This is a genomic window from Pedobacter sp. KBS0701 (genome assembly GCF_005938645.2).
In the GTDB taxonomy this organism is placed as follows: domain Bacteria; phylum Bacteroidota; class Bacteroidia; order Sphingobacteriales; family Sphingobacteriaceae; genus Pedobacter.
This window is the reverse complement of record NZ_CP042171.1, coordinates 1,903,154-2,133,839: the sequence shown is the minus strand read 5'-3', so window position 1 is coordinate 2,133,839 and position 230,686 is coordinate 1,903,154. Positions and strand designations below refer to the sequence as shown.

At 38.9% G+C, this 230,686-nt stretch carries 179 protein-coding genes, 2 tRNA genes and 1 riboswitch (1 of these 182 only partly in view); of the genes, 53 read left to right on the top strand and 128 right to left on the bottom strand.

Features of this window, described 5'->3' with window-relative positions; all coding sequences use genetic code 11:
- Nucleotides 1–143: 143 nt before the first annotated feature.
- The 9 genes from FFJ24_RS08395 to FFJ24_RS08360 form a co-directional block, all read right to left on the bottom strand.
- Nucleotides 144–695 (bottom strand): TerD family protein, encoded by a 552-nt coding sequence (locus tag FFJ24_RS08395; RefSeq protein WP_138821066.1) that lies wholly within the window; start codon nt 693–695, stop codon nt 144–146.
- Nucleotides 696–1,266: 571 nt separating this feature from the next.
- Nucleotides 1,267–1,515 (bottom strand): GNAT family N-acetyltransferase, encoded by a 249-nt coding sequence (locus FFJ24_RS26760; RefSeq protein WP_210419486.1) that lies wholly within the window; start codon nt 1,513–1,515, stop codon nt 1,267–1,269.
- A complete protein-coding gene (locus FFJ24_RS26310) occupies nt 1,440–1,703 on the bottom strand; it encodes a hypothetical protein (protein ID WP_210419544.1) in 264 nt (87 codons plus the stop codon). The genes FFJ24_RS26760 and FFJ24_RS26310 overlap by 76 nt, the downstream gene beginning before the upstream one ends.
- 34 nt (nt 1,704–1,737) lie before the next feature.
- Nucleotides 1,738–2,622: a retropepsin-like aspartic protease gene (locus tag FFJ24_RS08385; RefSeq protein WP_138821064.1), complete on the bottom strand. Its 885-nt coding sequence runs from the start codon at nt 2,620–2,622 to the stop codon at nt 1,738–1,740.
- Nucleotides 2,623–2,850: 228 nt separating this feature from the next.
- Nucleotides 2,851–4,842 carry an FAD-dependent oxidoreductase gene (locus FFJ24_RS08380; RefSeq protein ID WP_138821062.1) on the bottom strand — a complete coding sequence of 664 codons (1,992 nt, stop codon included), beginning with the start codon at nt 4,840–4,842 and terminating at the stop codon, nt 2,851–2,853.
- Nucleotides 4,843–4,844: 2 nt separating this feature from the next.
- Complete coding sequence (locus FFJ24_RS08375) at nt 4,845–6,524, bottom strand: RagB/SusD family nutrient uptake outer membrane protein (protein ID WP_138821061.1); 1,680 nt, start codon at nt 6,522–6,524, stop codon at nt 4,845–4,847.
- A 10-nt stretch (nt 6,525–6,534) separates the two neighbouring features.
- Nucleotides 6,535–9,843, bottom strand: coding sequence for a TonB-dependent receptor (locus FFJ24_RS08370; RefSeq protein WP_138821060.1), 3,309 nt, complete (start codon nt 9,841–9,843; stop codon nt 6,535–6,537).
- Nucleotides 9,844–9,919: 76 nt separating this feature from the next.
- A complete protein-coding gene (locus FFJ24_RS08365; protein ID WP_138821059.1) occupies nt 9,920–11,050 on the bottom strand; it encodes a FecR family protein in 1,131 nt (376 codons plus the stop codon).
- A 42-nt stretch (nt 11,051–11,092) separates the two neighbouring features.
- Nucleotides 11,093–11,629 carry an RNA polymerase sigma factor gene (locus FFJ24_RS08360; protein WP_138821058.1) on the bottom strand — a complete coding sequence of 179 codons (537 nt, stop codon included), beginning with the start codon at nt 11,627–11,629 and terminating at the stop codon, nt 11,093–11,095.
- A gap of 205 nt (nt 11,630–11,834) precedes the next feature.
- Between FFJ24_RS08360 and FFJ24_RS08355 the strand changes: the two genes are divergently transcribed.
- A complete protein-coding gene (locus tag FFJ24_RS08355; protein ID WP_138821057.1) occupies nt 11,835–12,380 on the top strand; it encodes a hypothetical protein in 546 nt (181 codons plus the stop codon).
- A 46-nt stretch (nt 12,381–12,426) separates the two neighbouring features.
- Here the strand turns inward: FFJ24_RS08355 and FFJ24_RS08350 are convergent, their stop codons facing one another.
- From FFJ24_RS08350 to FFJ24_RS08340, 3 genes are all read right to left on the bottom strand, one after another.
- A complete protein-coding gene (locus tag FFJ24_RS08350) occupies nt 12,427–13,554 on the bottom strand; it encodes a hypothetical protein (RefSeq protein ID WP_138821056.1) in 1,128 nt (375 codons plus the stop codon).
- Between the two features lie 43 nt (nt 13,555–13,597).
- Complete coding sequence (locus tag FFJ24_RS08345; protein WP_138821055.1) at nt 13,598–14,347, bottom strand: hypothetical protein; 750 nt, start codon at nt 14,345–14,347, stop codon at nt 13,598–13,600.
- A 102-nt stretch (nt 14,348–14,449) separates the two neighbouring features.
- A complete protein-coding gene (locus FFJ24_RS08340; RefSeq protein ID WP_138821053.1) occupies nt 14,450–15,115 on the bottom strand; it encodes a hypothetical protein in 666 nt (221 codons plus the stop codon).
- Between the two features lie 531 nt (nt 15,116–15,646).
- Here FFJ24_RS08340 and FFJ24_RS08330 point away from each other — a divergent pair.
- From FFJ24_RS08330 to araA, 3 genes are all read left to right on the top strand, one after another.
- Nucleotides 15,647–17,347 carry a ribulokinase gene (locus FFJ24_RS08330; RefSeq protein ID WP_138821051.1) on the top strand — a complete coding sequence of 567 codons (1,701 nt, stop codon included), beginning with the start codon at nt 15,647–15,649 and terminating at the stop codon, nt 17,345–17,347.
- Nucleotides 17,344–18,045 carry an L-ribulose-5-phosphate 4-epimerase gene (locus FFJ24_RS08325; protein WP_138821049.1) on the top strand — a complete coding sequence of 234 codons (702 nt, stop codon included), beginning with the start codon at nt 17,344–17,346 and terminating at the stop codon, nt 18,043–18,045. Before FFJ24_RS08330 ends, FFJ24_RS08325 begins: the two co-directional genes overlap by 4 nt.
- A 374-nt stretch (nt 18,046–18,419) precedes the next feature.
- Nucleotides 18,420–19,910: an L-arabinose isomerase gene (araA, locus tag FFJ24_RS08320; RefSeq protein WP_138821047.1), complete on the top strand. Its 1,491-nt coding sequence runs from the start codon at nt 18,420–18,422 to the stop codon at nt 19,908–19,910.
- A 735-nt stretch (nt 19,911–20,645) separates the two neighbouring features.
- On the opposite strand, the gene FFJ24_RS08315 is transcribed toward araA, so the two are convergent.
- From FFJ24_RS08315 to FFJ24_RS08240, 16 genes are all read right to left on the bottom strand, one after another.
- Complete coding sequence (locus tag FFJ24_RS08315) at nt 20,646–21,659, bottom strand: zinc-binding alcohol dehydrogenase family protein (RefSeq protein WP_138821046.1); 1,014 nt, start codon at nt 21,657–21,659, stop codon at nt 20,646–20,648.
- 105 nt (nt 21,660–21,764) lie between these two features.
- Nucleotides 21,765–22,553 carry an SDR family oxidoreductase gene (locus FFJ24_RS08310; RefSeq protein WP_138821044.1) on the bottom strand — a complete coding sequence of 263 codons (789 nt, stop codon included), beginning with the start codon at nt 22,551–22,553 and terminating at the stop codon, nt 21,765–21,767.
- Between the two features lie 100 nt (nt 22,554–22,653).
- Nucleotides 22,654–24,846, bottom strand: a complete 2,193-nt coding sequence (locus tag FFJ24_RS08305; RefSeq protein ID WP_246862772.1) for a DUF5703 domain-containing protein — start codon at nt 24,844–24,846, stop codon at nt 22,654–22,656.
- A 313-nt stretch (nt 24,847–25,159) separates the two neighbouring features.
- A complete protein-coding gene (locus tag FFJ24_RS08300; RefSeq protein ID WP_138821042.1) occupies nt 25,160–26,587 on the bottom strand; it encodes a sialate O-acetylesterase in 1,428 nt (475 codons plus the stop codon).
- A 207-nt stretch (nt 26,588–26,794) separates the two neighbouring features.
- A complete protein-coding gene (locus tag FFJ24_RS08295) occupies nt 26,795–28,819 on the bottom strand; it encodes a glycoside hydrolase family 127 protein (RefSeq protein ID WP_138821040.1) in 2,025 nt (674 codons plus the stop codon).
- Between the two features lie 3 nt (nt 28,820–28,822).
- Nucleotides 28,823–32,248 carry a glycosyl hydrolase gene (locus FFJ24_RS08290; RefSeq protein WP_138821038.1) on the bottom strand — a complete coding sequence of 1,142 codons (3,426 nt, stop codon included), beginning with the start codon at nt 32,246–32,248 and terminating at the stop codon, nt 28,823–28,825.
- On the bottom strand, nt 32,248–33,528 hold the full coding sequence (gene fucP / locus FFJ24_RS08285; protein ID WP_138821036.1) for an L-fucose:H+ symporter permease: 1,281 nt from the start codon (nt 33,526–33,528) through the stop codon (nt 32,248–32,250). The genes FFJ24_RS08290 and fucP overlap by 1 nt, the downstream gene beginning before the upstream one ends.
- 52 nt (nt 33,529–33,580) lie before the next feature.
- The gene (locus tag FFJ24_RS08280; protein ID WP_010603407.1) at nt 33,581–34,021 is read right to left on the bottom strand and encodes a MaoC/PaaZ C-terminal domain-containing protein; all 441 of its coding nucleotides are present in this window, start codon (nt 34,019–34,021) and stop codon (nt 33,581–33,583) included.
- A 58-nt stretch (nt 34,022–34,079) separates the two neighbouring features.
- The gene (locus tag FFJ24_RS08275) at nt 34,080–35,156 is read right to left on the bottom strand and encodes a Gfo/Idh/MocA family protein (RefSeq protein WP_138821034.1); all 1,077 of its coding nucleotides are present in this window, start codon (nt 35,154–35,156) and stop codon (nt 34,080–34,082) included.
- Between the two features lie 2 nt (nt 35,157–35,158).
- Complete coding sequence (locus tag FFJ24_RS08270; protein WP_138821032.1) at nt 35,159–36,397, bottom strand: extracellular solute-binding protein; 1,239 nt, start codon at nt 36,395–36,397, stop codon at nt 35,159–35,161.
- Nucleotides 36,390–37,553, bottom strand: a complete 1,164-nt coding sequence (locus FFJ24_RS08265) for a CaiB/BaiF CoA-transferase family protein (RefSeq protein ID WP_138821030.1) — start codon at nt 37,551–37,553, stop codon at nt 36,390–36,392. The genes FFJ24_RS08270 and FFJ24_RS08265 overlap by 8 nt, the downstream gene beginning before the upstream one ends.
- A 154-nt stretch (nt 37,554–37,707) precedes the next feature.
- Nucleotides 37,708–38,859 (bottom strand): CaiB/BaiF CoA-transferase family protein, encoded by a 1,152-nt coding sequence (locus FFJ24_RS08260; protein WP_138821028.1) that lies wholly within the window; start codon nt 38,857–38,859, stop codon nt 37,708–37,710.
- On the bottom strand, nt 38,856–40,016 hold the full coding sequence (locus FFJ24_RS08255; protein ID WP_138821026.1) for an ABC transporter substrate-binding protein: 1,161 nt from the start codon (nt 40,014–40,016) through the stop codon (nt 38,856–38,858). Before FFJ24_RS08255 ends, FFJ24_RS08260 begins: the two co-directional genes overlap by 4 nt.
- Nucleotides 40,017–40,336: 320 nt before the next feature.
- Entirely contained in the window at nt 40,337–42,922 is a 2,586-nt protein-coding gene (locus FFJ24_RS08250) for a glycoside hydrolase family 2 TIM barrel-domain containing protein (RefSeq protein ID WP_246862771.1), read from the bottom strand.
- A gap of 1 nt (nt 42,923) precedes the next feature.
- Nucleotides 42,924–44,036, bottom strand: coding sequence for a glycosylase (locus FFJ24_RS08245; protein ID WP_138821024.1), 1,113 nt, complete (start codon nt 44,034–44,036; stop codon nt 42,924–42,926).
- Nucleotides 44,033–46,792: a family 78 glycoside hydrolase catalytic domain gene (locus FFJ24_RS08240; protein WP_138821022.1), complete on the bottom strand. Its 2,760-nt coding sequence runs from the start codon at nt 46,790–46,792 to the stop codon at nt 44,033–44,035. Before FFJ24_RS08240 ends, FFJ24_RS08245 begins: the two co-directional genes overlap by 4 nt.
- Before the next feature lie 270 nt (nt 46,793–47,062).
- Between FFJ24_RS08240 and FFJ24_RS08235 the strand changes: the two genes are divergently transcribed.
- Nucleotides 47,063–47,836 carry an IclR family transcriptional regulator gene (locus FFJ24_RS08235; protein WP_138821020.1) on the top strand — a complete coding sequence of 258 codons (774 nt, stop codon included), beginning with the start codon at nt 47,063–47,065 and terminating at the stop codon, nt 47,834–47,836.
- A 150-nt stretch (nt 47,837–47,986) separates the two neighbouring features.
- On the opposite strand, the gene FFJ24_RS08230 is transcribed toward FFJ24_RS08235, so the two are convergent.
- From FFJ24_RS08230 to FFJ24_RS08120, 23 genes are all read right to left on the bottom strand, one after another.
- Nucleotides 47,987–50,152, bottom strand: a complete 2,166-nt coding sequence (locus tag FFJ24_RS08230) for an amylo-alpha-1,6-glucosidase (protein WP_138821018.1) — start codon at nt 50,150–50,152, stop codon at nt 47,987–47,989.
- 166 nt (nt 50,153–50,318) lie between these two features.
- Nucleotides 50,319–51,908: an SLC5 family protein gene (locus FFJ24_RS08225; protein WP_138821015.1), complete on the bottom strand. Its 1,590-nt coding sequence runs from the start codon at nt 51,906–51,908 to the stop codon at nt 50,319–50,321.
- A gap of 207 nt (nt 51,909–52,115) precedes the next feature.
- The gene (locus tag FFJ24_RS08220; RefSeq protein WP_138821014.1) at nt 52,116–53,201 is read right to left on the bottom strand and encodes a Gfo/Idh/MocA family protein; all 1,086 of its coding nucleotides are present in this window, start codon (nt 53,199–53,201) and stop codon (nt 52,116–52,118) included.
- 180 nt (nt 53,202–53,381) lie between these two features.
- Nucleotides 53,382–55,886, bottom strand: coding sequence for an L-rhamnose mutarotase (locus tag FFJ24_RS08215; RefSeq protein ID WP_138821012.1), 2,505 nt, complete (start codon nt 55,884–55,886; stop codon nt 53,382–53,384).
- Nucleotides 55,887–55,889: 3 nt separating this feature from the next.
- The gene (locus FFJ24_RS08210) at nt 55,890–56,786 is read right to left on the bottom strand and encodes a sugar phosphate isomerase/epimerase (protein WP_138821010.1); all 897 of its coding nucleotides are present in this window, start codon (nt 56,784–56,786) and stop codon (nt 55,890–55,892) included.
- A 3-nt stretch (nt 56,787–56,789) separates the two neighbouring features.
- Nucleotides 56,790–58,418 carry an acetylxylan esterase gene (locus tag FFJ24_RS08205; protein ID WP_246862770.1) on the bottom strand — a complete coding sequence of 543 codons (1,629 nt, stop codon included), beginning with the start codon at nt 58,416–58,418 and terminating at the stop codon, nt 56,790–56,792.
- The gene (locus FFJ24_RS08200; RefSeq protein WP_138821008.1) at nt 58,415–59,551 is read right to left on the bottom strand and encodes an exo-alpha-sialidase; all 1,137 of its coding nucleotides are present in this window, start codon (nt 59,549–59,551) and stop codon (nt 58,415–58,417) included. The genes FFJ24_RS08205 and FFJ24_RS08200 overlap by 4 nt, the downstream gene beginning before the upstream one ends.
- Before the next feature lie 154 nt (nt 59,552–59,705).
- The gene (locus FFJ24_RS08195) at nt 59,706–60,365 is read right to left on the bottom strand and encodes a DUF3826 domain-containing protein (RefSeq protein ID WP_246862769.1); all 660 of its coding nucleotides are present in this window, start codon (nt 60,363–60,365) and stop codon (nt 59,706–59,708) included.
- A gap of 100 nt (nt 60,366–60,465) precedes the next feature.
- Entirely contained in the window at nt 60,466–63,204 is a 2,739-nt protein-coding gene (locus tag FFJ24_RS08190; RefSeq protein WP_168202413.1) for an alpha-L-rhamnosidase, read from the bottom strand.
- 164 nt (nt 63,205–63,368) lie between these two features.
- Nucleotides 63,369–66,143, bottom strand: coding sequence for a glycoside hydrolase family 2 TIM barrel-domain containing protein (locus tag FFJ24_RS08185; protein WP_138821007.1), 2,775 nt, complete (start codon nt 66,141–66,143; stop codon nt 63,369–63,371).
- Nucleotides 66,143–67,501: a sialate O-acetylesterase gene (locus tag FFJ24_RS08180; protein ID WP_246862768.1), complete on the bottom strand. Its 1,359-nt coding sequence runs from the start codon at nt 67,499–67,501 to the stop codon at nt 66,143–66,145. The genes FFJ24_RS08185 and FFJ24_RS08180 overlap by 1 nt, the downstream gene beginning before the upstream one ends.
- 156 nt (nt 67,502–67,657) lie before the next feature.
- Nucleotides 67,658–69,487: a six-hairpin glycosidase gene (locus tag FFJ24_RS08175; protein WP_138821005.1), complete on the bottom strand. Its 1,830-nt coding sequence runs from the start codon at nt 69,485–69,487 to the stop codon at nt 67,658–67,660.
- 197 nt (nt 69,488–69,684) lie between these two features.
- Nucleotides 69,685–70,611: a glycoside hydrolase family 43 protein gene (locus FFJ24_RS08170; protein WP_246862767.1), complete on the bottom strand. Its 927-nt coding sequence runs from the start codon at nt 70,609–70,611 to the stop codon at nt 69,685–69,687.
- Nucleotides 70,612–70,827: 216 nt separating this feature from the next.
- Nucleotides 70,828–72,228 carry a glycoside hydrolase family 140 protein gene (locus FFJ24_RS08165; protein WP_138821003.1) on the bottom strand — a complete coding sequence of 467 codons (1,401 nt, stop codon included), beginning with the start codon at nt 72,226–72,228 and terminating at the stop codon, nt 70,828–70,830.
- 1 nt (nt 72,229) lies between these two features.
- Nucleotides 72,230–75,391 carry a DUF6298 domain-containing protein gene (locus tag FFJ24_RS08160; protein ID WP_138821001.1) on the bottom strand — a complete coding sequence of 1,054 codons (3,162 nt, stop codon included), beginning with the start codon at nt 75,389–75,391 and terminating at the stop codon, nt 72,230–72,232.
- Between the two features lie 184 nt (nt 75,392–75,575).
- Entirely contained in the window at nt 75,576–77,216 is a 1,641-nt protein-coding gene (locus FFJ24_RS08155) for a polysaccharide lyase (protein WP_138820999.1), read from the bottom strand.
- Nucleotide 77,217: 1 nt separating this feature from the next.
- Nucleotides 77,218–78,873 (bottom strand): polysaccharide lyase family 1 protein, encoded by a 1,656-nt coding sequence (locus FFJ24_RS08150; protein WP_138820997.1) that lies wholly within the window; start codon nt 78,871–78,873, stop codon nt 77,218–77,220.
- Nucleotides 78,874–79,267: 394 nt separating this feature from the next.
- Nucleotides 79,268–81,283, bottom strand: a complete 2,016-nt coding sequence (locus FFJ24_RS08145; RefSeq protein WP_138820995.1) for a RagB/SusD family nutrient uptake outer membrane protein — start codon at nt 81,281–81,283, stop codon at nt 79,268–79,270.
- A gap of 36 nt (nt 81,284–81,319) precedes the next feature.
- Nucleotides 81,320–84,556, bottom strand: a complete 3,237-nt coding sequence (locus FFJ24_RS08140) for a TonB-dependent receptor (protein ID WP_138820994.1) — start codon at nt 84,554–84,556, stop codon at nt 81,320–81,322.
- A gap of 480 nt (nt 84,557–85,036) precedes the next feature.
- Entirely contained in the window at nt 85,037–85,972 is a 936-nt protein-coding gene (locus FFJ24_RS08135) for a hypothetical protein (protein WP_138820992.1), read from the bottom strand.
- Between the two features lie 30 nt (nt 85,973–86,002).
- Nucleotides 86,003–87,838 carry a RagB/SusD family nutrient uptake outer membrane protein gene (locus FFJ24_RS08130; RefSeq protein ID WP_168202412.1) on the bottom strand — a complete coding sequence of 612 codons (1,836 nt, stop codon included), beginning with the start codon at nt 87,836–87,838 and terminating at the stop codon, nt 86,003–86,005.
- 26 nt (nt 87,839–87,864) lie between these two features.
- Nucleotides 87,865–91,002, bottom strand: a complete 3,138-nt coding sequence (locus FFJ24_RS08125) for a TonB-dependent receptor (protein ID WP_138820988.1) — start codon at nt 91,000–91,002, stop codon at nt 87,865–87,867.
- Nucleotides 91,003–91,039: 37 nt separating this feature from the next.
- A complete protein-coding gene (locus FFJ24_RS08120; RefSeq protein ID WP_138820986.1) occupies nt 91,040–91,708 on the bottom strand; it encodes a DUF3826 domain-containing protein in 669 nt (222 codons plus the stop codon).
- 388 nt (nt 91,709–92,096) lie between these two features.
- Between FFJ24_RS08120 and FFJ24_RS08115 the strand changes: the two genes are divergently transcribed.
- Nucleotides 92,097–92,966, top strand: a complete 870-nt coding sequence (locus FFJ24_RS08115; protein WP_025143623.1) for an AraC family transcriptional regulator — start codon at nt 92,097–92,099, stop codon at nt 92,964–92,966.
- A gap of 180 nt (nt 92,967–93,146) precedes the next feature.
- Here the strand turns inward: FFJ24_RS08115 and FFJ24_RS08110 are convergent, their stop codons facing one another.
- From FFJ24_RS08110 to FFJ24_RS08080, 7 genes are all read right to left on the bottom strand, one after another.
- Nucleotides 93,147–94,079: a dihydrodipicolinate synthase family protein gene (locus FFJ24_RS08110; RefSeq protein ID WP_138820984.1), complete on the bottom strand. Its 933-nt coding sequence runs from the start codon at nt 94,077–94,079 to the stop codon at nt 93,147–93,149.
- 58 nt (nt 94,080–94,137) lie between these two features.
- A complete protein-coding gene (locus FFJ24_RS08105) occupies nt 94,138–95,706 on the bottom strand; it encodes a sodium:solute symporter (RefSeq protein WP_138820983.1) in 1,569 nt (522 codons plus the stop codon).
- A 98-nt stretch (nt 95,707–95,804) separates the two neighbouring features.
- Complete coding sequence (locus tag FFJ24_RS08100) at nt 95,805–99,260, bottom strand: malectin domain-containing carbohydrate-binding protein (RefSeq protein ID WP_138820981.1); 3,456 nt, start codon at nt 99,258–99,260, stop codon at nt 95,805–95,807.
- 290 nt (nt 99,261–99,550) lie between these two features.
- Nucleotides 99,551–102,364, bottom strand: a complete 2,814-nt coding sequence (locus FFJ24_RS08095; RefSeq protein WP_138820980.1) for a glycoside hydrolase N-terminal domain-containing protein — start codon at nt 102,362–102,364, stop codon at nt 99,551–99,553.
- Between the two features lies 1 nt (nt 102,365).
- Complete coding sequence (locus FFJ24_RS08090) at nt 102,366–104,003, bottom strand: glycoside hydrolase family 28 protein (protein ID WP_246862766.1); 1,638 nt, start codon at nt 104,001–104,003, stop codon at nt 102,366–102,368.
- Between the two features lie 204 nt (nt 104,004–104,207).
- A complete protein-coding gene (locus FFJ24_RS08085) occupies nt 104,208–105,761 on the bottom strand; it encodes a glycosyl hydrolase family 65 protein (protein WP_138820978.1) in 1,554 nt (517 codons plus the stop codon).
- Nucleotides 105,761–108,496 carry a hypothetical protein gene (locus tag FFJ24_RS08080; RefSeq protein WP_138820977.1) on the bottom strand — a complete coding sequence of 912 codons (2,736 nt, stop codon included), beginning with the start codon at nt 108,494–108,496 and terminating at the stop codon, nt 105,761–105,763. The genes FFJ24_RS08085 and FFJ24_RS08080 overlap by 1 nt, the downstream gene beginning before the upstream one ends.
- Nucleotides 108,497–108,763: 267 nt before the next feature.
- On the opposite strand from FFJ24_RS08080, the gene FFJ24_RS08075 reads away from it, so the two are divergent.
- The 5 genes from FFJ24_RS08075 (at nt 108,764) to FFJ24_RS08055 (ending at nt 113,063) form a co-directional block, all read left to right on the top strand.
- Nucleotides 108,764–109,528: an SDR family NAD(P)-dependent oxidoreductase gene (locus FFJ24_RS08075; RefSeq protein WP_138820976.1), complete on the top strand. Its 765-nt coding sequence runs from the start codon at nt 108,764–108,766 to the stop codon at nt 109,526–109,528.
- Nucleotides 109,529–109,551: 23 nt separating this feature from the next.
- Nucleotides 109,552–110,406 carry a fumarylacetoacetate hydrolase family protein gene (locus FFJ24_RS08070; protein WP_138820975.1) on the top strand — a complete coding sequence of 285 codons (855 nt, stop codon included), beginning with the start codon at nt 109,552–109,554 and terminating at the stop codon, nt 110,404–110,406.
- 1 nt (nt 110,407) lies between these two features.
- A complete protein-coding gene (locus FFJ24_RS08065) occupies nt 110,408–110,737 on the top strand; it encodes an L-rhamnose mutarotase (RefSeq protein ID WP_138820974.1) in 330 nt (109 codons plus the stop codon).
- Nucleotides 110,738–110,747: 10 nt separating this feature from the next.
- On the top strand, nt 110,748–111,569 hold the full coding sequence (locus FFJ24_RS08060) for an amidohydrolase (protein ID WP_138820973.1): 822 nt from the start codon (nt 110,748–110,750) through the stop codon (nt 111,567–111,569).
- Nucleotides 111,570–111,893: 324 nt separating this feature from the next.
- Nucleotides 111,894–113,063: an alpha-hydroxy acid oxidase gene (locus FFJ24_RS08055; RefSeq protein ID WP_138820972.1), complete on the top strand. Its 1,170-nt coding sequence runs from the start codon at nt 111,894–111,896 to the stop codon at nt 113,061–113,063.
- A 498-nt stretch (nt 113,064–113,561) separates the two neighbouring features.
- Here FFJ24_RS08055 and FFJ24_RS08050 read toward each other — a convergent pair whose 3' ends face one another.
- Nucleotides 113,562–114,713: an aldose epimerase family protein gene (locus FFJ24_RS08050; protein ID WP_138820971.1), complete on the bottom strand. Its 1,152-nt coding sequence runs from the start codon at nt 114,711–114,713 to the stop codon at nt 113,562–113,564.
- Between the two features lie 200 nt (nt 114,714–114,913).
- Here FFJ24_RS08050 and FFJ24_RS08045 point away from each other — a divergent pair, with 200 nt between their 5' ends.
- From FFJ24_RS08045 to FFJ24_RS08025, 5 genes are all read left to right on the top strand, one after another.
- A complete protein-coding gene (locus FFJ24_RS08045; RefSeq protein ID WP_138820970.1) occupies nt 114,914–115,585 on the top strand; it encodes an HAD family phosphatase in 672 nt (223 codons plus the stop codon).
- Nucleotides 115,586–115,588: 3 nt separating this feature from the next.
- Nucleotides 115,589–116,287 carry an NUDIX domain-containing protein gene (locus tag FFJ24_RS08040; RefSeq protein ID WP_138820969.1) on the top strand — a complete coding sequence of 233 codons (699 nt, stop codon included), beginning with the start codon at nt 115,589–115,591 and terminating at the stop codon, nt 116,285–116,287.
- A 208-nt stretch (nt 116,288–116,495) separates the two neighbouring features.
- Nucleotides 116,496–116,568, top strand: a tRNA-Lys gene (locus tag FFJ24_RS08035).
- Nucleotides 116,569–116,816: 248 nt separating this feature from the next.
- The gene (locus FFJ24_RS08030) at nt 116,817–118,037 is read left to right on the top strand and encodes a site-specific integrase (protein WP_138820968.1); all 1,221 of its coding nucleotides are present in this window, start codon (nt 116,817–116,819) and stop codon (nt 118,035–118,037) included.
- Between the two features lie 54 nt (nt 118,038–118,091).
- The gene (locus FFJ24_RS08025) at nt 118,092–118,628 is read left to right on the top strand and encodes an ORF6N domain-containing protein (RefSeq protein WP_138820967.1); all 537 of its coding nucleotides are present in this window, start codon (nt 118,092–118,094) and stop codon (nt 118,626–118,628) included.
- Between the two features lie 150 nt (nt 118,629–118,778).
- On the opposite strand, the gene FFJ24_RS08020 is transcribed toward FFJ24_RS08025, so the two are convergent.
- From FFJ24_RS08020 to FFJ24_RS08010, 3 genes are all read right to left on the bottom strand, one after another.
- Nucleotides 118,779–119,054, bottom strand: coding sequence for a hypothetical protein (locus FFJ24_RS08020; protein ID WP_138820966.1), 276 nt, complete (start codon nt 119,052–119,054; stop codon nt 118,779–118,781).
- Nucleotides 119,055–119,060: 6 nt separating this feature from the next.
- Complete coding sequence (locus FFJ24_RS08015) at nt 119,061–120,164, bottom strand: hypothetical protein (RefSeq protein ID WP_138820965.1); 1,104 nt, start codon at nt 120,162–120,164, stop codon at nt 119,061–119,063.
- Nucleotides 120,165–120,336: 172 nt separating this feature from the next.
- Complete coding sequence (locus FFJ24_RS08010; RefSeq protein ID WP_138820964.1) at nt 120,337–121,236, bottom strand: HEPN domain-containing protein; 900 nt, start codon at nt 121,234–121,236, stop codon at nt 120,337–120,339.
- 128 nt (nt 121,237–121,364) lie between these two features.
- Here FFJ24_RS08010 and FFJ24_RS08005 point away from each other — a divergent pair, with 128 nt between their 5' ends.
- Nucleotides 121,365–121,766 (top strand): helix-turn-helix domain-containing protein, encoded by a 402-nt coding sequence (locus FFJ24_RS08005; protein ID WP_138820963.1) that lies wholly within the window; start codon nt 121,365–121,367, stop codon nt 121,764–121,766.
- 15 nt (nt 121,767–121,781) lie between these two features.
- A complete protein-coding gene (locus FFJ24_RS08000) occupies nt 121,782–122,600 on the top strand; it encodes an abortive infection family protein (protein ID WP_138820962.1) in 819 nt (272 codons plus the stop codon).
- A 77-nt stretch (nt 122,601–122,677) separates the two neighbouring features.
- On the opposite strand, the gene FFJ24_RS07995 is transcribed toward FFJ24_RS08000, so the two are convergent.
- From FFJ24_RS07995 to FFJ24_RS07970, 6 genes are all read right to left on the bottom strand, one after another.
- Nucleotides 122,678–123,661 carry a DUF5712 family protein gene (locus FFJ24_RS07995; protein ID WP_138820961.1) on the bottom strand — a complete coding sequence of 328 codons (984 nt, stop codon included), beginning with the start codon at nt 123,659–123,661 and terminating at the stop codon, nt 122,678–122,680.
- 3 nt (nt 123,662–123,664) lie between these two features.
- Entirely contained in the window at nt 123,665–124,213 is a 549-nt protein-coding gene (locus FFJ24_RS07990) for a BfmA/BtgA family mobilization protein (RefSeq protein WP_138820960.1), read from the bottom strand.
- Nucleotides 124,214–124,224: 11 nt separating this feature from the next.
- Entirely contained in the window at nt 124,225–124,536 is a 312-nt protein-coding gene (locus FFJ24_RS07985; RefSeq protein ID WP_138820959.1) for a hypothetical protein, read from the bottom strand.
- Between the two features lies 1 nt (nt 124,537).
- Entirely contained in the window at nt 124,538–124,795 is a 258-nt protein-coding gene (locus FFJ24_RS07980) for a helix-turn-helix domain-containing protein (RefSeq protein WP_371716997.1), read from the bottom strand.
- Nucleotides 124,796–125,208: 413 nt separating this feature from the next.
- Nucleotides 125,209–125,538: a helix-turn-helix domain-containing protein gene (locus FFJ24_RS07975; protein WP_138820957.1), complete on the bottom strand. Its 330-nt coding sequence runs from the start codon at nt 125,536–125,538 to the stop codon at nt 125,209–125,211.
- 89 nt (nt 125,539–125,627) lie between these two features.
- Nucleotides 125,628–126,638, bottom strand: coding sequence for a hypothetical protein (locus FFJ24_RS07970; protein ID WP_138820956.1), 1,011 nt, complete (start codon nt 126,636–126,638; stop codon nt 125,628–125,630).
- 682 nt (nt 126,639–127,320) lie between these two features.
- Between FFJ24_RS07970 and FFJ24_RS07965 the strand changes: the two genes are divergently transcribed.
- The gene (locus FFJ24_RS07965) at nt 127,321–127,701 is read left to right on the top strand and encodes a hypothetical protein (protein ID WP_138820955.1); all 381 of its coding nucleotides are present in this window, start codon (nt 127,321–127,323) and stop codon (nt 127,699–127,701) included.
- Nucleotides 127,702–127,788: 87 nt separating this feature from the next.
- Entirely contained in the window at nt 127,789–128,148 is a 360-nt protein-coding gene (locus FFJ24_RS07960) for a hypothetical protein (RefSeq protein WP_138820954.1), read from the top strand.
- 403 nt (nt 128,149–128,551) lie between these two features.
- Here the strand turns inward: FFJ24_RS07960 and FFJ24_RS07955 are convergent, their stop codons facing one another.
- The 4 genes from FFJ24_RS07955 to FFJ24_RS07940 are packed head-to-tail and all read right to left on the bottom strand — an operon-like array spanning nt 128,552 to nt 136,074.
- A complete protein-coding gene (locus FFJ24_RS07955) occupies nt 128,552–130,345 on the bottom strand; it encodes an ATP-dependent endonuclease (protein ID WP_138820953.1) in 1,794 nt (597 codons plus the stop codon).
- Between the two features lie 3 nt (nt 130,346–130,348).
- Complete coding sequence (locus tag FFJ24_RS07950) at nt 130,349–131,980, bottom strand: response regulator receiver domain (RefSeq protein WP_138820952.1); 1,632 nt, start codon at nt 131,978–131,980, stop codon at nt 130,349–130,351.
- The gene (locus FFJ24_RS07945) at nt 131,981–134,965 is read right to left on the bottom strand and encodes an ATP-binding protein (protein WP_138820951.1); all 2,985 of its coding nucleotides are present in this window, start codon (nt 134,963–134,965) and stop codon (nt 131,981–131,983) included.
- Nucleotides 134,932–136,074, bottom strand: a complete 1,143-nt coding sequence (locus FFJ24_RS07940) for a DNA cytosine methyltransferase (protein WP_138820950.1) — start codon at nt 136,072–136,074, stop codon at nt 134,932–134,934. Before FFJ24_RS07940 ends, FFJ24_RS07945 begins: the two co-directional genes overlap by 34 nt.
- 882 nt (nt 136,075–136,956) lie before the next feature.
- Here FFJ24_RS07940 and FFJ24_RS07935 point away from each other — a divergent pair.
- Entirely contained in the window at nt 136,957–137,457 is a 501-nt protein-coding gene (locus FFJ24_RS07935) for a hypothetical protein (protein ID WP_168202411.1), read from the top strand.
- 59 nt (nt 137,458–137,516) lie between these two features.
- Here the strand turns inward: FFJ24_RS07935 and FFJ24_RS07930 are convergent, their stop codons facing one another.
- From FFJ24_RS07930 to FFJ24_RS26755, 5 genes are all read right to left on the bottom strand, one after another.
- Nucleotides 137,517–137,774, bottom strand: coding sequence for a hypothetical protein (locus FFJ24_RS07930; RefSeq protein ID WP_138820948.1), 258 nt, complete (start codon nt 137,772–137,774; stop codon nt 137,517–137,519).
- A gap of 237 nt (nt 137,775–138,011) precedes the next feature.
- The gene (locus tag FFJ24_RS07925; RefSeq protein WP_138820947.1) at nt 138,012–138,719 is read right to left on the bottom strand and encodes a hypothetical protein; all 708 of its coding nucleotides are present in this window, start codon (nt 138,717–138,719) and stop codon (nt 138,012–138,014) included.
- A gap of 168 nt (nt 138,720–138,887) precedes the next feature.
- Nucleotides 138,888–139,235, bottom strand: a complete 348-nt coding sequence (locus FFJ24_RS07920; protein WP_138820946.1) for a hypothetical protein — start codon at nt 139,233–139,235, stop codon at nt 138,888–138,890.
- Between the two features lie 106 nt (nt 139,236–139,341).
- Nucleotides 139,342–139,911, bottom strand: a complete 570-nt coding sequence (locus FFJ24_RS07915) for a hypothetical protein (protein WP_138820945.1) — start codon at nt 139,909–139,911, stop codon at nt 139,342–139,344.
- A gap of 215 nt (nt 139,912–140,126) precedes the next feature.
- Nucleotides 140,127–140,366, bottom strand: a complete 240-nt coding sequence (locus tag FFJ24_RS26755) for a helix-turn-helix transcriptional regulator (RefSeq protein ID WP_168202410.1) — start codon at nt 140,364–140,366, stop codon at nt 140,127–140,129.
- Nucleotides 140,367–140,742: 376 nt separating this feature from the next.
- Between FFJ24_RS26755 and FFJ24_RS07905 the strand changes: the two genes are divergently transcribed.
- On the top strand, nt 140,743–141,606 hold the full coding sequence (locus tag FFJ24_RS07905) for a HEPN domain-containing protein (protein ID WP_138820943.1): 864 nt from the start codon (nt 140,743–140,745) through the stop codon (nt 141,604–141,606).
- Nucleotides 141,607–141,618: 12 nt separating this feature from the next.
- Complete coding sequence (locus tag FFJ24_RS07900; protein ID WP_138820942.1) at nt 141,619–142,248, top strand: hypothetical protein; 630 nt, start codon at nt 141,619–141,621, stop codon at nt 142,246–142,248.
- On the opposite strand, the gene mobC is transcribed toward FFJ24_RS07900, so the two are convergent.
- A complete protein-coding gene (gene mobC, locus FFJ24_RS07895) occupies nt 142,153–142,569 on the bottom strand; it encodes a plasmid mobilization relaxosome protein MobC (RefSeq protein ID WP_138820941.1) in 417 nt (138 codons plus the stop codon). The genes FFJ24_RS07900 and mobC overlap by 96 nt on opposite strands.
- A gap of 206 nt (nt 142,570–142,775) precedes the next feature.
- Nucleotides 142,776–143,060 (bottom strand): helix-turn-helix domain-containing protein, encoded by a 285-nt coding sequence (locus FFJ24_RS07890; RefSeq protein WP_138820940.1) that lies wholly within the window; start codon nt 143,058–143,060, stop codon nt 142,776–142,778.
- A 1,020-nt stretch (nt 143,061–144,080) separates the two neighbouring features.
- Here FFJ24_RS07890 and FFJ24_RS07885 point away from each other — a divergent pair.
- The gene (locus FFJ24_RS07885; RefSeq protein WP_138820939.1) at nt 144,081–144,275 is read left to right on the top strand and encodes a hypothetical protein; all 195 of its coding nucleotides are present in this window, start codon (nt 144,081–144,083) and stop codon (nt 144,273–144,275) included.
- A 366-nt stretch (nt 144,276–144,641) separates the two neighbouring features.
- Here FFJ24_RS07885 and FFJ24_RS26000 read toward each other — a convergent pair whose 3' ends face one another.
- The 9 genes from FFJ24_RS26000 to FFJ24_RS07840 all read right to left on the bottom strand — a co-directional run bounded on the left by FFJ24_RS26000 (nt 144,642) and on the right by FFJ24_RS07840 (nt 154,543).
- A complete protein-coding gene (locus FFJ24_RS26000) occupies nt 144,642–146,045 on the bottom strand; it encodes a hypothetical protein (RefSeq protein WP_168202409.1) in 1,404 nt (467 codons plus the stop codon).
- Between the two features lie 76 nt (nt 146,046–146,121).
- The gene (gwsS, locus tag FFJ24_RS07875; RefSeq protein ID WP_138820937.1) at nt 146,122–147,150 is read right to left on the bottom strand and encodes a grasp-with-spasm system SPASM domain peptide maturase; all 1,029 of its coding nucleotides are present in this window, start codon (nt 147,148–147,150) and stop codon (nt 146,122–146,124) included.
- A 204-nt stretch (nt 147,151–147,354) separates the two neighbouring features.
- Nucleotides 147,355–148,392, bottom strand: coding sequence for a grasp-with-spasm system ATP-grasp peptide maturase (gwsG, locus tag FFJ24_RS07870; protein WP_138820936.1), 1,038 nt, complete (start codon nt 148,390–148,392; stop codon nt 147,355–147,357).
- Nucleotides 148,389–148,835 carry a hypothetical protein gene (locus tag FFJ24_RS07865; protein ID WP_138820935.1) on the bottom strand — a complete coding sequence of 149 codons (447 nt, stop codon included), beginning with the start codon at nt 148,833–148,835 and terminating at the stop codon, nt 148,389–148,391. Before FFJ24_RS07865 ends, gwsG begins: the two co-directional genes overlap by 4 nt.
- Complete coding sequence (locus tag FFJ24_RS07860) at nt 148,835–151,177, bottom strand: peptidase domain-containing ABC transporter (protein WP_138820934.1); 2,343 nt, start codon at nt 151,175–151,177, stop codon at nt 148,835–148,837. Before FFJ24_RS07860 ends, FFJ24_RS07865 begins: the two co-directional genes overlap by 1 nt.
- Nucleotides 151,178–151,213: 36 nt before the next feature.
- On the bottom strand, nt 151,214–153,592 hold the full coding sequence (locus FFJ24_RS07855) for an outer membrane beta-barrel family protein (protein ID WP_138820933.1): 2,379 nt from the start codon (nt 153,590–153,592) through the stop codon (nt 151,214–151,216).
- A 126-nt stretch (nt 153,593–153,718) separates the two neighbouring features.
- Nucleotides 153,719–153,931, bottom strand: coding sequence for a hypothetical protein (locus FFJ24_RS07850; RefSeq protein ID WP_138820932.1), 213 nt, complete (start codon nt 153,929–153,931; stop codon nt 153,719–153,721).
- A 14-nt stretch (nt 153,932–153,945) separates the two neighbouring features.
- On the bottom strand, nt 153,946–154,167 hold the full coding sequence (locus FFJ24_RS07845) for a hypothetical protein (RefSeq protein ID WP_138820931.1): 222 nt from the start codon (nt 154,165–154,167) through the stop codon (nt 153,946–153,948).
- Between the two features lie 160 nt (nt 154,168–154,327).
- Nucleotides 154,328–154,543, bottom strand: a complete 216-nt coding sequence (locus FFJ24_RS07840; RefSeq protein ID WP_138820930.1) for a hypothetical protein — start codon at nt 154,541–154,543, stop codon at nt 154,328–154,330.
- A gap of 409 nt (nt 154,544–154,952) precedes the next feature.
- Between FFJ24_RS07840 and FFJ24_RS07835 the strand changes: the two genes are divergently transcribed.
- Both FFJ24_RS07835 and FFJ24_RS07830 read left to right on the top strand, forming a co-directional pair.
- Nucleotides 154,953–155,567, top strand: a complete 615-nt coding sequence (locus FFJ24_RS07835; RefSeq protein WP_138820929.1) for a DUF2975 domain-containing protein — start codon at nt 154,953–154,955, stop codon at nt 155,565–155,567.
- A complete protein-coding gene (locus tag FFJ24_RS07830; protein WP_138820928.1) occupies nt 155,567–155,788 on the top strand; it encodes a helix-turn-helix transcriptional regulator in 222 nt (73 codons plus the stop codon). Before FFJ24_RS07835 ends, FFJ24_RS07830 begins: the two co-directional genes overlap by 1 nt.
- 1,857 nt (nt 155,789–157,645) lie before the next feature.
- Here FFJ24_RS07830 and FFJ24_RS07825 read toward each other — a convergent pair.
- Nucleotides 157,646–159,517 (bottom strand): hypothetical protein, encoded by a 1,872-nt coding sequence (locus tag FFJ24_RS07825; RefSeq protein ID WP_138820927.1) that lies wholly within the window; start codon nt 159,515–159,517, stop codon nt 157,646–157,648.
- A gap of 562 nt (nt 159,518–160,079) precedes the next feature.
- Here FFJ24_RS07825 and FFJ24_RS07820 point away from each other — a divergent pair.
- Nucleotides 160,080–160,823 (top strand): YoaK family protein, encoded by a 744-nt coding sequence (locus FFJ24_RS07820; RefSeq protein ID WP_138820926.1) that lies wholly within the window; start codon nt 160,080–160,082, stop codon nt 160,821–160,823.
- A 638-nt stretch (nt 160,824–161,461) separates the two neighbouring features.
- Here the strand turns inward: FFJ24_RS07820 and FFJ24_RS07815 are convergent.
- A complete protein-coding gene (locus tag FFJ24_RS07815) occupies nt 161,462–163,609 on the bottom strand; it encodes a GH92 family glycosyl hydrolase (protein WP_138820925.1) in 2,148 nt (715 codons plus the stop codon).
- A gap of 740 nt (nt 163,610–164,349) precedes the next feature.
- Here FFJ24_RS07815 and FFJ24_RS07810 point away from each other — a divergent pair.
- Both FFJ24_RS07810 and FFJ24_RS07805 read left to right on the top strand, forming a co-directional pair.
- Complete coding sequence (locus FFJ24_RS07810; protein ID WP_168202408.1) at nt 164,350–166,614, top strand: glycoside hydrolase N-terminal domain-containing protein; 2,265 nt, start codon at nt 164,350–164,352, stop codon at nt 166,612–166,614.
- Nucleotides 166,615–167,244: 630 nt separating this feature from the next.
- Nucleotides 167,245–167,598 carry a nuclear transport factor 2 family protein gene (locus tag FFJ24_RS07805; protein WP_138820923.1) on the top strand — a complete coding sequence of 118 codons (354 nt, stop codon included), beginning with the start codon at nt 167,245–167,247 and terminating at the stop codon, nt 167,596–167,598.
- 241 nt (nt 167,599–167,839) lie between these two features.
- Here FFJ24_RS07805 and FFJ24_RS07800 read toward each other — a convergent pair whose 3' ends face one another.
- The 3 genes from FFJ24_RS07800 to FFJ24_RS07790 form a co-directional block, all read right to left on the bottom strand.
- Nucleotides 167,840–168,034 (bottom strand): hypothetical protein, encoded by a 195-nt coding sequence (locus tag FFJ24_RS07800; protein WP_138820922.1) that lies wholly within the window; start codon nt 168,032–168,034, stop codon nt 167,840–167,842.
- Complete coding sequence (locus FFJ24_RS07795; RefSeq protein WP_138820921.1) at nt 168,031–169,218, bottom strand: GAF domain-containing sensor histidine kinase; 1,188 nt, start codon at nt 169,216–169,218, stop codon at nt 168,031–168,033. The genes FFJ24_RS07800 and FFJ24_RS07795 overlap by 4 nt, the downstream gene beginning before the upstream one ends.
- Nucleotides 169,219–169,447: 229 nt before the next feature.
- Complete coding sequence (locus FFJ24_RS07790; protein ID WP_138820920.1) at nt 169,448–170,872, bottom strand: glycoside hydrolase family 125 protein; 1,425 nt, start codon at nt 170,870–170,872, stop codon at nt 169,448–169,450.
- 286 nt (nt 170,873–171,158) lie between these two features.
- Here FFJ24_RS07790 and FFJ24_RS07785 point away from each other — a divergent pair, with 286 nt between their 5' ends.
- A complete protein-coding gene (locus FFJ24_RS07785; RefSeq protein WP_138820919.1) occupies nt 171,159–172,346 on the top strand; it encodes a DUF1624 domain-containing protein in 1,188 nt (395 codons plus the stop codon).
- On the opposite strand, the gene FFJ24_RS07780 is transcribed toward FFJ24_RS07785, so the two are convergent.
- The 4 genes from FFJ24_RS07780 to mutS all read right to left on the bottom strand — a co-directional run bounded on the left by FFJ24_RS07780 (nt 172,343) and on the right by mutS (nt 177,371).
- Nucleotides 172,343–172,948, bottom strand: a complete 606-nt coding sequence (locus FFJ24_RS07780; protein ID WP_138820918.1) for a thioredoxin family protein — start codon at nt 172,946–172,948, stop codon at nt 172,343–172,345. The two genes, FFJ24_RS07785 and FFJ24_RS07780, sit on opposite strands and share 4 nt — an antisense overlap.
- A 6-nt stretch (nt 172,949–172,954) precedes the next feature.
- Nucleotides 172,955–173,470, bottom strand: coding sequence for a TlpA disulfide reductase family protein (locus FFJ24_RS07775; protein WP_246862765.1), 516 nt, complete (start codon nt 173,468–173,470; stop codon nt 172,955–172,957).
- 686 nt (nt 173,471–174,156) lie between these two features.
- A complete protein-coding gene (locus FFJ24_RS07770; protein WP_138820916.1) occupies nt 174,157–174,684 on the bottom strand; it encodes a C40 family peptidase in 528 nt (175 codons plus the stop codon).
- Nucleotides 174,685–174,758: 74 nt separating this feature from the next.
- On the bottom strand, nt 174,759–177,371 hold the full coding sequence (gene mutS, locus FFJ24_RS07765; RefSeq protein WP_138820915.1) for a DNA mismatch repair protein MutS: 2,613 nt from the start codon (nt 177,369–177,371) through the stop codon (nt 174,759–174,761).
- 600 nt (nt 177,372–177,971) lie between these two features.
- Between mutS and FFJ24_RS07760 the strand changes: the two genes are divergently transcribed.
- Nucleotides 177,972–178,286, top strand: a complete 315-nt coding sequence (locus FFJ24_RS07760; RefSeq protein ID WP_138820914.1) for an HPF/RaiA family ribosome-associated protein — start codon at nt 177,972–177,974, stop codon at nt 178,284–178,286.
- Nucleotides 178,287–178,397: 111 nt separating this feature from the next.
- Here FFJ24_RS07760 and FFJ24_RS07755 read toward each other — a convergent pair whose 3' ends face one another.
- From FFJ24_RS07755 to FFJ24_RS07740, 4 genes are all read right to left on the bottom strand, one after another.
- Nucleotides 178,398–179,123, bottom strand: coding sequence for a menaquinone biosynthetic enzyme MqnA/MqnD family protein (locus FFJ24_RS07755; protein WP_138820913.1), 726 nt, complete (start codon nt 179,121–179,123; stop codon nt 178,398–178,400).
- Nucleotides 179,124–179,456: 333 nt separating this feature from the next.
- Complete coding sequence (locus tag FFJ24_RS07750) at nt 179,457–180,080, bottom strand: histidine phosphatase family protein (protein ID WP_138820912.1); 624 nt, start codon at nt 180,078–180,080, stop codon at nt 179,457–179,459.
- A gap of 98 nt (nt 180,081–180,178) precedes the next feature.
- Nucleotides 180,179–181,372, bottom strand: a complete 1,194-nt coding sequence (gene mqnE / locus FFJ24_RS07745) for an aminofutalosine synthase MqnE (protein WP_138820911.1) — start codon at nt 181,370–181,372, stop codon at nt 180,179–180,181.
- A gap of 400 nt (nt 181,373–181,772) precedes the next feature.
- The gene (locus tag FFJ24_RS07740; RefSeq protein WP_055907819.1) at nt 181,773–182,267 is read right to left on the bottom strand and encodes a hypothetical protein; all 495 of its coding nucleotides are present in this window, start codon (nt 182,265–182,267) and stop codon (nt 181,773–181,775) included.
- A gap of 123 nt (nt 182,268–182,390) precedes the next feature.
- Between FFJ24_RS07740 and FFJ24_RS07735 the strand changes: the two genes are divergently transcribed.
- Nucleotides 182,391–183,506, top strand: a complete 1,116-nt coding sequence (locus tag FFJ24_RS07735; RefSeq protein WP_138820910.1) for a PLP-dependent aspartate aminotransferase family protein — start codon at nt 182,391–182,393, stop codon at nt 183,504–183,506.
- A 286-nt stretch (nt 183,507–183,792) separates the two neighbouring features.
- On the opposite strand, the gene FFJ24_RS07730 is transcribed toward FFJ24_RS07735, so the two are convergent.
- On the bottom strand, nt 183,793–184,806 hold the full coding sequence (locus FFJ24_RS07730; RefSeq protein WP_138820909.1) for a hypothetical protein: 1,014 nt from the start codon (nt 184,804–184,806) through the stop codon (nt 183,793–183,795).
- Between the two features lie 213 nt (nt 184,807–185,019).
- Nucleotides 185,020–185,130, top strand: a riboswitch (SAM riboswitch).
- 263 nt (nt 185,131–185,393) lie between these two features.
- Here FFJ24_RS07730 and FFJ24_RS07725 point away from each other — a divergent pair.
- The 3 genes from FFJ24_RS07725 (at nt 185,394) to FFJ24_RS07715 (ending at nt 189,190) form a co-directional block, all read left to right on the top strand.
- Nucleotides 185,394–186,725 (top strand): O-acetylhomoserine aminocarboxypropyltransferase/cysteine synthase family protein, encoded by a 1,332-nt coding sequence (locus FFJ24_RS07725; RefSeq protein ID WP_138820908.1) that lies wholly within the window; start codon nt 185,394–185,396, stop codon nt 186,723–186,725.
- Between the two features lie 29 nt (nt 186,726–186,754).
- Nucleotides 186,755–187,813, top strand: a complete 1,059-nt coding sequence (gene metX, locus FFJ24_RS07720; RefSeq protein WP_138820907.1) for a homoserine O-acetyltransferase — start codon at nt 186,755–186,757, stop codon at nt 187,811–187,813.
- A gap of 132 nt (nt 187,814–187,945) precedes the next feature.
- Nucleotides 187,946–189,190, top strand: coding sequence for a homoserine dehydrogenase (locus FFJ24_RS07715; protein WP_138820906.1), 1,245 nt, complete (start codon nt 187,946–187,948; stop codon nt 189,188–189,190).
- A gap of 79 nt (nt 189,191–189,269) precedes the next feature.
- Here FFJ24_RS07715 and FFJ24_RS07710 read toward each other — a convergent pair whose 3' ends face one another.
- Both FFJ24_RS07710 and FFJ24_RS07705 read right to left on the bottom strand, forming a co-directional pair.
- Nucleotides 189,270–189,716, bottom strand: coding sequence for a hypothetical protein (locus FFJ24_RS07710; protein ID WP_138820905.1), 447 nt, complete (start codon nt 189,714–189,716; stop codon nt 189,270–189,272).
- A gap of 23 nt (nt 189,717–189,739) precedes the next feature.
- Nucleotides 189,740–190,510, bottom strand: coding sequence for a queuosine precursor transporter (locus FFJ24_RS07705; protein WP_138820904.1), 771 nt, complete (start codon nt 190,508–190,510; stop codon nt 189,740–189,742).
- 197 nt (nt 190,511–190,707) lie between these two features.
- Between FFJ24_RS07705 and FFJ24_RS07700 the strand changes: the two genes are divergently transcribed.
- Nucleotides 190,708–191,934: a multidrug effflux MFS transporter gene (locus FFJ24_RS07700; protein ID WP_138820903.1), complete on the top strand. Its 1,227-nt coding sequence runs from the start codon at nt 190,708–190,710 to the stop codon at nt 191,932–191,934.
- A 219-nt stretch (nt 191,935–192,153) separates the two neighbouring features.
- Here FFJ24_RS07700 and FFJ24_RS07695 read toward each other — a convergent pair whose 3' ends face one another.
- Both FFJ24_RS07695 and FFJ24_RS07690 read right to left on the bottom strand, forming a co-directional pair.
- Nucleotides 192,154–192,843: a PepSY-associated TM helix domain-containing protein gene (locus tag FFJ24_RS07695; protein WP_210419484.1), complete on the bottom strand. Its 690-nt coding sequence runs from the start codon at nt 192,841–192,843 to the stop codon at nt 192,154–192,156.
- The gene (locus tag FFJ24_RS07690) at nt 192,809–194,341 is read right to left on the bottom strand and encodes a DUF2271 domain-containing protein (protein ID WP_138820902.1); all 1,533 of its coding nucleotides are present in this window, start codon (nt 194,339–194,341) and stop codon (nt 192,809–192,811) included. Before FFJ24_RS07690 ends, FFJ24_RS07695 begins: the two co-directional genes overlap by 35 nt.
- Nucleotides 194,342–194,610: 269 nt before the next feature.
- Here FFJ24_RS07690 and FFJ24_RS07685 point away from each other — a divergent pair, with 269 nt between their 5' ends.
- The 5 genes from FFJ24_RS07685 to FFJ24_RS07665 all read left to right on the top strand — a co-directional run bounded on the left by FFJ24_RS07685 (nt 194,611) and on the right by FFJ24_RS07665 (nt 199,613).
- Nucleotides 194,611–195,756, top strand: coding sequence for a methionine aminotransferase (locus FFJ24_RS07685; RefSeq protein WP_138820901.1), 1,146 nt, complete (start codon nt 194,611–194,613; stop codon nt 195,754–195,756).
- Between the two features lie 20 nt (nt 195,757–195,776).
- Nucleotides 195,777–196,580, top strand: a complete 804-nt coding sequence (locus FFJ24_RS07680; protein WP_210419483.1) for an amidohydrolase — start codon at nt 195,777–195,779, stop codon at nt 196,578–196,580.
- Between the two features lie 226 nt (nt 196,581–196,806).
- Complete coding sequence (locus FFJ24_RS07675) at nt 196,807–197,841, top strand: N(4)-(beta-N-acetylglucosaminyl)-L-asparaginase (RefSeq protein ID WP_138820900.1); 1,035 nt, start codon at nt 196,807–196,809, stop codon at nt 197,839–197,841.
- A gap of 153 nt (nt 197,842–197,994) precedes the next feature.
- Nucleotides 197,995–198,756 (top strand): copper homeostasis protein CutC, encoded by a 762-nt coding sequence (locus FFJ24_RS07670; protein WP_138820899.1) that lies wholly within the window; start codon nt 197,995–197,997, stop codon nt 198,754–198,756.
- A gap of 404 nt (nt 198,757–199,160) precedes the next feature.
- Nucleotides 199,161–199,613: a hypothetical protein gene (locus FFJ24_RS07665; RefSeq protein ID WP_138820898.1), complete on the top strand. Its 453-nt coding sequence runs from the start codon at nt 199,161–199,163 to the stop codon at nt 199,611–199,613.
- A 159-nt stretch (nt 199,614–199,772) separates the two neighbouring features.
- On the opposite strand, the gene FFJ24_RS07660 is transcribed toward FFJ24_RS07665, so the two are convergent.
- The 3 genes from FFJ24_RS07660 to FFJ24_RS07650 form a co-directional block, all read right to left on the bottom strand.
- On the bottom strand, nt 199,773–200,165 hold the full coding sequence (locus tag FFJ24_RS07660; RefSeq protein WP_138820897.1) for a DUF983 domain-containing protein: 393 nt from the start codon (nt 200,163–200,165) through the stop codon (nt 199,773–199,775).
- A 100-nt stretch (nt 200,166–200,265) separates the two neighbouring features.
- Complete coding sequence (locus FFJ24_RS07655; protein WP_138820896.1) at nt 200,266–200,847, bottom strand: Crp/Fnr family transcriptional regulator; 582 nt, start codon at nt 200,845–200,847, stop codon at nt 200,266–200,268.
- A 273-nt stretch (nt 200,848–201,120) separates the two neighbouring features.
- Nucleotides 201,121–202,107 (bottom strand): D-alanine--D-alanine ligase, encoded by a 987-nt coding sequence (locus FFJ24_RS07650; RefSeq protein ID WP_138820895.1) that lies wholly within the window; start codon nt 202,105–202,107, stop codon nt 201,121–201,123.
- A 200-nt stretch (nt 202,108–202,307) separates the two neighbouring features.
- Here FFJ24_RS07650 and FFJ24_RS07645 point away from each other — a divergent pair, with 200 nt between their 5' ends.
- The 7 genes from FFJ24_RS07645 to FFJ24_RS07615 all read left to right on the top strand — a co-directional run bounded on the left by FFJ24_RS07645 (nt 202,308) and on the right by FFJ24_RS07615 (nt 206,999).
- Complete coding sequence (locus FFJ24_RS07645; RefSeq protein WP_138820894.1) at nt 202,308–203,078, top strand: PASTA domain-containing protein; 771 nt, start codon at nt 202,308–202,310, stop codon at nt 203,076–203,078.
- A gap of 18 nt (nt 203,079–203,096) precedes the next feature.
- Nucleotides 203,097–204,152 carry an endolytic transglycosylase MltG gene (mltG, locus tag FFJ24_RS07640; protein ID WP_138820893.1) on the top strand — a complete coding sequence of 352 codons (1,056 nt, stop codon included), beginning with the start codon at nt 203,097–203,099 and terminating at the stop codon, nt 204,150–204,152.
- The gene (locus FFJ24_RS07635; RefSeq protein WP_138820892.1) at nt 204,152–204,559 is read left to right on the top strand and encodes a thioesterase family protein; all 408 of its coding nucleotides are present in this window, start codon (nt 204,152–204,154) and stop codon (nt 204,557–204,559) included. Before mltG ends, FFJ24_RS07635 begins: the two co-directional genes overlap by 1 nt.
- Before the next feature lie 8 nt (nt 204,560–204,567).
- Nucleotides 204,568–205,557: a YihY/virulence factor BrkB family protein gene (locus FFJ24_RS07630; RefSeq protein WP_138820891.1), complete on the top strand. Its 990-nt coding sequence runs from the start codon at nt 204,568–204,570 to the stop codon at nt 205,555–205,557.
- Between the two features lie 94 nt (nt 205,558–205,651).
- Nucleotides 205,652–205,736 (top strand) — tRNA-Ser (locus tag FFJ24_RS07625).
- Between the two features lie 71 nt (nt 205,737–205,807).
- Nucleotides 205,808–206,254, top strand: coding sequence for an AAA family ATPase (locus FFJ24_RS07620; RefSeq protein WP_138820890.1), 447 nt, complete (start codon nt 205,808–205,810; stop codon nt 206,252–206,254).
- Nucleotides 206,244–206,999 (top strand): tRNA(His) guanylyltransferase Thg1 family protein, encoded by a 756-nt coding sequence (locus FFJ24_RS07615; protein ID WP_138820889.1) that lies wholly within the window; start codon nt 206,244–206,246, stop codon nt 206,997–206,999. Before FFJ24_RS07620 ends, FFJ24_RS07615 begins: the two co-directional genes overlap by 11 nt.
- A 198-nt stretch (nt 207,000–207,197) precedes the next feature.
- Here the strand turns inward: FFJ24_RS07615 and FFJ24_RS07610 are convergent, their stop codons facing one another.
- The 8 genes from FFJ24_RS07610 to FFJ24_RS07575 form a co-directional block, all read right to left on the bottom strand.
- On the bottom strand, nt 207,198–207,947 hold the full coding sequence (locus FFJ24_RS07610; RefSeq protein WP_138820888.1) for a hypothetical protein: 750 nt from the start codon (nt 207,945–207,947) through the stop codon (nt 207,198–207,200).
- A gap of 24 nt (nt 207,948–207,971) precedes the next feature.
- Nucleotides 207,972–208,352, bottom strand: a complete 381-nt coding sequence (locus FFJ24_RS07605; RefSeq protein ID WP_138820887.1) for a hypothetical protein — start codon at nt 208,350–208,352, stop codon at nt 207,972–207,974.
- 37 nt (nt 208,353–208,389) lie between these two features.
- The gene (bla, locus tag FFJ24_RS07600) at nt 208,390–209,256 is read right to left on the bottom strand and encodes a subclass B3 metallo-beta-lactamase (protein WP_138820886.1); all 867 of its coding nucleotides are present in this window, start codon (nt 209,254–209,256) and stop codon (nt 208,390–208,392) included.
- A 175-nt stretch (nt 209,257–209,431) separates the two neighbouring features.
- Nucleotides 209,432–210,433: an alpha/beta hydrolase gene (locus FFJ24_RS07595; protein ID WP_138820885.1), complete on the bottom strand. Its 1,002-nt coding sequence runs from the start codon at nt 210,431–210,433 to the stop codon at nt 209,432–209,434.
- A 189-nt stretch (nt 210,434–210,622) separates the two neighbouring features.
- Complete coding sequence (locus FFJ24_RS07590) at nt 210,623–211,126, bottom strand: RidA family protein (protein WP_138820884.1); 504 nt, start codon at nt 211,124–211,126, stop codon at nt 210,623–210,625.
- A 51-nt stretch (nt 211,127–211,177) separates the two neighbouring features.
- Nucleotides 211,178–212,356, bottom strand: coding sequence for a serine hydrolase (locus FFJ24_RS07585; protein WP_210419482.1), 1,179 nt, complete (start codon nt 212,354–212,356; stop codon nt 211,178–211,180).
- Nucleotides 212,357–212,736: 380 nt separating this feature from the next.
- Entirely contained in the window at nt 212,737–213,528 is a 792-nt protein-coding gene (locus FFJ24_RS07580) for a hypothetical protein (protein ID WP_138820883.1), read from the bottom strand.
- 25 nt (nt 213,529–213,553) lie between these two features.
- Nucleotides 213,554–214,183 carry a carboxypeptidase-like regulatory domain-containing protein gene (locus FFJ24_RS07575; protein ID WP_138820882.1) on the bottom strand — a complete coding sequence of 210 codons (630 nt, stop codon included), beginning with the start codon at nt 214,181–214,183 and terminating at the stop codon, nt 213,554–213,556.
- A 301-nt stretch (nt 214,184–214,484) separates the two neighbouring features.
- On the opposite strand from FFJ24_RS07575, the gene FFJ24_RS07570 reads away from it, so the two are divergent.
- From FFJ24_RS07570 to FFJ24_RS07560, 3 genes are read left to right on the top strand one after another with little or no spacing between them, the layout of a single operon-like run.
- A complete protein-coding gene (locus FFJ24_RS07570; RefSeq protein ID WP_138820881.1) occupies nt 214,485–216,488 on the top strand; it encodes a sensor histidine kinase in 2,004 nt (667 codons plus the stop codon).
- The gene (locus tag FFJ24_RS07565; protein WP_138820880.1) at nt 216,481–217,110 is read left to right on the top strand and encodes a response regulator transcription factor; all 630 of its coding nucleotides are present in this window, start codon (nt 216,481–216,483) and stop codon (nt 217,108–217,110) included. Before FFJ24_RS07570 ends, FFJ24_RS07565 begins: the two co-directional genes overlap by 8 nt.
- A gap of 31 nt (nt 217,111–217,141) precedes the next feature.
- Nucleotides 217,142–217,678, top strand: coding sequence for a hypothetical protein (locus FFJ24_RS07560; protein WP_138820879.1), 537 nt, complete (start codon nt 217,142–217,144; stop codon nt 217,676–217,678).
- A 60-nt stretch (nt 217,679–217,738) separates the two neighbouring features.
- Here the strand turns inward: FFJ24_RS07560 and FFJ24_RS07555 are convergent, their stop codons facing one another.
- Nucleotides 217,739–218,716, bottom strand: coding sequence for an NmrA/HSCARG family protein (locus FFJ24_RS07555; protein WP_138820878.1), 978 nt, complete (start codon nt 218,714–218,716; stop codon nt 217,739–217,741).
- Between the two features lie 102 nt (nt 218,717–218,818).
- Between FFJ24_RS07555 and FFJ24_RS07550 the strand changes: the two genes are divergently transcribed.
- The gene (locus tag FFJ24_RS07550; protein ID WP_138820877.1) at nt 218,819–219,190 is read left to right on the top strand and encodes a helix-turn-helix domain-containing protein; all 372 of its coding nucleotides are present in this window, start codon (nt 218,819–218,821) and stop codon (nt 219,188–219,190) included.
- Between the two features lie 42 nt (nt 219,191–219,232).
- Here FFJ24_RS07550 and FFJ24_RS07545 read toward each other — a convergent pair whose 3' ends face one another.
- Together FFJ24_RS07545 and FFJ24_RS07540 are read right to left on the bottom strand one after the other, a co-directional pair.
- Nucleotides 219,233–219,925, bottom strand: a complete 693-nt coding sequence (locus tag FFJ24_RS07545; protein WP_138820876.1) for a response regulator transcription factor — start codon at nt 219,923–219,925, stop codon at nt 219,233–219,235.
- On the bottom strand, nt 219,912–221,366 hold the full coding sequence (locus FFJ24_RS07540) for a sensor histidine kinase KdpD (RefSeq protein ID WP_138820875.1): 1,455 nt from the start codon (nt 221,364–221,366) through the stop codon (nt 219,912–219,914). Before FFJ24_RS07540 ends, FFJ24_RS07545 begins: the two co-directional genes overlap by 14 nt.
- A gap of 109 nt (nt 221,367–221,475) precedes the next feature.
- On the opposite strand from FFJ24_RS07540, the gene FFJ24_RS07535 reads away from it, so the two are divergent.
- The gene (locus tag FFJ24_RS07535; protein WP_138820874.1) at nt 221,476–223,860 is read left to right on the top strand and encodes an outer membrane beta-barrel protein; all 2,385 of its coding nucleotides are present in this window, start codon (nt 221,476–221,478) and stop codon (nt 223,858–223,860) included.
- Between the two features lie 264 nt (nt 223,861–224,124).
- On the opposite strand, the gene FFJ24_RS07530 is transcribed toward FFJ24_RS07535, so the two are convergent.
- The 8 genes from FFJ24_RS07530 to FFJ24_RS07495 all read right to left on the bottom strand — a co-directional run.
- Nucleotides 224,125–224,826 (bottom strand): sulfite exporter TauE/SafE family protein, encoded by a 702-nt coding sequence (locus FFJ24_RS07530; RefSeq protein WP_138820873.1) that lies wholly within the window; start codon nt 224,824–224,826, stop codon nt 224,125–224,127.
- Nucleotides 224,823–225,251 (bottom strand): FixH family protein, encoded by a 429-nt coding sequence (locus FFJ24_RS07525; RefSeq protein ID WP_138820872.1) that lies wholly within the window; start codon nt 225,249–225,251, stop codon nt 224,823–224,825. Before FFJ24_RS07525 ends, FFJ24_RS07530 begins: the two co-directional genes overlap by 4 nt.
- A gap of 179 nt (nt 225,252–225,430) precedes the next feature.
- Nucleotides 225,431–226,807, bottom strand: coding sequence for a cytochrome c oxidase accessory protein CcoG (gene ccoG / locus FFJ24_RS07520; protein WP_138820871.1), 1,377 nt, complete (start codon nt 226,805–226,807; stop codon nt 225,431–225,433).
- Nucleotides 226,791–227,759 carry a cbb3-type cytochrome c oxidase N-terminal domain-containing protein gene (locus FFJ24_RS07515; RefSeq protein WP_246862764.1) on the bottom strand — a complete coding sequence of 323 codons (969 nt, stop codon included), beginning with the start codon at nt 227,757–227,759 and terminating at the stop codon, nt 226,791–226,793. Before FFJ24_RS07515 ends, ccoG begins: the two co-directional genes overlap by 17 nt.
- The gene (locus FFJ24_RS07510; RefSeq protein ID WP_121283362.1) at nt 227,746–227,928 is read right to left on the bottom strand and encodes a hypothetical protein; all 183 of its coding nucleotides are present in this window, start codon (nt 227,926–227,928) and stop codon (nt 227,746–227,748) included. The genes FFJ24_RS07515 and FFJ24_RS07510 overlap by 14 nt, the downstream gene beginning before the upstream one ends.
- Nucleotides 227,929–227,931: 3 nt before the next feature.
- Nucleotides 227,932–230,073 carry a cytochrome-c oxidase, cbb3-type subunit I gene (gene ccoN / locus FFJ24_RS07505; protein WP_138820870.1) on the bottom strand — a complete coding sequence of 714 codons (2,142 nt, stop codon included), beginning with the start codon at nt 230,071–230,073 and terminating at the stop codon, nt 227,932–227,934.
- Between the two features lie 72 nt (nt 230,074–230,145).
- Nucleotides 230,146–230,325 (bottom strand): cbb3-type cytochrome oxidase assembly protein CcoS, encoded by a 180-nt coding sequence (ccoS, locus tag FFJ24_RS07500; protein ID WP_138820869.1) that lies wholly within the window; start codon nt 230,323–230,325, stop codon nt 230,146–230,148.
- Nucleotides 230,322–230,686: the final stretch of a heavy metal translocating P-type ATPase metal-binding domain-containing protein gene (locus tag FFJ24_RS07495; protein ID WP_138820868.1), read on the bottom strand. It continues 2,020 nt past the right edge of the window; only the last 365 of its 2,385 coding nucleotides appear in the window; the start codon falls outside the window, past its right edge; it ends in the stop codon at nt 230,322–230,324. Before FFJ24_RS07495 ends, ccoS begins: the two co-directional genes overlap by 4 nt.

Below are 230,686 nucleotides of genomic sequence, written 5' to 3'. Positions count from 1 at the left end.
ATACGCACAGCAACTGCGCTCCGAATGATCAACTCATTTTTAGTAATTGAAAACAGATGCATGGGATTAACATGGAGTTAAAACCAGATGTTGCCATTATCGAAACCCTTAAAATTATTTTTCTGCTAACTTTAAAAAAACAATTACTGGTATTTATTTACATAATCCTGAAGTCCGCCTTTCATCCCTACACCTACGGCTTCAAAACGCCATTCTCCATTACGGCGGTAAATACGGCCAAATTCGACGGCGGTTTCGATAGAGAAATCTTCTTCAAGTTCATATTTCATAATTTCTACACCATTGGTATCTACAATGCGTACGAAAGAGTTTTTAACCTGGCCGAAGTTTTGCCTGCGGGCCAAAGCCTCATGGATGGTTACCACAATGCACAATTCGCTGATTGCAGGATTTACAACCGTAAGGTCAACATGGATTGCTTCATCGTCACCATCTCCCTCTCCTGTCAAATTATCGCCGGTATGGGTAAGGGCGCCATCCGGAGAGGTTAAATTGTTATAAAACACAAAATATTCATCGGCAATCAATTTCCTGTTTTCACCCAGCATAAATACCGAGGCATCTAAATCGAAATCGTAACCACTGGCGGCATTGTTAGTGTCCCAGCCCAGCCCGATGGTAAATTTTGGAGCTTTTAAATTTTCGCGTTGTCCTTTTTGAAGATTAATGGCCATGTAATAATAGGTTGATTTTTAATGCCTGCAAGCTAAAGTTAAATCAGGATTATTGCAACGGCCGGGAAAAAATATCTATAGGGTATTTGTAAAAAGGGTGTATTATTTTTTTGAAAACGAACGTTAGTGTTTCTTTGCGGGCGGCAGTCCTGCTATTGCTGTTAGTCCTCCCCCGATGAAACCTGAGAAACAAGCAAGCACTCAATAAAAGGCAACATAAAACAGTGCTTAAACCGGGCTCCGGGCTAACCTGCGCTATCAGGTTTATGTAACAGCGCCTGGTTTTTCATGGCAGAAACCCTTGTTCTTAGCCCCGATTGAATGGATGCCACAGATTTTTCATCGGGGCAGGAAGGAAAGCGGGACTACCGGTACCGACCAGCGCAGTAACTGCGCTCCAAATAATCAACTCATCTTAATGATTAGCCACGTACACGCATATGAACACGGTTTTTTTAACTAATGGTTAAAAGTATTTTTGGCGCTTTTTTCATTTCCTGTTTTTTTATAAATCTGGAAAATGGGTTTACATGATCGGCATTAAATGAAATTGTAAAGGCTTTTTAACTGTTTAGTAATCGAATCTTTTCGCAAAATATATGCGCTTATGACCTTTAGGAAAATCAGCTATTTCTCCTATCACTTTATATCCGTTTTTTACATAGAATCCTTCCGCCTGAAAGTCGAAAGTATCCAGCATGGAAATTGTTGCCCCACTTTCTAAGGCAATCTTTTCTATATATTTTAGCAGCTGTGAACCAAGTCCTTTTCGCTTATATTCCTCTTTAACCCAAAGAAGATGATCTCTAAGCCATTCCAACAGCCAATTCCTCCTAGTATCCCGCCAATATCAATACCTGCTTTATCTTTGGCCACAAACTCAAGTGGCGTCCAGACCTCAGCAAGTGCAGGTACACTCTTAAAATTGTATTCGTTTATACCGTCGATAATATTCTTTACGTTTTCCTTTTGACAAACCTCAATGGTATAATTTAATTTCTCGGCCATAGCTGTGAATTAATGTACTTCTGTCAATAAGGTGTTAACGCTCTACCAGTAAGGCTTTATCCTCAAGATCAAAAGTTATTCTTTTTCCCAGCCAATTGATCCAGATAATGCCATCATAAATCAGGCCATCTACAAACTGTACAGGGTTATCCTTCACAAACACAGTCGGCTGATCTTTGGCCGTTATACTTTTTAATTTTGTGCGGTAAATAGTAGAAACAAACGTTTCATTGATTTCGCTCTTCTTTTGGATTTTTTTAACCTGGGTAGTATCCGATACATCTATATCTAAAGCCTTAAGGTATTTAGTATTAAGCCTGTAAACGTCTTTTCCGGCACCAGCATCAAGTGAGAGTTGTAAAGTGAGCTTATTGTTTATTTTAAAATAAGAAAAAATAGTAAGCGATTTTTCCCGCGATTGTTCCAATTGAATGCTTAACTTTTTAGCTGTCTTTTTTATTACGGCCAGCGACGCAGGTGATTCGAGTCTTAATACCTTTTTCTCAAAATCAATCGTAAAAGGTCTGTTTTCTAACAGTTTTAGGGATATAATGCCATCAATGCCGCCGAAATCTGCATCTATAAAAGTTATTTCTTCTTCAGCTTTTTTAAAAGGGCCCATTTCAAAATTGGGAACATGATAAAGATCTATATCCAACCGCTCACCAGTTGCCCTGAAAGCGGTATAGCCTCCATCCTCTTTTTTAGCATGTTTAAGTTGATCAAAAAATTTCCTGGTAAATGCCGTTACACCAGCGCCAGTATCAAAAATAAAACTACCCTGTACATCATCTATTTTAGCTTTTACCAGGAGATGCCCTGAGGGTAACAGTTGGAATGGGATTTCGTCTTTACTGACAGACTGGGAAAAACCAAAAAGTGGAAATAAAATTAAAAAACAAATTGTAGCGGCTTTCATGTTGCGAATTTAGATGAATATTTTTCAGGATGTTAGATGGACGCTAAATTATAACTTTCCATTAAAATGAATGATAATTTTTGATATAATTATGCTTTAACCAGTTTTGATTTCTGGCCGTATATCCGGAGGTCATGCACGGGATTGTAAACAACAGGAACTGTCTGAAAGTGACTCCTGCTATTTTAAATCAGCTTCCTGCTTTTAGGCATAACAGGTTATTACCTTTTATTTACGGGAAGAAACCAGCAGCACTGCATCTGCCGCTACTTTTTTCCCCTTTCCGCTTATTTCAACGTATGGTTTTCCGTTTCCTGAAAAAGTAAAGTCGCCCAGTTTCACCCATTCTCCGGAGGTCTGCCCAACTACTTTGACTTCCTCATCGTTTATAGCAACTTCCCGGAGCCCTTTCCCATCAAATATTTTTACAGCAGTCACGGCATTTCTTTCCGGAAGTTTGGCATAGTAGGTATAGATTTCATAACGGCCTTTAATGTGCTGGTCAATGTAATAGCGGATGAAACTGCTGGTATCCATATTTCCGTCAGACAGGAAATAATCTGGTCCATAACCACCCCTTTTTTGTACTGACCACTGTCCAGCCATCTTCACCCTGGATGAATCACTGTTATCAATCAATATATCTGCCGCACTGCCATCTGCCAGTGGATCTTGTTTGAGCTGGCGCTGAAGACTGGCCACATCAATCTGCTGAACCGCTGATTTTCCGTCTATTGCCTTTACCGCAGCAAGTGCAGCTGACTGCCCTAACACCATAAATACCGGCTCCATACGAATGGAACCATAGGCAATATGTGTAGCTGAAAGACATACGGGAACTAAAAGGTTGGCTGCCTCTTTTTCTTGAGGCGTAATGGCCCGGTAGGCAATCGGGTAAGGGCCAAAACCACCTTCTTCTACATTACCTTCATTTTTAACCATCCCATTCACCACCAGCCGCTCACAGTTATGAGAATCCATAGTATAAGCCGCCATGCCTATTCCATCAGGAACAAGTTCCCGGCCTTCACAATGGTGCTGGGTCATTACCAGCGCACCTTTCATTCTTCTGGCTTCGCGCACATAAAGCTGGTGTGTCCAGTTTTCATTATCCCTGTACTCATCTTTCGGGTATCCCCACTCGTTCATTTCTGCCCGGATATATTCCGGAATGCGTGGGTCATGGCCCACAAAGTAAAGTAAACCCTTGGTATAATCCGTGTGGGCCGACCATATTTCCTGTCGCTTCCGGTAATCTGCATCCGGATAATCCCAGTTCATCCCGATCATATCCGTTGAAAATCCGTTGCGGTTATTGATATCCGTTTTCTGGTTGGGCATCCTGCTCCAGATGAAAACATCCTGCAAAGATTTCCAGGTTCTTTTTTCCATCTGGCGGATCAGCAGTTCGTAATGCTCTGGCTGGTAATGGGCAGGTTTGGTAATCGGAATCCGGTTTTTAGGGTCGTTACTGAGACAAATCCTGAAATTGTAGGCTTGTACCTTGTTGTCGCCACTCCCCTTTGCGGCCAATTGACCATTGGTGATACCCCAGAGCAAACCGCTTTTCGCATCGCCTTTAACTTTGTAAGGATCAATCCCATCCGGAAGCTGGTGACCATTGGTGAGCTGAACCCCGTTAAAAGTTTCACCGTATGTGGTATTGGCTTCCCTTCCTACCATGTAAGAAACGCCGGCCCTGGCCATTAAATCGCCTTCATAGGAGCAATCAATAAACACTTTGGCTTTTACGCTGCCAACCGAATGCTGATCAGCTGATTCCAGCAGGATTTCGGTAATCACGTTGCCCTGTTTTTTCACTGCCGTAACCCGGTTCTGGTACAACACCGGCACCTTTGCCTTTTTAAGGTAAGTATTAAAGATATTTTCAGCCACATGGGGTTCAAAGATCCATTGCTCGAATTTACCATAATGCTGACCGATCTGCCTGTAAAAATCAAGCGCCAGGCCACTAATGGCATATTTATTCCCGATATCGGTTAAACCCAGTCCGCCGGAACTCATTCCACCCACATGTTTTCCAGGCTCAATCAGCAAGACTGATTTACCATACTGCGCAGCGGTATAGGCGGCCATTACCCCTGCGGAGGTAGCGCCGTAAACACAAACGTCATAACTTTTATATAATTTCTGCTGCGCCTTTAGGCTGTTCAAAGTGATCAGAAGACCTAAAATGGTCAATTTGATTTTATTACTCATCTTTAATATTTAGGGTTTTGAGTCAGTTTCGGATTGGTCACGGTTTCAATGTTTGGAATCGGCCAAAGGTAATCTCTGCCTGTATCAAAAACTCTTGTTTCTATAATTCTCAGATCTGCCCGGTTGGCCACATTGTTATAGTTGGCGAGGCCGTTTTCATCGATCTGTGGCGGACCGGCCAGCAGGCCTCTTTGTACTCTGCCATAAAAATTGCCTGTCATGGCTTTATCTGCGATGCGCCATCTTCTTAAATCAGACAACCTGAGCCCTTCCATAGCAAGTTCATACAAACGTTCCTTACGCACCAGGCTTCTGAATGATGCGGTGCTTTGTCCGGCCGGTATAAGGGGCATGTTGACGCTGGGTCTGGCTCTTACCTGGTTAATGGCATCATATACCGACTGATCGAGTTGGCCAAGTTCATTTTTCGCTTCGGCATAAATTAACAGTATTTCGGCATACCGGATCTGAATCACATTGATCTCAGAATTACTGCGGTCGGCCTTATCATCCAGATCGACATATTTTTTCCAGCAATAGCCGGTAAAAGTGGCAAAGGCATTCAGTGCATCCTGGTTATCAACGCGTGTGGCCGGAGTGGTATTGTAATTCCAGCATTTTACACTGTCGCGATGGGTTTCAAACTGGTAATTATAAAAAATAGAGCCTGGCACTGCGATGGTAAAGGTAAGCCTTGGGTCTCTGTTTTTATACGGAGATTTCGGATCAAAAAGTGGTGACTGGTCAATGTTAAGTCCATCGGTGCAGGGAAAAGCATCCACCAGCGACTGAGACGGTACTTTGTTGGTAAAGCCCAGTCCGTTTCTGGAAAGCAGGGCATTTGGTGTTGAATGTGTTTTGATCCTGGATGCCTTGAGGTACTGGAAAGCCCAGATAATTTCAGGAGAGCTTTGACCGGCATAGGAAAACAGTGTGCCGTAGTTATTGTGCAGGCTATATATTTTCAAATCCATTACAGCCTTTGCAGCTTCTGCAGCCTCTGCCCATTTCGCATTATTTAATGCCGTTCTGGCTTTAAAAGCCAGGGCAGTACCCCTTGTAGCCCGCCCTACATCAACACCTGAATAGTTTAGTGGCAAATCTACAGCGGCTTCTGTAAGCTCTTTTAATATAAATTCAACAATAGCTGCCTTTTCTGTTTTGGCTACCTGGGCAGTTTCGAGCGTAAGCACGTTGGTGACCAGCGGGACACCGCCGAAATAATCGGTCAGGTATTGGTAGGTATAAGCCCTTACAAAACGCGCCTCAGCCCTGGAGCGGTTATAGATGGCCGCCGTAGATTTATCTTTAACCTTACCGATATTATCCAGGATAAAATTACATTTTGCAATTACCCGATAGGCTTCTGTCCATACGCTGATCGCGAGGCCATTATTGCTGTCCTGGTTTCCTTTGCCCAGGCTTTGTAATGGGCCGTTATTACGGTCCCAGCCTATATCCGTTCCATTATCCAGGAGCAGGTTCAAGGGCATGTTATCCAGCGGAGCGTAATTGGCATAACGGTATAAACCATTCACCGCCAGTACCAGCTCATCCTGGTTGCTGAAATAGGTTTCATCAGAAGGACCGCTTAAAGGCACTTTATCCAGATAATCTTTCTGGCAGGAGGATAATCCCACTAATAAAAAAACAATTATCGAACAGTATATTTTATTTTTCATTTGTATTAAATTAAAAAGATGCTTCCAAACCAAAACTGTAAACCTTTACCTGTGGATAGATATTTCCGGCTCCCACGGGCGCTTCTACGTCATATCCCTGCCAAAAGCGATCGAATGAGCCCAGGTTTGAACCATTTGCAAAAATCCTGAGCCTTTTCAAAGCAACCTTCTGTGCGATGTTTACCGGAAATGTATAACCTACCTGAACATTTTTTATCCTCACATAGGATGCGTCTTTCAGGAAATAGGTAGACACCTGCTCATTATTGGTTTCGCCAAAGGCCAGCCTGGGGTAAGCGGCATTTGGATTGCCAGGTGTCCAGCGATCCTTATTGTCTTCGCGGATGGTGCCACCGATAGCTCCACCCACATTAAAAGGTAAAATACCAGGACCAGCCAGGTAACCATTGGCCTTGCCAACACCCTGAACCAGCACTGAAAAATCAAAGCCTTTGTATGAACCGCTTAGATTGGTGGCAAAGGTATAGCGTGGAATGGTGCTGCCCATCACAATCTTATCTGATTCGTTAATGATATTGTCTCCGTTTTGATCAACATATCGGATATCACCTGCCTTAACTGATCCAAACTGCTTGGCATGGGTAGCCACCTCGGCATCTGAAGCGAACAATCCATCTGCCTGGTAGCCAAAAAGCGATGCAATGGGATAACCTTCACGGTTGACGGTTAAACCTGTCTGATTAATTCCACGCATATCAATTACCGTATTTTTCACGTCGGAAATATTGAAACTTACATTGTAATTAAATTCATTCAGCTTTCCCCGGTAAGTAAGCCCCAGCTCCCAGCCGATATTATCCACTACACCGGCATTTTGATAAGGTTTTTCAAAACCTACAATTAAGGGGATATCAAGCGGTAACAAAATGTCGCTCGTTCTTCTCCTGTAATAATCTGCCGTGATGTTCAGGTTCTTAAAGAGAGTAAGATCTAAACCAATATTTTTTTCCTCGGTACTTTCCCACGAAATCAGCTTGTTGGCCAGGGTATTCAAAGCAGCCGTATTCACAATCTGCTTTCCAAGCGTATAAGACTCCAGCAAAATGGTGGTGATAGACGGATAGGTACCGATGTTCTGATTACCCAGTTTACCCCATGATACACGAAGTTTAGCCTCACTGATTACATTTTTTAAACCGGCCATAAAATTTTCTTCCGATATGCGCCAGCCTGCAGAAGCTGAAGGAAAAAACCCGTATTTATTACCAGCCGAAAAACGGGAAGAACCATCGTAACGGGCATTGAGCTCCAGAAGGTACTTATTTTTATACACGTAGTTAAACCTGCTGAAAAGCGATTGCAGGGCCCATTCTTCTTCACTGCCGGTAGCCTGCTGGTTTTGGGCAGAGCCCGCATTTAATACAGGATAATCTGGTAAAATATAGGTATCGCGGTAGGCATTGGTCCATTGATTAAAATAGTCTTCCCTTGATGCACCGGCCAGTAATTTAAGATTATGGTCTCCAAAAGTTTTGGATGCGGTTACCGTTGCACGCATATTGTTAAAAAAAGACTGACTGTTGTATTGCGTTAATGAACTGAGTGCAGGCGTTAAATAGCTGGTGGCCCCATTGGGCAGGTAAGACTGAATGGCTTTCCGGAAATTTTTAGATGAAGATAAGGCATACTTTGGCGAATAAACGGCTTCCATTTCTAACCATTCAACAGGCTTATAATTCAGTGCTGCGTTAATGCTGCCAAAAGGTGCATTGGTACGGTTAGCTCCCCCTTCTTTACCTGCTGAAATGGGATTGAATCCATTCCATCCCACCCCCCACTGGCCACTTTGGTTCACCCCGATCTGATTGGCCGGAATACTGTTCATCCATTGAAAAATGGCATCAGAAGTTGCTGAAGGATCAGTGGTGATGGCATTGACGTACTGAAGATCTATCCTGGCCTTCAACTTATCTGAAAAAGCAATATCCGCATTACTTCTGATGGTATATCTTTTGAAACCCGAATTTTCGATGATCCCTTTCTGGTCAAGTAACCCGAATGAACCCAGCAGCTTTACCTTTTGGGTGCCGCCCTGTATAGTTAAAAAATGACTTTGCTGCAAGCCCGAGCCGGTTAAGGTTTCTTTCTGCCAGTCGGTATTCGGGTAAAGATCAGAACTGGCGCCATTCTGCTCCCGGTATTTCTGAATAAGTGCGTCAGAATATAGAGCGGTACGGCCAGTATTGACATAAGCCTCATTGGTTAAAAGCATGTGGTCAAGCGCATCTACCAGATCGGGCATGTTGGTTGGCTCCTGCCAGCCAATATAATTGTTGTAGGAAATGCTGACCTGATCAGCAGCGGCTCTTTTTGTGGTAACGAGGATCACACCGTTTGCTGCTCTTGAACCATAAATAGAAGCCGACGCAGCATCTTTTAAGATGGAGATAGATTCAATCAGGTTCGGATCAATATTATTCATACTGCCCTCAATCCCGTCAATCATCACCAACGGGTTAGGATCGCTGATCGTTCCAATTCCCCTAATCCTGATGGTACCGGCATCGCCACCCGGCCGGCCCGAACTTTGCCTTACCGTAACCCCTGGTGCCATACCTTGCAGTGCTGCTGAAGTTTGTCCGGCAGGTCGTGCGGCAAGATCTTTACCCGAAATCTGTGAAACAGCTCCCGTTAAATTCACCTTCTTCTGAACACCATAACCTACCACCACCACCTCATTTAAATTCTGATTCAGGGGAAGTAATTTCACATTAATCTGGTTATCGCTTCCTACCGATATTTCCTGTGGTGTATAACCCACATAGGAAAAAATAAGGATATCACCGGCATTTGCATTAATTTTATAGCGTCCATTCTGATCGCTGACCGTTCCTCCGCTGCTGTTGCCTTTTATTTTTATACCTGCACCGGGGATAGGCGAACCATTTTCATCAGTAATGAGCCCGGTTTTATCTTCTGCTTTTGGACTGGCCAATACCGTAGGTTTATGCTCTTCGGCCGCCGGCTTTGCGATGGCCTTTTGCAAAATGATATAATTTTCTTTAACCGTCCAGCTGAGTCCCTTACCTTTCAGGCTGACATTCAGCACTTCATCCAGTTCGGCCTGCTTAAAGCTGACGGTAATTTTCTCCGAATCATTCAGAATTTTATTGCTATAGAAAACAGTAAGGCCAGTTTGCGCATTAATATTCTTAAATACCGACGCAAAGCTGATGTTTTTGCCTTCCATGTTGATTTTACCTATAGCCTGGGATTGAGCGCCCATCACCACTGTAAAAAGCAGTATAAAAACAATTGGCAAGCAAAGCCGACTCTTTCGGGTAAGATTTTTTTTCATAACAGTTAAAAGTTTATAAGTGGTTTTCCTTAAGATGCAACTTTAACTGAAATGGGTGAATGGCTGAAGAAAAAAATTATTTAAAAATTAATATACCATTTTTGAGCTGTGCCCGAATGCCCGAACTGAGCTCCAGATTGGAAAGTACCACCTTAAGTGGCATGGTTTTATTGACCTCGCCTGTGAAGGTTTGCTCCGCTAAATCGGGTGTACTGAAAACTACTTTCACATCAAACCAGCGCCTAAGCACCCGGGCAATATCGCCTAACGAGCGATTGTGGAAATAATAAAGTCCCTTGCGCCAGGACAACAGTTCCTGTGCATCAAAAGGTTGCTTAGTGAGGCGATCCCGGATGGCGTTCACCTGTTCGCCTGGTTTTAAATCAATGAGCTGCCGGTCTTTTACAGCCGAAACCGATCCTTCTACAAGTGCAGTAGAAAAACTTACCTGATCATAAGCATTTACGTTAAAGGAAGTACCATGAACCTGAACATCGGCAAATGCTGTATGCACTATAAATTTTCGTTTCTTTTCATGTGCCACTTCAAAATAAGCCTCACCGGTTAAATAAACTTCCCTGATCTGCTGATTAAAGTTATAGGGAAATTTCAAAGTAGAAGCCGAATTCATCCACACTTGTGTACCATCCGGCAGTCTTATCTTATAGTCTTTAGTGGCCGGAACATATAGCGTAGCCTGATCTGCGTCAGTGGCCTGGTCTGCATGATAAGTCAGTTCATTTGCTCTGGCTTGTCCGTTTAAACCATTCTGGTTAATGTTACGGTCAGTGTTGAGTTCAATCGTCCTGCCGTCACTGGTTTTCAGGTATACCTGATTAGTTTGGATAGCTGATGGCGAAGGACCATGACTACTGCCTTTATCTGCATAAAAATGCCATACCAGCGGCATACCGATCAAGAGCGTGGCTGCAACAGCAATGTATTTTAAATTCCGGTAAAAAAGTGGTTTTGTTTTTTGATCTGCCAGTTTTGGACTTAGTTTTTGCCACGCTGCTTTTTCATCCAGTGATGATAAAAATGTTGCGGCACCAGGCTCATCCATTTTCGTTTTCAGCTTCAGCCAGTATGCTTTAATTTCAGGAATATCAGCGATTGCTTTTTCTGCAATTGTATCATCGCCATCACTGATCGTTCCCGCCATTTTTTCAAACAGAAGCCCTTTAATATATTCCTCTTTATATTCCATCGCTAATTGATAGATGCATTAATGTTTAAATTAGGTGAATGTTTATCTGAATGAAATCAATTTTTCCTGCAACATTTTAACGGCGAGTTTCAGGTGTGTCTTAACAGAGTTGACAGATAAACCCATTTCTGTTGCGGCTTCTTTATATTTTTTATCTTCTAAATATACCAGTTGAAAAGCTTTCTGACGTTGCGTGGGTAGTTCTTCCAGCGCATACTGAATCATTTTTTCATGCGCCGCATCTGATAAAAATTCTTCGTCTGTAATCAAATCAAGTGTATTGGTATATTCATCCAGCCGCTGCTGATCGGTTTTTCTTTTTCTGAGGCACATGAGGCATTGGTTATGTACCGCCTTGAAAAGATAGGCCTTCAACGCAGTATTAACAGAAAGAAATTGTGATTTCTCCCACATGGAGATGAAAAGGTTCTGAACCAGGTCTTCCGCCTCCATTTCGTTCTCCAGCATCAGATACGCTTTTAAAGCCAGCGCCTTATAATATTTTTTAAACACCAGCTCATAAGCAGATTGATTACCATTCTGGAGGTCTTTTAATAAAATTTGGTCAGAAATCTCCATTAAAACAGATTAAAGAAGGGCTAAATATATACTTTGATTCTGAAAATCGCAACAGCCCGTTCAATTTTACCAAGTGGCTGTATTTGAAACCTATAGAATAGCTCATGCCGGCAGTATCACGGTTACAGCAATAACGTTAATCATTTAATGCCGCTTATTTTTATATTTTAGCATCTATTAAATCAATAAACATAAAACGATAACAATGAATGCATCGCCACAACTTAAAAGCTGTTTAATGGTCGTCTTTATGATGATGATGACAAGCTGCCAGGATCAATCACACCAGAAAATTCAACATCAGCCTGTGGCAGAAAAAACCATTTCGGGTAGCATTAAATCTCTTGAAAAGAAAAATCAGCTCGCAAAAACAACAGCCGGAAGAGATACGATCAGAAACATTGGAGCCACGCAGATGAGCGAAGAAGCCTATCAAAAAGCAACAATAAATCTAAATGATAGCACTCTAACCATCTATGGAAACATCAGGGCCGATTACAGGATTTTCGGTTATGAAAAGCCGGATACGAACTCGCGGAAACTCATACTCTTTTCGGTATTTACAACAGATGTTAAAGGAAATCCATACCGTTGTCCTTATGGTGCCTATTATGCTACCTCAGAAATGCAAAATACATCCATTACATACATCGGTAGCACAGGTAGCTTCATAAAAGCCAGTGTTGTACAGGCGCAACAGGTACAAATTCCAGTTTACATCCTGAAAGACTGGGTGGAATTTGAAAAGTAAGGGTCCGGAAATTAGTTTACCTTAAATCAGGGATTATCTATGAGATCTAATTTTTCTTCTTAATTTTTGGCGTTTCAATTTTAACTGGTTCTGCTTTTGTCGGATACTGTGTGTCTAATGTTTTTAATGGTTCCGTAATCAAAGGCAAGGTTGACTTTTTCTCTTTCTGAGAACCATTACCATTTTGATTTAAACCAGCTTTCTTGAACAATGCTTTTGGGCCTATCTTTACTTTACCAAAATCAGTAAGCGTTTGCTCAACAACTTTAATATCATCATACTTTAAAAGGTAACTTTCATCATGATAATCTGCTGCAACCGCATTGGTATAATCAGTACCTTTTTTATAGATATCTTTTCGGATAAATTTATTAGACGATTCATCTAAAATGTAGTTGTTAATATCAAAAACTGAAAACGCTTCAGATAAATAATTAAAGCCATTGGCAGTTTTCAATTCATTGTTAAAGTAAAATTCTTTCGCTTCCTTACCTTTTTGCTGTTGCTTTTTATAATTACTGATAAAGGTATCAAACTCCGCATCAGCACCTGTTTCATTCTTCTTAAAATCACCCCAACGGGATTGTAAAATGGTTTTGCCATTTTCAGTTTTAAAAGTTGCCGAAAAAGGCTTCTGCTCGCCAACAGTTTTATGATGAAAGAGCAGAAAATCATTGAAATGATGATCTAAATTGAAAATATTGGTATTGTTTTGATATAGATGATTGATGGTATTCTGAGCTAAGGTTAAAGTTTTCGGGCTTCGAGCCAATTCAATCACATAGTATGGCTCCCCGCCATCATAATCTTCCTCAAAAGTATTCATCAGGCTATCATCATCGAACTTGATATAAGTTGGTCCGTCATTTAAAAATCCACTGGCAAAAGTTAGTTTCACGCCACTTTTTACAGCCGTATTCTTTCTTCCCAGAACGGTAAAAACCTGCTTTGGAATATCAGGTATAAAATTGATCTGGTTATTGCTTAAAGTATATTTTCCCAACACAAGTGTTGCGTAGCCGAATAGCGCAAAACTGCCATCATCGTAAATATAGATTCCGTTCTGACTCCCCTGTACATATCTGCCTGATGTATTTTTAGTCATCCTGTTTTCTTGTTGTGCAAATACTTTGTTTATCAATAGTAATGTTAAAATCAATAAGTATTTTTTCATTTAGATACATTTTGTTTAGTTACAAGAACTACAGCTTGATTTATTATTGACCCACTTTATTATAGGCATTTATCATGATATTTTTCGGGTCGCTATTAGCGAATAAAACCTTCGGTAATTTATACTTTTTGGTAGTGGTTTCTGCTGGCATATCTTCTTTCATGGTATTAATGTTGGTTTGCTCAAAAATACCCTTAATCAAATCTAACTTTAGTTCAGTTTGCCCACCGGCACCCATGGCAAAACTGCTGATATGCGTTAAAACCAGCTCGTTGTTAATATATTTAAAAGTACTTTCTATACTTCCGTTGGGTCCGGTTGATTGCTGTGTAAAAATAAGTTGTCCATTTTTATCTATGTTAAGATCTTCAAAATCATAATTCTGGTATCCGTCTTCCCTGAATTTTGAACCAAGAATTGAAAAGGATTTAGCATCAACGCGATAGGTATTATCCATTTTCAATAATATCAGGGCGAGCCGATGAGCAGTGGTGTCTTTGGTCTTCATTAACACGATTACCTTATCTTCTATGCCATCATGATTTAAATCTCCGTTGGCTTCCATATCGATATCATAACCAGGTGGAATTAAAGCTGCAACTTTATTGCCCATTTTTGAGAAATCAGGTTCCGGAAACTCAAGCCTGTTTTTAGCTTCGGCCTTTCTGCCTGCAGTATCAATATTTTCCTTAACCACTGAAATAGTATTGCTTGTGGTTTGCTTTTTCTCATTTTTGCAGGCCGAAAGATTAATTATTACACTTAAACAAATCGTATAGACTATTATTTTCATAGCGCTATTTTTTTAAATTAATGAACGGTTTAATACTGTCTTTTCGAATAATTGGCATGAACACCTTTTTTGCTCTGTTACCTGCTTTTTTCACGGTATTTACTAACCGGCCATGGTAAGCCCTTTAAAAAGGATGGTTTTACCATCCACGATATTGAACATATATATATTATTATATTCACCTTCACTTACTTTTTTGCCATTTTCATCAACACCATTATTTCCAAAACTCATATTTAAGTAAAGGACAGTATCTCCTTGCTGAACATCAGCTAACATCTGGTAAGTGTAATCTGTTACTGTAAACACAGGAGATTCAGAATGGTGGTCATTAAAAAGTTTATTTGTCTTGATTTTCATCAGGGTTTTACTAAAATCGGCATTGAAAATTTTTTCAAAATGAAGATCAAAATCTTCTTCATAAAATAGTTCCGCCTGGGCATATTTTGCCTTCCGCTTTTTCCACTCAGTTTCACTTAGTTGCACAATAAACCATAAACTGGAATTTTCATCGGCAACAATCGGAAAATTAAAATACGTTTTCAGTTTAGCTTTGTCTTTAAGGTAAACCGCTCGTCTGAAATTTTTAAAATCATCGATCCAGGTTTCAACCGAAATATACCCGGTTGTTGGTCTAACAGGGGCTTTTGCAATATTATCAATCTTTTTTAATGATGTATCAGATTTACCCACAACCACTTTTGGCTTTTCATCTCTACAAGCAGCCAGGCAGAGCATTAATCCAAGAAGCAAATTAATATTTTTCATAATGTACGAAATTCAAGCCTATAGTTTATTTCAAATTTATATGATCTTTGTATACTGATATTCCTTATCACCGTCAAGCTATCCTCAATAAAAATAGCATTTTCAGCAATCATATTTCCCGTCATACGTTCACTCCGAAGCGTGTTCCACTTCTTCTTTTAATTTCGGTGTGAATGCTTCTTGCTTAACATAACAATAAATAATCAGTAAAGATTGGAGGAGATACGAAATTGTGGATAAAAACGGTGACGTTATGGCTTAAAGGTAAAGAAGTTTTATCCATTTGCCGTTCCGTCCTTTCTCAGAATAAATCATTTTTTGCGATGGTGCTCAAGGACATTTCGAACCTGAATATATCGCCTTTGATTTGACTCCAAAAAGAATTTAAAGTTAAGCCTTTCAGAAATGCAGCGCTTTTTTATTGAAATTTATTTCAAGCCGATAAATGTTTCAGCATATTTTTTTTAACAAATTTTCATAAAATTTTATAATCCGGATAAATAAACGTTAATTAGACATTTATTTATTGTTATGAGCAACGCAAACTATGTAATTGGAGTAGATTACGGGTCAGATTCTGTCCGGTCTGTTCTAGTCGATACCGCAAACGGGAAAGAAATAGCATCATCTGTTTTTCTTTATCCAAGATGGCAGAAAGGTTTATATTGTAAACCCGCTGTTAATCAGTTCCGCCAGCATCCCTTAGATTATATTGAAGGTTTAACCCACACCATAAAAGATTGCCTGGCCAAAGCCGGTGGTGCAGAAATTGCGCATTTGGTTAAAGGTATTTCAGTTGATACAACCGGCTCCAGCCCGGTTGCTGTTGATGCAACAGGTACTCCCCTTGCTTTAACCAAAGATTTTGAAGAGAATCCAAATGCCATGTTTGTGCTTTGGAAAGACCATACATCAGTTAAAGAAGCCGCGGAGATTAATGAGCATGCTACAAAATTCAGCACCAATTACCTTAAATATGTTGGTGGCATTTATTCTTCTGAATGGTTCTGGTCTAAATTGCTATATATTTTAAGGGTCGATTCAAGTATTAAAAAAGCTGCAGCATCCTGGGTAGAACACTGTGATTGGATTCCATTTTTACTTTGTGGTGGAAATGATATTAAAGAAATGAAGCGCAGCCGTTGTGCTGCTGGCCATAAAGCACTTTGGGCAGAAGAATTTAACGGTTTACCTCCGGAAGATTTCTTTAGTAGTCTTGATCCGCTTTTAGCCGGCTTTAGAGATAAACTATTCACCGATACCTATACCTCTGATGTTGCTGCGGGAACATTGAGCGAAGAATGGGCTACAAAACTGGGTTTAAACACGGATGTAGTTGTGGGCGTTGGCGCATTTGATGCGCACATGGGCGCGGTGGGCGGACAAATTGAGCCTTATTACCTGAGTAAAGTAATGGGTACCAGTACCTGCGATATTTTGGTTGCACCTAACCAGGATCTGGATGGCAAATTGATTAACGGTATCTGCGGACAGGTTAATGGTTCTGTAATTCCGGGGATGGCTGGTTTAGAGGCGGGGCAATCTGCTTTTGGCGATGTTTATGCCTGGTTTAAAAATTTAATCAGCTGGCCACTGAATCATTTATTGACCGAATCGGCACTAATAGATGAAGCTACGGCAATTGCTTTAAAAGAAGAGCTGGAGGCCAAAATTATAGCCAGTTTAAGTAAACAAGCTGAAGCTTTAGAAGACTATGATTACGCAGAACTGGCAGTTGACTGGTTAAACGGTCGTAGAACACCGGATGCAAACCAGGAACTTAAAGGTGCCATAACCGGTTTAGGTTTAGGAACTGACGCACCACGTTTTTTCCGTGCTTTAGCTGCAGCCACCTGTTTCGGTGCCAAGGCTATTGTAGACCGCTTTAACGAACAAGGTGTACCTGTAAAAGGAATTATCGGTATTGGTGGTGTAGCCAAAAAATCAGCTTATATTATGCAAATGATGGCAGATGTATTGGAAATGCCAATCAGAATACACCGCTTCGAGCATACCTGTGCTTTAGGTGCAGCTATGTTCGCTGCAGTAGCAGCAGGTGTTTATCCGAATATTGAAGCCGCGATGGCAGCCATGGGAACTGGTTTTGAGAAAGAATACAAACCTGATGTGAAAAAGCAAAAGCTTTATCGTCAGCATTACCAGCAATATTTAGGCCTTGGCCGTTACCTGGAAAAATACAATAAAAAAGATGTAAAACCTTATTTATCATGAGCAACTATCAGGATATAAAACAACAGGCTTATCTGGCCAATATGCAGTTGCCTAAACTGGGTCTGGTACTTTTTACCTTTGGTAATGTAAGTGCTGCCGACCGTTCAAAGGGAGTATTTGCGATTAAGCCAAGCGGTGTGCCTTACGAGGATTTATCGCCGGAAAAAATGGTCATTGTAGACTTTGACGGGAACACAGTTGAAGGGGATTTACGCCCTTCTTCAGACACTAAAACCCATGCGGTTTTATACAAACACTGGGAAGAAATTGGGGGGATTGTGCATACACATTCTACCTATGGTACGGCCTGGGCACAAGCACAAAGGGCAATTCCAATTTTTGGAACCACACATGCCGACCATTTAACCGTCGATATTCCATGTGCACCACCAATGGCGGATGAAATGATCAAAGGGAATTACGAGTATGAGACGGGCTTCCAGATTATGAACCATTTTGAAAGTTTAGGCCTGAGTTATCAAGAAGTCGAAATGATTTTAGTAGGTAACCACGCTCCTTTTACCTGGGGGAAAACGGCCGAAAAAGCAGTTTATAACAGCGCGGTTTTAGAAACTGTAGCACAGATGGCTTTATTAACCGAGCAGATTAATTCGCAGGCCCCAAGGTTAAAAGATTCGTTGATTGAGAAGCACTATGAGCGTAAGCATGGTTCCGGGGCTTATTATGGACAGAAATGATTTTGGAGTTGTTAGTTTGGAATTTTGAGGCTTAATGATATAAAAATTTTAAAGAATTTGGAAAGCATTGGCAGTAGTACTTAGGAAACGAAAGTCCCGCCATTCGCTATAGTCCCGATGAAGAATCGGGAGCTGCCGCTGCTGTCGGGTTTAACATTATAAGGTTTGCCTAAGTAAGTTAAACCTGATTGGAGTGAGCATGAGCCCAAACCGCAGGTAGGTGAATAAAACGGAAAGCAGGACTGCGGTAACCGATGAAATACGGAATTTTGCTTTTCAAAAAAGGAATAAAATTGGATTTAATAAACCTCGCAGGTTTTAAAAACCTGCGAGGTTTGAAAACAGATTATAAATTAAAAATAACATAGATAGTAATGATTGATTTAAAAAAATTACAGGTTTGGTTTATTACCGGTACACAGCATTTGTACGGCGAAGAAACCTTAAAACAAGTGGCAGAACATGCGCAACAAGTGGCAGATTCCTTAAACCAAAATGGAAATATCTCTGTTTCGGTGGTTTACAAACCGATTGTAAAAACGACAGAAGAGATTTTTGAAACTTTACAGCAAGCTAATATTGATGAAAGTTGTATTGGGGTAATTACCTGGATGCATACTTTTTCTCCGGCAAAAATGTGGATCAGAGGTTTGAATGTTTTGCAAAAACCTTTATTGCATTTACATACGCAATTTAACCGCGATATTCCTTGGAATACGATCGATATGGATTTTATGAACCTGAACCAAAGTGCTCACGGCGATCGCGAGTTTGGTTTTATGGTGACCCGTATGCGTAAAGACCGTAAGGTAGTGGTTGGCCATTGGCAGGATGAGGAAGTAGCCAAACAGATTGATACCTGGTGCAGGGCTGCTGCCGGATGGCACGATTGGCAAGGAGCTAAATTTGTCCGTTTTGGTGATAATATGCGTTATGTTGCGGTAACTGATGGTGATAAAGTGGAAGCTGAAATGAAATTTGGTTTCGCGGTAAATACCTATGGTATAGGTGATTTAGTGGCGGTAATTAATGGAATAAGTGAGGAATCTGTTCAAACGTTATTAAAGGAATACGAAGCTACCTATGACATGGCCGATGACTTAAAGGCAGGTGGTGCGAGACATCAATCGGTTTACGATGCGGCTAAAATTGAACTGGGTTTACGTAAGTTTTTGGTTGATGGCGGTTTTAAAGGTTTCTCTGATACGTTTGAAGATCTGCATGGTATGATCCAGTTACCGGGAATTGCAGCACAACGTTTAATGGCCGATGGTTATGGTTTTGCTGGTGAAGGTGACTGGAAAACCGCTGCTTTGGTACGTGCCTGTAAAGTAATGGGTGCTGGTTTAGCGGGTGGAAATGCTTTTATGGAAGATTATACCTATCATTTTGATCCGGCAAATTCAATGGTATTAGGCTCGCACATGCTTGAAGTTGATGCTTCTTTAGCAAGTGGAAAAGCAAGTTTAGAAGTTCATCCTTTGGGTATTGGTGGCAAAGCAGATCCTGCACGTTTGGTTTTTAACGTAGCTGGTGGAGATGCTTTAAATGCATCTTTAATTGATATGGGTAACCGTTTCCGTCTGTTAGTGAATGAAGTAAAAGCCGTAGAAGCGGAACATGATTTACCAAATTTACCTGTGGCACGCGTACTTTGGAAACCACTGCCTGATATGAAAACAGGTTGTGCAGCCTGGATTTATGCTGGTGGCGCACACCACACCGCTTACAGCCAGAACTTAACTACCGAACATTTATTGGATTTTGCCAATATTGCCGGTTTAGAATATGTAAATATCGGTGCAGATACTAAAATCAATCAATTCAGAAATGAATTGCATTGGAATGAGGTTTTCTATAAATAGTTTTTAGTTAATTAACGCTCAATGTTCAGGCCGATAATTTCAGGATTATCGGCTTTTTTTGTTCTTAATAATGGAATTTGTTTATTGGTCGGTAAGAGACCAGCCAATAGGATAAATCTAGAGTGGTCGTCATCTCGACTGAAGCGCAGCGAAATGGAGAGATCTATTATAGATTTCTCAACTGCTTTTCGTTCATTTACCATTTACAGATTTTAGTAGAAGTTCGTCATTCCCGCGCAGGCCTATCGTGTGGACACATCTTTTTTAAGTATTTTTAGGCATTTTGCTAGCCAACTCTAATAAAGCACGGATTTTAACCAAGGACGCTGTCAATCCCAGGAGCCGGGGAAATCAAAAAAACAGTTGCACAACAGTAAAAATGACACTAACAAACCTGAAACGCAGTGGTTTTGTGTTCATAACCGATGATTTAATTTTAAAAAATATTGAACACAAAACGAAGTGCCGCTGTTTTTTTGATGCGCGTGAGATTGCGCAAAAGGCTCATTGCTGGATTGACAAAGCGCTTTGGGTACTTTGGCGCTCCAAAGTGCCATGCCCAACGGCATAGAGCGATAGAAGAATGTTATAATTAATTGTGTCCACACGATAGGCGCAGGCGGGAATCTTAATGCTTATTGCATTAAGATTCCCAATCAAGTTGGGAATGACGATTCTAGCCAGACTAGCAATTCACTAAAATTCCTATTTTAATTTTAATTATAAACATGAGGATTATATACTAACCATCGCTTTAATCACCCCATTTTTCGGATCAAGCCAGCTTTCAAACTCACCTTTTACTTCCTCAAATTTAACTTGATGGGTAATGTAATTGGTTGGGTTAACCAAACCGGCTTTCATTGATTTAATGACGTGTTCAAAATCTTCTATAGTGGCATTTCTGCTGCTCATTAAAGTAGATTCTCTTTTATGAAACTCCGGATGGTTGAAGATTAAATCGCCTTTTTGTAATCCGATTAAAACGAACCTTGCACCATGAGCCATATAATTGATGGCATTATTAATTGCTTTTTGATTACCGGTAGCGTCAATTACAACAGTTGGCATATCCCCATTTGTAATATCACTCAGTTGCTGAACCACATCAGCTGAAAGCGCGTTAACCATATAGGGCACTTTCAATTTATCTTTGCAGAATGCCAGGCGGTCTTCATTAATGTCCAGCGCAATTACATTTGCACCTGCAATCCGGGCAAACTCCATAGTACCTAAACCAATTGGTCCGGCGCCAATAACGAGTACAAACTCTCCGGGCTGAATAGCTGCCCTTCTAACCCCATGCGCCCCAATGGCTAAAGGTTCAACCAAGGCGAGCTCATCGTAACTCAACCCTTCGCCATGTAAAAGCGTTCTCGATGGAACCTGTAAATATTCGCGCATCCCTCCATCAACATGTACCCCACAAACCTGCATTTTAACACAACAGTTTGATTTGTTCATCCGGCAGGCAATGCATTCGCCACATTTGAAATATGGAATCAAAGTTACGGCTTCTCCTGTTTTAAAACCTTCAGCTCCATCAATCTCAACCAGTTCACCAGAAAGCTCGTGCCCTAACACACGGGGATAATTAAAAAAGGGTTGGGTGCCTTCAAAAGCATGTAAATCGGTTCCACAGATGCCGATCCGTTTAATTTTTATAATGGCGTGATCTTTTTTTAATGTAGGTTTTTCTGTTTCCGAATATTCAAAAGTTCCGGGTGTGGTACAGGTAAGGGTTTTCATTCTTATTTTAATGATTGAATTTTGAATGAATGAATTATTGAATGTTGGTAGCGATTTTAAAATCATTCTATCATTCACTCAATTTATCATTCAATAATTAATTTTCTAAGCGTTCGCTAAAGCTCTATCTAAATGTACATAACCACCATCAACATGGATAATCTGTCCGGTGGTATGACTTGATTTATTAGACATTAAAAAAGCGGTCATGTTTGCGATTTCTTCTGCAGTTGTCATTCTGTTTTCCAATGGAATTTTTGAAGTAATTTCTTTTAGTTTTTCTTCTGCATTGTCTAAAGTCTCTATCCAGGTTTCGTAAGCAGGTGTCCAGCATTCGGCAACCACTACTGCGTTTACACGGATGCCATATTTCAATAATTCAACAGCCCACTCGCGGGTTAATGCATTTCTACCGCCATTTGCGGCAGCATAGGCAGAGGTATTTCCTTGTCCGGTTTCAGCCGTTTTAGACGTGATGTTTACAATGGCGCCTTTGCTTTTAATCAATTCTGGCAAGGCATGATGTGCCATTAAATAATAATGCACCACGTTTTTATGTAACGAAGCCATGAAATCATCGTAATTTCCATTTTCTAAACCTACCCCATCATTCACGCCTGCATTATTTACTAAACCATCAATCCTTCCAAATTTAGCAACGATTTCTTTAACCACTTTTCCGCAATCATCCGGATTGGAAAGTTCTGCAACAAACTGTTCTGCTTTTTTGCCCTGAGCAATAATTTCATCAACTACTTTCTGGTTATCTTCTGCTTTTCTGCCAACAATAACAGCAATGGCGTCTTCTTTAGCAAACACTTCTGCAATGCTCCTGCCGATGCCTTTTGCAGCACCAGTGATGATAATAACTTTTTCTTTTAACTGTAAATCCATAGTTTTTTAATTATTTTAAAGCGTTCGTCATGCTGAATTTAGTTCAGCATCTTTCTCTTGTTGTTCAGATCCTGAAACGAGTTCAGGAAGACGGTACCTCTTAGTGAATCATTATTTTTATATCTGCTTTCCTTGATGCTGGTAATACTCGTAAATCTATTAATTTTCCGTCCCTTAATTGTCCTTCAACAGTGGTCTGGTAAGGCGCATAAAGTTTAAAATGCACATCCCAATCTTTAGGCCATGCAGGAAAAAGGTAGATGTTTTTGCCGTCTACCTGCATTAGCATTTCCTGTAAACCGATCATGCCTGAGCCGCCCCAATTATGGTCTGGCACCCAATCAAAACCTGGTCCCCAGAAGGCTGGGAATCTCCTTCCAGAGTCTTTTAACTTTGCTGTGGTTAATTTTGAAGCGTCTTCAGTTAAACCTAATCTTGCTGCAAAAATATTGTCCTGTTTCCACCCTACGTAACTCCGGAATTTTAGCACATCGGTATCGTATTTATAGGTGTTGACAGCCGTATCTAAACCGGGTTTTCCGATGCCGTAAATCCCCCAGGGATAAACCGGATACAATTGCGGACTTTCGGTATTGTTAACGCGTTCCCAAAGTTTCGCCGGAGCAATTGTTGTGTGGCCATCGAATACCCTAAAACTAATTGGTGGAATGGTTTTTAGCATGGCTTTCCATTCTGATTTTTGCTTTTCAGATAAATTGGGTTGCTCCACAAGTCTTTCCAAAACGGTTTTTAAAGCCGAAATGGTTGAGGTGGAGTTGTAGGCCATTTTATAGGTTTCGGCACCAGAGCCCGGATACAAAACCAAATGTCCATCAGCATCTAAAGTTTTTGCCCCGCGTTGCTTGGCTAAATAGGTGTAATGCTCCTTGAAAAATGTTAAAGAACTTTCAATTAATGGCAGATATTTTTCGATGTGGTTGCCATTATATCTTTCCGTTTCCAAAATCATCATACAGAACTCTAAAACGGTATCCCACTCATACTCTAACCAGGCATTGTATTCCATACCTTTGTTAAAATCTGCAGGTCGTTTCCAGCCATATTCTGCTGGATTTGGTAAGCCAAAATTTTCTAACTGTTCTGTAAAACTGGCACCGTTATGTCCCCAGGCAGCTTGCGTTCTGATTTCAGCATTTTTTAACAAATTCAGGTAGAAATCGAACTGGGGTTTCATTATTTCAAAATCACCGCTTTTTAACATCGGCCAATAAACCAAACGCTGGTTTTGGGCAGTATGTGTTCCACCCCAGTTTCTGAAATCGGGTGTGTATTTTAAAGCGGTATCTGTAAGTTGTGGATCGAAAGTGAATAGACCGCCGTTAAATTTTGTAGGATATTTGCCGAATGCATTGCAACCCAACATATACCTGAACAACTGATAATTTTTAGCCGATTGATTAGCAGATTCATCTTTGGAATTAATATAAATGAAACTTCTTTTCCAGTAATCGTTCCACCATTTTATACTTGCTTTCTGGCTATTTTTGTTGTTTATAACATTTAAGCTTTGCTCCCATTGCTTTGCAGAGGTTGCTGTAACAGTATTTAATGTAATGGTAATATTGGTAGCGTTTGAAGGCTTTTTACTCTTCAAAACCCAGGCTTTAAAAGGTGTACTTAAATAAACACCTTCATAATTCCCCGCCGGAAACAGGTTATCTCCCTGCATTGAGCCTCCAAAAATCAGGTTTTTTAAAGGATTGAATAATTCAGCTTTTCTATCTTCTAAGCCTTGTTGCTTTACAGCAACATCGAATACCGTTTCGGGCTTATTTTGATGGTAGAATTGAAGGGTATTGTTTTTAAAAGCAATTTCATCTTTAAAGGTTTTTACAATGCCCTGAGGCGCCCATTTATACGAATTTTGGTTGTTCTCTTTGCCTTTGGTTATGCGGTCTTCAAATCGCCAGTTTTCGTAACTTGCTTCTGTTGTGATTTTTTTACTTGATTTAATGTCTAAATGAATGACAGGACTGAAAACATCTACCCAAACATTGATTTTGGCGCTTAATTTACTATTTGCGCCTGAAATCTGGGCGTAACCATCTTTTAAGATCAGTTCTTGTTTGAATGTTTTTCCTAGGAATGGGTTTGGGGATAATTTGAGTTTTATTCGACCAAGTTTGAGTAAGGTATTGTTCTCATCGAAGGTACCACTTTTGGATAGATAAAGGTAAACATTGCCATTTTCTACCCAGAGGTTGAGGCCGATATCGCCACCACCTACAGGCATCGATTCTGATGAATTAAGGCTTTGGGTATTCCAAACCACGTTAGATGGAGATTTTTCCTGGGAAAAAGCATTTGATTGTATGGACCACGAAGACACGAAGAGCACAAAGAAAAGGTTAAGGTTTTTTGACCATTTAAGATATATAAGAGCATTTAAGTTCCTACATAAAATACCTTGTTCTCTTTGTGTCTTTGTGGTTAACATTTTTTGGCATATAGTATTTGACCACCTAAGACACCTGAGCACACCTGAGGCATGGTTCAAAAATTTTGACCATATAAGATATATAAGAACATTTAAGTTCTTAAATGAAGTACTTCGTGTGCTTAGTGGCTTCGTGGTTAAAATCATCTTAGTTATCCCAATCATCAGTACGGAATGAGGAAACGGGTAACCCATCGTTACCAAATAAATCGCCGGTTACAAAATCTTTAAAGGCATAGCGAACAGCCACCGGTAACTTAACCTGCTCCGCTGAAACGGTGATGCTGCTTCCTGTTATAGTTGCCTTTGCGGGGTAAAATTTATGGTCTGCACCTGCTACTTCAAATAAGGCCAAATCTTTTCCAAACGAAGTTAGACCATTTGCTGCATTTTGAAACTTGATGACCGCTTTAGTTTTATCAACTGTGAAAGAGTCATAGTTTGGACTTAATGCACCAAAACCTTTTATGCCATAAGTTTGGGATAGGGCCAGGTAAGCCAAACGTGTTCCACCCTGTTTTTTGTTTGCGGGATGGATTGATTTTTCCTCGCCAATATCCATTAAAACTGCCATTCCCGAATTTGGGATTTTAGTTAAGGATTTACGTTGTGCATCTCTTAAAAATGCTGAATTGAATTTTGCACCAACATGATAAGGTGGCAATTGGGCATAATTATAAGGTGCAATTTGAGCATAATAGAAAGGAAACTCTCCATTATCCCAGTTTTTTCTCCAGGAAGAAATCATTGCAGGGAATAAATCTTCATAGCGGTCTGGACGTTCGTAATTCGATTCGCCCTGGTACCAGATGGCACCTTTTATGCCATAACCGATTACCGGATAAAGCATACCATTATATAGAGTTGTTGGCGTTCTGCTTACTTCTTTTATAGTGTCGGTTTTTGAAGGGATTTTAATCTCAGGGAATGCTTTTAAATCCTCGGGCGACATCCAGGCCTCAATTGTAGAACCCCCATAACTATCGTTGATGATCCCGATCGGAACATTTAATATTTCGTTTAATAAGGAGCCAAAGTAACAAGCAGTAGCGCTGAAATTGGAAACGGTTTCAGGTGCAGCTAATTTCCATAGTGAAGGTTTGCTGTTATCTTGTCGTTCGGTGATGGAAGAACGCGGAACAGTATAAAGCCTGATGTTTTTATTGGTCGATTTTAAAATTGCTTCGTTGGAGCCAATTATCGGCTGATTTTTAAAGCCTTTCATAGGCATTTCCATGTTCGATTGGCCACCACAAAACCAAACTTCACCAATTAAAATGTCGGTTAGGACAAGTTTTTCGCCATCGTTTAATTCAATATTGTATGGACCACCGGCTGACGGAGTAGCAACTTTTATTTTCCATTTACCATTCTGATCAGAAGTAATGGTGTAGTTCTGTTTGTTCCAGGAGGTGTTGATTTTTACCTTGGTAGAAGGCTTGGCCCAGCCCCATATTGCTACATTGCTTTGTTGCTGTAACACCATGTGATCGGTAAAAATCGATGCAGGTTTAACTGTGGCTGATGCAATGAGGCAACAGGTAATGTTTAAGAAAATTAAAAGCTTTAGTTTCATTTGTTATTGTTTTTCATCACTTAAGATTCCTTAGTTTTGGTTACCTTATAAGACATTTAAGAGGCATGTAAGCTCAATAGTATATTTTTGGCGCCTCATCTATCGACCACCTGAGCCACCTGAGCGCATCTTAGTTTATTACTTAATAACTATTAACTGCCATAATCTTATATTTTCTTACATGTCTTATATGGTAAAACCTAAATATCACCTACTCACTGGCAACCATACCGACATTTCTGAATGGCCGCGGTTTCCCCAGGCAAAGTATGGTACCAGTTTAATTGATGTTGTTGTATTTTTATCTTCAATGGGCCTGTACAACACATTTTTCCAGTTGTTTGGCGCTACTATTTTTGCATTTCCTACTAAACTCATCATAACAGCGCCATCTATATTAATTGGTTTCGCCTCAAATTTAGTCGAAGCTGGAATAAAAGCATTAAAAATACTTTTACCAGGTAAATCTGTCGATTCTAAACAGTAAACAATCGGTCCGCGTTTTATCGCTACCTGATTTCTGTTTTCTTCCACCAAAGGATTGGCTTCAATCAAAGTAGCTTCCATCGGGAGATTTAGTTCTATCACATCGCCCTTTTTCCAAATGCGGTTGATTTCTGCATAAGTTCCGGAAATGGCTTTAACATTTTCGGCTTTTCCATTGATGGTGATCTGTGCATCATGCGTCCACGACGGGATTCTAAAAAATAATGAATAAGCTTTGTTTCCTGTTTCCTTAATGTTGATTTTGATCTTCCCATCCCAGGGATAATTGGTTTCCTGGGATAATGAAATTTTTTGACCATTCATTAATGTAGTACTTAAGTTATTACCACCATATAAATTAAACCACAGTCCTTTATCTGAAGTACTGTACGCATAATCACTCACTTCTGCGATCGTTCTAACTACGTTAGGCGGGCAACAATTGGATAATGCAATATAAGGCGCCCTATCTTTCGACCAGCGTTGTTTAAAAGGTAAATCATCTGATTGTGCCAGTGGATTGGTGTACAAAAAGTTCTTTCCATCCAGGCTGATTCCAGACAGAATGCTGTTGTGCAAAGCCAGTTCAATTACATCGGCATATTTAGCATCGCCCGTAATCTGCAACATGCGCCAGTTCCAAAGTACATTGCCTATGTTGGCACAGGTTTCGTTATGTGCGGTAAAATTTGGCAATTGAAAATCACGACCAAATGCCTGATGGATTTTCTGTACATCGGCCGGATTGTAAGACGTTCCATCTGGCGAAGTGCCATCATAAAGTGAACCACAACCACCCGTGATGTACATTTTGTGCTGATTGACATCATCCCACATTAAATTTAAAGTATTTAAAAGTGAATCTTTACCCGTTTCGGCATATAAATCAGCAACGCCGGCATAAAGATAGTTTGCACGTACGGCATGGCCCATGGCTTTGGTTTGCTGTAAAAAAGGAATCCGATCCTGGTTGTCATCTGTACCATCCTCAATTTTTCCTTTAATCGCAATTAAATGCTGCGCCAGTTCTAAATAACGCAGATCTTTAGTGGTACGGTACATTTCTACCACACCCATATAGTGAGATGGACATATTGCATTTCTTGCCAAAGTTGGAGATGCTGATTTATAGAAATTGTAGAGATAATCAGATGCTTTTTTAGCAATGTTAAGCAGTGTCGTTTTTCCAGTTGCCCGGTAATGGATGCAGCCTGCCGTCATTAAATGGCCAATATTATACGATTCAAAGCTCAAACGATCCTGAAACTGGTTTTTAGAGCCTGTTTTGCGCTGCTCGATCATCGCTTTGGTATAAATGTAGCCATCTTCGCGTTGCGATTTACCGATTACGGCAATAGCATTATCCATCATTTCGTTCAGTTTTGGATTTTTCGTAGAAGCATATAAAACGGCTACAGCCTCCAAAGTTTTGTAATAATCGCCATCATGAAAAGAAGGTCCTGAGTGTGAACCTGTATCTAAACCTGCGGCAATTTTGAAATTTTCAAAAGCATGACTGATTTTCGGATCGTTATAAATGGCCCACATATTCGGTACCATGGTTTCGGTGGCTACCTTAAAACGACCGGCCCAAAACCCTCTTGTCCAGGTTACATCTGTCATATTGATGCTGTGCAGTTTTGCGTAAGGAGAATTTGATGTATTGACCAAAGCCTTATCTTGTGCCTGCACGCAGAGCGAGATCAAACACAATGTTATAAATACACTATTTTTTAATGATTTCATATCTTATTTTTCTTCCATTTGAATCAGCACCGGACCTAATAATCCAGCGGGATTTAATGGTTTCCCCTCCAAACGGAAAGGTGCAGTGGTTTTTGTAATCCTCTTATCTTCTGGCAATTTACTATCGCCAATTAAACGGTTAGCCCAGGTATTCGTAACTTCGATTTCTATTTTGTTTTCGCCCTTTTTTATTGCCTTACTGATATCCAGGCGGTGTGGTGCCGTCCACAAGGTGCCACAGTTTATACCATTGATTTTTACCTCTGCAATACTGGAGAATTCGCCCAAATCAATCCATGTTTTACCCTTTTCGTTTCCGGCGAAACTGAAGGTTTTGTTATAAACAGCAATTCCGGAATAATATTTAACAGCGCTATCAGCGTTTGTTGTCCAATCGGTTAAATCGTTTAATATTATAGGTTTCGATGGTCCTCCATAAGACGTATCGAATTTTGCCTGCCATGATTTGGAAATATCCTGAATGGATTTGAATCTGCTTGAATTTGATCCGTTATTTAATTGAGTTAAATCTGTTTTCTCTTTAAAAATCACGAAAATTGAACCGTTTGCCGGCAATTTCAGATTAAAATAAGTTCTACCATCTTTAAGCGACCAACTTTTTAAATCAATATTATTGTTTGTGGCCACATCATAAATTCGAGGAATTCTACCAATCATCCGAAACGAAAAATTAAATTCCCTTTCCTTATTCTCTTGATTTGTAATAAAATAAATATCATTATCAATAGTTTTTCTGTGTGCAAATGCCACACGTCTAGTCGGTAAAATGTGAGAACTTAATAACGGTTGAAATTCGTTGATATCCAAATCCTTTTCCAAACCAAGACTTGTAAAATCATTACCTTCAAACGGAGCTTTGAAAATTTGTCCTAAGCCAAGTTTTCTAGTATAAATAGGCTTACCTCCGTTTTTGAAAGACTCAAAGTTTCCTCCCCAAATTTCATCAACAATTTTATCAAATTCAATCTTATTAACCTGCTTAATTCCAGATTGATAAATTGGCTTATCTCCTACAATCACTTTAGCTCCTGCCTTAACCAATACTGAAAGTTTTTTAACTACTTCGTAACTCATGTACTGGTGATTCGGGTTCATTTTCATGTTGCCAGGGAAAACCAATATTTTATATGTTGCGCCACTTTCGAACATCACATTACCATCTTTAACGCTTGCTGTTTTTAGAACATCGGGATTGAAGCTATCGTAAGCGTAACCACGCAAAGGATTTACCCAGTTTTCGGCATCGGCCATGTTTGCGGAATGGGTAACACCTGCCGGAATCTGCCTCAATGGCTCCCCTACATTTGCCAGGCGCTTCTTTTCAGCTTCCACTACATCAGCACCAAAAATACCGGGCAAGATTTCTACCAAACGGTCAGGCAAAACTGAACGGCGGGGTAATTCTTCACCAGTAAAAACGGCGATATCTACAACAGGTTTTCCTTGTTGTAGCAAGTTCTGCGTTCTTTCAGCATAATCTATCCAGGCTTTTCCGGCCTTCCACCAGGTTTGATCGCGTTGAAAATATAAACCTACACCGTCTAAGGTCATTCCGGGTTTTCTATCCGTCCATGGATTGTGTGTAAAAACGTGATAGACGAGTTTATTGATCCCGAGGGCATAATTTCTATCCTGCAAAGTTTTCATATTTGCCGGACTTTCATTCCAGTTCATTCTGACGGTGGTAAAAGCCTCGGCCTGGATAATGTTTTTACCATAGATATGTGCTCCGGAAATGGCATCCAACATATCATTCGGTTTATCATGTGTTGGGCTGTTTAACCAAAACTCACCCATAGGTACATCAACCGTTTTGTAGTGCATCAATCCGTCACTCATCATGGTTGGTGCAATACTTTCGGCCGTAAAAGTTACCCCCTTATCCTTTGCCAGCTTAGCCAGCGTTTTATAAAACTGGTCGACAACTAATTCAGAAATCGTTTTTCTAACATCGTAAAGGAAATTTTCGGACACGGATACATTCTCTACAGGTAATCCGGTCATGATGGGTAAATAAGGCGTTAAATCGTAACCTCTTCGCTTTAAAAATTCTGCTTTAAATACCGGCGACCAATTCTGACTGCCGCATTCCCAACTATCCACATGAAAAACACTTAAAACTTTCTTGGCAATTTCGGGTCCGCCATGTTTTAAAGCTTCTCCATACCAATTGTTGAATTGTAGTTTTACCGCTTCGGGGTTAAATTTATCGCATTCTAGTCCCTTTCCACCACCACCAGTGGCATTGGTATGCCCGGTTGAAGTATGGCCTATTCTCAGAATGGTCCAGCTGCCTTTTGGTGCCTTCCAGTTTAAGGTTCCATCCGGACTTAATTTGTTTGTTAGATTGATGATCTTATTCAAGGGCACACAAAGATTTTTAGCAATTTCTGCTTCGGTGCTTCTTTTGCTGATTCGCCAAACTGAACCATTCTTGCCTTCAAACTGGTTAACCTGTGCTTCAGCAGATAACTCCAGATTGACCAATTTTAAAGAAGGTTTCCATTTGGCTGCATCCAGATCCTCTGAACCTGGCTCCGAACCCTTTTTATCATAAATAAACCTGAAAAATTTTGCGGTGGTGGTTACAATTGAATGCGTTACATCTTCATCGGTATCCTGCCATCCATGTCGCGGGGCTTCTAACCTGCCAACGGAGCGGAAAACTTTACCATCATCGCTCACCTCAATGGCTAAACGTTGTGCCTGATAGTTATTTCCACTCACTTTAATGGTGACTGTTCTGCAGGTGAAAGGTTTTTCGAATTCGTATTGAATGTAACAAGGCTCATTTGAGCCAAAGTTTTTCTTATTACCAGGTTGCACTAAACCTGTGGCATCGGCCCCATTACTTGCTGTAATTTTAGGAATAACAGTTCGTGTTGACATGTTTTCGCCAATTGGAGAAGGGTAAGCATAAACGGCAATATCTTTATAATAATTTTCTTTTGATTCAGGTTGATGTAAAGAGATCTTATTAGTTGTATTACTGAGGTTTATTTTTGACCAAACCACTTTTTGCATCGACAGTTCCGGCGTTATCCATGGTCCACCGGCCAGAGCAAAACCATCACTTACATGCATGCCCAGTTTCATGTTTAAACGTTTGGCCTCACTCATGGCAAATTCAACCATTTTCCACCATTCTGGCGTAAGTTGAACTACAGGCGGTGAATAAACTGGTGTTTTATCAGGGCCTTGAATGCTCATTAAATAAGCACCCGCAATGCCATTTGATTTCATGGCTTCCAGATCGTCAGTAATGCCGGCTTTTGAAACCCCACCTTTAACCCAATACCAAAATACCCAGGGTTTTGCATTTTCATTTTGTTGCGCGAAAAGGTTTGCTGAAAAGTGAAGACTGATCAGTACTAAGCATAAAACCCTGATATTTTTAGAAATGATCATTATTTATGTGCGATTTTATAACCCCGTAAGCCGAAATAAAGGATAATCAGAAAACATACTAATGGAATGCTGTAGCCAATTTGTACATTGTCATTGCTTGCATCTATTACTGCACCCATTGTTAATGGAACCACCGAACCCCCAATTATAGACATAATCAACCATGAGGAACCTGGTTTGGTATCGTCACCAATACCTTCAATGCCCAATGCAAATATTGTTGGAAACATGATCGACATGAAAAAACCTAAACCACCTAGTGCATACACTACAATTGGGCCTTTAACTGTTATCGCAATTAAACATAGGACGATGGCAACACAGGCGTAAATAGACAACAACTTAGGTGATTTTACATAAGCCAATAGGGCTGTGCCTACAAAGCGACCAACTGTAAATAGTATACCATAGATAAATAAATAAATGCCTGCGGTTCTTTCATCAAAACCAGCACCTTGTTGCGCTGCACGGATAAATGAACTTGTAACACATACCTGGGCACCTACATAAAAAAATTGTGCAATAACGGCCCATCTCAAATGCTTATGTTTTAGTGCTCCTAAAAAGCTACCTTTTGCTTCACCATCTACACTTTTTGTTTTGATTTCGGGGAATTTAATAAAGCAAAAGGCTATAGCAATTGCAACTAAAACTGTTCCTAAAATAATATAGGGCACTTTAACAGATGATGCTTCTGCCAGGCGCACTGCCTCTGTCATATTGGTTAACTCATCTTTAGTATAGGTTTTCCCTGATAGAATATAACGGGTACCAATAAAACCAGCCACGGCTGCTGCTAAGCCATTAAAAGAAGCCGCTAAATTTAAGCGGGTTGCTGCTTTTGCCGGATCACCAAGAACAGCTGCATAAGGATTAGCTGAGGTTTCTAAAGTAGCCAAACCGCATCCAATGATAAATAATGCAATTAAAAAGGTGAAATACGAAAGGTTATTTGCAGCTGGAACAAATAAAAATGCTCCAAATGCAAATACTAATAGCCCCACAATCATTGTGATTTTATATCCCCATTTCTTAAGGATAATTCCAGCCGGGATTGCCATTATAAAATACGCTAAGAAAATCGATGTATCAATAAACATCGATTCGAGATTACTTAAGTTAAAAGCTTTCCGTAAATGTGGAATTAAACTTGAATCGAGGTTATGCGCCATTCCCCAAAGGAAAAACAGACTGATGACGAAGATAAATGGTATGAGGTATTTTCTGCCCGATGATTGATCACCCTGTGTTATAGTTTCTGGTTGTGTGTTGTGGTTCATTATATTTGGTTTACTCCTAAATCCCCTGGAGGGGACATAAGATAAAGGTTAATTATTTTTTCTTTACAACAAGCAGGTGGTCGCAGACCAATACCACTTCTCCATGTTGATTGATGATTTCTACGTGTTCGGTTACGGTGCCATATTCAGGTCTTTTGCTCTCCCCCTTTTCTGAAATGGTAATTTCGGAGTGGATGGTATCGCCAATGAAAACCGGTTTTACAAAACGTAATTTATCGTAACCTTTGCTCATGGCTTCCGGATTAATTTCTGATGCGGTTAAACCGATACCGATACTAAAAATCATGGTTCCGTGGGCAATACGTTGTTTAAAAGGTTGTGTTGCACACCATTCCGCATCCATGTGGTGCGGAAAAAAATCGCCGGTATGCCCCGCATGAACCACAAAATCGGTTTCGGTTATGGTCCGACCTAAGGTTACACGTTTATCCTGTAATTGGTAATCTTCAAAAAATGTTGATTTGAAATACATAATTTTAATCTTTTTTACGAACCCTCGCAGGTTTTAAAAACCTGCGAAGTTTAAGCATTTAGTTTTTTAACTGCTCCTTAACTTTTACTCCACCAATATCGCTCGATTGATAGGCACTTTCTACAACGGCCATGGTTTGAATCACATCTTCAACACTGGTCTGCAACACATCGGTTGAACCTTCATTATAGCGCATTAAATTGGCCATGGTGCCAATGAAAGCCTCCGGAAACCAGGAGCCGTCTAATTTAACTGTCTGCCATTCCGGAGTTTTTCCGTCTTCTGCTATGCAATATTCAAATACATCAGGTAAGCCATGCGGATAATCCATCAATAAACCGATTTTAGCTACAATAGCACCTTTTGTTCCTTCCCATTTGATGTAACTTTCCTGGTGGTTTGGACCGAAATCATGGTCGTGGTTGGTATTGATTACCGCATGCATGGTATCGCCATAATCGAATAAAATGGTAGAACGTGATGAAGACAAACTTTTCGCAGGATGTTTTAAGGTTTTTGCCAGAATACTTTCGGGATTACCCAAAAATGAACGGATTAAATCGACATAATGAATGCTATGGTACTGAATTTCCAATCTTGGATGAATAATTACATGCGGGAAGATTTCCCAGGGTGTTTTAATCGTCACCCGGACTTCCATATCGTATAATTCGCCAATTAAACCTTGATCAATGAGGTACTTTGCAGCGCTTACAAAAGGTGCAAAACGCAACTGGAAGTTGATTGCTGCTTTAAACTTCTTTACCCTGCATAACTCAAGGATTTCCTTTGCCTGTGCAAAATCATCGCCCATGGGTTTTTGGATCAATACTGCACTTCCATCCGGCAATTGTTGCAGGGTTTCGATGTATTGCTCAGGCATGATGGTTAAATCGTAAACTGCATTTGCTGGAGCCAGTTTTACTGCTTCGGCCACCGAATTGTAGACATTTGGAATGCCAAAAGCATCAGCCAGTTTCTGTGCCCGCTCTTTGGTCCGGTTTACAATACCATGCACTTCAAAACCTGCAATTTTATAGGCAGGAAGATGCGCATCGGCCACTATTCCCCCTGCACCAATGATAATGATGGGCTGTTTGGTTTGTGGTAATTCTGGCTTATATTTAATATCCATACTCATTTGTCAATTTCATTAATCTGGTGCTGTGCAAGCTGGATGAGTTCTTCAGTCGCGGCATCGGTATTAATAGCCTGTAAAACCATCTGGTCGATAATGGAGGCAATAGCAGCCCATTTTTGTTTCTGTGGCAACATATTGGCCACCTCATGTAATTGTTCCAGTTTATGGTAATAAGGAATAATCTGGTTGATTTTTTCATCTTTCCAGGTCGATATCCGGCAACCGATCCCCCCATCTAAAGTAATTTGTTTATCCTGTTCAGCAGCCAGGGCAAAACGTAAAAAATCGTACGCTACAACTTTATTTTTACTGCCCTTGGCGATGGTATAAAGCCAATATACATTTAGCGATGCCGAGTTTTTACCTGGAGCAGATGGCAATCGTTCCACATCAACTTTTCCTTTTACCTTGGAATTGGCATCCACTTCGCACATAGCCGCAAAACCAAACCAATTGATCATCATGGCAGCTTCGCCTTGTGAAAAGGCGATTCCTGCGGCTACAGATTCGAATTCGGCCGATTTTGGGTGAACAGCAGTTTTGTCATTAACCATTTTACGATAGAAATTTAATCCATCAATGGCTGCCTGGGTATTGATCTGGATAAAACCATTTTTATCAACCAATGTCCCACCCCTCGTCCATAATTGCAGTGCAAAATCGAAAACAGTGTTGTGGCCATCAGGGTAACAGGCGAAAATACTGCCATACAAATTTTGTTCCGGGCGGTTGAAATAACGGGCAATCTGATGAAAATCTTCCCAGGTTTTGGGCACTGTTAAGGTTTTGCCAAATTGAGCAAAATATTTAGCCTGTTCGGCCTCGCTTTCGAATAACTCTTTCCTGTAAATAAAACATTCCGGACCATCATGGAATGGCAAGCCTACCACTTCCCAACCGAAACGCTGCAGCCCTAAAAGCGATTTGCTCCATCCTCTTGGAAAATCGTCGGGTTTGTTTTTATTGATGTAAGGATTTAAAACTTCGAAATCATTGCCGGAATAACCTTCCAAAACCCAATCGGTACTGATATGCGCAATATCAAAATCGCCCTTTGCCAAACCTTTTTGAGTGATGGTACTCTCGTAAAGTTCGTGCAAATCCATTACCACCATTTCCAACTTTAGTGTACAGCCCGAAAGGGTACAATATTGATCCCAGAATTTCTGCATGGCAGTTTCAAATGGGGCAAATTTACGAACGGCTATCCTGAAAGTTTCTATTTGGTTATGCATTTGCAGTGGTATGCTGTGTTATAAATTCTTTGATAATTTTTTCATTATCCTGACCTAATTTTGGCGAACCTACTGATGAAGTCAATATTTCTCCATCAATGCGGATCGGGCATCTGGTGGTTTCATATTTGTAACCATCAATCATTTCCACTTCCTGAACCATGTTTAACACCTTAAACCCCTCATGGGCCATCAGTGCATTCCAGTTTAATACATCGGCACACCAGATATCGTCCGGTTCTAAAATGGAAAGCCATTTTTCGGTAGTGGCCGATAAAAGATGATCAGCCAAAATTGCCTTAATCTCATCACGTTTATCAAATGCCTCGCTAATTTCAATGTAATCTTCTAATGCTTCGCAGCCGAGCAGGTTACCAAGCTGTGGAATGGATGCCATCGCCAGGGCTAAATATCCGTTTTCTGTTTGATAAATCCCATAAGGAGCGCCTAAATATGCATTTGCATTGTTCTTTTTCGAACGTTGGGGCAACGATCCGCCATCATTCATAAAAGTGGTGATGGTTTCAAACTGGAAATCGTAAGCAGATTCCATCATGCTGATCTGTACAAAACCACCTTCGTTTTTTATCGCTTTCCGGTATAAACAAGCAAGGATTCCCTGCGCGAGGTGTGCGCCTGCCAACATATCAATAATGGATAAGCCCATTGCCACAGGGCCGCTATCGGCATTTCCAGTTAGGGAAGTTAAACCGGTAACGGATTGTAGAAGTAAATCCTGACCAGGTTTATTTTTCCATTCCGTGTTGTTGCCATAGCCTGAAATTTCGCCATAAATGATGGTTGGATTTAAAGCGGAAACGGATTGATAATCGAAACCTAAACGTTCCATTACCCCCGGACGGAAATTATGGATCATTACATCTGCTTTTTTAAGCAGTTCGCGTACCATTTCGCAATCTTCTTCGCGTTTTAAATCAACCTCAAAACTTTCTTTATTCCTGTTGATGGCATGAAAAACCGACGATTCGCCGTTCATGATCAGGTTAGAGGTGTAGAGCGTGCGGCAAATATCGCCTACACCCAATCGCTCGATTTTGATTACACGCGCACCCATATCGGCCAGGCGCAAACTCGCTGATGGCCCCGATAGGAACTGGCTGAAATCGATAACTAAATAATCTTCAAGCGGTAGCATAATTCTATTATTTATAATAAGGCTTGTTTACCATGCCTCATTGTTCTTTTATTTATCCGTTAAGTCTAGCGTATCGTCATTCCAAACTTTGATTGGGAATCGTAATACAATGGGCATTAGGGTTCCCGCCTGCGCGGGAATGACGATACTTTTATTAATTCAACTCAAACTCTTTATTAATCTCAGCTGTCCCAAAACCCAGTTTTGGAGCTGCTTTACTGGCAAATAGCTTTTGATTATCCAAACGAATCGGGCTCACGGTTGTCTTTATTTTTTTGCCATCAGCTAAATCCAGTTCCTGCTCAATCTGCAAGCTTTTATAAGTATTCATGGCTGTAGCAGTTTGATAATTCAGTACTTCTGCGCACCAGATACCGTGACTTTCCAAAAGATCGACCCAATGTTTGGTATCTTCTTTTTTAAAAGTTTCAGCCAAACGTATGATCAATTTATCACGGTTTTCGAATGCTGAACCAGCTTCTACGTACAGATCAGTAATATCGCAATTGATGATCGCGCAGATATTTGGCAGGTTGCCCATGGCCATGGCAATATAACCGTCGTTGGTTTCGTACATGCCATAAGGAGCGCTTAAATAAGCGTGAGCGCTGCCTTTTGCTCCGCTTCTATCGGGCAATTTACCGCCATCATTTAAATAGGTGGTTAATACTTCAAACTGTACATCTAAAATGGATTCCAGCAAACTCACCTCAACCAAAACACTTTTATTGGTTTTTGCCCTTTTAATTAAAGCGGCCATAATGCCTTGTGCCAAATGGTTTCCGCACATGATATCCGATACGGAAAGTCCGAAGGGAACCGGCCCGTCTACATCAACACCGGATAAAAATGTTAATCCGGAAACGGATTGCACCAGTAAATCCTGACCTGGCTTGTTTTTCCACGGACCTTCAGTTCCATAGCCGGTTACCACACCATAAACAATTTTTGGGTTGATGTTTTGAACGTTTTGATAATCCAGACCAATTTTCTCCATCACACCAGGGCGGAAATTATGTGTCATCACATCGGCTTTACTGATTAATTTTTTAAGTCTTTCTAAGTCTTCCGGATTTTTTAAATCGGCAGTATAACTTTCTTTATTCCGGTTGATGGTATGAAAAAGCAAACTGTCTTCATCCACAAAAAGATTCTTGATAGATAAAGATCTGCAAGCATCGCCTGTTTTAGGTCGTTCGATTTTAATCACACGGGCTCCTAAATCGGCCAGTTTTAATCCTGCCGATGGTCCGGCCAAAAACTGGCAAAACTCTAAAATCAAAAGTTCTTCTAGCGGTCTGTTCATGATAACACTAAACTTTTAGATTGCAGATATAACTCGTTCATGGCCGATAAAATCTGAATTTCATCACCCCCATTCATTAAATAATCGCGGACAACATCACCCGCGTGATCCTGAAAATACATGGAACCATGGTAGCGTGGACGGAGAAATGCTCTCTGTAAAGCGGGTAAGGTATTTTGAAAATAATTATGACTCTGGCGGTTGACTTCTTCGTTTTTCCAGGCGGATAAATGTCCTGGCTGACCGCCACTTTCGAAAAATAAAGTAGACTGACAAGCAGGTGATCCCACAAATTCTACATATTTGGCAGCAAGCTCCAACGCTTCGCATTTAGCAGAAATGGCTAAACCTGTTCCACCCAATGTGCTTCTCAGGTTGGTTTTACCATCTAAAGAAATCATGTCGTGAAAATGCAGGGTTTTGCGTGCATAACCATTTCGCGAGTAATTGGAATAACCATAAGCAAAAGGACAATAAGCAATTTCATCACTTAAGGTCATTGCTTCATAAACCTGAATCGGGTTTCTGTTGAAGTTTGCTTGATCTATTTTCGACGCCAGTTCCCGGTACATTTTTAAAACTTTTACGCCGATTTCAGTTGAAATTACTTCATCATCATTTTGGCAGGGATCTTCTCCCAAAGAGCAGCAAAGGGTATAAAAATTCATTAAAACATCAATCGGAATACCTGCAAAAGCAACTAAACCTCTATCGGCCAATGCAAGTAGATCTTCGAATGATTTAGGCAATTGCAATCCTTTTTCGGCGAGTAAATCCGGTCGCGATGCCGCCACAGGTGTTGCTGCATCTACGGGTAGTGCCCAGAGGTGTTCGTCATAGAAATAACTTTCAAAAGATTGACCTACGGAATTTTCTTCCTGATCTTTTAGATAATCTTCAGAAAGATAAAGATCTAAAGGCACTATGGATTTTGTTTTTGCAGCAAAACCAGCCCATGGATGATCGATCACCAACAGGTCAAAACGCTCTGCCAGTTCCTGAATGGAAAAATCGGCAAATTGCTGCAAACTTCTTTTTTCCCAGGTGATGTGCACACTGGGGTGTAATTCGGAAAAACGCTGTGCTGTTGCCACCATCGGCAAAAGCCCACGACTGTGGTTCCAGGTTATTCCTTTTAAATTAATTATCTTTTCCACTTTATTTTTATCTAATGGTTGGTGTCTCCACCGACCATGTTTTTATTATAATTTTTTCGGTTGGTGAGACACCAACCGATAGGTTTTTAATTTGTGGTTCGCGGTGACACGAACCACGGCATGATTTCATGTGACTATCATTGGAAGATTCCATCAAGGCAATCGTCATTCCCGCGCAGGCGGGAATCCTAAAGCTTATTGCATTAAGATTCCCAATCGAGTTGGGAATGACGATTTTTCGCGGCCTAGCGATTCAAGAAAATCCCTTTCATTATTTTGTGTTCTTCGTAACTTGATGGTTATAAAGCTGCGTATTATCATTATTTCCTGGTTTTAATTATGATCGACGAAGGCGACAAACCTGCAGATGTTGCCCTTAACTTAATTGTTCCTGCTTTTTCTGTTGATTGCAGTATGGCTAAGCATAAACCATGAAATGCTTTGCGGTAATTCGCTTTAAAAGGTTCTAAGCTGGCCTGAAATCCATTGTCAACGCCAGCAATAAAGCCATTTCCTTCTACTTTGAAATCGACTAAGTTATCGGCGTTTGGTACCACATTTCCTGCTGCATCCAAAATGCGGACGGTAATGAATGATAAATCCTTGCCATCGGCTTTGATGTTTTTTCTATCGGCAATCAATTCAATTTTAGCAGGTGCTCCGGCAGTTTTTACCTCGCGGACCAATACTTCTTTCCCGTTTTTACGCGAAATGGCTTTTAATGTCCCCGGTTCGAAATTTACGTTCCAAAGCACATGGAGATCATCTCCTTGTTTAGATTTTTTACCCAATGATTTTCCGTTGAGGTACAGTTCAACTTCATCGGCTTTGTTATAATAAGCCCAAATTTCAACCGATTTGCCCTTTTCCCAATTCCAGTGTGGTAAAATATGTAAAACGGGTTTATTGGTCCACTCGCTTTGATACATGTAATAGGAATCTTTCGGAAAACCTGCTAAATCAACAATTCCGAAATAAGAACTTCTGGCCGGCCAAGGGTAAGGTAAAGGTTCGCCCAGGTAATCAAAACCCGTCCAAACGAATAAACCAGACACATGATCATATTTTTTAGCTTCCTTCCACGTTTCTTCATGTGTTGAACCCCAGTAAGCCGAAACGTTATCATAAGCAGATGCTGACCATTCTTTATTACCTGCTGTGAATTTGGTTTTACCATCTTTCGGCCAACGGCGGATGGTATCTGCAGTATCATAAAATCCTCTTGTTTCAAGTGCTGAGGTGGTTTCAGTAGCTAAAAACTTAACACCTGGATAGTTTTTCGGGAAATCTTTGTACAGTTTATGGTTATAGTTTAAGCCGTAAATATCAAGCGCATTGGCCTGGTAGATGAAATTCTTTTCCGCTTTTGTTTCCGTTAATGCAGAAATTACAGGACGGGTATTATCCAGATTTTTAACAATTTTGACCAACTCTTTTGTTATCGCAATGCCTGTACTGTCAAATTGCTCACGGATTTCGTTGCCGATGCTCCAAAGGATAATGGATGGGTGGTTACGGTCGCGCTTAACCATATCTTCCAGGTCAGCTTTATGCCATTCAGAAAAGTTCAGGTGATAATCATTTTTGGTTTTTTTCTTCGCCCACATATCAAAGGCTTCATCCATGACTAAAAAGCCCATTTTATCACATAAATCTAAAAACTCAGATGCAGGCGGATTATGCGCGGTACGGATGGCATTTACACCCATTTTCTTCATAATTTCGAGTTGGCGTTCCATCGCACGGACATTTACGGCAGCGCCTAAAGCCCCTAAATCGTGATGCAGGCAAACACCCAGGATTTTCATCGGTTTTCCATTTAAGGAGAAACCCTTTATCGCATCAAAATTAAATCTCCGGATGCCAAAAGTGGTACTTTGTGCATCTATAATTTTATTTTCTGAATCGATGATTTTAACCAGTAAAGTATATAAATAAGGTCTTTCTACTGACCATATTTCTGGCTGACTGATCAGCAGGCTAGAAACATTTTTCCCCGTATTATCTTCTAATACATCTGCTGCAATAAGATAATTTGCGACATGTTTACCTTCTTTATTAAGAACAGAAAACTCAATTTTGTATTTTTTAGTTTTATCTACAGATTTATTTATAAAACTAACCTGTGGTGCTACAAAACCTACTGCTTGCCCGGGCTTCAAATTGCCTCCATCTGTCGATTCTCCGAAATCGCCACTTACAAAGCCCGCTTTAACGAAAACGCCATGTTCTTTTATGGCAACTTTAGCAGTTGAGGTTAACCATACATTTCTATAAATACCTGAGCCTGAATACCAGCGCGAATCAGGCTGTGCTGAATTATCAACCTTAACAGCAATCATGTTTTTTCCAGATTTTAGAAATTTGCTGATTTCATAAGAAAATGAACTATAACCATAAGGTCTTTTGCCTAAATATTCACCGTTTACCCAAACTTCACTGTTTTTATATACGCCATCAAATTCGACTGTGATTAATCTATCCTTAAAATTGGCAGGAGCAATAAATCCTTTTCTGTACCAAGCAGTTCCGGTGGGTAAACCACCTCCTTCGGATTTTGCAGGGTTTTTCTCATCGAATTTTCCTTCGATGCTCCAATCGTGAGGCAAGGTTAATTTTCGCCATTTTGAATCATTGTAAGAAGGTAATTTAGCATTTGGTTCATCGCCCAGGAAGAATTTCCAGTCTTTGTTAAAGCTGGTTCTGGTGCGGGATTCCGGCGCAGTCTTATCTCGATTGGTCGTCATTGCGAGGCACGAAGCAATCTTACTACTATGGGTTGGACGTTCTTTCGCATTAGGAATGCTTTCCCAATGTTTCGGGACAAGCTTAGCCTCGCAATGACGAGATGCCCACAAACCCAATGTCAGAAAAATTACAACTTTAAAATTATGTAGCCTCTTCATGTTATTTCTTTATTTCGCTTACAAAATCCAACTTACTTTTACCTAAATCATTCGATGTAGCTACTGCAATTCCACGCTGATCCTGTTTGTTCACCGCACAATAAAAATGATAAACCACACCTTTATACTTCAAAACGAATGATTTATGTGCGTACAGTTCATCATATTTTTCTGAAGATTCAATCAGGTTATCGCCTGTCCAATCGGTCCAGTTTACTAGATCTTTTGAAACCGCGAAACGGTTGAAAGATCCTTTCCTGTCTTGCCAAAAGGCTCCAAAGTAAAACATGACATAAGACTTGCCAATCTGCTGTAATACAGCATCTCCTGTTATACCGACAGGATGATGAAGGACAGGGTTTTTATTAAACCGCTGCCAATGAACCATGTCCTCAGAAACTGCCATACCAATCCGTTCGTACCAGCGTGTTTTTTTATTGTTTGCCAGTGAATCGCCCACAGCATTGTAATACATCACAAAGCGATGGCCGGTTAATCTTTTCTGATCTTCAATCACTGTGCTTTTAAATAGTTTATTGCGGTTTTCCCACCAGCGTACATCTTTATCCAGAGAACTTAAAACGGGTTTGTCTAAACGGTTCCACTCCTGCACAACCGATGGGTGTTTAGCGCTATAAGCCATCCCGATGGATAAGGGCTCTACTTCGTAACCTTTTTCTTTTCCCCCGAAATAAGACATCCAATATTTACCATCAAATTGATTTACCCTGTAACTTCCGCCCCATTTTATATCAAGCAAAGCATTGTAGCCTGCTTTTTGGTTATCGTCCCAGTTGCCTGCATCAGCGAACGACATCAGTTTTCCCTGATTTTCCCAGTGTAACAGGTCCTTACTTTTTGCCAGCCAGGTTTCGTAACCGCGACCGCTAAAAATGAGGTAAGTCATGTACCAATCTTTACCTTTTTTAAACACAGTCGGACAATCCATTTTATGGTCTTTATCCTCAGGAACCATTACCAAGCCATATTTATAAGGCGTTTTAACTTCCTGGTAAATCTTTTCCATCTCTGCCGGAGAGATGGTTTGATTTTGCTGTGCGATTGATTTAAAAGCCCAAACAAAAAGGAGAATCATGATGCTTATCTTTCTCATTTGTACTTTAAATTAAATTTGTAATAGCCTGAACCTATGGCAACTTTAGTTTTGCCGTTTTCGATCCCTGCATCGGTAAATGCTGCATGATTTTCTTCTGAAAGTTCACCTTTTGGCAATGCCGGAAAATAAACTACAGCCCTGGTATTTACCGGAATATTAACTTCCAGCATGAAATTTTTATCTGTTTTCTCCCATTTGGTGGATATTTTGCCATAAGGTGAATTGTAATTTACATTGGCTGAAGTTAAATCACCCACTACTTCTGGTTCTATTTTAATTTGCTTAAAAGCAATCGAATTTTCTGCCTGACGAATACCGCCAATACCGCTATATAACCATTCCATTAAATGACCGAGCATAAAATGATTGTTGGAAACTGTTGGTAAAGCCGCCCACGATTCCGTTAACGCAGTAGCACCTTTGGCGATCTGCATGCCGTAACCTGGTACATCCGAGCGGCTGTTCATATCAAAAATCACATCCGATCGTCCTGCATCTTCCAAACCACGCAGCACATAACGGTAACCTATATCTCCAGCAGATAAACTATTTTTCCTGTCGCGGATATCTTTAACCAGGTTGTCAATTACTTCTTTTTTATCCTCTTCTGCAACTAACCCCATATAAATGGCCATGGCATTTGCAGCCTGTGAACCCGTTGCATATTGCTTTGTTTTGGCATCAAAAAATTGGTTGTTAAATGCTTTGCTTACTTCAATGGCAAGTTTTGAATAAGCCATCGCATCAGCCTTTTTACCCAAAAGTGTGGCCATTTGCGCTAATATTTTTAAATCGTAATGGTAAATCGCTGTTCCGGTAACACCCATTGGCGTAAGTTGTGAAACACCCGGCGGTTTTGGTCCTAAATCGTACCAATCGCCCAAGCCCTGAGATAAAATATGGTTATTTGCTTTCGTGCCTAAATAATTAATGTAGCGTTGCATCATCGGGTAATAATCAAGCATAGCCTGTTTATCTCCATACCACTGGTACAGGTACCATGGCATTAAAATATTGCTACTACCCCATTCTGGCGAATCGCGGAACATATCTCCGCCCCATTCAAATTTCACATATTCAGGTGCAATTTCCGGGATCAATCCACTGGCTAACTGCGAGTTTTTCATATCCTGCAAGGCCTTTTTGAAAAGCGGTGCAGCATTATAATTGTAACGTACAGAGCTGCCCATTAAGTGCAGTTCTTCTAACCAGCCTAATTTTTCGCGGTGCGGACAATCGGTAAATACGCTCACCATGTTGCTCCTGATCGACCAATCGATCAGACTGTAGGTTTTATTGAATAAATCGTTCGAAGAGGAGAAATCACCCACCTTTTCGGCCGCATTTCTAATGTGTAAAGCTTTTAAATCTTCAATAATAGCTTTGCCATGGGCATTTTCTTTTCCTGCCGGGACAGCTCCTTTAACCTGCAGGTAACGAAATCCGGTATAAAAGAATCTTGGTCGCCAGGTTTCTAAACCACCGCCTTTTAAAATGTAAGTGAAATAAGATGGACCACCGATATTTTTTTGCGTAACTGAACCATCGGCTTTCAATAATTCGGCAGGTGTAATGCGGATGGTATCGCCTTTTTTACCACGTACTTTTAGCTCGATAATGGCCGAAGCATTTTGCCCCATATCATAAACCCATTCGCTATTGGCTATGGCAGTGATGTTTTGAGCAGAGAAATTTTCGAAAATTTTAACAGGTTCTTCTTTTTGTGCATTTAGCTTTGGTCCATCAACCAATAAGGCAGCTTTCCAGTTTTTATCATTAAAACTGCTTAAATTCCAGCCTTTTTGTTCCAGGCTGGAATTATAATCTTCTCCACCATAAATACTCGAAAAAGTAACCGGCGATGGAGCGGTTTTCCAGCTCTGATCACTGATAATATTTGTAAAACTTCCATCGGTATATTCTACCAACACGCGGCAGATCATTTTTGGATAACCAAAAGCCACCTTTAATTTTCTGTATCTCTCCTTAACCGGCGGAACATAATAGAAACCATTACCTAGCATTACACCGATAGCATTTTTGCCCTTTTTAAGCTGTTTAGTGATATCATAGCTAACATATAAAGCTTCTTTGTAGTATTTTGTCCAGCCGGGTGCAAGAAAATCATCGCCAACTTTTTCGCCATTTAAACTCATTTCGAAATGACCCAATCCAGAAATAAAAGCCGTTGCCTTTTTTATGGTTTTAGTTACTGCAAAAGCTTTGCGGAACATCGGTAAAATGTTATTGGCGTTGTATTTATCTTTTTTTCCATCGGTTGGGAGCGTATTTACATTTGAATCAGCGAGCTTCTCATAAGCAATCCATTTAGCGTTTTTCCAATCGGCTGTTTTTAATAAACCCATTTGCCAATAGGCTTGATTACTCCATTCTGATGTGTTTCCGAAATTATCCCAAACACGCAACTTCCAATAGTATGTTTTGGTAGATAATAGCTTAGCACCTTCGTAAGTGATCTGTATAGATTGAGCAGAATTTACCTTTTTAGTATCCCAAATATCGCCAATGTTCTTTTTCAGGTTTGTGGAATTACTAGAAACCAAAATCTGATAAGCGGTTTGCCTCACATTGTGTTTGGATGACTGTAATTTCCAGCTTAAATTAGGATTAGGTAAATCGATACCAATAGGATTATTTCTATAAGCACAAGTCAGATCAACCACTTTAATCTCCTGTGCGAAAAGCGGAATAGCCAACAGATAAAGCCAAGAAAAAATCAGAAATCTGCTCATTATCCTTTGGTTAGCATTGCGGAATTTTTTACGCAAAAGCAATGGTTAATTTTGGTTTATAAATGGTTAATTGATACCTTAATCTTATTAATAATCGATTTTTGGGATGATTTGATTAATAAAACAGTGTCAATTCAAATATAAATGTTTTTTTTAAATATGAAAACATATATTAGTATTTAAATTACAAAATCTTCCTCTCGATAAATAGGAAAGCATTTTGTATGTTTGAAATTGTAAAAATTACGCTACAGCCAAATTTAAACCTGTATGAACGAAAAGGAATCGAAGTACCAGGCCCCTGCTTTAGATAAGGGACTTGATATATTGGAATATTTATCTGCACAATCTATCCCATTATCTCAAACTGAAATTGCGATCGGAATAGAGAAAACACCGAACGAAATTTACCGGATGTTAATGAGTTTGGAAAGCCGTGGGTACATTCTGCGCGATGAGGTTTCAGGTAAATACAGGCTATCACTAAAGCTTTTTTACCTTTCGCACAGGCACTCACCTATTGATGAGTTACGCAAAGCAGCACAATTTCCGTTGGAAGAACTGGCTAATACCATCCGCCAATCCTGCCATTTGAGTATTTTGTACATGAACCAGGTAATGGTGATTATTCATGCTAAAAGTCCGGGACCGATTGCACTTTCTATTGAAGAAGGAAACTTATTCCCATTGCCTTTAACCGCATCAGGGAAAGTTTTATTGGCTTACATGCAGGAGGATGAGCGAAATACCACTTTAAAAAACAATGCTATTTTCAAGAAATACCCTAAAGCCCAGCAAGAAGATTTTCTGACTTCATTGGAAGATATTCAGCAAACGGGTTCGTATTTCAAAAACAGTGATTCGGTTTCGGGTGTAACCGATCTTTCGGTACCCATTGGAATCAATGGTAATAATGGAATTATCGCCTGTTTAACCATTTCGATGTTAAATGCAATTAATGTAGATCAGGCGATCGAAAATGATGTGATACTCGCTGAAGCGCAGAAGTGCGTTAAAAAAATTGAACAAAGGATTGGGGTTTAGGCCCTACCCTTTGCTCTCAGGTTTTTAAAACCTGAGAGGTTTAAATTAAAAATGTTTGCGCTCGTTTCCTGACGAGTGCATCAATAGCTAAACGATTTTATCGTTTGTAAACGATGAATTATTTAACGCTCGTTAGAAACGAGCGTTAGCCTAAAGCGAATACTTCACCTCATATTCCCTGCCCTTTTCAATCATCACTTCAAATACGCCTTTCGAAAGCTCTTTTACTTCGGCACCTTTAACAACTGGCTTCGATTTACTTTTAATCCTTAATTTCCCAATTCCGGTTGCAGAAGAAACCCTGATTTCTTTTTTACTGCAATACACAGCGATATCACCATTAGCGGTAGGCACTTTGCCTTCAATCCACGCCAGACCACCTAAATTTGGTTCGATGGTGTAAGTTTCATACCCTGGTGTGGTTGGCTGAACGCCCAAATAATATTTTCCCAATAAATAAATAGGACTGGCTCCCCAGGCATGGCAAAGGCTTTTCCCAAACGGACGGCCATACATCGCCAAGTGTTCAGTGCCTATTTTATCTAGATTATATTCTTCCCAGAATGAAGTGGCGCCCAATTTTAACATGCCACCCCAATAGTTTTTCATTTCCTTCAATACATAAGGTTGCTCGCCCATGGCGCAAAGGGCTTCCAATTCATAAAAACGCATGTAAGGCGTGGTAATTTTGGCTACTTTATCGTTTAAGAGTACATTTTCTTTAACGGCTAATTTTTGTTCCAGGCTAAAATAATCAAAGAAAATACCGAACATATTGGCATACCTGGTTACGTTATCAGTCTGTTTATCGTTAATTCGGCTATGCACTAAGGCATTTTTTTGCTGATTCCAGTAAAGTTCAAAGATTTTTGCTTTCAGTTCTTTTGCTTGCTGGTCATACTTTAAAGCACCTTCCGCATCATTGCCTAATTTGGCACATAAAGCCATGGTTTCTAAACTTCTGGCATATAATAACTGCTCAAAACTTACCTCGCCATCCTTGCTCAATTTGTCTGCCCAATCAATAAAAATCCAGTCGCCCGGCATCCATTCTAATAGCCCGTTTTTGTTCTTTCTGCCATCTATATAAGTCATTAACGATTGCATACGGGGATAAATATCCTGCACAAATTTCTGGTCGCCGGTAAATTTGTAGTAATCATAAATCCCTAAAAACCAATAGAAAGAATAATCCATGATGGTATTGATGTGTGCCGTTACCGGATCTTTACCACGCTGAGCCAGCAACGTTCGTTTTACCGTTGGTGCATCAAAAAACGAATAATAATTCATCAGGTAACTTTGATAAGCATCTCCGCTCCAAACCCATCTGTCGCGTTTTATGCCATCGATAAAAAACTCCCTTGTGTTTAAATGGAAGGTGTATTTGGCTACATCGTAGATTTTATTGAGCTCTGCATCTGATGATTTAAAACTTCCGCGTTCGGTTACCGGAGCATATTCATACAACATGGAAACGGAATCAGCAGAAACACCATTTCCGGGTTGAAAATTCACATATCTGAAGGCTTTGGAAAGCGGCATAATGGAATCCTTTTTCTGAGCGAGGTCGATATCCAGATGGTCTAAAGTTTCACATTTTTCGGTAGATAAGGCCTCTTCTTTCGATTCTCCATAATAAATATTCAGGCTCCCTTTTCCTTTTAAGCCATGTACTTTTATAAAACCAAAGGTTTCTTTGCCGAAATCAGAGATTGCACCGTTATTAATTTTTTCTGATTTAACCGCAGATTGTGCGACAACGGGCAATTTAAATTGCGATGGCAATTGGTTCGGATCGTTTAAGTTCCACGAACCGGCAGAAACAAATGTGGTACCCGATTTATCAGAGGTTTTTCCGCTGGCGTCAATCCATTCTTTGTCTTCAAAAGTGGTGAGCCAGGTTTCGTCTGATACCACAGTTTTGCCCTGTACAAAAATTGCCGGAACATGCGCCTGATTGTAAACTTTTAAGCTCAATTTATGCTTTCCGGCAGGAATTTGGATGCTTTTTGGAAAACCGGGAATGGCCTGGCCATCAATTTTTACATTATAGGTGCCTTCTACAATAAGTTTAACTTCTTCAGGTTGCGTAAGGTTAAATTCTTTATGAAAATCGACCAAAACATAGTGACTGTCCATTTTCCAGAATACAGGAAAAAAGGAGCCTCTTTCTGTTCTGCGGTTCTGCATTACATTACTCATGTAAATATCGAAATCGCCGGGATACCAGATCCAGGAGGCTTTTTGGGCGAAGAGCTGAACAACGGAGCCACTGAAAATGATGAGGAGCATTAGCTTTTTTAGGGTTTTCATACTATTTAGTTTTTAGCCACAGATTGACACAGATAAACACGGATTTTTATATTGTGTGTATCCTTTTCATCTGTGGTTCATTTATTACTTTCATTTTTTTATTTGTCCATTAAGATTCCCAATCGACCCGATAGCTATCGGGTTGGGAATGACGATCCTTCTAATTTTAATGTCCGTTAAAGAAGATATAAAGTGCAACCATTACAACAGCCAAAGCAATCCACGAAATCCAAACCGATTTGGCCGGTTTTTCTATATTGGCCTGATGTTCTTCATTAACCGTATAAATGCTAGGTGATCGATCCAGCAATGAAATCAGGATGGCAATGATCAATAAGCCGGCGAAAATGAAAAAGGACAGCATTAAATAGTGTGGCCAAAAGGGAAATTTGTTTGAGGGCAAAATCCACAGATAAGTTACCCCTATGCCTAAACTCAAGATTGAGCCAATAGAAAGCGTGAAGTTTACTGCTTTTCTCGTGGTTTTTTTCCAGAAAACGGTAAGCAGGAATACTACTGAAAGTGGCGGGGCAATAAAACCCAAAACGGATTGAAAAACATCAAATAGGTTTAATCCTTTAATGTTATCGATCGCCAGCACTACAATAACAGCAAATATACAACCAGCCACAACGCTCCATCTTCCGATGCTGATAATCTGTTTATTACTGGCCTGTGGATTGATTTTTTTGACATAAATATCCATGGTAAAAACAGTACTTAATGAATTTAAGGATGAACCAATGGTGCCCACTAATACGGCAATCAATACCACGATCACCAAACCATTCATGCCTGGAGGAAACAGGTTGGTTACCATCGTCATGTAAGCTTCGTTAGGATCTTTTAAGCCGGGAAATAACACATAACAAAGGATACCGGTGCCAATAAATAATGGTAGGGAAAGGATTTTTAACCAACCGATAAAACTCACACCCAACTGACCCTGTTTTAGGTTTTTAGCGCCTAAGACCGATTGTACCATCGACTGATCGGTACAGAAAAAAGCAACAGCAGCAACCGGATAGCCTAATAAAATGGCATACCATGGGTATTTGGGATCGCTGGCGGGTTGTACCAAATTCCAGAAATGATGTGGTGTTTTGGCATAAAGTGCTGAAATGCCTCCAACTTTGTTTAAGCCTAAAAGCATTAAAGAAAGTGAAACGGCAATTAGTAAAATCATCTGGAAAACATTCACTTTGGCAATAGCTTTTAATCCGCCAAAAAAGGTAAACAGGCCTGCAAAAGCGACTAAAACAGTAACAGATTGCCACATGGGAATGCCTAAGATCTGCCTCACCAAAAAGCCTCCTGCAAATAAACCAAGCGATAACCAGGAAATTAAAATCTTCACCAATGCATACCAGGCCAATATGTTTTGAGTAGAATCGCCATAGCGGTTGCCCATAAATTCGGGCATGGTACTCACCTTTGCTGCGAGGTATTTTGGAGCAAAAACTATCGCGAGTAAAAATAGAAATATAAAGGCATACCAGTCAAAATTGACCGCCACAATACCCGTACTGTAGCCGATACTGGCAAAGGCCAATAACATAGACGGACCTACATTGGTGCCCCACATATTAAAGCCGATGCTGCTCCAGTTAAGTGATTTATTGGCGAGAAATAAGGTTTCATCTTCGCTCTTCTTTTTCGAAAAACTGGCCCGGTACCCTATAATCATCAGGATAACGAGGTATGCGATGACGATGATGTAATCTAAATTGGTTAAACGTTCTACTATGTTTCCCATTGGTTTATTTGGTTAGTTTGATTGTACGGCTTCGATAGTTTTTAGCCACAGATGAACACGGATAAACACAGATTTTTTAAGGTTCAATAGCTATAGTTCTTGGAGATACGAGCCATAGCTAATCTTTTCGTCATTGCGAGGAGGTACAACGAAACAATCTTTCATGCAAAATATATTGCTTCTTGCCTCACAATGACGATATTTCTTTTAAAGTCCTATCGATTCCCTTGTAATCTGATTGGCTTTTAAAATATCATCGATCTTTACCGGCAATCCGGTTTCTAAAGATTGATCCATGGCTTGCAACAATGCTACTGTTCCAATTCCTTCTTTTAAATCAGGATAGGCTGTAAAATTGTTATTGATGCTATCCGCAAAGTATTCAAGATAATTTTGGTATTCTCCGGCATGGTGGCTTTGCCCTTCAAAACGGAAGTAATGCTTTAAGGTGGAGTCGCCCCAGGTAATGATCTTTTCTTCGCCTGTTTTAGTGGTAACAGAATAACGCAGTTCATGATAATCAGCCTGACTGGCGCCTTCTGTACCACGGAGTATGCAGCTCATGCCACTGTCGCGGCTTGCGGGTTGTGTTGGTCCGGTATAAGCGCCACTTACCCTTGCAATTCTACCATCTTTTGCCTTGAAAATAAAGTGCATGGTATCCTGATTTTTTAAACCAGCCTTTAAACCGTTGCTGCTTAACATCCCATAGCCCATTACTTCCTCGATATCAGGCAAATACCAACGGATAAAATCTGTTGGGTGACTTAAACCTCCGTAAAGCCATTTAAATGATTGTTTTAACGACCATCCTTTTTCCAAAAACCAACGGTGATCGGCGTGGTAATGACTTTCTATCGTAATCAGTTCACCGATTAAACCTTCTTCAAAATCTTTTTTCTGGCGCATAGCAGGCTCGAAAAAACGGGAACTTTGTCCCACGAAAATTTTCTTTCTTGATTTTTTAGCAAGCTCCAAAAGTTCATTCGCGTGCGCCAGGTCATCAATAAAAGGTTTGGTACAAACCACATGTTTCCCATGTTGAAGCGCCAGTTTTATGTGCTCAAAATGCAAATGATCGGGTGTGTAAATCGCAATCATATCGATTTTGTCGCTGGTTAACATATCTTCGTAGTTCGTTGTCCAGTTTTGAAAATCAAATTCTAAAGCCCGCTCTTCGCAAAGCTTTTTATTGGCATCACAAATCTGGATCAGCTTAAACTTTTTGCTCGCCAATGATGCAGAGATGGTGCTTCTGCCCTCTCCTAATCCTAAAATCCCTAATCTTAACATGATATTATTTTTATAAGCGTTATTGTTTTTATAAACTGTTGTCATTCTGACGCAGGAAGAATCTCAAACCGAACTGCACCGAACCCACCGTTTTATCCGAGTTTTTTGTTGTGCTATAATTTGAGCCAGTTTTCCATTGTAAAGAGATCCTTCGTGCCTCAGGATGACATACTAAAAATATTACTCAACCGGTTTAAAAAACACCCAAACCTCTTCAGGTTTTGTGCCTTCAATTCCTTCCTGGTATTTTTTCATTATTGTATTCCATTCATCCACTTTTGGATTATTTAAAGTAGTTTTTGGATTCAAATCGTCTAATTTTTTTCCTTTTGGGATACTGATGATCAACATTAACTGTCTGTCTTTTTTAAATATGGCCAATCTTTGAAATTCTGCATTACAAAAGCCTTTTGATATTTCAGGCCATTTCTCAAACTGAGTTTTATGATAGTTCAGGTATTCATTTTGCATCGTTTCGTCTTTCACTAAATTGGCCGATAAAATGATGTTATCCCATTCTGCCACCGGTTTGTCCCCACAATTCTTCTCCCGCTTGAAATCGTAAAATAAATCGTCGTAAAGTTTGATTTCAGTAGCATTTAAGCGTTTTAAAGTTTGTTGTAAACTTTCAACCTTTAAACTGGAAGTATAAATGACCAATCGGTTATTCCATTTGTAAATCGCACCTGGTAGTAGATTATTTTCCTTTGCGAAAGTTTTTAAAGCATGATCTGTAGGAGCTTCGGAAGATTTAAAAATTAACTCAAAAACCACCGATTGATCTACGGCCTGATTTATTGCGCTATTAGAATATGCTGCTTTTTCTTTTAACAGGTATTGAAAGGTTTTTTCTAAACCAGCATGCTGTTTAATTTTTTCGGAAACCTTTGGACCGTTATCTTCCCATACATTATCTGGTCCGTTGGCATTTTGAAGGTACTTTTCAGCTGGTGTCCAGTTGTTTTTGATGGTGAAATATGATGAACCTTCATCGGTGTATAAATAAAACCAGTGTTCGGGAAGGTGCGCATAGGATGCTTTGTAAATGCTGTCGATTACATTTTCGGTGATAAAAGATCCGGGTTGGGCTGATAAAGTATAAATTCCGGCAACATCGTATAAATGTTTGCCATAATGATGGATCTTGTTGGCACTGATGGTATTATTCTTCATCGCATTTGGCGTCTTCGTCCAGCCCCAGCCCATGCTGATACCAGAATAAGAAACATCGCTGATTTCGTTGTGTAGAATTTTAATCCCCTGAACATAGCCCACACCGATCCCCAATGCGCCCCAGTCTTCGTTGGTTACATCGGTGATCAGGTTATTTTCGATTTTATCATCGGTCGATATTTCACGTTGATCGGATGGATTATAAGGCAAGTGCACTTCAGTCGCTTCGTCAGAAAAAGTTCCGACTAAAATGGCTGAACCTCCAATATCTTTAAATAAGTTTCCCTTAATTATATTATCTGCGGTTCCTTTTTTGTAATCCAATCCTGTTGAAGCAAGGTGTTCAAAGCGGCAAACTTCAAATGAAGTATGATGGGCATAATTCACTTCAACCGCTGAGGCTGGTCGGCCAACCCATGCCTGGTTTTCTAAAGTCGGTTTATCAGGTGTTCCGGCTTTATCCAGTTTATAGGCATCGAGCATGTACATGCCAGCCTGATGTGGCACATGACCTTGTTTGGAAGGTCTTAACCAGGTACTGTGCTCAAAAGAAATGCCCTTAAAATTTACAAAAGCAACCGGATTGTCTATTGTTCCTTCAATTTTGACCAGATTTTTTAATACCGGAGCAATTATTTCGGCATTAATCATGTTTTCTGACGCTTTAGGCCAATAATAAAGTTTATGGTTTTGCAGATCTTCAAACCATTCGCCAGGTTCGTTTAAAAATTGAATGGAATTGCTGAGGTAAAAAGCAGAATTACCTGTTTTCTCCGAAATCCATGGTGCCGGCCAGGGATGCTCGGACTGAATCCTGCTTTCGGGCTGCATGAATGATAGTTCAGCCGTATTACCCATCACTTTAACCGATTTTACGCGAAGATTTGCAATGGCCCACCATTGGTGGATCAGCATTTCCATGCCTTTAACGTTGTCTAAATTGATATTCTTTTGGAGTGGGATTTTACAGGTTTGGTTTTTGCTATCCCATGATAAAATCCTGCCCATAGCAGCACCATTATAGTTTTTTGCGCGAATGGCTTTTCGACCATTTACCCAAAGTTGGCGGAATTGCAGATCGCTCCCATCAAAGTTTGGGATATTCGTAACCCAAACTTTCCCGATGGCTTCTTTTGGCAAGCCAGCGAGGGTTCCACTAAATTTTTTCCAACCTTTTATTTTCACACCTCCACTCAATACTACTTTTTCAGTGGCTATAATTTCTGTCGTACTTTCTTTTGTCCCTGAATCTTCGGGACGGAGCACAACAGGCTCGTATAATTGATAAAACCCTTTTGTTATGATTATTGTGATGCCATTTTTAATCGAAACATCATTTAATCGACGTAATTCGCGTGCTTTTCTAATTGCAGAATGTAATGTGGCCAAGGGCTTTTCTTTTGTTCCAACATTAGTATCATGGCCATTTAATGAAACATAAATATCTACTGCATCTGCTTTGAGGTACAGCAAGTTCAGTATCAAGAATATGGTTAGGCTAATCTGTTTCATAAGTTATTTGGCTTGAAAAACCGATTTCAAGTAGCTGGTATTTGCGCTGAAGTTATATTTAACGTTAGTGGGCTGTTTTGCATCGCGGCTTCTTTCAACCACTAACCACCCGCTCCAGCCCATATCATCAAGCGTTTCTTTTACTTTATTTAAATCGATTTTAGGATCGTTTTGTAACCAAACACCATCTTCATTGCTTGCATGAATCTGAACGATATTTTTCTTGCCTAAAATCCGTAACTCTTCATGTAAATCTCTGCCGTTTTTAATGGCATTTGAAAAATTGAAATAACTTTTCACGTTTTTTGAACCGATATCTTTGAGTAATTGCAGTTCACCTTTGGCATCTAAAGAAGTCTCTATACCGATTACAATGCCAGCTTCTGCTGCCATTTTACCGGCAATTTTTAACCGCTCCACAATCGGTTCTCTCAGTTCAGGGTTTTTAACCAGGTCGCCCTGAATGCCCAATGGCAGAAAAACGACTTTGATGTTCATTGCTTTAGCCGTGTCCAAACAGTCCTGAATCATTTTTTGATAGGTCGGACGCTTTGCGAAAGATTGCGCGTAAAATCCGGTCATGGCCAATGAGCAAAACTCCAGATTCAGTTCTTTGGCTTTATCCAAATACTCTTGCCTGATTTTCGGGTCTGCCAGTTTATTATCGAAAGTTTCTCTATCCCCTAAACCACCCATGTCGATCTCTAAACCATCTGCACCAATTTCTTTAGCAAGTGGTAAAGCGCTAATTTTTTGACGTTTAAGGATCATAAGGTCAATTACCGCAACTTTATACCTGTTTTTCTTTTCTGCAGCAAAAAGTAATTGATCAGGAATCATCAAAGTGCCCGCGAGCAAAGCCGCATTACCAATAAAAGTTCTCCTGTTCTGAGTGTCCATCTGTTATTTTGTTGTACTTAATGGAAAAAGTTTTTCCAGGTTCTCAAAGCCCATTACTGCATTTTTAGGTAATTTTTCGCCTTTATCACCAAAAACATACATCGCGTTTTCCTTTTCGATGGTCACTTTGCTTTCGTCGTATTTGCCGGTTTTATCTTTAACGGCGGCACCATTAAGTTTGAAGTTCTTGATCAGGAAATCGTACAATGCAATGCGTTTATTAATGCCAAAATCATGTTTTTCATCCGGAAGATGTACATTTTCAACTTTATCTTGCACACCATAATAGCCGTACATTTTTTGGAGATACGGAAAATCATGCTGGGGTGTATGTGCTGTCCAATCTCCGCCGTCAGAAACTAATAATTGTGGTCGCGGTGCTGCCATAGCGGCCAGTTCTACATTATCGGTTCCGCCTCCACATTGGTGGATGGGCATTCCGCTTTCGCAAGGACAACCACCATAAAAATACGATGACATGGCCACCACCGGAGCGCTTAATTTAATCCTATCGTCCATAGCAGTTATTAAAATAGAGTGACTGCCGGCACCTGAACCGCCACTAATGCCAATTCTGCTGGTATCCGTTTCTTTTAAAGAAGAGAAATAATCCAAAATCTTTATTCCACCTAAAGCCTGCACGGTTTGTGCTAAACTACGGCGGTGGTCTTCATATTTAAACTGGAGCATCGATTCGCCCCAGGCAAATAAATCATAGCTGAAAGCCATTGCTCCCATCCTGGCGATGGTGGCGCAACGGATCTGGCAATCGGGTCTGTAGCGTTGCTTTTCCCAATGTCCATCCGGACTTAACACCATCGGGATTTTTCCCTTAACATTTAATGGTTTGTAAAGTGATCCGTTGATCCAGACACCAGGCAATATTTCTAAAGCAATATTTTCTACTGAATACCCATCAAAAACTCTTTTTGCCGTGATAATCGGTTTTGAATTAGGTTTTGCAGGCAAAGGTGATAACATTAAGGCCTGATAAAGTTCAGGTTTGATTTCCCCTTTGCGTTTTTCCCAGCTGGCTTTATCGTGGTATTTTGTCGCCAGCGTATCAAGATAAGCCCAGCCATCCTGCACTTCCCAACGGTAATATTCGTATTCTTTAAGTTTGTAAACGCCGGGTTTTTCCTTGTTTACTTTCATATCCAATGGCATCAGCACATTGGTTAGTGTTTCATCTACATCGGTACGGAAACGCCATTCTGCATAGTTCACCCATTTATCTTTTACCTGAGGCTCCGAATACTTAATCTGTACTTTAAATCTGGTTTGGATCTCTTTAAGGACATCAACTAATGGTTTTTTGTAGAGGTTGTCGGTGTTTTGGGTTTGGGCGGAGAGATTTGTAAAAGCGAATAAAAGGAAGACAAAGATGAAAAACTTAACTTTTTCTGTCGGTTTTATGATGGCTTCCCTAATATTGGCAAGATTAACTAAATTAGAGTCCATGCATGAACGGTCGTCACCCTTAACTTGTTTCAGGGTCTTAATAGCAATGAGGCCTGGCATGAAAGATGCTGAAATAAATTCAGCATGACGAACGCAAAAACAACTGTCGATAAAAGATTTCTCGGCTACATTGCATTCCGCTCGCAATGACGTTTTTTTTATATTTCTCATGGCTCCTCGTTTTTAGTTTCGGTAATTACCGGCGCGGTATAACCTTTCAGTTTTGGCCAAACACCATTTTCAATTCTCTTTAGTTTTAATTTTGATGGATCTACCACTACATGTTTGATTTTTTCTCTTCTCCAGGTGTAAATGAAGTGTAGCAAGCCATCGCTGGTCTGGATAACTGCCGGATAAGAATACTGACTGATCGGCGAATCTTCTAAAATCAATGCTGCGTACCATTCTTTTCCATCTTTAGAAATGGAAACATTTAATGGTGTTCTTGGTCCTTTGGCTAAATCGCCCGGAGGCAATACATGGTTGTACACCAAAACATGGCGACCATCTTTCATGGTTACGGCATCCGTTCCCGAATTGTTATTTGGCAGGGATGTTTTGGTTAATGGCGACCAGGTTTCTCCGTTATCTGTAGACCACGATTCGACAATTGCCCTATTGGCAGTTCTGGCTAAAATCTGCAGTTTGCCGTTTTTATGCTGTAAAATACTGGGTTGAATGGCTTTGATTCCATTTTCGGGCAAAGGACCAATGGTTCTCCAGGTTTTGCCATTGTCTTTGGTTACTTCAAAATGGATTTTCCAGCCGTCGCCTTCTTTGCTTGATGGCGCAAAAAGATTCCCATTACTTAGCAAAACTGGTTTATTTTTAACCGGACCGATATAGCCATCAGGTAATTTAGTGGCATCCGACCAGGTTTTGCCACCATCTTTTGAAGTTCTCATCATACCCCACCATTCGGAAGGTTTAGGTCCGATTTTATAGAATAATAACAGATCTCCGCCGGGCACCTGATATAGAACTGGATTCCAGGTTGGTAATCGCTTACCTTCAGGTTGGATACCATTAGCTACCGAAACCGGTGCTATCCATTTTCCATCTACAAAACGGCTGATGTAAATTTCAACATCGGGATTACGCTCTTTTGTTCCCCCAAAAAATGAAGCGACTAAACCTGTTGGTGTTTCTGCTATTGTTGCAGAATGGCACGATGGAAATGGCGCTTTATCGTAAAGGAATTCTTGTTTTACAATCCCGGTTTGCCACTTTTCTACCTGGGCATGAGCGGTAATTACTGCTACGAAAACAAGTCCTAATGTGATGTATATTTTTCTTTTTAACATAATTATTTCATTAATCTACCCGCTGGCGTCATTCCCAGCTTGACTGGGAATCCTACTGCATTAGCACTGCATATCCTTTGCTTTAAGATTAGCTTCGCTGAGCACTGCGTGGTTCCCGCCTGCGCGGGAATGACGATTTGGCTAAATAAACTGCCTACTGTTTAGCTGCTTTCTCCTCTTTTATTTTTTTAGTATACGCACTGTAAAGCGCTCTCCAGCTGCGTCCATTGTTATTGAGTAATTGTTCTGATTTGGTTTTGTAAATTTCGAAAATTGCAGAAATTTCTTTCATACTTTTATAATCTATAGCTTGCTCACGGGCCTGTTTTAAGAAAGATAAAATTTTTGCTTCTTCATCTGCCGTTAAATCAGGAACGATTGCTTTATAACCTTTCATCGTAAAAGCAACCTTTCCGATGGTGTATTTATCCAGAATGGTTTCCAGCTGTTCTGGTGTGAGGTTTTTTCTTAAGTCGTTTATTAAAGCTTGATGCACAGTTGAAGGCATGGCAGAATCGGCAATAATTTGTTTATCCAGATCGCTTAATTTGTTTCCTGTAACCGGATTAATTCCATCAGGAACAGTTGAAGATGGATGATCGTTGTGCCAATCTCTAACGGTGGTTAAATGAACCATAATGGTATTTTCTACCGCAGATTTTTTAGTAGCATCGGTTAAATTCAATGCAGCCACCCATTCTTTTGCCTTGGTTAAAATTTCTTCGGGTACCATAACATCTTTGGTTTGACTGAAAGTATTTACTGTGCTTAGTAGTAACGTCAGCAGCATAAATGGTTTAAAAAATTTTCTCATAATTGTATTTTAATTTCTGTTTCGGTTTGTGAAGACACAAACCGAGGCTTGTACCTGTAATCGTCTTTCGCCATGGTTAGTGTCGCCACGAACCATTATTTTATTTCTTCTCCACCACAAAAGCATAATCTCCCGAGCCAATTTCATAAACGGCTCTATTGTTTTCCATTTTTATAAATTTTAAATCTTTAACTGATTTTATCTTTTCTGAAACTTCACTTCTACTATTTGCAGGAATATACACCATTGCCGTTGTATTTGCGGGTATGGTTACATTCCATTTAAATTGATCTGCTGTTTTGGTATAACTACTTTTTATCAGGCCATAAACCGAATTATAGCTTGCATTTACAGAATTTAAGCCGTTAATCATTTCAGGTTTCATCGTAATCTTTTTGAAAGCAGCACTTTCAGATTTGATTCCAGCCAGGTTTTCGTAATACCAGATTAATAAATCACCCAACATCATCACATGGTTTTGGGAATTCATTTTTGGGTCGGCGGTATTTCCATTCCACAATTCCCAGATCGTAGTGGCACCATTTTCGACCATGTAACCCCAGCCAGGATAAGTTTTTTGTGTGGCCACTGTATATGCTAAATCTGGTCTGCCATAATCGTTCAAACAGCGCATTAGCCACTGAATACCCACCAACCCATTGCTTAAATGTCCTTTATTGGTTACTTCGACTGTGTTCGTGATGTTTTTAAAAACGGTCTCTACTTTATTTTGAGGAACCATCCCGAAATAAAGCGGAATGATGTTATCAGTGAATGCATTTGAAGCATAATAGCCTTCTTTGTTATAATATTTTTGGTTGAAAGCATCTTTGATCTGATTCCCCAAAAGCTCATAGTTTTTTACATCTTCTTCGTTGCCGATAGCTTTCCCAAACTGGATCATCAACTGGGTAAAATGATAATAATAAGCCGTAGAAATTAACTCGGATGGGTATTTTTTATCGGCACTCTTTCCTCTTCCAAACTCAATGGTAACTGGTGGCATACACCAATCGCCATAACTGTCTTTGGTGAGGATGTAATCTTTCATGTAGCGATCTTGCATGTAAGCCAACCACTTTTTCATTGCCGGATAATTATCGCGAACAGCAGCAACATCGCCCGTTTGTTTATACAGCATTTCTGTAACCAAAAGCATGGCCCCGGGCCAGGTCATGTTATCACTGTAATACCTCCAAAATGCAGGCGCAACATCAGGAATAGCACCATCTTCTTTTTGCGAATTCCGGATATCCTGCAGCCATTTTGCATAAAACCTGCCGTTATCAAAAACGAAATTTTCTCCGTAAGCTACCGCACCCCTATCGCCTAGCCAGGGCATACGCTCGTTACGTTGCGGACAATCAACCGGAATGCCTTTATAACTGCCTGCAATTCCCCACCAGGCATTCTTAAAAATCTGGTTCGTTAACGCATCTGAAGTTTCGAAGGTTCCGATCGTTTTGATGTTATCGTAAATCATTTTTCCTGCGAAATCATTTATAGAGGGTTCATAACTATATCCCGAAAGCTCCACATACCTGAACCCGCGGTAACTAAAAGTAGGTTCCCAGGTTTCCGTTTCTCCCCCTTTTAAGGTATATAAATCGGTGCATTTGGCATTGCGGAGATTTGCGGTGAAAAGCTCACCATTCTCCTGTAACGATTCTGCAAAGCGCAGTTTAATCTGTTTTCCTTTTGCCCCTTTTATCTTAATTTGCAACCAACCCACCATATTTTGCCCCATGTCGAGGATATACCTTCCACCGGCTAATTTTGAAATTGAAACCGGTTTTAGTGTATTCATTACCCTCATATTTTCGTTCATCTGCGCTTCAATGGTTCCTGTTGGCTCCTGCACAAATTCGGCTTTTGTCCATTTACTATCGTCGAAACCAATTTTGTTCCAGCCAGTTGCTTCTTTTGTGGCATCATATTCTTCTCCATCGTATTCGTTATTGGCCCTGATTGGTCCATCGGCGGTGCCTTTCCAGCTATCATCGGTATCAATATTGGCTGTAGTCCCATCGGTGTATATAATATTGATGTTCAGCAGCATTTTCGGGAAGCCAAATGTTTTGATTTTATATGGTTTTTCATTTTGCCGCATGGCGAAAAACCGGCCATTACCCAAAATTGTACCGATTGCATTTTTACCATTCTGAATATAATTGGTTACATCATAGGTATTATACTTTACATTTTTGGTGTAATCGGTTGGCGATGGCGACAAGACGTCTTCTCCTACTTTTTTACCATTGATATAAAGTTCATATAAACCTAAACCAATAATCGACGCCGTGGCAGATTTGATCTGTTTGGTGCTCTGAAATTCTTTCCTGAAATACCTGGCTGATAAACGCGAATCTGTTTTAATATTATCCCACGGAAAAGCCCTGTCGAAACCAATCCATCCTTTGGGCCAATCTTTATAATAAAGCAAACCCATCGAAAAATAGTTGTTTGCCGACCATTCACTTTGTCCCACATTAGTCCAGGTTTTTACTTTCCAATATGCTTTTTGCCTGCTATTGAGTGGTTTTCCATTATAATTAATATGAATTGATTCTGATGAATTTACTTTGCCAGAATCCCATATATCGCCTTCATTTGCCTTTAACTTTTCCGCAGATGAAGCAACCAAAATCTGATAAGCGGTTTGTATTACATTACGCTCTTTGGAAATGATATGCCAGGCAAACCTGGGTTTTTGAACATCGATTCCCAAAGGATTTTCGAGCATCTCGCAGGTGGTATGCTGCAAAGCAATTTGTGCCACCACTTTTGAAAAGGGTAGTAAGCAAATGCTGATGATCGATATGTAGGTTTTAATGTTCATTCACTTCCAGGTTGATTACACTTACTTAGTTATTCTTTATTTGCTCCCGCTGATTTCGGAGATTTCCGCAGACCAACGATTCCCTCATCTGCGTAAATCCGCCTTATCTGCGGGCTATTTTTTCTTCTTTATTTTGCGAAGACTTAGCGTTCTTTGCGGTTAATCTACAACCCCGAAAAATCAAAATACAGCGTCATATTCAATGCCCTGGTCGGGTCTTTATCAAAATCATAAAATACATGTTTCATTCCCATTGGTCCGGTGGTTTCTGGTTTCTGTGTTTTAGTGCCAATTGCCGAAATGCCATTCATAAAAGAAATATCACCGTTCGGAAAGGTCGGATTCATGTTATCATATTCGGTATCTTTTGATTTTTTTGGCGTGAATAACCTCAAAAACACATCTTCACGATCGGTTACCACTTTAAAAGATTGCTGTTTGCCAATAAATTCGCACCAGTACATGTTCGAATAATAACCTTTAAACTCGGGATATTGCCAGGGCGCCTCGCCAGTAGCCGAGTTGTTGTAATCCTTTTTCCAGATCCCGAATTGGGTACCTTTCATTCTGTTTTTCCAAACACGGTACGGACCGTTTCCTTTATATTCCACTGCTTTGATTTCAGTCTCCGGATAAGAAAAATTAAGGCCTACGAAAGTGGTAAAGTAAGCTGAAGGAAAATATTTTACTTCCATTTTTAACCAACCTGATGGGTAAATGGTCCATTGTAAGGTATTCCAACTTTCTTTTTTATCGAATTTTGATTCAATAACCAAATTTTCTCCATCCATTTTAGCTGTAAAATTTTTAAAGTTATTTACGGCATCTTGTAAAATAGGACCATTAGAAAAAGGAATTACGCCTTTAGAATTTGTAACTTTCTCCAACATTCCATCATGTTGATTTATTGTAAATGTCAAATCATTTACAGAAATCCAGAACGTCTCTCCTGTATCCCAGGATTTTACTTTTGAAGTTCCGGTTTTTACCACCAATTTCTCTGCATCATCCTTTGGCAAGGCAATTGGGAAACTCCAGGTAAATAATTCTTTGCCATCTGGTCCGTTTACGGTAAGGTAAAGTGCATCAAAATTTCTCCAATCAGCAGGAAGATTGATTTTTAATTTTCCTTTTTCAAAAGGTTTGATATCTGGCGCATCCGCTTTTCCTGTTTTGAATTCAGCATCCTCACCTGCTTTTAGTTTTTTCAATTTCCAGCTGAATGTACATTGATTAAGATTAGTGAAAGCATAACGGTTTTCGAGCAGGAATGAACCATCAAATCCAGCGGTCATTTCTCTTTTTTCTACAAAAACCGGACTCCAAACTTCTTTAATGGTGTAAAAACTGCCTTCTTTTTCGTGGTATGGACCAACAATCCCATCAGGGCCATGATTACCATCAGTATCCAGTTCGCCGTTTTTATCGGTACGCACTACCCCCTGGTCGGCGAAATCCCAAAGAAAACCACCTGCCGAAAGTGGATTGTTCCACATGGCATTCCAGTAATCTTCGATCCCTGCACCATGACCTCCATCCCACATGCCATGCAGAAATTCGGTAGGCATTAAAATTTTATGTCCGTGATCGTAGTTACCAATTCCGTAATTAAATTCGCGGTAATGTGTGGTTTCGAAACCGCCAAAAACCTCCCAGGGATGAATTAATGGGCGCTTTTGTATATCTTCTTCAGCAAAAAGATGATCCAGTTCCCGGTTATGTCCACCTTCATTTCCATTTGCCCAAAAGATAATCGAAGGATGGTTTTCGTCATTCAACATCATTTCTTTCATCAATTTGGTACCCGTTGGCGTATCGTAGGTGCCATGCCAGCCAGCCAGCTCGTCCATTACAAACAATCCCAGCGAATCGCAAACATCCAAAAAATGACCATCAGGAGGATAATGCGACATCCGAACGGCATTCATGTTCATTTCTTTCATCAATAATACATCGGCAATGCTGATTTTTTTACTCGTAGTACGGCCTGATGATGGATAAAAAGAGTGACGGTTTACGCCTTTAAATTTCATTTTCACTCCGTTGATATAAACACCATCACGTTCTTTTACTTCAACGGTTCTGAAACCTATTTTTTTAGAAAGCTGATGAATTTCCTTTCCATTTTTGATCAATGTAAATTGAGCAGTATAAAGATTTGGAAATTCCGTTGACCATAATTCAGGATTAGAAAACTGATGGTCAAGAGTAATATTTTGAGCTCCCTTTTTTATTGAAGTGTTAAACCTATCGCCAAAACGTTTTCCATCTTTCGTAAAAAGTTCTACTTCAACTTTATCCGCATCTCCAGTGTAAGCTAATTTCGCATCGAAATTTCCATTGGCTTTGGCATCAATCTGAATTCTATCGATATGTGTTAAAGGTACCGATTCAAGATAAACAGGTCTGAAAATACCACCAAAAATCCAGAAATCAGCTTTACGTTCGGCTTCGTTAACAGATTGATTGGCAGAATGCTTGGATACTTTCACTTCTAGTAAATTATCGCCTCCAAGTTTTATTAATTTCGAAATATCATATCTGAAAACATAAAAAGATCCCTGGTGTATTTCTCCGGCTGATTTTCCATTTATTTTTACTTCGGTATCAGTCATCGACCCCTCAAAAACAATATTGATTTTCCTGTTTTTCCATTGGGTAGGAACTTTAAAACTGTATTTATAAAGTCCTTGTTCTTTGCCTTTATTCTCTTCTTTATTGAAACCGTAATTGTATTTTCCGAAACCCTGTAATTCCCAGTTCGAAGGTACTGGAATGGTTGTCCACTTGCCCGAATTAGCACCGGCGGTACAAAAGAAATCCCAGTTAACGGTATTGTCGTTCCCTGTTCCGGATAGATATAGTTTTTCTGTTTGCTGTGCCTTTACGCTACAGAACATTATTGTTAAACACCAGAAAAGTATAAATCTGAGTCTCATTAATTGGTTTTAAATTGTTTGGTTAGCGGATTATCGGTTCTGAATGGCAATGCGGGTAAACCATTACTGTAAAAATTTCCGGTTGGATTTTCGCTCCAATTGTAACGCACGGCTACCGGGTTTTCGATCTCTTTTGCTGAAACAACAACTTTTCCATTTTTAACAATAGCCTCAGCATTAACGAATTTACCCTCTTTTCCGGCAATTGTAAATCCAGTGATGGAAGATAAATGATCAGTTTTCAAATAATCAAAATCCAGGGTTGCCTTGTCCCCAACAAAAGAAATACTTTTGTAAACGGGACCTGAAAAATCTATTTTTTGGTTGTAGGTTTTACCTAAAGCCAATAGCGCTAATCTTCTGCCTACTTCCCATTTATAGGTTGGATGCAAATCTCCACCGTTATCATTCAAATCCGAAGTGGAAATCATGCCGGTATTTGGCAAGCGCAAAAGCTGCTGTTGAGCCTCCCAAAAGTTGGGTTCTGTGTCAGCTGTTAAGATAATCTTATCGCTTTTTTGCTTACTGTAATCATAAGGAGCAATTTGCACATAATAAAAAGGCAACTGCTCGCCCCAGGTTTTACGCCAAAGGTTTACCAATGTTTTTAATTTGTAGGAATAACTGATGTTTTCATTCAAAAAACAGTTTGTTTCGCCCTGATACCATAAAAAACCACGGATTTTGAATTTCGCAAGCGGCTCAATCATTGGTGTATAAAACTTTCCGGGGTCATTGCTAACTTTTTTGTCTGTAAAATAGGTTTCCTGTGCAAAAGCTTCTGGTGCTACCCAGGGTTCGATGGCGCTACCAGAAACGGCAGAAGAAATCATGCCAACAGGTACACCCAATTTCGCCTGAATTTCTTTAGCGAAGAAATAGCCTACAGCCGAGAAAGCACGTAATGCTGAATCTTGTGCCACTGCCCAGCTTTTATGAGTGGAATCAGGTTTGCTTAATTGCTTGCGATTTACCAGGAAAATCCTGATTTGTAAATTTTTAGCTTTTTCCACTTCGTCATACGGGAAACCCAGTTTTTCATTCTTAGGCTTAGGAATTTTCGCCAGCTTTCGCATTTGATATTCCATATTTGATTGTCCGGAGCATACCCAAACTTCGCCAACCAAAATATTGGTTAATTCAATTTTGTTTGTACCTGAAATCGTCATCGATTGTGGTTTAGCTGATGTTTTTAAAGGTGTTAACATAACCGACCAGTTTCCGCTTTTATCGGTAACTGCTTCTTTTCTCTGCCCCGCAAAAGTAACCTCTACTTTTTCATTTGGAGCAGCGTAACCCCAGATATTAATGGGTTTATCACGTTGCAAAACCATATTGCTCGATAAAATTTGTGGCAATAGGATTTTTGCGTTGGCGGTGAAGGAAAAAATAGTAATTATCGTCATTGCGAGGAGGCACGACGAAGCAATCTTTTTAGCCTTACGCAAAGATTGCTTCGTTTCGATGAAAAATCGAAAACTCGCAATGACGATATTTCTAGTAAAATTGTGCATCTAAAACCTTTCCGTTTTTAAATATTTAATTGAATAAACTGCCTCTTTTGTCGATTCCCCTGCATTTTTAAGATCATAAGTCTGATCGGCTGGAGTGTCTATATCAGGAAAACGGCGGACATCGCCGGTACGGAAAACAATACGTGAAACATCGGCCACAGGCTGGAAAGCCAAACTGGTCAGCACCTCTTTTCCGTTGACAGTAATCGTATAGAACCGCGTAAAGGCATCTAACTTCAGTTTGATATCGTAGTTTTTGCCAGCATCGTACTTCATGAAATTTTTATAACGTGCTCCGGCTTTTGCACTTAGCGTTGCAGCGCTATCAAAAGTCAAACGAACGGTAGCGGTTCCTTTTGCATCCTGTAATTCAATTTCCAATAATCCAAAGTCCTTCTGCTTTGGTGTAACCGAGAATGAAGTAATGATTTTGCGGGATGCAGGAAACAATCTTTCGGCTTTTGCATAATCAAATGGGTCTTTATCTTTTAAGATTAAAGCTCCATCCTCAACTTTTACAGGTGCCCAAAGCGGACTGTATATGTTCCACATTTCGAGTGCTTTATCTTTTGATAATTTGCCGAAATCATCATTTACATGCTGCTTTGCCTTATCATTAACCGGCACAGGAACCGAAGAAATCCAGATATCTTCTTTGTTCATACTATAGGTTACCCATAATTTACCGTCTTTCGGCTTTCCGTTTCCTTCTTCAATGCCACGCACATATTGCGGACCATACGACTTGTAATTGCCGCCATAACGCATCGGCGTAATTTCGCCATTTACCAACAATAAATTGGTATAATCCAGGCCATTTTTACTGGTCGAAATGGCTAAAGGCCATCTATATTCTGAAGGATTATATACGGTGGCATAATTGCCATCCGAAGTTTTTTGCCCCCAGATTTTGGCATTGCTGTTGACAAAACCAGGCGCACGCGAAGCGTTTTCAGGCCAGCTTTTGCCATTATCGGTGCTGATTGCGGTTAGGGCATTTTTCCATAATCCCACCACTCTGCCATCTGGTAAATGATAGTAGCTGAAAGCTTTATATTGTTTCTGTAAGGTAATTAAAGGATCTTTTCTATCTGCTTCTTCATTCCATTGCTGCGTCATTAACCTATTTGACAACAATTCATTACATGCTTCAATGAAAGTTTTACTTTTGCTTTTGGTGTATAGCGGGTATTTGGTGTTTTTCTCTGAATAACCGGGATTGTAATGGATAAAATAAATCGGACCATATTTTCCATCGGCCTGAATCTCCCTTACAGCCCTACCGATTCCATGCCCGTCGTTCGGATCATCTTTTGCATCGAAACTAATGGCATAAAACCCCAGAACCAGAAATATATTTTTGGTAGAAACATAAAAACCCATGCGTTGGTGCATCACGGCATCCAAATCTTTCGCTACATCGGTTCTACCCTCTTTTGTCGTTCCATCAGGAATGCGGTAAATTGGGAAAACCACTTCAGGTTTGGTCCAGGTGTAACCATCTGTTGAAGATTGTACTAAAGTTTGTCCTGGCGGGATGCTCTCGCCTACTTGATCACTTAAATATTCGATATAAAATTTGTTGTTCCAATAGGCTAACATTGGTGCGTGGTTGTAAGTCCAGCCAAAGTTTTCGGCAAGTTCTGGGTGTTCGCGGTTTGCCCTAAACGTTTGGATGCTGTGTACGCCCATCACCGGCGAAAGCTGCCCGTGGTGATAATCGGCATTAACCAGAGTTTTACCTGTATAACGCACGGTATCCTGCGCCTGCGAGGATTGTATCGCAAGTGCAAATGGCAGGGTTAAACAAAGTATTTTAAATGTATTCATGTTTATATTTTGGTCTCTGTCATTCTGACAAAGGAAGATTCTCTAGCCGATTAGCACTTCCTGAAATTAACCTCAAATGCTTACAGTGAGGTTTTCAGCCAGTTTTTCATCTTATAAAGATCCTTCGTGCCTCAGGATGACAACAGTATTTAAGTTTAAACCTCGTAGGTTTTAAAAACCTACGAGGTTTGTAACCGCTATTTCAATAAATTCTCAATCAATTCCTTTTTCACTTTTATAATTGTCCCGTGTTTATGTCCTTCTGGCACTGAAACTTCTGCTGTTACATCTTTAAAAGTTTTAAAATCGGCTGTTTTATAAGCCGAATAAATCTTTTGTCCGTAAGCGTCGAAGTAGATCAGCCAATCATTTTTAACTTTTACTACCGTTGGTCCTTCTGTTAATTTAGGGCTAAAGGTTTCCGAAATATTTTCATACGGACCTAAAGCATTTTTTGCAAAAGCAACCTTTAAATTTCTATTCGGACGGGTATTATCCTTCAGCACCAGTACATAATCTTTAACAGCCCTTTTCACAATAACCGCATCAATCACACTGAAACCAGGATCTAAGAAGAGTTTAAGCTCCGAAAAAGTCACAAAATCCTTTGTGGTGATGCTGTACATGCGGTGGTTGTTTTCTTCTTCTTCTATTCCCTTTGCAAAACGAAATGGGATGGTTGAGGCCCAAATGATCACATATTCCTTTTTCTCGTCATCGTAAAAGATTTCAGGCGCCCAAACATTTACGGTTTTAGGTTCTTTCTCCATTACCGGAAGAAATTTCTGCTCCGTCCAGTGGATCAGATCTTTTGAACTGGCATAACCAAAACCTTTATCACCTTTCCAGCTGCAGGTCCACACCAGATGAAATGTTCCATCAGGCCCTTGAACAATGGATGGATCACGTAGCACTTTTTGTATTCCGACTTCAGGTTTTAAAAAGGTTTTGTTTAAATCTGTCCAATGGTAGGCATCGTAGCTGTATAAAAGCCTTAAACCCTCAGTTGCGGGTTCATGAAAAGAAGTGAATAAATAGGCTTGTTTGGTGCAGGAGCTTAATCCGCACAAAAGCAGGCCAATAATGGCGAAACGAAATGATGCTATGGATTTTGGTTTAAACACTGTTTTTTATTTTCTTTAGTTTAACTGTCAGTCTGAGCGGAGTCGAAGACCTCAAGTTGTAATAATTAAAGAGATTGCCCTTCGACTACGCTCAGGGTGAAATCCCTATTAGATTATCGCAATAGATTTCTCCATTCCGTTACACTCCAGTCGAAATGACGATTTTTTTAAAATGATACACCTTAAACCCTCTACCTTTAAACCCTCAACCTTCTTTTATATCCCCTCCAACACCAACACCCAATCGTTACCATTTGCAGATTCGCCGGGCGGGTTAAATTCTTTAATTCCTTTATTTTCAAATTCTCCGATTTTTATCGTTTTACCTGTTCTTGGATCAAACCAGGATGCTTTTACTTCATCACCATCAATTTTGCCCATTTGTACACTGAAATTTCGTCCCGTATAGGTGTAAAGCAATGCAAACTCTTCCCCTCTTGTGGCAAGAATGCGATCGTACTTTTCGCCATTTTTACCTGCAATTAAAGTTTGATCGGGTATGCGGTCGAAATAAGGATGTACCAGCATTAAATCTTTTAAATATTGCATCTGTTTTGCACCTGGCGCGTTAATGGCAGTAATCCATTGGTCTTTCGGACCATAAGCAGGTTTTAAATCTGTCTTTTTGTACAGCTGCATCACCGAATTATGGCCATAAGTATAACCAAAAGCACCTGCAAAAACCGACCAGTAACCATATCTTCTTACATCGGCATCTGTCCAGCGGGGTTGTGTGGTATCGTGCAAACCTTGAGGAATATCCTCGTAAGATGGTTCCCCATCAATGGTTGGTTTGGTAGGTTTCAATTTATAATCCGCTTCGATATATTTCCAGTTGTCTTCGCCATAATGCAATTTTTCATTTTTAGAAGTATCCTGATCATAACGGCGGTGACCTGATTGAATCATATCAAAATCACACCATTTAGCCTTTTGAAACCATTGTGATGATGCTGTTCTTCCCCTTGGATGGAAAGTAATGAGGTGATTGGGATCATTGGCTCTTAACGTTTCACCGATGGTATTCCAAACGTCTGCACCGTCACTTCCTTTAATATCGCCACCATTTAACCAAATGATGTTCCATTTGTCTTTATAACGTTTAGCTAAAAACTCAGAATAAGCCTTTGCCTGCGTTTTATTTACTTTTTTATTTTTCACATTGGTACCCCAAACCGGAACCAAGGCCATATAAAGACCTTTTTCCGCTGCCTGATCAACGATATAATCCACATGGTCCCAATAATCGTAAGCCAGTGAATCTTTTGGATCATTGCCCGGCGTAAGCATCGGCTTTGAAATATCGGCATGAACCACTGATGAATCTAAATACACATTACTTGAGGGAACATCGTGCAGTAACATTATCTGAATTACATTAAAACCTTTCTGTTTACGATCTTCGAGGTAAGTATTCGATTCTTCGCGGGTTAACCGGCTGAACAATAACCAGGCTGTATCGCCCAACCAGAAAAAAGGTTTGCCATCGCCGGTGGTCAGGTATCTGCCATTTTCAGAAACCAGGATGCTCTTATCTCCAAAATGAGGCTTTTTCTTACAGCCAAAAGCGATGCAGGAAATAATAGCAAGTAAAAATATGTTGGTTTTAAAGTTCATGTTAAATTTTATTGATGATAATCACTTCGTCGCCTGCTGCTGCTTTATTTAATTTCACTACGGATCCACCGTTTATTTTCTCTTCTTTAAGGGCTTTTCCCGTTTTGGTATTCAATATTTTGACATTAAATTTTCCAGAAAATTGACTTAAATCGAGATTGATGGCTTCAGTAGAAGCATTATATAAAATATAAGCTTTGCCTGCATTTTCCAATCCGTACTGTTTTGCTGATTTGCCTGCCGGAAGAAATGGATTCATAGCGGACGCAAGATTTAAAATAGAAGCATCTATACTACTTACGTTAGATAGCGAACCTCCGGCCATTAAAATAGCCCATCCGAAGCTGTCAAAACTATCTGCCGAATAAATCACTGCTTTTTCAGGGAATTTGTTTTTGTATTCGGATACGGCATGATAAACTTCTTCGAAGGACGTTTTCTTCGGTTTTAGCAAACGGGCATGTTGACGTGGGGCCAAACTTAATCCGCCTTGTGGTGCATAAGCGGTTCCATCTGCCTGGTAATGCCAGTAACGGATATCGATCAGGTCAACCACTCCAGCACGTTTTGGATCGGCCAAAATTGCATCCTGAACATCTTTGTTCACACTTAAACCGATAATCGGGTGTTTGCCTGTTTCTTTCTCCCATTCGTTAATGGTATCGATCCAGAACTGAACAAAATGCAAAGGACCAGTAAATTCGGCACCGATTAATTGAATGACACCGGAATTTCCGTCAAAATTCTCTAAACATTTTCTGATATAAGCTTTATGGATAGCCCTGCGGTGTTCGTTGGTGATGTCGTAAAACTGCTCGGCCATAAAAATGCGTTTATCCCCGGCATAAGGCACAGGTTCAGGGAAACCCGTATTATTGATGTTGTTTGCGGTACGCCATGGAAAATCGGCATAATGTGCACCAGCTTCGATTATATTGTGCTGAAAATAATTTTCGTGGATCAACACCAATCCTTTCTGATCGGCAAGGTTTGCAAATTGTTTCAACCTGTCCCAATACCAGAGATTATATTTGGTGATGTCGTATTTGCTCAACCCATCCCAGGCTTTATCCTGTCCGCTACGGGCGAAAGGCAATTCGTAAAAAGGTGCCCAAACTTCTCCATCCATGCGGCGGATGCGTTCGTGATCGTCCCTTCTCCTGTCGTACCAAAGTCCATAGTTATGATCAAGCACCTTAACCGAATCGTTTTTCATCGAATCGGTAATTTCATCAAGGTCATCTGTTAAGCCATTTCCTGAGCGACCGGGAACAAAACGGGTAATATGGAATTTAGTATTTTTTAATCCATAAGGACGGGCACTGCCGTTCCACCAGGGTACATCCTGGCGATCCCCCACCACAATTTGATTCCCACGAACCAGCCACCCATTTTTGATGCTCATCGCGTTAGCAAGCGTGGGCTGAAGCACCTTATCCAAGCCAATTTTATCAATATTTTTTGCCTGCCCGGTTTCTGTCGGGATTTTATTCCGATCAGATGCCCCATCAATGTATTCTGAAACGGTTAAAGCAGGTTTGTAAGCCAGTTTTGTGAGTTTTTGGGCAACATCAACGGGCGGACTGCTTGATGCTTCGGTTTCAACCGGAAGAACAAAATTCCTGGTTTCTGCATCATTCCCGATCCGGTCTGCTAATTGAGCATAATATAAACTGCGGGGCTGAATCTGCTCGTTCGACATGTCCCAATAACCGTTTCCGGCAAATTGCGACCAGGTTCCGAAAGCCCAGTTTTGTGCGGTTGGTGGTTGAAAATTATCAACCCTTGCAGCGCTACATTGCCAAAAAACACTGTTCGCGGCACTCCAGCCTGCGCCTTGTCCATCTTGTCCGCGGTTTAAGTAACTTAAAGCTTGTCCATCTATATTGACAATATCGAATAACACACCTGATGCCCAACTATCAATCGCTCCACTGAAACTGAAAGGTAAATAAGACTGACATTGAACGAAAACATTTGGTCCCGGAGCACAGAAACCCACTGCAAAATCATGGTAACCATATTCAGAATATAACCTTTGGAAAAGCGTTTGCTGACCTGTGGTTAAAAAGGTAAAACGGCGTTCGCCACCAATCTCAGAAACCGGTGCAAGTGATTTACAATCTTCAACGGTAATTCTTTTAGCGGTTTCGAGTAGATTCACGGCAGAACCTGCAAAATGCTCAAAAACCACCTGACGCACCCATGCATCTTCTACGTTTTCTAAACAGATGGCTGTCCAGCGGTGATATTCATCTTTAATATTTTCTTTATGGTAATCTGATTCGATTTTTAGGTTTTCCACACCCGATTGGGCAATTCTGCCCTCCCACTGGTATTTTGAAACGGTGCCTCCGCCATATTTAGCATCTAATGCAGTAGTAATTGGCGCATCAAAAGTAATGCTTGACCCGTTTATTGCGGTAATTTTACGGTCCCAATGGATATCCCTGGTTCCTGGTTTCCAGCCTAAAGCACTTTCACCACCACCAAATTCGACTGTTTTTAAGGTTTCAATCCATTCTTTAGTAGATGGGCGGTTTATGATGATTTTATCGCCAACTTTAAGGCCGTTGGTATTTGCCAAAGTAATTTTATTTGCATTTACAGGCACATAAGCATCTGTAATGGCAATGGGTTTTTCTTCAATTCGGTTCTTTTTGCCTAAAATCCTGATCACACCAATGCGATCTAAGCCTGTGGCAAAAATCATGGTACCGTTTTCGCCAAATCCGCTGCCACGTAGCACCACGCCAGAGGCGGTTAATTTTAATGTTCCGGCAACTTCGTAAGTTCCTTTTTCCAATAAAACCGCACCACGTAAACCATCTTTCCCGACAGGCAATTTTGAAACATAATTAATGGCCGATTGGATCCTTAAAGTGGCATCACCTTTCGCAAGAGGAACAACAACTTTTATTGTAGCAGTTGGAATGGCTTTTTCGCCTGCCATGTAACCTGCATAAGAAAAATCGGGAATGCGGTTCCCTTGTTCATCCGGGGTATAAGCCATTTTACCATCTTTGCCTTTAAAAATGGGTTTTGGTGGCTCAACAGGCTTTGTTTTTTGTGCAAAAGACAAATTTGCAACTAAAAACAAGATAACCATCATGGCGAAGGTTTTTAGTTGTATTGCTTTTGATATATGGTTAGTTTTTGGCATATTTTTATTATTTGACCACAAAGGCATCGAATACCCTTCTCTTTGGCCGTCATTTCGAGCGGAGGGCAACGCAGTCGAGAAATCTATTTTGCTAGATAGATCTCTCCATTTCGCTGCGCTTCAGTCGAGATGACGATTTTTTGTAGAAGAAGATTACCAGTCTTTCAGCTTTAGTCTTTCTTCTTTAACCTTTCGCAGGCCTCACCTTATTAACATCCACCAGGCTATTTAAATATACTTCAATATTCGAATAACCTGATTTCGAAATTTTGGCAGCGTCTTTTGCATCTTTTGGGTTTAAACCATTTTTAGTTTCCCAGGCATCGGGAATACCATCATTATCAGTATCCACATAAGGTTTTCCTTTATATTCAGGGTAACCGCCAACCTGGGCAATATCAGAAATAATGCCTTTTTTGTAAGAATCGGCTGGCAAACGGCGTTTTACATAACTTTGTTTGGCAGGTAATTTATCCTCTTCTACGTGTTCAATTTTACCGGTTGTTACTTGTTTAATAATTCGTTGGTCTACCGCATCACGAACCGGTAATGAAGCTCCGGCATTGGCCAAAACATAATCATAAGCTTTTTTGGTATCGATGATGGAAATCTTGGCCATAGGTAAAGGTTGATCCGTACGGATGGAATCCAATAGTTTCTGTTTATCTCTTTTGCTTTCAGGCTGTATACCACCATCCCAGTTGTTTTTGGTTACTTTTTCGTTCCCTTCAATGATATTGCCGGTTACGTAAGCTTTACCAAATTCGTTGGCGAACTTTTTATCTCTACCCGATTCAGGTTTTAAGATACGATAAGAAATTGGTTCTCCGGCAGGTGTAATGGGTCCTGGTTTATAATAATTGTTGATGAAGCTATAAAATGAGGCATTATCGCCACCGTCGGCACTTCTGTTCCACCAGTTGAAGATCACATTATTGGCAAAACCAAAATCGCCATACATGCCCACCGATGGATTTCTGCTGATGTTTGATGCCCAAAGGTTACGCATAAAAGTGGAATTTAAACCACCAATTGTACTTCCGAAAGCGTGGTTATAGGTATCCAATGCTTCGGAAAAGATTGAATTTTGGATGGTGACGTTTACAGTAGGCAATTTAACAGGTTTAGAACCGTCTTGAGGATCATATACATGGCGATAAATCGACATATTTTCATCCAGTCCCCAGCTTGCCGAAACGTGATCGATAATAATATTTCCAACAGGATTGCCGCCAATGGCATCATCTCTTCTGGTAACATCGGTTGCACCACGACGGAAACGCATATAACGGATCACCACATCGTGGGTATTGATCCATACCGATTCGCCAGCGACACATACGCCATCACCAGGTGCACTCTGACCAGCAATGGTTACATAAGGTGCGCGAATGATCAATGGTGTTTTTAACCTGATGATCCCGGAAACGTTGAACACAATAATTCTTGCTCCACCCTGTTCGCAGGCTTCCCGTAAGCTTCCTTTGCCCGCATCATCAAGACTGGTTACCACATACACTTTACCGCCACGACCACCAAATGAATAAGCACCACCACCTTCGGCTCCAGGAAAGGCCACCATTTTAGATTGAGGCAAATCGCCTGGTTTGGCTGCCCATGGAATATAGGGTTTACCGTGTTTGGCCTCTTCATCCACAATGGATTTTACCTTTAAAAACTGCTTTTCCGATTTATCTTCGATGCTTTTCAAAAGTGAATCAGCTTTCTTTTCCATCGCTTCCGGAATAACCGGATATTGGGCGAAAGCCATATTTCCAATTCCACAAAGTGCAATAATGCTAAAAATTGAATTCCTGGTGCGCATTTTAGTTTGGTTTTACAATGGAAACAGGAACTACACTATTTACATAAACTTCGATATTAGAATAACCACTTTTGGTGATTTTTGAGGCATCAGAAGCATCTTTCGGATTTAAACCGTTTTTCAGTTCGTAAGCGTCAGGCATACCGTCGTCGTCTGAATCTTTGTAAGGTGTTCCTTTATATTCCGGATAACCACCCACCTGCGAAACTTCGGTAATGATACCCTGTTTATAAGAATCGCCAGGGAGTCTGCGGTGTTCGAACTGGAAAGCGGACGGCTTGGCATCAGGATGCACCTCGATTTTACCTGTGCTTACCTGTTTAACTACGCGGGTATCAACCGGATCTCTTTTTGGTAAAGTAGCTCCTGCATTTGCCAATACGTAATCTTTTGCCTGTAAGGTAGGTATAATGCTGATTTTTGGCATTGGGAAGGGATCTTTTGCCTTCATCGCTGCGAAATATTTACTGGCTTGCTCGTAAGACATTAGATTTCCTTTTTTATCTTCCAGCTGTACACCGCCATCCCAGTTGTTTTTGGTTACTTTTTCATTGCCATCGATGATATTTCCAGCGACATAAGCACGTCCGAAAACCACATAAGGTAATTTACTGCGACCAGATTCTGGTTTTAAAATGCGGTAACTGATCGGGTCTTTTAATTCGGTAACGGGACCTGGTTTGTAAAAGTTATTGATGATGTTGTATTGCGCAGTATAATCGCCTCCATCTGTAGAGCGGTTATTCCAGTTGAACACCACGTTATTGGCGAAATTGAAAATTCCGTTCCAACCGATTGATGGGTTCCGGGCACCATTATCAGCCCAAAGGTTACGTACAAAAGCACAGTTTTCTCCCCCTAAGGTTGAACCAAATGCATGGTTCCAGTAATCTAATGCTTCAGAAAAAATCGAATTTTGGATGGTAATGTTCACCGTTCCTAGTTTTTCTTCGGTTTTGCCAGTGCTATCGTTATACATGTGGCGGTACATCGACATGTTTTCGTCCAGTCCCCAGCTTGCAGAAACGTGATCGATCATGATGTTACCCACCGGATTTCCGCCAATGGCATCATCTCTACGGCCTACAAAGGTTTCGCCCCTTCTAAAACGCATAAAACGCACAATTACATCGTGTGTATTTAACCATACCGATTCGCCAGCCACGCAAACGCCATCACCCGGAGCCGTTTGTCCGGCAATGGTAATATAAGGTGCACGGATAATTAACGGGGTTTTCAACCTGATGATCCCTGCAACATTGAAAACTACAATCCTTGCGCCGCCTTGTTCACAGGCATCACGCAATGACCCCGGACCGCTATCATTTAAATTTTTTACTACGATTACTCTACCGCCATGACCACCAAAACTATAAGCGCCTCCGCCTTCAGCACCCGGAAAGGCCAATAATTTAGATTGTGGCAAATCGTTCGGTCTGCCAGCCCATGGGATATATGGTTTGCCTTCGCCTGCTTCTTTAGCAATAATAGGCTTGGCTTTTTCCCAGGCAATGTCCGATTGATGATAAGCTTCTTTCATCATCGAATCGGAAGACTTTTTCACATCGGCAGGGATATTGGGATATTGTGCGAAAGAATAATTAGCGGAGAGCATTAATGCTGTTGTGAACAACAGATTTAAAAAGTTCTTTTTCATTTGTGTTTTGCCCGTTAAAGAAGCAAAAGAAATTTAGCTGATATTTTTTGATTGGTGAAATTGTCAATCGGGAATTTTATAAAAATCGGCTCATTTCTGTTTATTTCTTTGGTTATAAGTTTTGGTTAGAAAGTATATTATATTTCAAAATTGCATGCAAAAATTGGCTGTTTACTGTATAATTTTGGCCAGGTATTGTATCATCTTTTCATTTGGTTAAAATGGCTGTAACAAATCAAATTCATTTTCACAACCGTGTTACAAGATAGAAATAATATTCATATATAAATGTAACATTCTTAAATGAAAAAAAAAGGAAACAAATTAATGTTCCCTTTTTCTAAAAACCAAATATAAAAAACCAGGGCGGCGAGCAAACCGCCCTAAGATCTTGTTATTTCAGTGGATCGAACGTGCCAGCACCATTTATACTATCCCAACCTGTTGTTTGTTGTAGGTAAGGACTTGCCGATAATACGGTTTGATTGATTCCAAAGAAATAATATTGAGGATACCAGGTAAATTTCCAATTCGCTGGACTTGTTTTGTCAAGATCATCCCGAACACTTACCTTAAAATAGTTATCGTAAAGATAATCAAGGTATTGATCGTATGTTGTTATGCCTGCAGGATAGGTTGCGGGGTCTCTGTCAATTAACGGAGCCGTTCCTGTAGCAGGTTTTAGTAATGGATCATTTGCGCCAACATAATCTGCACCTGCAGTTGTTTTAACGCCAATATAAAAACCAGTTCTGCGCGTACCGTTTAATGGAGCAAAACCTAATCTGGCTGTAGTTGCGCCTGATTCAAATAACATCCACCTCCTTAAATCCCAAAAACGTTTACTTTCATAAGCAAATTCTATTTTTCTTTCATTTAATACGGCTGCAAATAATTGGTCGCGGCTTAAGCCATTTCCAATACCATACGAACCATCGGTGCCTGCTAAAATACCTGCTCTATCTCTTATTGATTTGATTCCATCAAAGCCTTCGCTCAACTTATCTGTTCCAATAGCCGATTCGGCTAGGTTAAGCACTACTTCAGCGAATCTTATTTCCATATAATCTGTCGGACTATTGCTAAAATTACCGATGGAGTTGTTCGCATTTGGATTATTTGCTTTGCATAAATAGATACCACTAGCATTGGCGCCTTTAGTTTCGGTAGTTCCATTATAACCTGCTGTAGCTGTTTTTTTCCATACATAAGTCCATTGTTTATAATTTGTTGCTCCGCTATATGGCCAGATGGCACCGTTATATACAAAAGTTTTATAAAAGCGTGGATCTCTATTTTTGTAAAACTTAGCATCAGAATATGGGTAAGTTGAAGATGAAGCTGTAATCGGTTTACCATCTCTCATCGGGAAGGCATCAACAATCTGCTTGGTTGGAGATATTGATCCAGCCCCATTAATTTCACGCGAACGTGTAGCCTGTTCCCAGCCATTGTTTTTTTGTGGGTTTCCGATGGTCAGCGCATTGAAGCCAAAAGCGAATACAGATTCGATACTGTTATCAGCTGTAAACATATTTCCCCATGCCACACCGTTTGCTGTTCCTCCCACTTTATACAAACCAAAACCATTTGATTCTAATAACGTTTTTGCTGCCAAGTTTGCCTGGTAAGCTCTGTCCCAGCGGGCCCGGTCATCAGTACGGTTAAAAAGTGGACTAGCCCATGTTAACAGTACTCTGCCTTTTAGTGCGGCAGCAGCACCTGATGTAATCCTTCCATTATCTACGCCTGCCCATTTTCCTGGCAATAAAGAAATTGCCAGATCTAAATCTTTAACAATCTGTTCGATACAGGCAGAAGATGAACTTCTTTGTATTTCATTTGCTGGACCAGAAGAAACAATCGGGTCTTGAGGTGTTAATAGTAGTGGTACACCACCATACAATTTAACCAATTCGAAATATTGCCAGGCTCTCCAAAAATACATCTGTCCTTTAAATTTATTGGTAACATCTGTTGTTAAACCGTGTTTGTCAATTTCCTGAAGGAAAAGATTAATCTCTTTCATGCGTGTCCAGGTATTATTGGCTACACTGTTTGGCAAACGCTGGCCAAAGTATTTTAAAGCATTTGAATTTACATAAGAGATCTGAGCCCATTCTTTATTCCAATCTGTTTCACCTGCCAGTTCATCAGTTGTTTGGGTAAAGGCCGAACTGTAAGTACCATTATCAGTAGCACTCTGTACCTGAACATTCGGAGTTCCGTTATTGGCAGGCAAAAACATACCATAAACATAATCTACATATCCCTGAGCTAAGGATGCTTCTTGAAAAACCTGCTCATTAAAGCCTGCATAATCTTTTTTCTCTTCTAAAAAACTGTCTTTGCAGCTGGCGCTTAAAACTACCAGTGATACCAAAACATATATTATTTTATTCTTTTTCATGTCTTTAAAATTTAATAGTATAACTACTTTTAATTATTAAAACGTTACGTTTAATCCAAAAGAAAACGTTTTCAGGTTAGGAAAAACGTCGTATGCTGTATCACTGTCTCTATATGAATATGGATTATAGAAATTATAAGGGTTCAAGGCTGTTGCATAAACACGTACATTGCTTACTTTAACTTTTTCGAGCCAAGCTTTTGGCAAAGAATAATTTAACTGTAAGCTGGCCAAACGCATTCTAAAAGAAGAAACTTTCCAGAAATTTGAAGTTGGACTTAAACTTGTAGCTTCCCAGTTAGGATTTGGCATTGTACCAGTTGGATTAAGAATCGGATCGTAAATATCGCCCCAGATTTCTGGCACACTAGCAAAAGTACGGGAAATAGAATTGTTCATTTTTTTTCGCGCATCAATTTCCGACCACCCTCCAAACGAGCCTGAAATTACCGCTTCAATCCCAATTCCTTTATAATTGGCTTTCAATGTTGTACCGTAACCGTAGTGGTTGTTAGCTTTTTTAGATAGTTGTACCTGATCATTAAAATCGATGATGCCGTCAGGGCCAGCAAAAGTTCCATCAGGTTGTAGCGGTCCTCTAACATCTCTATAATAAAGCATACCTGGTTTTAAATCTTTTGCCAAAACTGCTGAACTGCTTCCTGCGGCGCCCGGGTTAACCGAGGTGATTTTATACTGATTTACGTAAGCATCAATTTCCTGCTGATCTTTGAACATGCCTAAATAATCGTAGCCCCATTTACCAACATCAGATGAGGTGCCATTACGTGGATTCCATGGATACAATATATCGTTTGCGTTATAATCTGCCTTAATTACTTTATTGTCTGACCATGCAAACCTGAAATCGACTCCATAACTGAAATCTTTTCCAATTTTATCATTCCATCCAATCCCAAGCTCATAACCAAAATAATCTGCTGTTGCATAATTTTGTGAAGCTACTGAGCCTCCAATGGTAATTGGAATGTTGGATGTTACCTCTGTTAAGATGTTGGTGGCATGATTGTAATAACCATCAGCAGAAAATGTAAGTCGGTTTTTTAAGAATTTAGCATCAATACCTATGTTGTTTTTAAGTTCGTCGCTCCAGGTTGCATCTGGATTTGGAGACGCCTCCATTTTATAACCTGCTGTAGCATTACCATCTCCACCGAAAACCGCTCCTTTACCATCCTGGAATGTATAACGCTGTCTCCATAACCAGGCTTTGGTTTGGTCGTTTCCTAATAAACCTATAGAGTACCTTAATTTCAAGAAGTCAATACCCGGCACTTTAAAAAAGTCTTCCTCAGAAATTACCCAGCCTAATGAACCTGAGTAAAAATTGCCCCAATAGTTACCTGGTGCAAATTTGGTTGAGGCATCACTCCTGAACATAAATTCGGCAAGGTATTTATCTGCGTAACTATAATTGGCCCTGGCCACATAAGATAGCGATCCACCTTCTGATTTTGTGGTACTTCCGTCAATAGCTCCTGTAGCTGAGTTAAACTGACCATTTGTTTGCTGTATAGGATCCGCTTTAAAAACCACTTCGTTATCATAAGCCTGTTCTGATCGTTCTACCGTTGCTAAAGCACCAATGGTATGTTTTCCAAAAGTTCTGTTGTAGGTAAGCACAAAGTTCGATTGAGTTGAACTTTGTGTGGTGTTCGAATAATAAAGCCTGTTACCATTAGAAGCTACAAGCGCAGTTGGCTGTGTTGCGCCATCGTAAATATGCTCGTTGGTGCCCAATTTTTTAAAGGTGTATACATTATATTTTGTACCGATCTGTGAGCCGGCGCTACTGCCCATATTTCTCGAATATGCAGCTCTTGCACTTAAGCCTTTTACGAATGGAATATCATATTGAGCATTTAAGTTTACAGTATAATTTGTAGTTCTGGTATTAGCCAAATTGCCCAATTTTTCAATTTCATAGAAATGATAAGTAGAAAAATCGTTCGTTGTTCCTGGTAATTTAACAGGATATCCATTGATATAAATAGGAACATAACGTGGTGCAAGAATCAGGTTACGGTAATCGTTATCATCCAGTTCGCTACCAATTTTATTAAAAGTTTTAATCAGTTCACTATTGTTTCCTGAAACCTGTAAACCCACTTTTAGGTTAGTAGCAACTTTAATATCGGCACCTGATCTGAAATTCCAACGTTTAAAATCAAGACTTGAAAGATTTCCATCCTGTTTGTAGTAAGCGATATCACCAAAATAAGTTGCACGGTCTGAGCCTCCTGAAATACTTAATGTATGTTTCATATTATAGGCCGATTTCCATGCGTCTTCTAACCAATCGTAATTGATATTTTTAAAATGTTCAAGTTCATCCTGGCTAAAAAAACTATCCGCCGCAGAGGCTCCTGTTGGATTTACATTTGCGCCGTTAGGTCCGTTCATAATGTTATAATACATGCCAAATTGGTAGGCACTAAGCATTTTGGTTCGGTAAGCTTCATCATTAACTGCATAAGAACCGCTATAACTGATGCGTGGAGGACCTATTTTACCGCGTTTAGTTTTTACCAATACGACTCCGTTACCTGCTCTTGTGCCATAAATTGCCGCTGATCCATCTTTTAAGAAAGACAGACTCTCAATCTCAGATGGATCGAGGTTATTGAAAAGTGTAGCATCTGGCTGCCCGTTCTGAGGATTGATCTGGATTACATCATCAATAACATATAGTGGATCTGTAGAACCACCATCTTTAGAAAAAATAGTGTTTGGATTTCTGATGGTAAGTTTGGCAGTAGAACCTGGTCTGGAAATACCTCCACTTACACCAACACCCAATATTTTTCCTGCCAGGGCAGCACCGATGTTACTCGCTGGTAAATCTTCTACTTCTGCTGCTTTGATATCAACCACAGCACCGGTTAAATGACTTCTTTTCTGAGTACCGTAACCTACCACAACTACATCTTCTAAGCTCTTGTTTTCGGATACCAATCGAACGGCTATATTGGTTTGTTTACCCACTTTGATTTGCTGTCTAACGTATCCGATAAAAGAAAATACCAGCACATCATCATCAGATTTTACCTGAATGGTAAAATTTCCATCCGAATTTGTACTTACATTACTCGGAATCCCTTTTAAGCTTACGTTCACACCAGGAATTCCCTGTCCATCTGCCTGATCGACAACCTTTCCCGTCACCTTTCGGTCCTGGGCAAAGAGGATTGTGCTTGCCAGTAGCATAAAAAGCAATGACAAAGAAATTTTGCGTAAAAATTTTAAGTTCATTTTATTATTTGGTTAGTTAATATTATTATTTAGGCTGGTTAGAGGCCCGCGTTTTAATGCTTTATGTTATAACTAATTGTCTAATTACACTGATCAATCAGTTTTTAAACTTTTGTTGTTAAGAAGAACAAAATAAATCGTTCGATTAACGCTTATAAAAATTAAAGTGAAAAAAAAATCGATGTGATTTGGCTCATTTTTTTATTTGGATCTAGATAAATATTTTGGTTAGAAAGTATGGTAATTCAAAGTTGCAATCAAAAATTGCCTGTTTTAGCGAGTATGTTCGCTATTTATTATACGATCTTATCAAATTGAAGGATAAAATATATAAACAACAGCCAGTGTTTTGATTTGGCGATACAAGATATAATTAATTCATATATAAATGAAATATTCTTAAATAAAAAAATCGAGACAATTAAATTGCCTCGATTTTTAACAAAAAGTGAAATTATTGTCTACCTAAAACTTCATGTTTTAATTCTGAATTTTCACATCAACATTTAAGAAAACTCCCCGGGATGAATTATTACTGGAGATGGAATTGACGTAGAAAGCACCATACTTACCTTCGGGCGTTAAGAAATAAAATAAACTGCCCGGTATTAATCCCGTAGTAATAGATTTGAGTGTGGGTTTTGCGCTTTTACCTGCTGTAAGAATCTGCGCACCGGTTCTTAAATTTAAGAAAGCTGAAGCTTGTCCCGTTTTTGGGGCAGCAAGTAAGGTTGCACGTTTATTTGTCCATGTGCTCATATCATAAGCGGTAAATGGCATCGGATTGGCATCTAAAGCATAAGTATTGTACAAATAACCGTTTACACCATTGGCCGTTACCGGCGTACGATAAATACCAAGATCGATTTTATCGGTGTTCTCTTTACCGTTGGAGTAGCTGTATAGTTGTCCGCTGGTTAAAGAAATATAAGAATTGGCTACTTTGGTAACGGTGTCCGGAATAAAGATTTCTCTGGATGACCAATATTTATAATCGGGCAGCACATTTAAAGTAATGGTTTTGTAACCATCGCCCAGGTAAATGCCACCTTTATCCAACGCCCAAATCCGGTAAGAGATTAACCCCACCCTTGTGTCCATTTTTAGCTTAACGATACCTGTAGCTTTTTTGCGCTGTGTATCATCCAGTGCAATTTTTGTAGGGATGGCAGATGAGGTTTCGAAAATACAGGCCACATACATATCTGTTTTAGGCGATTCGATGGTGTATTCTAAATAAACACTATCGCCTACGTTTACATCTTTATAACTGGTTACAGCATAAGGGCTTTTGGCCGAATAGGTTACCGTAACATCTTCGAACATGTTAAATATATTAGTGGTTTCTTTTTTACAGGCTGTAAAAAAAATTGTTGCCATTACGATCAGGCCAACAATATTTAAATTTCTTTTCATTTTAAATTTTATTTACTGATGAATATTGGTTTACAACGGATCGAATGTTCCACCGTCCCACCCTATGGTTTGATCTAACAATGGACTCGAATTCATAAATGTAGACGGCAGGGCGTAAAAATAATAGGTATCCAATATCCCAAAACCATTAGGCCCTTGATTTACGTTGGTTGCAGCAAAATATTTATCAAACGTAGCGCGGTCGTTTACATTAATGCTTTCCCTGAAACGGATACCATTGGTACCTACAGCTTCTAATTCGGTTTTCAATGCGGTTGTTTTCACTGTCCATTGAATAGTCTGCATCTGGCCGCTCAATAAATGGTAACGTCGGGTGCGTCTTAGATCGAATGAGCGTTTACCTTCGAAAGAAAACTCAACCATACGTTCGTTCATAATCAGGTCGCGCATCAGTTCTTTTGAAGTAGCCAGGTCTAAACCATAGTTTTTAGTTCCCGGTTGTATCCCTGCCCTGATCCTGATCTGTTTAATCAGGTCTTTCGCTTCTTGTAAATTGCCGATTTCGTTGGCACATTCGGCATAATTTATAATGACTTCGGCAAAACGGAGCTCTACCCAGTCTAAACCGTTTCCACCAAAATCGTTGGCATTAATTACTGAACCTTTAGCAAGATCAGGATCGCAAAATTTCTTTAAATAAAAACCCTGTGGTGATGCTTCGGTAATGCCACTATTGTAACACCATTGTTTACGGGTAGCCAGGCCGCTTAATTTCCACGGACTTCCGTTATAAGCAATGCTTGCATCTAAACGGGGATCGCGGTTTACCCAAAACACCACCGGATCATAAGTGAAAGAACTGGCCTGCCCTACCGGAACACCATCTTTCATGGTGTAGGCATTTACCAATTGTAAGGTTGGTGTAAAAGCAGATGCATTGCCACCTTCTTCTGTAGGTCTGCTTTTTTGTTCTACATTTTGTCCTCTTTTAGAAAGTTTGGCCGAATATGAACGAACGATGATGGCTTCAGGATTAGCCGTTCCTTCTTTAAGGAAAATGTCGGCATAATTTGGCATTAACGACGCCCCTGCAGCTTTACAGATATCGTAAGCTTCTTTATTGGCTTCGTAAGCTTTTTGCCACCTGCTTTGATCGAATGGGTGTGCGGGATTATTGGTTGGATTAAATTGCGGACTAGCCCAGTACAATAAAACTCTTGCTTTTAATGCAGCTGCCGCCTGACGGGTAAATTTTCCTCTTTCGGTAGCATCAACCCAGGTTACTCCATTTAACAGGTTCATGGCCGAATCGAGATCGCTTACAATGGCCTGGAAACATGCCGATGCTTTTGCACGCCCGGTGAGCGTTAAATTATCGGGATCCTGTGTTTCAAGCACCAGTGGTACTCCACCATAAAGCCTTACCAACTGGAAATAGGTAATGGCTCTTAGCGCGAAAAACTGTCCGCGCAACTTGTTTTTCGAAATTTGTGATAAGGTTCCTTTCGGGATTTCTTTTAAGGCAACATTGCAGCGGGCAATATCGAAATAACGGTTATCACCTTTATTGCCCTGGTATTTGGTGGCAATAAATTTTACGTCATTTGAGGTTAAAACCCCGTTTACCCCAATGGCCTTACGCATAATTGATTCTGAAGAAGAAAATTTATCTTCATCACTGGCATAAATCACATTATCGGCCGTTATTTCGTAAGGGAAATCGGGCATGGTTACATCGTAGGTATCATTTAAAAGAAACTGAATAGAACCTTCATTATCCCAAATCCGTGAATCCATTCCGTTTCTATCTTCGAGGTCGAAAAAATCCTTTTTGCAGGAAGTAGAGAACAAGATAAGCATCGCCATCATTCCGATCAGCAATGTGGTTTTATTTTTTAAAATCATTTTAGCTTGGTTAGAGTGATACAACATTACAGGCTTACATTTAATCCTACTGAGATGGTTCTGAGCGTAGGGTAATCATAAATGGTTGATGAATAAGGATCTTTGTAATCTAAAGGATTGATGATTGTCCACAGGTTATTGCCCGTTAATACAAATCGCGAATCGGCGATGCCTAATTTATTCATGAAATTTCTCGGCATTTTATAGGTCAGCGTCATGTTGTTTATCCTGATCATGGTGCCGCTTCTTGCCCAGAAGGTCGAATTCCAGCCAGCAGCAATAGAAGGATCATCAAAACGTGGAAACTCGGCATTGGTATTTTCTGGTGTCCAGTGATCTTTCCAATAAGCCGGAACATTTACAGTTGTGCTTGCCGGAGCTTTAGATTTGGTGTCAAAAAATGCTTTTCCGCCAAAACGGGTTACAAAATTCGTATTCAAACTAAAGGCTTTATAGGTAAGGCCAACGTTAAAACCAACTCCAAAGGAATTAAGGCTTTTGAACATTAGCGTCTGGTCTTTTTCAGTGATCTTTCCATCGCCGTTAACATCTTCATAGTATAGCCAGCCCACTTGCGGTACTGATCCGTTAATGGTATAGGTAGGATATTTATTCAATAAAGCATCTACATCGGCCTGTGTCCTTAACATTCCTTTCGAAATCAGCCCGTAGTTTGAGGTATTGTATACATTTGGATTGGTGCCAAACTGGTATTTAAGATCCGGGTAAGTGGTATCCCATAACTGGAACTGGTTATAAAACATCCTGTCGATTCGGCTATTGCCAAAACCGAACATCACATCGGTTGATATGCCAAAATCTTTACCCAGCTTGGTGCGGTAACCCAATGTAATTTCGTGACCCCAGGATGTTCTTTGCTGATAATTTACAATCGGTGCTTCGAACCCGGCATACATCGGGAAGTTTTCGTTATTGCCTTTATCAAACATATCATAAGAATACCGGTGATAAAACTCGTAGGTAATGTTCAGTTTATTGTTAAATAAGGCTGCATCCAAACCTAAGTTCATGGTACGTGCTTTCTCCCAGGTAATATCAGGGTTAGGCAAAATTGATGGATTTAAACCACCATACATCGATTCGTTATAAGAATAACCATTCGGATCTACCTTATAGCGCGATTGCCATAAACGGGCATCCACACGGCTTTCGCCAACCATACCATAATTGGCACGGACCTTTAAATTGCTTACAAATTTTACGTTTTCTTTAAAGAAATTTTCCTGACTAATTACCCAGCCCAGGCCTAAACTTGGAAATAAACCCCAGCGGTTACCCGGAGCGAAATTTGAAGAGGCATCCCATCTTCCAATCGCTTCTAATAGGTATTTCTTGTCAAAATCGTAACTGAAACGGGTAATGAACGAACGTTGTACGGCTTCACCAAAGGTGTTTTCCTGCATGGTGAAGGTAGATTGATCAAAACCCCAGTATTGGTTCACATTTGGCAATACCTGGTTTCTCCAGTATACAGAAAGCGATTCGCTGTTATTTTCTGACTGATCGAAAGCAGCTAAAGCGGTGATGGAGTGTTTACCGATCTGACGGTTGTAGCTTAATGATCCAATAGCCTGATAGCTCGAGGCCATATCGTTACCTTTTAATAATATGGTATTAGCCAAACCAACAGCGGTAATGGCTGTAGTAGGCTCGTTGGTGTACAACAATCCGTTCTGACCGGTCATTTTGAAATTATAAACGGTATATGGCGGAATATACTGGCCACCACTCCCGCTCCTGTTGTTTTTACCAAAACGTACACTTGCCGTTAAACCTTTAATAAAAGAAGGGCTATAGTTTAATGATGCGTTGATGTTTAAACCCTGCGATTTACTGTAAATGTTATTGCCAGAATTGATAACCGCTAAAGGATTGGTGTTTCCGTTGTAGTTTACGGGTTTGCCATCAATCTGTATAGGTACCCACATTGGGGTGGTAATCAACTGTTGGAAAAAGGCCTGATCATTCTCCCCGCCATTTTTATAGGTATCGCTGTTTTTCTTGTTAAAATCAGTATTTAAGGTTACATCGGCAGTTAAACCCGGAAAAATCTTGGCATTCATACCTGAACGGAAAGCGTATTTATTATAAGTAATACCTCCGTAGTTACCGGTTTCATTGTAGTAATTACCGCCTGCAAAAAAGGTAATGGCATCCGAACCACCAGAAATATTAATGTTGTGCCTGTTGGTTGAAGCTACTTTCCAAAGCTCATCGAACCAGCTCTTATTGGGATTGTTTTTTAAAACTTCCAGCTCAGCGTCTGAAAACAAGGATGAAGTTGGGGCGTTTTTAATTTTGTTGGCATCATTCAGTAAAGTAGCATGATCATAAGCACTGAGCATTTTCACATCACTGGTATTATCCTGATAACCCACATAACCGGTATAGCTAATTTTAGGTTTCCCTGCTTTTCCCCTTTTGGTGGTAACTAAAACAACCCCTTTTGCACCAGATGCACCATAAATGGCTGCCGAAGCATCTTTCAAAAATGAAATATCTTCTACCATAGAGATATCGATATTGTCGAATTCATCGCGGGTTACGGTAATTCCATCGATAACATAAAGCGGTTCGGAAGTAACGCCATAGAGTTTTGATTGATCGGAAGCAGTTGAATTACGGATGTTTAAGGTGATAGAAGAACCTGGTTTACCTGAAACGCTATTTACACCAACACCTTGTATTTTATTCCGTAAGGCTGCTGCAATGTTTGGTACAGGTAAATCCTGTATTTCTTCGGCTTTAATATTGGCCACTGAACCCAAAATTTCGGAACGCTTTTTAGACCCATAACCAATTACCACTACTGCGTCATTATCTAAACTCTGACTGTCTTCTGCCAGGCTGATTTCCAAAGTTGATTTACCAGCAAGCGTAACCACCTGACGGGCATAACCCACATAAGAAAATACGAGAACATCGGTGGTAGGATCGGCAACCAGGGCAAATTCTCCTTTATCATTGGTACTTACATTGTTGGTTTTTCCACGGATACCAACGCTCACTCCGGGTATGGGTTGCCCGTCTTTTTTATCCACCACCTTGCCTTTTATCTGTTTTTGTTGAGCAAAAACGCTTGTAAAAGCACAAAGCAGTAGCATTAAAACCCATGGGGTTTTTCGTAAAGTTTTAAAGGTCATAATAGTTTATTTGGTTAGTTTGGTTTTTTTTCTGATTTTAATTGGCTTCAGCCCTGGCCTTTCGCCTTTTCTCCCATTCTATGCCTTCCTTTTTAAGGTCGTAGCTTGCTGCTGATAAGTAATTATTAATGCGGCCTTTGTATTTACCGAACCAGGCATGTTTTTTATCAGATGATTCTGCATCCATGGCATGCTCCCGCGCTTCGGTTAACCAGGTTAGGATCTGTTTTTTCTGATCTTCGGTCAGCGTTAAAATTTCTTCCTGATAAGCTTTGTAAGTGATGGGCAATACATTATAAGTCATGCCGTTTTTAACCAGCTCTACCTGCTCATTAGTTAGTTGTGCAGAAAGTTTACTGATGTATTTTTTGTGGAGTTTGTTTAAAGCTGTTTCTACAATGCGGCCATCTTTGGCCAGTGCCGAATCGCGTTCTACCTTATTGTCTTTGTTTTTTTCTTTAATTTCTTTAACCCTGGCATCACGCGCCGCGTAAATATCATTCAGATTGCTGTACTGATCGCGCACAATAACCGTTACTTTTTCTGTTTTACTGGCATCGGTAAGGCCTAAATTGGTCACAATTTTAGCAGCACGATCGGTAATCATTTTGGTATAGGTTTCTTTATCAGCAGCGGCATTAGTTTGTGCAAAAATGGCTGTCATGCCGGAGAACGTTAACATAAAGGCCAAAAGGGATAATTTCATGTATTTGATATTTTAAATTGAATATATTTTTAATGGAATTTGAGCTTTTTTGAAGCATTAAAATTTAAACGGGATCCATCCACCACCAACAGTTTTGATGAAGAGGATGTTTAAATACCCAGCCTAAATTAGTGGAATTTTTGGTGATTTTCCCTTGTCTCATAATTTATTAATAAACAAAAAATTTATAGGAAAATAATTTGTTTGTTTGTAATTTGGTTAAGCCTATTGGTCTTTATACAAAACTCAACATAGAAAAACACAATTTTCTAATGGTTTTTAGCCAATTAATATAGGATATTATCATTTAACTGTTTAACTTTAGACCTGCTGCACAAATTTAGTTGAGTTAATTGTTGCGGTGCTAACCAAATATTTTAACCCTGAGATGAAACCCCATTTTCATAAAGTTCCCATTACTTTACAAAGTTCTTTTAGTATCCGTCACGACATTAAACCCGATTTTGGAAACATCTGGCATTACCATCCCGAACTCGAACTTCATTATGTAATTAAAGGTGAAGGTGTCCGTTTTATTGGCGACAATATCAGCAATTTTGTACCAGATGAAATGGTGCTTTTAGGCGAAAACCTGCCACACACCTGGCGTTGTAAAGATGAGTACTTTCAGAATAATCCCGACCTCACAACGGAAGCCATGGTGATCCATTTCTTGCCCGATTGTTTGGGCAAATATATGCTCACTTTGCCCGAGGCTTACCTGATCCCCAAATTGTTCGAAAAAGCTAAAAGTGGCATGGTAATTAAAGGCAAGGCCAAAGATAAACTGGTTGATTTAATGCGGGCTGCTGTTGATGCTACGAATTTAGACCGCATTATTATTTTACTTTCGATCTTAAAAACGCTGGCAGAAACGGATGAGTATTCGACCATTGTAACCAGCAAAAATACTTTTTATCAATCGAACGAATCGGAAACTTTACGCATCAATAAAATCTGTAATTATACCCTCAGCAATTATAAAAAGGATATTACTTTAGAGGAAGTGGCATCGTTGAGTAATTTAAGTGTGACTTCTTTCTGCCGTTATTTTAAATTAATGACGAAAAAGACTTTCTATGATTTTCTGATCGAGATCAGGGTGAGCCATGCCTGCCGTTTCCTGATTGAAAATAAGTTACCTACCGAAATGATCTGTTTCGATTGTGGTTTCAATAATGTATCTAATTTTTACCGGCACTTTAAAAAAGTAACAGGAATGACGCCTTTGGACTATAAAAGAAAGTATTTGAATTAAATTTCTTTCGCGATCGTCATGCTGAATTTATTTCAGCATCTTACCTACAAAATAGATTTTGAAACAAATTCACGATGACGAATGAGCATGAATTTCATCGTCATCTCGACTGTAGCGCAGCGAAATGGAGAGATCTATTTAAAAGATTTCTCCACTTAGGTCGAAATGACGACTGTACCACTATATAAAAACCTTAATATTCAGGTTATTACGCAATGAAGTATAATCATCAAACAAGGTTTCCATTCCTTTCTCTTCGCTTGTGGTAAATGCCCCCACATTTCTTCGTGTAAAAGTAGAAATGTTTAAACCCCGTTTTCGCAGAAAATATTTAGATACTACCGGATAAACATGATGCATCACCTCCATATTATCGATCAAAAACTGTTGCACGGCCTGTACCTCATCATTAAGCGATTCATCATTATAATGATCACATAACCAAACAATTAACTCCGGAAAATAATTGCCCTGAATGCAGGATAACCCTGAAGCACCTGCTTTTAGCGAATCAACGGCATGAACCATGTAGGCATCGTACAAACCAAAAGCATAACCCTCGGTTAGTTTAAGTTTTTCTTTTATCTGAGTAAGATCCAGGCTGGTATCTTTATGGTAAATTACCCTTCCTGTAGCAACAAAATCGGCCAGTTGCTGTGGCTTTAATACTCTTTTGTAGGGTACAGGGCATTCGTAAAAACCCATTGGGATTTCATCCGTTTGATGCAGCAGATCGAACACACGGTCGTTAAATATTTCATCACTTTCCCCCTCATTAGCCAATAAACTGGTAATGGCAATTACAGCTTCTACACCTGCATCACTTACCTCCTTTATAAAATCGGCTTGTTTGGCAATTTCACCACCAAAGGTTCCGGTGGCGACAACAGGTACAGCACCATTTGCCGCTTTGATGACATGTTTTATAGCCTGGATTCTTTCTTTATCACTTAATTCGAACATTTCGCTTGACAGGCAATTGGCAAACAAACCTGAAGCTCCTGCCTGTAAATAAATCTCCGTAAGTTGTGTTAAAGCAGGATAATCGATGTTCCCATTGCTCAAAAATGGCGTGAGCATAACCGGGATGAACCCTTTTTGTGAGTTTTCCATTGTAGTTTGATATGGTAAATGTGCTATGTTTTTTGTACCAGAAAAGATCTGAATGAGCTTAATGGACTGTTTTTGTCTTTTTGTTTTTAATTTTTGTCAGGAAAAGTCCTGTTAAAAAAATGGTTAAAGTACCGATTACGATAATCATGTTTTTATGTAAAGGATTTCTAAAAACTTCATATTCTGGAGGAAGAAGTGAAGAAAATGTCATCCATATAATTACAGCAATACCGATAATGGTTGCCGTGATGGCTTCATGGTTTTTGCTTTGCTTGCTGATGATGCCTAATAAAAACAATCCCAGCATTCCAGCCGCAAAAATACCTGATAACTCCCACCAAACATCCAAAATGCTTTTTACACCGATCATGGCAATCCCGGCAATCATACCCAATAATCCAAATCCTACGGTAGCCAAATGTAACAGCGATAAATTTTGTTTTTCGGTGATGCCGGGTTTGAAATATCTTTTGTAAATATCTACCGAAAACACGGTAGCTGAAGCGTTCATACCAGAACTGATGGTACTCATGGCTGCAGATAAAATGGCCGAAACAATTAGTCCAACCAAACCTACCGGGATCCTGGTGACCATAAAATGAGGCATTATTTTATCGCCATAATCTGATGGGACCAAAGCATTCTGCACTTTCAACACCTCTGCTGCTGAAGCATGTAAAGGTAAGCGCTCAATAGCTACCTGATGTTTGATCGACTGCACCAATTCCGGATTAACCTCATAGTAAGCGTACAAGCAAGATCCTATAATGAAAAATAACAATGAGGCTGGGATGTATAACCAAACACATAGCCATATTGATTTCGAAGCAGCTTTACTTGATGATGCCGTATGGTAACGCTGAATATAATTCTGGTCCATTCCAAAATTGTTCAGGTTGATAAAAAAACCATAAAGCAAAACCACCCAAAACGACGATCCGACAAAATCGAATTTAAAACTGCCGAGGCTAAATTTATCGGCAGATTTTCCAATCTCTACAATCTTTGATACACCTCCCGGCATGTTCGTAACAATCAGGTACAAAATGAGCAATGCGCCCAGGGTTTTCACAATGGCCTGTACCACCTCTGTCCATATTACCGCTTCAATTCCTCCTAAAACGGTGTAGAAAATGATACATATACCCATTACGATCATAATCATCTGCATGGAATAACCTGTAAGTGCCTGCAGGCTTAGTGCGATCCCGAAAAATATAGATCCCATTCTGGCCAATTGTGTCAATAAAAAACATACTACTGCATATACCCTTGCCCATGCCCCAAAACGTTTTTCTAAATGGGTATAAGCTGATATTTCTCCGGTATTGCGGTAGAATGGCACAAAATATTTAGAAGCCACCCATGCCGCCAAAGGCATCGAAATACTGAATACAAATGCATTCCAGTTGCCGCCAAAAGATTTACCGGGCACGCCCAAAAAAGTATTGCTGCTTAAAAATGTTGCATAAATAGATAAACCTATCGCCCATCCGGGAATCAGGCCCGAAGCTTTTGTAAATTGCTCGGAGTTTTTATTTTTTCGCGAAAAATAAACCCCAACTAATATCATCCCAACAAGATAAATGAAGATGATCGCAAGATCGAATACAGGAAGACCTTTCATTACTTGTTGGCTCGTTTATTAATTTGGTTAAAACAAATATGCATCGCTAAATATCATCATTAATATAAGATTTTGGCCACATATTATACCATCTTATCTTATTGAACATCTAAAGCATCAACTGCCAGTCCTTTAGTTTCTGTTGCGGTTAGGCGTACTTTGTAACTTCCGGCATTAATCATGCTTCCGGTATTGGTGCTCAGGTAATTCCATTTCCCCTCTTTTGTAGGGGCAAATTCAGCCATTTCAGTTTTCATTAAGGTTCCGTCTGCCGATAAAAACTCCAATTTGGCTTTCAAGGGCTGAGCAGACGGGTTGTGGTATTTAATGGTTAGGGAATAGGTATCTGCAACGCCAACTGAAATATTCCAGGTGAGGCTAGCCTGGTTACCCGCATTAAAAATTACGCGCTGTTTGTCCATCAATACTGCTTTTGTAATGTCTTTACCAGCTAAAATGCCATCAGTCGCTTTGTAACTTGTGGTGGTTTTTAAATCATAAGCAGGTTGTAAATGGGTAATAGGTAATACAAAAACGGTTGCCACCCTACCATCAAAAATGATTCTTTCGTTCGGGATCAGTCTTTTGCGATAAAGATCAAACGTTTCATTATTACTGTTGCTCAAAGTGCTTTTGGTATTTTCAAATCCCTGCGGAACGCTGCTGGTTTTATTGAGTGCAACAAAGACATCAACACTATCAGTAGCGGTAAATTCGATACTTTCTTGTTCGCGTGAGGCTTTTAGCCATTCTGCGCCATATAAATTTGAAGGCAAATCGGTAAATGCTGATTTTTCTCCTTTAAATTGCTCATCTCCAATATCCAGCCAGCTGTTTAATTGGGCATTTTTGATCTTGGTTAAAAGCGAATTACTTGCTGGTGCAGGTTTAATATTTTGGTTTAAACTGGCTACGGCAATGCCCGAGATCACTGCCTGACCCACTTTCACTTCAGGGAAATTAATATCCAAAAAGCCACCTTTAATGGTTGTCTTGATAGTTTTCTTCAATAATGTACTGCTGCCAGCTTCTTTCCAGATATCCAAATCTTTAATAACCGTCTTTCCATTAAAGGCCACATCAAATAAACGCATGGCTTTGGCATCAAAACCACCACCAATTCCCAGCCAGGGCTCAATGAAATAAAGTTCAACCAGATATTCTCCATCAGGTAATGGGAAGTGGTATTTTAACTGATCCCTACCGTATCTGAAGGTTTGAAAAAGCTTCCAGTCTTTAGTGCCACCAATAGGTTGAAAAGTAAGGCGTTGACTGGCAAAAAAATCGGGTATCCCAGGGAAATTAGCCGTCCATGAGATAGAGCCAAAACGATCAGCCGAAGTTAAATTCCGGTCGGCCGACCATTGGTTGCCGTTCACATCGGCATAATTGCCTCCTCCACAATTGATGCGGTACACATAATGATAACCCTTCATGGGAGCAGTAAGTTTTCTCTCTGAAATTAATGTGTTAAAATTTGGACTTTGAGGTAAATTCTGCAAAACTACTTGATCTTTTACAACCGCTTTTCTATTTACATAACCTACCGCATAAAGTACATTGTATTTAATTTCAGGCTTATTCCATTGGAAATGCGTACCAATCTGGCCGCGCTTTTTCTTGCCTAAAGATTGTCCGTTTACATCGTTAAAAAGTTCTACTTCATCACAGTTAGAATACACCACAACACTATCATTTATGCCGGGTTTTGTCCAGCGGTTTGGCCAGGTATGCGAAACGATATATACCATAGGCTCCGTTTGTTTTGGTGCATAATTGGCCCTGAACATGTAAAAAACATCTGTTGGTTCTTCCCAAGGGGTAAACATGCCTTTGTAATTTACAGGACCAATCCGATCCAGATCTCTTAAACCCTCGCCACCCTGTACCCTTCCCGGATTATCATGTGAGCTATAAAGCCAGAAAAAATGACCAGCAGTTTTATCTTTTACCGATTCGGCCAGGCGCACTTTTGTTTCCATCAGGTCGGTCATTTTGTTTTCCGTGTACCCTTTTCCATTGGCATCAGTATCGTGAAGATCTATTGTTCTCCAGGCGCCATATTCGCCTACCAAAACCTGTCTTTTCAAATCTTCGCCATAGGTTAAAGGATTGCCGCCATAAGTACCCGTCCAGTTTTGTGGCACATCCCAATCGGTTCCTTTGCCGCCATTACAAGTGGTTACTTTTCTTTGTGAAGAAGCTGTTGGATCCAGTTTACGGATGAGTTCGGTACATTCTTTTGCGAAATCTTCGGGCAGGGTACTTTCGTTTTCCAATCCCCATAACACTACCGCAGGACTATTCCTTCTTTCCTTTACCCAGTCCGTTAAAAGCGTTTTAAAATTCTTCCTGAATTCGGGCGTATCGTACCAGATGTGAGCGGCCATTTGTGTCCAGCATAAAATTCCTTCCTTGTCCCAATAATCAGAATACAATAAATTGTGTGGCTGATGTGCATCGCGGAAGGCATTAAAACCTGCTGCTTTAACCTGCATCACCCTCGAACTGATCTGCTCGTTACTGAAAGCATGACTCTGCCCGATTAAATGCTCATATTCTGCTATTCCATTAATAAAAACTGGCTTTCCGTTTAATAAAAACTGTTTTTGATTGGCCTGATTGCCAATAGGATTACTATCGGATGGCCAGCTGATCCAGCGGATGCCATAAGGTGTTTTCAATTCATCAACAATTTTTCCATTCTCGATGATGGTAGTTTGTAAAGTATAGAGATATGGATTTTCCAAAGACCAAAGTTTTGGATTAATGATTTTGTCGGTTTGCTGATCAATCTGGATTTCTTTACCTGGCGAAACAATCAGTGTTTTTTTAATTTCTTTAACCTGCTTTCCGCTTGAATCAAGCAACCGGTTAATTACAGATACATTTTTAGGTTTTAAACTATAGTTTTTAATGCTTGTACTCAGGTTTAATGCTGCTGCTTTTTCTGAAATTTTATTGTCGTTCCAGATGTGAATGCCAAATGGTTCAACACGGATATCATTGGTCACCATTAAATGCACCGGACGGAAAATCCCCATGGGCTGCGAACCTTCTGAAAAACCGCGTTCTGTTGAGCAACCGCCATCAACCCAGGGTAAATCCTGGATATTTGCGGGATGATCAGCCCGAACAGCTAAAATATTGTCGTGGTTATTCAATTTTATGGCAACAGTAACATCCAAAGTAAAAGTTGTTCGCCCGCCTGCATGGTAGCCAACCTTTTTACCGTTTAACCAGATCGTGGCATAAGAACCAACGCCCTCAAAGTATAAAAAGAACCTTTTGCCGGATTTAATTTCATTGGTTTTGAATGTTTTTCGATACCAGGCATAACCATGTTTATTGCCATGAAGTTTGCGTTGGTAGCCTTCGTATTGGTCCCAGTTATGTGGAACATTAACATTTTTCCAGTTTAAGGTGTTGTAGCCGGCCGACTGAAAACCATCAAAAGCATTTTTGTTTTTATCATCGGCAATGGTGAGCCAATTGGCGTTTAAGGCGATATCTTTTCTGGTTGAACTTTGTGCATGAACGAAATTGATTCCCATTAAGAAAATAGCGCAAAAAGATAGTAAAAGTGTCCACGCAAAATTTGACTCGGTTATTGGTTCGTGGAGACACGAACCATGGCGCGTGAAATGTTTCAATTTTCGTCTGTGGAAACAAAGACTAAGGCGTTTGGAATTCTTGAAGGCCATATTCTTTCTAGCCGAGGTACGTGCACCCACAGACCTCATCACGTTCAAAACACTTTTTAAAAGGGCTATAGCCGAGGTGCGTGTACTCACGGACCTCATTACGTTCAAAATACTTTTTAAAATGCCTTTAAACTCTCTTGTCATTTCAAATCTCCATTCAATTTATAAGTTTGACCAATTTTAGTTTCAAAACTTATATTGTTGTTTTTATAACGGACTTTACAATCTCCTCCTGTTTTAGATTTTATAGTAATTGAGGTCAATAAGCCGTTTTTCCATGTCAAATCCAGTTCAAATCCACCACGTGCCTTTAAACCTTTAATCTCACCATTTGGAATAGCTGCTGGCAAAGCAGGTAAAATATCCAGATAACCCTGATGGCTTTGCACAATCATTTCGGCAATTCCGGCTGCACCGCCAAAGTTTCCATCAATCTGGAAAGGTGGATGCGCATCAAAAAGATTAACGTAAGACCCTGCCCCATTATTAGCCGGTTTCATTAACATTTTTACCAGCTTCATGGCATGATCACCATCTTTAAACCTGGCCCAGAAATTAATCTTCCAGGCTAAACTCCAGCCAGTAGCATCATCACCGCGGTACAATAAAGACTGTTTTGCGGCATGCATCATTTTTTCATTGTTATCCCAGGTAATGTCATTTCCGGGATAAACACCCCATAAATGAGAAACGTGACGGTGTTTATTGGTCGTATCATCCTTATCTTCCAGCCACTCTTGTAGCTGTCCATATTTACCGATCTGATTTGGCGCGATTTGTTTTACCTTCTCTTTTAAGGATTTCCTAAAATCTTCATCCACATTCAATACCTCAGCAGCAGTTATACAATTTCTGAATAACGATCTGATAATCTGGTGATCCATTGTTGGCCCAGCTACTAAACCACCATTTTCTGGTGAATTAGATGGTGTACTGATCAACCAGCCTGTTTTTGGGTCTTTCACTAAAAAGTCTTCATAGAACAAAGCAGCTTGTTTCATCAAAGGATAAGCCTCGGTTTCGAGGAATTTACGGTCTTTACTAAATTGGTAATGTTCCCACAAATGCTGACTTAGCCACCCTCCACCACTTACCCAGATACCATGATTAGAGGCATTAATTGGGGCTGTACCATTCCACAAATCAGTATTGTGGTGTAAAACCCAGCCACGCGCATTATAATATGCTTTTGCCGTTTCGGCACCAGTTTTGGATAATCCTTTAATTTTACTAAAAAGTGGTTCGTTTAAGGCTGATAAATTAAGGATTTCAGTCGGCCAGTAATTCATTTCAAGGTTAATATTGGTGGTGTACTTGCTTCCCCAGGGTGGTGTGAGCAGGTCGTTCCAAATGCCTTGAAGATTAGCAGGCTGTGTTCCTGGCCTTGAACTCGAAATCAATAAATACCGTCCATATTGCATGTATAAAGCTGCAAATGCAGGGTCATTAGCGCTTGCGAATTTTTCCAGCCTTTCATCTGTCGGTAGTTTTTCATTCTCCGATGTGCCAAAATCAACGCTAAAGTTGTTATAATAAGTTTGGTATTCCTTAATGTGGTTCTGCTTAATTTCGGTGTACGCTTTACCTTTTAAATTATGGAGTGTTTTAATATTGGCCGTTGCAGGGTTCCCTGAAACATCCTGTGCATTGATAAAATTGGTTCCGCCAGTTAAATAAAGTGTTACTTCATCGGCCTGATTGATACTGATTTTGCCATTAATCACCTTCACCGATCCATTTTTAATTAAAGCTGTTAACCGGCTTTCTCCCTTAATCGCACCATCTTTTACCTGAATAGATAAGGCAATTACATTATTTCCTAAAGCTTTTACCGATGATTTTCGGTGAGCGCTGGAAAGTTCTGCATCGAAACTAATGGATGCCTTTTTATCGGCCGTTAAATGGATTATAATGGCCTGGTTTGGCTGACTCGCAAAATACTCACGCTGATAATTTACGCCATTTAAAGTATAGGTGGTTTTTGCAATGGCGGTACTGATATCCAAAGATCTTTTGTAATTGGTAACAATAGATTTGGTCTGTTTGAAATACAGGTTCAGATCTCCAAAAGGCTGATAACTACCCTGATATTGAGGAACGGCAGGTGGATCTTCATCCTGAATTTTATACTTCCATTCTTTAACCAGGGAAATGCCTTGCTCTACGCTGCTTCCAACAGGATAAATGCCGATTTTTTTGGAAGTATCCTTATAGCCTGCCAACCCGCCTTTATCAAAATAGTTGAGCACCTGTATAGCGATCACATTTCTGCCTTTTTTAATCAACTTTGCAGGTATTGTATATTTTCTAGGTTCCGTATTATCGGTATTGCCAACTAGCTGGCCATTGATATAAGTAAAATCCTGGTCGCGGATGCGGTTAAGATCTAAGATCAGATCTTTTCCAATCCAATTTTCCGGAACATCAAAAGTTGTTCTTAACCAAACTGCACCATCTAAATTTGCCAAACCAACGGCTTCCCAGCCCTCGTAAGAAGGTACTTTTATCGTTTTCCAAAGTTTATCATCAAAATTAGCCATTGCGGGGTTTCCCTGAATACCTTTTCCGGCTTTCATTTCATTTACCCAAATTTTTCGGTCGCCTGAAGTACTTTGAAGCCCCATAAATTGCTCCTGTGCCAACGCTTCAGCTTCTTTTTGTTTGCCCTCGAAAAGCAATTTTCTAATTTCAGGAAGATATTGATACGCACCTTTTCGGTTATAATCTCTTGGTTGGCCTGTCCAAATGGTTTCTTCGTTAAACTGGATATGATCTACAGCTGTTCCGGCGAAAATCATTGCACCCAATCTGCCGTTTCCGATGGGTAAAGCATCCGTCCATTTTTCGGCAGCTTTGGTGTACCATAAAGTATGGTTGTTTTGTTGTGCAAAACTGCTACCGCTATGCGCAGTTAATATCAAAAACAAAATGCCTGATAAAAGTTTAAACTTCATGTTACTGTCCTTTATCGCCCGAAATAATTTCGACCGTTGCTGTTACTTCTTTTTCCTTTTTAACGGCCTCCTTAACCCTTCTGAAATTATTATTTCCAAGGTATATGTTTTTAGTTTCCGCACCACTTAACTTCAAATAGGTAGCCGTTTCTTTTACAGGGAAAGCATTGTACAAAAACAGATCAGATACATTTTTAAGATCGATTACTGCTGAATTTGCTTGCGGTTTGTTGCTTTTCAAGCCATCTATAATCAAGTTATTCACCTTAGCTGCCTTTAAAGATGATCCCAATTCTGTATTTACGGTTACATGATGAAACTCAATATGACTGGAATTTTGAATAGAAAAACCGGTTTTAGCTTCCATATTGATGTCGTTGAAAGTAATATTATCGATAGGCATCTCTTCCAAACCATTTAAATAACCTGCCTGGTTAACCTGACCGGTAATATTGCTGAAATGGATATTTCTAAAGACCGGCGTTCGCTCTGAAACAGGTTCTACATCTGTTTTTGCATACTGCATATCCAATACAATGGCCTGATCTTTAATATTTTTCATGATGATGTTGCTCACCCTGATCTCTTCAACCACTCCGCCCCTGCCACGGGCAGTTTTAATGCGGATCCCCCTATCTGTTCCGTCGAAGACGCAGTTCGAGATGGCTATTTTACGTACATCGCCCGACATTTCGCTGCCAATAACCACTCCACCATGACCTGATAACATCGTACAATTTGTAATGACGTAGTTTTCTGCCGGAATGGCCATTTTTCTTCCGGGTGCATCTTTGCCTGATTTAATGGTGATGCAATCGTCACCCACACTGATGTGGCAATCAGAAATGTGCACATTTTTACAAGATTCAGGATTGATACCGTCTGTATTAGGCGAATGGGGATTGTTAATGGTAACCGCGTGGACTTTAACATTTTCACAAAACTCAGGATTGATTGTCCAAAAAGGTGAATTGCGGATGGTGATACCATCAATCAATACATTTTTGCAGAACATCGGTTGTATAAACGGCGGACGGAGAAAACCTCTTTTCATCTGTTTTGGATCGTCAGGTAAAACGATATCCTTATTTAAACCATCAAAAGTGGTCTGCCACTTCGATCGCGGTTGTCCTTCTTTATAACCTTCTACAAAATCCCACCACTTTTTACCATGTCCATCGATAATTCCGCGACCAATAATCGAAATATTTTCTACCTTATAGGCATAAAACAACGGTGAAAAACTGGTTACATCTACGCCCTCATAGCGGCTTTTCACCATAGGCAGATAATCATCAAAATTATCACTGAAGTGCAATTCTGCACCGGCATCAATCAATATGGCGATGTTGCTTTTTAAGTGAATTGCCCCGGTTAAATATTTTCCTGCAGGAAAATAAACGGTGCCTCCACCCGCTTTTGATGCGGCTTCTATTGCATTTTTGATGGCGGTTGTGGCCAATTTACTGCTGTCGTTTTTTGCACCATATTTGATTACGTTATAGTAAGATTGGGCGTTGGCGGTTAAGCACGTAATTAACGCAATTATAAAAAGTAAGGTTTTGAAAATGTATTTTATTCGTTTCATTATTCCTTTGATTTCTTTAGTAGTCACGTCATGCTGAACTTGTTTCAGCATCCTTTTTGCTGTTTAGACCCTGAAATAAATTCAGGGTGACGACCGTGTATATTTATGCCCATTTTCCTACATCCACATCGTCCTCGTTTGTAACGAGGATGAATGAATCAGTGATTTTATCGCTTTTCTATAAGCCCTGGTTTGTGTCTCCACGGACCAATAAAAAATTTTGGCCTGTGCAGACACAGACCGGGGACAATTGATTTAATCCATCTTAACCTTTAAAGGCTTCAAATCTTTGCCATTATAAATTTCTTTGCCATCAACAAATACCAATAATCCTTTGCCCCTGTTATATTTTGTACCGGTTTTGTCCCATAAAATCGTCACTATTTTACCATGGTAGGAAACATTATCCAGCATAAACCAGTCCCATTGATTTTTAGGAATTAAGGGGAAGATCTCCAAAACATTATCCTGACGCGGTTTTAAGCCTATTAAATCATTGATAATTAAATCGTTAAAGGTAGAGTGATTGTAAAAACTACTTCGTGGATTGTCACCTTTTAACCATTCTCCGGTTTTTTCATCCTGATACTCCCCAATGTATGGTTTTCCATTTTTGACATGAGATGCCGCATACTGATGCAGTTCCTGATAAAAGATATTTGCATTCATTTTACCATGTTTTTTATAATTCGTTAACAGATTTGCCAATCCTTTTAACGTTTGTGAGCTGGCAAAAGGCCAAAGTGCTCCATCCCATTCGCAGCTGTGCCCTGTTCCTCTTGTTCTGAAGGTTGGATTTCTCCTTTCGGCTGTGGTTAAGCCCCATGGCGCTTTAAATCCGGCCGTATCCAATAACTGGTCCCATGCTTTTGCATAATTGGCATTATCATCGGGTAAATTGAAATCCCAGGGTGTAAAACCGATGGCTTCCCGTACCTCAGCTGAGCCGCCTTTGGCTTTTCTCGTTTCAAAAAACGACGCAGAAGTATTCCATAAACTATCCTGGACCAGTTTTTTTATTGCAGTTGCTTTGTTTTTATACTTACCTGCAAGTAATTTATCGCCTAAAAGTTCCGCAATTTTATCCAATGCCACTGCATTTCCATACATGTAACTGTTTATGGTTGGTCTCTGGTTCTGGTCTTTGCGTGATCCACTGATCGATTCTTCCATGCCATCTTTCACATCATTTTGCCAAAACAATCCGTTTTTAAGCTGTCTTTCCGATTCCCATTTACCATAATCTTTATCTAATGCCGGTAAAATTTCTTTCAGAAATCCCTGATCCGGTTTCACCAGATAGTTTTGATACACGGCATCATCCACCCAGCTGCTAAATTGATGGAAACGTTGTTTCGTTTGCCCCACATCGGCATGGTAAAGCCAGAATTTGATATAATCTTTCAGGTAACTGTTGTCTTTCAGCCATCTGCCTTCGTAAATGTGGTGACCCAATGCACAACTTATTGAGTTATATTTGCCTGCGTGTTTAACCGGTTCGATAAACTCAGTAAATATGAAACCTTCAGGCGTTTTAACTAAATGTTTGCGGTAAGTCCACCAGCGGTAGTAATAATTTTGTTCCAATACCGAATCCGGGCATTCGAATAAAGGAGCCTGATCGGCAAGCCATTTAAAAGCCTCGCTATTAGGAATATAATTCTTTACCGCTTCCGTATCTGTTGAATTAAAATAATCCACATATTTCTTCAATTTTTCAGTTCCCAGTATAGGTTTTTGTTGCGCAAAGCCAGTAATTGTCAATATCGACAATGTTGCTGTGGCTATAAATTTTCTTGTATTTATCATTATTCGAATAACCAGTCTATATCTTTTCCCCTGCCATCTAAACCTGCGTTAAAAATGCGTAGTTCCTGTTTATCATCAATAAAACCTAAAACCAAACAGGCACCTTTTCCTAAATTTAAAGTATGTGTTCCTGCCGGAAAAGCATACGCGTGTACATTTACCGGTGGAAAACCATAAGGCACTAAAGCGTTTGATATTTTAATTTCGGATTGACCGTAATTATTGGCACTTGCATCGGTTTCCAATTGTGGCGGAGCCAGGTATTGCGGATCTTTCTGGTTAAAAAAGCCAACCAACAGCTTTACAGGAGAATTGGTGCTAAACTTAATTTCTGTCCCGTTTTTAATCTGTTGTGCCTTGCTCAGTTTAATGCCTTTCAAACCGAGTAGCTGTGCTGCCACTTCTTTAATTTTAACTGTTGTATCCGTAAAAAGCGAAGCATCTTTGGCGATGATATAGCTTTCAGCTTCGTTTAGCACCTTAACATCTGCCTTTTTATAGGCTTTGATTGCAGTAAATGCTCCTTGTTTAATTGATTTTAATGAATCTATACTGCCTTTAAAATGATTCAATTCTTTGGTAAATACGGGCAACATTTCTCTCCAATGGATAAAAGTTTTGTCTACACCACGCATCGGTATTTTACGCTGTTTGGTTTGCATACTATTGGCATACAAATAAGTATGATCGGTTAGTTTAACCAGTTCTGCATAATGATTTACACTTTTTTGTAGGAAAGGCAATGCCTGTTCTAAATCGCTTACCTCGTTGGAGTATTTATACCGCAATATCCAAAGCGCCGCTTTAACTTTGTCCGCATAAAAATTGGCCATGGCATCGTAACAATAGATATCGTTTTTAAGCCTTTTAAATTCTGCCGTATCCTTTTTTACGTTTAACGCAGCTTCATTTATTGATTGGATGGCTTTTTTGCCGTGTTCTATCACTTCTTTTGCCACCTGAACAGGCGTTTCGCCAACATGTCCCTGCTTCTTCCATTCCTTTTCTGCATAATCGATAATCATTTCACCCTCAGGCGCTTCCGATTCATATAGTAAAGTAAAAAGTCCGTAACGGTATGGATTGATCAATTGTGTCATTAACATGCCCAAAGTCAGCGTTTGCCGGTTACCATCCGTAATGCCGTACCTGCGCAAAAGTTTAGGTGATATCTCACCAGATTCTTCATAAGCATTCAAAATGGCTTTACCACCTGTTAAATTGGTGCCGTATTTATCACTGAGTTCTTTGCCCCAATAATCGATTTCCTGTTTGCGGTCTCGCTGCGAATTCCAAGAGTACCTGGCCCATTCTTTATACCAGATCCAGTCGCGATCTACCTCTAATAATCTTCCTGTTACTTCATCAGCAGCATAAGGCCAGTCCCAATAACTTGCCTGTGGGTATAAGTGCAATCCTTTGGCCCCATAAATTTTATTCATCGCCTGCACTGATTTTTGGATAAAATCAGCCGAACCATACCTAAATGGCTCTAAATTAGCCAAAATATGCACATTAGAAATGTTAACCGTTCCAATGGCTGCTAATTTCCGGTTTAAGTCGGCCCATGCCCCACGTGGTGTATAAGTAGTTAAGGCCTCTCCGTTAAACTTATTTTCAGTATATAAATTATGATAAAGTGGCAAGGCTGCTTTCATTACACTCGGCGCATCGGTATCGTGTGCCCGCAGTACAATTGGAGGCTCTTCCTTAATCCCAGCCGCTTTTAATCCGTCTTTTACCCCTGGGATAATGGTTTTGGTAAACCAGTCTATATCATCCTGACCAACGCCTTCCATCGCTTCTCCCAAAGCCACCATTAAACCCACATTTGGATATTTCTCTACAAAGGAAGCAATTGATTTTCGGGTATAATCAGCTATTAAAGGAATAATCGGTCGGTTCCGATCTTGAGTTTTTAATCCGTGTTTATCCGCAAAAGGTTTTGGGATAATAATATTGTAAAACATCTGGATGACCCAGATTCCCCTTTTATCAGCCTCTGTGGTTAAAAACTGAAAAATTTCCTCATTCTTTTTTAACGTAGCTTCATCTACCTCCACTGCGTACGGATAATCTTTTAACCTCAATAAAGAAGAAAAGGGATGGCCATTCCATAAATAAAGCGAGTTATAACGGTTCTCGACCATCATATCGAGATATTTGATCCATAATGCTTTGTCGTATAACCAGGGAAAAGTTTCCGGGGTGTAAGGATATTCATAAACATCATGGCCTGGCAAATAATCAGGTTTCTGCAAGCCGATACAAGTGCCACGTAATACCATTTCTGGCTGGTCGGACATTGTTAGCTGCAATGGTAATTTACCCTTACTTTTAATCTGATCTGCTAGTTCAATACAGCCATACAAAGCACCCGATGCATCGTTACCGATTATATAAATTATACCGTTTTTTGAGGTATAAATATGGAAACCCTCTTTTTTTGTGATGGAGATCTTATTTTTAATTTCCGCAGGAAGATGATTAGCGAAAAGTTTATCCGAAAATACACCAATAGCAATCAAATTAACTATGCTACCAATTTTGTCTTTCTGTTCGATTTTGATCGAATAATTTAATGTAGTTAAGGCTTTTGAAATTCTTTCTGCGCCAAAACGTATGCGGACATGTTGCTCAGTAGATATTATAATCGTTTTTTGTGCACGGTAAGTTGCATGAGATAATGGGATTGATAAAAAATAGCAGGAAATAAAAATCAGAAAATTTCTCATTCAATTTGGGGTTTACAACTCTCCTTTTACAGAAAGATGAAATGTGATATTTGGTTAAAATATTATTTAAATATAAAAATAATATTCAAATATAAGTAAATTAGCTTTCCGCGTTTGTAAAATTTATGCAAGGTAAGGCGGTTAGGAGACGACAAGCGGAGTATGACAATATCTGTTAATATTTAGACAAGAAGATAAAATTTTTAACCAACAATATTTATTTTATTTGTATTCTATATTCTAATCAATTATAATTTATAACCATACATGTTTTCACTAAAAAACAAAAGAGCCGTGGTTACAGGCGGGGGAAGCGGCATTGGAAAGGCCATTGCAACCATTTTAGCTAAACAGGGAGCCGAAGTTCACATCATCGAACTGGGCACTGAACAGGCACAGGACACGATTAATGAAATTAAGGAAAACGGTGGCACAGCATTTAGTTATGGCTGCGATGTTTCTGATCATAAAGCGGTTCACGAGGTTTTTAACCAGATCGGGCACATCAACATCCTGATCAATAATGCAGGTATCGCACATATTGGAAAGGCTGATACTACTGACGAAGCAGACTTTGACCGGGTAATGCGCGTAAATGTTAAAGGTGTTTATAACTGTTTGCACGCAGCCATTCCGCAAATCCGTTTGGCAGGTGGCGGTGTGATTATCAATATGGCATCAATTGCGGCTTTGATCGGCCTGCCCGACCGTTTCGTGTACAGTGCGGCTAAAGGTGCAGTAAAAGCCATTACCATGAGTGTGGCCAAAGATTATATTGGCGAAAACATCAGGTGCAATTCCATCTCTCCGGCAAGGGTACACACACCTTTTGTAGATGGCTTTTTACAGAAAAACTATCCGGATAATATCCCTGAAATGTTCGAAAAGCTTTCTAAAACACAACCTATCGGCAGAATGGCTAAACCGGAAGAAGTAGGCGCACTGGCTTTATATTTGTGCAGTGATGAAGCTTCATTTATCACCGGCTGTGATTACCCGATTGACGGTGGATTTACGACCTTAAATAATTAATAACACATTTTAAATATATAATAATGAAATTAATACGATTTGGCGAAGCGGGAGCTGAAAAACCAGGAGTGATTATAAACGATAATTATTTCGATGTTTCTGCATTGGTGAAAGATTATAACGAAGAATTTTTTGGTGGCGATGGTTTAGAGAAACTTAAAAAAGACATCGAATCGGCTGATTTACCCCAGGTTGATAAAAGTGTGCGCCTTGGTCCTGCTTTGGCACGTCCTTCTAAAATTATCTGCGTGGGTTTAAATTATAAAGACCATGCTGCAGAAACCAATGCACCGATTCCTTCGGAACCGATTTTATTCTTCAAGGCCACTTCCGCTATTGTTGGTCCAAATGACGACCTGATTATCCCAAAAAACAGCAAAAAAACCGATTGGGAAGTAGAATTAGCCATTGTTGTGGGTAAAAAAGCGAGTTATGTTTCTGAAGAAAATGCTTTGGATCACATTGCAGGTTATGTGTTGCACAACGATTACAGCGAACGTGAGTTTCAGATCGAAAGAAACGGCCAGTGGGTAAAAGGAAAAAGCTGTGATACTTTTGCGCCGATCGGCCCATTTATCGCTACGCAGGATGAAATTGCCGATGTACACAATCTTCGCCTGTGGTTAACCGTTAACGGCAAAACCTTACAGGATGGAAATACATCTAACCTGATTTTTAATGTGCCTTTTATGATTTCGTACATCAGTCAGTTTATGACACTTTTACCTGGAGATGTAATTACCACAGGAACACCTGCAGGTGTAGGTTTAGGCCAGAAACCGGAGCCCTGGTATTTAAAAGCTGGTGATGTGGTTGAACTGGGAATTGATGGCCTGGGCACAAGCAAACAAACGGTTAAAGCTTACAGCGGAAATTAACATGAAAAGATACTGCCTGACACTCGATCTTGTAAATGATGAAAAACTGATAGAAGAATATAAGCAGTACCATCAATCGGTTTGGCCGGAGATTAAAGAAAGTATAAGTTCTTCAGGCATCGAAAACCTGGAAATATATCTCCTAGGTAACCGCTTATTTATGATTATGGAGGTTAACGAAAGCTTCTCTTTTGATGAAAAAGCAAAAGCTGATTTGGCCAATCCAAAAGTACAGGAATGGGAAACTTTAATGTGGAAATTCCAGCAGGCACTGCCAGGTGCAAAACCAGGCGAAAAATGGATCTTAATGGATCAGATATTTAAACTCTAAACGCTTTTATATGATTGATACGCACGTGCATTTTTGGAATTTTGATCCGGTTAGGGATAGCTGGATCAATGAAGAGATGATGGCGATCCGAAAGGATTTTTCTCCGAAGAACCTTTTGAGGGTTTATAACGATCTTCAGATTACCGGTTGTATTGCGGTGCAGGCGAATCAATCAGAAGAAGAAAATCATTTTCTGCTGAGACTCGCTGAGCAGAACGAGGTTATAAAAGGTATTGTGGGCTGGGTAGACCTGCTTCATCCCAATCTGGATGAACGTTTAAGCTATTGGAGCAATTTCAAAACCATTAAAGGCTGGCGACATGTATTACAGGCAGAAAATTCGGAATTTATTTTGAATGAAAGATTTATTGCAGGCGTTAAGCTGTTAAAAAAGTACAACTATACTTACGATTTATTGTGCTACCACAATCAGTTGGAGGCTATTATACAAATGGTTGATCAGGTACCCGATCAGCCATTTGTATTGGATCATTGTGGAAAACCGGATGTTAAAAGCCAGGATTTGGCCGCCTGGGCCGCAAACATTAAAATATTGGCTGCTAATCCAAATGTGAATTGCAAGGTATCTGGCTTATTGGCTGAAGCCGACTGGCAAAACTGGACGGAGAAAGAGCTTTTTAACTGTTTTGATGTGGTGTTCGAACATTTTGGCCCTGAAAGAATCATGTATGGTAGCGACTGGCCGGTAATGTTGATCAGCAGGCCTTACCAGGACTGGTTTAATTTGGTTGCTAAGTACACTGAGCGATTTTCTGCAGAAGAACATAAACTAATCTTTAGCGATAATGCTAAGGTTTTTTATGGAGTTTAGTTTTATGAAACGGCCGTCATCTCGACTGGAACGCAGTGGAATGGAGAGATCTATTGTGCATGAAAGACCCTAAATAAATTCAGGGTGATGATGTGCTGGAATGATCATCTCGACCCGACCATAACAAAATGGAGAAATCTTTAAATCTGTCATCTCAGTTTAAACAGATTTCCCGACTTCGCTCGAAATGACGGATTAAGCTTTATAGCTAACGCTCGTTTAAAACGATCAATACAAAATAGCAGATAGTGCAGGATGGAAAATATAATACAAAACATTAGTTTTCAATTTTAAAACACAATCTGACCAATACAATATTTAAATATGAGTAAAAAGATTACATTCCCTTACAATCCCCAATTCCCTTCTGTAGCGGACTTAAGAAAAAAGGCAAAATCTAGGATTCCTAAATTTGCCTTTGACTACCTGGAGGGGGGCTGTAATGAGGGACTTAATTTATCGCGAAACGAGAGCGATTTCGACAATATTTACCTTAAACCGAATTACTTACGTGTTGGTGGAGATATCGACATGTCGGTTGAATTATTTGGCCGTAAATACAGCGCTCCATTTGGGATATCTCCGATTGGTTTGCAAGGTTTGATGTGGCCTAATGCACCCGAAATTTTAGCAAAGGCTGCTGCTAAAGCCGATATTCCTTATACATTAAGTACCGTATCAACCAGTAGCATCGAACGCATTGCCGAAGTGTCTGAAGGAAAAGCCTGGTTTCAGCTTTATCATCCTACTGAAAATAAACTGAGGGATGATATTTTATCAAGACTAAAAGCGGTTGAGTGCCCGGTGTTGGTGGTGCTGGTAGATGTTCCTGCATTTGGATTAAGGTATAAGGAAATTAAGAGTGGCTTATCTATTCCACCAAAAATGTCAATCAACAATATCTTGCAGGCTTTTGCCCGTCCGTTATGGGGAATTAAAACCCTGCAACATGGCATTCCATCATTTGCTACCTTAAAGCCTTACATGGAAAAAGGAATGGACATGTCGCAACTGGGACAATTCATGAACAAAACATTTACCGGTAAGGTTGATATTGAAAAAGTTTCCGCCATCCGCGAAATCTGGAAAGGCCCGTTGGTATTAAAAGGCATCGCTACCGATGAAGATATGCAGGCAGCCATACAAATTGGTGTTGATGGGGTGATTGTTTCCAATCACGGTGGACGACAAATTGATGCGGGGGAATCATCGATCAATTCTTTAATTAAACTCGCCGGAAATGAAGTTTATAAATCAAAACTCAAAATCATGCTGGATGGAGGAATCCGTTCGGGTGTTGATTTGGCAAGGGCGCATGCGGTTGGATCTGAATTCAACTTTATGGGCCGGCCTTTTATGTATGGAGTTGGTGCTTTAGGTAATGAAGGCGGAGAACATACCATCAATATGTTTAAAACCCATTTATACCAGATTATGCAGCAACTTACGATAGAAAAAATTTCGCAATTCCCTGAAAGGTTATTGGAAGTATAAGGTTATTGGCAGTATAAAAAGGCTGTATCAACCCCTGATTTTCTAGAATTTGTCACCTTGAGCTCAGCCTGTACTGAGCCCGGCGAAGTATCGAAACGCCTCACACAGCATAACGGCAGGCTTCTACAGGCTACTATTAATAAACTCAATAGGGAAAAATCGTCATTGCTTCGTCGGCTGAAGAAGCCTTTTCGCAATGACGATTCCTCATAGCCTACAGTTCGTTAAAAATTCTCCTGTCAGCTACATTGATTTTTATAAATAAATCCCCTCTACCATTGACAGAATTCAATAGCGACGTCGTCATCCGATAGCCATCGGTTCCCGCGCATGCGGGAATCTTAATGCAACCTACCAAGGCATTACGATTCCCAATCGAGTTGGGAATGACGATTCCACGCAATATATTAATTCATTAAAATCGCCTGTCACTCCTATTGATTGATGAAATAAATCAACCCTCAGATAACAATTCAATATTGATGATACAGCCTAACCTTATTTCGAAAACTTGTAGGTTGTACTCGTTTTATAGGTTTCACCCGGTTTAAGTACGGTTGAAGCAAAATTCGGGTGGTTTGGTGCATCAGGGAAGTGTTGCGTTTCTAAACAGAAAGCCGAACGGTGTGGGTAAGATTTACCGCCTTTACCATCCTTATCAGCCCCGGTTAAGAAATTACCACTGTAAAACTGTAAGCCAGGCTCGGTAGTGATAACCGATAAAATAATACCGGTTTTAGTACTTTTTACCACTGCCACCGGTGTTTTACCATCGTGGTGGGTTAAGGCAAAGTTATGGTCGTAACCTTTACCAAATTTTAACTGCTCGTCGTTATCGCCAATTTGTTTACCAATTAGTTTTGCTTTGTTAAAATCGAAAGCAGTACCTGCAACAGGTTGTAATTTTCCGGTTGGAATCAGGGTCGAATCAACTGGTGTGTAAGTATTGGCATCAATCATCAGTTCGTGATCCAAAATGGTACTGTCGCCTTCGCCGTTCAAGTTAAAATAAGCGTGGTTGGTCAGGTTTACAATAGTCGTTTTGTCAGTAGTAGCCGCATAATCAATTTGCAGCGAATTATCGTCGGTTAAAGTATAAGTTACTTTCACATCCAATTTACCAGGGTAACCGGCTTCGCCATCATTAGAAACGTAACTCAATTCAAGCTTTGTACTATCCGGTTGTTTGGCATCCCATACTTTGCCGTAAAAGCCATCGGTACCGCCATGCAGGGTATTTACACCATCGTTAAGCTGTAACTGGTATTCTTTTCCGTCTAAAGTAAACTTACCTTTGCCAATGCGGTTTCCGTAGCGGCCAATCAATGCGCCAAAAAACGGTTCACCTTTTTTACGGTAGGCACCCACGCTATCGTAGCCGAGTACCACATCGGTTAGTTTGTTGTTTTTATCGGGCACCAACAACGAAACTACCCTGCCGCCAAAATTGCTAATCGATACCGAAGCACCTTGTTTGTTTTTCAACGTGTAAAGTTTAACCGCTTTACCATCAATGGTTGCGCTGTATTTTAACGAATCTTGCTGTGTACTGCCTGTTGCACCTTTATCGGTTTTAGGATTACATGCACTAAAAGCAAGGGCTACACACAAGGTAGCCAATGGCAATGCCTTAAGAAATGGTTTTTTCATCAGTTATTATTGTTTTAAGTTGATGAAGCAATCGTGAATTTTACCTGGCAAAACTCCTGATGCTTGCATATAGATTTATTTTTGGTTACAGCTAAAGTAGTAAAAATAATTAACGTCAGGTTAACGATTATAATATTATTTCTGTTAATATTGATCATCATTCACTACATCAAAAAAAAATCACATAATTTAGCAAGAATATGCACGATTTTAATTTCAAGCCCAAAGCTCTTCTTTTTGATTTAAACGGAACCATGATTAACGATATGGAATACCATACATTAGCCTGGTACAGCATCATGACCGAAGATTTAGGTGCCAAACTTGATTACGCAAATGTAAAAAAAGAAATGTATGGTAAAAACCACGAAGTACTGGAGCGTGTTTTTGGTAAGGATAAGTTTAGTCCTGCAGAAATAGAACGCCTTTCAGTAGATAAAGAAAAACGCTACCAGGAGGGTTATCTACCACATTTAGCATTAATAGCTGGTTTGGATAATTTTCTGGAACGGGCTAAGGCGGCACAAATCCCGATGGCCATTGGTTCGGCAGCTATTCCTTTTAACATCGATTTTGTGGTAGATGGTTTAAACATCCGCCATTACCTGGATGCCATTGTAAGTGCCGATGACGTAAAAATGAGCAAACCCGATCCGGAAACCTTTTTAAAGGCAGCAGCTGCCCTGGGTGTTGCACCGGCCGATTGCCTGGTTTTCGAGGATGCACCTAAAGGTGTAGAATCGGCTTTAAACGCAGGTATGCAGTGCCTGGTGTTAACGACTACACATAGCCGGGAAGAATTTAACGGTTATCCAAATATTTTGGACTATATTAACGATTACAACGATACTAAATTAAATCTGCTTTTTTAAAACATGAGAAAATATTTAAATCAAAAACCTGTATTGGTTGCCGTAGACTGTATTATTTTTGGTTACGACGGCGAACAACTGAAACTTTTGGTTATTAAAAGGGCCATTGAGCCAATAAAAGATCAATGGAGCTTAATGGGCGGTTTTATTGGCGAAAACGAAAACCTGGATGGCGCTGCGAAGCGAATCCTTTTAGAGCTTACCGGCCTGCATGATGTATATCTGGAGCAGCTGCATGCTTATGGCAGCCCCGATCGTGATCCTATTGAGCGTACGGTATCGGTGGTATATTTTGCGCTGATCGACATCAATAAATACAGCAAACAGATTAATGATCAGTTCCATGCCGAATGGTTTACGCTTAAAGAAGTACCTGAACTGATTTTCGACCATAACATTATGGTAAAAGCAGCGATGGATAAAATCCGTTACCAGGCCGCCCTCCACCCTGTTTTGTTTGAGTTATTACCTAAACGCTTTACCATACCGCAATTGCAGGCTTTATATGAACAGGTGTACGATGCACCGATTGATAACCGTAACTTTATCCGTAAAATTACGGCTAGTGGTTTACTCATTAAACAAAACGAGAAAGATAAATCGAGCTCGAGGCGTGGTGCTTTCTACTTTAAGCTCGATAAAAACAAACACAAAGCACAGTTTCAGTCGTTTTTAAACTTTATACCCAAGGCCACTAAATAAAAAATTCTGGTAATTATACACCTGTTTAGTTTGTATTAGCTTTTATTTTAAAAAGGTGAAAATTATTTTTGGCGCTTAGCCATTTTAAAATCAGCAGGTTACAAACTGATAACCTAATTTTAACGATGAAGGCCGAAAACATTTTATAAAAACATTTGCAAAGAAGGGATTTATCTCTATATTTGCACCTCCTTAAACAAAAGGAAATGATTCCGTAGCTCAGCTGGTAGAGCATTACACTTTTAATGTAGTGGTCCTGGGTTCGAATCCCAGCGGGATCACAGAAGATAGTATCAAAACTACGTAAAAGCTTGCAAATCAAAGGATTGCAAGCTTTTATCGTTTACCGGAAACACCAAAATATGCAATAAATCGCATAAAAAAAGTGAGTGATTCGGTGAGTAGTTTTACAGAGTGGTATACTCACTGAAAATGATGTAAGTTGTTGACTTACAGAAATTTCAACCATTGAACGACTTGATACGATTAGACTGCAAGGCTAACTTTGTTAACTTTAAATCAGTCGATTATGAAAACTAATTTCAGTCTGCTCTTCTACCTGAAGAAACCAAAAAATTATGTTAAAGGTGCTATTCCTGTTTATCTAAGGATTACCGTTGACGGAAAACCTGTGGAAATGTCCGCCAGCAGAAAATGTGAACCGGAATTGTGGAACACCAAAGCGGGTCACATGATCGGCACTAAGGAAGATGCCAAAACTTTAAATTCCTATCTCGACAAAATGAAAGCGGACGTTATTGCTGCCCATACTGCCTTATGCGTAGAAGACGCAGAGATATCCGCTGAGGGCGTTAAATGCAAGTATCTGGGCAAGGCAGAAAAAGCACACACCATTATGGAGGCCATTAAAATCCATAATACAAACATGGCCGCACTTGTAGAAAAGGAAGATTATGCGGAAGGCACTTTGAGACGGTTTAGAGTGCTTGAAAAGCACGTTAAAGAATATCTTTCATTCAAATATCAAACAGGTGACCTCAACATCCGAAATATAGACCATGAGTTTATTGATGGTTTCGATTTTTACCTGCACACCTCAAAGGATAATGATACCAATACCGCCAGTAAGCATCTTAAGAATCTGGGGAAAATAGTCCGCATATGTCTCAGAAACAAATGGATCATCGTTGATCCCTTCTTTGGTTATAAGCTGAAATCAAAGCTTGTACAAAGTGAGTACCTTACTGCGGATGAACTGCAAAACATTGCAGGCAAAAAATACAGTACCGCAAGACTAACGCAAGTTCGGGATTTCTTTCTGTTTAGCTGTTATACAGGGCTGTCCTATGCCGATGTGCAAAAACTCAAACAAACTGACATACGTATTGGTATTGACGGGGAAAAGTGGCTGTTTAGCTACCGCAAAAAAACTGGTACGCCTGTAGCCGTCCCGCTTATTCCAATAGCCGCCGATATTCTGGAAAGGTATAAAGATCACCCTCTCTGTGTCAATCAGAACAGGGCGCTACCGGTTTCCAGCAATCAAAAAATGAACGAATATTTGGTGGAGATTGCCGCCCTGTCGGGCATCGTCAAAACATTGGGCAACCGTATTGCTAAGCGCACTTTTGCCACTACAGTTACCCTGCTGAATGGTGTGCCTATTGAAAGCGTATCAAAAATGATGGGACATACCAATATACGCACCACCCAACTTTATGCAAAAATGCTGGATGAAAAGGTAAGCAGTGACATGGCACCTTTGAGACAGATATTTGCCTCAATTTAACCCTTTCCGGTCGGCAGCTCATGTGCCGACCGGTTTTAAATACACGATAATAGAATGGAAACAAAGATCAAAATTTCTGATGAACTGGTTATGAACCAGATTTACATGATAAGAGGGCATAAAGTGATGCTGGATTCGGATCTGGCTGAACTATACGGAGTGGAAACCAAACAGCTAAAGCGGCAGGTAAAAAGAAATGCAGAACGTTTTCCCGAAGATTTCATGTTTGAGTTGAATACGGAGGAACAGAAAATCTTAAGGAGCCAATTTGGCACCTTAAGACATGGGGCCCACTCGAAATATAACATCATGGCCTTTACCGAACAAGGCGTAGCGATGCTTTCCAGCGTGCTAAACAGTACAAGGGCTATTGAGGTAAACATCCAGATCATCCGCATTTTTACCAGAATGCGCCATGTGCTATCCGACAATACAGAGATCAGGCTGGAAATTGAAAAGATTAAAGGAAAACTGGATAACCAGGACAAAAACATGGAGATCGTTTTCCGCTACCTAGACGAACTGCTGGAGAAACAGGAACGGCCAGCACCGAAAAGGACACGAATTGGGTTCAAACCCGACGAACTGTAGTTTTCTGTTACTGGCTTCTCCGTATATGCCAAAAGCGGGAACAGCGACAGCCAAGAGCGGAGGCCGTTCCGCAGGCCGCAAATGCGGGACGGCCAGATTGCAGGCATTATTCAACTAAATCCTATTTATGGTTTTTGATTCATAATATCGCTATTTATTTAATTCAATTTTTTGGGTAAATACATAACATAGGTTCAGCAGTTCGACCAATTGATTATAAAAAAATAACATATCCGTTAGTTCCTCGCCTTCAGGGGATTCAGCAGCGAAATGGATCCATCCTTCGTACAGCTCCCAAAGCTTAGTACGGGATTCGTGAATCGGATGGTTCACGAAAAAATAAGATATTGTTGGCACAGGATTATCAAAATCCTCATCTGAGATATCAACAGGTTGATAATTTAAAGCCTTTAAAATTTCTTCCATAACATTCTATTTATTGATGAAACGATATACCATTCTTAATTGATCTACAAAATCTTTAAAATCACCGTCATAGTGTTTCTTTAGTACTAAGAGCTGAAATTGGCTTTGCTGAAAATAACTGATCAGTTGGCTGTCACTAACAGAGTTCAACAGCACATATTTTCTCGGGCTGTAGCTCAGCATAGCAAAAAAAGCGGTATTGAAGTAATATTGTAGCGGATGTATTCTTCCTTGAAGCATTAATCGAAGTTCCAGTTTATAATAATCACCCATGTCTTTCCATAGAAAACAGATTTCTGGTGTTTCGTTATTAAAGGCGCATGGCGTCATATACGATCTTCTTGGCTTGCCTTTTACATTACGCATTCCATATGTATAGCTGTAGTGTGTGTACAACCGTCCTGAAAGTAAAGGAAGCGCCTTTTGCCATAGCTCAAAAAGCTGATTGAAATTATATTGGTTCTGTTTCCGTTTTTCAGCAAGCTTATTGGTATCATCTTTATATGCTGGGCTTGCTACTAAGGCGATCTTCCTCATGTCAAAGCAAATCTCAACGAGTTTTTGCTGCTCATCCGTAAGATCAATTTCCGGTAGCTGCATTTCATTAAGCACATATGTTGTAAAGCTTCTTAAATCGGTTTTGGCCTTGTTCAAAATCCCTGTATAAGGAATCAAAAAAGGATAATGGTTAGTTCGATACCATTCATTATTAGAATCGGCAAGGCAAAAACCTAATATCACATGGGTTTCTTCAGGCGGTTGTTCCTGAATGCAGGGAACTGCTTTTCTTAACGGAACAGGGTTTTGTGATATTACAGGAAGTTTTTTTTTCGGTTTATAGAATCCTTTGTATCGTACTTTTGGAGATACATGTAAATTATCTTTCGACTTGTTAATCATCAGGTACCTAGATTCCCCTGTTTTCTGATCAAAGAAATCCGGCCAATAATAGTCTTCGAAATCATATTCAGTGTCATAGTACATCAGTTGGGTAAGAGAAAAATAAGCGTATCGGCTCAAATAGTTTTCATGGGTATCAACGCTGCAACTTATTAATAATTCGGAGGCGGTAACCTTAATGTAAACAAGTTCTTCGGGTTCTTTGTCCACAATTACACCTATTACAAGTAGTTCATTGCTGAAAGATATTTTTCTGATTTTAATGGGGAAATAGCCCCTTTTGGGTTTTCTGATCTCGGAATATTGGTTCAGTGTATTTTCTGTAAGTATCCTTGTATTTGGCGTAAAGGGCAAATGAAAGAAGTTCATTGATGGAATAGTTTTATCCGGCATGATCCACCTCACTTTCTTTTTTTAATTGTGTGTATGATTCCGCCACTTGTGCAAGGGATTTTATCTTGTCACCGCACATAATTTCAGTAAGCTTTAAAAAGGTTGAAGCACGGGTAAAAATTTGCTCTGCATCGGCTTGTTCAACCTTAAAGTCATCCTTATAACGTGCAGCGGAATAACTTTTTACCATGATATCAAAGAGCCGTTTGTCCTCTTCACTGCCCGATAAGAATAGCCTTGATGGTGCCGGAGAAAAACTATCGCACATCCGAAGCTGTCTATATAGGTTGTGTATATCAGAGCGGTAAGCCAAGTGAACCCTGATCAAAACAATACAGCATTGTTCTACTACCTGGTGCGCCATAAATGCACTTAAATTGTGATGTTGGTTCGTCAGGCATTCTTTTGCGCTTTTTAAAAAACCTGTTGCCAGTGGAAAGCGGTGGTTGTAATGTTTTTGGGCTTTTACTGCTCCCTGTGTAGGTATCAAACTTGTAGCTTGGAAAGGTTGTACCATACCATCCCGACTATAAAGAATCTGGCCCTCGTTATAAATGGTAATGAAAAACCTGTTATTGGCCTTTATTGCCTCTGCAATAGTTTCTTTCCCATGAGCTAATATAGTAATCTTGCCGAAAGGATAATGATTATTGGCAAAGTCTTGTACCTCGTGTTCAATTCTGGTAACGCTTTCGGTCACCATCAATAAAAAATAATGATAATTTTCTACGCTGTGGTTCTCTATGAAGCACCCGTTATTGACTTTAAAATCGATATATTTTCCAAAGCTATAGATTTGCTCGGGCTTGAATTTTTGAACCAGCTCTTTGATAAAGCCGGAAAAGTTTTCTTTCTGGAACTGGCCAGATTGCGAGAATTGTGTTTCCATAATCGTGACATTTTTGATTTATTAGATCAAAAATGCGGTACGGCAATGCCGTAACCTACCACTAAAGCTGGTATCTTACTACAATACATTGGTTCATTACTATCTTAGGAATTTATTATATTTGCTTTATGGAAACGCCTACAAAATCAAACAAAGTGCACATCGGCAGAAAGATCAGCCGTATCAGGGAAATACGTGGAATAAAACAAGATTTTCTTGCTATTGAACTTGGCGTAAGCCAACAGACGATTTCTAAAATTGAGCAAAGCGAAGAAGTAGAAGAGTCGACTTTAGAAAAAATTGCTACTGTTTTGGGTGTCACTGTTGAAGGGATAAAAAATTTTACAGAAGAGGGTATTGTCAACTATTTTAATACTTTTAATGATGAAGTAACACATTCATTCAACGCTTACCATGGCTGCACATTTAATCCTCTTGATAAACTAATGGAAGCTTTAGAAGCAAATAAGGATTTATATGAGCGCCTGCTTGCTAGTGAGCGTGAAAAAAACGAACTTCTTAAAAAATAATGATTAGTAACTAGAATGGCCGAAATCTCATTTTTGGAAATGCGTGTTGTAACTAGTTTTTTAGAAATGGGCGGTGGATATGTCTTGAATTTTTCTGATCGTACCTTTCAAGAGTTTGTGGGTGATGCTGTAGGAATGGATATTCTTTCTGATAAATATGCAGGGGGAACATCAGGATCAAAAGGTAATCGACTTAAACAGTTTATGAAATTGGAAGATGACTATACTGTTGGCAAATTGTTTACTAGGCTTCATCAATATAAGCTGATTATTGAAAATGAGCAAAATAAGGTTGTAGACCAAAGTTTTTATAACGAATTCTATAAAATATCAGAGAGGCTACTTTCGGGCAAAATAATTGAGCATATAGACGCTATACAAGCAACAAACGACGATAAGGATTTTCACCAACTTGCAAAGCTCATAAAAGAAAGTATTGAGAATAATGAACCGGAATCAGCACTGGACAGATTACATACCTTCCTATTTAAGTTTTTAAAAGAACTTTGTAAAAGTCATAATGTAGAATATTCAAATGAGGAATCGATAAATGCTATATATGGTAAGTACATAAAAGCTATTCGGTCAAAGGGTCTAATTGAATCAGAAATGGCCGAAAAAATTATTCAGTCAACTTTCCAAGTCATGCAGGCTTTCAATGATATTCGCAATAATAGAAGTTTTGCGCATGATAATCCGGTGTTAAATTATGATGAAAGTGTATTTATTTTTAGTAATGTCACAGCCACTGTAAAATACATCCAAACATTAGAAACCAAGCATAAAAATGCCGTTATTGAAGAGGCTAAACCTGATTGGTCTAGCAATTTCTAATTATTCCAGTTATTTAGGCAGTCCAAAAATTAAGGGCATAATTAATTAATGTAAAAATTAAAATGTACTAATTGATTTTATCGTCCCATACCCTGACTTTGATCCATACCTTTTTTCTTTTTCTTCTTTTTTCTTGTATCTATAGTTGCTGATTGTGGCGCAACGTAGACAGGTTCCATAAGAATACTTAAAAAATCAGCTCCTACTTTGCCCGTAGAAGTTATCATTTCTCCGATATTTTCAAACAGACCTTCTGAAATTCTCTTACTTAATTCTTTAGCTATTTGAGCGGCTTTAGGCTGCTCGTTTTGAATGTCATCTAAAATCTGCATCTGCATTTTTTGTTCGCTTGTCCCATTCTTCATAATATTGGCATAGTCAATAGTTTCTTTCAGCGCACGATTAAAGTCAAAAACCGTATCAAAAAGCTTTTCGCCCGACTGTTTGAAAGCTGTACGGTTAAATTCCCCAAGCTTAGCAGAATGCTCCTTGTTCTTTCCCTTTGAGGTATTTTGGGGGCTAAGCTTAATCCTATTCGTAATGTCCTTCCTGCTGACGATGATCTGGATATGATCCTGTCTTCCATCTTTGCGCTCGCCTTTTTTCCTTGTCCCGTCCTTTACTTCCTTATCTGTATGTTTGTAATAACGGTAGTTTTCGTGCTTGCCGTACCAGAGCAAATCTTTATGGCTGTTAATGCCTGGTCTTTTAAAGTTCTTTGCGTACTCATCCATTACCTTTACCGCAAATTCCTTTAGTTTTTCCTTTGTACCTTCCTTGCCGTATTTCTCATAGAGGTGCGCCAGTTCTTTTTGGCTCGGACTGATGTTGATTAGAAAAAATTTACTGTCGCTGCGTCCAAGTTTGGCAATGTTGCCGTCTATCTTCATCCTGACTTCCTGCCTGCGGATTTCGTTACCTGTGCCGTTAAACCAATTTTCCTGTTCCAGACCTCTGCCTTTTTCAATCTGCATCTGGTTCTCTTTTTCAAGGTAATTAACCAGCGCACCGCTACTGCCCTTATTGTCTCCCGTTTCTGATGTGGTGATGTTGATAAACATAAGCTATAGATTTTCCAGTGATTGCCTGACATGGGTTTGCAGTTCCTCTTTTTTAACGTTGGCCGTAGTCCAGCCCAGCGATTCCCTTTGTGTGATGTAATATTCGAGGATCTTGCTAAATCGTAATTTCAACAACGCTTTGTCTTCCAGATGGGTCTGTGTTCTGGCAATACCACGTTGAAGTGAAGTTATACCCTCTGCAAGCTTTTTCGTATTTTCAAGATCCTGCGCCATATACTTGCCTATATCCTTAATGTACAGTGTGTGTTGTTTTGCTATGGTGACCAGTGTACCCGAATCGCTGAAGATGGGCAACAGGAAATCTTTTTCCTGCGTTTTAAAAAAGCCAATAATCCGGTTGTTTCCGTTGACCAGCTCTTTTTTAAGCAATTCGTCATTCAGGTCTAAGGGATCTTTCTTGCTCCGGTAGAAATATTCTACCATTTGTATGACGGTCGTCTTTTTTGTCCTGCCCAGCTTGAGGGCGATCTTTTCCAGTTTGATATCGGTGGCTACAGGGTAGCGCACCGATTTTGTATTAATATCCTCCATATCCTGAATGTTTAAGGATGGTTTGGTATAATAAACCTTATTTGTGTACCTCTTTGCGGGTGCCATGAGGGATTATATTCTATGTAGCCAAATTCTACAAGGTCTTTGATGTTCTTATGGTAGGTGGCGATAGATCTGATACGGGAGAACCGCATCAGCTTTGGCCTGCTGACCTGAAAAGGCTTTTCCGGTGCATCGCTGTCACTGTAGTAGAACAATGCCATCAGCAGGCTGATGTGGGTCGCATAAAATCGGCTTTCCATTGCCACCCGTTCAAAATACCCGCTCATGGCGTGTTGTTGTATATTCAGATAGTTCTTCATGTTATTCTCCTTTCAGCATTTTTTCTATTTGTACCCTGCTGTAGTACATTGTACCCCCAATTTTGCGGTATGGCAATGTCCCGTTGATGCGGAGGTTCTGTAAAGTGCCTGCTGATATGTTCAGCATTTTGCGCACCTGTGCGCTCCTTAGCCATTCCCCGATTTGCTGGCTTTCCGTCCCTTGACCGATGATGCCTTTCATTTCCTGCAACAGTTCTGTTTTGAACTGGCGGAGGTCTTCCATTGTGATGATGTCCATTTTCATAAATTGCGCTCCTCTCTAATATTTTAATTTGCTAATTAGCTGGCTAACTGTTTACCTGCTAGTTTAGCTAATTGGTATACCTGAAAGTATACCGTTTATGGTTCCTAAAAGGCTTGCAAAGCCTCAAAGTAGCCCCGGAGGCTACTTGAAACCCCTGTAGCGATAGCGTAAGGGCAAGCAAGTAGGGCTCTGCCCAACTTCCGCTTGCTCAGCCCCTGAAAAGGGGACTGACTGCCTGAATCGCCTTTCTACCGCCGTTCACAGCATCCTTGAAAGCTCCACAATCCTCTGGGCTGCCTCGAATTAGCCTGCTGTGCCAGTGGTTTTTGTTACACATAAACCATTGTATGTGAATATATATCTATATTGCTATAGGGAAGTATCTGCTTGGCTATAGGGATATGTAGTTATGTTGGTGGTGGTATACCGTTCGTTGGGGAATAGATTTCTTCAGTGGTTTTCTTTCTTCCCGATCTTACCCATTCGGATAGTTCCACCGTGGAGAAATAAAGTCTTTTGCCCCGCTTGTTCACGGGGATTTCCTTCCGGCTCACTTTGGTGTAAAGCGTGGGTACAGACAGGCTTAGAAATTCGGCAGCCTGCCCAATGGTCAATAAATCGTCTCGGGGACGTTGGGAATTGTGCGACCTGTTTTCCAGCAACAGGTCTTTAATACAATCTACCTTTTCGTGCAGTACGCTAATGGCCTGCGGTAGTTCTTCAAATGTGTACTTCATAAGCGGTATTTTTTGTTTTGATACCGCAATGTTAGTCGCTTGTTTTGTAGGGTTACAACACGTTAAACCCCATCCTTACCGTTTCCCTACTAATATTTACTGTTTTTTTTGTTTCGGAGTGTTGGAACCAGAAAAGGAACTTTGTCTTTTATCCTTACCTCTAAAATCGGTGATTTACAAACCTTGGTATCAGAAGATATGACCGCACTTAGCCAGCCCTCTGTATATTCGTTTACTTTATCTCTGATGCTATATAAAAAGTGCTTTAGAACCCATTTTTCAAGCTCTGCTTTATTACATCCAACAATCAGGTTCGCTTCATAGAGTTGCTTAAAAGCATCGGCAAGTTGGTTGCCTCTACCATTAAAAATCAGTTGGGTTATAGGCTGTTCATCCAATTTTATAAGCGCAGTAAGCTGTACAAAATGTTCTTCTGAAAAATAAGTCATTAGCAGTTTCAGAAAATCACCTGTAAACTGATGATTGAATTTTGGCCGACCCGCTTCGGGATTATATGGGATTTTTGTGGGCTGCTCGAGGGCGACATCTTCAGTTTGTTGCGGGCTTTCCTGTTTAGCCATCCATTCCTCGAACGTTTCATGGGGATTTATAATTTCATCGATTTCGTTGACCAGCTCACTTAAAAACTTGTCCCTGATCTTCAAGGTATCAAGCAAACTTTCCACAAACTCATCACCTATATAAATATCCTTGTAGTCTGATTGCAGGTTGTTAACAATGAACAAATATTGGAGTTGGATCGAAAATATGAAGTTTCGGGGATATTCATCTTTAAACTCATTATAATGCTCATGGAAATTTGCCCATATCAGTTTAAACCTATCCTTTAATTTTTTGAGCTGTTCCAGTTCTCTTTTTAAACTGGTGTCGCTAAGTGACACCAGATCAATTAACGCCATGTCTTTTAATACCCTGATTTCACTTTTATAAGTAAAAGAATCATAATAGTGGGTTTCGTGGCCAAGGCTATAAGCTGGCTTATTTCCATCTTGTTTTATTGGGCTTTTCAATTCAGCCTTAGCAATGATGCGGAGTTCAAAAGTTTGTATTTTAGTTAAAAATTGAATTAAGCCCGTCATTTTTTAGATAATTATTTCAATACTAAAATAGAAAAATTTATCCTGTAAGTTTCACGCAAATAGATATGATGTATAACTGCTGGGTATTGATTTTAATTCTATCTAATCTACAGAGCGATGAACAGTTGTTGCTAATGATGTACTAAATCGGATTGAAGATACTGATGGAATCGTAATTCGTTTTATACAACATCTTTTTTACATGCCTGCCAGTCAGAATACTGGGCAAGAAAAATATAAACTAATACCAACAGGACTTGGGGATTTTGTCACAAACCTTTACTGGACGAAGCGACCAAGGCTACTGCAATGTTACATGCAAAAACAGTTTAAATTGGACGAAAAGAAACAAGTTTAATTTTCATTAGCAATCTTCAGCTTTAATATTTTTAAATTTATTAACCTGATTATCAAAGCGATAGAAAAAACTGATATTTTTTTGGGTTACCTTGTCAGGTTTTGAAGTATTTATTTATTGCCATCCTCGAATTGAGCATGGTTTAAACCAAACTGATTACCAAATTTCTTGTGGGCTGGTATACCCTAACTTATGACTATAAGTTGTTTTTTATTGCACACCTCTTCCCAAGCGGTCTGCAAAAGTAAACACTTATTTTAAATATCCAAATATATTATTATAAATATTTAAATATTAATCATTTGTGATGATATATGGATCAGCATGTCTCGTATTGAGGCATTTAAACTAAAAACAATTTTTAAAATAAGAATGAAAATAAATTACTTAATCACATACGATGTTCGTGACAACCACGAACAAATAATTGCTGACCTTTTAGATAATGACTGGCACAGCGTAGTACCTGCCTACGAAATTGGCACTAGAAAACCTGTATTCTGCTATTTGCCAGAAACTACTTGGATTAAAGCTTTTGGCTCTGCTGATGAAGCTATAAAGGAGTTCAAACAGATTGCCGGTAAAGAAAATATCCTTCGTTTTATGGTGACAGTTTTTATGGGCTGGCAAGGTTCTACATCCAAACCTAAGCCACATCAAGTTGAAGAAGCTAAAAATATGAGGCTGTTACCAGCTTTAAATTAAGAGCAGAAGATTTAGGCAGATAAGTTCTTATCTGCCTATTATAATGCCTAACGGCATTTAAATTATTATTAATTATAAAATAAAAAAATGAGTTTAGAAATACTATCAATAAAAAAACATGGCGATGCCAAAAATGAATATGTAATGCTTAAAGCTACAGCCGATATCAACCTGTTCGATTACGCAATTTTAGATACCACATTTAATAATGGAAAAACTTCGAACATAATGAGACATTATTTTAGATTTCCTAAATTGTTGGTTAAAAAAGGCGAACGTGTTGCTCTTAACACTAGAAAAGGCACGTATTCAAAGGGGTTGACTAGTTTAGACAATGTATTACATAATTTATACTGGAATTCAGACGCACCGATTTGGAATGATGACAATCCAGATTTAGCTGAACTACTTAGGGTTGCCACCATTTCCAAAAAGCAATCTTTATAGTTAGCAAAGTAGAAATAGAGCTGGGTGCGTTTCGCACCCAGTTTATTAAAATATTTTTTTTAGCATTATTAATCTCATGTCAGAATTACAGTTGTAATAAAACATAAAATCTTGAAAACTCATCTAAAGACATATTACACATAACTTCTTAGGAGGTAGTCTTTCGTCATACAAACTGCTATGCAAACCTTGTAACGAAGGCTTTTGAAATACTATATAAGGAACTTGAAAAAGAGATAGGTATATTTACTCATCACATAGGCATTAGAAGGCAAAGAAACAATAGTATGTTATCCCTAAACTTCGTCTTATTTCGAAAGATGGCGAAATATGATAGGTTGGTAAAGATTGAGTACATTCAACGAGCCTACCTATCAAATAGAAGAAGAAAAAATCGTATTGCTTATTTCTTAATTTGTAAGATAATATTCTTCAGTTCACGGAATTCGGAATTTTCTTTTAAAATCCAAGCCTGAATAAAAATTTTATGAATACTTGTGATTGATTCATTGCTAGAATTTCCCATTACAATATCAGCAACTTTAGCAAATTTTAATTTGGCAGAATTTAATTGGCCCAATTCAATTTCTAGAATTTTTAACTCTTCTGGATCAACTATAGAAATTCCTATCAATTGAGATGCCTTTTCAGAATCCCAAATAATGTCTTCGGGAATTTTTCCAGGTAAGTAAAAAACATTTTTATTGTAATAATCGAGATATTGCTTCAAAAGCTCAATTTTTTGTTCCTTATTACTTACGCCATTTCCGCCATCAACAGAAAACTTTATTTCTTCATTAGTTTGTTCTTTAATTTTTTGCCTCAAGAACGGTTCAGTAATGGAATCTACCGGAAAACTCTTCCAATCATAATGGACGTCATTAATCTTTTGATCTCCGTCAAAAATTACATAATCTTTAGAATTGGGTGTTCTGCAAAAAACGCTTATAAATTCTTTCTTGATTACTGACTCTCCGCCTGGATTAAATTTAACGTTAAAAAGATTTGCTGTGGCTTGTCCAAGACTTTTAATCATAGAATCTATGATATCTTTTGCTAATCTATCTTCAACTATTATATTCTTGGGTACCTCAATTGGAAATTCAATGTGAAAAAATGCTTCCTCAGGCAATAGATTTTCAGTAACTAAAAATCTGCCATTTTGGGGGTTTTGATAGAAAACTTTTAATGATTCAGCCGGCAATGCTCGAGCAATAGAAGGTGAATGACTTGTTATAATAATTTGGTGCTTTTTTATTAAAATTTGATTTAGTAAAAATATCTTCAACCTTTCTTGTGCACCTGGATGAAGTGAAACTTCTGGCTCATCCAATAAAATTAATGAATAATCATTTGCCTTTAAAACTTCTTGAACTAAGCGTACAACGGCCATTTCACCACTTCCTGCAAAAGCTTCAGAATATAATGCATACTCTGTTTCAAATAGAACTGAATATCCCTCATTTCTAAAAATTGAATGTTTTACTGACTTTCCAGATTTATAGTTTCTCCCAAGAATATATGAAATACTTTCCAACTCATCAGATGTCAGAATTTCCATTGGATCATTGAGTGCCCTTTTGCTAGAACTTATAAGCAATTTATTTCCTTCAAAGATATTATTAAGTGATACAGATTTTGTTCTGATAAATTCTTGTTTATTTTTAGCCTTACTACCTTTAGTATTACCAAAATAAAAGAATTTATCAAAAGCACTTAACTCCCCTCTAAAGTCGAGATACAAAACGTCTTTCAGAAGAGGCTTATTTCGTGACATTTTTTTATCCATTCCAGCCCAAACTAAAGGTCTGCTTGTCTCCCAATAATTTGGATCGTCTTTTCTTTTTATTCTCGCTTTAACAACTTGTTTTTCTTGATTACTTTCTCTAAATGAATACCAAAACGAGTGCCTCCGCTTAGCGTCATCATAATATTTAATAGGATCGAGTTTGGTGTCAAACCAAAACTCAGACGGAGTTTTATTAAGAACAGATCCATATAAAGCATGTAATGCCGAGCTTTTACCGCAGCCATTTTGACCTATAAAAACAGTCAAAGGAAACATAAAATTTATACGGGTATTAATTTCTAAATTTCTATAGAATGGGAATTGAATAAAATCTATGTATTTATTAAAAGTATTTGCAGATTTTGCACTTCTAATATTTTTCAATAATAAATCGAGAGACGTTAGCATATATTAATTATTATTAGACCATCTTCTTAGCCATTCCGATTCATCTAATCCAACTCTTGATACCTGAGCAGCATAATTGTTAGCAATTCTTTGCGCGTGTGCATCTTTAAGATCAGATACCCATTTATATTTTTCTCCATGAGTAGATATAAAAATATAATCAGGATCCTCCAGAACCCCTACAATTGTTGAGTTTTCTTGTGTAGGCTTAAAAATTATTGTCCGAATATCATATGAACTTTTGATAAGCTTTAACTTGAAAAGTGTATCATTCTCATCAACTACTATGTTAAATGATTGACCCTCTTTTACTAATTCCAAAGGTAAAAACATAAATTTTCTTGGCTCGCTTATTCTTACACTATCACACTTAGCCTGAAGACAAACAAAATATCGTTCAGTATTAATTTGTTTTATAATACTTCCCAAAGAAAGAAATGGAATTGCTGATGGCTGTTTTAGATGACTTTTATGATGCGATAAAATTGAAAAAAATTCATTAATATTTGAAGTATCACCATCGGATCGAAACAGATAAGGGAAATTTTTAAAGAGCTTTTCGTAATCTTTTTTTATCTCAATTTCTTTTTTTCCAGATATTTCGTCTCCCCATCTTTTTTTAATTGAAGAAATGAAACTATCATTTAAACAATCTCTTACAAAATCTTTATCTACCACAAATTCCCTATTGGCAATTAAAATCTTCTCACCAAATTCACGAGTTTCAATCCAATTTCCAATATCTTCCTTACTAATGCTATTATTTGTTTGATTATAATTTAATAATGCTTCAATTGAATTGGATAGCATTTCAATCAATAAACTTACTGAATCATCTTGATTTGGAAGCATTATCCTATGAGTAATAAAGGCAGCATCAAGCTCTTTATTATATAACTTTATCAATCTAAAAGTATTATTTCGTAAAACTGTCATGGATCTTAAAACAAAATTACTTAGTAATCCTGAAGTCATTGAACTAAACTCATTTAAAATAAAGTCAGGCAAATCTTCATACCGTTGAATTTTAGATTGAAGTTCTTTATTATATTTAAATTTAGAATCATGAACCCCATCTATTTCAGGTTTAGCTACAACTAAAATCTTAATATTTTCTGTGAAAACTTCGCAATCTCCTTCTTTCAAACCCTGTATATTTTGTGTTGAAAGCTCATCAAAAATAGTTTTTGTAATACCAGGCAAATCAATCTCACCAGTATAGACCAATATTAGCTTTAAACTTCCTCTACCCATTAATGGATCAGAAAGAATTTCCTTGATAATTTTCAAGGTGTGCGGCCCCCTAGTATCGTCATTGTCTGCGTCTTCTTCTTCTTTATCTTTTGCTATCGCAACTGGTTCAAGGTTAATCTGCCAATCAATAACTGTTATATCGGCTTTTTTTGCAATTATTGCAAGGTTATCAATATCTTTTAGTGTTTTTGGATTATATACGGCACATATTTTTTGCTTTTCAGCAAATGCATTAGTAATTTTTAAACTATCGAAATCATGTTGTTTTTGATTCAAGTCTTCAGTATGTTCTTTTAAGAAGGCTCTGTCATCAATAAAAATTATACTTTGTAAAAAATCATTTGCTATGATTTTGGAACTATCAAAAAAAGGAGTCGTCATTTATGCGGGATTAAAAGGCTCAATTTTAAATGTAACGTTTGCACCTGATCTAGGCGAATCTAAAAAAAGTCTGTAATTGTCCGCCTCAAGCACTTCTCTACTTATATGCAAACCCATTCCTCGTCCTTTCAGTTTTCTTGTAAAACCTAATTCAAATATTCTATCTGAATCCTGTAAAGGAATTTGTGGTCCATTATTGGAAATATAAATCCCAGAATCATCAGCGTGCAGCCTTATCAGTTTATCTTCACTACCTTGAATCTGATTTAGCCAGTGTATAGCATTATCAATTAGATTAACAAAAACTGGAAAGAATGTTGATTTATGGCCGACTATTATTTTGTTAGTAAATCCATTAGTGTGCTTAAATTGCACATTATGTCTATTTAATCTACTACCGAATAGATCTATTAAAAAGGTCTTTATTTCATGAGCATGAATTTCTTCTTTTTCATAATTTAATCGCCGATTTAAAGGGGTAAAAAGCTTTAGATACTTATCTAAATGTTCGAAATTTATTTTTATGTTTTTGTATACGGAATCAAGTTTGTCGTTGACATCAGCCCAAGCACCTAAATCTTTTATACTTCCTCTAATTGATTTAATAGTGCTACTAAACTCATGATGAATTACACCTACAGCCAATCCCAGTTGGCTTAATTCAATGTCGGTTTGTAATCTTTCCCTAAGTTCATCAACCTCTTCCGCCAATGCATCAGCTATTTGATCATTTGTAATAATTTCATTTTCAGGATTTTTATCCCAATAAATGCCTTGGAGTTGACGTATTATGCTTTCTAGGACATTAGTTACTCTATCTTTGCCACGCCCTATATCTGCTTCCATTAATTTACGTTCTTCTACAAGATCAAAGTCTTCTGATTCTTTTAAATTGAGTGTCTTGAATCGATCCTTGACATCTCGAATTTGATTATCAAGATCGATCATCAAGTCACTTGTTAAATCTTTGACCCTAGAAGTGATTTCTGAAACTGCTTCTTTAGCTTCCTTTTGCTTCATTGAGGCTGTTTTTTTTGCCTCAATAGATATATAATCAACAGCCTGCTCTAATCTTTTTCGCTTACTAATTTCTATGTTTAGTCGGGTAGTATAATCATCAATCAGCGAGTCTATACTATTATTTGCTTGCTGAAGAATTCCAAATTCTAACTTTTGAATCTCTGTGATATAGGCATCGAAATCTTTTCTAGTTTCTTTTGAAATCGTAAATCCTTTTGGCTGTGAAACTTTGATTCTTTGTTTATAATCCTCGATTGATTTTCTTGCAGAAATTTCATAAGCAATTAATGCTTGACTAGCCTCTTCTGGATCCTCTATGTATGCAACTGAACTTATTTGCTTTTCGGAATTCATCAAAATCTCATCAATCTCATTCTTGTATTTTTTAGAATTTAAATTGTCAAAAAAATCATTAAGTGCAATTTGAAATTTTTCCTTTCTCACTTTTGCTTGGAGGTCTCTTCGCTCTAGCGCTTTGTAATAATTCTCACGTTCGGATCTTTTTTTAACCCAAAACTCTGATTTTGGACTTCCAGAATTTCCTTCTCTAAAGAAATCAGCGGCCAATTGTAGGAAGAAATTTTTTAAAATATCTTGTAATTGCCGATAAGCTTTATTTTCAATGAATCCTTCTCTTCCTGCCTTTTCTTTTAGTTTGAAATTCTCTTTTTTACTGACATCTATTACTCCAAACATCCTTCTATAACTAAAGAAGTAAAATGATGCACTTTTAGTTCTGTTCTTTTCAATGTCTATGAAATCATAATCTTGATTTCCATACGGTAAAATTCTAATATTATCTCTATAGATGTAAAGTCCACCATATTTATCACCTTTGGCAATTATCCTAGTGTGCGATTCAAAATCAATAATCGATTGTTTTAGTCTGCCCTGTATATATGCTAAGTTAATCGAGAATGGCCCGCAATCTGTTTCACGGTAATTATTATTGTTCCAGGAAATTTTATGATCAAAGCTTTTATCTTGATATATTTTTATCATTCCAGAAAATTGTCCATAAAGATCAAATCTTCCTTGAAAGTGATGATCAGCAATTTCAAAATCCTCTTCCGTAAAAAATTCATCTTTATCTAAAATATTAAAATATGTACCGTCATTACTTCTGTAGTCGCGAAAGGCTACACTAATATCCGGCTTAGGATGCCCAGGGGTCATTGTATTAGTAAACCCCATAAGCATTTTTTCTATTTTTGTCGCATCACTCGAACTTTTGTCTCCATCTATATCATTGTTTAATGTTTCGTCTACAGGGGATATGTAAAAATGTGTTCCGAAATAATTGTTGTCAAATGAGAAGTCACCTAATATATGTTGGTCTAGCTGTTTAGGAGATACCACGAAACTTCTAATATTATCACAAATAATTTTTGATTCTTCCTCTGTAATATCATCTTTATCAACGAGTGCTTTTAGCGATATAATTAACTCGTCTTTCATTTCGTTGATATCATCTGAATCGGGCATTGAATCAAATTCTCTAATAGGAACGATAACATCATCAAGATCCAATCCAGGTAATTCAAATATGCTCCAGTTAATAAATGCAGCAACTATTTTATGATCTTCGTTAGTGCGTTTTGCTTTAGTTAAAACTAAAACTTGATTGCCAATTGAAGCAATTGCTAACCTGCCAATCCCCTTTTCTCCCATAATCGGTCGGGGTTTCTTATCAGGATCTTGAGGAGGTGCTGGAATCTTACGATTGGTAAACTTACTTTCTGTACCAAGTGTTAGCCATCTGGACTCAAAGTCCTTCTTTGTCATTCCGAGACCATCATCTCTTAGAACTAAAAGTTTATCTTTCCTTAAATAATCAATATCAACATTGTCTGCATAGGCATCATGAGCATTTTTAAATAACTCATTGATTGCTGTTGGAATTCCGGCGATTTGTTGTCGACCTAATAAATCTAATGCCCTTGCTCTTGCTTTGAAGTTAGCCATTTATTCCAGTGGGATTTTAAAGTTTCTCCTATCGCCTGTGATAGTTTTGGAGGTACTGCATTTCCGATCATAGTAGCAATTACACCTTGAGATGTAGAGTTAAAGGAATAATCTAATGGAAACGATTGTAGGGTGGCGCCCTCTCGTAGAGAGAGAGCTCTATTTTGCTCAGGGTGTGAGTATCTTCCTGTGCTAGTATAAATGAATCTAGTAGTTATAGTAGGAGAAGGCTTATCCCAGTGTAGCCTTCCATAAACATCATAATGGCCATTATGGCTTTTATAGCATTCCAATTGCAGTTTGTCGTTATTTTCCCACGCTTTCCTCGAACCTCCATTTTTAGGGGTATTTATCACTCTTTCGAGATTAAGCGCAGATAAATTAGCTACCGAATGCTGAAATGAACTAAAATCTTTATTTCCAGCATTCACCATTGGAAATTTTTTATAATCTCCAATTGCATCCATAACGGTAATAATTTTGTCTTTGGTTTTTAATTGTTTAGGTAGCTCAATTTTTGAAACAAGCCTCGTTGCAATAAGAACAAATCTTCGTCGGTTCTGGGGTACACCAAAGAACTTCGCATTAAGAACTTTTTGATCAAATGTATATCCAATTTTTTTTAAAGCTAATTTGAACTTGTGAAGCGGACTTCCAACCTTTGTCTCCAAGCCAGGAACATTTTCAATAAATACGAAACCAGGCTTATAATGAATTACAAACTCCTTAAAATCATCTAATAATAACCTTCCCGCATGAGACTTATCTTTATCTGATTTAAGATTTGAGTAATACTGACAGGGACTACAGCCAACAAAGATTAAATTATCTTGTCTAATTGAAATAGGAAGTAAGTCCTTTAGTTTCTCGGGAGCAAAATTTGATACATCTTCATTTATAAATAAAGACTTATTATTTCCTTCGTAAGTTTCTTTAAATTTGGGATCTATATCAATTCCACCTAAAACCTTTATATCAGCTTTTGCAAAACCACAAGTTACACCACCTGCACCACAAAAAAAATCAACTGCAAATAAATCAGTGTCTGGTATTTCCTGATTTTTAACCTCCGATATATTTGTTTTGCCAAGTTCTGTTTTGAGCATCATTAGTTTAATTTTCCTTACAAAAATACGTCTAATCTAAAAAGAATTAAGTGGATTATGAAATAATATTTAAATTATCATTTTTTTTAGACAATAACAATTTTTCACACCTTTAAACTTTTTAGCGAATTCTCCGGCGTTTCTTAATACGGTAAAAATTGGGTTGTATATAGATCTCCGATTTACCTTCCTGAACTAGTTCCTTTTGATTTTAATTGTAAATTCCGTATATTTAACCCATAGCAATTGCAGCTAAAACGTATTAAAAAAATAGTGAGTAATTCAATGAGTGGAATTACCAAACTGCCAAAAATACTATTTAAACGCTGATTTTAGCACCAGGTGCAAATCCCAGCGGGATCACAAGAAACCTCACAGAAATGTGAGGTTTTTTTGTTTTATTCCCGTTTGGGATTCGAACAGAAGTGCGGGCCTGGGTTCGATTTGTAAAAGGCTCAGGGCCGGGTTCGGGGTTTTGTGGGGCTGAGCCAATCCCAGCGGGATCACACCAAAGACTATCAAAACGTATAAAACCCTGCAATCGCACGATTAGCAGGGTTTTTGCTTTTAGGGAATTGCCAAAAATCGCACGAATTCACAAAACTTTGGTGAGTGATTCGGTGAGTAAGGCAAAACGGTTAAAATTGACTCACCGAATAGCATATAATCTATTAATGTACAGCGTGTTACAAAATTAATAGCTTATATAAAGATATTCATCATACTTTTGCAACTACCGTTATGCTATTAATTGGTAGAGAAAGGAATTTTGATTAGACAAGGAGATAAAAAATCGACAAAATACCATCATCGGTAAATGTCCGATAAACTTAAAAAGGAAAAACAGACCAAACCATTTATTTCTGTTTTGATTAGATTTTTGTGATGTCAAGGGAATTAAACAAAAGAGTTATAGTCGTGCATTGGAAAAGATTTGCCAGTACAGATATCGATGTGTTTTCAAGTTTGAAGGGATTTTGCGACAGCTACCCAGGCTACAACTATCATACATTGAACAACTATCTTTCGAAAAAGAAGATTCCGTTTGAAAACGATGAAATCAAAATTGAAAGACAGCCACTGATACAAAAGGTCAGAAGACCCAACCTTTCAAAGTCACTATTCTGGGACTTTGATTTTGATAAACTGGACTGGAGCAGGAGTTATAAAACCGTTATCGAACGTGTGCTTGATAAAGGCACTACAATGGATTGGGAAGAGATGATCAGGTTTTATGGTAGAGAAAACGTAATCCGAGCCATCAAAGAAGACATCACCTATCTTTCTGATATGACCATGGAGGCCGTTTGTAAATATTTTCAGTTGAGCCAAGAAAAACTCAGATGTTACACAAAGAAACAGTTACACCAGGGACACTGGATCTGATCCAGACACTGATGCAAGACCATCAGCTCAATTCCTTTTACCATTTCATATCGTTATTTCTATCGTTCTTTATATACAATCTTCACTCCATCTATTTCATCAGCTTTTTTAAATGTCCTCAATTTTGAATCGAATGAGATTTCCAAAGTTTTTTCACTTAACCAGATTAAGTTCATCGCATTTGAATCCAGTTTTGCAGCGTTATGATCAGAATCTACGATAAAAACATTTCCTGACTCCGCCTCGGTTAATTCAAAATCTGCATTTTCCAGAATTACATGTAACGAATTATCAGTTGTTGCGTTCCCATCGTTCATAAACACCATAGCTTTTTTTGTCTTCTTATGATTATAAGCCTCTTTCAAGAGCATAAGAGGACTGTCTTCGAAAATCGTAGCACATGAAATAAAGCAGAATGCAAAAAACAGCATTATGAAATGTTTAGCTGATTTATACTTAAATAACATATAATTTCTGTTCATACAGGCTCTGACAAAGCGTGGTTAATTGAAAGCAATTTATGATTTAGTACTGATTTTTTCATCATTACTGTCTTAGGAACACGAAACCCCGCCATCTGGGTAGGTGCTGTTACCGGTTGGCTTTTCAAGTTTGTCATTTACGATATATTTTATTTCTCCAGCCCCAATAACTGTCTCACCTTCTCTAAATTCAAACTCCATTCCTTCTGTCAGACAACCCGAAAAATAGTCTGGTGATAATATTTTAATTTTTGCGTTAACTGTGTCACCAGGAAAAACAGTTTCCTTGTCAATAAAAGTTTGTTGTCCTGATGTCTGCATTTCTATGAAGTCAAACTTTATTTGTGGTCTGTAACCGCTTTTAGCTGGAGTCTGTCTACCGCCTTGTTCTGTTGTCCTATATTTCAGTTGTGCAATAAAGTCAGTCTTCTTAAATTCCTGTTCATAGAAATCAAGAATATTTTTTAATATGTTATCAAAGTTGCTTTCATTGCAAAATCTTGCCGAAGTGTCAATAACTTCAACTATTGAACTGCCCGCTTCAACCTGCCAAGCATTTTTCCCGTTAAACTTCTTTAGTTGTATTTTCTCAATTGTCAATGGTGAGCCGAAATATTCTTTGAGTTCTTTGTCAAAGTCTGCAATTTTGTGCTGGCCTTGTGTCGGCCAGTCGTTCATTGCATTTAAGAAGAGGACCGCGATTTCCTTCAGTTTGTGATCTGTCTGGTCGAGGTCAACCAAACTCCAAAGTGTCGAATATGTTTCAATTTTGTTGTCCACTGTATTGTCCTCTTAAGCTTACCAGTAACTTATATATACCAGGCATAAACATTCTCCAATGCAGCTGTAAGCAGTGGTATTCGAGCCATAAATTTGCTGGTTTTGTATTGCTAATATATTAATTTATAGCTAAGCATAAGGACTCGTATATCTTTTTGCTTTGGGTGCTTACATCATCTTCTTTTCAACTGACATACTTATCCAGTAAATTCCCATTTGTCCCCTGTTATCCATTACGCCTTTTGGCAACTGATTTTTAGGACAGCTTGAAATGGAAGTATCTACACGTTTTACAAATGCAGTTAAGGCTTCAAGCTTATTTTCTGAAAATGGAAGTATCGTGTAATCCCAACTGGAATAAAAAGACAACATCCACTTAAATTCCTTATCGATTTTTCCATCGATTAAATATTGATCTAGAATGGAATACGATTCAGATAAGGTTACATTGTCAAGATCTTCAATTCCTGTATAACAACTCGGCTTGACCAGAGCGTACCAATTTAAAAATATCATGCGCTTTAACATCTTAAGCTTTGCAGTTTCATTATCAATGCGAAAATACAGTTCAAGATAAGACTTATGAATATTTCGATACTGCTCGAATTATTTTGAGCCACTATTAAAAAAGTCCATTGTAGATTGTTGGGTTCGTCAATATATTTGCAACAATATTTGATAACACATCACCACCAAATCCTTTTATCTTCTCAAGTATCCTGCTTCTTTTTTCCTCAGGTTCTTCAAAGGCTTTTAAAATTTCTTTTATCTCCCTTAATTGCTTTCCAGTGATTTCCTCTTTAACAGCATCAAGAAATAGGTTTATTGAAAGCTGCTGAGAAACGTTTTGAGTGTTTGTTATATTTATGTTATTCGTCGCACTTCTTTTATCATCTATCGATGTAGCTGGTTCATCTGGCAATAACTTGATAGCTTTTAAGACACCTAAAATCACCCTGTGATTATCGGGGCTTATTTTTTCAGAGGCCTTTTTTATATCATCTAGATCGCTTGGATGAAAAGTTTTGACAAATCTCTGCGCTGCTGATTTCCAATTCTGGTAACGGTCTTGTTCGGAACTTTTATAAACCGAGAATGTACGTATTACATTTGCGCCAGCTGGAACAAATGTAATGGTCGTAAATAAACTTTCTCCTTCACTAATTAGGCTATCTAAAATTTCTATATTCATTATTTAAGTTCTGGTTAATGCAATGTTTGAACCGTCCAAGTCTTCTTTTTTAGAGCATAAAGATAAATCATTCTTTCAATGTTATCCATTATGAAAACATGTTTTAGCAATGCGGAAGATTAAAACGTCAATTTAAAATTTTTAAATATCGTATCAAGGATTACTGATACTTGGATTTAAAAATGAATAACTCACAAGTATTGAATAAAATTTGATTACTTAACTAAATCAGAAAAATCAAACAAATTCATTGCGTCAACTTTTAAGTACTTGGCATAGATCGAAACATGGCTAATGCTCGTGTTTACCTGCCCTAGTTCCGTTCTGGCAATCTGGCTTTGCGATACTTCAGTTAGTAATGATAGCTGCTCTTGGGAAAGACCTTTGCTCTCTCGCACCTGTTTTAGCTTTTGGCCGAATTTCTTAATAAAATCTTCGTCTTTTAGATACTTCACAAAACAAATAGACACCTATAAAACAAAATAATTAATAGCAAATTTGCTATTAAAAATAATCTTCTTTAAATTAGCTTTATGAAAAAATAAAAGAACAAAAAATAAAATTGCAGTTCTATCATCGGTAAAGGAATTGCTAACAAGCCTCGCAACTAAATCTGACAGTTTATTCCCGCGAGAGTAAGTTGAGCAACCAAAACCCTATATTTGCTATAGGGTTGGTGCTCGCTTATGTCTTTTGTGGGAGCCCTTCTGAAAGGAAGGGTGGCTTTGTCAGAGCCAAGTTACATTAGACTAAGTGGGTTGCCAACCCTATTGTAATGATGGCATCCACTTGTTGAGGCTTATTTAATGTTAAAACTTAAATGAGATCAATATGGAACCACAATTATCACCAGAAGCCAATCCCGCTGTCCATTTCAGGGCGTTGATCCATCGGCTCGCCCAAAAGTTCGAACCACTCCAGATCTTCAGCTTTTCGCAGAACAGTTATACACACCATTCCCAAGGTTGCTTTAACGACAATCAGGTATATTTTAAATGTGACTATTGCCTGTTGGCAATTAGCGAAACGGCAACCCGAATAGATTATGAAATGCAGGATTTCGCCAACAGCTATTATCAGCATGGAACAATTACGGTGATCTCCCATGGCAGGCAATCCGTTATGGACGCCGTACAGCAAAACAGCCGCTTTTTTATCAGCGTGCTTACCTATGGAAAACTACTCTACAGTAAGGACGGACTATTAGATGGCGACGTGCTCCCTCCTTATATTCCTGCTAAGGGTGCAATTAAGGCACTCAGACATTATGAATATCGCATACCGCTGGCGGATGGTTTCTTGATGTGCGCGTCCGAATGTCTGGAGAACGAACAGTTCGGAATTTGTGCCTTTATGCTCCATCAGGCTGTAGAACAGGCTTGTATCTGCATGGTGAGGGTTCATATTGCCTACCGTTCTGAGTTCCATAACATTTACCGCCTGCTCCGTTTGTGTACTTGCTTTTCTGAAAAGCCTTTTCAACTTTTTCTGTCCACTCCCGAAGATGAGCGCTTATTTGCTATCATGGCAAAAAGTTATTCTGGTTCACGTTATAAAGATGATTTTACGGTTTCCAGGCAGGATGCGGAGCGTCTTTATCAACGGGTCGCATCTTTTCTTTTGCTGGCAAAGCAGATGTGCAATGAAAAGATAGCACTGCTGGCCAAATCGGCATCAGACTCTATGCAGTCTTAAAAAACGCTGATCATGTACAGATCGAAAAAATATTACAGACCAATATTTAAGGCTATGAAGAAGCAGGCAAAAGACACATCAGATAACAGGATTGTTTATCTTAACGATGATGAAATAACCAATCCGATAAAAGTGGTACACGAGTTTTTCAGTCACGCATGGTTGCCCAATCATTTAAAGATGCTGAAACGCTGGCGAAACGATGTTGCATTTGAATCCGAAGGACCCAAAAAATGTAGCCCAGACTACCTTGTTTATCATTACGAACTGACCATAAAGCTGATAGAGGCCGCCTGGCTCTTAAAAAACTACAAGCTTGGCAGACTTGACTTCGATGACAAACAGGAAAGTGATATCGCAAAATGGTACATCAAAACGGAAAGGAAGAAGCTAAGGGATTATCCTGAAAATCTGAGCATTCGGGAGATCGTAAAACCTTCATCTGTACTAAAGAAAATGTTCAGGATCTATAAATTGGACGGGTACAAAAAAATCCTGCACACATGGCTTCACGATGCGCTTAATACTTCCTTCGTGGAAGAAAGACTATCCAAATTTGAAGTAATTACCGTTTACGAACAATTGGTTAAACTGTTTGAGGCTACATGGCTGATCAGTCAGCGAATAAAAGATGGCAATTAAAACTTTATTTTCTGTCCGACTGAACGAATGGCTAACAGAAAGGTGATTAAATGTCCGTGTGATTTGGTTGATGTTGATTCCTATGGCCTTGAGTTCCTTTCGGATGTTGGTGAGTTGTTCCATGGGTGCATTCATGGTTACATCCCTATGCGTGCAGCTGATCTTTTCCCTTATGATGAGTTTTCGGGTAAGTTCGCCCATGCTCTGGCAGGTGCTACCTGCAAGCAGATTTTCCAATCGCTGATAAGTCTCTTTGTTAACCCTTGTCCTGATGGGATAGTCAAAATTTTTCCGTCGCTTATCATTGTTTATGCTACTCATATTGGCACATATCAAATGTTCAGGCAGGCACGAGTTCCGAGTGCTTGCTCCGACCATAAGGGCGGCAAGATGTTTTTGTCATGTGGACAAAAATACATCTTGCCAAACACTCGGGTGTTTGCAGGTAGCCCATAGAATAGTGGTGCTGAACTTGGATTTTTACTTGATTAATGGTTGTTGGGATTATTAAAGTGTTGTTGTAGCAATCAGTAGCGAGCACTGTTATTTTTTCCCTCGATCAGTAGTGCTACGTCATCATATTTGTAGAACATCAATCCGCCAATTTTACTAAATTTAAGTTTTCCAGTATCTCGGAGACTCTGCAAAGTTCCAGGTGAGATGCTCAAAAGTTTGCCGACTTCATAGCTTTTGAGCCATTCCTTTTGTTCACTTGTTTTATGCAGTTTTTGCCCCGGTCTTCTTAGTTCCGAAAACAGTTCTTGTTTGAATTGTTCCAAATCTTCTTTGGTTATGAATTCGATAGTTGCCATAACATACTTATTAAAATGATAACTCAAAATTGGGGGTGACGACTGAGAGTTTTTGGTTACTACCTGGGTAGTACCTAAAAATAAATGGTATTTTAACTTTTGTAACTTCTAAAAAATTAATTGACCTATGACCCTTATCCTAATTATCATCTGATTTCAAAAAAAAATGTAAAGAATCCGGATAATGGCAAAATGATTAATAAAAAACCTAAATGATAACCTTTTCAACACCGATAAAGGGAAAAGTTTAACAGTATTCTGGATAAACCCATTTGATTAACCTCATTCCGCCGATTTTAAAAGCCTCCGAAATAAACTAGTTATCAATGAGTAATAAAAAAAATATTTTTCGTAAAGAGGGATCAATAGGTGTTAGTTTTTCCACAGAATGCAACGAATTCCAAAATTTTATTAACTTAGTAGTATTTGCCTACAAATGCATTTATAAGATTAAACCAAATTAACGTGATTACATCTCTCCAATGCCAAAACACTTTGTCTGTTTTCCCATTGAAAACTATTTTGATGACTCCACCAATATTTACACTATTCCTTATAATCCAAAAAACCGTCAATTAGAAGAATTGGACGATCAGATACAGCATTTCCGAAAGACTTATTAGCTATAAGTTTCCCCCATCAATATAAAATGGATCCGATTGGATTTAATCGCCAAATGGGTGTCAACCTAAAAGATGGCCTATCTTCATCGGGCCTTAAACTGAATTTTGCGGCCAAAATTATCCCTTGGGAAAAGACATTTATTACCTATCTGATCTAAGCAAACAATAAAAGTTCTAATCAAAAGTCAGAACTTAAACAAGAGTCTAAAAGTTTCGAGTCGAAGCAAAACGGGCCTGGAAAAAAAATCTAGTACTGGCCTAACGAGGTCAAACACTGCCATCTGAAAAGATCGGAAACCAATGCCAGGGAATGGTAAACTGTTTACATCAGGCCTGAATTTCACGGAAAACTAAATGGTGATCCAACAAAAGTATTGCAGCTTTACTTAAAGGCTTAATGGTCATTCGTAAAATTCAGCCGACAAAAGGAAAAATTACCGCTGTGAAATTCTGGTATATCACCTGCGTGATTTGTGTTAAAGGGATGCCGGATGTTAAAGGAATGCCCGAATTAACTGATCTGGAAGATACCTACAAACGCAATATAAATATGGAGTATTTATTTATGCCTCAAAATTTAAGGAATTTCTAGAAGACTATTACTTCGTTTACCCTGTTATTTCCAATATGGAAGCTATGCTTAAGAATTGAAAATATCTGCTTAGCATACACATCTGATTGTCTGTAATGGAAAAATTATAATATATAGTCAGTGCACAGGAACTTACTGCTACAATTTAGGTTTTGATTAAGAATTAGCATATGGTCTTTTGATAGCTGCATATAAGTCTATATGTCAGTAAATTAAGCCGGCATATTTATTGGGATTATAATCCTTCGCTATGAAAATTCTTCTAAACAACATTATTGCCAAATTCAAAAATAGAAAGGGAAATTGTCTATTTAGGCCTCAAGCCTTCTTGATTAAAGTTGGAAAATTAGATCTTACGATAAAATCTCAAAGGCTGGCGAAACCTCTATTCAATACGAAAGGAAAGCTATTTAAGGAGGTATAATTTATAAATAGGTTTACACTGACAATGTATTTTTCCACCTCTTCTGTTACTGATATCGAACTTTGATTTTCATCAGATATTTCCTTATTTAACTTATTTGTCATCAACTTTCTATCAGAAATCTCAATCCTTAATTCATTATATATCTGAATCAGATTTAGGGCTGTAACGTCACTAAAAACAGGCACCAAAAGTGTTTTTTCTTCTGAATTTTGGAACTGGTAGTTGTAATATAGCTCAATAGCTTCGGAGTAACATAGAGCACAGTCATGATCGTAAAAAATTAATATATAATCATTAATAGATTTTGATTTCGGACCGCTATATGTGTTTAAATGGAAAAGTGCTTGAATAAAGTCAGATGCAATCTGTTTTGGTATCTTATTAAGATTGTTATTGATTATATCCATTCTTTTTTGCTTGGACATCCTCTTCTTTTTATTTGCCACCAGATTTATTAGCATATAGTTTAAAGCAAACAAAATTGATGCGATACCAACGAGAACCACTGATTGCCCTGGATTTATCTGAATATCCACTAGACCAGTTTTGACGTGTTGAATAAAGCTGAGCGACACACCGAAAAATAATAATATGTACAAAAAATGCTGAGAAAAGCATTGGAGACAGGGCTTATTACGTAGCGTTAAATTATAGATAAACAAACCAGATACAATGCATAAGCCAGATATAGCAATTATGCCGAGCATACTACTAATTGAATTAATCTTTGTAAAACTTCCCGCAATAAAAAAAGTCGTAGTTAAAGTTGAGATAAATGCTGAAAAAGGATTCAGATCTAATCTATTGCTCCTTGACTCTTCATCTGTACTATTGCACTGAGTCGCAATCGTTACACACCTGGTTCTATTAACAGAATCGATTTTAGAATTAAGCCAATATATTTGATTAACCACCTGTAGCGCAGTGAGTAGGCAGCTCACAAGAATTAAGTATATTAAATTGATTTCATTAATAATTACACCAGTTAAAGCAATTATTAGGATTGCCATCATAATGAATGAAGTCGGTAACAACAATATAATCCGCCGCTTCCTGATGCTGTATTGCTCGTCTAACAGTAAAAAGATTATCCCCGTATTTCCCCCAAGAAATTTTGTTCTCGAAATACACAAATTTAAAAATGTATCCAATAAAGGAGTACACACTTTTCCGTTGGATAGGGAACTTATAATGCTTGCAGATTTAAGTTTGTCATTAAGAAAAATGAATGGAAAATTAATTTCGCGATCTCCGATACTGTTCAAATCAAAATAAGTACATCTTATTCCATATTTTAGCAAATTTGTTCGTATAACTTCGGGAGTTAATAGCGTTTCTGTCATGAAATCACTGTTAAAATCATCGATATTAAAGTATTTCTGTAGAAATGATCTAAATATATTTTCCAAAGTTTAATAATTAATTAGTTTCCCATTTTGCCAGGTAAGGATTGTAACCACATTTTGCGGGTTTTGCATGGATGTCAGTAACAAAGGCCCTACAATCTGTACACATATATCGATGCTCACAGTCCTTACACACGTTGATTTGATCTTTCGTTATTTTTGAGTAACTCTTGAACTCATCAGTGAGTATCACATCTGAGATTTGGGTTTTATCTACAGGGCCAAATTGGCGAGTTAAACTTGGGCAATTCCTTATATTACCGCCTGAATCTATACCTATTTTTTTATGCAGACACGAGTTATATAGGTTTGACTCGGTATAACTTTCGACATTGATAGAAAAGAATGATTTGGAGATGCACCCGCAATTATTTTCAGAAGAGATAATTTCTTCTGTTACCAGGACATTACCTTGATTACTGGTGTAAAAATTATTTTTATTTAGATGAATGACCTCTGATTTTGGTGCTGAATGAATTAAAAGCAACTTTATTTTCGGCCACTTATTGATGAATTTTCCAACTACAGATTTTCTCACTTGATTGAATGGTACAAATATTTCAACAGATCTTATTTCTGTCTGACTCAGGAATGCCATTACCTGATCTAAGTATTCTATTTCTACTTTTGAATAGAATCGCAATTGCAAATCCTGGCATTTCAGGTTGTCTAACTGTTCTATTGCAGCATATAAATCATACGAGGACGATTCATTTCTATCGATGATGGCATTTGTTATAGTATTGAATGTTTCATATTTCAATTCCATATCAGGATACAGCTCGGGTCTTGGAGTAAAAAATCCCAGGTCTTTATTTAGTAAAAATGTAATATATTCTTTAATTGTATTTTGATCCGACGGTTCAAATGATTTTAAAACATCCAAATATGAATCTTTTTTTAATAGTTCAATAATCTCTGACATTCCGTTAGGAACATAATGGTATTCTTCCTTTTCCAAATCGTAGATACTACTTCTGCGTGCTCCGCGTACGACCATACAGGTAGAGTATAACTTAAAGTATTCTGTATTACTTATCATCTTTAAATATTTTATCCAAATGAAAATTTTTGCTAATTGGCTTATGATGACCTATGCAAACTCTCGCCGTTGTGTTGTAAGATTTACTGGTAAAAAAAAAGTGGCGTGGCGTCTTGTTTTTATCCATATTAATTTTAGTCGCCTTCAAAATTGGCAAAGGAAGATTGACCTGCTCGTCAAATTCCATCTTAGATTCTAATAATATCATAAATAGTTTGCTATTTTTTTTTCTATATAATAATTACATGGCATTGATACCATGCCGAATTGGCCCACCGGATTTATTTCCAGAAAATAAAAATCATAATTACTGTCCATAAGTATATCTATGGAGCAGAAATCTTGACCGAGATATTTACAAAGCCGGGACAACTTTTGCTCAATGTCTGATGGAAGTTTGAATGGAGTGTTACGATTGGGTGTAACAGTATCATAATTGCGGAAATCAGTGTCCGTCTTTGAGTTACCTTGCGAAAAAATTGCCATTGAATAAAATTCGCCTCGAAAGTAAACGGATCTGATATCGGCAATCTTTAAAATTTTCTTTTGTAAAAGTGATGGAAAAAAGTTTTCAGTCAGTTTGTCAACATCATCCAGATCAAGATTGCTCGTATAAGAAGTAATTCTAAGAGTACCCTTGGACAATAGAAATAGTTCTGATATTCCCTTTGTTATACTATGATGAACTTTAGTTAATAGTGACCGTAAATTACTTTTATTAGAAGTTATATACATGTCTGGGATTTTTAAGCCAAAAAGGTTCGCAATAGTAAGACACCGAGGCTTGTCAGAACCCGTACGATAAGGATTTCCAAGAGACCTTATCCTAGGATTTTCGAATAAATAAAAATATATGTAACGAACAATTTCATCGTATTCCTCACGCATATATTCCCTTGTCTTCTGCACAAAAAAACTGGATTTAAGAGCTTCTAAACTTACAGAACTGGTGTCATAGGAAGGCATTCCTCCACGTCTGTACCATACGCTTGTTATCGTTTTAAGGTCGATAGAAATGCCTGACGTCAGGCCAATTGTTAATTTTTTAACAACCTTATCTATATGTATCTTCGGAATTTCTCCTTCCTGTGAATCTATCGCTTCATCTAAAAGCTCAAAACAGACATCCTTGATTGCATCGGTATTACAATTAACCCGAATGTAAGGCTTATTATAATATTTAAGCCACTCTATAACTTTATCGGTCGAGGGTTCAAAATTTTGGGTAAAAATTAAAATCATTTATTAAATGGGTTAAAAATACTTTTCAATAAAACTTTATAAATTGGGCTTTTATCGCGAACTATAACTTTCGGTTCGTATATTTTTCCGTTGTCTTTTTTGGCTGGTACAAAGTTTTTATTAAACCTTATTACCCACTCACCCTTGGCACCCTTTCCATCAAGGCTTTCGACCTCGACTTGCGATGATGTAAGCGAATCATTTAATACTGTTTTATAAGCAAATAAAACCTGACTATCTTTATTAAACTTTACTTCAGTATCTGACTTAAAAATTACACTGGCTAAACTTTTATTAAGGCTTTGATCCTTTAGCTCGTTAAGAGTAATCACTTGCCCATTATAGAGGCTAGTAATCGAAACTTTTACTGAGATAAGATAAGTCAATAAAAGTATTGTACACGTTAGATAAAGCACTACGGTTGTTGTATAAAGTTTCTTCATTACTTTGCTAGTTCCAGTTGATTTTTAACAAGATTAAAATAATAACCCCGGTTTTCCACCAGTTCCCGGTGAGTACCTCTTTCAACAATCCTGCCCTTATCCATAACTAAGATCTCATCGGCTTTTACTACCGTACTCAGTCTATGGGCAATAATTATCATAGTTTTTCTGGATAAGTGATTGTAGATATTGTCCATGATATTCCTTTCATTAAGCGAATCCAGGGAGGAAGTTGCTTCATCGAAGAAAAAGAAAGGTGAATCTTTATAAATTGCTCTTGCAATGAGAATGCGCTGTTTTTGACCCTGGCTTAATCCTTGCCCATTATTTCCTATAAACGTTTCAAATTTACCGGGCATAGTGAAGATAAAATCATGTATTTCTGCTAATTTCGCAGCCCTTTGTACTTTCTCATTACAGGGGTTAGGATCGCCCAACGCTATGTTGTTAGCTATTGTATCTGAAAATATATATCCATCCTGCATTACCGAACTGCACAAGCTTCTCCATTCTTCGACTGGAACTTTATAAAAATCTTCATCATTTACGGAAATATTTCCAGAATCAAGTGGATAAAATCTCAGTAATAATTTAAGTAAGGTAGTCTTTCCACTTCCGCTGGAACCTACTATAGCAAGTTTTTTTCCAGCTTCCAATTTGAAGTTTATTTCCTGTAATCCGAATATTTCATCATCGCCGCCGTAAGATTTTTGATAAGTAAAAGAAGCATTCTCGATGTTAAGCGCAAACTCGCGTGTCGGATTCGAAGCGACGTCACTGGAGTCGGCGAATACAGCATTGGTTTTTCTGTTGGAGAAATCAATGCTAGCACTTTTAAGGTTAAACAATTCTTCTTCATAAGCGACCTGTCCCAACGGCTGTGGGAAATATGGTGAAATATGTTTTTCTTCTCCGGCGGCGATTTCACTCTGCTCATCTGGAAAATCATAAATATCTACAATTCTTTCATATGACGCTTTAGCCTCTGTATAATCGTTCAGAAATCTGATAAATTCAAATAAAGGAACGTTTAACAGTCCGATGATGTATTGAACAGACAACATCATTCCCAAGGTAAGATGTCCTTGTATAACTAGGTAACTACAATAAAATAAGATTGCAAAGTTTTTCCCTTCGCTAAGTACCAGGCTTCCAACTTCCTGGAAATTTAAATAACGTGCTGACTGGATATTTATCTTAAATATTGAATGCTGAACGCGTTTCCATTCGTGTAGTTTAAGTGATTCGGCCTGATATATTTTGATTTCATTTATTCCAAATATCATTTGAAATATAGAATCATTTGCTTCCGAAGATTTCTGGAAGCGTTTATAATCTAATAACTCTCTATATTTTGTGAAATAAACGTTATAAGCGAAATATATGATACTAAACAAAATGAAAAATATGAATATATATTTGTTGTAGATCAGAAGTATAATTCCATATAGTATAAATGTAATTAATGAAAATGCAGCATTTAGTGATGATGAGTTAATAAGTCTGTCTATCCTTTTATGGTCTTCAACCCGTTGTAGTAAATCGCCGTGAGACCTAAACTCAAAATATGCTAGTGGTAGTTTAATAAGCTTAAGCAGGAAATTATGAATTAAGGAAATATTGAATATGGTTGCTAGATGTATTAATATCCAACGTCTGATAAGATCGATTACAGCTCTTGATAGTAGAAACATCATCTGTCCTAGACAAATAATAACAATAAGACTTAAGTTTTTATTACCGATCCCCTCGTCAACGATAATTTGTGTTGAAAAAGGTAATAATAACTGGATTGCACTGCCCATTAACAGGCCGCAGAATATGTATATAAAAGCACGCTGATTTTTGTTTATGTATTTTCTAACTTCATCAGAAAAATCGCGGCTTTTCTGATAGCTTGTCTCTTGGGATCGATATTTTTCAGTAGGGTGCAGCAAAAGAGCAATTCCATCTCCAGATTCCGTTTCCCAGATTCGCTTGAAATCCTCTATAGTATATTTTAATCTACCTATTGCCGGATCAGAAACGCATACATGTGCGGAAGTGATCTTATAAACGACTGCATAATGACGCTGGTTTATCATCGCAATTGCCGGTAATATCGCTTCCTTTGAGAATTTTTCCCAAGAGCAGCTAATCGCAATAGTCTTGAATTTGTATTCTTTAGCAATTGTTTCTATACGATAGAGACTTGTACCTTTCCAATCAAGCTTACTTTTATTACGGATTTCTTTGAATGGCACTGAATATCCATAGTGTTCAAAAATAATTTTTAAACAGGCGGGGCCACAGTCATTAGATTCTAACTGTTGGAAATGAGGGAATTTTTTAAAGAATTTCATTTAAATTGTGAAATGTAGTGACAGAGAGCGAGAATATTATTTTCTGAATTCTTCAAGTCTTGAATCGTCTTCAAAACTAAAACTACTTGCTTTACTCCGTTTAAGTCTGCCGATTGTGTAGGATGCAGAAAAGTAAAGCATTCTAGTCTCTGGTTTATTTTGATTATCGAAAGATACTCCGTTAAAATTTTGGTAAGTAAAATTTCTGGACCAATTAAATGGATCAGATAACTCAAGACTAACACTTAGTTTGTCTTTGAAAACCCCCCGGCTTACATTGATTGAAGAATAACCTGATCCCCTCTGAATACCCACAGGTTGGTTCTGCCGAGTCCCATAGCTGATATTTACTGAGGCATAAAATTTTGAAATAGGTTCGAAGTTATAATTTGCGTGAATTGCGAAATAATTTATTCCATTAAGACTGACTGATAAATTTTGATTCTCATAAGCAACATCGGAAGTTTTTAAAAATCTTTTTTCGTATACTGGTGAAACCGTAATGCTCGACGATTTCCATTGTTTACTTAAAATCAGAGTAAGGCCGTATACATTTATATCATTAAGGTTAACCGGCGCGTTGAAAATAGAACCCTGAATTATAAACGGTAGTGATATTACCGGATTAATTCCTTTAGTATTTTTTAAGATAGCTATTATTGAATAGTCTTTCTCAAAATTTTTATTGAACTTAAGCCCGTACCCATATGTAGTCGCAGCTTTTAGATTGACATTTCCGACATTGTACGCGACAGCATTTAAATTAAAGTTCTCTGGGAACGGCAAGTACTGACTATAATTTGGTCTTGAGATTCCACTATTAAAAAATATATGGGTTTTAATGCCAATTAATTTTGGAATAACGAATACAACATTGGGAAACAAATTGGAGTAAGTAATTTTATTTGTTTGCAGTGAAGATTTTTCCTGTATAACAAGAAGATTGGTGTGTTCCGCCCGGAGACCTATCTGAAAGGAGAACTTTTTCGTAGTTAAAGATGATTCAATAAAAGCCGCGTAAATATCTTCTTTATAATCGGTCATTGATGATTCAACTACTCCTTGTAACGCAGGTGAAAAATTATTATTCAAACGATTATTAGTATACTTTAACCCAGCAGTAATTGAAAGTTTATCGCTAAACTTATGTGTCTGTTTAAGGTTAATAAAATAATTTTCATTTCTAGTGGAGTTAAATGTCGTGATGCCGGAACCCGGATTAGTTAATGGTTTCAAATTATTAATAACCTCACTATTTCCATTTTGGTTAATGTGCGAGAAATCAATTTGAAATTGTCCTTTTTTCAAGTCTACTTGAAAATAACCGCTTATTTTGGTTCTTCTATCGTCAGAATCAAAATTTGTTGCGATAGATTTGGCTACATTGTTGTTGACAATATGGTATGAATAGTCGTAATTACTTGACACAAAATCGGTAGATATATCAAAGCCAGTTTGAAGACTCTTATTCACTCGATAGTCTACACGTAGATCTAATCCTAAATTATTTTGTGGCGTTTCTGCTAAATTTAGTACCTGCTCTGAATTTATATTCGGCATTGAACTGGATACTAAACTAGAGTAAGTATTGTCATAAAAATTACTGTGATTTGCCAGGACACTTCCAACAATACGGAATTTGCCCCTGCTGAACTGCATAGAATTATTTACGTAGGCTTTATCATGTGTTGTCAGGCCTAAACCTAGAATATTTTGAAGTCCAACGGCGAGAAACTTTTTGGTTCTAAAATTAATGATGCTACCGCTGTTTGCATCGTAACTAGCACCAGGTTCAGTAAGAATATCAATGCTCGCAAGATCGGTTACCGTCAGTTGATGAAGATAGTTAAGCAGGTCTTGTCCAGATAAGTTTACAAAAATTCCATCTACATAAACTTTTAAGTCATTACCTAAAAAAGAAATTGAACCCTTAGGTGAAACCGTAATTCCAGGAACATACTTTAAATATGTTGATACGAATGTCGATGGTGAGAATGCTTTGGTATCTGTAATTATATTAAAGCCTCCTGGAACTAACTTAAGCTGACCTTTTGAACGGTCGGTTATTTTTACCTCCTTGAGTTCAATAATTGCCGGTCCTAGCAAAATATTTATTGTGGTATCCCTATTAACCACCAGATCTATAATTTTACTTTTATAGCCGATCGAATTAATCTGCATGCTCAATTGGTGATTTCTCGGAATATTTAAAGAATAAGAACCCTCCGAGTTGGTAATTAAGTTAGATGTCTTTGTCTGGAAACCGGGACCGGTGATTTTAGCAAGTACTACCGCCCCAGGGATCTGTTTTAGTGAAGAAGAATCCCTAATGGAACCAGCTACTTTTAAAGATTGCTGGGCAAATAATGGACTACAGCAAATTAATGCACAAAAGATAAGCAAGAGCAATCGCATAGAAGGAAAAGATAACAAATAAGAGAGAATTTAAATATGGAATATTACAAGGAATCCAAGACTCCCTGTAATACATCTTTATTTCAAAAATAAATAACAGACTCGCGATCTGTGTACCGAACTTATTTAGTCTGGAACAGGAGGGGTAACCTTTTTACAGCGACTATCCTTAGGGTTTTCTTGAGAAGCCTCAGAATCGGGATCAGCTAGGTTTTGGTCTGTTTTGCATAAGGCAGTACTCGTTCCGCCTCTCAAATTCGTTGATTGAAGTCTAGTTACTTTATGATCCTCAAAGGTCGAAAACAAATCTTTGTTTGTTAAATCTTCTAATTTTTTCATGATTTTAAATACGGTTAAGGAAGTGGTTCAGTTATAGTTCCTGAGCATCTTTTATCTTTAAGACTTTCCTGTGAGTGATAAGTATCTTCATCTAAAGCACTTTCGTCTGTTTTGCATAGAGTTGTACTTGTGCCACCTTTGATATTACTTGTTGCCAAAGTGTTAAGTCTACTTTTTTCGAAAGTTCCGAAAATATCCTCATTAGATAGGCTTTCCAGTTCAATGTTTTTTTTCATTGTTTAAAAATTTTTAAGGGTTAATAATTTAAATAAGACTTGCGCAGCTCAAATTTTTAGATTATTCTTTTAGAACAACCAGTAGCTGAACTCAATAAACTTCATGTTGCGCATCTTGCAGCAGAAGTTACGTTTAACAAATTAAAGTTAGTTAAAGCAATTAGTCAGGGACTTTAGGGACGCAAGTTTTGTCTTTGAGGTTTTCTGCAGTTGGACCTTCAGTATCTCTGTCTAAAAAGCCCTCGTCTGTTTTACATAAGGTAGTCGAAGTTCCTCCTCTTAGATTTGAGGAGGCCAAGGTAGGGAGTTTGTGATTTTCAAAAGAGGAAAACATGTCCTCATTAGAAAGATCTTCTAAAAAAAACTTTTTTTTCATTGGATTGTGAATTTAAATGTAAAAATATATTAGGTTAAACGCGTTTCGAAGCAATAACCGATCACTTATCCAATGATCGCGGTAATAAAGATTGGTTGAATATAAAGGCTTTTGTAACAATTTTAAATTGTTACCTTAATTCTGCTAAAAAATGGAAAGAATTGATTAAAAAATAATAACATATTAGCGATGTTAGACAAATCTTGCAGTTCTAAGCCGATATATTGATCGAGAGATCTACGGTGTTTTGAAATGAATCGCTCTGATATGGTCTTTCAAATAATATGGACGGCAGTACCCTATCAATAGTATCACCATAAAAGTTTACCAAGAAAAAAAGTATTATTAATAATAAATATTTATTGATAATCAATAAATATTTATTAAATTTGAAAATAAAATAAATATTATGCCAGCCTCAAGAACCAAATTTAAAATTCTATCCCAGATGATAACTATTCTATGGTATTTGGAAATACTATGTGGTGTATCGTTTCTATCATTATTTTTAGCATCTGCTAACTTTAGAACACAAATTGTCGTAATGTTTCCTGTAAGTTTTTCTCAGACAAACATCATGAGTATTAAAGCTGTGAATACAAATATTGCCGATGCAAGGCTTGACAGTTATGCCGGTTTTTTAGTATTTCATCTAGAATCCAGCTGGCAAAATGTGGCTCTGATGACAGTTGTTTATACAATTTGCATAGGGATTGTAATATTTATTACCTATAAAATAAAACAGATCTTTAAAAATTTCGAGACGGATAAAAACTTTGTTAAAAGTAATCTTAATCATTTAAGAGTAATTGCAGCAATAATCTTAGTAATTCCTATTATGCAGTTTGTATTTACCTTAATTGCCAATAAATTCTTCCAAACTAATCTAGCTATTGGCAAATTCGTAACACTATCTCCATCTTTAAATTATGCTTTGTTGTTTACTTCAATAACGTTGTTCGCAGCAATCGAAATTTTTAAGCTGGGAATTGAATTGGAAGAAGAAAATAAATTAACAGTATAATGAGCATTGTGATAAATCTAGACGTCGTTATGGCAAAAAGAAAGATGAGTCTTAACAAGCTGTCCGAATTAACAAACATCACACTATCAAACTTGTCAATTATGAAGCAAGGTAAAATAAAAGCTGTACGTTTAAGCACATTGGAGGCAATTTGTAAGGCACTAAATTGTCAACCAGGCGATATTTTAGTGTATTGTTCTGATCATGAATACATTATTTAAAGATAATTATGTAGATCTTGGGGAATGTATATGGCAGGTCTGCATCCGTATATCTGTCTGGTCTTTGGACTATGAGTTCCTCCTCCTGATCTGGTAGACTTTCAGTTTAAACCAAAAGTATGGTGCACATGGTTTGATAAAATTGGCTGCTCGCAAAAGCATCCACGTTACATTATCTGGCGCAAGACGCTTTGGGCAAGTTTAGTTTTAATCCTAAAAAGCTGATGCCATGCTTACTTTACCATTACTGATTTCAACTCCAGCATCGCGAGTGGTGTCGCCCTCGAGCTCAGCGGCTAATTTTGCAAAGTTTGATTTTGAAGATATCATGACTGAACGAAAAAATATAAGCCTTTCGAAGCATATGGACAGGCCAAGCTTGCCAACTTAGCATTCGCCTTGGAACTGACCAGGAGGTTAGCCGTGTCTGGCTCAAAGACCATTTCTGTCGCTGTTCATACGGGAGTTTCGCCTACCAATCTTCAGCCCACAAGCGGCTTTATAATCGAAAAGATCGTTACACATTAATCTCGCAAGCCGCCGATAAAGCTGCTTTAGCGTCCCCGTTTGTGGCAACAGACCCCGCTGTGTAGAACGGAACTTATTGGGGACCTTAAGGATTTATGCATCTCAAAGGTTCGCCAGGACCTGCAGTTATTCCCAAAGGCAAAAGACCTCGACCCTGCAAGCAAGTTGTGGATGTTGGCAGAAAAACTCACCGGGGTGGAGTATTCATTTAATAATTTCTGAGAGTAATCAATCAAATATAAATTATTCAAGAAATATTTTGATAGATGCCCATTGAATTGACGAAAAGGAATTGAAATAATAGATATTTGCAATAGAAGTTTCTACAAAATAGACATACATTTTTTATATATTTGATTTGAAGATTGTTCTTGAAAGTTAATCAAATCGTATCGAAATAACTGGTGCCCAATTTGGTGCCCAATCAGAAATGACGACTAACTATTATTTATAACTTGCTCATTTAGTACCGCTTGGATTATTAAGTTATTATCCCAGCGGGATCACAAGAAGAGGCTGTCTCAAAAATAAAAACAAGACAGCCTTCTCGGAATTTAATTTGGCAGAATACCAAAAATGGTCAGACTCGAATGTAAAAAGGGCAATTTTCAATTTAGAAAATTGCCCTTTTTGGTCTTATTAAAGATTTGAGACAAATTTTATTTTGCACAACTTTTGAAAAAGAGACTTTTGAGACAGCCTCTTTTTTGTTTTATTCCCGTTTGGGATTCGAACAGAAGTGCCGGCCTGGGTTCGATTTGTAAAAGGCTCAGGGTCGGGTTCGGGGTTGTGGGGCTGAGCCAATCCCAGCGGGATCATAAAAATCCTCCAATTCTCATTAGGGGATTTTTATTTAAAAAGGATTTCACTATGCTAAAATCCCAAACAGCCCTTTATTGCCTATTTACCTGCCCTTCTCCGACACAGCTATACACCAACAATACCTTAGGTTAACTTTCTCCTCACCTTTTTTTTGGCTATTGTTAACCCACCAATCGAAAGCAAGATAAATCTTTAACCTATCTGATCTATACCAAGGCTAAAACTCAACCGAAGTAAGTGTAAAGTAGCGTGCAAGTAAGTACGAAGCAGACCTGGGCGGAAGGTGGCCTAAACGTGGGGTAAATGTGGGGTGAAGGTGGACTTTAGAATGTTTTTTTGGGGATTTTTAATCAAAGGATTAAATTGGGTGATTACCCTTTTGGTTATGCTAAGATACGAAAATTATGGCACAACATCAGGTTTGAGTAATATGGAAAACTAAGGTGGTATGCTTAGTGTTCAAAATTTTTCAAGTACCCGCTATGCTTAAGGTACCTGAAATATTGATTATTTTGATTTTGTTTTTTCCTCTTTTTTCTGCTCGTCATAAGTTAATTTCACATTGAAGTGGTAATCAACAAGGTGATTGCCCTTCAACAGGTAGCATTCAAGCAGGAAAGGTTTCCCGTAATAATAGTCTGCCTTTATATGAGGCCCGAAATTATCACCCCTGCTGAAACTCGCGGAAGTAATTTTCTTTAAATACCTTCCCGAAGTATTCTTTGGATAAATTAAGATCTTATCTTTTATTATTGCCTCGTCAACCATCACCTTATTGCCAGATACCGTGATTCCTGGAGGAAGTTGATCGATGCGGTAACTGGCTTTGGAAATTTCGGCAAGATTAAGCTGCATTACTCCCTTAACATACTTTGCTTTTGCAAGTATTCCCTTGGGTACAAAATTAAGGCTGGATCTGTTAAATTCAACCACAGGAACAGTGCCGTTAAACTCCCCGTTACCATAGTCAATCGAATCCTTTGGAATGGAGATTTGCTTTCCATCCTGCTCCTCAAAAAAGGCAACTTCTTTTGCATCCTCGTACCGGCTTATATTATTAATAAAAAAAGAACTCATCAATTCCGGATATTCGAAGCTTACCCGCCATTTCTCTTGATCACCCGATGGAGTTGTGTAAGTCATGGACGATTGATCAATTTTAATTTTGTTGCCAATTTCTCCTGCATACAGCTCTGGCTTTGTACTTAAAAGCTTATCCACAGCAGGGTCGTAGGCCGTGGCATAAGTTGGGATGTCAAATACTTCCTGGTATGGAGCAGTGCTGTTATAACCTCTTTCAGCTGCCTTAAAAGAATAAACCGGCAATGAAAAGTTCTTTTTCCGGATCGTAGCTTTTGAATAATCCATCACATAAATCACCACATCCTCTACCGTGCCTTTAAAGTAAGCGGAATAGTATGACCTATTTTTATGCTTTTCATCATACTTACGTTGCTCCTCATCCAGGTCCTTTTGTAGTGTGCCTACTTTCTCCGGATTGTCTACAACCTCATTTAAAAGTTTTTTGTAAAAATCAAACATTTCGCCTGAACCGCTGGAAGATCCACTTTGGTGCAAAAACTTTTTTGTTTTGTCAGTTGCCAAAATGGTCACTAAATCCATTTTCTCGGTATCCACGGCAGGGTCTGTTTTATTGGGATTTTCAACCTCTATACTTACCGCATGCCCTTTAACACTTGCTAGTTTCACTTTGATGCCATGCTGTTCTTTGGTGTCACCTCTTTCATTGCCGGCGAAAGTAAACTTTAAGATGGCTTTCGGGATTTGTGCTTCGACAGAACCGTTTAAGGAAACGGGGTCTGCTGAATAGGATTTTTCATCAGGATAAAGGATATCAAATCCTTCCTCGTTGTTCCAATTGGTTCTTACCACTTGTCTGCTGATGAGGGAGTTATTTTCATCCTCAATAATGTCTGTACTGGAATTGTCGTTAAATTTTACACTTTTCCAGGATGTTTTTTGGGCAAATGGAAGGGCAAAGGGGTAATGAAGTTTCAGTTCAATTTTATCACCTCTAGACTCGTCCTTCTCCACTAAGATGCCGTCTAAATAATTACTTGCCATGTCGCCTGTAGAACCATAATCTTTTAGGATAAGGAATGGATTTTCATCATATACCGTATCCTTTGGCGGACGTTCGTTCTCAAGGTCAATCTCCTGGAACCAGAAAAGCATTCCGCCAAATTCTTTGGCTTGTTTTCTAAGGCTATCGTTTTTAATTGCTGCTACTTTTTTTTCAAAAGCAAGCTTTTCTTTCTTAAGGTCTTCCAGCTTTTCGTCAACTGACTTTGTACAGGAAATGAAAATTGTTGATGTGATGGAGATGGTTAGAAGCGTAAACAAGAGATTTTTGATCATATCAGGAAGATTATTAATTCAGCTGTCACCCTGCAAATCCCCGGCCACAATGACATTTCAATGATTAATGTGCTAAGAATTGTCTTTCACTGAATAAAAAATCAACAATTTGAACTGACGTATAAAATATGCAAAGAATGATCAATACGTAAGTTTATACATATAAATAAACAAATTCTGAACTTTAAATACTCCTCATGATAACGTAAAAAAAATATTCGAAAAGCTTGTGGCCGCTTTATTTGGTTGGGCATGGTGATCATTCTTTGCATCACAATCGAATATGTGGTGTACATTGGTGAAAACACTGCCAGACGCTACAAACATCTAAAAATTAAGCTGTGAATAATTGATAGGTGCAAAGCTTTAATGGAAAATTAAAAACAGCATATCCAATTTCAATACTATTAATTTTATCAGTATTTGTTTGCCAATATGTTTAAATGTGTAGTACCTTAAGTTTCTCACAGATTCCATATTTCTGCATACAAAATATAACGGAGATCATTATTAAATGGGATTGCGATTGAATTTTGTAAATTAGCGGGTAAAGAATCTACAGATGTTCAGACACAAAGGGAAAGGCCGTACCTATTCCCATAATCTAAAACTAGCCTCGATCTTATCAACTGTGGCGGGGATTGTGAATATCTCCGGGGTTTTGTCGGTACATACCTTAACAACAAATGTAACCGGACATTTTGCATTTTTTTCTGAACAACTTTTCCTGGAGAACTATAGTATGGCTTTTACCTATCTGTATTATATACTGTTTTTTTTATCCGGTGCCTTTGTATCAGGACTGATCATGGAATGGGCATCAAAATACAGATCCCACAATTCTTATATTATCCCTATCTCTCTGGAAATCGGCGTCATGCTTTCCATCAGTTTGACCTGCTTTTTAGCTCCTGAATGGTATCAGACGTATCCATCAGTTATAGCTTCGGCCTTATTATTTTCGATGGGACTGCAAAATGCGTTGGTAACCAAGGTTTCGCAGTCTGTAGTGAGAACCACCCACCTGACAGGACTTTTCACAGATTTGGGTATAGAACTTTCTCAATTATTGCTTTACAAAGAAAACTCAGTATATAAAGCAATACGCAGGAGTATTTTCCTTAAAACCATGATCATAAGCGGATTCTTTTTAGGCGGAATGTTGGGTGGACTGGGATATCAGCATTTTCAGCTAAAAATATTATTACTTCCTGTTGTAATGCTGCTAGGTGCTCTATGGTATGACCGCCTGTTATTTCGGTATTATCATCTGAAAAGGAAGTTTAGTGATTCAACACCAAAATAAAAATATTTTATCAACTGATTTTAATCCCCTTGCACGCTTAATTCTTAAAATCCTGAGTGTATTTTTAATTAAGCCCTAAAGTCTATCTTTTTACTGTTGGTTTCGATATAAAAATAGCTACGATGGATAAAAAGGCTTATAATGAACACTAAGATAAGGGCTATCCAATGGCTCAAGTTAGACTTGCTTGCACTGGAAGCGAATATAAAGGCCAAAAATCCCCAGGCCAATGAAAACACGATCGAAAAAATGTAACGGAAAATTCTGAACCGAAAAAAAAGCATCCCAATAGCGACAAGGCAAGTCACGAAAATAGCAATGCCCATAATCCAATCCCAGCCGTACTGTTTACACAGCCAATAAGCAGAAAATATTGAGATGCCAGCTATCTCAATAAAAACAAGGGGGTATCTGCTTCTTTGTGTTACAGTATATCTTCTCATGCAATTAACAATATTTGAGTCAATAACCTGATTTTCAAATCAATATTAATATTTTTATACTAAAAGTGAAAATTTATTGTAAAATAATTCTTTATCAATAACCAATTAAAAATCAACAAAAAAGCGGTTTCCTATTTATGAAACCGCTTTCTAAATAGATTTTCTTTCTTAAATAAATCGTTATTTAAAATAAGCTTATTGTGTAACGATCTCTACTTTACCTCCATTTTTAAACAAATCATGGGAGATGAAATATCCATTATTTGCTTTCCCGTTAACTTTAATATTGGTAATGCCCCTTCCCTTACCAGGTTTGCTGATCGTTAACAATTTACCCGTACTGGTTTTCCATTTAATCTCATCAAAAAGCGGAGCGGTAACCAGGTATTCTGGATCAGTGGCAGAGAATGTATACAAACCTAAAGAACTGAATACATACCAGGCAGACATTTCGCCGGCATCATCCATTCCTGAAAGCGCCAAACCACCGGCCCCTATACCATATAATTCGTTTAAGATCTTATCAATAATTTTTTGTGATTTTTCTGGCTTGCCAATAAAGGTATAGGCAAAAGGAGCTTCATGATCCGGCTGGTTGCCCTGGCAGTATTGACCAATCATGGTTTCAACATTCCTTGCTACATATTTCGGGTTCCAGGGCACAGTGAACAAAGAATCTAACTTGGATTCGAAGCCTTTTGCTCCGCCATATAGCTCGATTAAACCTTTCATATCATGAGGAGCATAAAACGAAACCTGCCATGCATTGGCTTCTCTGTACATATATTCGTAATAAGGGTATTGTGGATTAAAAGGTTTAATCCAGTCGCCATTCTCTAATCTGCCCCTCATGAAGCGTGTACCTGGATCGAACATATTTTTATAGTTTTTCGACCTGGCCATCAGGATGCGGTAATTGCTGCTATCGCCTAGTTTTTTAGCGATTTGGGCCAGCGAATAATCATCATAGGCATACTCCAGCGTTTTAGAAACACCTGCCCTGGCCTTGGTTTCTACATGCGGATTTTTAATATCAGGGTCTGAAATATACCCTTTCTCGATATATTCTTTCACAAATGGACGGGCCCCACCATCCACATTAGCATTACGCAATAAAATCTGGTAAGTTCCTTTAATATCGAAATCATCTATCCCCCTCAAATAAGCGCCTGCAATTGAAGAGGCACCATGGTCGCCGTGAAAAAATGTGGGAATAAAACCCGTTTTATCGCCAACATCTTTCATTGATTTAATTACATCTAAGGTTACTTTAGGTGTAATCAGACCTAAAAGCACATCTTTATTGCGGTAGGTATCCCAAAGCGATGGCTCCGTATAATAATTGAAATTTCCTTTTACCACATTGTGCTTTGCATCTTTAAATTCACCGTTTATATCACTGCGCAAAGCAGGCCATAAGAATGAGCGGTACAGGCACGAATATAACATCTGTTTTTGTTTTTCAGTACCACCTTTTACCTGGATATTTGATAAAAGTGATTCCCATTTTGCAGTCGCTTCGTTACGGATTTGAACAAAAGTTTTATTACCTATTTCTTTTTCTAAATTCTCTTTGGCATTGGTAGTGCTCACAAACGAGAGTCCGATTCTTAATTCTACGGGTCCTGTATTTCCATCAGTTAAATGGATAATGGCATAACCCGAGCGTTTGCCAACATCTGTTTGATTAAGTTTATCTATTTTGCCGTTTATAGTTGCATAAAAATAAATATTCTCACCACCCTGAAAGCCCTTTACAGCGGAAGAGCCAACCTGCTCGATATTCCAGGTAGAAACACCACTATTGGCCTTTCCGAGCAGAAATAGTATCTGCCGATCGTGATTGTTTTTATATTCATACTGATGAAATCCGGCTCTTAATGTTGAAGTAAGCTTTACATTTACCTGATAATCATCCAAATAAACCTGATAAAACCCTGGTGCCGCACTTTCGTTTTTGTGCGAAAACTTTGATCCAAACTTATTCCCAGGATTGGAAAGCGGTAAAATGGGGATGTTACAGAGATTCCAGTGGCCTTTATTGGTGTGTGCAAAACCATAAATAGTATCGTCTTCATACTCGTAGCCCGCGCCAGAGCCAAATTCTGTAACCGGACTTAATTGCACCATCGCGTTAGGCAATGAGCTACCCGGAAAAGTTAAACCAGCCCACGATCGCCAGCCCTGTGGCAACTCATACCCTAAAATTTTAGGATCAGTTAATGGTGCGGTACCAATAAAGGTGTTTACGTATGGCGTTAGTTTAGTTTGCGCATAAGATTGGTGCAGGCTCACAATAACTCCCATTAAGAGAATGGTTAAGGATTTGGTTAGCAACTTCATTTACATAAAACGTTTTAGTGTTATATCAAATATATAAAATCTATCAGTCCTATCCACAAAATATCAGAATAGTTACTATTCACATATTCCATCAGAAATTCGTCATCCGATAGCTATCTGATACGAGGAGGCACGACGAAGCAATCTTACAACGGTAGCTACTTGCAATCGCATTAGGATTGCCCCTTACCTAGCAATGACGTTTATGTAGATACTGATATTCAGTATTATTTTTTTGACCATATAAGACATTTAAGAACCATATAAGCTTACGTGTTCTTATACTTCTTTATGGTGTGAAAGCCTAAAGGATTATTTAATGCATTAGATATTCTTACTGTCTAAGGTGGTTAATTAAACAGCATAGTCTTTAATTTTTACGACCACCATAAACATCTTAGCCCTCTTGAGTTTTACAGGATGTAAAATCTTAAACCTAATAATGTAGAAAGCGCATATAGGACGTCATTCCTATTTTTTTCAGGCCACTTGACCTGATGGTTACTCGCAATGACGACTTCTTGTAGTCTTTCAAATGTTTTAGAAATCGCTATCAATGATCTCAGCTTTTATGAAGAAAATTCAAACCCAAAATGTTAAGATCTGGAGATCTTATAGTAAATCTAATGCTTAAATAGTTGAATAATTTGCCAAATATCGCGATGCTTTATTGCCTGGCTTTCCATGTCACCTATTCTATTTTATATATCTTTGATTTACACACTAATCAAATAACCAACATGCTTTTAAATTACAGGCAACACATTGTTTGCGCCGTATTATCGTGCTTACTACTCTGCTTCACCAACAGGTTACTGGCCCAAAACACAGAAAATCCTGCTTTTACGATGTGGGATAACAAGCCCGCCACAAAATGGATGACGGAAGCCTACCCTATTGGCAACGGCCGCATTGGCGGGATGATTTTTGGCGGTGTTGATCAGGAACACATTCAGTTTAACGATAACACGTTGTGGACCGGTGATGAAAATGACCGCGGCATGTATCAGGCCTTTGGCGATCTGTTTATCGATTTCAACAATAAAGATCAGCAATTTACCAGCTACAGCCGCAAACTGGATATTACTAACGCATTGCATACCATTAGCTACACACAAAACGGCACCCAATTTAAACGTGAGTATTTTTGCAGCTTTCCGGATAAAGTGATGGTGCTGCGTTTCACCGCTAACCAGAAAAAAGCTTATTCAGCCATGATTAGCCTAAAGGATGCACATGATGGTACTATAAAAGCCAGCGGAAATACCATTCAAATCAGTGGTAAACTACCAAACGGCATGACTTACCAGGCTACTGCTGTAGTTAAAATAGAAAATGGGAAGCTTGAGGCTGTTAAAGATGGTGACAGCGAAAAATTAAAAATAACAGATGCAGATGCGGTTACCCTGATTTTTACTGCAGCTACCAATTACATCAACAAACGCGGGCAAAACTGGAAAGGTGAAGAACCTGCGACTAAAATTGAGCGTGTTTTAAATGCGGTTAAAACCAAAAGTTACGATAAACTTTTAAAAACGCATATCCTGGATTATGGCCGTTTATATAATCGCCTGGCTATAAACCTTGGAACAAGTAATGCCGACACCCAAAAACTGCCTACTTACCAGCGGCTGATCAATTATAAAAAGTTAGCCGACCCGGAACTGGAAGCTTTAATTTTTCAATATGGCCGATATCTGTTAATCAGTTCGTCAAGACCAGGCGGCTTACCGGCCAACTTACAAGGGCTTTGGAACGAAAGTAATACCCCACCCTGGGGCAGCGATTACCACTCGAACATCAACATCCAGATGAATTATTGGCTGGCTGAGCCGACCAATCTATCAGAGTGCCAGATTCCTTACCTGGATTATATTAATAGCATGAGAGAAGTAAGTGCTATAGCAACCCGCAAGCAGTATCCCAATACCAGAGGCTGGACGGTAAAAACCGAAAATAATATTTTTGGCGGCATGAGTTTTCTATGGAATACCCCTGGAAGTGCCTGGTATGCACAGGCGCTTTGGGAACATTATGCCTTTACACGAGACAAAAACTACCTGAAGAATTTCGCTTACCCGATTATAAAAGAAATCTCTGAATTTTGGGATGATCATTTGAAAAGAAGACCAGATGGAACATTGGTATCTCCATTGGGCTGGTCGCCAGAACATGGACCAACCGAAGATGGAGTAACGCATGATCAACAAATTGTGTTTGATCTGTTTACCAATTATATTGAAGCTGCTGAAGTTTTAGGTATTGATGCAGATTACAAAAAACACATTGCTGATTTAAAAGCACATTTATTAAAACCTAAAATTGGAAAATGGGGTCAGCTGCAGGAGTGGGAAACCGATCGCGATGATCCAACTGACCAACACAGGCACATTTCACACCTCTTTGGCTTGCATCCTGGCAGAGAGATCAGTACCATTAAAACGCCGGAACTCGCAAAAGCTGCCAGGGTAACTTTAACTGCCCGCGGGGATGAATCAACTGGCTGGTCTATGGCCTGGAAAATGAATTTCTGGGCACGTTTGCAGGATGGAAACCATGCCTATAAAATCTTACAAAACTTTATCACGCCTGTTGGTGGCTCAGGTACCGATTATAACAAAGGCGGTGGAATTTATACCAATCTGTTCTGCGCACATCCACCCTTTCAAATTGACGGAAACTTTGGCTATACCGCAGGTATTTCGGAAATGCTTTTACAAAGCCAGGCTGGCGAATTACAATTTTTACCAGCTCTGCCTGATCAATGGGCAGCGGGAAGTATTCAGGGTTTAAGGGCCCGTGGTAATTTCGAAATTACCGATCTGCAATGGAAGGATGGTAAAGTTGTGAAACTATCAATCAAATCCTTATCAGGCGAAGATTGTTTGGTGAGAAGTCCGAATGCGCTTAAAAAAATTAAAGGCATTGCCGAAGAAAAATCAGGAAATGATTTTAGATACAGTTTTAAAACGCAGGTTGGGAAAGTGTATAATTTTGAAGGATAGCACGGAGATCAGGTGATGATTTATAGGATTGAATTAGATTGAATTTATTTCAGCATCTTTCCTCCTAATGGCAAACTTAATATCTTAAAAATATACTTGGAGATAAATGTTGTTTTTTCCGCTCTATGCCGCGGTTGCATGGTAGTTTTTCACAGTTAATGTTGTTTTTAGCTGTGTTCAAGAATGCTGCGCATTTTGGAGCGCCAAAGTACCTAAAGCGCTTTGTCATCCGATGGCTATCGGATCCAGCAATGTGGCTTCTCACCGCCCACGCTCATCAAAAAAACAGTGGCACTTCGTTTTGTGTTCAATTTATATTAAATTTTAAATTCAATGCTAATGAACACAAAACTACTGCGTTTCAGGTTTGGCAATGCTATTTGAGCCATTGTGCACCTGTTTTTTTGATTCTCCCGCCACTTGGGATTGACGGCGTCCTTCGGGTAAAGACTGTGGTTTATTAAAGCCAGCTAGCATGATGCCCAAACCATTCTTAAAAAAGATGTGTTCACACGATGGCACCTGCGCAGGAATGACAACATTATTATTAAAATCTGTCTATTTACGCTTTAAGTCTCTTCATTTCAAACATTCCTTTGCAAATTTCCGTTTTATCATAAAAGAAATACCATGCGTACATCCAATAAGATAACAACCGAACATAATGCAAAAGTTGTTGTACTTGATTTTATCAATGCATTAAATGCGGAAGAATTTGATTTGGCCAGACAGCAATTGAAAGACGATATGATTTTTAAAGGTGTAATGGGCGAAAGAAATGGAGCTGATATATATATAAAAGACATGAAAAAGATGAAATTCAAATACGATGTCAAAAAGGTATTTGTAGATCAGGAAGAAGTTTGCCTGTGGTATGATATCAACATGGGTGAAAAAACAATATTTTCAAGCGGCTGGTACAAACTGGAAGACGGCAAGATTAAATCCTTTCAGGTAATATTCGATCCAAGGCCAATTTTATAAGATTAACTTATCTATGCAACTGTCCTCCCGGGGAATAATTTATTTTATAAAATTAATATAAGTGAAAGCATTAATCTACGTATAAAAATTCATCGAGTTGCCGTCATTTCGAGGGGAGTGCAACGCAGTCGAGAACCACGGAGTGCTCAGCGAAGCTAAATCTAACTAATTAGATCTCTCCATTCCGCGGTGCTTCAGTCGAGATGACGACCAGTCTATTGGAGTCTGTAAAAGGTAGTAGCTAGCAAATCTGCTTAAGCTTCTTAACAATAATGTGGCCACCTTCCAATTGGAAAAGAAACATTAAAAACTCATCCGTTTCACTGATTTCAATACTTATAACGGTGCCAGATTGCCCCTTTCCGTCTGTTATCACCTCTCCCACCTTCACTTCTAAAAGTGTTGATGTTGGCAAACTATCGTGAACAGTGATCATTTTTGTGAAGGTAAGCGTAAGGTAAAACAGGTTTGTTCAGGTGTAGAAGATACGTCAAGAGTACCATCATGCGCATTTGCAATTTCTGAGGCAATGTAAAGACCTAAACCCAAGCCCTTTTGATTGGGTTCTACTTCCCCCCTCGAAAACGGCTGAAACAGGCGCTCCATAGCAGCAGCTGGTATTTGTTTGCCCATATTCGCTACGCAAAGATTAAACTCTTCGGTATTGCTAAATGCGGTAATTTCTACGGTAGAATCTGATGGGGAATAATTTAAAGCGTTAGCCAATAAATTAGAAAAAAGCTGCGCGAGCCGCTTTCCGTCTGCATGAACAGGGAAAGCGAAATTAAAATTTACCTTAATGTCTCTCGATGGCCAAATGGCCTGTAACTCTTCAATTACCTGGAGAAGTAATTTCTCCAGATCTTCGTCTGGTGTTTTGCTGATGGTAATTCCCTCTCCCAAACGACCACTGGCAAAATCGAGCATATTTTCAATCAAACCATTCATTCTAAAAGATGAATCTTTAATAATTTTAGCGATACGGCCACCACGTTCATCTAAATTTAAACGCGCTAAAAGCTGTGCACTATTCGATATTGCATTTAGTGGATTTCGTAGATCGTGGCCCAAAATAGCAATAAACTGCTCTCTTAAAACAGCTATTTCCTGTTCTTTTTTGAGTTCCTGTTCTGTTTTTGCCAATTCTTCCAGTGCGTCTAAATGAAAGGCAATTAAATCAGCAAACATGGTAAACATACCTGTGATTGTTGGATTTTTCAGCTTAGCCGGTTTGGGATCAATAGCACAGAGCGTACCAAAAAAGTCGCCATTTTTTAAAATAATCGGAACCGAAATATAACTTTGAAAGCCATACATCATTGGTGTATGATGTCCCTTAAAATTCTCATCCTCATCAACATGGTCAATCACAACGGCTTGCTGATGCTGCCTGATTTCATTACAGATGGTCGTTTCTAACTTTAGTTCTCCACCAATTGGTAAGCCAAAATTAATTTCATCAAGAACAGCACACACGGTCCATTTATCAGAGGTTACTCTGGCCACAGCAGAAAAGCCCATTCCTGTGGTTCTACAAACAATTTCTAAAATATGTGCAACTGCAGGAATCTTACTTATAGATTCGATATCATTAAGAATGGTTTTACTAAAATTTTGCAATGCTTTAAGGAGATAATTTGGAGCAAATTACAAATATTTACATTAGTAAAAAAAAGTAATAGCTGTTCTAACAGCGCTTTTACATTATACTGGTCGTTTTATTCCCAATTGATGTATAAATTCATAGTATTTAACATCGGGTTGTAAAAGAAACCTGAAACCGTATTGACTAGAAATTAAACTGAATATCAAACTCAGTCACTAACGCCAATCAATACGGTTGGTTATATTAAACTTTTAATAAAGCTGGTTTTTCGTGATAGGTTCTCCAAAGTAACTCACCAAATAAGGTGTTAGACCAGGCGAACCAGGCTCTTGTAAAGTTTTCAGGATTATCTTTATTAAAAGACTCGTGCATAAAACCTTTGCCGGCATGTGTTTTACGCAAAGTATCTATACAATATTTAATCTCGGCATCATCTTTAGAAGTTAACGCGCGCATGGTAATACTCATTGGCCAGATCATGTCCTGACCAGCATGCGGACCACCAATACCTTCTGCCGCTGTACCTTTAAAGAAGTAAGGATTATCTTTAGAAAGCGCAAATTTCCTTGTATTTTGATAAATCGGATCTTCAATTTTCATGGCGCCCAGATAAGGTAAACCTAATAAACTAGGTACGTTCGAATCGTCCATTAAATACGAACTGCCAAAACCATCCACTTCGAAGGCGTAAATTTTGCCGTATTTAGGGTGATTTACAACAGCATGTTTTTGAAGCGCAGCGTTTACCTCATCGGCAAGATTTAATAAACTACTTTCTAATGTTTTATCGCTGTTTAAGGCTTTGATCATTTCTGCGGCCTGCTTTAAGCTAGATACGGCGAAAAAGTTAGACGGAACGAGGAAAGGAAAAATGGTGGCATCATCACTCGGACGAAATGCAGAACAGATCAATCCAACCGGATTTACAGGAAAACCATAACCCGCCATTGGTAACGAATCGGTAGGCTGCGTGGTCTCCCTTTGGAAATGGTATGGCCCTTTATCTGCTTTGCGCTGTTGCTCTTTAAAAGTTTTTAAAGTGGCCTCAATTCCTTTTTTCCAATCGGCATCGAATGGTGTTTTATCACCTGTTTTTTTCCAGTAGTGGTAAGCCAGGCGGATAGGGTAACACAAGGAGTCAATTTCCCACTTGCGTTCGTGCACACCCGGCTGCATAGCGGTTTTATCAGTTTTCCACTCGCCTACTTTGGTGGCATCGCCATAAAAAGCATTGGCATAAGGATCTTTTAAAATGCATTTGGTTTGGTGGATAATTACACCGGCAATCAATTTTTTTAGCGGCTCATCTTCATTTACAAATTGAAGGTAAGGCCAAACCTGGGCAGAACTATCGCGTAACCACATCGCATCAATGTCGCCTGTAATGACATAAGTATCTGGCCTGCCATCTTTTTCTGAATGATAAACAGTAGTATCTAATGTATTTGGGAAACAGTTTTCGAACAGCCAGGCCAATTCAGGATTTTTAACGTTTGCCTGGAAGGTTTTAATGGCAGCATCTACAGCTTTACTTTGAAAGTGTCGTTTTGCGGCAGCTACACGTACCACAGGAAATTCTGGTGCAAGATTGGCCGCAAAAGAAAATTTCGATGCAACAACTCCTGCCCCTAACAGGCCTGTGTTTTGTATAAATGTTCTTCTTTTCATTATGATGTATATGATATTTTGGTTTAATTTTTAAGGAACGGAACACATTCTATTATCAATTCATATAAGTGATAATGGTAGCGTAGTATTTGGTTAGCCCTTAACAAATATTATGATAATTTTTCGAACATCAAAATCATGATAGTCAATTAGACTATTCCTAAATCGATTTTCTTACACAATCTATGAAAATCGATTCAGGTCTACTTCTGATGTCCTAAGGTAATCAGGTATGGCTGTAAAAATAATTCTGAATGCGTATATTTAAACAACCAAACCTGTTTTTATGAATGCCGGTAACACTACCCTGTCTAAACGCATTTTATCTGTTGATATCCTTCGCGGATTAGTGATGATCATTATGGCGCTGGATCATACGAGAGATTTCTTTCATATTGGTGCCATGACTGGCGATCCGCTAAATCCTGAAACCACTACCGGGATGTTATTTTTTACCCGTTGGATTACCCATTTCTGTGCACCAACCTTTGTTTTTTTGTCCGGATTATCCGCTTATTTATCTGCTCAGAATAAAACGCCGGCACAAGCTAGTGCTTTTTTATTTAAACGTGGACTTTGGCTTGTCTTTATCGAAATCGCAATGATATCACTTGGCTTAACCTTTAATCTGCAATACAATTTCATTATTCTTCAGGTCATCTGGGCCATTGGCTGGAGCATGGTCTTTTTGGCGCTCGTAAGTCGTATTTCTTATCAAACAGTATTGATTATTGGGTTAATACTGGTTTTTGGCCATAATATGTTCAATTTATTCCCTGCACCTCAGGATCCAACCGGCGGATTAATATTGAAGATATTCTTTACGGCTTCCGGGACGGTTGTCCCGCTGTCCGGCAATCATTTAGTTGGTGTTTTTTACGCCATCCTCCCGTGGACTGGTGTTATGTTTATCGGTTATGGAATTGGGGCCTGGTTTAAGAAAAGCTACGAAGCGAAACGCAGACAGCGTAATTTATTAATTGTCGGATCGCTTACTATATTACTTTTTTTTGCTTTAAGGTTGGTCAATGTATATGGCGATCCTGTTCCTCGAAAAGAATATCATGACCTGTTCAAGAATTTACTTGCTTTTTTCAATGTAAGCAAATATCCACCTTCATTGCAATATATATCTATGACTTTAGGTCCGGCTATCATATTTTTGGCTTTCACCGAAAACCTAAGTAACTGGTTTACCAGAATGACTTCTGTGTATGGCGCTGTACCATTCTTCTATTATGTAATACACTTCTACCTGTTACATACACTCTTGGTGGTGATATTTTTTGCCAGTGGACATAACACTAAAGAAATTGTGCAGGTACCGTTTTTGTTCAGACCAGCGGCATTTGGCTTTAGTTTGCCAATCGTATATCTAATATGGTTTGGTGTGGTAGCAGCCTTGTATTTGCCTTGCCGATGGTTTAAAAAATATAAAGAAACACACCGGCAATGGTGGTTAAGGTATGTTTAACCTTTTTTCCATTTGATACTGCAACCAACCGCTTTAGTGGAAGCAATTGCAGGTTTTTTACCAACCGATAATTCATTTATTGCGTTTTTAACATACTCCACTTTTGTACTGTTTGTTTCTTCCGGATCGTTGTCAATAGCGCCGATATATTCTACTACATTTCCTTTATCAGTTTTGTTCAGTACATAAACATGCGGTGTTCTGGTTGCACCGAATTGTTTGGTTACCAGGTGATCAGGGTCTAACAGATAGGGGAAATTGAATTTCTTTTCAGATGCCAAAGCCTGCATTTTTTGGAAACTTTCTTCAGGAACAACTCCTGCATCGTTTGGGTTAATGGCCACAACAGGGTAACCTTTAGTTGCGTAAATAGCATTTAATGCCGCAATTCGCTCCTGGTAGGCTTTTGCTACCGGACAAGTGTTGCAGGTAAAAACGATAATATAACCTTTGGCATCCTTATAATCGGCGAGTGAAACGTTTTTGTTGTTTACATTCTTCAGCGAGAAATCTTTAACTATATCGCCTACTTTATAACCTTCAGTTTGAGCCAATGCAACTCCTGAAATGAGCATAAAAGTCATTAAAATCAATCTTTTCATGATGATCTATTTTAAGTTTAACAAAGTATTTTTCAGTTCTGTTTCGGTAAATTCATTCTCATAAAATTGCCTGGTTTTCTTGTTAACAAACAATGTAGCTGGAATAGCACCTGACCATTTTTTGTCGATCCTTTCAATATATTGCTGCTGATCGGGCTCATTTAAAAGAAATACCTCCGCATTAATCTTATGTTGCTCAACAAATGGAATCACTTCCTTTTGCAGCTTAGATTTAAAATCCAAGCTTACCAAAAGTACCTTTACCGGCTTTTTTAAATTGGCTAAACGTAATTTCTCAAAATTCGGTAATTCTGCCACACATGGCGAACACCAGGTAGCCCAGAAATTGATTACATAGGTTGTGTCTTTTCCATTGGCGATGCGTTTGTCCAAGTCATCTAATTTGAGCAGTTTTACCTGCGCATTAACAGAATAAGTAATTAAAGATAAGCAGATTAGAAAAAATATACGCATAAATGGATAACGAAAAAAGATGAAGTTTGTTTTAACTACGGATGTCATTCTGAACAGTTGGCCGTCATTCCCGCGCAGGCCTATCGTGTGGACACAATTAATTATAACATTCTTCTATCGCTCTATGCCGCGGGGCATGGTAGTTTTTCACAGTTAATGTTGTTTTTAGCTGTGTTCAAGAATGCTGCGCATTTTGGAGCGCCAAAGTACCCAAAGCGCTTTGTCATCCGATGGCTATCGGATCCAGCAATGAGCCTTTTGCACAATCTCACGCGCATCAAAAAAACAGCGACACTTCGTTTAATCAGGTATTGTGTGTGTGTTTTCTTCGGTCTGATTGAGCCCTGCGGGGTTTGTGTTCAATATTCTTTAAAATTAAATCATCGGTTATGAACACAAAACCACTGCGTTCAGGTTTGTTAGTGCCGTTTTTACTGTTGTGCGCCTGTTTTTTTGATTTTCCCCGGCTCTTGGGATTGACGGCGTCCTTGGTTAAAATCCGTGCTTTATTAAAGTTGGTTAGCAAAAAGCCTAAAAATACTTAATAAAGATGTGTCCAGACGATAGGCGCAGGCGGGAACCACGAAGTGCTCAGCGAAGCTAATCTTAATGAAACCAACAACCTTACCAAGACATTACGATTCCCAATCAAGTTGGGAATGAATAAACCCATATTAAAGATTTCTCCATTTCGTTGCACTTCAGTCGAAATGACGCCCCGCCCTGAAAAAAAACTAATTAACCGATCCTGATTTGACTAAAACCTTTTGATAAGCCGGTAATGTTAAATCATCTACAATTACCCCTCTTGTAGTACTGGCATGCACAAAAAAACCATTATTGAGGTAGACACCCACATGATCTACATCGTTGCCACCAAAAGAGAAAAACACAAGATCCCCCTCTTTTAAGTTATCAATATCTTTTCTTCTTACCGCATTGGCCTGATCGCGTGAAATCCTTGGTAACGTAACGCCATAAATTTCTTTTTCCAGTAAAAAAGCAAAACCCGAACAATCAACACCATTTTTATCCAATCCGCCAAAACGGTACCTCACCCCTGTCCAATCGGTTATGAAACGGTAAAGCGGCTTGCTTTTTAAATTCGCCATGGCATCAGCAGCTTTAGAAGCTTTGGAGTCACTTTTAACGGTATACTTTCTTGTTCCACAGGATGACAGGAATAGCATGAGCGCTATTAAATAGAAAACATTTTTTTTGAGGCCTAAGTTATAAAGTGAGTGGTTTAAGGTTATTTCCATTGTATCAATATTAATGGCATGGGGTATTGGATGACTAAGACCTTATGCCTTAAACCTTACACCCCACACCTTCCCTAATTCTTAATCAACCGCTGTATTTCGTCTAATTTCAACAGTGCCTCAACAGGTGTTAATGCATTTACATCCAGATTATTCAGCGTGTCGCGGATTTTCACCAGAACAGGATCATCAATCGCGAACATCTGTAACTGATAAGCCTGGTTCTGTACTTTTTTAATGCTGTCTTTTATACTTTGCCCTTCCGTACGGTCTATTTCCAGTTTCTTCAGGATCTCGTTGGCACGTCCTATTAATTTTGTTGGCATACCGGCCATTTTCGCAACGTGTATCCCAAAGCTATGTTCACTGCCACCTGGTACCAGTTTCCTTAAGAAAATCACCTTATTGGTCATTTCTTTTACCGATACATTAAAGTTTTTAATTCTCGGCATGGTATTGGCCAATTCGTTTAATTCATGGTAGTGTGTAGCAAATAAGGTTTTTGGTCGAGCTGTTGGATGCTGATGTAGAAATTCGGCAATTGCCCAGGCAATTGAAATACCATCATAAGTACTCGTTCCGCGGCCAATCTCATCCAGTAAGATCAAACTATCATCTGAAATATTGTTCAGGATACTGGCCGTTTCATTCATTTCGACCATAAACGTACTTTCTCCTGAAGAGATATTATCAGATGCCCCTACCCGGGTAAAAATCTTATCTACAATACCCACTTCTGCATCCTTGGCAGGAACGAAGGAACCCATTTGCGCCATCAGTACAATCAGTGCGGTTTGCCTTAAAATGGCCGACTTACCCGCCATATTGGGACCGGTAATCATAATAATCTGCTGGCTTTCCGTATCTAAATATACATCATTGGTGATGTATTCCTCTCCCACAGGCAGCTGTTTTTCAATTACCGGGTGACGCCCCCCCTTAATATCAAGCACCTTATTTTCGGTAACTTTTGGCTTGTTATAATGATTTTTAGCGGCTAACTGTGCAAAACACAATAGACAATCCAACTGCGCAATTAAAAATGAATCGAGTTGGATCGGTTTGATATAACTGGCTGTTTCGTACATCAGTTCGTTATACAAACGGATTTCAATCGCCTGTATTTTTTCTTCTGCACCCAAAATCTGATCTTCGTATTCCTTAAGTTCAGGCGTAATGTAGCGCTCGGCATTTACCAGCGTCTGTTTACGGATCCATCCCTCTGGCACCTTATCTTTATGAGTATGGGTAACCTCTAAATAATAGCCAAAAACATTATTAAAGGCAATTTTTAGTGATGGAATACTCGTTGCTTCTGCTTCACGCTTCTGGATCTGAACCAAATAATCTTTACCACCAAAGGCAATTTTACGTAAGCGGTCTAAATCTTCGTCAACTCCATCCGCAATTACATTTCCTTTGATCAGCAATGCTGGTGGCTCGGCCTGTAATTCCCTTTCAATCCTTTCCCGGATGGCCAGGCAAGGATTCAATTGATCCGCTATTTTAATCAGAAAAGGATTTTTAGAATCAGCAGCCAGTTTTTTAACCGCTTCAATATGATAAAGTGCGCGTTTTAAAGCAACCAGTTCCCTTGGCCCAACACGCTGCAGGCCCACTTTGGAAATGAGTCGTTCTAAATCGCCAATCTGTTTAATGTTATTCAGAAATTCGCCTTGTAGTTCTTCATTTTTTACAAAATACTCCACCATACCAAGTCGTTCCTGGATAGGCTTAAGCTCTTTTAAGGGCATAATAATCCATTTCTGCAACAAACGCGCACCCATTGGGGTGCAGGTATGATCCAGAATATCGAAAAGAGTTACCGCGTTATCGTTTGGCGAATTCACTAATTCGAGGTTACGGATGGTAAAACGATCTAACCACATGTAGCGGTCTTCCTCAATACGCCCAATCGAACTGATATGTTGCAGATTACGGTGCTCAGTTTCACCCAGATAATGCAAAATAACGCCAGCAGCCACAATTCCGCTCTGCAAACGCTCCACCCCAAAACCTTTTAAAGATGAAACCTCGAAGTGTTTCATCAGGGTTTCGTTCCCAAAATCAGTGGTGAAAGGCCATTCATCTAAGCCAAAAGTATAAAAACGATCGCCGAAGTTTTCGGTAAATACCTGTCTTTTAGATTTCTGAAAAATAACCTCTGTTGGCTTAAAGCCCTGTAAAAGTTTATCAATATAATCGCTGTTGCCTTGTGCAATTAGAAATTCACCTGTTGATATATCTAAAAATGAAACACCCAGTTGTGTTTTATCAAAGAAAACGCAGGCCAGGAAATTATTCGATTTTTGATTTACGATGTTATCGCCATAAGCTACACCTGGCGTAACCAACTCTGTTACACCACGTTTAACAATTGTTTTTGTCGTTTTAGGATCCTCAAGCTGATCACATATCGCCACACGCTGACCAGCCCTAACCAGTTTAGATAAATAGTTATCCAAAGAGTGGTGCGGAAAACCGGCGAGTTCTAAAGCGCCACCATTTGGGCCAGTGCCTCTTCTGGTGAGTACTATACCTAAAATCTGTGCCGTTTTAATGGCATCTTCGCCAAAGGTTTCATAAAAATCGCCAACCCTAAATAGTAAAAGTGCACCCGGATACTTCGCTTTAATAGCGTTGTATTGCTGCATTAACGGGGTTTCTTTATTCGTGTCTTTAGCCAAAACTGAAATTAATTTACAAAAGCCATAAAGATAACACGAATAAGCATTTTACAGCTGTTTTGTTGAAAAGTTAAAAAAAATAGTGATTTAATCGATTAACTGTTTAGATCGGTTAATCGTAGGATATCACAGTTAACCGGTTATAACAATTTAAACAGTTAACCACTATTTGGAAATGAAGGGTTCTGTGCATTTCAGTTGGTGTAGTCCTGTTATCCGCTTTACTTCGCTACACTCGTGTTCGCTCCTACCAGGTTTAGGTACAATGGTCTGTTTTAACTCAGTTACATAATAGTTTTCTTGCTTCAACAGTTTACCAGTTTATACAATTTAAACAGTTAACCATTATTTGGAAATGAGGGGTTCTGTGCATTTGGGATTGTGCAGTCCTGCTTTTCATTACAAGTCCGCGCTCGTTCCTCACTTACGGGCTTTTCATTTCAATCTGGTTTATAAACAATGGGCTGTTTTAACCGATTGCATCATCGTTCTCATACTTATACAGTTAACTAATTTATACGATTAACCAGTTAACCCATAGAAACAATTAACCTCACTCATCTGTTAACCTAATATAAATTTAACCTAATATTTTTAATTATGACGATCCAACTGAATACCGACAAAAATTTAACCATACACCAGGAATACGACGAAAAAATCCAGACCCAGTTGAGTGAAGGTTTGAGCAGATACAGCGATTTAATTACGCGTTTAGAAGTTCATCTATCTGATGAAAACGGCAGTAAAGATGGTTTAGATGATAAAAGATGTTTGTTGGAAGCCAGGATTACCGGTAAAGAACCAATTGCAGTTTCTAACCTGGGAAATACCTACGATTTGGCCATTACCGGCGCATTGACCAAATTAAAAAGCACGCTTGAAAAAGTGGCTGGGAAAATGAAAAGTCACTAGTTATAACTAAAGTTATCGTCATTCCCGCGAAGGAGGGAATCTTAAAGCCTTTAAAAATGCATTAAGATTCCCAATCAAGTTGGGAATGACGAATCTTTGAAATATATTTCTTTACAACTGCTCAATATACCCCAAAAACAGATTTAAAGCTTTTTTGCGGTCATCTGTTACATCAAATTGAAGTTTATGGTATAGATAATCTTCCAGGTCGAAATTTGGCGATGCTGGTAATTCCTGTAGTACTTCCTTTCTATGATCTAAACCAAATTTTAAAGCGGTATTAAATTCGTTTTTAAATTCTTGTGAGATTTCTTTATTGGCCACCCAGGCTGCATACATAAATGGCAGACCGGTAAAGTTTTTCCATTCCTCACCCATATCATAGGCATAAGCGAAATCGCCTTTTTTACCAAATGTCCTGTCTCCTATTAAAACAAAAGCATCTGTTTTTGCAGTTGGATCGATAGTAAACTCCACTTCTTTTTTCCAATAGAATTTCAGCAAAACTTTGGCCAAATTATTAGAGGTGCGCGAATGGGCATCAAGCCTTACCGTTTTTATTTCCGCTGCCGGAACTTCACTAAAAATGAATACCGAATTTACACCGCCATCGCTGCCGATACAGTAATCTGCTACGATGTTCGCACTGGGAACCAATGGAATTGCTGCTACAGGCATTAAACCAATATCAGCCTGGCCGTTAATCACTTTGGCTGCGCAATCTGAAGGGATATCTAAACTTAAATCAATTTTATTTATAATGTCCGAATGTTCTAATCCGTATATAAAAGCTTTGGTGTTGGTATAGGCAACAGCCGATATTTTAATCTTATTCAAGGTGTTATATTTTGCGCTTCGCGTTTGCGATAAGCGGATTATCCAATTACTAAACTATTTACCTGTTTCTACGCCATGGTCCGTGTCCACGAACTATAACTTGTTTCGTTTCGTGAAGACACGAACCGAGGCGGTTTATTCCCCAATTACTAAACCGTCTAAATGAACGGCGCTCTTAAATTCAAGAACAGTAAATTTTCAGTCTTCGAAACCCATTTACTTGCCATGGTTCGTGTCCTCACGAACCGTTATATAAATCAAATCCCTTTATTCTGCCAACAGATCCTGAAACAAATCCGATAGCTATCGGATCAGGATGACGAATTGTGGAAGTTATTCAATTACTAAACCGTCTAAATGAACGGCATTGTTAAATTCGAGAACAGTAAATTTTCCGTCTTCGAAACCCATTTTATAAAGCACGGTATTCTGGTGTGGGAATTCGGTCATTTCACTTAATGGTTTACCCAATAATAGGCATAGAAAAACACGCATTGCCCTGCCGTGCATACAAAGCAGCACTGTTTTTTCTTCAGGCCGGGTCATTAAAACTTCCATGGGTTGTTTTAAACGTTCGTAAACGTCCTGTACACTTTCGCCGCCTTCAAAATGAGCGGTATAATCTCCATTCTCCCAGCTCTGTAACATCTCACGGAAAGCATCACGCGCATCTTCAGTATTCGGTTTTCCTTCCCAAACACCCCAGGCCAACTCATCTAATCCCGAAAGTTTTTCCCAGGGTAATTTAGCATCTATAAACTTTTGAACGGTTTGCCAGGTACGCTTTAAATCAGAGGTGTAAATCTTATCAAAAGGAATCTCCTTATATTTTTGATAAAAAGCTTCTGCCTGTGCCCTTCCTAAATCATTTAAGTCAGAATTTATACCTCTGCCCTGTACTATGCCTTGTCTGTTAAGTTCCGTTTCGCCGTGGCGTATGATGTATATTTCTTTCATCTAATTAATTATTGAATGAGGGATTTTTGAGTGATTGAATGTTAAATTTAACGCTCAATATACTCATTCACTCATTCAGTCATTCTCTAATTCAATCATTAATTCACCACTGGTAATTTATAATACTGGGGTTTTTTCTCTTCTTCGAAAACAACATTTTCAAAATCCGTAACCACGTTATATAAAGTATCTCGTTCTATTGCTTTTCTGCCTACCTGTTTAATCAGATTAACCAGTTCTTTAGTGCTCATTGCTGGTGTTTGTTCTTCTGCGCCGGCCATAGAATATATTTTTGTAGTATCATCCAAAGTACCGTCGATATCATCCACACCGTAATTTAAAGATAACTGAGCAGTTTCGCGACTGATCATCGCCCAATAAGCTTTAATGTGATCGAAGTTATCCATATAAATACGGGCAATGGCGTAATTTCTTAAATCTTCAATTACCGATGATTCGGGTACATTACTCATCTGGTTATGCTGATTTCTGAATTTTAATGGAATAAAAGTCTGGAAACCACCTGTACGGTCCTGCAGTTCACGAAGTTTTTCCATGTGATCTACGCGGTGCCAGTATTTTTCGATATGTCCATAAAGCATGGTCGCATTACTACGCATGTCTAGTTTGTGCCATTCTTCATGTATATCCAACCATTGCTGACCGGTACATTTATCTTTGGCAATCTGCTCCCTGATTTCCGGGTGAAAAATCTCTGCCCCACCACCTGGTATCGATTCCAATCCGGCCTCCTTCATCAAACGCATACCTGTTGCGTAATCGATTTTAGCTTTTTTGAAAATATAGTGGTACTCTACAGGTGTTAATGCTTTTACATGCAGATCAGGACGGTGTTGCTTAATGGCTGTGAATAATGCTGAATAAAAAGCTACATCATACTGTGGAAGTACGCCCCCAACAATATGTACTTCCGTTACCGGTTCACCATCGTATTTTTTGACGATATCAAGCATTTGCTCCATCGTTAAAGCCCAGCCTTCTTCTTTTTGTTTGATTAAACGCGAGTACGAGCAAAATTTGCAGTCGTAAACACAAAGATTGGTTGGTTCTAAGTGGAAATTACGATTGAAATAAGTTTTATCACCGTGTTTTTTCTCACGGATGTAATTTGCGAGGACACCCAGGTAACCTAGTTCCGCATGTTCGTAAAGATGCACACCTTCATCAAATGTAATCCGCTGTCCGTAAAGAACTTTGTGTGCTATGTTTTGTAATTCAGTTGATAAATTGGTATCAGCTAATATTTTTTCAACTTGTTCAGTTGTATTCATTCCTGATTTATTTTGAACAAAAATACAATAATGAGGCGATTTGAAAATCATTTTCTTGTAACAAACCGTGATTTTTGAATGTTGGGCATGTTAATTAACCACAGATGAACATGGATAAACACAGATTTAATACTTTTATAAAAACTAACTAACTTCGTCATCTCGACCGAAACGCAGTGGAATAGAGAGATCTAACCAGGCGCATGAAATAAATGGACTAAATTTTGTTTTGTTGTAATTGACAAGTAAAGCGCTTCGACTCCGCTCAGCGTGACAAAGCTATCTCAAACTATTACAGGAAAGTTTTTGATGTAATCAATTCAGCTGCAGTTAATTATTGATATAAAAAAAAGCACCTCTTTTCAGAAGTGCTCTAGGGTATGTTTTTCAGTATTAGATATTATCTTGCTGCAGGTACAAACGTTAAAACGATGTTAGCAGTTTTACCACCAAATTCAATTGGCGATTTCAAGATCATTTGTGTACTGGAAAGATCAGTTAACACCAAACGGTAACCTTCTGTTACGTTTTTAGCCTTATCACCTTCAAATATTTTTTTGAACTGGAAAGTCTGGTCTTTAGGTGCAGCTGACCAGAAAATAGTCTGCATTACCGAACCACAAGCGCTTGATGCTGGTAAGGTATAAGAACCATTACCACTATTGGTTAAGTTCCATGTACTTCCCTGGAAACATTTGTAAGATTTCTCTCCAAATAATCCCTGAACAGCGCCATCAGGCAATCCTTCTAAAGCTACATTACTCACCACCCATTCGCGAACAACTGTACCTCTGCTACCTGTTACACCTGCAGTTACTCTTTTTGCAGTATTACAACTTTGTAACATTACTAAAGTAGAACATGCTATTGCGATAGCTATAAATAATCTTTTCATTTTTTGTTTAATTAAATTTCGACAAACTTGTTACATAAATCTTGCCAAAACCATTACGAACCTTAAATTAGCGCCAAATTATTAAATTGCTTCCCGAAATCATTTCGATCAAAATCAATTATTATGAAACCCGAAACCCTTGCTATTCACGCTTCTAATCTCGTAAAGATCGCTACCGGTGATGTTACACTGCCGATTAATCTGTCTACCACTTTTTTTCGCGGCGAAGATGGTGGTTATCCCGGTGGGCACATGTATAGCAGGGTAAGCAATCCAAACCGGTCTGCTTTAGAAAACACTGTAGCCAAATTAGAATATGGCGAAGATGCTGCTGCTTTTTCTTCGGGTAATACCTGCGGATTAGCGATGTTCCAGGCTTTAAAACCGGGTAGCCATATTATAGCTCCGGATGACATGTACTGGGGAATTAAAAAACAGCTGCTGACCATTTTTAATGAAAGTTTGGAATTTGATTTTGTTGATCAAACCGATTTAAATCTGATACAATCGAGCATTAAGCCTAATACCAAACTGATCTGGATCGAAACGCCATCAAATCCATTATTAAAGGTTACCGATATTGAAGAGATTGCCAAAATAGCTAAAGCAAAAAATATCACCCTGGTTTGCGACAGCACCTTTGCTTCTCCAATTTTACAAAATCCGATTTTGTTGGGCGCCGATATGGTCATGCACAGCAGTACCAAATACATAGGTGGTCATAGTGATGTGCTCGGCGGGATATTAGTAACGGCAAAAAAAGATGAATTATGGGAACGTATCAAAAATATACAGCAAACAGGCGGTGCAGTACCCTCTCCTTTCGATTGCTTTTTATTAACGCGTAGCATTAAAACCCTGGCCTACCGCATGAAGGGCCATTGTGAAAATGGAAAAAAAGTAGCCCGCTATTTAAACGGACATCCTCATGTTGAAGCCGTTTTTTATCCTGGGTTGGAGAGTCACCCACAGCATGAAATTGCCAGAAAACAGATGAAAGATTTCAGCGGAATGATGTCGTTTTTAGTTAAGGGCGATGCAGAAGCTGCTCATAAAGTGGTAAATAAAGTCCAACTATTTGCACAGGCAACGAGTTTAGGTGGTGTAGAGAGTTTGATTGAACACCGTTATTCAGTTGAGGGGCCGGATAGTAAAACGCCTAAAAACTTGCTCCGCATTTCAGTAGGACTGGAACATGTAGATGATATTATTGCCGATTTAGCGCAGGCGCTGGGTTAAAAAAATAGAAGCTGTATAATAAATTGTAATTCAATTGAATTTGTCACGTTGAGCCTGTCGAAACGCCTTGTAAGATATTTAAAACAGGTCCTTCGACAAGCTCAGGATGACAACAATATTATGAGAAAGCCTCTTATAGTTATTTTGAACCTCTGTTGCTAAACCCGATTGCAGCGATATCCTTTTTGGCTGTCACCCTGAGCGAAGTCGAAGGGTAGCCAAAAAGATAAAGCGTAAAGCGGGACTGCAATCGCATAAGGATTACAGAACCCTAATTTTCCAAAACCTACTTAGAATTACAAATCGTGGTCAACTTTAACGAATAGTTAGCCTCCAATGGCTCATTAGTTTGCGCCAAACGTTGCGAGCCTGTATTGGCTGGACAAGCAATATCTCCTGCTGCATCATAAACCAATTTATTTCCGTTAGCTAACAATTCTTTTGGTACATATACCTGCACTTTGGTAATCGAATATCCTGAAGGAAAATAACGCACATAATAACCATCAGGATGTTTCGTCCAGATGCCACTTGGCACATCGCTTCTTGGCGGGGCCATCCCTGCTATTATAGCATATTTCTCCATATCAGCATAAGTATAGTTACCAGAGGATACCAATTGGCGGATATTATTTTCTGCCTCAAAAACTGCCCTCACGCCAGATGGCAATTGATCTTTAGCTTTTTCCATGACATCGAAAGGCAAAATGCCCAGGGCGCCACCTTCTAATTGTGTAAGCTGTTTAGGTGTTAATAGTTTAAGGGCAGTTACTTTAACCTGTCCGTTGTAATCGGCAAATTTTGTTCTGGCAATAATTGTCCAAAGTAGCGCTTGTATATCGTGCTGTTCTACTTCAGGATGTTTTTCTGCACTTTTCAAAATAGAAACCACAATTTCTTCTTTCGGGCCTAAAACCGGTGCAAACATGTAACCATCTCCTTTTGAAGGGGCAAATGTTCCGGCTTTTAAACAATAGCTTTTATTCGTCATTTCGTACAATCCTTCGCAAAGTACAAAACCACCCTCAGGGTTTTTGGGCAATAAATATAAAGGCTGTGCTTTTAATTTTGAAGGATTAACAAAGTCGGGCATTTTTTCACCTTCCCTGTTTACATCTTCAAAACTAGTAGTAATAGCGGCGGGTTGTTTTAAAAACCTGTCTACCCCCAGGGCTTTAGCACCCTGTGCTGTGCCTACTTTTAATAATTTATCTTTTAAGCCTCCAAATTGAGCGCTGGCATTGTTTAAACCCGTTACAATAAATAACAGTCCTAAACATAGTGATTTTGTGTTTTTCATAAAGTTACGATTTAGATAGGATGCACAAACTTAAAATATTAAGCGTTAATTTTATATTAAAAATTTTAAATGGCAAAATCAGCATAAAAATAACGAGTTCATTTTTAGATAGTTAATTTAAAATCAAAATTTTATTTTGTGAATTAAAATTTAATTAAGACATTTGAAATATTATTTGGTGGAAAGCTAAATAAAAGTCAATCTTCACGGGTTGATTTATAAAGAAGTGGCGAGAGACTGGCTCGATGACCCACTGGCAACCCTCAGAAAGAGAAGGTGCCAATTCCTGACCGGATAGCATGGTGTTATCTGGTGATATAAATTAGAACTGATGAAAACATTAAATCTTCAATCGCTAAGCGAACCCAATGCAAACCTTAAAAATGCAGAACAATACTCTGTTTCTTTTACTTGTTGCAATATGCGTGCGGTTATTTGTATGTGCTGTTGCATACATTAGTTTAAAAAATCTTCCTTTTTTGTTTCTTTCAAACTGGAAGGTCCCGAACATCGGGATACGCCCTGCCAGGTTTTAGGATCAACCTAAACCACCATATCTAATCGTTCAACAAAATAAAATAGTAATCATGTCAACATCATATAAATTTGAAACTTTACAATTACACGCTGGCCAGGAAATAGATCCCACAACAGGTTCGAGGGCTGTGCCGATTTACCAAACCACTTCTTACGGATTTAACAGCGCCGAACATGGAGCTAATTTATTTGCCTTAAAAGAGTTTGGCAACATTTACACTAGGATCATGAATCCTACCAATGATGTTTTCGAAAAAAGAATTGCAGCTTTAGAAGGTGGTGTAGCGGCTTTAGCAGTAGCATCAGGACAGGCCGCTCAGTTTATTGCCCTAAATAATATCTTAGAAGCTGGCGACAGCATTGTTTCTTCTACTCATATTTATGGTGGAACTTATAACCAGTTTAAAGTTGCTTTTAAACGTTTGGGTATCCATGTTGATTTTGCAAATCCAGATGTACCTGAAGAATTTGAAGCTAAAATAACAGATAAAACTAAGGCAATTTACCTGGAAACCATTGGCAATCCTGCTTTTAGTGTGCCAGATTTTGAGAAAATTGCTGCAATTGCTAAAAAATATGATCTTCCATTAGTGGTTGACAATACTTTTGGCGCAGGCGGTTATTTATTTAAACCATTGGAACACGGAGCCAATATTGTGGTAGAATCTGCAACGAAATGGATTGGTGGCCATGGAACGAGTATTGGTGGTGTGATCATCGATGGTGGAAACTACAATTGGGGCAATGGAAAATTCCCTCAGTTCTCTGAGCCATCAGCAGGCTATCACGGGTTGGTTTTCAGTGATGTTTTTGGCATCGGTGGACCATTTGGCAATATTCAGTTTATTATCCGGGCGCGCGTAGAAGGACTAAGAGATTTAGGGCCTGCCTTATCACCTTTCAATTCGTTTCTTTTATTACAAGGATTGGAAACCTTATCACTCCGCGTTCAACGCCATGTTGATAATGCTTTAGAACTGGCCACCTGGTTAGAAAACCATCCATTGGTTCAGGAAGTACAATATCCAGGATTAGCGAGCAGCAAATACAATAGCCTGGCAAAAAAATATTTAAGTAACGGTTTCGGCGCGGTTCTATCTTTCGAATTAAAAGGAAGTAAAGAAAATGCCACACAGGTTATTGATAATTTAAAACTGGTTTCGCATCTCGCAAACGTGGGCGATGCCAAAACGTTGATTATCCAACCGTCGGCAACCACACACCAACAATTGAGTGAAGCGGAGCAATTGGCTGCAGGTGTAAAGCCAAACGCATTACGGGTTTCAGTCGGTATTGAACACATCGATGATATTAAGGCCGATTTCGAGCAGGCTTTTGCATCTATAAATGTTCAGATCCCTACAGAGAGTTTATCAGCCTAAGCCCGTTCATTTTCCGAATACAATAAACAATGAGTACAGCATCAACATATAATTATAATAAACAGTTCAAATTAGAGAGCGGAAAAAAAATCCGTAACCTGCAAGTTGCTTATCAAACTTATGGCAAATTAAATGCAAATAAAGATAATGTAATTTGGGTTTGCCATGCACTTACTGCCAATGCTGATGTTTTTGAATGGTGGGAAGGTTTGTTCGGTCAAAATGCTTTGTTCAATCCGGAAGAGCATTATATTGTCTGTGCAAATGTTTTAGGCTCTCATTATGGCAGTACCAACCCGTTAAGTACCAATCCGGTAACGGGCTTGCCTTATTATCTTTCGTTTCCACAATTTACTATCCGGGATTTAGTATCGGCACATCAGTTATTGGCTTCACATTTAGGTATTGATTATATTAAATTATTAATCGGTGGTTCTTTAGGTGGGCAACAGGCTGTGGAATGGAGCATTTCGGAACCTAATAAAATTGAAAACCTGATCTTAATTGCGACTAATGCTGCGCATTCTCCATGGGGAATTGCGTTTAACGAAAGCCAGCGTTTAGCCATCACAACAGACAGAACTTTTTATGCCAACCAACCAAACGGTGGCAGCAAGGGTTTAAAAACAGCCCGAAGCATTGCACTTTTAAGTTATAGAACCTACAGTGCTTACGGCAGTACACAGTTAGAAAGTGTAAACGATAAGACAGACAATTTCAGATCGTCTTCTTATCAGAACTATCAGGGAGAAAAGCTGATCAACCGCTTTAACGCTTACAGTTATTATTATTTAACCAAAGCAATGGATAGCCACAATGTGGGCCGTAACCGCAAAAGTATTGCAGATGCACTAAAACTAATTACGGCAAATACTTTAGTAATCGGGATAGAAAATGATGTTTTGTTTCCTTTATCAGAGCAAAAATACCTGGCCGATCATATTCCGGGAGCAGAATTTAGTGCTTTGCATTCAGATTATGGTCACGATGGATTTTTGATCGAAACAGATGCCCTCACTAATGTAATCGGAAACTTTATTAAGGAAAGCCGGAATAAAAAAATCATCAGATTACAGCATACCGCTTAGATAGGTGGAAGGTTGAGGGTACAAAGGTGGAAGGTGATTAACTGGATGCCAACACAAAATTTAAAACAAATTACAAAAATAAGAACAGCTATATCGGTGTAATACACCTGTCTGTATAATCACTTTATAACAATGAGCAAGAATTTAAAAATCGGTTTATTTGGTTTTGGCGTTGTAGGGCAAGGTTTGTTGGATATCATCCAAAGCCAGAACCTGAACCTGGAGATCATAAAAATCGCGATAAAAGACCCAAGGAAGAAACGTACCCTAAACAAGGATCTGTTTACGACTGATCGCAACGAAATATTAAACAATACAGAGATCAATACGATCGTAGAATTAATTAACGATGCTGATGCTGCTTACGAAATTGTAACTACGGCATTAAAAAACGGTAAAAATGTAGTTTCTGCCAACAAAAAAATGATCGCCACGCATTTAAAAGAGCTGGTAGATTTACAACAAGAGTATGGTACTTCTTTATTGTATGAAGGAGCCGTTTGCGGCAGTATTCCAATTATCCGTAACCTGGAAGAGTATTACGACAATGAATTATTTCATGCTTTGAGCGGAATTTTTAATGGCTCATCTAATTATATCCTTTCCAAAATATTTAACGAGGGTCAAAGTTACGATTCGGCATTAAAAGAGGCACAGGATTTAGGTTTCGCAGAAACCGATCCGATCCTGGATGTGGGAGGTTATGATCCGAAATATAAACTGGCCATAGCTACCGCACATGCCTATGGTTTGTTTGTAAATCCTGATGCCATTTTAAACATCGGTATACAGAACCTTTCTAACTATGACATTAAATATGCTCGTGAGAAAAATTTCAAAATTAAGTTGGTACCAACGGCTCGTAAGGTAAATACAAAAGATATTGTGACTTATGTACTCCCTAAACTGGTAGCTAAGGACGATTTTCTTTACAATGTAGAAAATGAGTACAATGCCGTAGCCGTTCAGGCGGCTTTTGCTGATAAACAGTTTTTCTATGGTAAAGGTGCCGGTGGTCACCCTACCGGTGCTGCTGTACTATCTGATATTGCGGCTTTACGTTACGATTACCGTTATGAATACAAAAAATACCATTCGGAAAATGGTGTAAAACATACAGAAAAAATTCTTTTAGAAATTTATTTGCGTTATGCGGATGAAGATCTGATTACCCTACTGGAATTTGACAACATCAGCGAGCGTTATGCTGCAAGCAGTTATAAATACGTGGTTGGGACCGTTAAGTTAGAAAGTTTGATTAAAAACCGTGATTTGCTTTTAGATCAATCTGTTTTTGTTGCCTACACCGGCAGACAGATATACAAACAGGAGCAATTGAGTGAAAATGTTTTTGCCGCAGAACTGGCAACCCTATAATTTATTTTTAAGGTTATTTTTTTTATTTGTTTTGTTGTTAAGTACAAAGGTCGGAGCGAGTCTGACCTTTTGCGTTTCATTACTTTACCTTAATGTATTTTTCAATAATTACGCGGTCAACACCGGCGGCCTCCACTTTTTCAACCCCTTTCTGAATCAAAGTATCATTATGGATGGCCAGTTTAAAATTAAAAGTCTTGCCTTCCCAATCTTTGTTTTTATAATATTCAAGGTATTCGGTATAATCATCGCCTTTTAAAACGAAAGTTCCCCCTCCTGCATCAAAACTAGTGGTATCTTTGGGATCAAGGCTATGTTTCAGAAAAGCAAAATGGCTGTTATTAAATAGCTTGATCATCTTCAGTTTCCCTGAATAATCAGTGGTTTCACTTTTTCCTTTATCAATGGTGGTAGCCGAAACCAATTGCCATGTACCCTGAATCTCAAGACCTTTTCCACTGTCCTTTTTATTAGAACAAGCCAATAACGAAAATCCTGCAAAGAGCGCTAAAATATTAAATCTCATCTTTATATTATTTGGTTAAGTTGTTATCCCCTACCTGCCATTTTAATGAGTTTGTGGGCCAGGTCTTTTCCTAAGTAACCATCAATTATCGCATGTACGATATACAAAATCGGGGTCATTAAAATGGCGACAATAAATTTATAAGTATAATTAACCAAGCCAATTGCGGCGACCATTTTCCAGCTGTAATGGTATTGTGGGTTTAAATAAAACGCGATAAAAATCACCACAAAACTGTCAATCAGCTGAGAAACCAATGTTGAGCCGGTTGCACGTAACCATAAAGCACGTTCTCCGGTAATTTTTTTAATCCGGTGGAAAATCAGAACATCTGCCAGCTGTCCAATAATAAAAGCAGTAATGGAACCTACAATAATCCACATTCCCTGACCAAAAATCCCTGCAAAAGCATTGTTCATATTTAAGTCTTCACCATTAATTTTTTGGTGTACCCAAAAATCGGCAGCGCTTAAATGCATAGAGCCCCAAACTACCAGAAAGGCAAATGCGATTAAAATTGAAGTGAGGATAGATAAAAAACGGACTTGCTTTACACCAAAATATTCATTTATAATATCCGTCATAATGAAAATGATTGGCCAGGTTAATACCCCTGCCGACATCACAAACGATAGATTTGGAACTCCTAGCAAATTGATATCGAACTTTTTAAACCCCAGCGTTTCTTCAACACTGAATAGTTTAACTCCAATAAACTCTGATAATATAGCGTTTGCTACAAAAAAGCTACCCAGAATGAGTAGTAAACGGCTTTCTTTTGTCTTAAAAGTCATAGACTATAAATCTATAAATAAATAGCAGATTTAGTATAGCAATCATCATATTTTTAACATAGCTGATACAAAGATTATGCAGATGCCTCTTTACGAATTAGTTATTAAAGTATGATTTTTACAATCGTTCGACCATAAAAATAGGTTAACAACTTAAATCTCCCAATCTTTGCCCTCATCAAATTCCGGTAATCTTCATGGCTAAAAAACAACACTTCTATCTCATACTCATTTTAGGATCATTGGCAGCCCTTGGCCCTTTCTCCATCGACATGTACCTGCCTGGCTTTGTGGATATTGCAAAAGATTTAAAAAGTACTGAATCAACTGTAGCACTTTCTTTATCCAGCTTTTTTATCGGGATTTCTGCTGGTCAGTTATTGTACGGTCCGCTTTTGGATAAATTTGGAAGGAAAAAACCTTTATACTTTGGTTTAGGACTCTATATTTTTGCTTCTTTTTTATGCCTGGCTGTAACTGATGTAAACCAGTTGATTGTTTTACGTTTTGTTCAGGCGATTGGGAGCTGTGCCACGGCTGTAGCCTCCGTTGCTATGGTACGGGATCTGTTTTCGGTAGAAGAAAGCCCCAAAGTGTTTGCGTCGTTAATGCTGGTGATTGCCGTATCACCGATGCTTGCGCCAACAGCAGGTGGTTATTTAATCTCGGCATTAGGCTGGAAATATGTATTCGTATTTTTAGGTTTGATGGCGGTTTTGATGCTCCTGGCTTCAATCTTTAAGTTACCGGAGAGTTATAAACCAGATCTGAATTACTCCCTAAAACCTAAACCCATTTTAACCAATTTCTTTACCGTTTTAAAAGAGCCTCAATTTTACACGTATGCCTTAATCAGTTCAATCACCTTTTCAGGTTTATTTGCTTATGTATCTTCATCACCTCAGGTATTTATGAAAATATACGAAGTGAGTAAGACTGGCTATGGTTGGATTTTCGCGCTGCTATCGGTAGCCTTTATTGGTTCGAGTCAGGTAAATAGCTTAATACTAAAATGGTTTACCAGCAAAAATATTGTTACCTATGCACTTATTGCCCAATGTATTTTCAGCTTAATCTTTTTGATTTTTGCTTTAAACAACTGGTTAAATTTATATGCTACAATAGGTTTTATCGCATTATTTTTAGCCTGTTTAGGTCTAATTAATCCTAATGCGGCTGCTTTGTCGCTTGCGCCATTTTCCAAAAACGCTGGTAGTGCATCTGCCTTAATGGGTGCTTTACAAATGGGATTAGGCGCTTTGGCCTCGGTAATAGTGAGTTTATTTAGCGAACACTCTGTAGTGCCCATGCCTTTGGTCATGACAGCCGCTGCATTTATCGCTTTAGGCTGTTTATTAATCGGCAGAAGATTTATCACTACAGAAGTTGATGCATCATCTGATTCGGCTGTTATAGCGCATTAATATTTACCCTCAAAGACACTTGGGCTATCGTAAATTTAGAATTTTCATACCGGGGGCTAATTTATCGGATAAAAATCAATCTCGGTGGCGTCATTTCGACCGAAGTGGAGAAATCTGCCAAGATAGATCTCTCCATTCCGTTGCACTACAGTCGAGATGACGACAATTCTATTGGAATCACAAATATGATATGGCCTCTCCCTGTGTTGGGGCGTAAAACTACGGCACAAATAACCTGTAAATCAAATAGCAAACCATTGTGCCTACCGCTGCGATGATGAAGCCACTTAATCGTTTCTTTTTAATAAAACAGATTAAGATAATTCCTGAGATAGATACCAATGTCATCAGCACTGCCGAAATATCTATAATCCACGACCAGGCCTTGCCAGAATCTCTTCCTTTATGTAAATCATTAATTACGGCCACCGCACCAAATCTGGTGATAGTTAATTCATATTTACCGGTTTCGCGGTCTATAAAAGAATCGGCCAGGTAACCAGGTCCGTTAAAGGTTAAATTCAGTTCTCTGTCATCTATTCTAAAGTCACTCAATGCGCCTTTGACTTTATGTTTACTTCTAAAAAACTCAACAATTTGTAACTTGTTGATCTTATTGGTATCAGGTTGGTTTACCCATTTTAGGTTTACCGATCCAGCATCTTTAGTAACCACTTCCTTACCAGATGTAAACCAATCTGCATGATTTAAAGTTAAGCCCGATACTGCAAAGAATAGCAGAATCGTAAAACTCACCATTGATAAGTAAATGTGCAACCAGCGAGATAAACCAGCTAAACGCTTTTTAGCCTTACCCTTACCGATCTCTTTTTTAACCTGTTTTTTACCCAGTCCGCCAGGTGCAACCGTTATCTTATTTTTTTGCGGTTCCGATTTTTCTGTAGTCAAGAGATGCTGATGTTAGTTCTGTATTTGGCGTTAATTCTACTTTTTGGGCCGAGCCTGTAAATTTCATTTCTTTAGCAATCACCTGGTAAGTGCCATGCTCGCGGGCAACTTCAATAAAAACAGTGTAAATGCCTGCTTTTACCAATTTCCCGTTATCGTCTTTTCCATCCCATGACAAGCTGTATTTACCGGGGCCACGTGTAGCAGAACTTGTTGAGCTCAGCTTTCCTTCTGCTCCTTTTTTGAACTCATCGCCGTTGGCACGGTTCCATGATTTTAAATCGGGTAGCCAACGTGGTTTGTTATACCATATAGCCAGATTACGCACAGGTGTTTTAGCTGCATCTTCAATCCATACGGCCACAAAAGGGCGACGGACACGTTTACCATCGGTAGATTCTATATTGGCAATTTCTAAATTTACCACCAACTCATATTTGGTATTCCAAAGTTTATCAGCTTTGCTTGCTTTTTCTACAACACCAGCCGGCTTATTTACAACAACCTCATAATTAGCCCACTCCTTGCTTCTGATTTCTTTGCCATCTTTAGTGATCAACAAGTATGCAATGTCATTTCTAGTCGCAGTTAATGCTTCAATCTCGGCAACAGAAAGTATATTAAAAGAAGTAGCTAAAGCACCTGCTTCACTGGCATCAGGACCAATAACCGTTGCACTGATTATTTCTGAAGCAGGCTTTCCGCTGCGCGGATCAACGATATGCGAATACCATTTTCCATTTACCATAAAACCTCTGCGGTAATTACCGCTGGTTGCCACAGCCATATTTGATACTTTAATTGTGGTTAGTGCTACATCGTTTTCAGCATCAGCTTTAGGATTTGCAATTTCGATAGCTTCAGGCTGGTTTCCCTTAATCACCATATCGCCACCAATATTTACGACCACGTTTTCAATACCAGGAGATTGAATAGCTTTCTCAGCAGCCTTATTAATGATATAACTCTTCGCAAAAGAATTTAATGCTAATGGTGCATCATCCAAACGGGTAACCGTTTTATCCCGTTCATTTAAGATATAATGTTTTTGTTTAACCAAAGTAACCGCCTGATGTAGTGCTTCAGCAGATGGTAAACGATTTTCGGCAACTGCCTTTTTCCATACCTCACCTATTACTTTGGCTGATGCATCAAGCGCACCGTTGGTTAACACTTTATAATTTTCAAACTGTTTTAAAACCTCAAATAATTCAGTCGAAACTTTGGTAGTTTGTTTACCATTGCCCATCCATTTACTAAACTCGCTGTTAGTTTTATAAGCACTTAAAATATCATCCAGTCGATCTATTTCATTTAATGCGCGGGCTTCTGCTAAATCCGCGTCGGCCTGGCTGCTCGTTTTAAATTTTAATTCTAACGATGTGCCCAATACATTTTCGTAATTGGAAACAAATGTTCTTAAAGCTTTTTTCGGACTAATAAATGCAGAGGCACTTATGATCAGTAAAAAAGCAGCAGTTAAGTGCTTAAATTTCATATTTAATGGATATTAAGATTCAAGTGCAAATAAAAGGGTTTATTTGGAATAATTTTAAATAAGCAGCAATATATTTGAAATAATACAAAATTCCAGGGTTAATTTGCTAAAGCCAGGGGTTTATTGTTTAGGTTATTGATGTTAATTTAAAGTGAGGGTTTAATACTGCTGAAAATGTTTTTCTCCGTCTACTATTATAATCTTGCAGCATGGCTTTTGAAATAGGTTTTTTACGCCTTAAGCTTTTTTTTCCTATTTTCGCTTACAAGATGCTTCATATACAATCTAAACTTCCTGGCGTAAGTACCACCATTTTTTCGGTGATGAGTAAACTTGCAGCTGAATACAATGCCATTAATCTTTCTCAGGGATTTCCTGATTATGCCTGTGATCCAAAACTGGTTGAATTGGTAAATAAAGCCATGCAAGATGGTTTTAACCAATATGCACCAATGCCAGGTTCTACTTTTTTAAAAGAAACCATCGCAGAGAAAGTTGAAAAACTCTACAATATAAAGTATAACCCTGAAACAGAAATTACCATTACAGCAGGTGGAACACAGGCTATTTTTACAGCTTTAGCGGCAATTATCAATGCCGGTGATGAAGTTATCATTTTTGAACCAGCTTACGATAGTTATGCACCTACCATTAAACTTTTAGGTGGCCTGGTTAAAACTTACGAACTTGCCCCACCCACTTATGCTATTGACTGGGATATGGTTAAGAAGTTGTTTACCGCAAAAACCAGGATGATCATCTTAAATACTCCACAAAACCCTACAGGTAGTATTTTGTCACCAGATGATATGAAATCGCTTATTAAATTCGTTAGTGGCACCGATATTTTAATCCTGAGCGATGAAGTTTATGAACACCTGATTTACGATGAACAAAAACACCAGAGTGTAATGCTCTACCCGGAATTAAAGCAAAGAAGTTTCGTCGTAGCCTCTTTTGGTAAGCTTTTGCACGCTACGGGTTGGAAACTGGGTTATTGTTTGGCGCCAGAGAAATTGACCGAAGAATTTAGGAAGGTACACCAATTTAATGTTTTCAGCGTTAATAGTCCCATGCAACAAGCAATTGCCCATTACATCAAAGAGCCAAAAAATTATACTGAAATAGGCAGCTTCTTTCAACAGAAGAGAGATTATTTTAGAAGTCTCCTGTCCGAAAGCCGCTTTAAACTTTTGCCTTGTAATGGTTCGTATTTTCAATGTGCAAGTTATAGCGATATCAGCGACGAAAAAGACACCGATTTTAGTATCAGGCTGATCAAGGAATTTGGAGTGGCCACCATTCCGGTTTCTGCATTTTACCAAAAAGCAACAGATCATAAAATTATCAGGTTCTGCTTTGCTAAAGAAAATGCTACCCTCGCCTTAGCTGCCGGGAAACTAAAAAATGTTTAACCAGACTTAACCGATATACCATGGAAGCACCTGTTTACACTCAAATAGAAAATCTGAAAGTAACTGTTTTTCAGGCCTATCTTTTTTGGGAAAACATTGAGAAAAACCTTTTGAATCTGGCACTTAGATTGTCGATGGGTGTAAGGGAGAAAACTGATATTATCATTTTACCCGAAATGTTTAACACAGGTTTCAGCATGAATTCTGAAGCTTTAGCGGAAGAAATGGGTGGTAAAACGATGCAATGGATGCAAAAAATGGCGCATCAGTACAATTGTGTAGTTACAGGAAGTTTGATTATTAAAGAAAATAACCAATATTTTAACCGCCTGATCTGGATGGAGCCGGATGGTAAAAACCAGCATTACGATAAACGCCATCTGTTTGGCATGGGTGATGAAGACCACCACTTTAGTCCAGGTAAAGAAAAACTCATTGTTGAACTTAAAGGATGGAAAATCAGATTGGCCATTTGTTATGATTTACGCTTTCCGGTTTGGTTACGCAATGTAGATCAGGAATACGACATCTTACTCCTGGTGGCCAACTGGCCTGATAAACGCTCGGCACACTGGAAGGCATTAATCCCAGCCAGGGCAATTGAGAACCAAAGTTATGTAATTGCCGTGAACCGCGTTGGGCACGATGGGAACCAGATTTACCACAGTGGATTATCGATGTGTTTAGATCCGTATGGCAATACCGTCTATTATAAACCGGAAGATGAAGATTTATACACTTTTAGTATCAACTACGAAGAACTGGTTAAAATCAGAAGACAGTTTCCTTTTCTAAAAGATGCGGATAGATTTACGATCAGTTAAATTAATAACCAATAGTCAAGTCGCAATTTTCATACAGGAACGATTGTTTCAACAACCTAACAATTAAATAATATCAGATTGCAATTTCAAACGGAAGTAAAACGATTAATGAATGATAACCAATGTTCAAATCAAAATGACCAAACAAGATCGTTCGATTTAACAATCTAACAATTCGACAATCAAATAATTAACTATTTAGCCAATTTCAACAATAACCAAAAAAATGTTTAACCGCCGTAAATTTATAAAAGCGTCTGCCCTATCGGCCGGATTGCTGGCCATTGATAAAAGTAGTATTGCGCATGTAATTCCAAAAAAATCATCAAAAGCAGAAAATTTCCCGATTGTAATTTCTACCTGGGATTTTGGCATTGCGGCAAATGCTGATGCCTGGAAAGTTTTATCAACTGGTGGACGTGCTTTAGATGCAGTAGAACAAGGCGTTTGGGTACCCGAAGCTGATGAGCACAATCAATCTGTCGGTTATGGTGGCTTACCGGATCGTGATGGCCATGTTACGCTCGATGCCTGTATTATGGACGAACTGGGTAATTGTGGCGCTGTTTTAGCACTCGAGCATATTAAGCATCCAATTTCGGTTGCGCGTAAGGTGATGGAAAAAACACCGCACGTCATGTTAGCTGGAGATGGTGCTTTACAGTTTGCCTTGGAGCAGGGTTTCAAAAAAGAGAATCTACTCACTCCGGCTAGCGAAAAAGCATGGAAAGAATGGTTAAAAACAGCGAAATATGCGCCGGTGATGAATATCGAAAATAAACTTTACGAGAAAGCTGCCCCACAAAAATTACCAGGCAACCAGTATAACCACGATACCATTGGAATGTTGGCTATTGATGCGAAAGGAAACATTTCCGGCGCTTGTACCACCAGTGGCATGGCCTACAAATTACATGGTAGAATTGGTGATAGTCCGATAATTGGGGCTGGCCTTTATGTAGATAATGAAGTTGGTGGCGCAACATCAACCGGTGTAGGCGAAGAGGTAGTACGAAATGTAGGTTCGTTTTTAGTTGTAGAACTCATGCGCCAGGGTTATACACCCGAAGCCGCCTGTAAGGAAGCGGTAATGCGCATCATTAAAAAGAAGCCCGAAACTGCCAAAAATATACAGGTAGGATTTTTAGCTATCAATAAAAAAGGCGAATATGGTGCTTATGCCATTCAACAGGGCTTTAGTTATGCGGTTTGTAATGCAGAAAAACAAGATCTTTTGATCAAAGGCAAGAGTTATTATTAATCAGAGTTTATTGTTTGTCGGATGTAAATATTTAATTTTTAACTATTTAATGAAGGCGCGATCTGTAGTCTCCTTTACTTAATTGACCCTGAAATAAATTCAGGGTGACGATAAGAAAGTAAATTCGCTTTGTAGAACATAAATCCAAATATCATGAATGAAGGAGCAATTCCTTGCTTAGAAGTATGCGCTAACTCTTACCAATCAGCCTTAGCCGCTCAAAATGGCGGGGCGAAAAGAGTGGAATTTTGCGATAACCTGGCAGAAGGTGGTACCACACCAAGTTATGGTCAGCTGGCACTTGCGAAGAAAAATCTATCCATCGAAATCTGGCCGATTATCCGTCCGAGGGGTGGCGATTTCCTATACTCCGGCACAGAATTCGAATTAATGAAAGAAGATATAAAAATCTGCAAATCATTAAATTGCGAAGGAATAGTTATTGGAATACTTAAAGCTGATGGCACTGTCGACAAAGAAAGATGCGCTGAATTAATTGCGCTGGCCAAACCTATGGAGGTGGCTTTCCACAGGGCATTTGATATGAGTAACGATATGGATCAGGCACTGGAAGATTTGATCTCACTCAACATAAAAAGAGTGCTCACTTCCGGAGGTGCTTCTTCTGCAATTCTGGGAGCAGAAAAATTATCACGGCTGGTAAAAAAAGCCAATGGCCGCATTACCATCATGCCTGGTGCGGGGATAAATGAAAACAACATCAAAAACCTTATTGATCAAACCGGTGCTACACAATTTCATGCTTCAGCAAAGGAATTTGTACCAAGTAAAATGGAATTCAGAAATACGGAAACCAAAATGGGTAGTATTGATGACGAATACCGGTATGAACTTACTTCAGAAACAAAAGTGAAAGCGTTAGTAGATTGTATAAATAGTTCTATAAATCATTAATTTTAGCTGTCATTAGCTAAAGCAGAAGCTATACTGATTTCATACCTGTAGCAAAATGCCTGAAATGAAAGGTTGCGAGTTAATATTGACAAGCCGATTTTTCATCGGATGAATCAATCTTCCTGTCTGCGATAGGATTGCTTCGTCGTTCCTCTCGCAATGACGCCTGATTTTTGAACTTAATGTAGTCTTCGTTTGTATTTTATACAATCCTCTGTTCTATAAACCCGGTAAAAGCGTCAGCCTCCGATCTTTTATCGGAGCTATAGCGAATAACGGGACTGCTGTTTCCGAAGCATGACTGAACACCCATTTTCTAATTAAAAAACTGATCATAAATATGTGAAATAGCTCTCCAAACAATTGCACACTTAGATTAAGGAACCCCTCAAGCCAAACAAAAAATGAAAAAAATCTTTAAAACCTATAACTTCCTGGTTTTAGTAGCGACCATTCTGTTGGCAGCTTCATTATTGCTTCCGGCAGTTAACCTTGCTTTCAATATATACGACAGTTATTATATGATCGATAATGTTCCACTCATTAGGTGGTATGCGATATTTTTATTCGTTTTTGCATTATTCTACAAATTTTTAAAATCATTTATAGCATCTAATATCTTGAGCTGGACTCACATTTTATTATCTATTTTATTCTTTTTTCTTGCTTGTTATTCTACTTATAATTTCAACAAATCACTTACCCTGGCCGAGTTTACCAGCGCAGACTCGACAGATTATTCACAGGGATTCAAGAATAGCACCGCTGCAATGCTACTCGGATTTTTAGTTGTTCAACTACTACCGATCATCAATCTGATAATAGGTTTAATGAGACGAAAGCACGCTGTTACTTAATTTATTGAATTGTCTCGATTCAGTATGTAAACACAAGAACAAAAACCTGTAGAAGGACTAGATTAAATAGCTCTGGCAGCGCTGTTTCGACAAGATCAACACGACAAAACCTGAAGAGAAATCAGTTTTACGATACAGTCTCTTTTTATTTATAGTTTACTAGTCTCCACTGCCAGCAACATAATGTAAGCCTGGCGTAAGGTAATGAAGCAAAATAACCCTCGAATAGCGATAATTAATTGGTGACAACAATAAAACACCGGCCAGGATTAAACCAACATAGTACCACAAGTTTTCATATACTAAGGCTAAACCCAAAACATACGATGCCACACCAATGGTTATGATTTCTGCAACGTTCATGGCATAACTTACAAACATAGCCACGTAGAAAAACCCTGGCTCGCGCTCAAATTTTAAGTTGCAATGCGGACAGTTGATATTGGTTTTTTGTAGTCTGAAAGAATAAGCACTCCCTGTAAAAATATCTCCTTTGCGGCAACGTGGGCATTTACACTGTACAAAAGCCTGGAATTTCGATAACTCAGCCATAATCTTCTAATTTGATAGTACAAAGGTAAGCCTAAAATTAAATACTAATTTATGATCTAAGTCATGTTTAAGGATTGTTGTATAAATTGGTTAAGCCATGCTAAACCTTTACTATTTTCCCTTTAATGGTTCTGATCAGGCCTTTTTCCGCTAATATTTTAGTGCTACGGATAACTGTTTCTACCCTTAAGCCAGTCATGTCGGCTAATTCTTGTCGCGTTATTTTTAAATTTTCACCTACAGCAATATCGTTAAGAAGGTAATTGATAATCGTTAACAACCGATGATCGGCCTTTTCGCTCGCCAGTTCTTCCAGCATCATCGATTTATAAAAGAGGCGGTTACTTAAAGTACGGATCAACTCCATGCTAAAATCGGGTTCGTTTTTAATCAGTCCGAAAAAATCTTCTTTATTTACCACAATAATCTGCGAATCTTTATTGGCAATAGTAAAGGCTAAATAAGGTCGGTTCACTAATAGAGCAGGTTCACCGAAATACTGCCCCATTTTAAAAACGCCTTGTATAAATTCCTTTCCTTCATCGCTCACGGTAACCATTCGCACCTCGCCCGATTTGATAAAATACACGTAGCGGGGCTGCATCCCCGGCTCGTAGATAACTGAATCTTTTGAATAGCTTTTGAGTTTTAAACCTTTATCAATCAGTTTTTGGATATTCATCGTTGTTTAGGCAAATCAATATTTTAGATACCTCTGTTAAAGATCTTAAAGATTATTTTTGATATAATTATATGTGTCACTTGTTATTCTGAACGAAGTTAAGGCTTGCGAAGCAAGCATAAATACCATTAAAATTAGCCTAAATAAATGAATAATCCCTAACAAATAAAAGACTGGACCTAAATTGCCGCGCTTACAAAGTAGATATGTTCATAAAGCAATGCTACTATTTAAAGATCTTCATTGCATTCAGAATGACAAAATTCACAAGTACTACCCCAGCGTTTCTTTCATTAAAAGAGTATAAAATTCTTTCAGGGTAATTCCCATTGCAGCTACCTGCTGTGGAATAAAACTGGTTGCTGTTTGTCCGGGAATGGTATTGATTTCGATAAAATAAAATTTACCGGTTCCTTCCTCCAGGAAATAATCAATGCGTACCACTCCCCTGCAATTTAATTTCTGGTATACATCCTTTACCACCTGTTGCACACGGGTCACTTCTTCGGCACTCATTCTGCCTGGGGTAATTTCTTCCGTTGCGCCAGGCGTATATTTTGCCTCAAAATCGAAAAACTCATTTTTCGGGATCACTTCTGTTGCTGGTAAAACAATAACTTTGCCCTCAGCGCCAAAAATGCCGACCGAAAATTCCCTGCCACTGACAAACTCTTCTATTAAAATCTGACTATCTTCTTTAAATGCTTTTTCAATGGCTGTTTCCAGATCGTCGGCATGTTTTACCTTACTCATGCCAATGCTGCTGCCCCCGCTGTTGGGTTTAACAAAATAAGGCAATCTTAAATCCTGCTTAATCTGATTTAAATTATAATTTCCACCTTTAAATATCTGAACAGATTTTGCGGTGTACAGCTTATCAATACCCGCTACAACGGCTTTCGTGTAACCCTTATTCATCGTAATAGACGAAGTTAATGCATCGCAGGCGGTATATGGAATGCCCAACATATCGAAATAGCCCTGCAATTTTCCGTCCTCGCCAGGAGAACCATGTATGGCAATAAAAACGCCGTCAAACTTAATTTTTCTTCCTTCAAGTGTTAAGGAAAAATCGTTTTTATCAATTTCAATCTTAACAGAATCGGCAGGTTCATAAAACCAGCCCTTTTCGTTCAGCATAATCTTATACACATCGTATAAATTGGGGTCGATATTTTGAGCAATAGTGGCTGCGCTTTTTACAGAAACAACCCATTCGCCTGTGGTACCGCCTGTTAACAATGCTATCGTTTTCTTCATGTTAAAAATCCTTTTATAAATAGAAATTGAATATAAATATATCCTCAAAAATATAAATATCTTTGTGCTTTAGTATTATTGAAGGAGAATTATTGAAGGAGTGAGTAATTGAATGATGAATGAAGAAACAGATTCGATAATTCAATCCAACATTAAAATAGTTACATTTGAGCTTGTACGCATAACCCAAATTAAGATTCATGTCTAAATTTATAGATTATTTAAAAACCAAATCGTTTAGAAACAACATATTAGCCGCTATAGTAACCGTTGTAGTACTTCTATTGGTTGCTTTTTTTAGTTTAAGATATTACACCAAGCACGGACAGGGCCTAAATGTACCTATGGTAAAAGGTTTATCTTTTGAGCAGGCAGTTAAGAAACTGGAAGATGCAGGATTAAAATATGAAGTAGATTCTGTTTTTATTATGGATCAACCTGCCGGAATTGTAATTGATCAGGATCCTGACCCCAATACCTTTGTAAAAGATAACCGTACCATTTATTTAACCATTAACGCAGGCAAAACACCGAATACAAAATTCCCTGATATAGCGTTTAAAACTTTAAGGGAAGCACAGGCCATTATAGAGAGTTCGAGATTAAAGCTTGGAGATACAACCTATAAGCCTGACGTAAGTCGTGATGTGGTGTTAGAAGCCTCCTTTGGCGGTCAACCTATTGCGGCCGGACAGATTGTGCCTGTTGGCTCGAGAATTAACCTGGTTTTAGGCGATGGACGTGGAAATGAAGAAGTAGATATTCCCCAGTTAATGGGTTTAACCATGGATGAAGCTAAATTTAGCCTAAGGGGTTCAAACCTGAGTTTAGGCAACATCATTTACGATGGGCCTATTACCGATAGTGCTGCTGCTGTTATTATTAAACAAGACCCTATGCTGGTTGATTCGTTAACAAAAGTGGCTATAGGCACCAGGATTAACATTACCCTATCTAACAAACAACAATAAACAAGTATCATATTACAGATGACTGAAGTAGAAAAAAAGAACATGAGTACAGGCAAAAAAGCGGCTATAATTATCGCGCTTGTCGTGATTTTAATTGCTGGTTACTTTGCGTTAAATATTTACAGGCTTTACTTTGCCCCTAACGTTACCGAAAATCAAAAATATTTATATATCAAAACCGGGAGTAAATACGATGATCTGATTGCAGAAATTAAAAAGAAAGATCTGGTAAAAAGCATTTCTTCTTTTACAGCAGCTGCCGGAAAAATGAATTTAGCTACAAGCGTTAAACCCGGACGTTACCGTTTGAAAAAAGGAATGACCAACCGCACACTGATTAACCTGATCAAAGCCGGAAACCAGGATCCGGTTAAATTGAAATTCCATAACATCCGTAAGAAAGAAAACTTTGCGGCCTACCTGGCCAGCAATCTGGAGGCCGATTCGCTGAGCTTTATCAATGTGTTAGATTCTACAGCGCTGATCAGTAAATATGGTTTTAACCAGGATAATGTGTATGCCATGTTTATTCCGAATACTTATGAAATGTACTGGAATATTTCACCAGTTGATTTCTTTGAGCGCATGCATAAGGAATATGATAAATTCTGGAATGCCGATCGTAGACAAAAAGCAGCAAGCTTAAACCTTACGCCTTCGCAGGTGTACACTTTGGCTTCAATTGTGGATGCAGAGGCGCTTTACGACAAAGAAATGCCAATTATAGCGGGCTTATATTTAAACCGTTTAAATAAAGGCATATTGCTTCAGGCCGATCCGACGGTAATTTTTGCAAACAACGATTTTACAGTGAAAAGGGTAACAGGAAAATTATTGCAGGTACAATCGCTTTACAACACGTATAAATATGCAGGTTTGCCTCCCGGACCAATTATGATGCCTAGTATTAATGCCATTGATGCTGTATTAAACCGCGATAACAACAATTACATTTACATGTGCGCGAAGGAAGATTTTTCAGGCTACCATAATTTCGCAGAAAATAAAGCCCAGCACGAAATTAATGCCAGGAAATACCGTGAAGCGTTAAACAAAAGAAATATATTTAAATAATGTATAGCCACAGTACAAAAATCAGGGTTCGTTATGGCGAAACCGATCAGATGGGCTATATGTATTATGGCAATTACGCACAATACTACGAAGTTGGCCGGGTAGAAATGTTACGCAGTTTGGGCATGAGCTATAGTTCTATGGAGGCTGATGGCATTATGATGCCGGTTTTAGAATTAAAGTGTAAATACATTAAACCTGCCCTTTACGATCAGGAAATTACCGTAAAAACAATTATCAAAACCTTGCCCGGCATCAGGATCTTTTTTGAGTACGAGCTGTATAACGAAAAAGAAGAACTCATCAACATCGGGGCAACTACACTGGTTTTTGTTGACATGGAGAAAAATAAACCGACAAATCCACCCGAAAATTTTATGGAAAAATTATCGGTGTTTTTTAATTAGCCAATACAATGGAATGGTTACACAGGCAATTATTACATCTTAAATTCTATTCCAGGTTTATAGAATGGACTAAGGGATGTGTTTTGCCCGGATTTAGCCCTCTGCCTTTATATACCGTTGCTACGTTTTTCTTCCGCGAAATCGGCAAAGATGCACTGGTAAACAAATCTTCCTCGCTGGCATACAGTTTCATGCTGGCCATTTTTCCGGGGATTATTTTCCTGTTTACTTTAATCCCTTTTATACCGATAAAGGGTTTCCAGGATCAGCTTTTAAATTTAATTCAGCTGGTACTGCCACACAATGCTTTTGATGCCTTTGAAACAACATTGAAAGACATCATCAAAAAGCAAAATACAGGCTTGTTGTCTTTCGGCTTTTTATCAGCCCTGTTTTTTGCTACCAATGGGGTTAAAAACTTAATGAAGGCTTTTAATAAATCATCGTTGATTATCGAAACCAGGGGCTGGATAAAACAACGTTTAATTGCGCTTGTACTAACAGTGATTATCTGTTTTTCGATCATCATCTGCATTAGCGCCATGGCCTTGGGTGAAGTTCTGCTGAACAAAATTAACGACGAGCTACATTTAAAAGATAGTTTTTTGGTTTATACCATCAAATTTACCCGTTGGGCATTATTGGCGATTCTGTATTTCATCACCATTTCCATTTTATACCGTTACGGTCCATCTCACACCAAAAAATGGCGCTTGTTCAGCGCAGGCTCCTGGCTGGCAACCATACTGGCTTTTCTTACCATCTGGGGATTTTCCTTCTACATCAATCATTTCGCTTCTTACAACAAGGTGTATGGTTCTATCGGAACGTTAATCGTAGTGATGATCTGGCTTTACCTCAATTCATTGATTTTATTGATTGGTTTTGAGCTCAATGCCAGCGTTGATGTAAGCAAAAGAAGTGTGAAGATCATTCGCCCTACTTTTAATTTGTTCAAAAAATCGGAGCCGATTGAAGAAAATATACAGAAGAAATAATTTTTTCTCCCTCTGTGTTAAGTAATTATCAAGTTTATATAAAAAAAAAGCTTTCTGAGTTTGCAGATTTAAGCTGAGTTTGTACTTTTGCAGCGGAGAGCTGGCAGAGTGGTCGAATGCGGCAGTCTTGAAAACTGTTGACTGTAACAGGTCCGGGGGTTCGAATCCCTCGCTCTCCGCATCAAAAAAAAGGAAGAATTAATGATAATTCTTCCTTTTTTTGTATCCATAAAACCGAATCTTTAGGAAGATGGAAGCAATCATATTTTGTGGCATTCAGGCAACTCGAAAAACTACTTTTTTTAAAGAGAGGTTTTTTAAAACGCATGTACATATTTCCTTAGATTTATTAAACACGAGAAATAAGGAAATCAGGTTTATTGAAACCTGTATCCTCACCTCTCAGCCTTTTGTAGTAGACAATACGAATCCTACTCTAGAAGAAAGAGCAAAGTATATATCCATTGCGAAGGCAAACAAATTCAAAGTAACCGGATATTATTTTCAATCGAAACTGACTGATGCGGTCGAACGTAATAATCAGCGCTCAGGCAAAGAAAAGATTCCTGAAATTGGTATAAGGGGAACTTTTAAAAAGTTGAACTTACCCTCTATTAATGAGGGTTTCGACGAGCTATATTATGTAACGGCAGAGAATAACTCGTTTATTATTAAACCATGGTCAGATGAAATTTGATGATTTGGATGCTAAGATGAGGGTTTATGAAACCGCACAGGATCGTTGTATTTTACCTGAAATGTACATGGTTGCCAGAATTGATGGCCGGGGTTTTACCAGGCTTACCAAGGAAGTACATCAGTTTGACGCGCCGTTTGATGAAAAATTCCGGAATATGATGATCGAGACCGTAAAACATCTGATGAACTGCGGTTTTAATGTCATTTACGGTTATACCCAAAGTGATGAAATATCGTTGCTATTTCACCCTAGTGAAAATCTTTTTGGGCGAAAGGCAAGAAAATACATTTCCGTTTTGGCTGGCGAAGCCAGTGCTAAATTTTCTTCCATTTTGGGAGATGTTGGCGCATTTGATTGCCGTATTTCTGAACTTCCTAACAAAAAATTAGTTGAAGATTATTTCAGATGGCGCAGCGAAGATGCACATAGAAATGCTTTGAATGCACATTGCTATTGGCGGTTGAGACAGGACAATCATAACAAAAACCAAGCTTCTTCTAAAATTGAAGGAATGAGTATTGCGGCCAAAAACGAATTACTATTTCAATATGGCATCAATTTCAACAACCTTCCCGCCTGGCAAAAAAGAGGAATAGGATTTTATTGGAAAAATATAAAAAAAGCGGGGTTTAATCCTAAAACCAGTGAATATGTATCGGCAGATAAACGGGATCTGTATACTGATTTCGAATTGCCGATGCGTGAAGAATACAATAAATTCATAGTTGATTTTTTAGGATAATAGTGTCCTTTAAAGTGCAAGGTTTAGTACTCTGGTCTGGCCCATTATTGCCTGACTTGCGCTCAAAACAATCTCATAGATAAATTATCTATTGAAAGCACAAGTCAGCCTCAATACCCCCGTTGCACTAAGACTTGTGCTAGTATGGGCTAAAACATCATCAAAAGCCTTGAGCAAACAACCATAAAATAAAAATTGTTAAGCCTGATCTGACGGATTCATCATTTTATTCAGTTGCGACCTTAATCCTATGAATATTGGAAGGGGTGGCAATTCATTAATATTTTTCTTGGTAAACATCTCCTCTATGAGTAGGCCTTTATCGACTTCAGCAAGCTCCCACCAGACAGCAGGCTGTAAAAACCAGTGATCAGAACCATAAAGCATCCAGCTTTCAATCATCGCAATCATCTTCATCGGATGCTCGGTGTAGCGCCTGAGATATGATTTCAGGTGTTCTTTCATTTTATGATGCGTACCAATAATTACATAGGTACGGTTATGGTAAGGAATCACATTTATTATTACCTCTACATTCACCTTTTTTGATCTCGTCTGCGCTATAAACTCACCTCTTCCTGCCAATGCACACGGAATAACCCAATCCATCCCTACCACCTGGAAAAAGATCTTCTGAATTTTTGCTTTACGAATATCATTAAAGATTTCCTGATAAAAGACATCCAAATGAAGCAGATTCGTTTTAATTTCTTCAATTGCCGCATTTAAAGACCTTATCCGGTGATCCCGATACTCATGAGTAAACTGTTTCATTTGCTCGGGTAGTACCCCTAAAGCAATTGCTTCTTTGCGAATCATGTCATTTAAGGTTTCGTCGCGAAAGGTGACATATTGTGATTTACGTAGCACAAAACTTTTCAAAGAGCGTTCATTGGCTATAATTTCCCGGCAGATCGTCCGGTAAAGCTGAAGCCTAAAATCCTCCACTTCCTTCAGATCTTTCCTATCCTCTTAAACGCCGAATAACTGCTCATGGCCGGGACAAAACCCGGGAAAGGTTGACGCTTCATTAAGACCTATGGGAATAAGATCCATTACTTCCCGTCTATAATCAAATTTAGGGGTTAACAAGTGATTATCCTGGGCTATGCTTCGTAGTGATGCTGATTTCTGTATGGTATGTGAAGCCTTGACCGCGCTTTGATCACATCCTGGATACATGCAGATATTACTATTCTTCCAGCCAAGAGAAAGCATGTATTTAGGATCATAATGAAACCGCTTTGATCGAGACAGATCATTGAAAATAATATCCTCATCCTCATGATAAGCATTCATTGCCTTATCCATGGCGAGGCCTACTTTAGCTAATAACATACTAGTCAGATCCATATAATTGCCTTGGGTATTAGTTCAGTAGGTGATATTTTTACCCCTTCCCAATTTTCTTATCATATTCTACCTGCAATTCATCAATATAGTCATAAAAGCTTTTAACATCCATAAAAGCAGCCGGATTATAGGTATCTCCGGGTTTATGTTTTTGAAGGAGATCAAACTGTACGCCGTGTGATGCTACCCAGAGGTCGAACTTTAAGTTCTTCATACGCTGTAAGGTGTAGGCATAATCTTTTGCAATATTAGGATAGGCAGGAATATCTGCAAAATTTTTCTCCGTAACGATAGTCGGCAAATTCGCGATCAGCACCCAGTACTTTCTTTTTTGATCATTAACAGAGAGCAGAAAACTACATGAACCTTTGGTATGCCCGGGGTGGTGAAGCATAATTAGTTCCATTCCTCCTAACCTGATGGTATCATTGTTGTGCAAGATGCGGTCAACTTTAACAGGCTTAAAAACACAAAACTTTCCATCCAGGTCATAATCCGAAAGGCCACCATCAGCCGCTACTTTTGCATCTGCATCATCTACCATGAACTTAGCCCCTGTAGCTTTCTTGATTGCAGCCATTGCGCCCAGGTGATCAAAATGTGCTTGTGTTGTTAATAATATTTTGGTGTCTGAAAGTTTAAAACCCAGCTTTTTAATATTTTCCCCAATAAGCCTTTCTGATGATGCCAGTCCGGTGTTGATCAGAATATTTCCTTCTGGCGTAGCGATAAGATAACAAGCCAGATCGGCTGTGCCCACATAATACAGATTACCCACAACCCGAAAAGGAGGAAAAGGCTTTGACCATTCAGGGTGATTTTTTGAAGATGGTTCATGCACTTGTTGTGCCTGCATGAAGTAGTAGCTGTGCAAAATCAGGATAAGTAACAGGATTCTTTTCATATATAATATTATGGCCTAAAATTTTCAGTGTAAATGATGTAGTAAATTACTGTAAGCGTATTATAATCTGACTATTCTCTTCTCCCTGGTTTTTGAAAACGATGCGATATTTCTAAGCGTTGGTATCTCGAAAACTGTATTACTACCTTCAAATTAATAGGTCAGATATGATGTTTTATTTTTGAGGTAATATTTTATTCACCATATCATTGATTGCGGTTTCGATAACTTTTGGCTGTTCCTGATTAATATAATGACCGCTATTTGGTATTAAGATCTGTTTGCTTTCCGTGGAAAGTGGCAGAAAATCTTTTTGCATTTTATTCCACGCACTTAGCATCTCTGTTTTCAGTTTTAAATCTTTGATGGAAGAATCAAAGCGCTTTTCATCTACGGCAGTCAATACATAAAGAGGAATATTGCCAAAAGATTTTATTTTTGATGCTTCATTTTTGATCGAACGCATCTGATCCTGTTCCTCCAGTAATGCATCAGCACTTTTGTACAGCAGAGCGGGCATTATGGTGTTTTGATATTCATATTGTTTATTATTGGGAAACATACCTTTGAACATTAATCTGGCGAGCCCAAAAGTGTTGGCGAATTTTAGAAAGCTACCTGGCAAACCCTGATTGACCATTTTGAATAGTTCGGGAGATAAATATTTTTCGTCATCGGGGCACTGACTATCCACAAATATTACGCCTGCAACATCTTTCGGATATTTGTTGACAAAAAACCGGACAAGTGTTCCTCCAAAGGAATGGCCTACAAGAATATATGGTTTTGGGGCGTTGGCTTTTTCCAGCATAAGATGTAATTCTTTAGCCATTTCCTCACCTGATTTTGGATTTTTACCTCGCTCACTCCATAAAATCCCGGCCCTGTCATACGAGACGCTTGTATAAGTGCTTGGTAATTCTTGTTGAATATTGTACCATTGCAGATGTCCGGCCGGATCGAATGCGGTTTCAAATACAATGGTTGGGCCGCCGTTCCCTCTTTTGTAATAATGAAGACGATGATCTTCAACTTCTACAAACTGGCCATCAGGTTTAATTTTTTCAGCTTCATTCCGTGATATTCTTTCAAAAATAAATCCGATCAGGAGCAACAATATTAGCAAGGTAACTAAGCCCAGGACTATACGTTTGGTCCATTTTAGAAAGGTCTTCATATTTTTGTTTTATTATAAATGCTGTTAGTTTTAGTGGGAATTTTTCTGATACAATTGGATTTTCAATTTCTTCATCATCTCAGATAAAGTATTTTTCCATCTTGTTAAGCTTACATTTAGCATCCTGAAATGGCCGGCAACTTATGATAAAATTCAAGCCCTGGCAAAGAAATGAGCATTGCTTACATTTTATTCCTCAATACCTTCGAGATGTGCAATTAGTTCGATTTCCAGCTTTGAATCGGGCTCATATAGTCTACTGACCTGAACCCAGCTTGCAGCAGGAAAGTCGTCTTTATAAAACGCTTTCCTTGCACCGTTATACTTTTTCATCGCTTCAATATCGGTAGTGTAAAGTGTTTCTTTAACAACATTCTTTGAGGAAGCACCAAATGCTTTAAGGCATTGATTAAGCCTTTCATAAACCTCGCTGATCCCTTTTGGACTCAGGTCATTTGTAGGAACACCTGATATGTAAATTACCTTGCCGGATTTAACAACCTGGGCATATCCCGCTGTTGTATTTTGATCTTTACCACTGCCCCAGTGCCATTTCTCTTTAACTGTTGTTAGCGGCTTCTTTTCCCGTTTATCTATAGCGGTATTTTCATTCTTACCGTTTTTGCAACTGCTACTGGCCAGCATAAACAGCAACAGAGAATAATGAATCAACGGTTTATAGGTTTTTTTCATCTAAATGGTATGCTATTCTAGTTTTAATTATTCTCACCGGTTTCGTATATCCTATCCTCTAAGTTTAATGCCGTATCGATAGAGATCTTCATAAATTTCAAAGAATTTATTTTCTTCCTTTTCACTTAACGAAGTATTTATAAATAAGATAACGCCAACTTGCTTATTGAGATCAGAAAGCATAAAAACCCTTACTCCTGGGTCCGATCCATTGTGTCCGATCCTGGTAGCCCCCATCTTTGTCGCCCAAAAAATACCTGAATTCAGTGATTTAGGTTTTACATTTTCAGGTTTATTGGCTTCATCAAACTGGAATCTGAGCATTTCCATAACGGATTCTGCTTTTAATACCTGCCTGTTTTTGTATTTTCCATCATTTAAAAGGCAGATAAAGAAGTTACTTAGATTATCTACCGAGCTGCGAACACCTCCATCCGGATAGGTAGTGCAGCCATACAAAGGAATCTCCCTAACGTTATTATCCTGTTTTTTGTAAAGTTTGGTATGCTTTTTCAGGTTTATCTCTGACATAAACCATCCGGTATCTTCCATTTTCAACGGACCGAACAGGTATCTTTTACTGTATTCGTTCAATTTTTGACCCGTTCTGACTTCAACAATATAACCCGCAAGTGCAGCACCAATATTAGAATATTCACGGAATGTTCCGGATTTGTGATTAAGGAAGTTCTCTTTCGAATAATACTTTCCACCGGGCATAAAATAGTTCTGCAGAAAATCGCCCAATACCTGTGGGGAATCTTTCCCGTTAAAATAAAGGCTGTCGGTGTAAAAAGGATACCTGTCTGTAAGTCCTGAAGTATGAGTAGATAAGTTTCGAAGGGTTATTTTATCTTCCGGAAAATAAGGATTGTGAATTTTGAAGGAAAGATAGTTGTTTATATCCTCATCCAGGGAGAGTTTGCCCTGTTCTACAGCTTTCATGAGGCAAGCACCGGTTACCGTTTTAGATACTGATGCGATGTTCATCAGGGTTGATGTGGTGAAAGCTGCACCGCTTTGTATATCTGAAAATCCATATCCTTTTTTCCAGACAACTTTTTTATCGATGATAATGGCTGCACCAAGTCCGACAATCCCACTTTCGAACATTCTTTTACTCATCACGCTATCAATGTCCGTTTTGCCAGTGTTACTTTGTGCAGCAACATTTGTAGTTAGCAATAATGTTATTGTACAAAAAAGAAGGATGTTTTTATAATCATTCATAAAATTGATTGTCGAAATTTAAGTTAAAATTTAATAACTGGTTTATTTAACTTTACCTGATTTAACATTTTCATCATTTCGTTTTTCCGGTTTTACTCACACCTCATCACTGATCAATAAGAACGATTTTTTTTTCGTCTTCCAGACGGTACCATCTTTGCATTAACATTCCCGCATGCGTGAGATCCGATAGCTATCGGATGACGGCTGAACTAGTGGATTCTGTCAATGATAGCTTCCCGAAGTTTCGGAACAAATAGTCAAAGGACCTCTTTTAAATGCTTAAAGGCGTTTTGATACTTCGTAAAGCTCAGTACAGGCTAAGCTCCATATTGACAATTAACAGTAAAATTACAACTTATTATACACCCCATCATTTCCTATTTCCTAAATCCCGAAACTTTAAAGTTACTAACCAATACACCTGCATCGTTAGCATATTCCCAGGGTGCGGAGATATAAAAGTTTTTTGCCGCAGCAGGACTAAACAAAATGGTATCGGCAAGCTTTACATTGTTGAGATAGACAGCCATTCGTTCACCTTCAACAGAAAGCACAACATGAAGCGGACGGTTGAGCCAAGGGGCCAGATCAAAAGTGGTATTTACGAATTTTTCAGGCTTATTGCTGCCTATATTAACCTGGTTGGTATCGTAATAGTGGAGCTGCACGTAAGTACCAATATTGCTTTCGTACTGACGAACACTGTTATCGCTTGCAAAACCAAATGACATTGGAGCAATGTCCTTTATCTGGTCTGCTTTTGCAATGATATCAAAAGATAAGGTAAACCGCCTAGGATAGTTGAGCTGACGGGAAAATTTGTAGATCGCTTTATCCCTTACATCCATCCATTTCCCATTCTGCCCTTTTGCTGTTACAATAGTAGCCGCTCCGTTGGTTTTGAAACTTGTGGCAGTGGCACCGGATTTAGATACCGAAAAATCTTCTGCGAAAATCAGCGAATCACCAGTCACGATATGGCTGTTGCCTGAGTTAATTGCAGCTCCGGATTTTTCTGAAGCGGTATTTTTATCAATCTTTTTTTCAACGGCCTTTGTCACTTTCTCTTTTGCTTTATCAAGCAGTCCGCCGAACTGGGCATGTACTTTAATTCCTGAGATCAGTAATAGCACAATTATAACCCCCGTAATTTTTTTATCTGTTAACATAATGTAGGTTTATTGTTTTGTGAATTTAATGCAGTTTGACCTTAACAATCTCTCCGTTCTCCTTTACCTCTACGAACACCTCAATCCGGTCCTGGATATTTTTGGAATATTCTTTTTGCTGATAATAATCGGTTCGCCCTCCATAGTCGTTATACCCGCTACCTGTGTAGGCATTATACTTGCCCCTCAGGGTATAATCCAGCATACCCTGCAGGAAGTATTTACCAGGCTTCATGTCTGGAAATGTGAATTCCCCGTCACTATTTGTGATTGCTTCAAGCCTATATCTGTAAGCTTGATCAGAAAGATAGACAAAACGTTTTTTCCTGATGTTTTCTTTATCTTTTCTAAGCCTGTACCATTCTTCAAAATAAGGTGTTACCGGTAAAAGCACTACCTTCATTTTGTTAGCCAGTATACGGGGTGAGAACGGAACGCTATATCCAAGCGGATGTTTCTGCTTCGTATATGCTACACCTTTAATAACACCACTCCCTTTTGCCAACATTTTTTTTGCCTGCAGGGAGTCGAATGCCATCTCCGGGCGGAAGATCTCCACCTTATCTTTTTTTTCCGGTTCTTTGTACTGTGCCGAAACTACAGCTGTTGCTGATATTACATAGAGAAATGTAAGGGCATATTTTTTCAGCTTCATGGTATTGATTTTATGGATTAATAACTGTCGGCTAATAGTCACTTTAGCTGAAAAAGCTTCTTTCAAGGTTATTGTTTTCATAGTTTCATGCTAATTAAGGTATGAGGGCAAAGCTATTGGTTGTATCAGCCAAAAGAAATACCAATTTTTACCGTTTTTTTTCTACTGGTTTTTAGGTATTTTTCATAACAGATGGATGAAATGATGAAGGGTTGGGAATTATGTCTCATATTTACAGGTAAATTTTCCTTACCAAAAGATAACCTGATCTACGGCTAATGAATAAACTTCTTTTTTAATCATGATAAAATTTTTTCTATTCCTGATAGGTATTTTGGTTTCATTTAAATCTGTTGGTCAACAGCAGGTTCCCCTTAATGAGCAGCATTATCTGGATAGCCTGCAGCACATTCTACAGAAAAAAATTACAGATAGCTCAAGAGCGAGCACCAATTTTCTATTGGTAGAATATTGGAAATTCAAAGATACCTTAAAGAGTAAAGCCTACCTGGAGGCAGGTACAGCTGCCGCCAAAAACGATAAATTTTTAAATGCACTGGCACTCTTCTCTAAAGGGCAGTATTATTTTAACTGGAACAAAGCGAAGGCATCCGATGCTTTTAAAAAAGCTGCAGAAGCACTTTCTCCATTCAACACTAAAATCGCCTATGCAAAGCGGGCTGCATCATGGTATAATTATGCCTTGATGAATGTTGACAAAATGGGATATGATTTTATGACGAAAATAACCCTGGAAAAAGCTATTCCTATTATAGAAAAGACGGGCGATCCGGCACGCATTGCTTACTATTATACGCAGCTTTCCACTATCCTGATGAACAACTACCAGTTTTCAAAAGCGACGGCCTATAATGAAAAAGCCATCGCCTTACTGGAAACCAAAAATCCTGGTTCTACTGATCTGTTGTTTTCCTATCTTTCAGGGGTAAGCATCTATTGTTATGACAACCAAGCAGACAAAGCCCAGGTACTTCTGGAAAAGGCACAACGGCTGCTGAAGCCATACCCCACCTCTCTAAACTATCCGATATACTATTATAATGAGGCGCTTTACTATACCACTAAAACATTATACGATAAAGCACTCGCAAGTATAGATAAAGGAATTCCGCTGGCTAAAAAGTATAACCAGAAACAGGTCTACCAACAATTTTTTTTCAGCAGATATGATATCTATCAGAAGCAGAAAAACTATGCCAGGGCCCGGCAGATATTACTGGATATTGTTAAAGAAGGAACTTTGACTGCCAAAAGTAATGACAGGGCAACGATTTATTCGGAACTGGCAAAAATGAGTGAAAAGCTAGGGGATTATAAAGAGGCATACCGCTGGCTGACTAAATACAGGCAGACGAATGACAGCATCAACACTGACCAGACAAAAGTAAAGATTAATGAGCTGGAGACAAAATACAGAAGCGCAAGAAACCAGCAGAAAATACAGGTACTGCAATCGGAGAACAAGCAGGCCCAGCTTAATGCCCGAAACGACCGTTTATACAGGCTTATACTTGGTTTGATCTGCCTTTTTCTGCTTCTTTTGCTCGTTTTCGTTCTTCTTACGGCCCGGAGCCGGCGCAAGCTGGCACAGCAGAAGGAGATCAATTACAAGCAACAGCTTAGCGAAATGGAAAGAAAACAACAGCTCAAAATTACCAAAGCCATGCTTGAAGGTGAAGAGCTCGAAAGAGAACGGGTTGCAAGGGATCTTCACGATGGCCTGGGTGGCATGCTCTCAGGAGTTAAAATAGGACTTTCAGGCTGGACAGACACACAGCCAGGCATCTCCGAAGATAAGGACCTTCATCGCATTATCGGACAATTGGACACCTCGGTCACGGAACTGCGCCGCATTGCCCGCAACATGGTACCCGAAACCTTATTGAAGTTTGGTCTTGAAACCGCTTTAAAAGACCTGTGCGAATTTTACATGCGTGACGGTTTGCACATCACTTCAGAAATGTTTGGCATTCAAAAAGATATTGCGATGAATGTGCAGCTGAACATTTACCGAATCGTGCAGGAACTCATATCAAATGCAATCAAACATGCCCATGCTGACAACCTCATACTACAGTGCAGCCAGAACGAAAATACTATTTTTATTACTTTTGAAGATAATGGCCGGGGTTTTGATATGGACACCCTTTCTGATAAAAAAGGAATGGGCCTGGATAATCTTAAGAACCGCATCGCATTTCTGCAAGGGAAATTTGAAGTGCATTCCGCTCCTGGCGAAGGAACAAGTATAGATATAGAACTTAAAACCAACATCAATGAATAAACTGCTTACTGTTATAGTAGATGATCATCCCATTGTTATTGAAGGGCTTAAAACCCTACTTAAAAATGAAGATAATCTGGAGATTGTAGGCGGCTTTTCAAACGGCTTAGAGCTACTCTCTTATTTAAGCAGGAACCCCGTAGATCTTGTCCTGCTGGATGTTACCCTGCCGGATATTGGCGGTATGGAACTCTGCCAGATGATCAAAGAGCAATCCGCTGCTACAAGTATACTTATCCTCAGCAACCACACTGAGCGGAGCATTATTATGCAGACCATACAGAACGGTGCCAGTGGCTACCTCCTTAAGAACAGTTCACTTGAGGAGCTTCGACAGTGTATTGCAGCGGCAGTGAAAGGAGATATCTGTTACAGTAAGGAAGTAGTAGAAATTATCAGCCGCCCAACTAAGAACCAGTTACGCAACACACCACAGCTCACCAGAAGGGAAAAGCAAATCCTATCGTTCGTGGCGCAGGGAAAGACCAGTCAGAATATTGCCCAGGAACTTTATTTAAGTCCGTTAACGGTAGATACCCATCGGAGGAACCTGATACAGAAGTTTGGAGTCAAAAATGTCGCCGAACTGATAGCAGCTGCCCACCAGCAACAATTGTTATAGAACTACTGACTATCAATTAATCAATCATACTATGAAAACAACTGCATTCAGATTAACATTGCTATTTCAACTCTTCGCGCTATTTTCTTTTGCGCAGAAAAATGCTGGTCTTAAAACCCTTTTAAATAAAAATTCTGAATTTATCTTTCCTCAAACGCCAGATAAAATTTCTGCAATATTAGGCGTAAAAACCGTTTTTTATGAAGATGCTAACGAGCAGCCCTATGCAAAGTGGCAAACCACATCAGGGCTGGAACTATACTGTAGCCTTGGGGAAGACAAAAGCATAACAGAAATGTTTTTTAACATCGCTGACGATCAACCAATTGAGGTAGAAGGCATGCCCTTTAATTTGGTGATGAACAAGACAACCCCTCAACAAAGTGCTTTAAAATTCAGCAGGTACAAAATCAAGAAAGAAAAGCTTGATGAGGATGGCGAATATCCTGGAGGCATAAGACTTTTTTTTAAGAAGGACGATCATTTTATCACCCTTCTTTTTGACAAGAAAAATCTGCTTAAATTTTTGTCGATAACAAATGAGATCATCGGTTCCTCCGTCAATTGATTTTGGAGATGGGTTTCTATATTTCGCCAACATTTTCGTTTAAAATTCGATTGATTCTTTTTAGTACATAAGTTTCTGACCCTTCCACTTGGTTTTGCGTAAAAACGCTTCCCAATTTAGTGTCCGCGGATTGATCTGCCGGCTCCATTGCAGGTCACGCTCGTTACTGAAGTAACCATATTCTACAGCAAATTCTGCCATTCCTAAAATCTCTCGCAACAAAACATCATTTGAAGCAAATTCCGGGAAATATTGGAGCATTTCCTGCCTTTTATATGCCGAACGGTATTCAGCTTTTATACCTGTCACTTTGGTAAAAGTATCAACCATTTCCTGCGGGCTAATGATATCACCAATTACAGGTAAGGATTTGCCTGAATATTTATCCGGATTTGAAAGAATCTCTAAAACAGCAGGTCCGGTTGCAGTAAGCGGATCTACAAATGGCGCAGCAAAATTTTTCGGTAAATAAATCGGAAATACAAGCGTATCACCTTTTAATTGAGGGTTATAAAATTCCATTAAATTAGTAAAAAAGAAAGCCATATAGATAAATGAACTTCTTACAGGTAAAGTGCGGATATATGCTTCAACCATGGCTTTATCTGTGAAATGCGGTGCGAATAATTTTCCATCTGTTAACTTGTCTACATTTTCCAGACTACTAAAAATGATTTGTTGCACCCCCGCCTCAACAGCTGCATCTGCCAGTTCTTTACCCAATTCAAATTCGTAGGTAGCCGGCGGAGCAATGTTCGGCGTCATCAGAAAAATGCTATCTGCGCCACGAAATGCTTCTGTAAACTCTTTTTTATACCCAAGGCTGAGCGGTAAGCTTACAAGCTCAACGCCTTTTTCCGCCAGTTCAACTGCTTCCGGAATATCAAGCCGGCGGGTTATACCGCGAATACGGTAAGCGCCGCTTGCCAGTAGGCTATGCGCAACACTATAACCTTGCTTGCCCAAAATACCAACAATGGTAATGAGCGGTTTTTCAATTTGTGAAGTTGCGTTATTTTCTATTGAAGTATGTAACATTTTTTCTTGATTTTTAAACTATCATTATTATAGTTGCAAAAGTATTTTGAGTAATTTACATTTGCAATAACTATCAAAACAGATAGGCCTGAAAAATTGAAGATGAAAACAGAATGTGTAGGCGATTATGTTAAACTAAAAGGAAAAACGTACCCTTGTACGGTAAGCCTTACGATGGATTTAATTGGCGGAAAATGGAAGGCGGTAATTTTGTACCATTTAAAAAACGGACCTAAACGATATAGCGAGCTCCGCAAGGAAATGCCCTCCATCACCGAAATGACATTAAGCCTTCAATTAAAACAGTTGGAAAAAGATGCTTTGGTACTAAGGAAAGTGTATGGTAAAAAGCCACCAATTAAGGTTATTTACAGTTTAACTAATTTTGGAAAAGGTTTTGTTCCTGTTCTGGAAGCCATTACGAACTGTGGCAATGACATTGTGTGTGAACATGGAGAGTTTATCAAAGCCTGATCGCGTTCAGCATATTATTATTGCAATAGTAGGAAGCAACAGTCAACAGATCAGTTTATACCCCACTCCCCTTAAACTGATGATCTGTACTTCAGGTTCACTTTTCAGGAGTTTGCGCAGGTGCGCCATAAAAACATCCATACTGCGTCCATTGTAAAAACTGTCTTCTCCCCATATTTTAATCAAAGCATCCTCCCGTTCCAAAATGTTGTTCCGGTTTTTCAATAGTAATTCGAGCAGAACGGTTTCTTTATAGGAAAGTGAATATTCGCCTGCAGAAGTTTTTAATTTTTGGCCAACAGGATCAAGTTCACAGTTTCTGAACTGGTATTTTTTATTTACCTCATTTTCACCCTTATTCGCAGGACCAAATCTATTTAACAGCGATTCCATCCGCACCAGCAACTCATCAATACTGAAAGGTTTTTTAAGGTAGTCGTTACCTCCGTTTTTAAATCCCATCACCACATCTTCGGTAAGGGCTTTGGCACTCAAAAAGATAATCGGAATATTGGGATCCGATTTTCTGATTTCAGCCGCCAGTGTATAACCATCTTTTTGCGGCATCATGATGTCGAGCACACAGATATCGGGTTTTTCTGCTACAAACTGTTTCCAGGCAAGCGCCCCATCAGCAGCAAGATTAACCTCGTAACCACTGCTGGTTAAACCATCGAGGACAATCCGCGCCAAAAACGGCTCATCTTCAGCATATAAAACCTTAGTTTTCTTCATACATTGGTAAAATGATCATAAAATTACTTCCTTTCCCTATTTTGCTCTGCAGTGCAACACGTCCGCCGTGGAGTTCCACCACCTGTTTTACATAGTGAAGTCCCAGGCCTGATCCTTTCACATTGTGTATATTATCCTGGTTAAAAATCCTGAAAAAGCGCTCAAAAACCTGCTGCTGATAAATTTCATTTATCCCCGGGCCGTTATCTTTAAAACTGATTGTTAATTCATGATCAGCAATGCTACAGGATACCTCAATTTTAGCATGAGGAGGAGAATATTTCAATGCATTATCGATCAGGTTATAGCATACATTCGAAATATGCATGACATCACCCTTGATAAAAACAGGTTCATCCGATTGCAAAAGTATAAGTTCTGCATTTTTCTCCTGCACCTGTATATCCATAGCGTAAATAACCTGTTGCAGTACTGGCTGAACATCGAACAGACTAAACTGTAGTTTCGTTTTTCCAAGATCCATCTGCTCCTGCTTTAGCACTTTTTCGATCATCGCCTGCAACCGCTGCAATTCGTGGCGGCTGATATTGATGTAATTCTCCAGTTTTTCGGGTTCATCAATTAAATGATACTTGCTGATCGATTCGAGGGCAACAGCAATCGTCGAGATCGGGGTTTGGAGTTCATGCGTCATATTGCTCGTAAAACTCATCCTCGCCTGCGCATAAAGCTGCTGGTTTTTCATCAGTCTGATGAGCAGGTAAAACGCTGCCGCCGTAAGCACCAACATCATAAACGACGAAATGAGGTAATATTTCATCTGATAAATGATCAGCCAGGTAATGCTTGGCACCACCAGCTGATACCTGTTTTGAAACTTAAGGTTATAAGTATATTTCCCGCTTACGAAAGCAGAGGAAGCATTAGTAATCGGCTTTCCTTTCACCAGTTTCCCATCTGAATAATCGTAAAGGGCATAATTTCTTCTGATAGGCATACCCAATTGATCGAGCTTATGGTTCACTAAACTATCCATTACTTTCAGGTCGCGCTGATCTTGTAACGAAACTTCCCGTTGCGATTTGCCATCGGTAATGGCTGAAGATTTATGGTCGAATTTCAGTTTAGCATCATTCAGAAACGACATTTTCATTTCCACTACCGAGCTATCATTGGTAATCCCATAATGGAATCGGCTCCGCAGATTGTCGACCTTTAGTTCATCAAAAGCCTGCCTTAGGGCCAACCACTCCTGAGAAAGGAAAAATTGCTGAAAACGGGCACTTTTCTCGTGTCCTTTGGCAATGCTCCTATAGGTGATCTGCCGCGAAGCATCACTAACGATAGATTCGAGCATTGTAGCAACAGATTTCTTTTGCGCCAGATACAATTGCCTTATCCACGCACACTGCAGGCATAGACTAATGATCAGTGTAATCACCGCCAAAGGAAAAACATATCTGGAAGTTAGCCATTTCATCCCCCTAAATTGAACAAATCATTTTATCAATGGAAGTTTGGGCAGAAGATTTAACCATATTTAACCGATATTAACCTTGCTTTACACGGTTAGCCATTAGTTTTGGAACATGAAAAAGTTCCTCTTACTCCTTCTCTTATATTTCCCTCTGATCACTTTAGCGCAGTTGCGTAACGGTTTGGTAACTGATAAAACCGGCGAACCGATTGATGGGGTAACCATTGTCCTGCACCATGCAGATTCGACCGTAGCCGTCCAGATTTCAAAAAACGGGCTGTTCAGTTTTCAGCAGCCTTTTATAGGCAATTATGTTTTAACGCTGAAGGCCGTTGGATATAAAGATATGAGCAAAGCAATAGGTCTTCCGATGGATTCAGTCACGATAATGATGATCAGTGACGATAAAACGCTGGATCAGGTCACGGTATCCGCTTCAAAACCGCTTATTGTAAGAAAAATCGACAGGGTGATATTCAATGTCGAAAACAGCATAGTGGCCAGTGGTGCTACGGTTTGGGATGCGCTGGGTAGAGCACCTGGCGTACAAACGCGTTTTGATAGCGGGGTAACGGCAAACAATAAAGGCGTGGTGATTTATATGGATGATAAACCCATCAGGTTATCGGGTGAAGATCTGGCGGCCTACCTCCGGAGTTTGCCCTCAGATAATATTGCCAAAATAGAAATTATGGCTAATCCAACTGCCAAATACGATGCCCAGGGTGGTGCAGTAATCAATATTATTTCTAAAAAACCAAAAGGTGATGGTTTTAATATCGTACTTTCTGCCGGTTATACCCAATCAACCTATAGCAGCTATAATCCGAGTATGGTATTCAATTATCGGAAAGACAAGCTGAATGTGTACGGCAGTTACGGCTACAGCAGGCGTAAAAAGGACCATACAGAAAATGAATATGTTATTTTCGACTCGCCTGAAAATTACTCGGATTGGCGGAATGATAAATCGGGAATACGCTCGGGAAATGCCAATAGTTATAAAATTGGTGCCGACTACAACCTCAGCAGCAAACAGGTAATTGGTATTTTGGTAAATGGCTACAATGGGAACAACAGCAGGCCGAACCAGGTGCTAACCACGATTGTAAATAACTATAAACCATTACCAGATTCAATCCTCCATACGCAAAACGTTTCTAATGGAAAAGTTTACCAATATAGCTTTAACCTTAATTACAAGATTAAACTGGATACCAATGGCCGGAATATTAACGTAGATGTGGATTATGTGCCATATCAGAACAAAAACAGTCAGCAGGTAGATACTTATGGCACGTTGGCCAACGGCAATCTACTTTCCGACAATTACCACATCTTTACTCCATCTAACCAGAATATCGATATCTATTCGGGAAAACTGGATTATACGGATAAGTTCTGGAAGAAATGGACCTTTGAATCGGGACTGAAATACAGCAGTATCCGTACCCGTAACAACTTTGATTTTTATAATAATCAGGCCACTGGCCCAGAATTGATACCGAACCGCAGCGACCGTTTTGAATATGCAGAAAATGTATCGGCTATTTACGCGAGTATTAGTGGAGATGTAGGTAACTGGAGCTTTGAAGGCGGTTTTCGTGGCGAATACACCCGGACAAATGGCCAATCAATGGTATTAAACACCAATAACCAAAACAACTATTTTAAGCTTTTCCCAACACTTTTTGTGGCGTATAAAATGAATAAGGACCATGAAATAAACCTCACTTATAATTCGAGAATCAACAGGCCTGAATACTGGAGGCTTAACCCTTTTAAATCTTACACCAGTCCATACACCTACCTGGAGGGCAACCCGGCATTGCAACCTGCTTTTATATACAATGGCGAACTGGGTTATACCTACAAACAGCAATATAATATTTCATTTTACCTAAGGCGGGTGGTTGATTATTTTAGTAATATCACGGTACAGGATAATGGCTCAAAACTCTTTTATGATACCCAGAGGAACCTCGATTTAAGCCAGGAGACGGGCTTTTCAGCCTCCTTTCCGATCCAGGCGGCTTCATGGTGGGAAATCAACAATTATGCACAGGGCTCCTACCGCCAGGAAAAATCGGGATATTTACAGGCCCGCTACGATTATCATGTATGGGGCATTTATCTAAGTTCTAACCATGCTTTTACATTAAATAAAGCTCAGGGTTTAAAAGCAGAAATCAGCGCATGGTACTCTTCCCCTACCATACAGGGTATTTATAAGCTTGCACGGCTTTACGATGTGAGTGCTGGTATGAGCAAAAGTTTGTTAAAAGGTAAAGGAACTTTAAGGCTGGCTGTAAACGATATTTTTTATGGAAATGCCTACCGGATTGATGTTAATTATGAAAATCAACGCAATGGCTTTTACGAGCAAAACGATACCCGCAGCGCTACCTTAAGTTTCTCGTACAGGCTGGGCGGTAATCCTACAGCAGCGAGGAAAAGAACTTCGGCAAGTGAGGAGGAGAAGAAACGCACGCAGTAGTGAATTATGTTCATTAGTTCACTGGTCATTGGTTCATGCAAATCGGTTAATCGGTTAACAGATCATTGGTTCCTACAAAAATCGTCATTTCGAGCGAAGTGGAGAAATCTTTTAACTTAGCTCACAGATTTCTCCATTTCGCTGCGCCTCAGTCGAAATGACGATCGTATTATAAGATTTATCTAAATCTTAAATTCTTAATTTCTTTATATGGTCGATGATTCAATCGGTTAATCGACTCCCAACGCCCAACTCCAAACCCATTTACCTGCACTCTATCGAATGCCCATAACCGCCTGTATTTTTGGGAGAAAAAAACGGAATGCCCAAATCGGCGGAGCGCATGATGAGTAAAGCGCCCATAAAAAGCATTAGCCAGGGAATAAGCTTATTGGTGTTAAAACGGATGTATTTTTTCAAAAAGATTCCCCCAAGCGAGATCATGAGCATTAATGGGGTGGTTCCGAGGCCGAAAAGAAACATAAAAGTAGCACCCGATTGAACATTGCCCGTATTTAATGCCGTTGCCAGGGCCAGGTAAACCATGCCACAGGGGATAATGCCATTAAGCATACCTGCAAACAATCCCCATAATTTTAAATTAAATACCTTCCCCATTAATTTGCTCAGCGGGTTCATCGCCTTTAACTGAAGCGTTGAAAAACGGTTTCTATATGTTTTATTTAACTGTAAAGCGGTGAATAGGATTAATCCCGAACCAATAAGTATACTCAACGTTTTCTGATCACTGAAAAGGCGTATGCTGTTTCCTAAAATGCCAACCAGCAAGCCTAAAATGGTATAAACAGCAATTCTACCCAGCTGATATAACAAAAGCTGAACCGCACTATTAAAGAAATCCTGTTTTCTGAAGGGCATGCCTAGCATAATGGGTCCGCACATTACCGCGCAATGGAGGCTTCCAAACAGGCCCATTAAAAATGCCAATGGCAGATAGTCGGTCATAAGGTAATGTTATTTTTAAAAAGATATACTTTGCCCTCTGCATGCCATGAAAGGTTGATAAACCACATTCCCTTAGCCATTTTTGTTTTATCTACCAGGATAAGATGCGAAGCTCCGGTGGTATTTCCTTTTCGTTTAACATCATCATCGCTATTGGCGGGCCTCATCAATACCAGCTCATATTGCGCACTGTCTTTTAACTGTATTACAATTTGGGTATGGGTAATGGTAATTTTAGGCCTGGCATCATCGTTTAATACATTCTGTTTGGCATCGTATTCTGCATTGTAATTGATTCCCTTTTCGTAATAATTTTCTTCGATCAGGGCGTCCCTACCGTGCACATGGAACATGTAAATCACCATCCCCACGATAAATAGCATAAATGCAAACATCCCCATTACTATTTTTGTTCCCCAGTTCATACGTTTTGTATTTAAATTAATGATTGAATGAGTGAGTTTTGAATGAGAGAATGTTTAAAGGCAAATCCATATTCTATCGTTAACTTTTTCTCATTGAGTCATTTTCTCATTTTATTACTCTTATAATTCACTGCTTTTCTATTTCCCTCATTCAATTATTTTCTCATTCTCTCCTTCAATCATTCACTTTCCGGCTGTGCGAAAAAACTAGTTGTCGCGGTACTCAACACCTCGCCATTGGCAAGCACTTCGAAAACGGCATCCGTTTTGTATTTTTTAATCGAATTATTTTTCCTGATCAGAAAGAATGTGAGGTGCACGGTACCTTCTTTTGGTAAAACAGTTGCTTGCTGAATAAAATCGATCTGATCACTACTATCCTGCGACCTGAAAGTAAATTTTACCGCTTTATTGGTTTTGTTCACCAGCTCTGCATTGTACAGGTTACTGGTTTTATCCGTTCCCCTGCTTTGGTATAAAGTACCACTGGCCCTTAAAACGGTGGTCTGGATGTTTTCTCTTTTATAAATCAGGGAAGAAAAAACCATTAATACCACGAATAAAACCGCAGCATAACCATAAGATTTTAATCCAATTTTATAAGGTTTCCGCTCTGCAATAAAATCCTGGTTAAAGAAACCAATCAGGTTTTTGGGTTTGCCTATTTTCAACATAACTTCATCACACGAATCGATGCAGGCGGTACAGTTCACACATTCGAGCTGTGTTCCCTGGCGGATATCGATCCCCGTAGGGCAAACCTGTACACACAAGCCACAATCGATACAATCGCCAGTTTTTTGTTCTTGTGTATTTCGCTGTAAACGTCCGCGGGGTTCGCCCCTTGTAAAATCGTAAGCTACTACGAGGCTCTGGTTATCAAGCAGCACCCCCTGAAGCCTGCCATAAGGGCAGATTACAGTGCATACCACTTCGCGCACGTAAGCAAATACACCATAAAATATAAAAGTAAACAGCCAGATGGATATAAAACCTGAAACGTGGCCCGTAATGGGCTCGGTGATGATTTTAAACAGCACATCAGAGCCGATCATATAAGCCAGAAAGGTATTGGCGATGGCAAAAGAGATGATCAGAAAAATAAAATGTTTGATTCCCTTTTTCCATAACTTTTCGGTGTTCCAGGGTCCTTCATCCAGTTTCTTTTGCTTACTGGCATCACCCTCTATCCAATATTCTATCCTACGGAAAACCATCTCCATAAAAATGGTCTGTGGACAGGCCCATCCGCACCACAACCTGCCCAATACCACTGTAAAACATACAATGAAGATGATAAAGATGAGCATGGCGAGTGCAAAAAGGTAAAAATCCTGTGGGGTGAAAATCAACCCAAAGAAAACGAATTTCCTTTCGATGAAATTCAGCAGCACCAATTGCTCGCCGTTAAGTTTTAGAAACGGGCAGGAGAACAAAAATAACAGCAACATATAACTTACCCACTTGCGGTAGGTGTACAATCTACCAGACGGTTTTTTAGGGTAAATGAAATTTCTGCCCTTGCCCTTACTTTCCGGTTTATTTTTTGGTAACATCTGCTTGGTTTACACTATCTTTCGCTACTTTCATCTCATTGTCTTTTACATCTTTCGCCTCGTATTTTTCGCCCTGTGGGGCTTTGGCACCCGCTGGATTGCTTCCTTTTAACGACAAGATAAAATTAGCCACGGCACTGATCTGTTTCGGATTGAGGTTTTTCTCCCAACTGATCATCCCTTTTTCCGGAACGCCATATTTAATGGTTTTAAACACATTATTAATACCTCCACCATGTAACCAGTAATCATCAGTTAAGTTGGGACCAATCACCCCCTGCCCTTTATCGCCGTGGCAAACCACACAGTTTGTATTAAAAATCGTTTTCCCATCTTCCAATACCGTTGGCGTATTATCAAACTTTACGGAGTTTTCATCAATGGTATTGGCCGATTTTTCGAGATAGGCTGCTTTTTCTACTTGTGCTTTGGCCATTTCATTCTCGTATTCTTTATCCTGCAGATCGCCATAGCCACCAATGTGGTAATAAAAGAGATAACCTGCAGCGAAAATCATCGTACCAAAAAACAGGAAATTAAACCAGGCCGGTACCGGATTGTTTAGCTCCTTAATGCCATCATAAGCATGATCAATCACCAGGTTCTTTTCTTCTTCAATGGGTTTTAAACTCAACAATTTTGCCCATATAGAAGGTTTTACCGTTTTTTGTTTCAACCAGCTATCGTAATCGAGTGCCCCCTCCTTCACAGGTCCGCTATATTTAGTGGGGTTTAACTGTTCCTGGTACATTACTTTAAATGCATTGAGCAACGTTAGCGAAACAAAAAGCAGGACTAATGCAAAAAGCAAAAGCAGTATAATGAGTATTTCAGTTTGGCTAAGTCCTAATCCAGGCTGAGAAGGTACTATAGCTTCTGCTGTTTTTTGTTCAGCAGCGTAGCTTGCCGCCGATAAAAACAGTGAAAATAACAATAGTTTAATCTTCTTCATATTGATTGGTTTTGTTGTCTTGAAAAGGAATTTCACTCATGGTTTTGATATGGTTTTTGCTTAATTTGAAGAGGTAAACGCCAACAATTACAAAAAACACCATAAACATGAGCAGAGAGGTAACGAGGTATATTTCGCCACCGGCTAAATCTTTGATCTGATTGAACATATTTTATTGATTTGAAGGAATGGTTTCTTTATTGGCTTTAATATCAGTACCCAATCGTTGCAGGTAAGCAATAATGGCTACAATTTCACGGTCGCTTTTAACTTTAATGTTGTTCTGCTTCAGGTCTAAAGCAATTTTTTCAGCCTGTATTTTTAAATCCTCATTGGCATGTTTGTCATAGCCTTCAGGATATGGCACGCCCAATGTTTGCATGGCCCTGATTTTACTCGCAGTAGTGCTGATATCCAGTTGCTGTTCAATGAGCCATGGATATGGTGGCATAATACTTCCCGGCGACATTGAAGTAGGATCGGCCAGGTGATTGTAATGCCAGGCATCAGAATACTTTCCCCCTACACGGTGAAGATCTGGTCCGGTACGTTTACTGCCCCATAAAAACGGGTGATCGTAAACAAATTCTCCGGCCTTGCTATACTCTCCATAACGTTCGGTTTCTGAGCGGAAAGGTCGAACAGTTTGTGAATGGCAGTTTACACAACCTTCTCTGATGTAAAGATCCCTGCCCTGCAGCTCGAGCGCACTGTATGGTTTTACACTTGCAATAGTCGGCACGTTAGATTGAATAGTAAAAGTTGGCATCATCTCAACCATTCCCCCAATTAGAATAATGATCAATGAGAGCACCATAAATTTCATTGGTTTACGTTCCAACACTCTATGCCAGGCTTTATCGGCAGGACTACTATCCACTACAATTTTGGTTAAAGGCATGGCTTCGGCAGCTTCATTGGCTACAAGTTTAGCTCCAAGCATGGTTTTGGCCAGGTTATAAGTCATTGCAATAACCCCGGTTAAATAGAGTGCACCACCGATTGAACGTAAAACATGCATAGGGATAATCTGCAATGTTGTAGCCAGGAAATTAGGGTATTTCAATAAACCTTCAGGGGTAAATTCTTTCCACATCAATCCTTGGGTAAAACCGGCCCAATACATCGGGATAGCATAAAAAAGGATACCCAAAGTACCGATCCAAAAGTGGAAACCTGCCAGTTTTTTAGAGTAAAGTTCTGTTTTATAAATACGAGGGATTAACCAGTACAGTACACCGAAAGTTAAAAAGCCATTCCAGCCCAAAGCGCCAACATGTACGTGAGCTACAATCCAATCGGTAAAATGCGCTACTCCGTTAATCTGTTTTAACGACAATAAAGGGCCTTCAAAAGTGGCCATACCATAAGCGGTAAGGGCAACCACCATGAATTTAAGGGTCACATCTTCTCTTACTTTATCCCAGGCACCACGAAGAGTTAATAGACCGTTGATCATACCGCCCCAGCTTGGTGCAATTAACATAATGGAAAAAGCAACGCCTAATGATTGTGCCCATCCCGGTAATGAGGTGTATAATAAGTGATGGGGACCGGCCCAGATATAGATAAAAATGAGCGACCAAAAGTGCAGGATACTCAGTTTATAGGAGTAAACAGGTCGGCCAGCCATTTTTGGCAGGAAATAATACATCATGCCCAGGTAAGGCGTAGTGAGGAAAAATGCTACGGCATTGTGCCCATACCACCACTGAACCAATGCATCCTGAACGCCCGCATACACATAGTAGCTTTTCATAAAAGAAATGGGCAGCTCAAAAGAGTTTACAATGTGCAAAACCGCAATGGTAACAAAAGTGGCAATGTAAAACCAGATGGCCACATAGAGATGGCGCTCTCTCCTTTTAATAATGGTACCGAACATGTTTACGCCAAAAACCACCCAGATGAGGGTGATGGCAATATCGATTGGCCATTCGAGTTCGGCATATTCGTGTGAGGTAGTAAAACCCAGCGGAAGGGTAATTACGGCCGATAAGATAATGAGTTGCCAGCCCCAAAAATGGATCTTGCTGAGCACATCGCTAAACATCCTGGCCTTAAGTAAACGCTGAAGCGAATAATAAACGCCCATAAAAATGGCGTTTCCCACAAAGGCGAAAATCACGGCATTGGTGTGCAAGGGCCTGATTCTACCAAAAGTGGTATACTGGTTGCCCATGTTCATTGCCGGCTTAAAGAGCTGCATGGCAACAAGCAGTCCAACAGTCATCCCTATAATTCCCCAAACCAGGGTGGCAATGCCAAAGTTTCTGACAATCCTGTTATCGTAAGTAAATTTTTCTAGCTGCATAATAGAAGCGGAATTTTGTATGTTTTGTACATCAAAGGTATCCTGCAGCCAAGAGATAAAGGATGATTGCGGTTAGCTGGAAAAGTGATCTTCTTCACTTTTTTCGGCAATCACTTCATCGTCGAACAATACGCGGATACCAGGAGTATGCACATCGTCGTTCTGACCGGTTTTATAAGCCCAAAAGAAGGCCCCCAGAAAAATGAGTGCCATTAAAACGCTGCAGCCAACCAAAAAGTAGAGGATATTCATATCAGTTTATTTTTACAGGCAAACCAGCGGGTGGCCAGGGTGGTGAATAATATAATGGTAACGGTACTAATTGGCATCAGCACCGCAGCAACCAATGGATATAATGTTCCCTGTACGGCATAATAGATACCGATGCAGTTGTAGGCAATGGCAATGGCAAAACTTATTTTAATTACCTTAAGCCCATCTTTGCTGAGCTGGATAAAATACGGCAGGAGGTTTAGTGCGCCACCCTTCAGAATGGCATCGCAGCCCGGGGTAAAATTATTGATGTTATCTGTTAATGCGATCCCAAAATTGCTCTGCTTTAAAGCTCCGGCATCATTTAGGCCATCGCCAAGCATCATTACGGTATTCCCGC

Bases quoted from the DNA above. Each gene is read 5' to 3' on its own strand.
- FFJ24_RS07760 (WP_138820914.1), top strand. From the start codon at position 177,972: ATGACGATCCAACTGAATACCGACAAAAATTTAACCATACACCAGGAA.
- FFJ24_RS07550 (WP_138820877.1), top strand. From the start codon at position 218,819: ATGAAAACAGAATGTGTAGGCGATTATGTTAAACTAAAAGGAAAAACG.
- FFJ24_RS26310 (WP_210419544.1), bottom strand. From the start codon at position 1,703: ATGGCCGAGAAATTAAATTATACCATTGAGGTTTGTCAAAAGGAAAAC.
- FFJ24_RS08260 (WP_138821028.1), bottom strand. From the start codon at position 38,859: ATGAACAGACCGCTAGAAGAACTTTTGATTTTAGAGTTTTGCCAGTTT.
- FFJ24_RS07535 (WP_138820874.1), top strand. From the start codon at position 221,476: ATGAAAAAGTTCCTCTTACTCCTTCTCTTATATTTCCCTCTGATCACT.
- FFJ24_RS07740 (WP_055907819.1), bottom strand. From the start codon at position 182,267: ATGAAAAGATTATTTATAGCTATCGCAATAGCATGTTCTACTTTAGTA.
- FFJ24_RS08330 (WP_138821051.1), top strand. From the start codon at position 15,647: ATGAGCAACGCAAACTATGTAATTGGAGTAGATTACGGGTCAGATTCT.
- metX (WP_138820907.1), top strand. From the start codon at position 186,755: ATGAGTACAGCATCAACATATAATTATAATAAACAGTTCAAATTAGAG.
- FFJ24_RS07635 (WP_138820892.1), top strand. From the start codon at position 204,152: ATGTATAGCCACAGTACAAAAATCAGGGTTCGTTATGGCGAAACCGAT.
- FFJ24_RS07855 (WP_138820933.1), bottom strand. From the start codon at position 153,592: ATGCGATTGCTCTTGCTTATCTTTTGTGCATTAATTTGCTGTAGTCCA.
- FFJ24_RS08220 (WP_138821014.1), bottom strand. From the start codon at position 53,201: ATGTTAAGATTAGGGATTTTAGGATTAGGAGAGGGCAGAAGCACCATC.
- FFJ24_RS26000 (WP_168202409.1), bottom strand. From the start codon at position 146,045: ATGACAGAAACGCTATTAACTCCCGAAGTTATACGAACAAATTTGCTA.
- FFJ24_RS08025 (WP_138820967.1), top strand. From the start codon at position 118,092: ATGGAAACAAAGATCAAAATTTCTGATGAACTGGTTATGAACCAGATT.
- FFJ24_RS07900 (WP_138820942.1), top strand. From the start codon at position 141,619: ATGTACAGATCGAAAAAATATTACAGACCAATATTTAAGGCTATGAAG.
- FFJ24_RS07710 (WP_138820905.1), bottom strand. From the start codon at position 189,716: ATGAGATTTAATATTTTAGCGCTCTTTGCAGGATTTTCGTTATTGGCT.
- FFJ24_RS07975 (WP_138820957.1), bottom strand. From the start codon at position 125,538: ATGAAGTACACATTTGAAGAACTACCGCAGGCCATTAGCGTACTGCAC.
- FFJ24_RS08315 (WP_138821046.1), bottom strand. From the start codon at position 21,659: ATGAAAACCCTTACCTGTACCACACCCGGAACTTTTGAATATTCGGAA.
- FFJ24_RS07580 (WP_138820883.1), bottom strand. From the start codon at position 213,528: ATGTTAACAGATAAAAAAATTACGGGGGTTATAATTGTGCTATTACTG.
- FFJ24_RS07685 (WP_138820901.1), top strand. From the start codon at position 194,611: ATGCTTCATATACAATCTAAACTTCCTGGCGTAAGTACCACCATTTTT.
- FFJ24_RS08280 (WP_010603407.1), bottom strand. From the start codon at position 34,021: ATGTATTTCAAATCAACATTTTTTGAAGATTACCAATTACAGGATAAA.
- FFJ24_RS08265 (WP_138821030.1), bottom strand. From the start codon at position 37,553: ATGCTACCGCTTGAAGATTATTTAGTTATCGATTTCAGCCAGTTCCTA.
- FFJ24_RS08155 (WP_138820999.1), bottom strand. From the start codon at position 77,216: ATGCGCACCAGGAATTCAATTTTTAGCATTATTGCACTTTGTGGAATT.
- gwsG (WP_138820936.1), bottom strand. From the start codon at position 148,392: ATGATTTTAATTTTTACCCAAAATTTTGAACCCTCGACCGATAAAGTT.
- FFJ24_RS07970 (WP_138820956.1), bottom strand. From the start codon at position 126,638: ATGACGGGCTTAATTCAATTTTTAACTAAAATACAAACTTTTGAACTC.
- FFJ24_RS07680 (WP_210419483.1), top strand. From the start codon at position 195,777: ATGGAAGCACCTGTTTACACTCAAATAGAAAATCTGAAAGTAACTGTT.
- FFJ24_RS08040 (WP_138820969.1), top strand. From the start codon at position 115,589: ATGAGAAAATATTTAAATCAAAAACCTGTATTGGTTGCCGTAGACTGT.
- FFJ24_RS08310 (WP_138821044.1), bottom strand. From the start codon at position 22,553: ATGGATTTACAGTTAAAAGAAAAAGTTATTATCATCACTGGTGCTGCA.
- FFJ24_RS08300 (WP_138821042.1), bottom strand. From the start codon at position 26,587: ATGAAACTAAAGCTTTTAATTTTCTTAAACATTACCTGTTGCCTCATT.
- FFJ24_RS07865 (WP_138820935.1), bottom strand. From the start codon at position 148,835: ATGAAGAAACTTTATACAACAACCGTAGTGCTTTATCTAACGTGTACA.
- FFJ24_RS07835 (WP_138820929.1), top strand. From the start codon at position 154,953: ATGCCAGCCTCAAGAACCAAATTTAAAATTCTATCCCAGATGATAACT.
- FFJ24_RS07840 (WP_138820930.1), bottom strand. From the start codon at position 154,543: ATGAAAAAAAAGTTTTTTTTAGAAGATCTTTCTAATGAGGACATGTTT.
- FFJ24_RS07820 (WP_138820926.1), top strand. From the start codon at position 160,080: ATGTTCAGACACAAAGGGAAAGGCCGTACCTATTCCCATAATCTAAAA.
- FFJ24_RS08370 (WP_138821060.1), bottom strand. From the start codon at position 9,843: ATGAAAAAAAATCTTACCCGAAAGAGTCGGCTTTGCTTGCCAATTGTT.
- ccoG (WP_138820871.1), bottom strand. From the start codon at position 226,807: ATGTTACCAAAAAATAAACCGGAAAGTAAGGGCAAGGGCAGAAATTTC.
- FFJ24_RS07575 (WP_138820882.1), bottom strand. From the start codon at position 214,183: ATGAAGCTGAAAAAATATGCCCTTACATTTCTCTATGTAATATCAGCA.
- FFJ24_RS07525 (WP_138820872.1), bottom strand. From the start codon at position 225,251: ATGAACTGGGGAACAAAAATAGTAATGGGGATGTTTGCATTTATGCTA.
- FFJ24_RS08120 (WP_138820986.1), bottom strand. From the start codon at position 91,708: ATGAAATTATCCCTTTTGGCCTTTATGTTAACGTTCTCCGGCATGACA.
- FFJ24_RS08200 (WP_138821008.1), bottom strand. From the start codon at position 59,551: ATGTTAAAAAGAAAAATATACATCACATTAGGACTTGTTTTCGTAGCA.
- FFJ24_RS07565 (WP_138820880.1), top strand. From the start codon at position 216,481: ATGAATAAACTGCTTACTGTTATAGTAGATGATCATCCCATTGTTATT.
- FFJ24_RS07700 (WP_138820903.1), top strand. From the start codon at position 190,708: ATGGCTAAAAAACAACACTTCTATCTCATACTCATTTTAGGATCATTG.
- FFJ24_RS07995 (WP_138820961.1), bottom strand. From the start codon at position 123,661: ATGTTTATCAACATCACCACATCAGAAACGGGAGACAATAAGGGCAGT.
- FFJ24_RS07645 (WP_138820894.1), top strand. From the start codon at position 202,308: ATGTCTAAATTTATAGATTATTTAAAAACCAAATCGTTTAGAAACAAC.
- gwsS (WP_138820937.1), bottom strand. From the start codon at position 147,150: ATGATAAGTAATACAGAATACTTTAAGTTATACTCTACCTGTATGGTC.
- FFJ24_RS07570 (WP_138820881.1), top strand. From the start codon at position 214,485: ATGATAAAATTTTTTCTATTCCTGATAGGTATTTTGGTTTCATTTAAA.
- FFJ24_RS08380 (WP_138821062.1), bottom strand. From the start codon at position 4,842: ATGAGTAATAAAATCAAATTGACCATTTTAGGTCTTCTGATCACTTTG.
- FFJ24_RS08005 (WP_138820963.1), top strand. From the start codon at position 121,365: ATGGAAACGCCTACAAAATCAAACAAAGTGCACATCGGCAGAAAGATC.
- FFJ24_RS07915 (WP_138820945.1), bottom strand. From the start codon at position 139,911: ATGAATATAGAAATTTTAGATAGCCTAATTAGTGAAGGAGAAAGTTTA.
- FFJ24_RS08080 (WP_138820977.1), bottom strand. From the start codon at position 108,496: ATGAGAAATTTTCTGATTTTTATTTCCTGCTATTTTTTATCAATCCCA.
- FFJ24_RS07545 (WP_138820876.1), bottom strand. From the start codon at position 219,925: ATGAAGAAAACTAAGGTTTTATATGCTGAAGATGAGCCGTTTTTGGCG.
- FFJ24_RS08295 (WP_138821040.1), bottom strand. From the start codon at position 28,819: ATGAAATCATTAAAAAATAGTGTATTTATAACATTGTGTTTGATCTCG.
- FFJ24_RS08110 (WP_138820984.1), bottom strand. From the start codon at position 94,079: ATGGAAAACTCACAAAAAGGGTTCATCCCGGTTATGCTCACGCCATTT.
- FFJ24_RS08190 (WP_168202413.1), bottom strand. From the start codon at position 63,204: ATGAACATTAAAACCTACATATCGATCATCAGCATTTGCTTACTACCC.
- FFJ24_RS08210 (WP_138821010.1), bottom strand. From the start codon at position 56,786: ATGGACACTCAGAACAGGAGAACTTTTATTGGTAATGCGGCTTTGCTC.
- FFJ24_RS07790 (WP_138820920.1), bottom strand. From the start codon at position 170,872: ATGAAAAGAAGAACATTTATACAAAACACAGGCCTGTTAGGGGCAGGA.
- FFJ24_RS07530 (WP_138820873.1), bottom strand. From the start codon at position 224,826: ATGACCGACTATCTGCCATTGGCATTTTTAATGGGCCTGTTTGGAAGC.
- FFJ24_RS08105 (WP_138820983.1), bottom strand. From the start codon at position 95,706: ATGAAAGGTCTTCCTGTATTCGATCTTGCGATCATCTTCATTTATCTT.
- FFJ24_RS08215 (WP_138821012.1), bottom strand. From the start codon at position 55,886: ATGAAACAGATTAGCCTAACCATATTCTTGATACTGAACTTGCTGTAC.
- FFJ24_RS08350 (WP_138821056.1), bottom strand. From the start codon at position 13,554: ATGAAAAAATACTTATTGATTTTAACATTACTATTGATAAACAAAGTA.
- FFJ24_RS08070 (WP_138820975.1), top strand. From the start codon at position 109,552: ATGAAATTAATACGATTTGGCGAAGCGGGAGCTGAAAAACCAGGAGTG.
- FFJ24_RS08085 (WP_138820978.1), bottom strand. From the start codon at position 105,761: ATGATAAATACAAGAAAATTTATAGCCACAGCAACATTGTCGATATTG.
- FFJ24_RS08235 (WP_138821020.1), top strand. From the start codon at position 47,063: ATGAACGAAAAGGAATCGAAGTACCAGGCCCCTGCTTTAGATAAGGGA.
- FFJ24_RS07735 (WP_138820910.1), top strand. From the start codon at position 182,391: ATGAAACCCGAAACCCTTGCTATTCACGCTTCTAATCTCGTAAAGATC.
- FFJ24_RS07665 (WP_138820898.1), top strand. From the start codon at position 199,161: ATGAAAAAAATCTTTAAAACCTATAACTTCCTGGTTTTAGTAGCGACC.
- FFJ24_RS07780 (WP_138820918.1), bottom strand. From the start codon at position 172,948: ATGAAAAGATTGATTTTAATGACTTTTATGCTCATTTCAGGAGTTGCA.
- FFJ24_RS07605 (WP_138820887.1), bottom strand. From the start codon at position 208,352: ATGGATCTGACTAGTATGTTATTAGCTAAAGTAGGCCTCGCCATGGAT.
- FFJ24_RS08290 (WP_138821038.1), bottom strand. From the start codon at position 32,248: ATGATCATTTCTAAAAATATCAGGGTTTTATGCTTAGTACTGATCAGT.
- FFJ24_RS07715 (WP_138820906.1), top strand. From the start codon at position 187,946: ATGAGCAAGAATTTAAAAATCGGTTTATTTGGTTTTGGCGTTGTAGGG.
- ccoN (WP_138820870.1), bottom strand. From the start codon at position 230,073: ATGCAGCTAGAAAAATTTACTTACGATAACAGGATTGTCAGAAACTTT.
- araA (WP_138821047.1), top strand. From the start codon at position 18,420: ATGATTGATTTAAAAAAATTACAGGTTTGGTTTATTACCGGTACACAG.
- FFJ24_RS07885 (WP_138820939.1), top strand. From the start codon at position 144,081: ATGGTCATTCGTAAAATTCAGCCGACAAAAGGAAAAATTACCGCTGTG.
- FFJ24_RS07825 (WP_138820927.1), bottom strand. From the start codon at position 159,517: ATGATCAAAAATCTCTTGTTTACGCTTCTAACCATCTCCATCACATCA.
- FFJ24_RS07935 (WP_168202411.1), top strand. From the start codon at position 136,957: ATGTCAAGGGAATTAAACAAAAGAGTTATAGTCGTGCATTGGAAAAGA.
- FFJ24_RS08135 (WP_138820992.1), bottom strand. From the start codon at position 85,972: ATGAAAAGAAATTTAAATATTGTTGGCCTGATCGTAATGGCAACAATT.
- FFJ24_RS08270 (WP_138821032.1), bottom strand. From the start codon at position 36,397: ATGCATAACCAAATAGAAACTTTCAGGATAGCCGTTCGTAAATTTGCC.
- FFJ24_RS07800 (WP_138820922.1), bottom strand. From the start codon at position 168,034: ATGATCACTGTTCACGATAGTTTGCCAACATCAACACTTTTAGAAGTG.
- FFJ24_RS07890 (WP_138820940.1), bottom strand. From the start codon at position 143,060: ATGGCAACTATCGAATTCATAACCAAAGAAGATTTGGAACAATTCAAA.
- FFJ24_RS08355 (WP_138821057.1), top strand. From the start codon at position 11,835: ATGAATGCATCGCCACAACTTAAAAGCTGTTTAATGGTCGTCTTTATG.
- FFJ24_RS07585 (WP_210419482.1), bottom strand. From the start codon at position 212,356: ATGAATGATTATAAAAACATCCTTCTTTTTTGTACAATAACATTATTG.
- FFJ24_RS08145 (WP_138820995.1), bottom strand. From the start codon at position 81,283: ATGAAAAAGAATAAAATAATATATGTTTTGGTATCACTGGTAGTTTTA.
- FFJ24_RS08115 (WP_025143623.1), top strand. From the start codon at position 92,097: ATGAAACCCCATTTTCATAAAGTTCCCATTACTTTACAAAGTTCTTTT.
- ccoS (WP_138820869.1), bottom strand. From the start codon at position 230,325: ATGAATATCCTCTACTTTTTGGTTGGCTGCAGCGTTTTAATGGCACTC.
- FFJ24_RS07620 (WP_138820890.1), top strand. From the start codon at position 205,808: ATGGAAGCAATCATATTTTGTGGCATTCAGGCAACTCGAAAAACTACT.
- FFJ24_RS07670 (WP_138820899.1), top strand. From the start codon at position 197,995: ATGAATGAAGGAGCAATTCCTTGCTTAGAAGTATGCGCTAACTCTTAC.
- FFJ24_RS07845 (WP_138820931.1), bottom strand. From the start codon at position 154,167: ATGAAAAAAAACATTGAACTGGAAAGCCTATCTAATGAGGATATTTTC.
- FFJ24_RS08030 (WP_138820968.1), top strand. From the start codon at position 116,817: ATGAAAACTAATTTCAGTCTGCTCTTCTACCTGAAGAAACCAAAAAAT.
- FFJ24_RS08055 (WP_138820972.1), top strand. From the start codon at position 111,894: ATGAGTAAAAAGATTACATTCCCTTACAATCCCCAATTCCCTTCTGTA.
- FFJ24_RS08060 (WP_138820973.1), top strand. From the start codon at position 110,748: ATGATTGATACGCACGTGCATTTTTGGAATTTTGATCCGGTTAGGGAT.
- FFJ24_RS07690 (WP_138820902.1), bottom strand. From the start codon at position 194,341: ATGAAATTTAAGCACTTAACTGCTGCTTTTTTACTGATCATAAGTGCC.
- FFJ24_RS07860 (WP_138820934.1), bottom strand. From the start codon at position 151,177: ATGAAATTCTTTAAAAAATTCCCTCATTTCCAACAGTTAGAATCTAAT.
- FFJ24_RS08020 (WP_138820966.1), bottom strand. From the start codon at position 119,054: ATGGAAGAAATTTTAAAGGCTTTAAATTATCAACCTGTTGATATCTCA.
- FFJ24_RS07985 (WP_138820959.1), bottom strand. From the start codon at position 124,536: ATGAAGAACTATCTGAATATACAACAACACGCCATGAGCGGGTATTTT.
- FFJ24_RS07990 (WP_138820960.1), bottom strand. From the start codon at position 124,213: ATGGAGGATATTAATACAAAATCGGTGCGCTACCCTGTAGCCACCGAT.
- FFJ24_RS07595 (WP_138820885.1), bottom strand. From the start codon at position 210,433: ATGAAGACCTTTCTAAAATGGACCAAACGTATAGTCCTGGGCTTAGTT.
- FFJ24_RS07770 (WP_138820916.1), bottom strand. From the start codon at position 174,684: ATGGAAATAACCTTAAACCACTCACTTTATAACTTAGGCCTCAAAAAA.
- FFJ24_RS08385 (WP_138821064.1), bottom strand. From the start codon at position 2,622: ATGAAAGCCGCTACAATTTGTTTTTTAATTTTATTTCCACTTTTTGGT.
- FFJ24_RS08045 (WP_138820970.1), top strand. From the start codon at position 114,914: ATGCACGATTTTAATTTCAAGCCCAAAGCTCTTCTTTTTGATTTAAAC.
- FFJ24_RS07555 (WP_138820878.1), bottom strand. From the start codon at position 218,716: ATGTTACATACTTCAATAGAAAATAACGCAACTTCACAAATTGAAAAA.
- FFJ24_RS07930 (WP_138820948.1), bottom strand. From the start codon at position 137,774: ATGAACGATGGGAACGCAACAACTGATAATTCGTTACATGTAATTCTG.
- FFJ24_RS08345 (WP_138821055.1), bottom strand. From the start codon at position 14,347: ATGAAAATAATAGTCTATACGATTTGTTTAAGTGTAATAATTAATCTT.
- FFJ24_RS07655 (WP_138820896.1), bottom strand. From the start codon at position 200,847: ATGAATATCCAAAAACTGATTGATAAAGGTTTAAAACTCAAAAGCTAT.
- FFJ24_RS08010 (WP_138820964.1), bottom strand. From the start codon at position 121,236: ATGGAAACACAATTCTCGCAATCTGGCCAGTTCCAGAAAGAAAACTTT.
- FFJ24_RS07725 (WP_138820908.1), top strand. From the start codon at position 185,394: ATGTCAACATCATATAAATTTGAAACTTTACAATTACACGCTGGCCAG.
- FFJ24_RS08065 (WP_138820974.1), top strand. From the start codon at position 110,408: ATGAAAAGATACTGCCTGACACTCGATCTTGTAAATGATGAAAAACTG.
- FFJ24_RS07615 (WP_138820889.1), top strand. From the start codon at position 206,244: ATGAAATTTGATGATTTGGATGCTAAGATGAGGGTTTATGAAACCGCA.
- FFJ24_RS07775 (WP_246862765.1), bottom strand. From the start codon at position 173,470: ATGACATCCGTAGTTAAAACAAACTTCATCTTTTTTCGTTATCCATTT.
- FFJ24_RS07950 (WP_138820952.1), bottom strand. From the start codon at position 131,980: ATGACGACTCCTTTTTTTGATAGTTCCAAAATCATAGCAAATGATTTT.
- FFJ24_RS08365 (WP_138821059.1), bottom strand. From the start codon at position 11,050: ATGGAATATAAAGAGGAATATATTAAAGGGCTTCTGTTTGAAAAAATG.
- FFJ24_RS07850 (WP_138820932.1), bottom strand. From the start codon at position 153,931: ATGAAAAAATTAGAAGATTTAACAAACAAAGATTTGTTTTCGACCTTT.
- FFJ24_RS07590 (WP_138820884.1), bottom strand. From the start codon at position 211,126: ATGAAAAAAACCTATAAACCGTTGATTCATTATTCTCTGTTGCTGTTT.
- FFJ24_RS07630 (WP_138820891.1), top strand. From the start codon at position 204,568: ATGGAATGGTTACACAGGCAATTATTACATCTTAAATTCTATTCCAGG.
- FFJ24_RS07675 (WP_138820900.1), top strand. From the start codon at position 196,807: ATGTTTAACCGCCGTAAATTTATAAAAGCGTCTGCCCTATCGGCCGGA.
- FFJ24_RS07945 (WP_138820951.1), bottom strand. From the start codon at position 134,965: ATGGCTAACTTCAAAGCAAGAGCAAGGGCATTAGATTTATTAGGTCGA.
- FFJ24_RS07660 (WP_138820897.1), bottom strand. From the start codon at position 200,165: ATGGCTGAGTTATCGAAATTCCAGGCTTTTGTACAGTGTAAATGCCCA.
- FFJ24_RS07810 (WP_168202408.1), top strand. From the start codon at position 164,350: ATGCTTTTAAATTACAGGCAACACATTGTTTGCGCCGTATTATCGTGC.
- FFJ24_RS07905 (WP_138820943.1), top strand. From the start codon at position 140,743: ATGGAACCACAATTATCACCAGAAGCCAATCCCGCTGTCCATTTCAGG.
- FFJ24_RS07805 (WP_138820923.1), top strand. From the start codon at position 167,245: ATGCGTACATCCAATAAGATAACAACCGAACATAATGCAAAAGTTGTT.
- mqnE (WP_138820911.1), bottom strand. From the start codon at position 181,372: ATGAATACAACTGAACAAGTTGAAAAAATATTAGCTGATACCAATTTA.
- FFJ24_RS08240 (WP_138821022.1), bottom strand. From the start codon at position 46,792: ATGAGCAGATTTCTGATTTTTTCTTGGCTTTATCTGTTGGCTATTCCG.
- FFJ24_RS08250 (WP_246862771.1), bottom strand. From the start codon at position 42,922: ATGAAGAGGCTACATAATTTTAAAGTTGTAATTTTTCTGACATTGGGT.
- FFJ24_RS07510 (WP_121283362.1), bottom strand. From the start codon at position 227,928: ATGTTCAATCAGATCAAAGATTTAGCCGGTGGCGAAATATACCTCGTT.
- FFJ24_RS08205 (WP_246862770.1), bottom strand. From the start codon at position 58,418: ATGAGAAATATAAAAAAAACGTCATTGCGAGCGGAATGCAATGTAGCC.
- FFJ24_RS07815 (WP_138820925.1), bottom strand. From the start codon at position 163,609: ATGAAGTTGCTAACCAAATCCTTAACCATTCTCTTAATGGGAGTTATT.
- FFJ24_RS07965 (WP_138820955.1), top strand. From the start codon at position 127,321: ATGTCTCGTATTGAGGCATTTAAACTAAAAACAATTTTTAAAATAAGA.
- FFJ24_RS08075 (WP_138820976.1), top strand. From the start codon at position 108,764: ATGTTTTCACTAAAAAACAAAAGAGCCGTGGTTACAGGCGGGGGAAGC.
- FFJ24_RS08130 (WP_168202412.1), bottom strand. From the start codon at position 87,838: ATGATTTTAAAAAATAAAACCACATTGCTGATCGGAATGATGGCGATG.
- FFJ24_RS07830 (WP_138820928.1), top strand. From the start codon at position 155,567: ATGAGCATTGTGATAAATCTAGACGTCGTTATGGCAAAAAGAAAGATG.
- fucP (WP_138821036.1), bottom strand. From the start codon at position 33,528: ATGAACCACAACACACAACCAGAAACTATAACACAGGGTGATCAATCA.
- mltG (WP_138820893.1), top strand. From the start codon at position 203,097: ATGACTGAAGTAGAAAAAAAGAACATGAGTACAGGCAAAAAAGCGGCT.
- FFJ24_RS07960 (WP_138820954.1), top strand. From the start codon at position 127,789: ATGAGTTTAGAAATACTATCAATAAAAAAACATGGCGATGCCAAAAAT.
- FFJ24_RS08150 (WP_138820997.1), bottom strand. From the start codon at position 78,873: ATGAAAAAGAACTTTTTAAATCTGTTGTTCACAACAGCATTAATGCTC.
- bla (WP_138820886.1), bottom strand. From the start codon at position 209,256: ATGAAAAGAATCCTGTTACTTATCCTGATTTTGCACAGCTACTACTTC.
- FFJ24_RS07940 (WP_138820950.1), bottom strand. From the start codon at position 136,074: ATGATGCTCAAAACAGAACTTGGCAAAACAAATATATCGGAGGTTAAA.
- FFJ24_RS08395 (WP_138821066.1), bottom strand. From the start codon at position 695: ATGGCCATTAATCTTCAAAAAGGACAACGCGAAAATTTAAAAGCTCCA.
- FFJ24_RS08090 (WP_246862766.1), bottom strand. From the start codon at position 104,003: ATGCTGAAACAAGTTCAGCATGACGTGACTACTAAAGAAATCAAAGGA.
- FFJ24_RS08325 (WP_138821049.1), top strand. From the start codon at position 17,344: ATGAGCAACTATCAGGATATAAAACAACAGGCTTATCTGGCCAATATG.
- FFJ24_RS07540 (WP_138820875.1), bottom strand. From the start codon at position 221,366: ATGAAATGGCTAACTTCCAGATATGTTTTTCCTTTGGCGGTGATTACA.
- FFJ24_RS07705 (WP_138820904.1), bottom strand. From the start codon at position 190,510: ATGACTTTTAAGACAAAAGAAAGCCGTTTACTACTCATTCTGGGTAGC.
- FFJ24_RS08000 (WP_138820962.1), top strand. From the start codon at position 121,782: ATGGCCGAAATCTCATTTTTGGAAATGCGTGTTGTAACTAGTTTTTTA.
- FFJ24_RS08245 (WP_138821024.1), bottom strand. From the start codon at position 44,036: ATGAGAAAGATAAGCATCATGATTCTCCTTTTTGTTTGGGCTTTTAAA.
- FFJ24_RS08360 (WP_138821058.1), bottom strand. From the start codon at position 11,629: ATGGAGATTTCTGACCAAATTTTATTAAAAGACCTCCAGAATGGTAAT.
- FFJ24_RS08165 (WP_138821003.1), bottom strand. From the start codon at position 72,228: ATGAACTTTAAAACCAACATATTTTTACTTGCTATTATTTCCTGCATC.
- FFJ24_RS08375 (WP_138821061.1), bottom strand. From the start codon at position 6,524: ATGAAAAATAAAATATACTGTTCGATAATTGTTTTTTTATTAGTGGGA.
- FFJ24_RS07650 (WP_138820895.1), bottom strand. From the start codon at position 202,107: ATGAAGAAAACGATAGCATTGTTAACAGGCGGTACCACAGGCGAATGG.
- FFJ24_RS08100 (WP_138820981.1), bottom strand. From the start codon at position 99,260: ATGGGAATCAATTTCGTTCATGCACAAAGTTCAACCAGAAAAGATATC.
- FFJ24_RS07955 (WP_138820953.1), bottom strand. From the start codon at position 130,345: ATGCTAACGTCTCTCGATTTATTATTGAAAAATATTAGAAGTGCAAAA.
- FFJ24_RS08125 (WP_138820988.1), bottom strand. From the start codon at position 91,002: ATGACCTTTAAAACTTTACGAAAAACCCCATGGGTTTTAATGCTACTG.
- FFJ24_RS08225 (WP_138821015.1), bottom strand. From the start codon at position 51,908: ATGGGAAACATAGTAGAACGTTTAACCAATTTAGATTACATCATCGTC.
- FFJ24_RS07750 (WP_138820912.1), bottom strand. From the start codon at position 180,080: ATGAAAGAAATATACATCATACGCCACGGCGAAACGGAACTTAACAGA.
- FFJ24_RS07920 (WP_138820946.1), bottom strand. From the start codon at position 139,235: ATGATATTTTTAAATTGGTACGCTCTGGTCAAGCCGAGTTGTTATACA.
- FFJ24_RS07730 (WP_138820909.1), bottom strand. From the start codon at position 184,806: ATGAAAAACACAAAATCACTATGTTTAGGACTGTTATTTATTGTAACG.
- mobC (WP_138820941.1), bottom strand. From the start codon at position 142,569: ATGAGTAGCATAAACAATGATAAGCGACGGAAAAATTTTGACTATCCC.
- FFJ24_RS08185 (WP_138821007.1), bottom strand. From the start codon at position 66,143: ATGAGACTCAGATTTATACTTTTCTGGTGTTTAACAATAATGTTCTGT.
- FFJ24_RS08340 (WP_138821053.1), bottom strand. From the start codon at position 15,115: ATGAAAAATATTAATTTGCTTCTTGGATTAATGCTCTGCCTGGCTGCT.
- FFJ24_RS08275 (WP_138821034.1), bottom strand. From the start codon at position 35,156: ATGGATATTAAATATAAGCCAGAATTACCACAAACCAAACAGCCCATC.
- FFJ24_RS08195 (WP_246862769.1), bottom strand. From the start codon at position 60,365: ATGAGAAAATTTTTTAAACCATTTATGCTGCTGACGTTACTACTAAGC.
- FFJ24_RS07560 (WP_138820879.1), top strand. From the start codon at position 217,142: ATGAAAACAACTGCATTCAGATTAACATTGCTATTTCAACTCTTCGCG.
- FFJ24_RS07980 (WP_371716997.1), bottom strand. From the start codon at position 124,795: ATGGACATCATCACAATGGAAGACCTCCGCCAGTTCAAAACAGAACTG.
- FFJ24_RS08050 (WP_138820971.1), bottom strand. From the start codon at position 114,713: ATGAAAAAACCATTTCTTAAGGCATTGCCATTGGCTACCTTGTGTGTA.
- FFJ24_RS07785 (WP_138820919.1), top strand. From the start codon at position 171,159: ATGAATGCCGGTAACACTACCCTGTCTAAACGCATTTTATCTGTTGAT.
- FFJ24_RS08140 (WP_138820994.1), bottom strand. From the start codon at position 84,556: ATGAACTTAAAATTTTTACGCAAAATTTCTTTGTCATTGCTTTTTATG.
- FFJ24_RS08175 (WP_138821005.1), bottom strand. From the start codon at position 69,487: ATGAATACATTTAAAATACTTTGTTTAACCCTGCCATTTGCACTTGCG.
- FFJ24_RS08095 (WP_138820980.1), bottom strand. From the start codon at position 102,364: ATGAAGTTTAAACTTTTATCAGGCATTTTGTTTTTGATATTAACTGCG.
- FFJ24_RS07515 (WP_246862764.1), bottom strand. From the start codon at position 227,759: ATGAAGAAGATTAAACTATTGTTATTTTCACTGTTTTTATCGGCGGCA.
- FFJ24_RS08160 (WP_138821001.1), bottom strand. From the start codon at position 75,391: ATGCCAAAAACTAACCATATATCAAAAGCAATACAACTAAAAACCTTC.
- FFJ24_RS08230 (WP_138821018.1), bottom strand. From the start codon at position 50,152: ATGAAAACCCTAAAAAAGCTAATGCTCCTCATCATTTTCAGTGGCTCC.